The organism is Mucilaginibacter mali (genome assembly GCF_013283875.1).
GTDB lineage: Bacteria > Bacteroidota > Bacteroidia > Sphingobacteriales > Sphingobacteriaceae > Mucilaginibacter > Mucilaginibacter mali.
Genome location: NZ_CP054139.1, coordinates 3,971,591 through 4,202,276 on the forward strand (window position 1 = coordinate 3,971,591; position 230,686 = coordinate 4,202,276).

The following is a 230,686-nucleotide window of genomic DNA, read 5'->3' on the forward strand; positions in this document are numbered from 1 at the left end:
TGTTTTGCATTCGGACACAAAGGAAGGATTTAGAATTTAGCGGTTGTTTGAATCCCCTGAAGCGAGCGATCAAATATTATGTAATTCGAAACTAAACCCGCATATTTGCAGCATAGAAACTAATACATCTTATAAAACCTTAAAGCGACAGATCATGATGTCGATCATTGCATAACAAAAGCCTTTTACTTCAAGGCTAAAATTTCCTCCCGCATAAACCGGGAGCAGGGTTCTTATTTGTTATTCAATTTTACTGTTTCCAATGTTTTTTATCGAGACTGAAAGGTTAAAGCTGATACCGCTGCCTTATCATTTATTACAATTATCGCACACCAACCGCGCCGCGATGGAGCGTTCGCTGGGTTTAAATATTTCGGCCATGCAGGTGGACGAGCTTTTTGAGGCTGAATACGAGGATGCCATGATCAATTTCTGGCTGCCAAAAACGCGGGAGTACCCCGAACTATACCAATGGTACACCAACTGGGAGATCATCCTGAAAAGCGACAACATCGCCATTGGCGGCATCGGTTTAGCCGGTTCGCCTGTTAATGGCGAAGCGGAGACCGGCTACATGATAGATAAGCAATATCATCAGCGTGGTTATGCTTCGGAAGCGTTACAAGCCATCACCAACTGGGTGTTTGGGCATGATGATGTGCATTGCCTTATCGCGCACACTTATGATGGTAATACCGCGTCGAAAAATCTGCTGACCAAAAATGGTTTCGTGCAGGTGGCCGACGAGTTTGGGTACCTTACCTATCGATTGGAGAAGCAACTACAGCCGGCATAGCGGGTTACTGTTAAGACTTACGAAGTTTCAGCAACTTCGTAAGTCTTATCTTTATTTCAGAAACATTCAGTTATAAACCTGATAGAAATGGAAAGCCCGGAGCGCGCAAACAACCAGAGCGGGGGAAAGCGAGGACTTGTAATGAATAGCAGGAACAAACACTAACCGGAGCACTGCAATTGCTTTTCAAAAAATCATGAATTAAACCTTTCGCGCCACTTGATAAATTAACAATGCCGTTATTTAAGCTCCCACTAAAACTTATAAGAATATTTCCTATTAGATAAATAATATTTAACGTATATTTATATGTGTTAAATAATAAATACATCGCTCCCCTACTTGGTTTACTCTTTTGCGTTTCGGCTACTGCAGCTGCACAAGCCTTACCTACTCAAAAGGATAAGTATGATTTTTTGCGCTGGTATCTGAAAAAATATAATATCCCCAATCTGTCCGATTCGATCCAACAACTGGAGCGGCCTAATTATAAAATAACCAATACCGAATCGTTATCGTTTCCCGAGCGCCGGTTTACCAAAAAAGATATCGAGTACATTAAGCTACAGCTGCATCAAAAAAATATGCCCACGCGCTTAGATACTACGCTGTTGCAGGGCAATAACTGGCGCAAGCCAGGCAGCCAGGCCTATCCATATACTTATATCTCGTTGCCGGTTTTTAGTCGCAACAAGCATATTGTATTAATAAACCGCAGCAATATATGCGGGCCTAATTGCAGCGATGGTAATATTGAGGTGTATATCAGGGATAAGGACGGGAATTGGGTATGGTAGAAACAAAAAGCCCCAACCAAATTGGTCGGGGCTTTCTATTGCTTAAAAAGCTGAATACTAATTATTCGCCTTTTTCTGCGTTTTCTTCGTTAGCGGCTGGTGCTTCAGGAGCTTCTTCAACAGCTGGTGCAGCTTCTGCTACCGGCTCTTCTTTCACTTCTACAGCTTCAGCAACTGGCTCAGCTTTAACTTCGGTTGCAGCAACTTTGCCTTTGCCCGAACCACGACGGCGGGTTGATTTTTTAGCAACAGCAGCTTCACCTTTAGTGTAAACCGTGTTATAGTCTACTAACTCGATCAGGGCCATCTCGGCGTTATCACCTAAACGGTTTTCCATTTTGATGATACGGGTGTAACCACCCGGGCGGTTAGCCACTTTTTCAGCGATCTCGCGGAACAGGATGCTTACAGCATCTTTATCCTGCAGGTAGCTAAATACGGTACGGCGTGAGTGAGTAGTATCGTTTTTAGATTTGGTGATCAAAGGCTCAACATACACACGCAGTGCTTTTGCTTTTGCCAATGTGGTGGTGATACGCTTGTGCAGTATCAGTGAGGTAGCCATGTTGCTCATCATCGCCTTGCGATGGCTGTCGGTACGGCCTAAATGGTTAACTTTTTTTCCGTGTCTCATTGTTTTGTTGTTTGTGGCACGTGCATACCGTTGGGCGGCTTTTTAGTCAAGCCCGCGGAATTACGCGATTTTAGTGATCAGTTAATTAGAGGTTAGAGATTAGTCACTAAATCTAATCCTAACCCGGTTATTATAAATGAAAAGAGGTTAAAGACTATTTAACTAATCTCTAACCTCTATTCACTAATTTTTATTCCTCGTCTAACTTAAATTTAGACAGGTTCATACCAAAAGATAAGCCTTTTGATTTAACCAGGTCCTGGATCTCAGTCAGTGATTTTTTACCGAAGTTGCGGAATTTCAGCATGTCGGCAACATCGTACGATACCAGGTCGGCCAGGCTGCGGATGTCGGCAGCTTTAAGGCAGTTAAGGGCACGTACCGATAGATCAAGGTCAACCAGTTCAGTTTTCAGGATCTTGCGCATGTGCAGGATCTCTTCATCAACCTCTTTGGTCTCTTCTTTAGCCTGTGCTTCCAGCATCATGTTCTCATCGCTGAACAGCATAAAGTGCTGGATCAGGATCTTAGCTGCTTCCTTCAGCGCATCTTCAGGGTGTATCGAACCATCGGTAGCAATATCCAGTACTAATTTTTCATAGTCGGTTTTTTGCTCTACACGATAGTTTTCGATAGTGTATTTTACGTTCTTCATCGGGGTGTAGATCGAATCGATAGCGATTACGCCTACAGCCGCGTCAGGGTTTTTATTTTCCTCGCTGGCAATGTAACCACGGCCTTTATTAACCGTTAATTCAATTTCCAGGGTAACTGATGAATCCATGTTGCAGATCACCAGGTCGGGATTTAAAATAGTAAAGTTGTTCGAGAATTTGGTGATATCACCAGCCTTGAAGGCATCCTGGCCGTTGATAATTACAAATATCTTTTCGGTATCGCCCGATTCGCCTGTTTTTTTCAAGCGAACTTGCTTCAGGTTCAGGATGATCTCGGTAACGTCTTCCACCACACCTTTGATGGTAGAGAACTCATGCGTAACACCTGAAAAACGAACAGAAGTGATCGCATAACCTTCAAGCGATGAAAGTAAGATACGACGTAAAGCATTACCAATAGTTACCCCGAAGCCTGGTTCTAACGGACGAAATTCAAACGTGCCCTCAAAGTCGGTCGACTTCTGCATGATAACCTTGTCTGGTTTTTGAAATGCTAATATTGCCATTTATATCCTTGTTAATTTGTTTGTTAATTTATTTAAACAGGTTTGAGATATGCAGTTAGCGACATAAGAAATTCATCATTTCCTATATCGCTAACCTCATATCTCAAATCTAAATTTTATTATTTAGAGTACAACTCGACGATCAGGTTCTCCTTGATATTCTCAGGGATCTCATCGCGGTTAGGGTAGTTAAGCAATTTACCTGTTAAGGCATTAGCGTCCCACTCAAACCAGTTATACTTGCTAATCCTGCGGCCAGCTACCGAAGCGGTAATAGCCTCAAGGCTCTTTGATTTTTCACGTACCGCGATCACGTCGCCTGGCTTAACAGTGTATGAAGCAATGTTCACAACCTCACCATTAACAGTGATGTGCTTGTGGCCAACCAGCTGACGTGCGCCAGAACGGGTTGGGGCGATACCTAAACGGTATACTACGTTATCTAAACGGGCTTCTAAAAGCTTCAGCAGGTTTTCGCCGGTGATGCCTTCTTTAGCAGAAGCACGGTGAAACAGGTTCTCGAACTGACGCTCTAATACACCGTAAGTGTATTTAACCTTTTGTTTCTCTTTCAACTGAGTTGAATATTCCGACTCTTTACCTCTCCTTTTCGATGGGCCGTGCATGCCGGGAGGATAATTTTTTCTTTCTAACGCTTTATCCGGGCCGAAGATTGGCTCACGGAATTTACGCGCGATCTTTGATTTTGGACCTGTGTATCTTGCCATTTTAGTTGTCTTTTAAAGTATCAGGCGGCCCGCAGCCACCGACTCTTAGCTTTAAAAATTAGTGAATTAAACTCTTCTGCGTTTTGCTGGACGGCAGCCGTTGTGCGGCAGCGGGGTGATGTCCTTAATGGTAGTAACCTCGATACCTGCAGTTTGCAGGGTACGGATAGCCGACTCGCGGCCTGAACCTGGACCTTTTACAAATACCTCAACCTTGCGTAAACCCAGATCGTAAGCAACTTTGCCGCAATCTGACGCTGCCTGGCCGGCCGCGTAAGGCGTGTTCTTTTTAGAACCTTTGAAGCCCATTTTACCAGCCGAAGACCATGAAATTGCCTGACCCTGGTTGTTGGTTAAAGTGATGATGATGTTGTTAAAGGTAGCGTTAATGTGTGCCTGGCCTATAGGCTCAACAACTACTATACGCTTTTTGGTTACTTTTTTAGCTTTAGCCATTTTCTTTTTTACTTTTTACGTTAGGGATTTCTCGGTTATACCAACCTGGACCCGTAACTTGTTATTTTTTTTATTCCTAATGAAATAGTGAGCAAAGAACTAATCACTGCTCACTATCCACTAATCACTTATTATTTAGTAGCTTTTTTCTTGTTAGCAACTGTCTTACGTTTACCTTTACGGGTACGTGAGTTGTTTTTGGTGCGCTGGCCACGTAACGGTAAACCTTTACGGTGACGGGTACCACGGTAGCAACCAATATCCATTAAACGTTTGATGTTAAGCTGAACTTCTGAACGCAAAGCGCCTTCAACTTTAACCTGATCATTGATGATAGTACGGATAGCGGTCAACTGCTCGTCTGTCCAGTCCTGTACTTTAGTGTTAAGGTCGATACCAGCCTGGTTTAAAATGTTTTTAGCTGTGGTGTGACCGATACCGTAAATGTATGTCAAACCTATTTCGCCTCTTTTATTCTTTGGTAAATCAATACCTGCAATCCTTGCCATATTTATAAATTGTTTTTTAAGTTAACGACCGAACGGCGGCTACCGTTGTACGAATCGTTACAATGTTGTTTAATTAACCCTGACGCTGTTTGAATTTAGGGTTCTTTTTGTTGATCACATAGAGTTTACCGTTGCGACGGATGATCTTGCAATCAGCACTGCGTTTTTTAATGGATGCTCTAACTTTCATCTCTTGTTTAATATATATTATTTGTACCTGTAGGTTATTCTGCCTTTGGTCAGATCATACGGGCTCATTTCCAGCTTCACTTTATCACCAGGTAAAATTTTGATGTAGTGCATCCGCATTTTGCCTGATATGTGCGCTATAATTTCATGCCCGTTCTCTAACTCAACCCTAAACATCGCATTAGATAATGCTTCTCTTATTGTTCCGTCTTGCTCGATCGAGGACTGTTTAGCCATATATTACTGATTATTACTCTATTATCCGCCTTCCAAAGCGGGACGCAAAATTAAATAAAATAATTTAACTTTTTATTATTTTTTATTTAAAACTTCGTCAATATACGAAAACGTGGAAAGCACATCTACCTTTCCCTTTTTCACAGCTACCGTATGCTCATAATGTGCCGATGGTTTACCATCTACGGTAGATACGGTCCATCCATCATCCCAAAACTTCACACCGGCACGGCCGGCGTTTATCATTGGTTCAATGGCTATCACCATACCCTCTTCCAGTTTAATGCCGCTGCCGCGTTTGCCATAGTTAGGCACCTCGGGCTTTTCGTGCAGACGTAAACCTACACCATGGCCAACCAGTTCTTTTACTACGCCAAAGCCATTGCTCTCGGCATGTTCCTGTACAGCATATCCAATATCGCCTATGCGCTGGCCTGTTACGGCCTTCTCTACACCACGGGCAAGGCATTCCTTTGTAACCTTCATCAGTTTCTGCGCAACTTCGCTCACTTCGCCAACGGCAAAGGTATAAGCCGAATCGCCGTAGTACTTGTTAAGCACCACGCCACAGTCAACCGATATCAGGTCGCCTTCTTTCAACGCGTATTCACCGGGAAAGCCATGCACTACCTGGTCATTCAGCGAAATGCATAACGAATAAGGGAAACCGCTGTAATTAAGAAAGGCAGGAACCCCGCCGTTATCACGGATAAAGGTTTCTGCCAGCTTGTTCAGCTCTATTGTTTTAACACCGGGCGCAATCACCTTAGCAATTTCGCCCAGTGTTTTTGAAACCAGCAAAGAACTTTCTCTTATCAGTTCTATCTCTTCGACAGACTTATAATGGATCTTTGGCATTAGTTTATAGTACCTTTCTTTTTTAGATAGCAGGCGGAGTAGTACCGGCTGCAGTTGGAACTGCGGTACGGCCTTTAATTCTACCTGTTTTCATCAAACCATCGTAATGGCGCATCAGTAAGTGGCTTTCGATTTGCTGCAGGGTATCCAGCACCACACCCACAAGGATGATCAGAGAGGTACCACCGAAGAAACGCGCGAACTGGCTGTTGATATGCACCATGCTGGCTAATGCCGGTATAATAGCCACGATAGCCAGGAAAATAGATCCCGGTAAAGTGATCTTTGAAATTACACCGTCGATAAAGCTTGATGTTGCCTGGCCAGGTTTAACACCCGGGATAAAGCCGCCGTTCTTCTTCATATCATCGGCCATTTGGTTAGGGTTAACCGTAATAGCGGTATAGAAGAAGGTAAACAGGATGATCAATATCGCGAATAACACATTGTGCTGCCATGTTGTATAATTTGATAAGGCAATAACGATGCTGCTTGATGCTACCTTTGGCCAAAACGAACCGATGGTTGCCGGAATAAACATTAATGCCTGGGCAAAAATGATCGGCATTACACCGGCAGCGGTAACCTTTAGCGGAATATACTGACGTACACCGCCATATTGCTTGTTACCAACGATACGTTTAGCATACTGAACGGCGATTTTGCGTGTACCCTGAACGATCAGGATAGTGAACATAACAACCGCCATTAAGGCTACCATTTCAACAATGAACAGGATCGGGCCGCCGCCGCCATTAATAAAGCGCGATTTAAACTCTTCAACAATCGAGCCCGGTAACGAAGCGATGATACCCACCATGATGATCAGTGATATGCCATTGCCGATACCTTTGTCGGTGATCTTTTCACCCAGCCACATTACAAATAATGTACCTGCTGTTAAAGTAACCGCTGTAAGGAAGTAGAAGGTGGTCGGATCGGCAATTAACCTTGCATTTTCAGGCACCTGCGAACGCACGTAGCCATAAGCCTGTGCCGCTGTGATGAAGATGGTTAGGTAACGGGTCCATTGGTTCAGCTTGTTACGGCCGCTTTCGCCCTCTTTTTGCATCTTGGTGAAATAAGGCACAGCAATACCCAATAACTGCACCACGATAGATGCAGAGATATACGGCATTACACCTAAGGCAAAAATAGATGCCCGCGAGAATGAACCGCCGGCAAACATATTTAATAAGCCTAATAAGCCTTCTTTACCACGCTGAGTGTTCAGTACGTTGGCATCTACACCTGGTAATACCACGTATGAACCTATACGGTATATTAAAAGAAATAAGAGTGTGTTAGTAATACGCACTCTTAAATCCTCAATTTTCCAGATATTGGATAATGTTGTGAAAAATTTCTTCATCGGAAATTTACAGTTTTACAATTGAACCGCCGGCTGCTTCAATAGCTTTTTGTGCAGTGGCAGAAAACGCGTGTGCTTTAACTTCTAATTTAGCTGTCAGTTCGCCACGGCCTAATACTTTAACCAGATCGTTTTTCGAAGCTAAACCGTGTTCTTTCATCACTTCAAAGTCGATAGCTGAAAGTTTGTAAGTATCAGCCAAAGTTTGCAGTGCATCCAGGTTTAAGCCTACATACTCTACACGGTTAGGGTTTTTAAAGCCCACTTTAGGTACACGGCGTTGCAATGGCATCTGGCCACCTTCAAAGCCTACCTTGGTGCTGGTACCTGAGCGAGAACCTGCGCCCTTGTGGCCACGGGTTGATGTACCGCCACGGCCAGAACCTGTACCACGGCCTATTCTTTTCCTGCTTTTAGTAGAACCTTCTGCAGGTTTTAAATTACTTAAATTCATCTTATTAAATATTTTCTACTGCTACCAAATGATTTACTTTACGCACCATGCCAATAATAGCAGGTGTTGCTTCAACCTCAACGCTTTGGTTAATTTTTTTCAAACCTAAAGCTTCGATGGTTTTTTTCTGGCGCTCACTTCTATCGATCACGCTTTTAATCTGGGTTATTTTGATTTTTGCCATGACTGATTATCCGTTAAATACTTTACCTAAGTTAACACCGCGTTGTTGTGCTACTGTGTAAGCATCGCGCATTTGCGCTAAGGCCGATACAGTTGCTTTAACCACGTTATGCGGGTTTGATGAACCTTTTGATTTTGCCAATACGTTGTGTACGCCGGCACTCTCTAATACAGCACGCATCGCACCACCGGCAATTACACCGGTACCGTTAGCAGCAGGTTTGATAAATACAAAACCGCCTGAAAACTTGCCATATTGTTCGTGAGGTACAGTACCGTTAATAACAGGCACCTTTACCAGGTTCTTTTTAGCATCATCAACACCTTTGGCAATTGCCTCGGTTACTTCTTTTGCTTTTCCTAAACCGTAACCAACTACACCATTCTCATCGCCCACTACCACAATGGCACTGAAGCTGAAAGTACGGCCGCCCTTGGTTACTTTGGCAACGCGCTGTATGCTTACCAAGCGGTCTTTTAATTCGATCTCGCTTGTTTTTACTCTTTTAATGTTAATTGTCGACATTGTCTGTTCCGTTTAAAAAATTAAACCACCTTCACGTGCACCTTCAGCCAGTGATTTAACACGGCCATGATATAAGTAACCATTACGGTCGAAAACTACGGCTGTGATACCTGCGGCGATAGCTTTTTGAGCTACCAGTTTGCCTACGGCTACCGATTGGTCTGACTTGGTACCTTTTTCAGCAAAATCTTTAGCTAAAGATGATGTTGAAACTAAGGTTTTACCGGTTACATCGTCAATGATCTGGGCGTAAATACCTTTATTGCTCCTGTACACTGATAAGCGTGGGCGCTCGGCCGAACCAGAAACACGTTTCCGGATGCCTTTTTTAATTCTGTCTCTTCTTGATAGTTTAGCTGCCATGACGATTATTTTTTAGATGCTGATTTACCTGCTTTTCTTCTCAATACCTCGCCAACAAACTTGATACCTTTACCTTTGTAAGGCTCTGGTGCACGTAACGAGCGGATCTTCGCTGCTACCTGACCGATCAATTGCTTGTCGATAGATTCCAGGATGATAGTTGGGTTTTTACCCTTATCAGCAGTGGTTGTAACTTTAATTTCGGTTGGTAATTCAAATACGTAGTGGTGAGAGTAACCCAACACTAAATCTAAGGTATTACCGGTGTTAGTGGCACGGTAACCTACACCTACTAACTCTTGTTGTACTTTGTAACCTTCGGTTACGCCAATTACCATGTTATTTAACAGCGCACGGTATAAACCGTGCAGCGCTTTATGACGCTTCTGGTCAGACGGGCGTTGAACCAGTAACTGGCCGTCTTCCTGTGCAATAGTGATATCGCTATCAACTGCTTGCTGCAATTGTCCTTTAGGGCCTTTTACAGTAACAACATTATCTGCTGATACGGTGATAGTTACGCCTGCCGGGATTGCTATAGGTGCTTTTCCTACTCTTGACATTGCTTAATTCCTCCTCTTAACTATTAATATACGTAGCACAAAACTTCGCCACCTACGTTTTGCTGACGTGCTTCTTTGTCAGACATAACGCCTTTTGATGTTGATAAGATAGCGATACCTAAACCGTTTAATACACGTGGCATAGTGGTCATGCCGGCATATTTCCTTAAACCTGGTTTACTGATACGCGATATGCTGCGGATAGCCGGGATCTTAGTGATGGGGTGGTATTTCAAAGCAACTTTGATAGTGCCCTGAGGACCATTATCCTCAAATTTAAAATTGGCAATGTAACCTTTGTCGAAAAGCACTTTCGTGATTTCCTTCTTCAGATTAGATGCAGGAATTTCAACAACCCTATGGTTGGCTTTAATAGCATTCCTTACTCGTGTAAGATAATCTGCGATTGGATCTGTATTCATTTCTATTGTTTATGACAGTGGTTTCCTTCCCGTAACCTCCGGGACGACCTTCTATCGGTTAATTCTTGTTTTTTCGAAAAATTTCGAGCGGCAAAGATACAAAAAAATTCAAAACATACTAATGTATATTTTGAATACCAGCATCTTATATTTTAGGTAAAAGGTGAAAGGACAAAGGTAAAAGGTATTTTATTAACCTTTTGCCTTTTACCTCTCACCTTTAAGCTTATATTACCAGCTTGCCTTTTTTACTCCCGGGATCTTACCGGCCAGGGCCATCTCGCGGAAAGTTACCCTCGAGATACCGAACTGGCGCATGTAACCGCGTGGGCGGCCGGTCAGTTTGCAACGGTTGTGTAATTTAACCGGTGATGCTGCTTTAGGCAATTTGTCTAATGCTTCGTAATCACCTGCTGCCTTTAAAGCTGCTCTTTTTTCAGCATACTGGGCAACTAACTTAGCGCGTTTAACTTCACGTGCTTTTACGCCTTCTTTAGCCATTGTTATTTTGATTTTTAAATGGTAAACCAAATTGTTTCAGTAACTCTAATGCTTCAACATCGTTTTTTGCCGAAGTTACGAAAGTGATATCCATACCCATGATCTTGTTGATCTTGTCGATATTGATCTCAGGGAAGATGATCTGCTCGGTAACACCTAAAGTATAGTTACCACGGCCGTCAAAACCTTTATCGTTGATGCCTTTGAAATCGCGGATACGCGGCAGGGCAACAGAGATCAAACGGTCAAGAAACTCGTACATGTTGTTATCACGTAAAGTAACGCGTACGCCTACCGGCATATTTTTACGTAACTTAAAGTTCGAGATATCCTTTTTAGATTTAGAAGCTACCGCTTGCTGACCAGTGATGGTGCTTAGCTCGTTGATAGCAACGTCGATCAGTTTTTTATCGGTGGTAGCAGCACCAACACCCTGGTTGATGGCAATTTTCTCCAGTTTCGGAACCTGCATTACAGTTTTGTACTGAAATTTTTCTTTCAGTGCAGTGCGGATCTCGTCCGAATACTTGGTTTTTAATCTTGGTACGTAAGTCATTACTTAATTTCCTCCCCTGATTTTTTAGCTACCCTTACTAATTTACCGGCAGCGTTCTTTTTACGGCCAACGCGGGTGGCAGCACCTGTTTTTGGATCAACCAAAGCCAGGTTTGAAATATGGATAGCGGCTTCCTGCTTAACAATGCCACCGTTAGGGTTAGCAGCGTTAGGCTTTGTGTGTTTTGATACCATGTTGGCACCTTCAACAATAGCGCGGTTCTTATCGATGATAACTTCAACTATCTTGCCTTGTGTACCTTTAGAGTCGCCGGCAATTACCTTTACCAGATCACCTTTTTTGATCTTTAATTTGGCAGGTTTGTTTATTTTCTTTTCCATATTATAATACCTCCGGGGCTAATGATACGATCTTCATGAATTGTTTCTCGCGCAGCTCCCTTGCAACCGGGCCAAAGATACGTGTGCCTCTTGGCTCGTCCTGGTTATTTAATAATACTGCGGCATTATCATCGAAACGGATGTATGAACCATCTTTCCTGCGGATCTCTTTCTTGGTTCTTACAACTACTGCTTTAGATACGGTACCTTTTTTCACGTTGCCTGATGGCAGCGCGCTTTTAACGGTAACAACTATCTTGTCGCCTATTGATGCATACCTTTTACCGGTACCACCTAATACGCGGATCACCAGCACTTCTTTAGCGCCGCTGTTGTCGGCTACGTTCAGCCTTGATTCCTGTTGTACCATGTTATTTAGCCCTCTCTATAATTTGAACCAATCTCCAATTCTTGTTCTTGCTCAGCGGACGAGTTTCCATGATCTCTACAGTATCGCCGATACCGCAGGTGTTGGTTTCGTCATGCGCCATAAATTTGGTAGTTTTCTTAACGAATTTACCATATATAGGGTGCTTTACTTTACGCTCAACGGCTACAACGATAGATTTTTCCATCTTATTGCTTACAACCAGGCCGGTACGGGTTTTTCTTAAATTTCTTTCTTCCATGTCCCTTATCATTATTTGGCTTCAGACGTTGCCGCCGCTTTGCGCTTTGTTAATTCGGTGTTTAAGCGAGCAATGTCCTTACGTACTTTAGTGATACGGGTAGGATTCTCAATTGCCGATACCGCGTGAGCGAATTTCAGCTTGTTGAGATTCTTTTTTTCCTCGCCAATTCTTGCTGCCAACTCTTCAGTTGAAAGCTCTTGGATCTCTGAGTTTTTCATTTTGTTAACTTGTTGTATGCTGCAGGTTGCGGGTTGCAAGTTTTACTTAAACCCACAACCTTCAACCTACAATTGTTTTATATTACACTACAGGTATTCATCAAACTGTTTACCACCTGTAGCTACCACGTTTTTATGCTTCGGCGTAGTCTTTACGAACTACGAACCTTGTTTGTACCGGCAGTTTTTGTGCGGCCAGGCGAAGTGCTTCTTTAGCAACTTCCAGTGGCACACCTTCTGCTTCAAAGATCATCCTTCCGGGGCGTACTACCGCAACCCAGTATTCCGGAGCACCTTTACCTTTACCCATACGTACCTCGGCTGGTTTCTTGGTTACAGGCTTGTCAGGGAAGATCCTGATCCATACCTGGCCTTCACGTTTCATGAAACGTGTTACAGCGATACGCGCAGCCTCGATCTGACGGCTGGTGATCCAGGCCGGCTCGAGTGATTTTATACCGAATGAACCGAAAGACAGTTCAGCACCACGAGAGGCATTACCTTTCATGCGGCCTTTTTGCATCTTCCTGAACTTCGTTCTTTTTGGCTGTAGCATTTTATTAAGCTTTTAAATATTCTAAAACGATGTCTATCCCGACTTTGATTAATTATCTCCTGCCGCCCTGGCCGCCACCACGGTTACCACCCTGGCCGCCACGGTTGCCCTGGCCACCACGATTACCACCCTGGCCCGGACCGCCACGACGATCACCACCCTGGCGACGATCGCCGCCGCGCTCGTTACCACCACGGCCACCACGGTCGCCAAATGATGCTGCGCCTTCCGGACGGCCACCTTTACCGCTTGCGCTGCTGGTAGTGCCAATGTTTGGCGACAGATCGCGCTTGCCGTAAACTTCGCCTTTGCAGATCCATACTTTAACACCTATTTTACCGTAGGTGGTTAAAGCTTCGCCTAAAGCGTAGTCGATATCGGCACGGAAAGTGTGCAGTGGGATACGTCCCTCTTTGTACTGCTCGGTACGGGCCATTTCGGCGCCACCTAAGCGGCCTGAGGTCATTACCTTGATACCTTCGGCACCCATACGCATGGTAGAGGCGATCGTAGTTTTCATGGCACGACGGAAAGAGATACGTGCTTCCAGTTGCTTCGCGATGCTTTCGGCAACTAATTGTGCGTCAAGCTCGGGGCGTTTAATTTCGAAGATGTTGATCTGAACGTCTTTTTTGGTCAGTTTTTTCAACTCTTCTTTGATCTTATCAACCTCCTGGCCGCCTTTACCGATAACGATACCCGGACGGGCAGTGTGGATAGTGATAGTGATACGTTTTAAAGTACGTTCGATAACCACTTTAGATACGCCGCCTTTTGAAATACGGGCCGCGATGTATTTGCGGATACGTTCGTCTTCAACTAATTTGTCGGCATAGTGATTTCCACCGAACCAGTTAGAATCCCATCCTCTGATGATACCTAACCTATTTCCTATTGGATGTGCTTTTTGTCCCATTTCAAATTAATTGTTAAAAGTATCCACTACTAAAGTTACATGGTTTGAGCGCTTGCGGATACGGTAGCCGCGGCCTTGTGGAGCCGGGCGTAACCTTTTCAGCTGACGGCCGCCACCTACCGAAACTTCCTTTACAAAAAGGCCGTTTTCGTCGGCGCGTTTGCCTTCGTTTTTAGCTTCCCAGTTATTGATGGCCGATAACAGCAGTTTCTCAACGCGGATAGCGGCTTCTTTGTTGGTAAATTTAAGGATGCTTAATGCAGCGAATACCTCTTTACCGCGGATCAGGTCAACCACCAGGCGCATTTTGCGCGGCGAGGTTGGGCAGTCGTTCAATTTGGCAACCGCAGCGCCGCCTTGAATGGCTTTTGCCTCATCCTTTTGCTGTTTTACCAGCACAGATTTTTTGATTTTTTGTGTTGCTTCCATTGCTTATTTTTTCTTTTCTGCGTGACCACGGAAAGTACGGGTTGGTGCAAACTCACCTAACTTGTGTCCTACCATGTTTTCTGTTACATACACAGGGATAAACTTGTTACCATTGTGTACTGCAAATGTGTGACCCACGAAATCAGGAGAGATCATGGAACGGCGTGACCAAGTTTTCACAACCGATTTTTTATTTGATTCATTCAGGACAAGAACTTTCTTATCCAGGTTATGATCAATATAAGGTCCTTTTTTAATTGAACGAGCCATTATTTCTTCCTTCTTTCAATGATGTAACGATCTGATCCTTTTTTCTTGTCGCGGGTTTTGTAGCCTTTAGCTAATAAACCTTTGCGCGAGCGTGGGTGACCACCAGAAGCACGGCCCTCGCCACCACCCATAGGGTGATCTACCGGGTTCATTGCTACACCACGTACACGTGGCCTGCGGCCTAACCAGCGTTTGCGGCCTGCTTTACCTAACACTTCGTTAGCTTTCTCGGCGTTTGAAACAACACCAATAGTTGCTAAGCAAGTAGCCAGGATCATGCGGGTTTCGCCAGAAGGCAATTTGATGATCGCGTATTTACCATCACGGGCAGAAAGCTGCGCGTAAGTACCTGCCGAGCGGGCAATAACCGCGCCCTGGCCCGGGTTTAATTCAATTGCGTGAATTAACGAACCCAGTGGTATGCTTTTTAACGGTAAGGTATTACCAATTTCTGGTGCAACGTTTTCGCCCGATACTACTGTCATACCAACGGTTAAGCCGGCTGGGGCAATCATATATCTTTTCTCGCCATCAACAAAGTGTAGCAAAGCGATACGTGCAGAACGGTTTGGATCGTACTCAATAGTTGCAACCTTTGCAGGGATGTCAAACTTATTGCGTTTAAAGTCGATCAAGCGATAGGCTTGTTTATGACCACCACCTAAGTAGCGCATAGTCATTTTACCGCTGTTGTTACGACCACCTGAACGTGTGTTTACAGATACTACTAACGATTTTTCAGGAACGTTTGTAGTAACGTCAGAGTAATCGGCACCTACTCTGAAGCGGGTACCCGGGGTAACCGGTTTAAATCTTTTAACTGCCATCTCTCTTTTTATAAAGTGTTATAAAAATCAATTGATTCACCGTCTTTCAAAGTGATCACTGCCTTTTTATAAGTAGCGATGCGGCCGGTTACGATACCAGCTTTAGTGTTACGGCTTTTTAATTTACCGGCATATTTCATTGTATTTACGGCAACCACGGTTACTCCATACATTTCTTCTACAGCGGCTTTAATTTGTATTTTGTTAGCTCTGTGATCAACTTTGAAAACAAAGCGGTTAAGTTTCTCAGTTAACTGAGCTACTTTTTCTGTAAGTAAAGGCTTCTTTAAAATTTCCATAATTACTTAGCGAAAGCTTCCTCCAAAGTTTTAACAGCACCTGTAGTAAGTAATAGTTTACCAGCGTTTAACACATCATAAGTGTTTAGCTGCTCAACCGAAATTACTTTAGTTTTCTTCAGGTTTCTGCTTGATAAATACACATTGTTATTTTCGGCACCGGCAATTACTAATAATGTTTTATCATTAGTAACGTTCAGGTCGGCTTCCATTTTAATGTAGTTTTTAGTTTTGATGGTATCAAAATTAAAGTCCTCTAACACTAAAATGTTGTTGTCCTGAGCTTTGTAAGTTAAAGCCGACTTACGAGCCAGTGATTTTAACTTCTTGTTCAGTTTAAAGCTGTAATCGCGCGGCTGCGGACCGAATACACGGCCACCACCATTAAATAATGGAGATTTTACGCTACCGGCACGTGCACCGCCTGTACCTTTTTGTTTGTATAACTTGCGGGTTGAACCTGCAATTTCGTTACGTTGTTTTGCTTTGTGAGTACCCTGACGCTGGTTAGCTAAAAACTGCTTAACATCAAGATAAATAGCATGATCGTTAGGCTCAATAGCGAAGATCGATTCAGGAAGCTGCACCTTGGCACCTGTTTCTTTACCTGAAACATTTAATACTTTAACTTCCATCTTACTTATCAACTATTACATATGAACCTTTAGCTCCGGGAACGGAACCTTTAACTACTAACAGGTTTTGCTCGGCGAATACTTTCACCACCTCAAGGTTTTGAACCTTTACGCGTACATTACCTGTTTGACCGGCCATGCGCATACCTTTAAATACGCGTGAAGGCCATGAAGATGCACCCAAAGAACCTGGAGCGCGTAAACGGTTGTGCTGACCGTGGGTTTGCATACCCACACCGCCGAAGCCGTGGCGCTTAACAACACCCTGGAAACCTTTACCTTTTGAAGTACCCGCAATGTCAACAAAATCACCTACCTCAAAAATATCAACGGCAACAGTGTCGCCTAATGATTTTTGATCCTCGAATGATTTGAATTCAACCAGCTTACGTTTTGGAGTAACGCCGGCTTTTGCGAAATGGCCTTTTAAAGGTGCAGTGGTGTGTTTGTCCTTTTGATCATCATATGCCAGCTGAACAGCTGCATATCCGTCTGTTTCTACAGACTTAACGTGGGTTACCACGCAAGGGCCAGCTTCGATCACAGTACATGGGATGTTCTTCCCTGTCTCGTCGAATATGCTGGTCATACCTACTTTTTTACCAATTAATCCTGACATTTTCTTAAATTGTTTGTGTCCATCGAAGCAGTAGGGCCTCGTTCAAGACATATTATCCCTCTTTTAGGGACGGCAAAGATAGCAACTTTAGATTAATTGTCAAATAGTTAGCAAGTTATTTTTTTATAAATATTTGAGTACTAAAAAAGTTGATACGCAAGGAGTTTCAGTATAAGGATTAGAATAAGCTTTGACGTTAAAAATCAACCTGTGTTTGAAAAATTCGCAACGGCGACTAACTAATTATTTAGTAGTTTTATATCCTATTAAAATAATATGGGGTTTAGAAAATCAGGCTTGCTCTTATTAATGCTGATTATCATGGCTTCGGTATATGCCGTCACTCCCCGGCTCGATATATCCCGCACCACCGATAAGGCCAAACAAGCTCTAAGTTTTTGCAAACAAAAAGGCTACAACACCCGCTATTGCATATTAATAGATATGAGCCTGCCATCGGGCGTTAAGCGTTTTATGGTATGGGATTTTGTTAAGAAAGACACTTTGCTTACCGGCCTGGTGAGCCATGGCTGTGGCCGCAGCCCATGGTCGTGGACGTGGTCTAAAGATAAGCCCGCATTCAGCAATGCCGATGGCAGCCATTGTACTGCGCTGGGCAGGTACCGCATCAATGAACGTGCTTACAGCGCCTGGGGTATCCATATTAAATATTTTTTAACGGGGTTAGATCATACTAACAGTAATGCCATGGCCAGGCAAATTGTATTCCACTCGTGGGAGAAAGTGAGCGATAAGGAGGTTTATCCCGAAGGAACACCTGAAGGCTGGGGCTGCCCGGCAGTAGCAAACAACACACTGAAAGCGGTTGATGCGTTGATAAAAAAGCAACAAAAGCATATGCTGATGTGGATATATAATTAATAAGCCCCCATTGCCTTCATTTAAATATAGGCATACTTGCATATTAAATTTTGTAAAGTATATTTACTATATGAAGCAAATTTGTATCACGATTGTACTCATCCTTACATTTGTATATGTAAACGCCCAAACAATGCCAGACACGGCAGGTAAAAAAATAACTTATGTTGTTGAACAATCAGCCGAGTTTCCTGGTGGTATAGAACGCTTTTACAACTATATAGGCAAGCGCCTTGAAATAAGAGAGGTTGAACAATTGATTGGAGTTGTTGGCAAGGTTAAAGTAAGTTTTGTTGTTGATACCACAGGTCATTTAACCGATGTTAAAGCTTTATCTAACATTGGCTGTGGCTGTGAAGAAGAGGTGGTACACATTTTAAATACTTGTGTACAGTGGAAGGCCGCCATGCAAAATAGCCGCCCGGTGCGACAAAAACTATCTATTCCACTAACTTTTAACTTTCCCCGGACAAACATCAGTATGGCCGAGTTGCGAAAGGGAGCCGATGGTTACCTGTTCAGGATAAAGGGCACAATATATAGTATCGATCAGGCAGCGGGCATTTTAGGAGAAACCTTCCCGTTTGAAAAGGTGGAAATAGCGACGCTTTATACCGAAGATGATAAATACGGGCTTGAAGCTAAATCACAAATATACCTGGTAAACATTAAATCATAACCTTACTCAACCAACAATCACTATGGCCTGGGGCATATCTCCATATCAAACCGCAACTATCCCGCTTGGCGATTATAATGCCGACCATTACCTTACGCTGCTTTACCATTCGTTTCAAAGCATGGGCTGGCACATCGGGTATTTTCACCACGATGGCATGATCGCCTATACCAATATCTCGTGGGAATCGTATAGCGAGGAGGTTTCGGTGCGGGTTTACGCGGATAAGATCGTGATAAAAAGCGAGTGCGTAGGCTACCAGGGCCTGTTTACCGATTACGGAAAGAATCAGAAAAACCTCGATCTGCTTTTTGGCGAGATGGATGTTACCGAAGTATTATTGCAGGATAAGCTGGAGCAAACCGCCCAGCAATTGATGGATACAATCCCCGAAAAACAATTCCTTAGCCTGGCCGACCCGCCTATGAAAGGAAAGGAATTGCTGCGCGGATTTTTCTCTGCATTTGTACCTAAAAAACATTACGCGGTTACGCCGGTATTGGTGCTGGTTAATATCTTCATATTTGTAGCCAGTATCTTGGCGCTGGGCATTATCATTGCAATCCTGCAGCGGTCGGGCCGGGATATGAGCGACGATCATTTTTTTCAAAACCTTCTGCTGGCTGTTGGTTTTAGCAACCGTACGCAGGTATTGCACGGGCAGGTTTGGCGCCTGTTTACTAATACATTTCTTCATTTTTCGCTGACACATCTCATCGGCAATATGATCGTGCTGATCTATATCGGTTCGTTGATCGAAAATAAGTTGGGCAAGTGGAACTTCCTTTTCCTGTACCTGCTTACCGGGGTAATGGCCAGCATGGTATCGGTGATGTGGCATATCAATGCTGTCGCAGGTGGCGCGTCGGGGGCCATATTTGGCTTATTCGGCATTTTGCTTGCCTTGCTCAGCACCAATTTTTACGAAGCGAGTGTGCGCCGTGCCTTATTGATCAGCACGGCCATATTTGTTGGATACAACCTAATCCCCTTCAGGGGGCAGATAGACCATGCCGCGCACCTGGGCGGTTTGGCATCAGGTTATGTATTAGGACTGATCGCTTTTTTCGGTTTATCAAAACCTAACCGGGCATTTAAAAAATGGGGGATCGTACCTGTCGGTATTGCTGTAGCCACAGCGTTTATCGTACTTGGCATCCGCTTTACGCCTGAATATCATTTTGATAGTTACGCCCGCACTTATAAACATTCCGAAGACCTGGGGTACAATATCCGCTCTATTTTTTATGGCGATAGCGTGGGCCGCGTAACCCGGCTGGACCGGATGGAACATCAGGCCCTGCCCCAGGTGAGGGAATTATTGCGCATTGCCGATACCCTGCAAAAAATTGAACTCCCCGAAAAACAAAAGCAAAAGGCTGCGCTGCAAGCCCAGGTAATTAAACTGGAATGCACTTTTTACAACTTGCTATATAAAGAGTACAAAGAAAACGATAAGGAAAAATATCGGCCCGAAATGGAGCGTAATACCAGCATTATGAACGACCTGCGCAAACAGTTGGCAAACTTTGATGATGATAGTGAAGGGGAGGAAGGTAATTAAACTAATAACAAATTGCTATTTACTTAGCAACCTTCTGCCGTACAAACCTTACCACGCGCTGCCATAAGGTCCCTTTCCTGTTTTTAAGGAATTGCCATATGGCATGATAAGCTTGCGGATTTTCCTCGATCACATCAGGAAATTGCGTTACAGATTTTTGCGCTACCTGCACACTGTACATGTGCTCGTTATTGGAGTGCGTTCCGGAACCATCGTTACCAATATTATGCACCAGCGAGTGCGATGGATTAAGCGTCAGCCCTCCTTTTAAAAAGACGGAAGCATACCAGCGGATAGCCCAGGAGTTATTTTTCCCGGCCTTGAAACCCAGCATTTGCTTCCAAAAGTTCATGGTATGTTGGATGGAGAACCGGCTGATCTTCTCTTTGTCGAACTGTTGCATCAGCACATCAATATCCGGCTCGAAGTTTTTCCAGGCCCTCGCCCAGGTAGCCCAACCCCAACTGGTAGCCGCGCGGAACATAAAGGTTTGTGGCAGGGCTTTATCTTTCAGCGCGTACATATAGGCGCCGATGTGCATCACCTTTTCCTCGTTTTCGTAACGGGTAAGCCCTTCGTTAAAATATTGCAAGGTATAGGGCGATGATAACAGGTCATCCTCAAAAACGATAACGCGGCCATACTCGTTCACCAAGCCGGTAACGCCGTCAATAATAGAATTGGCCAGGCCCATGTTCTGCTTGCGCTCGGTTATCTTTACCGACTTAAAGCCATCCACATCCTTTACCAGTTGGCGCACCTCGTCAACCTTAGCCTGGTCGGCCGAGGTTTTGGCAGCATCCGAGAAAATGAACAGGCGCGATTCATCAGCCAGCAGGTTCTTTTGCAAATAGCTAAGGGTACGGCGGGTGTGGTCGGGCCGGTTGTAAACAAAAAGGGCTATCGGGGCAAGATGCTGCATCCGGAATGGTTAAAATATTTCGGGCTGATGATCGGTTTTTTTGCAAAGAACGGTATAGGCATTGGCCCGCTCCTCTTTGGTTTTGGCGCCCATCACATCGCCAAGCATTTTCTTTAACGTGTATTCGGCGTTAATCTTTATATCAGTCAGTAAATTTTTCTTTTTCTTTTGGTTGATATAGGTATTGAAACGGGTTACTTCCGGCTCTATCAGCGATGTTAATCCCTCCAACACATCAAACCCTTCGGTGCCTAACAGATAGCGCAACGAAGTTGGCGTATACATATTAATATGCCCGTAAGCCAAAAAATGTTTAATACGCGCGTCTACACCCATCCGGTAATCCAGGGGCACTTCTATCACAAACATTTTGGCCACGCGCTTCAGTTCGCGCAGCAGCAAACGCTCGTGCTCCACGTGCTCCAATACATGCGAAAGGATGATCAGATCGAAACTGTCATCACCGAAAGGTAAATGATAACCGTCAAACTCCTGCACCGAGCGCAGGTTCCTGATACCTGCCTTTTTGATCTGCGCTACCCCGCTGGCCGAGAGTTCAACCGCATCGTACGATGGCGCGAAATCCTTTTCAGCTAATAATTTCAGGATACTGCCGTCGCCTGCGCCTACTTCTAATACTGTTTCGAACTTATAACCTTTACAAACATCAATAATGTGCTGCGCTTTATATTTTGCGCCCAGCATACGCCAGGCAATATCGTGCTGCTGGTAAAATTCGTCGTACGCGGCTTTTACGTTGGTACTGGTTACCTTCTCGTCCATCTGTATTAAATACCTAAACAGTTGCCCTCTTTATAAAAAACCGATGTTGCTTTGTTATAGAATAAGCCTGGCGATATGCCGCTGAAAGGTAATTGTTTAAACCCTTTCTCTTTCAAAAAGCTAACCCCATCAGTGTAAAAATCACGCTCCGAATCATCAAGCACAACTACACCTGCAGGTGTTAATGCATCAATTGCCTGTTTGCAGCAATTCACCCTATCGCGGCCATCAACAATTATAATATCAAACTTTTGGCCCAGCTTTACCGGCATACGGCAGTAATCGCCGTCGGTTTGTAACTCGGTGAAGATCATTTCCGAATTTTCGGCCTTGGTGCTTACAATTTTATCGTACCAGGCCTTATCATGCTCCACCGATACCACGCTGCCGGCATATTTGGCGTAAAAGTGGGTAGAGTTACCCGAGCCAAACTCGAACACCTTATGATCTTTAGTAATCCGTTCCCTTATAAAATCGATAAAAGGATAGGTTACCCACGGGATAGGGTTGCCATGTCTGTCAACCGGCGACATGCTCTCGAAGGCGCTAAACCAGCCGATCTCCTTTAAATAGCCTTTTTTATTAAATGACAGTATAGACCGTAACCGCGCAGGCTTGGCCAGCAGTTCTATAATTGTTGATAGGTTACTCAATGTTTAATTAATTTTTGAAAAAGTGAAATTAGGAATAATGATTTTAACATCATAATGCCTTGCCGCCTTGTTTGCGGTATAAATATAATAAAGAAGGTAGCTACCGCATAAGCTATCAGCGTGGCATAGGCCGCGCCAATGATGCCATAGGCGGGAATAAAAAATATATTCAGTACGATATTTACAACAGCGCCAATGCCTGTGCGCAACATGGACAGTTTAAAATAGCCTTCGGCGATCAGATACTGTCCGCTGGCACTACCCAAAAACACGAATACCCCCGCCCATACGTGTACCGACAATACCGGGGCGCCTGGCCAATATTGTTTTTTATATAACAGGTGAAAAATAAGATCCGACCCCAAACTCATAAACAGGGCGATGACCACGCTTAAAACGACCATCAAATCGTACATATTTTGCAAGCGCTTGTAATAACGGTCGATATCTGTTTTACGGGCATGCATAATTGCCGGGAATACCGATGTAACGATCGCTACCGGGATGAAGTACCAGTTCTCGCTTAAAGCAGCGGCATTAAGGTAAATACCCAATTGCGCTGCCTTTAGGTACATCTCGATCATCACCTGGTCTATCTTCATATAAATAGTTACCAGCACTGCTGAAAAGGCCAGTGGCCATGAGTGCTTAAGCAGATACCCGGTGATACGGCCATCATATTTCCAATTACGGATATGGTTGCCTTCTTTTTTATAAAGTATGATATAGCCAATAGCCAGCAGCACCGCATCCCCTACCAACGACCATACGAACCATATCAACGGCAGTTTTAAAAGTATAAATACCAGTTTTATTAAAGCCGACATGATATTGCCTGACACCTGCACCAGCATAATGCTTTTGCCCTGCACTTTCGACTGAAAAAAGCTATCGATGATATTTACAGATTGCACCACTGCAACAAGCGCCACGATCAGCACGTAATTAACCGGCGAATCTGGTGGTTTTACCAGTGATACCAACCGATAGATACCATATATTAAAGGCAGGGTGATAAGTCCGGCTATTAACCGCAGCCAAAATGCTGTTCCTAATAAAGTATCTTTCCGTTCAGGATGGTTAAGCAATTCGCGGGTGATAAATCCATCAAGGCCTAAAGTCGCAGCAGCCATGGTAAAGGTTACAATGGCCATCGGGTAGCCCAATATACCATATTCGGTAGCATCAAAATAATGCGAAAGTAGTACGCTGTTCACCAAAAACTTTACGGCCATGCTGCCAACCCGGGCAATTAGCAGCCACCCCGTATTTTTAAAATACTTTTCAAGGGCCTGCTGGTCAAAACCGGGGATGTTGGGGATACGCATATTTGGGTTGTAAAGGTATAAAAAAGCAAAGAGCCTTTCGTATCTAACGAAAAGCTCTTTGCTTTTTATGTTCATGGTTGATTGAGTTGGATTAAGTGAATAGTAATACTTAATCAACCACTCACCTAATCAACCCATTCAACACTTATTGGTTAACAAACTTCTTAGCGTTCACTTTACGCTCGTTCTCGGTAAGATAGATCTTACGCATGCGGATGCTTTGCGGTGTAACCTCGATATATTCATCGGCCTGGATGTACTCCATCGATTCTTCTAACGAGAATTTGATGGCCGGAGCAATACGCACGTTATCATCGCTGCCCGAAGCACGCATGTTGGTAAGCTGCTTGCCTTTAACCACGTTAATAACCAAGTCATTATCGCGAATGTGTTCGCCCAGTACCTGGCCTTCGTAAATATCCACACCCGGATCAACAAAGAAACGGCCGCGATCTTGTAATTTATCAATTGAATAAGCAGTAGTTTGGCCTTTCTCCATCGAGATCAGTACACCATTGCTACGGCCCGGGATAGCGCCTTTCCAAGGTTCGTAAGCTTTAAAGCGGTGCGCCATAATAGCCTCGCCGCCGGTAGCGGTAAGTACGTTGTTACGCAAACCGATAATACCACGTGCAGGGATCTCAAATTCTAAGTGCTGCAGATCACCTTTTGGCTCCATGATCAGCAGGTCGCCTTTACGCTGGGTAACCAGTTCAATTACCTTACCGGCAACATCACCCGGAACGTCAACGATCAGGGTTTCAACCGGCTCGCATTTCACGCCGTCAATTTCTTTAACAATTACTTGCGGCTGACCTACCTGTAATTCGTAACCTTCGCGACGCATGGTCTCGATCAAAACCGACAGGTGAAGGATACCACGACCGTACACGAGATACGAGTCAGGCGATTCGGTCTCCACAACCTTCAACGCCAGGTTCTTCTCCATCTCTTTATACAGGCGGTCGCGCAGGTGACGCGAGGTCACAAACTTTCCCTCTTTACCAAAGAAAGGTGAAGTATTGATAGTGAACAACATGTTCATGGTTGGCTCGTCAATTTTAATAACGGCCAGTTGTTCCGGGTTCTCAAAATCGGCAATGGTATCGCCAATATCAAAACCTTCGATACCAACTACAGCGCAGATATCGCCGCTGCTTACTTCGGTAGCGCGCACTTTGCCTAAACCCTCGAAGGTGTAAAGCTCTTTGATACGCGATTTAACGATCTTGCCATCACGCTTAACCAGCGATACCGGCATGTTCTCTTTAATAGTACCGCGGGCTACACGACCGATAGCGATACGACCAACGAACGAAGAGTAATCTAACGAGGTGATCTGCATTTGCAGGGTACCTTCAGCAATAGGTGCCGGCGGGATATTTTCAAGAATGGCATCCATCAGCGGGAAAATGTCCGTTGTTGGTTTTTTCCAGTCGGTGCTCATCCAGCCTTGTTTGCTTGAACCGTAGATAACCGGAAAATCCAGCTGTTCTTCAGTAGCTTCAAGGTTAAAGAATAATTCAAAAATCTGTTCGTAAACTTCCTCGGGGCGGCAGTTTTCTTTATCTACCTTGTTTACTACCACAATAGGTTTTAAGCCTAACGATAGCGCCTTTTGGGTTACGAAACGGGTTTGCGGCATGGCGCCTTCAAAAGCATCGCACAGCAGCAATACGCCGTCGGCCATTTTCAGTACACGCTCTACCTCGCCGCCAAAGTCGGCGTGACCAGGGGTATCGATGATGTTGATCTTAACATCTTTATACCTAACCGAAACGTTTTTGGATACGATGGTGATACCACGCTCGCGCTCCAGGTCGTTATTATCCAGTATCAGTTCGCCGGTTTCCTGGTTGTCGCGGAAAATAGCACAGCTGTGCAGGATCTTGTCGACCAATGTAGTTTTACCGTGGTCAACGTGTGCGATGATCGCAATATTTCTGATTTTTTGCATTGAAATGCGCCTCTTAAATTTTGCGCAAAGGTAGCGTTAATATATGGGATTTGAAAGCATTAACGAAAAGGTAATGCGAAGTAATGACAAATGGGTTACCATATCACGAATGGATACCCTATCTAAATTGCAATACTATATGTTGATGAAGCCTCTACTATTTATCAATTAAGGTTTTTATAAAAGCTATAACTTCCTCCTGCTTTTCAGGTGGCAACCTTAGTATCATTTCAACTATCATTTTGTTCCATTCCTCGCGATCCATATACTAATTTACAAAAAACCATTCAATTATAATGCCCGTTTTTTGAAAAGTACTGTCTTTGCTACTATCAATGTTTGTTCCCGTGCTGTTGCCGCTCCTTTCGAGAAGGCAGAGGAAAGGCTGCCTACTTCCCAAACGCCTTCACCAAAAACTTGGGCATAGCCCTGGCCCAGGTAGCTACGTTATGTTCGCCGCCTACCATCTCTAAATAGGCGATATCATCACGGGTGTAGCCTTTGGCTTGTAATTCTTTGATCAGGTCGATCGTATCATCAATAGCGTCGATGATACCGTTGCGGTTACGGTCGGCGGTCTCATCTTTGGTACCGGTCTGGAACCAAAATTTCAGTTCGGGTTTGGTTTTGCTTTCACGGACTATGCGGTGCATAATGCGGTCATCATCAGTATAGCCCTTGCCCAGATCTTTGCTCCGCCACCATAACGAGCCGGAAAACACACCCGCTACATCAAATACATCGGGGTTATTCCAGGCAATATCTAATGCTGATAATCCACCTAATGAGAAACCAGCAAAACCTACGGTGCCAAATACTTCCATCCCTAATTGCTCCTTTATTTCGGGCAGCAATTCGGCGATGATAAATTTAGTGTAGGCCGCGGCCTTAGTGCCGCGCTTCTTAAAATCGGGGAAACCGGCAGTACCGTACTCCTGTATGCGTTCTTCGCCGCAGGCTATGGCTGCAACAGCGGTAGGTTTAAGGCGGTTGTTATTATATAATTCCTGCAGGGTATCTTTTAGTTGCAGGTTTTCGGCTTCCTGGCCATCGTTCAATAACAGCAGGTTCAGCGGTTCGATGCCGGTAAACTCATCCGGAAGCAGCAGGGTGCAGGTCACCTCGCGGTCAAGGTGTTTTGAATTTATGGTGATCAGGGTCTCAGTAACGGTCATCTCTATATCGGGCCAGCACAAATACATATTAAATATTATTAAAGCTGCAAAAGTACGCTTATGCGCTTAATCACAAAATTAAAGGCGGTAATATTACTTATACAAAACAATTTGAGTTTGAACACGAATGCCTTGCAAGCCTGCTATAATTATACGAATTACACGAATTCTGGAACGCCCATCTTCTAAAAATTCGTGTAATTCGTTCAATTTGAAATAATTCGTGCTAACTCAATTCGTGCTGGCTATAAAATTACACCTGCTAAAACATTCGCCTAAATAATTGAGTATTATCTTCTAACGGTTGACTTTTTAAATCAAAGCCCTTATATTACCCTCTGATAAATAATATTGCCTGTGACAGAAAAATATTACAACTGGTATTCGAACCAACTGGGCACCCACCTGGAGATGCTGGTTTTTGGCGATCGTGGCTATCCTGTTATCCTGTTCCCAACTACAAAAGGACGCTATTTTCAGAACAAGGACGAGGGCCTTATCGAAAGCGCGCGCTGGTTTATCGAGCAGGGCCTGGTAAAGATCTACTGTCCCGATAGCATCGACCACCTAAGCTGGTATAACAAGGAGGTGCATCCAGCCGCACGGGCCTACAACCATACCTGGTACGATAAGATGCTGAACGAAGAACTGGCGCCCTGGGCCATGCACGAAACAGGCGTAAACAAGGTAGCCGTTGCCGGTTGCAGCTTTGGTGGCTACCACGCGGCAAACTTCGCGTTTAAACATCCCGATAAGGTGAGCAACCTGTTTACCATGGGCGGCGCTTTTGACATTAAACAATTTACCGACGGCTTTTATAACGACGATATTTTTTATAATAACCCGGTAGATTTTTTGCCCGGCGATAATAACCCGGCCCTGTGGCAAATGAATATCATACTGGGTACGTCGGAACATGATATGTGCAAGGGTTATAATATCGATATGTCGAACATTTTGAACGCCAAGCATATTAACCATTGGCTGGATATCCGCCCCTTTGCCAACCACGACTGGCCCATATGGCGCGAGATGTTTCCGCATTATTTATCGTTGATAAAAGGATAGTTATGTTTCAATCAATAGAAAAATTAAAGCATGAGGGCTTTGAAGGATTCAAGACCATACAAGAATTGAATAATAATCATGATATCATTCCGAAACAAAAAGGAGTATACTTTATATTAAATGATAAAACGATTGAGCCCGTGTTTCTAGAGACTGGTTGCGGAGGTTATTATAAACAGAAAAATCCGAATGTAATTCCAGAAGTTTTAAAAAAGAATTGGGTTAAACATACACACACACTTTATATTGGAAAGGCTAATAATTTAAGACGCAGATTGAAATTATATTTAGATTTTGGTAAAGGTAGGCCAGTATCACATCAAGGAGGGAGATATATTTGGCAACTTTCACATTCAGATGATTTAATAGTTTGTTGGAAAATCTTGGATTCAGAGGTACCAAGATCAATTGAAGAAGAATTAATAAGGTCTTTTAAAAGCCAGTTTGGCGACAGACCATTTGCAAACCTACAAGACTAAAACTACTACCACATGAAAAAAATAGGCATCCTTTTCGGGCAGGAACGTTCGTTCCCCGAGGCATTTGTAGAACGCGTGAACCAAAAAACGGGCGGCAAAGATATCAGCGCCGAGTTTGTACGCATAGATAAGGTAATGCAGGCCGAGTCGCTGGGCTATTCGGTCATTATCGACCGGATATCGCAGGATGTGCCTTTTTACCGCGCAGCGCTGAAGAACGCCGCCATTTGCGGTACGGCAGTAATTAACAATCCCTTTTGGTGGAGCGCCGACGAAAAGTTTTTCAACAACGCGCTGGCCGTGAAAATTGGCGTGCCGGTACCTAAAACAGTGATCTTGCCATCAAAGGAGTTACCGAACGATACTACCGATAAATCATTTTTAAACCTGGCCTATCCGCTGGATTGGGAAGGCATATTTAAATACGTGGGTTTCCCGGCATACATGAAACCGTTTGACGGCGGTGGCTGGAAAGAAGTATACCAGATCAACAGCCTGGACGATTTGTGGGATAAATACAACCAAACCAAGCAATATGTAATGATGCTGCAGGAAGAGATCATCTTTCAGGACTACTTCCGCTGCTACTGCATTGGCGGCAAACACGTGCGCATTATGCAGTACGAGCCGCGAAACCCGCACCACCTGCGCTACGAACACGGCAAAGCACCGGCCGCTAAAAAGCTGCTGGATACCGTAAAGGATTACGTACTGAAATTGAACCAGGGCTTAGGCTACGATTTTAATACCGTCGAATTTGCCGTTCGCGATGGTATCCCGTACGCGATCGACTTTTGCAACCCTGCCCCCGATGCCGATGTAAAAAGCGTTGGCCAGGATAACTTCGACTGGGTGGTTGAAGCATCAGCTGATTATGCTATTGAACGCGCCAAATCTCAAAAAGACGGCCGGGATAACCTAACCTGGGGCGAGTTCATCAAAACAAGTGCTGCCGGCAAACCACTGGTGGCTGCTAAACCTGCCAAAGGAGATGCCAGCGTAGGTGAAATACCGAAAGAAAAGAAGGCCCCGGCAAAGAAGGCGGCCGCTGAGAAGGCTCCTGCTAAAAAGACGGCGGCTAAGAAATAAAGGGAAGCCTCACCCCGACCCTCTCCAGGGGAGAGGGAGTCAAAACATTTTCAAGTCCCTCTCCTTTGGAGAGGGATTTAGGGTGAGGCTTTACACCCGGTGCCTGTGTCCCCACAGGCACCATTTATACAAATCGTTTGTGGGGACACAAACGATGGGAAGAAAAGAAAAACCAAACGCATATCCTAACCAATTATGAATGAATTTACCTTAGGTGTTGAAGAAGAATTTATGGTGATAGACCCGGTAACCCGGGAGCTGACTTCGCACGACCAAAAAATTGTAGACGGCGCACAGAAAATACATGAGGACCAGGTGAAGGCCGAAATGCACCAGGCCGTGGTAGAGGTGGGCACACACATTTGCCGCAATACCGACGAGGCCCACAAGGAGGTAGCCAAACTGCGCCATACCGTAGCCCAGCTGGCCGGCGACCTGGGCTTGCGCATCGGCGCGGCGGGTACGCATCCCTTTTCGCACTGGCAGCACCAGCTCATTACCGATCATCCCCGATACTTTGAAATTGTAGACGAAATGCAGGATGCGGCACGCAGTAACCTCATCTTCGGGCTGCACGTGCACGTGGGTTTCCAATCGCGCGATATGGCAATACATATTGCCAACCAGGTGCGTTATTTCCTGCCGCACGTTTACGCGCTCAGCACCAACTCGCCGTTTTGGGAGGGGCGTAATACAGGCTTTAAATCGTACCGTACCAAGGTATTCGATAAATTCCCGCGTACCGGCATCCCTGATTATTTTGCCAGTATTGAGGATTACGACAACTACGTAAAACTGCTGGTGAAAACCAATTGCATAGATAATGCCAAAAAGATCTGGTGGGATATCCGCGTACACCCGTTCTTCGAAACCATCGAGTTTCGCATTTGCGACTGCCCCATGCTGATAGACGAGACCATGACCTTTGTGGCCCTGTTCCAGGCCCTGTGTGCCAAGCTTTACAAGCTGCGCCAGCAAAACATGAGCTTTATTACCTATAACCGCGCGCTCATTAACGAAAACAAATGGCGCGCCGCCCGCTACGGCATCGACGGGAAGATGATAGACTTTGGCAAGGAAACCGAAGTGAACACCCGCTCGCTGGTATTGGAGTTGTTGGATTTTGTGGATGATGTGGTAGACGAACTTGGCAGCCGCCATCATTTGGAGTATGTACACAAAATACTGGAAAACGGCACCGGCGCCGACAGACAGCTGGCCGTTTACAACCAAAATCATAACTTTGCAGACGTGGTAGATTATATCACATCGCAAACATTGAAGGGAATTTAAAACCCCTCCCAAACCCTCCTCGAAAGAGAGGGCTTAAAGAAAGAAACAAAGTGAGTTTAGAAAATTTAGAAACAAAAGCAAAAGTCTCCCCTCTTGGGGGAGATTTAGAGGGGGTGAAACCTATTAAGGTAGCTATTATAGATCTGTACGCCGGCATAGCTAACCAGGGTATGCGCGGTTTCCAGGATATACTGAAGCGGTATAAGGCAAAGCACGATCTGAACCTGCAATACCAGGTTTTTGATACCCGTGGTGCTAACGAACTGCCCGACACCGACTGGGACATCTACATTTGCAGCGGCGGTCCCGGCGATCCGCTGAGCAGCGAGACCGAGGAGTGGGATATCAACTTTATGAAGCTGATGGATCAGTTGGAAACCCACAACGCTTCGGATGCGCCGAATAAAAAGCATGTACTTTTTGTTTGCCACTCGTTCCAGATGATGTGCCGCCGGTATAAGCTGGGATTGATCAATAAACGCCGTTCACCATCATTCGGCATCCTACCGGTACATTTTACGGTGGCCGGCCATAACGAGCCGGTGCTGGATAACCTTGCCGATCCGTTTTACACGGTCGATTCGCGCAGCTGGCAGGTGATCCATCCCGATGAAGGCCGCTTCACCAAGCTGGGTATGCAACTGCTGTGTATCGAAAAGGAGCGCCCGCATGTGGATCTGCCCCGCGCCATGATGGCCATCCGCTTTAACGAGTATTTCATCGGCACACAATTCCATCCCGAAGCCGATGCCGAAGGTATAAAAGCCCACCTGAGCACCGACGAGCGCCGCAGCGAGGTAATTAACGAGCACGGCAAAGACAAGTACAACGATATGCTGGAAAGTCTCGACGATCCGGACAAGATCATGCACACACAAAACACGCTGATCCCTAATTTTTTGGATCAGGCGGTATTGAGTTTTGTTTAAATAACTGTAGAGGCACGATACTTCGTGCCTCAATACATAAATAGTTTGTCATTGCGAGCGATAGCGTGGCAATCCCATAGGACAATCCAAGCGGACCTGCCTATGGGATTGCCGCGTCGCTACGCTCCTCGCAATGACAAATAGGTAATAGCCTTATAAACTATGGACGCAGCAGCACGCAAATCATTCAACGCCAAATTTACCGACGAGAAGTACCGGCAATTTCTCACGGATATCAATAAAGGTCTGCGCGAGCCTATCCCATTCCGGCTGGCCGAAACGCCCATTTTTATCTCGGATGATTTTTATGCCAAGCTGCTGCAGGCCGGTAACGATATTATCGCCACCATACAACAACCCAACTTTAAGGATATAACCGAACGCGCCATCCCCGATAAATGGTGGGTAGCGAACGAGAACGACCATGCCCATATCATCGCCCTCGACTTCGGCGTTTGCCGCGATGATAACGGCGAACTGGTGCCTAAGCTGATAGAACTGCAGGGCTTCCCCTCGCTGTTCGGCTTCCAGGCATACGCAGGCGAGCATTATACCCAAGCCTTTGACATCCCCAAAAAGTGGAGCGGCTACTTAGGCAAGCTCAACAAAAACAGCTACCTGAAACTGCTGCGTAAAACCATCCTTGGCCCCTACCAGCCCGAGGAAGTTGTGTTGATGGACGTAAATGCCCCGCAGCAAAAAACCGCCGTCGATTTTTATATCACACAGGATTATTTGGGCATCCCCGTGGTCTCCCTGTCCGACCTGATCCAAAAAGGCGATGAGCTTTATTACGAAGCTAAAGGTGAACTGAAGCGCATCCGCCGTATTTATAACCGGTTGATATTTGATGAGATAGAGAGCGATCCCGATATCTTTAACAAAGTGGTGGATATCCGCCAGCCGCTTGATGTGGAGTGGATCCCGCACCCTAACTGGTTCTACCGCATCAGTAAGTTCACCATGCCTTTTCTCCAGGGCGATTTTGTGCCGAAAACCCAATTCCTGAATAAGGTGGCCATGATACCCGATGGCCTGGAGAACTACGTACTGAAGCCACTCTTCTCATTCGCCGGCCAGGGTGTTATTATCGATGTAACACCCGAAGATATCGGCCTGATCAAAGACCCCGAGAACTGGATCCTGCAGGAAAAGGTAAATTACGAGCCGGCCATCCAATCGCCCGATGGCGGTGTGAAGGCCGAGATCCGCCTGCTATACCTCTGGCCCGATGGCGACGAGCAGCCAACGCTGGCCATTACGCTGGGGCGGCTAAGCAAGGGGAAGATGATAGGTGTACGGTATAATAAGGATTTTGATTGGGTAGGGGGTACGGTGGCTTTTGTGAAGAAGTGAAGTTTTGTGTCGGTTTGGGGCTTAGTTCTGTGCTTTATTAACGTCGGCCTGCTCATAGCCGCAGGGGCTTAGTTACTTTTTCTTGATAAAAAGTAACCAAAAATCAAGACAGCAAAAATGCTTCCTTTGCCGCACAAGGCCTTTGCCCTGCAAAACAAGCAGAACCACAGGGCTGAACCTTGATGCCCCCGCTGTGCACGCTCATTCCCACCGCTTCAGGCACCAAGCTAATGCCCTTTTCCCGCCCACAGTCCAACATGTTCTGCTCGTTTTCGCCCGGAAGCCGTTTTGCTGTCGGGAAGTAAGAAAGAATGGTGCAAATCCGAGCGAAGCTCTGCTTCGCTCGGATTTGCTTTTTAAGCGGGGGAGGATTTGGAAGGGGTTTTCCGACAGCGGTTTGCTTCCGGCAAAATCAGGCAAAACGATGCTGGCCATGTGTAGTGGAAAAGGGAAGCGGATTTGCCTGAAGCGGTGGCATAGCGGGTGCGCGAGCAGCGGCAAATTCTTGCGTACCGTGGTTTTGCCTGGTGCGGGCAAAGGCCCTGTGCGGCAGAGGAAGCATTAGCGCTGTCTTGAATTTTTGCTACTTTTTTTTCAAGAAAAAAGTAGTAGGCCCCTGCGGCTATGAGCAGACTGACATTCATAAGAGCACTAACCTAAAATAGTAGAAGTTGCTTTCATACTTCACAATGTCGAAATTACATCCCCCCTCCACATACTTTTGTTACAATCTAACCGTATATATACTAATAATAGTTAAATTTGCATTATGGTACAAAATATCATCATCGCGGTAGTGTTTCTGCTGGCGCTTTTTTACATCGGGCGCATGTTCTGCAGGCAGCTTTTTGTAAAAAAGGGTTGCGGCGAAAACTGCAAATGCGGTGTCGATTTTTCAAACATCGGGCCCGATAAATAGGGCCGGAAGTAAACCTATACCCTTTTTTAGTGTTTTACACCTAAAGAGCAAACTATTTTTTTAACTATCTCATCCCTTAATGGCTGATAAACAGGTTTTTCAGGCTGATACCCCCGGTAGGTGGAACCGTTTTAAATGGCTTAGCCGCGCACTCATCGCTTTTATTATCTGCGGTTTAATTGCTGTGGTCATCACTATCAAATCTACCAGCTACCCTACGCTGCCCAACCTTAACCAGGCACCAAAAAAATTATCAAAAACAGAGCTCGACCGCATCCGGAAGACCCGCCGCTTTGATGATTTTGTAATGGATACCGAAAAACTGGCACAATTGCGCCATAGCCTGCGCCTGCACCGCATAAAGCATCCCAACAATAAAGACCGTATCAACGCCGGTTTTTACCGCGCCTGGGAGCCACAAGCTTATACCTCGCTGCGCGATAATATTAAGCACATGGATATGCTGGTAAGCGAAGGCTTTACCACCACCCCAAAAAACGATACCATTACCGCGAAGCTGGATACTGGCCTGGTAAACCTTAGCCGCCGCTATAAAAAACCAGTGTTGATATCCTTAAGCAATTATATCAACGTTGATAATAAATCCGGTTATATGGATGCGAGCAATGTGAACCGCATCATTAAAAGTAAAAAGGCGCGCGCCACGCTTATTAATGATATCGCTGCCAAACTGACCAAATACAATTTCAGGGGCATCAACATCGAACTGGAGGATGTTAAAGACCGCCGTGGCCCTGATTTTACCGCGTTTGTAAAAGAGTTATACGAAGTGCTGCATCCCCAAAACTTCCTGGTTACACAAAACGTAATGCCCGATGACGACAGCTATGACCTGCCCTTCCTGGCCAAATACAACGATTATCTTTTTGTTTTCGCGGTCGATCAGCACAACGATGTAAGCAATGCCGGCGATGTATCTCACCAGCATTGGGTGGAGCAGATATTGGATAAGGTTTGCAACGAAGTGCCCAGTAATAAGGTGATCCTCACCATTGGCGCCGGCGGTTACGATTGGCCCGAAAACAGCCAGGGTACCGCCGTAGGTTATCAGCAGGCCATCAGTACCGCGCACGAGAATAAGAAGAAAGTAATTTATGACCCGCAATCGGCCAACCTGCATTACTCGTACACCGCTTTAGACAGTAGTAAGCACACCGTTTATTTTACCGACGCGGCTGCCAACTTCAACATCATCCGCATGGCCGACGATTGGGCTACAGGCGGTGTAGCCCTTTGGCGTATCGGTTTCGAGGATCCTCGCCTATGGTCGTTCTTCCAGAAAAACCTTTCTATCGATTCATTACGCAAAACAGGCATCGATCAAACCGGGCTGACCAAAGTAGGTTTAAATAATCATATCGACTACGCCGGCGATGGCGAAGTACTTGACCTGGTGACCACACCCGATACCGGCCTGATCAAACTAAATATCGACCCCAAAACTTACACCATCACCAGCCAGGATTATGTAAAGCTGCCAACTAAATATGTGATCAGGAAGTATGGCTATAAAGAGGGTAAAATTGTTTTAACTTTCGATGACGGCCCCGACCCTGCCTATACTAACCGAATTATCGATATCCTGAAAAAGGAAAAGGTACCGGCTACGTTCTTTATCGTAGGTTCGATGGCAGAAAAGGCCATACCCATTGTTAAGCGCGAATTTGACGAAGGCTACGAGATAGGGAACCATACCTATTTCCACCCGGATATATCTACCATCAGCCTCGACAGGGTAAAGCTGGAACTAAATGCCACCCGAAAGCTGATAGAATCCATAACAGGGCGCAGCACCATCTTGTTCAGGCCCCCCTTTAATGCCGATGCCGAACCACAAACCCTGGCCGAGGTGATCCCCGTTGCCGAAAGCCGCAAGCAAAACTACATTAACATTGGCGAAACTATCGACCCATGGGACTGGCAACCCGGCGTAACCGCCGATAGTATTGTGGCCCGCACCATCCGTTACCGCAATAACGGTTCGGTAATATTACTGCACGATGCCGGCGGCGATACCCGCGAGGAGACCGTAAAGGCCCTGCCCCGCATTATCCACTACTTTAAGAGCCACGGTTACCAGTTTACCACCATTGCCGATATTTTGGATAAAACCCGCGATGACCTGATGCCATTGCCCAAGGACGACCCCGGCAGCGGCATCACCAGCCGATTGTACGATTGGGTGGTGGCAGGTTATTTTTACAGCAACTACGTACTGCAAACCATCTTCTTCACGGCTATTTTCCTGGCATTGGGCCGTATTATTTTGATTGCCATCCTGTCTATCAGGCAATATATTGACAACAAGAAAGAAGAAAAGAATATGCCAGATCCGGCTACGCTGCCATCGGTGAGTATTATTGTGCCGGGTTATAACGAAGAGGTTACGGCTGTGCAAACCATCCAAAGCCTGCTGCAAACCGATTACCCGGCGTTCGATATTATTTTTATTGATGACGGATCGAAGGATAAAACCTTCCAGGTGGTTTCGGATGCCTTCAACGGGCACCCAAAGGTGCAGATCCTGACCAAGCCCAACGGCGGCAAGGCATCGGCGCTTAACTTTGGTATCACGCATGCCAAGTCCGACTATGTGATCTGTATCGACGCCGATACCCAGCTAAAAAACGACGCTGTTTATCACCTGATGCGCTATTTTACCGACGAGGAGATAGGCGCCTTAGCCGGCACCGTTAAAGTGGGCAACGCGAACAATATCATCACCAACTGGCAGTCGATAGAGTACATCACCGCCCAAAATATGGACCGCCGCGCGTTCGACCTGCTCAACAGTATTACCGTTGTGCCGGGCGCTATCGGGGCATTCCGAAAATCGGCCATCTTTAGGTCGGGAGGTTTTACTACTGATACCCTGGCCGAAGATTGCGATCTGACCATGCGTATCCTGAAACTGGGCTACATTGTGCGCAATTGCGACGATGCCATTGCCTATACCGAAGCCCCCGAATCGGTAAACGCGTTGCTGAAACAACGCTTCCGCTGGAGTTTTGGGGTGATACAGAGCTTCTGGAAAAACCGCGACGCGCTGTTTAACAAGAAATATAAATTCTTCGGGATGGTGGGGATGCCAAATATCCTGCTATTCCAGATCATATTGCCATTGTTCTCCCCTCTTGCCGACTTGATGATGATCATCGGCCTGTTTAGCGATAACCCGATGAAGATAGTGGCTTACTACCTGGTATTTATTGTGGTAGATCTGCTGGTATCGGCGCTGGCTTTTTGGATGGAGGACGAGGATTACAAAAAACTGGTTTACATCATCCCGCAACGTTTTGTGTGGCGGCAACTGATGTATTGGGTACTTTTCAAATCCATCCGCCGCGCGCTAAAAGGCGAGTTGAGTGGTTGGGGGGTGCTGAAGCGCACGGGTACGGTTACGATAAAGAAGCAGGCGTAAGGCTGAAAATAATTCATACTGATAGCGATGGTTTGAAACCCATCGCTATTTTTTTGCCCGTGCGTCATTGCGAAGAACGAAGCAATCTACACACCCAAAGAGCGGTTTTGCATTGTTCGCGATGACTCACCCGGTCGTGGCTACGCCCGACCACCCTCTCTTCGCTGCGCGAATAGCGGGAATAAGATTATCCGATACCCCCCTGCCCCGCGAAGAGAGGGCCGGCCAGCGTAGCGTAGTCGGGGTGAATCTTCGCCACCTTACTTCGCTATCCTGTTCAAATACTCCAAAATCTTCGGGTTACTATAATCGGCGCTGCCGTTTTGATGGAAAACGATCCTACCGGTTTTATCAAGAATAGTAGTAGCCGGGATGGCATTGCTCACCAGCTCCGGCGGTACATTACTGGCCAGTTGGTAAAGCGGCATGGTAAACCTGTTCTTCTGCATAAAAGACACCGACTTGCTGAAGTTGCGGTCGGCATCTACAATAATAAAAACGATGTTCTTGTTGTTCTTCAGCTTCTGGTACAGGCTGTTGATGGATGGCATTTCGGCAATGCAGGGCGGGCACCAGGTAGCCCAAAAGTTAATGAATACTACCTTACCCTTTAAATCGCTTAGGTGTATCTTGCGGCCATCGGTACTTTGAAAGATCACATCGGGAACGGCCGCCGACTTCTCAACGGACATATCCATATCCGGCTGAAACAAGCCAACCTTCATCAATCCCCGTATCATTACCGCCTTGGCCGATGGGTTGAACAACAGCACCAGTACGGCTAGGAAGAACAGTCCGTTAAGCAGATTGGATGTCTTTAAGAATTTAGTCATTAGTGCTAATTTTCGCTAAGATACATTGTTTTATATAATTACATTTCCAATGACCAATGACAGCGAAGCCTTAATGACTTTCAAGCAAGGGCCGTGGATCAAATAATACTTTAAACCAGCTGATCTTGCCATCGTTTACATGATACCAGCCACTGCTGAAAATGGTTTTGCCACCCATATCAATATCGTAAAACACGGCTACGTCGTCGCCATCGGCAAACAGGCGTTTGATGTGGTATTTCAGTTTCACCTTTTCCATATCGGCAAAGTAAGCGTCCGCGCCATCGCGCGAGCCCATTACGCCCTCAAACTGAATGTCATCGCTGGCGTATTGACGGGCTTGTTGAAAATCCTCGTTGTTCAGCGCCTTTAAAAAAGCGGTAACTGTTTCCCCGGCGTTGGTTATTGCTGTATTATCCATAAATATTGTTTTACAGATAACAGCCGCCGCGCGGAAATTGATTTGACGAAGTAGATTTTCGGGAATTAGCTGCTGCGCTGCTGGTATTTGTAATGAAGCTTTTTCAGGGTTTCAACAGCGGTCTCATCAATGCTGTAGCCGTAGCCGCTCACCAAAGTACCCTTCACTCCCGATGGGGAGGCCAGGGCGTAAACCACGGCTTCGTCGGCAGGGTCGGTGGCGCCTTCGTAGCGGTATAAGTCAACTATTTCAAACTCGTCGGCTGTATAAGTATGCTCGCCTGCCATCAGGCGGTTCTCTTCCAGGTTAAAGTCGAGGGTGTAGCCCTGCTGTTTCAATTGCGCAATGGCATCGGTAACGGTAGCGTAGTGAAATTTCTGTTTCATATATGGTTAGGATGATGATGTAAATATACGTATTTGTAATGCACAGGCGATTTAATCAACAGCAAAATAAGTACCTTGTTTGTCATCCTAACCGCACAATTTTACCTAAGTTTACTTTGTAGTCATTGGTCATTACACTACGCCGTCATTATGCTTCGCGTCATTTGTCATTGGACTAAGTATTAAAAAAAATGCCGCAGGCATTTTGACCAATGACCAATGACCAATGACCAATGACCAATGACCAATGACCAATGACAGTATCCTTAAAAAGTCCCGCCGGTAAATGGGTTATGGTATCTACCATACTGGCATCGGCTATGGCCTTTATTGATGCCACGGCGCTGAATGTGGTGCTGCCATCGCTGCAAAAAAGTTTAAATGCCAGTGGTGCCGACCTGTTTTGGATATTGAACGCTTACCTGTTGATGCTGGCATCGCTGATCCTCATCGGCGGGGCCATGGGCGATAAACTGGGGCGTAAAAAGGTGTTTATGGCCGGCATCTTCATTTTCATCTGTGGCTCGGCGGCGTGCGGATTTGCCGGCAGCGTGTTATTGCTGGTCGCCTTCCGCATGGTACAGGGTATTGGCGGCGCGCTGATGATACCCGGCAGCCTCTCGCTTATCTCCTCCTCTATCAATCCTGCCGAGCGGGGTAAAGCCATCGGCACATGGTCGGCTTTTACCACGGTGGTTACCATGGGCGGACCGATATTGGGCGGCGCCCTTGCCGATGCAGGCCTTTGGCGATATATCTTTTTCATCAACGTGCCATTCGGCATAGCGGCATTAATTATGCTGGCCTTTAAAGTAAAAGAAGTGCGCGATGAGGGCGCGGACAGATCGCTCGATCTGCCCGGGGCCGCAGCCATAGCACTTGGACTGGCTTTGGTTACCTTCGGCTTTCTGCGGATGCCGGCCTTGGGCTGGCAAAACTGGCAGGTTTACGGCTCACTGGCGGCGGGGATAGTTTTATTAACTGTATTTATCATCATCGAGCGGACGGGCAAACATCCTATGATGCCGCTGCAATTATTCAGTAACGCTACATTTAGCGGGGCCAATTTGCTTACCTTCTTTTTATATGCAGGATTAGGCGCGGGGATGCTCTTCCTTTCGCTGGATATGGTACAGGCGCAGAGCTACAGCCAGTTAAAATCGGGATTGACGTTTTTACCCTTTACCGTGCTGATGGTTACACTGGCGCGCTTCGCAGGTACGCTTGCCGATAAGCACGGGCCAAAATGGCTACTGGTGATCGGGCCGGCAACAGCGGGATTGGGTTTACTCCTCCTCTCATTCGTAACAGATACCAATGGCCCGGCTGATTACTGGACCACCTTTTTCCCCGGCGTACTGGTGTTGGGTTTGGGCATGTCGTTCACCGTAGCGCCATTAACTACCGCTGTTATGACATCGGTAAGTGATCATTTTTCGGGCACGGCATCGGGCATTAACAATGCCATGACGCGGATCTCGGGCGTATTTGCCAATGCCATCTTCGGCGCGCTGGCGGTGCTGTTCTTCGCCGGGGCCTTGCAGCAGCAGATTGAGCCATTAAAGCTGAACCCGCAGGAAAAGCAGGCGATCATAAAGCAAGCCAACAACCTGGGCAACGCCCAATTACCCAAAGGTACCGATGCCCAACACAAGGCCGACATCGACAAGGCCTTTCGTAAGGGATTTATCAGCGCCTACGGCAAGATCATGAAGTTATCGGCCGGGCTGGGGTTTTTAGGTGCGGCGATGGGGTTAGTGTTTATTAAGAAAGAGAAGAATAAATAACCTTTTGTTTAGTATACTGATATGAAAGCCAAACTTACCTTAACAATTAAAAAAGATATTATTGCAAAATCTAAGTTATATGCAAAGCATACAGGTAAGAGTTTATCTAATTTGGTTCAAAATTATCTTGATGCACTTACAGGCGAAAGCGGTAGCTGGAATATCATATCAACCAAAACAAAGAAGATAGCAGGTGCTGTAAAATTATCTGCAAATTTTGATGAAGACACAGAACTAAGGTCTTATTTGGAACATAAACATTTGTAAGAATCTATTTTATCACCATAATCAAAAAAATCAGCGAGCAAGTCTCGTCGGCGCAAAGCCAAATGCCTTTTTAAAGGCAAATGAAAAATGCGACAGGTCCTTAAAACCAACATCTAAATACACATCCGATACTTTTTGGCCCTTCTCTTTTATCAGGTAATAAGCATCATCCAACCGCTTTTGCTGTAGCCAGCGGTTGGGCGAGATATGGAAGATGCGTTCGAAATCGCGCTTGAACGAGGCCAGGCTACGGCCGGTTAAATAAGCGAAGCGGCCTATATCTACATTAAAGCGGTAGTTTTTATTCATGTAAGCTTCCAGATCTATTTTGCCCGGCACCCGGAAATCAAACAGGGCATCCTTTAATTCAGGATTAGTTTCCAGCAGGATCATCACGGCTTCGCGCACCTTCAGGTTGCTGATCATGTCGTTGATCTGCCCGCTGCCGTTAATGTACGGACTTAACGATTCTATATAATTGCGCAGCAACGGATTGGGCTTTAACAATACCGCGCCATTGCCGGTATAGGGCCTTTCGCTGTGCAGGTTGTTTTCCTGGCCCAGGCTAATGAGGGTATCCTGATCCATCATCACGCTAAGCGATTTAAACTCGCCGCCACCCTCGGGCGGATGCTTCACAAAGCGGCACAACTGGTTTTTGCGGAAGAAGCGAAAGTCGCCGGCTTTAAAGGTATAGGTCTTGCCGTCGATGTGCAGTTCCTGGCTGCCCGAAATAACGCAGCCGAAGATATGGTCGGCAATAAAATTCTCGCCCTCGCGACTGGTATGCGCGTAGCAAGCGTATAATATGCGGGGCGATGTAGCTTTGGGCATGGGTAAAGTTAGTGAATATATAGGTTGATGATTGCTATAAGCACGATTAGACTCACCCGGTCGTTGCTTCGCCCGACCACCCTCTCTTCGCTGAGCTAAAAGAGGGGATTGAATAACCGTAGCGAGGGGGTTTGAAACCCCTCGCTATAGAAGCCACACAATTCCAGCCCGCTGCCCCGCGCAGCGAAGAGAGGGCCGACCGGCGTAGCGCAGTCGGGGCGAGTCTGTGCGCTATGCACTTACCGCTTCACATTCCAAATCGCCTTTCCCTCGGGGGTATCCAAAAAGTTAACAGCGTCGTCATGATCGGTTGAGAGCGTTACCGGCATCCATTTTTCAAACTCAGCTTCGCGGGCGGTGTTGGCTTGCTTTACCATACCGGCGGCTTCGCTGCCTAATACCAGGTGGATTGGTGGCTCGGGGTGCGCGGCTAAGTCAATCATGGCTTTGGCTGCCTTTTCGGGGTCGCCCATGGGGATAAACTTGCCGCTTTCAAAAAGGTCGGCGCGCTTGTTAACGGTGTCGTCGTATTCGGGCATGCGGGTGGCGTAGGTCATGGATGCGCCAGCCCAATCGGTGCGGAAGCCGCCAGGCTCTACGCAGGTTACCTTTATATCCAGCGGGGCTAATTCCTTAGCCAGGCCCTCGCTAAAGCCGCTCAGGCCAAATTTAGCGGCCTGGTAAATGGTGATGCCGGCGTTACCCACACGCCCACCAACCGAACTGATCTGCAAAATGCGTCCCCCGCCCTGCTTACGCATATAAGGGATTACGGCCCTGCTAACTTCAATTGGCGCATACAGGTTGGTTTCCAACTGGCTGCGCACCTGTTCATCGGTAAATGCCTCGGCCGCACCAACAATGCCAAAGCCCGCATTATTCATCAAAACATCTATCCGGCCAAAATGGGCCACGACATCGGCCACGGCCTGGTGTACTTTGGGGTAGTCGGTTACATCCAGTTGTACGGGATAAATTTGACCGGGGTATCTTTCAACCAGATCTTTCAACGCGTCGGTATTGCGTGCCGTAGCGGCTACTTTATCGCCGGTGGCCAGTACGGCCTCGGTAAGGCTGCGCCCTAATCCGCGGGAGCTGCCTGTTATAAACCAAATTTTTGTCATTGTCTTTATGTTTTTATTTAAATCAAAGGTAGGGCGATATTGTTCAGTACGCTTTGTTAAAAGGCTCAAGTTGCTTTGTTAAAAAGCTCAATTTACAAGAGGCGATTACCGTAGAGCCACATAATTTGTGGCTCCCGTGTGCAAAGTCGAACCTGTGTAATCCCTTTGCAAAGCCGCACTTGCATAGCAGGAGCCACAAATTATGTGGCCCTACGGTTAATTGCAGCACCGTTCAACATAAACCCGGGCGAAGTGGAAACCCCGCAAGCGTGTGGTGGCCTGTGTGCGGGGTGGCGCGGAGTTGCAGCGTAGCACGGGAGCAAACGTTAACCGGTGCAGTGGCATTGCTTTTCAAATTATTGCTACACAAATTAACCCCATTACCAAATTCATTGCCGTTGACTTTAGTCAACGGAAGTATAGTTTCACAACCGGCTTTAGCCAAAATTTGCGGCTAAAGCCGGATTACAGGATTAAATGCCCGCCCCATAAATAGGATGGCAATGAATGTTATGCTTTTTCTAATATCTGCTTAACAAGCACATCGCTCATAACAAAAAAGAATACCACAAATTGATAAATGATTTGTTATTAGGATATTAGTATACCAAACTAATCAAAAACCGACCGACCCTATGAAAAAGTACTTTAACACCAATAAGCTATTGGCGGTGTTGCTGGTAACTGCCCTTTTTGCCGCCTGCAATAATAAAAGCCATGTAGATGATACCACCAATACTACCGTGCCGGGTGGAGATGGCTCGGCTAATACAAACCCACCGGTGGAGACAGCCGCCAAGGTAGCGCCAAACCAACTGCCGGCCTTTACCGAGCAAAACCGTGTGCCGGGTGTAAAAACTTCGGCGGCTTATAAGGTGAGCGTGATCACCAGCGGTTTATCCTACCCGTGGGGCCTGGTGTTTATGCCCGATGGCCGCATGATGGTGACTGAGAAGCCCGGCCGTATCCGCATTGTTACTTCAACCGGCACCATAGGCAACCCTATTAGTGGTGTGCCGGCCGTAAATTATACCGGCGAGAGCGGCCTGCTGAGCCTGGCCCTCGACCCTGACTTTGCCACCAGCCGCCTGGTATTTTGGACCTTTACAGAACCCGTTACCGGCGGCGTAACCATGAGCGTGGCCCGCGGCAAGCTATCGGCCGATGAAACGGCGTTTGAGAATGTACAGGTGATCTACCGGGCGACGCCAACTTATGGCGGCAGCGCCACTAATCATAAAGGTTCGCAATTGTTGTTTGATAACCAGGGACGCCTGTATGTGAGCTTCGGCGAGCACTCGGCCGATGATATCCGGGTGAACGCGCAGTCGCTAAGTTCAACACTCGGTAAAATTGTAAGGATAAATAAGGATGGTACGGCCGCGGCAGGTGGGCCATTTGCTACCACAGCCGGGGCCAAGCCCGAGATCTGGTCGCTGGGGCACCGCAACCCGCAGGGGCTGGCGTTTAACCCGGTTACCGGCGACTTATGGGAGAGCGAACACGGTCCGCAGGCGGGCGACGAGATCAACCTGATAAAAGCCGGGGCCAACTATGGCTGGCCAACCATTGCCTACGGGCTGGAGTATAGCGGCGCTAAGGTGGGCAACGGCACGCAGCAAAACGGCATGGAGCAGCCCATTTACTACTGGGACCCGGCCATTGCCCCCAGCGGCATGACCTTTTACACCGGCAGCCAGGTACCCGAATGGAAGAATAACCTGTTTGTTGCCGCGCTGCGTGGCATGCACATCGTTCGCCTGGTGATCAGTAATAATAAGGTAACCGGCGAGGAGCGCCTGCTAAGCGACCAGGGCCAGCGCTTTCGCCGGGTGGTGCAGGGGCCTGATGGCGCGCTATATGCCATTACCGATATGGCGCAGGGGCGGATATACCGGATTGGGATGTGATGTGTATATTTGGATAACATCATCCTATTAGTAGTGAGTTACCTGATCCCGTTCATATAAAAATACTACCGGCACGTAAAATACTAATGCCTTATGGTATGGGTGCCTTGTTTGCAACCATTATGGCATTTGCCCATGCGGCCTGGGGCTTTATCATATTTTTTGCGATATCAATTTTCTCCTACCCTTTTCTTATGCTGATGTTTAAATATGAAACAAGCGGAATGAAGTCGGCTTTATGTAAATTGCTTGAAGGGGAGATCCGCAAAAAGTAAAGAGGTTTTTTGAAAGCACTGCAGCTGCTACTATTAAAGTTTGCTCCCGTGCTACGCTGCAACTCCGCGCTTACCCAATACATCAGCCACCGCGCGCTTGCGGGGTTTCCACTTCGCCCGGGTTTATGCTGAGCGGTTGTACAATAAAAAAGGGATGCGAAGCAAAGCATCACATCCCTGTATGTTTTAAATGGGCCCTCTTAAATCTTTTTGATCTCCACCCTGCGGTTCAGGGCGCGTCCGGCTTCGTCGGTATTTCTCGATACGGGGTTGGCTTCGCCATAACCTTTGGCGTTCAGCATATCGCCGCTTACGCCGCTGTTTATTAAATAGGTTTTAACGGCATTGGCGCGCTCGGCAGAAAGGGACATATTATGTTCGGCAGTACCCTCGGCAGATGCGTAACCGCTCAGGGATATTTTTACCGACGGGTCCTTCTTCAACTCGCGCGATGCCTTATCTAATATAGTATAGGCACTGGTTTTTAAAACGGCCGAGTTAAACTCGAACTGGATATTGCTGAAGTTATAGTCGGGTTTTGGAGCAGGCTCCGGTGCAGGGGCAGGGGCTTCCTTAACGGGTTCGGGTTTTTTCTCCTCGGCAGGTGGCGCTACGGGTTTGGCCGGTTCTTCGGTGGCGGCTGGTTTTTGCACCAGCGGCTTTTTAGATTTACAGGCCGGTGCAACGGCAATGGCTAAAACTAATGCGGATAGAATAGTGGCGTTTTTAACAGATATCATTTTTAATTATGTGTTGGTTGTAGATTTTAAAACGGCCGTGGCCTGCCGATATTGTTTTACAAAGGTTGTTAATGGCCGGCGGATGTGCAAGTGGCTTGTATTCAATATTAAAATTATTGTGCACGAATTACCTTTTCCGGCTTTATACAATTTACCCGAATTACACGAATTTTAGAACGGCCACACCATTTTAAAAATTTGTGTGATTCGTGTGATTCGTACCACTCAATAATGTGGATAAACAAATTTGCTAAGCGCCTCTTTGTTGGCTATGTTTAGCTATTAAAAATAAATTACTAAAAAAATTAGCATTTATCAAAACTATACCTATATTTGTTCCATACAATTTTTAAAGATGAGCAACGCAGATAAACTTAAGGCACTACAGCTGACATTAGATAAGCTGGAAAAATCGTACGGTAAAGGTACCATCATGAAACTGGGCGATACCGAAGTTGAACCTATCGAGGTGATATCAACCGGTTCGCTGGGACTGGATATCGCGCTGGGTGTTGGCGGTTTACCTAAAGGCCGTATCATTGAGGTTTATGGCCCGGAGTCGTCGGGTAAAACCACGCTTGCTATACATGCTATTGCCGAATCGCAGCGTAACGGTGGCATTGCCGCCTTTATTGATGCCGAGCATGCGTTCGACCGTTTCTACGCCAAGAAACTGGGTGTTGATGTAGAGAACTTGCTCATCTCTCAGCCTGATAACGGCGAGCAGGCTTTAGAAATTGCCGACAACCTGATCCGCTCGGGCGCTATTGATATTTTAGTTATCGACTCGGTTGCGGCCCTGGTGCCCAAAAGCGAGATCGAAGGCGAGATGGGTGATTCGAAAATGGGTCTGCACGCCCGCCTGATGTCGCAGGCTTTGCGTAAGCTTACCGGTACCATCAGCAAAACCGGGTGCTGCTGCATCTTTATCAACCAACTGCGCGATAAAATTGGTGTGATGTTCGGTAACCCCGAAACTACCACCGGTGGCAACGCCCTTAAGTTCTATGCTTCGGTACGTTTAGATGTACGCCGTATATCGCAAATTAAAGATACCGACGAAGTATCGGGTAACCGCGTAAAGGTAAAAATTGTAAAAAATAAAGTAGCCCCTCCGTTCCGCATGGCCGAGTTTGATATCATGTTTGGCGAAGGCATCTCTAAAGCCGGCGAGATCATCGACCTGGGTGTAGAGCATAATATCATCAAAAAATCGGGGTCGTGGTTTAGCTATGGCGAAACCCGCCTGGGCCAGGGCCGCGACGCGGTGAAGCAACTGATACTTGACAATCCAGAGCTAATGGAAGAGCTGGAAGGCCGCATTAAAATGGAAGTTACCGGCGACAGCCTGGCTGAAGAAGCATAAATTTAGTTTTTTACCTATATGTAAACGGCTTGTGGCATTAGTTACAGGCCGTTTTGTTTTTGATAAACTTTTTACAGCCTTCCCTTCCCTACTGGCTTCAGTTTACAACTGAAGCCTACAGATGATTTGAAGTCTGTGACTTCAGGCCCCCGCAAGTCACAAACCTGCTCCTATCCGGAGGCTTCAGTTACAAACTGAAGCCAGTATTAGGAAACTGAAACCAGTGTTGGGGAAGCCAGTAATCGACTATATACTCCACCCTTCCTTTGTGTCCGAATGCAAAACATTTAAAACCTATGTGCCCTTTGTGCCAGCCAGTCAGGACATTCTTTGTGCCCTTTGTGGTTAAATCACTACTAAACTCCCGCAGCCAGTTTACAACAATACAACCCATCAATTCATCTACCAACCCCCAAATCTGGTAGACGAAACCCCGCTTTTAGTATATCAAAGCCCGAAAACCACCCATAAATGCCTCATTTTGATAAAATAGCGCATTTAGAGGGTTTGGTCGAGTTATATCCCAAGGTGGTCTATTACATATTTTCAACCCAGATATTCTTTGTTGTTTTGGTCATTGAAACAAACGAACAACAATTAATAATCACACTTAAAAAATAAAAATATCATGAAAGCTCTAATCAAATCATCAGCCATAGTAGCCGTATTAGCCTTATTAAGCAGCGCCGTTTTCGCAGCCGAAAACCCAACAAAAAAAGCAGAACCAGCAGCAGCTAAAAAAGACGTAGTGGTATTCACCGCCCTGGCACAGGATAAAGGTGTAGGCGTGATCATCCACAAGGCCGATATCAGCAAAACATCAGTAGCTATTTACGATGCTGAAGGCAATGTGGTAATGAAAGATATCCAGGCCAAAAATGGTAACGATGTGCTGAAAGGTTATGTATTAAGCGCTTTGGAAAATGGTAAATACACCATCAAGGTAACTTCAAACAACGAAGTAACCAAACGGGTAGTAAATGTTTACAACGACGAGAATAACCAGAAAGCATTCCTTTTCGAGTTATAATCTCACTTTCTCTCTCTGAAAAATTTAGTAATAGGATCAGATAAATAGTTAAGTTTAGTTAAATGGAAAAAATCCCGCGCAAGGCGGGATTTTTTGTTTCTATCCCCCCATAGCAAAGGATCCCCTATTGGCAGGTCGGATATGCATAGCTTGGGATGCTTCACTATCGTTCAGCATGACGGGTACTTTAAAACTGCAAACTGCATTCACGGCGCCTGCTTCTTCCCATCGCCCGCGTTTTGGGCAATGGTAATTTTACTTGTACTTACGCCGAAATGGCCCTGCATATCTGTCCCTTCTATCACTACCGAATAGGTAGACGGCTTGCCCGCAGCATAAAACGAAAACGTTGCATTACCGGACGCATCAGTCACCACATTAGGCTGCCAGTGGATGGTGGAGCGCAGATCGGGTTGTGGTGCTTTTACTTTAACATCGTAACGCGGACGGTAAAAATCGCGTGGCAGGTATAAGGGTAATGGCCGGTACACATAAGTGCCCGGGGTTGGTTTAAGTATCGGCCCGTTTCCTGTACGCGTTTTTACCACAATGTACGATATCCATACCTTGCCCAAACATTTATGATAGACAACTAAATTTTTCACAGCCGCAGCCGGGATATTATCTAACATCCGTTTCATAAAATCGGCCAGCGTCCCCATACGTTCCCAGTAAGGCGTTACCGGCATGTTATCGATAATAATATTGGCCGTAATAATGCCCTTCACCCATAGAAAATCGGCATAACCTTTGTACGGGCCGCTATGAAACCCGGGGACATATTTCTCCATGTATTCCAGCAAGGACATGTTGCCATGATTACCCATCTCTTTTTCATCCACATCAACATCGGCAAAGTAAACCTCTTCTCCGCCAAATCCGGGTAAACTGGCTTTTTTATTGGCTTTAATGTTTACCTGGTTTAACAGCTTGCCGTTTACCCCCGGCGGTAACTGGCTGTCCTCTACACGTTTTTGGGTATTTTTCAAGTATTGCAGCAATGTAGCATCGGTGTTTACATTCCACGGCATTAGCAGGGTGCTATCGGGTGGCGTAGGCGACGCAGGCTTAAACTCCTGCACTTCAAATCCAACCGCGGCTTCCTTATCCCGCTTATTATGCACTTTAATAAAATACGCAATGGTATCGGTAAAAGGCAGGTTCTTAAAAGTAAACCGCCCCTCGGTGTTAGTAAGGGTATCCACCACCATTAACCCGTTACGTTTTGACATCAGCGTAACCGGGTAATTAACTGCCGGTTTGTTGAAGAAATTAGTAAGGCGCCCGGTAACGCTGTTATCGGCTTCGGCCCAAAAGGCGGGTTGTGGTACGGGAGTTATTAATGCCTTACTCAGGTTAAAGCCTTGCCAGCCCTGGGTAAGCAACAAGTTATCCAGCGCCTTCGGTGCATCGGGCCGGGTGATGTCAAAATACCAATCCGCGTCTTCAATATTTCCCTTCAATTCAGAAGCAAGCAGCAAGTGGCTGTTGATATGCGTAAGGCGGTGGCTATTGTTCACCTGCGCGTCATCAGTCACCGTTACCGAAAAATTAGCCATAACCGGGTCAAGTTTGCTATCTGTTACATTTAAGTTAACTGCCACACTATCGTTAAAGGCATAAACCGTTTTAGAGGGGGCAGTGGTAATATGCAGATCATCATGCCGGTTTACAAACACGCTCCGGCTATTTAGTGGTTTATTCCCGGCGCCAAGCACCATAAAGTTGATAATACCGCCCGGAAACCACGATTTGGATACCAACGTATTATAATAACCATCGGTAAAATTGAATGCCGTACCAAAATACACCGTATCCCGTCCACGGGCCAGTAAAGTATAACCATGTTGATTGGCCAGATCGGGCGTGGTAGTGATATAAATGCGGATATTATCCTTATCGCTAATGGCATCTGCCCGCAGCGATATCCCTAATGTTTGAGGGACAGGCAACAAGTAGCTTTTTTCGCTGCCATCGGGCAGTTTTACCTTTGCCTTATAAGTCTCGCCCGGCTGCGGCGACATGACAAAGTTCCCCATACCCTTGTGCAGGCTTGCAAAGGTGGCGACCTCTTCGTTTTTGCCATTTACAATTACACCCGATACCTCAACGCCCAGGCCATCTTCGCCGATGGCCTTGAAGCCTATTTTATTGTACAGGCCGGCAACTAAACTGCCGCCTTCGGGCATAAACTGCAAATCCATATCGGTACCGGTATTGGGGTAAAATGGCAGGCGCAGGGTTTTGTTTTTATCCTGCTTGCTAATAAGCAGCAGGCTCAGCTTCCGGATGTTGGTGTTAGGTGGCAGTGTAAGGTCGGTGTTCAACCGGCCATCAACAGTAGTTTGCAGATCGCTTTTTGCAATGCCGCGGCGGCCTTCTAAAATACGTACAGTTACCGGTTCGTTCACTACGGCCAGGCCCCGCATGTTTTTTAACTGCATGGCCAGTTTTATTTGCTTGCCTGCGGGCGTGTTAACCGCCTGGTGCTGTTCGCTCAGCAGCCAACTGTTATTATCGGGCTTGCCAATATAAAAGCGTTGCTGAAAGAAACTGGCCGCGCCAAAATTCTGCTGCCAGTTGGTATAGGCCCGCAGGGTATAAGCGCCCTGGTGCATTTTTTCGGGCAGTTTAATATCGCCATAGCCCAAGCCCACAGTAATAGGGATCACCAGGCTTTGCAGTACCTGGCTGCTATCGTTAACCAAATCAATATACATTTTATTGCTAAAGGCCGATGCCTTGCGGTTAGCGGCGTTAAGCAGGTAAGCCTTAAACCAAATGGTATCACCCGCCGAGTAATAAGGCTTATCGAAATGCAGGTATATTTTTTCGGATGTGAACTTGCTGTTATAGCTGTTCAGGGTGGTCATCAGCGATTTTACCGATGCCGTATCATCAGCCGATTGGGCACGGGCAGCCCCCGTCAATAACATAAATATTAGCAAAAAAACTGCCGTTTTTTTAAACCTTGCCCGCAACATTAGCGGTAAACCTGAAGTACTCATGATGTAAATTATAACAATAAGTTTACATTAACAATGACGAATAAGTAAGCTCCCCAACTATTTCACGCTGCTGGCCGCCTGCGTTACGTTTATTTTGCCCTTATCAACCCCAAAGTGGCCCTGCATATCGGTGCCTTCCACAATTATGGTATAGGTTGATGATTTATCGGCCGTGTAAAAGGATACCCGGGCATTGCCAGATGGATCGGTTACCACGTTAGGCTCCCAATGGATGGTAGAACGCAGATCGGGCAGGGTGTTTTTAACGGTATATTTAGGACTGTAAAATTGCCGCGGCATTTGCATAAATGGTGGCCGGTATGCATAAGTACCTAACGATGGCACTGCATTAGCCCCCTTACCGCTTCGCGTGGTGATGGTTAAAAACAGGTGCTCGCCACGATACATGGAGATGCTTTTAATATCCTCGCCGCCAAGCCGGTTCAAATACTCCTTCATCAGGGTATAATCGCCATGCGTTATGGTTTGTCCCCTGGCGTTCTTTTCAGCCGGGGCATTACCGGGCAGGTTACCGGTAGGGTCATCGCCGGTTGCAATAACACCCGAGTAATCTTCGCCGGTTACCAGCGAGGCCGGGTTTGATACATCCTGCCCGTCGGCAATAATGCTTTGCACCATTAACGATCCGTTAACAAACTGTATATCCGGATGAATGCCAACACGGGAATGTATATCGTTAGCGTACATCCTGTCTTCCCTAAAGCCGGGGAATTTTTTATAGATCAAATCCATCGCCGACATTTTTTTCGCCGCAATCAATTCCTCTTCGGTAATATTGGCTATCTCTACCCCAAATTCGCCGCCAACCATTCTTATTTTACGTTTGGCTGTAATATCTACCTGCTTCAAAACCTTGCCGCCGCCCGGTGGTACAAAGCCATCATTTGCCAGGTTGCGCTGGTTTGCCCAGTTAATGTAGTTGATCAGCGTGCTATCGGTATTCATATTCCATGGTGCCGGGCGATAACTTAACGTGGGCTTGGTAGTTGTCGGTTTAAATTCATCAACGGCAATATCGGCAGCAGCGGTTTTATCCTTACCATTGTGCAGTTTCACCAGGTAAGCCACGGTATCCATTAATGGCAAACGGGTAAAGCTGAAACGGCCTTCGTTATCGCTCAGGGTATCGGTTAAAAGATTATTGTACTTCGATTTTGATAGCAGCATTACCTTTACCCCCCTGGCCGGTTTCCCGAAAAAGTTGGTCAGCTTACCGCTCACGCTGATATCGGTTTCAGGCTTATAGTCAGGCGTGGGTATGGCCGCAGCTGTCTTACTCCAGTCGAAACCCTGCCAGCCTTGTGTAAGCAGTAGGTTATCCAGCGCCTTTTCTTTTAGTTTGGAATCAGCGTCGTTCTCTGTACTGAAATACCAGGCAGGTTCTTCGATATATCCCTTCAACTCCGATGCCAGCAGCATGTGGCTCTGGATATTATCGGCAGAAACGGCGTTTTTGATCTGCGCGTTGTCGGTAACGGCTACCGAGAGGTTGGCCTGCACCGGGTTGCCCGCCTTATCGGTAACATGCAGGTTGATGGCGGCGCTGTCCTTAGTACCGTAAGCATCCTGGACCGGCGTGGCGCTTACCCGCAAGCCATCGTGTCTGTCGATAAATACATTGCGCTGGTTAAGCGGCTTGTTATCGGAACCTAAAATCGTCAGACTGATGATCCCCGTAGGGAACAACTCCTTTTTTATGCGGGTGTTAAAAAAGTTATCTGCATTAAACTTAAACGCCGAACCAAAGTACACCTTACCGGCCGAGCGGGCTATCAGCGTATAACGCTTATCATCGGGTGTGTTGCTAGTTACATACACATACAGTTCATCGCCGTGGGTAACGCCATCAACCCTTAGGCCCATGCCAGCGGCTTTGGCAGTCGGCAGCGCGTACTTCTTTTCCCTGCCGTTAACCATCACCTTTGCGGTATAGGTTTCGCCGGCCTGTGGCACCAGTACAAAACTGCCCATACCGTTATGCAGGCTTTGCAGGGTGGCAGCCTCCTCGCCCTTACTGTCAATCACAGTTGCTTTAATATCGCGGCCCAAACCATCTTCGCCAATGGCTTTAAAGCCTACCTTATTATAGATACCGGCCACCAGTGTGCCGCCCTCAGGCATAAACTGCAGGTCGATATCCCCATTGGTACCCGACGGGTAGAACGGAAACGTGATGTGTTGCTCCTTATCACCCGCATCTTCAACCACAATGCTCAGCGCCCGGTGGTTAGCTTTAGCCGGGAGCGTAAAGGCGCCGGTTAGTGTACCGTCGATACCCGTGCTCATCTCATTCTTCAATAGCGGTTTGTTATTCTCCAACACCCGCACGTTAAGCCGGCGGGTAACCAGCAGCAGGCCCTTTGCATCCGTAAAGCGCATGGCCAGCTGCACATGATTGGTATCTGCCGGGTTATCGTTGCGGTTTTGTTCGGTTACCAGCCAGGTTTTGCCGCCCAGCTTACCTACATAAAATTGTCGGTAGTAAAACGCTTCGGGGCCGAAGTTTTGCTGCCAGTTGGTGTAGGCCCGCACGGTATAACTGTCTTCGGGGATGGTTTTAGCATCCAGCGGAAAATAGCCGGTGGCCAGTCCGTTGGCTGTTGGTAGTACCAGGCGCTGCACCATTTTGCCGCTACTGTTTAGTAATTCAACATATAATTTACTGCTATAGGTTGATGCTTTGTTATCCATCAGCACGTAAGCCTTTATCCAGGCGGTATCGCCAGATGCATAGTAGGGCTTATCGAAATTGAGGTATACCTTTTCGGGCGCGAATGCTTTTTGCCAGGCTTCGGCTTTATCTAATAATTTTTTTATGCCGGTGGTATCAGTGGCTTGCTGCGCCCGTGATTGAGTTGTACTGAATGCAAGCATCAGCACAGGCAAAAAATAGCACAAAAGTGGTTGGTATAGTTTCTTCATGATAGGTGGTTTCGGTAGTAACAGGTTGGTTAATACTTAAACTATACGGCAGTTTAAAGGATTAATCCCACATGTGAAAATAATAATAGTTAATAACTAAATATATTAATTCATTATCAAAATAGCAAGGGTTTAAATTGAAGTAGCGGGGGTAGACTCACCCCGACTACGCTACGCTGGTCGGCCCTCTCTTCGCTGCGCGAAAAGAGGGCAGTAAATACGCTAATCCATATAGCGATGGGTTTGAAACCCATCGCTACCGTTATGTCCCCTCTTTCCGCGCAGCGGAGAGAGGGTGGTCGGGCGAAGCAACGACCGGGTGAGTTAAATGGGCGGCACGGCATCACCTAAAATAAATACCCTGCAAAAACCCGAACAATTTTTTAACTTTGCCCAAATCCACCCAACGATGATTGATCCTACCCTGCTCGACGGTCAGAAATTCCAGATCACCATACAACGCTTGTGCCGCCAGTTAATTGAAAATCATAACGATTTTGCAAATTCGGTAATTATTGGCATTCAGCCTCGTGGCATTTACTTAGCCAAGCGTATTGCCGAGGAACTGCGCAAGATACTGCCCAACAACACCATTTTACACGGCGACCTGGATATTACCTTTTATCGCGATGATTTTCGCCGCCGCGAGCAGTTGATCCCCAACCAAACTCGCATAGACTTTGTGATTGAGGGTAAAAAAGTGATCCTGATGGACGACGTACTGTGGACCGGCCGCACCATTCGCGCGGCAATGGACGCATTAATGGCTTTCGGTCGCCCGGAAAAGATAGAGTTTTTGACATTGGTAGATAGACGCTATTCGCGCCATATACCGGTTACGGCGGATTATACGGGGATAGAAGTGGATTCCATCGCCTCGCAAAAGGTGGTGGTGAGTTGGAAGGAAACTGATGGGGAAGACAAGATCGTTCTGTTGAGCGAACGTTAATTGAGATAAGATAAATAATACGTCATTGCGAGCGATAGCGTGGCAATCCCCGGCATACAGAGCCGCTCTGCCCATCGGGGATCGCCACGTCGCTACGCTCCTCGCGATGACGATACGGTTAAGAAATCCGAAATAAGAAGATGGCTTTAAGCACCCGACACCTACTTGGAATAAAAGATCTGACACCAGCCGATCTGCAGCTGATTTTTGAAACCGCCGATAACTTTAAATCGGTGCTGAACAGGCCGATAAAAAAGGTGCCGTCGCTGCGGGATGTAACCATTGCCAATATCTTTTTCGAAAATTCCACCCGTACCCGCCTGTCGTTTGAACTGGCCGAGAAGCGCCTTTCGGCAGATGTGGTGAACTTCGCGGCATCGTCGTCATCGGTGAGCAAGGGCGAAACCCTGATAGATACCGTGAATAACATCCTGGCCATGAAGGTGGATATGGTGGTGATGCGCCACCCCTATGCCGGCGCGGGTGTGTTCCTTTCTAAACATGTGAAGGCCCAGATCGTTAACGCCGGCGACGGCGCGCATGAGCACCCTACCCAGGCCCTGCTTGATGCCTTTTCCATCCGCGAAAAATATGGCGATGTGGCCGGGAAGAAGGTGGTAATTGTTGGCGATATCCTGCACTCGCGCGTGGCGCTATCTAACATCCTTTGCCTAAAAATGCTGGGGGCCGAAGTAATGGTTTGCGGCCCAACAACGCTGATCCCTAAATATATTACCTCGCTGGGGGTAAAAGTTGAACATAACTTAGTAAAAGCCCTAAACTGGTGCGATGTGGCCAATATGCTGCGCATACAGTTAGAGCGCCAGGATATTAAATACTTCCCATCGCTGCGCGAATACACTATGCTTTACGGCTTGAACAAGCAAATACTGGACTCGCTGGATAAGGAGATCACCGTAATGCACCCCGGCCCGATAAACCGCGGGGTGGAGATCACCAGTGATGTAGCCGACAGTAAGCAATCCATCATACTTGACCAGGTGGAAAATGGCGTGGCGATAAGGATGGCGGTATTGTTCCTGCTGGCTGGGCAAACGGCTTAAATGTCAGTCCTGTTATTTGCTTTAATTAAAGCTGTTAGTCGCGGTAACTTATTTATAAACCAATTTGGTAGATGTGGCAGCGGCAAACTTGAACTTAATTGCCCATCTTTAAATGCGGCCAGCGGCTTAGGCACGAAAAAAGAAGTATCTACTATCTGTAAATGATCAAGTATCTGGAAATGCTCATTTAACATTTCGAGGTTGCCATAAAAGTTATTTTCAATATCCCATTTAGGGACATTATGCCCGCCGTTTTTTGTTCTGATCGCAACCCTCATTTCTGAAAGATCAATATCAGCAAGACCTAAAAACAACATTTCTATATTGTAACCTTTATCTTTAAATCTTCGCGGGAAATCCCAGGTAGCATAGCTCGGGAAATGGCCTTCATACACATAATTATCATTATGCCCTAATGCATCACTCAATTGTGTTTCAAGTGTTTCGAAAACAAACTCAGCCGCAATCTTTTTTGCTTCCTTGATGGACTTTTGGTGTTCAGGCCACAACTCTTTTACTTTGGCCATATACAACTTATCGCCATCAAAAACAGTGTAACTATCAATAATATGTTTAGGAAGATAGTCGGGACCAACTGTAGACTTTCCCGCGCCATTAGAGCCTGAGATTAAATAGAGTGTGGGCATCTATACCAAGCCAATGCGCCTTTTCAATCGTTCGCTATCAGCAGGAGATAGTTTCTTTATCGTAGCAAAATCACTCTTCCCTGTTTGATAAGCAACTAATTGAATAGAATTATCCGGAAATTCAAGATAACATTGATCCTTAGGTAATCCGTTTATATTGATCATAAACGGCTGCCCTGACGACAATGTTTTAGCCCTAAGATGGTGTATGGCGTTTGTGGCTATTGTGCTTAAAACTTCTAACTCGCTCATATAATTATCTTTACTCAAATATACAAAAATTGCTTGTTACATCCTATTTCATAACCTGCATATCTACAAATCTGCATATACAACACGTTAATTTTTGTTAAACTTTAGGTATAAACCTTTCCGCGGCAGATAATAATTGCTCATAATTTCTACCTTTATGCAGGGTTTGTTATTTTCGCAATCCAAGTAATACATTATGGAAGAATTTGAAGCAAGCGAATCGGCTACCAAAACCAAGTCTATCTACATATCAACCGTGTTTGGCATTGCCATGGTACTGCTGATGGTAGGTTTGCTGGGCCTGATACTGGTGCACGCCAGCAACCTGTCTAAATACGTAAAAGAAAATATTGTAGTTAACATATTTGTTGACGAAAGCGCCCGCGAGGCCGACGTTTTGCAACTGCAACATCAGCTGGAAAACAACCCAATGGTGAAGCAAACGCAATACGTAAGCAAGGAACTGGCTGCCCGTAACCTGCAAAAAGACCTGGGCGAGGACTTTGTAAAGTTTCTGGGCTACAACCCGCTGTCGCAATCGGTAGATGTATACCTGAAGGCCGACTATGCCAACAATAAGGATATCACCAAATTTAAAGACGAACTGCTGAAGAACCCGATGGTTAAGGAGGTGAAGTACCAGCAATCGTTAGTAGATAAGATGAACGCCAACCTAACCAGTATCACTTTGGTGATATTTGCATTCGCCATCATATTTGTGGTAGTATCGGTTGGGTTGATCAACAATACCATCCGTTTGGCTATTTACTCGCAACGCTTTTTAATTAAATCGATGCAGTTGGTGGGCGCTACGCGCTCGTTCATTCGCAAGCCCTTTATTTTATACGGGATCTGGCATGGCCTGCTGGGCGCGCTGATAGCCATTATTATACTGATGGGCACCCTTTACACCGCCAACAAAACCCTGCCCGAACTGGTAGTACTGCAAAGCTATGCCGAGTTTGGCCTGGTATTTTTAGTGGTAATAGGCCTGGGCATATTTATATCGGGCTTTAGCACTTACCTTGCGGTGAGCAAATTTTTACGATCAAAAACAATTAGTTTATACAGATAATCAATCTCATGGCACAAAAATTCACTAAGCCGACCCCTGCGGCCACTAAAGCAGCAGCCGAAAACGAACCTGTTAACCTGCTTTACGATAAAAGCAACTACACCATTCTGGCCGTTAGCGTAGCTATTGTTGCCCTTGGCTTTGTAATTATGAGCGGTAATACCGATATCTACAGCACCGCCAAGATCGTTATTGCGCCAATAGTGGTGCTGGCTGGTTTTGGCCTGGGCTTTTATGCGATCCTTAAAAAACCTGCAACCAAAGCTTAATATCACCCCATGAACATTTTTCATGCCATCATCCTCGCAATTATTGAGGGGCTGACCGAGTTTCTGCCGGTATCGTCAACCGGGCACATGGTTATTGCCAGCGCCCTGATGGGTATTGGCAAAGAGGAGTTTGTTAAACTGTTTGAAGTGGTGATACAATTGGGCGCTATCCTTTCGGTAGTGATATTATACTTTAAGCGCTTTTTCCAAACCGTTGGCTTTTACTTTAAGCTGGTGGTGGGTGTATTGCCGGCCGTAGTGGTTGGCGTGCTGTTTAAAAAGAAGATAGATATGTTACTGGAGAACCCGCTGGTGGTAGCTTTTTCGTTGCTGATTGGCGGTGTGATCCTGCTGTTTGTTGACGACTGGTTTAAAAAATCGTCGGTTAAGGAAGAAAAGGAGATCAGCTATCTTACTGCTTTAAAGGTGGGCATTTTCCAGTGTTTGGCCGTGGTGCCGGGGGTATCACGTTCGGCCGCTACCATTGTTGGCGGTATGAGCCAAAAGCTAAGCCGCACCGCCGCCGCCGAGTTCTCGTTCTTTTTAGCCGTGCCCACCATGTTTGGCGCCACGCTGAAGGAATTGTACGACTTCCACAAAACTCACGAGCAAATGTTTACCGGCGATGAAGTAAAAATGCTGATCATTGGTAACGTGATAGCCTTTGTGGTAGCCATGCTGGCCATCCGCACGTTCATCACCTTTTTAGAGAAGAAAGGCTTCCGCTTGTTCGGTATCTACCGTATAGTTGTAGGCTTACTGATCATTGGGTTGTACTATGCCGGGTATTCGTTTAATTTTTAGTAAGTAAAAGATATTAGAAGAGGCTGTCTCAAAAGCGAGGCAGCCTCTTTGTTTTTGAGCGTAATTTTCAGTAACTTAAAGGCATGGGAGGAAAAGTAGTCTTTAAGGAATATGATCCTGACCAGTTAACCTTTTTACCGTATAAACTGGAGGAACTGGTACCGCAGGGTCATCCGGTACGTATTGTATCGAAGGTGGTCGATCAGGTAGATGTTAAACCGATTAACCGCAAGTATAAAGGCGGCGGGGCATCCAGCTTTCATCCGCGGCTGATGCTCAAGCTGCTGATCTACGGTTATCTGACCAACACGTATTCTTCACGGAAGTTGGAAGACCAGGCCGCGCAGAATGTACATTTCATGTGGCTTTTAGGCATGAAAAAGCCTGATCACAATACCATCAACCGTTTCCGGAGCGAGAAGCTGTCGGGTGTTTTAAAGGAGATCTTCTCACAGATCGTATTGTTATTACAGCAGGAAGGTATCGTCTCGCTGAAAGAAGCTGTTTTTACCGATGGTACCAAGATCGAATCGGTAGCGAACAAGTACACTTTTGTATGGGGCAAAAGCATTAAGAACAGCAAGGAGAAGATGAAAGCCCAATTGGATGAACTGTGGAGTTATGCGCAAACCATCGCTGCCGAAGAACTTAAAGACACCGCACCGCTGGAATACAGCGAGATCAACCCGGAAAAAGTAAAAGAAACGATCTCAAAGATCAACGCCGCCCTGGACGATAAGGAAGATGTCGATAAGAAAGTAAGGCAGAAGCTGAACTATGCCAAAAAGCACTGGCCGGAGAACCTGGCCCGGTATGACGAGCAGGAAAAGCTGTTAGGCGGTCGCAACAGCTTTTCGAAGACCGACCCGGGTGCCACCTTCATGCGGATGAAAGAAGACCCTATGCTGAACGGGCAGCTTAAACCCGGATACAATCTGCAGATCTCCACCCAGGAGCAGTTCATCTTGAACTATAGCCTGCACCAAACCACAACCGATTACCAGACCCTTCCATCACACATCGAACAATACGAAACTTTATATCATGCACTTCCAAAAGCGGTAGTGGCCGATGCGGGCTACGGTTCGGACGAGAACTATGGCGTATTACAGCAAAAAGGCATTGAAGCTTATATCAAATACAACACGTTCGACCAGGAACAAAATAAAGGCATCAAAGCATTCGGTAATGACAGTTTGCACTATAATGAACAGGAAGATTACCTGGTATGTCCGATGGGACAACACATGCAGCATATCGGCACCGGGCAGCGGGTCTCCACATCCGGCTATGTGCAACTGATCAGCCGCTATCAGGCGCAGAATTGTGAAAACTGCCCCATGCGGGGCGTTTGTCACCAAGCAGCCGGTAACCGCGTGGTGGAGATCAACCACAGCCTTAGAATACACAAGCAGATAGCGAAAGAAAGATTGAATACCGAACAGGGCATCAAATACCGAAAGCGACGGCCCGCAGATGTCGAACCGGTGTTCGCCAACCTGAAGCATAATCACGGCTTCAGGCGATTCCTGCTGAAGGGAATGTCCAAAACCGAGGTCGAAATAGGGTTATTATCCATCGCACATAACCTCAGAAAGTGGAAAGCCTGATAAAAAAGGCTTTTTATCCGATAAAAACACCTGAACCAACTCAAAAAAATCGAAAGCAGGCTGATACAGTCCCGCTTTCCTAATAACTCATCTAAATCGGCATCAACGAAAAAACCGCCTCATAATTGACTTATGAGACGGCCTCGTTGTTTTAAACCCATCGTCATAGTGAGGAGCGATAGCGACGAACTATCCCCGGCAGGCAGAGCGGCTCTGCTTATCGGGGATAGCCACGCTGCGCTCGCTATGACGAGCGGTATAAGGTGCCCTCACCCTATCCGTCATAGTGAGAAGCGATAGCGACGAACTATCCCCCGGCAGGCAGAGCGGCTCTGCTTATCGGGGATAGCCACGCTACGCTCGCTATGACGAAAGGGTAGAAACACCAAAGCCGGCCCAGGATTTTCCCGAACCGGCTTTGCCGTATACCGCGCTGCCAATGACTAAATGACAGCGCAGCGAATAACTTAATGGCTATTTCCCTACCTGCATTGGGTTAACCGCACCGGTAGCACCGCCACGGGCACCGCCTGCTGCCGCGCGCTGTTTAAACAGCTGGAATTTAGACGGCTCGGGCAGTTTACCCCAGTAGTTATTGGTTTCGTCAATATCCGCAGTTTCGCGCATCGGGTCTAATTTTATCGAGGCCACTTCTTTATCCTGGATGTAGAATTTAGAAACATGCTTCTCGTTCAAACGCCAGATCTGCGCCGGGATACGGTCTATCTGGGTAGTACCATCCTTAAAGGTAAACTCAACGATGATCGGCATTACCAGGCCGCCTTTATTGCTAAAGTTCAGTTCGTAGAAGTATTTACCGGCGTATTTGGCTTTTTCTTCGTCGGTCATTGGCTCGGTGTTGCTGCCACCGGCGGCAGGGCGGTTAGCCTGCGCTGCTGCTGTAAGCGATTTCGCTTTTTCTTCATCGACCCCTACCATACCACGATCGTATTTGTAGTAGAAATCCTGGGTTGCCGGGTTTTTATCAACATAGAAACTGATATTCTTATCGCTGCGGTTACGCACTTTAGAAATATCTTCGAAGGCATTAACGGCTGGTGGGGCAACAACACCCTGCTGACCGCCAAAACCACCACGGGCACCGCCGCCTGCACCACCACGACCGCCGAAACCGGCGAACATAGCGCTCATATCAGGTTTATCGGTTGGTGCGCCTTTGCCTACCTTAACCGAATCTAAAGAGATATCAACCGGGTCGGTACCGTAGAACCAGCCTCTCCAGAACCAATCCAGATCCTCGCCGCTGGCATCTTCCATAGTGCGGAACAGATCGGCAGGGGTTGGGTGTTTAAATGCCCAACGACGCGCGTATTCTTTAAACGCGTAATCAAACAATTTGCGGCCCATAATGGTCTCGCGCAAAATGTTTAAAGCTGTAGCCGGTTTAGAATAAGCGTTAGGACCAAACTGCACAATGTTCTCAGAGTTGGTCATGATCGGCTCTAACTGGTCTTTAGGCAAACGCATGTAGCTGGCAATGGTATAAGCCGCGCCTTTTTTGCTCGGGAATTTATTATCCCAAAGTTCTTCGGTAAGATATTCAACGAACGAGTTCAGGCCTTCGTCCATCCATGTCCACTGGCGCTCGTCGCTATTAACGATCATCGGGAAGAAGTTGTGGCCAACCTCGTGGATGATCACACCGATCATACCGTTCTTTGTGGTCTCGCTATAGGTGCCATCCTTTTCGTTACGGCCGTTGTTAAAGCAGATCATCGGGTATTCCATACCGTTTGATGCCTCCACGCTTTGCGCTACCGGGTAAGGGTAAGGGAAAGTAAAATCTGAATAAGTTTTAACCGTGTGGGCCACTAAACGGGTTGAATATGGTTTCCACAGCGCGTACGATTCTTTGCTGTAAAAGCTCATACACATGGTAGTATGGCCACCAACAGGAACACCCATGGCATCCCAAACAAATTTACGTGATGATGTCCAGGCAAAATCGCGCACGTTGTTGGCCTGGAAAACATAAGTTTTCTTAGCTGTAGCCGGGTGCTGCTCGGCTGCTTTAGCTTCGGCCAGAGTAACGATCTCAACCGGCTCTTTTGATGTTTTGGCCTGGTTGTAACGGGCTAAACGGGCCGGGGTTAATACGGCTGCATAGTTAACGCACTCGCCGGTACCGCCAACTACGTGGTCGGATGGAACGGTCATTTGCACGTGGAAGTTACCGAAGGTTAAAGCAAACTCGCCCCTGCCGGTAAACTGGTGGTTCTGCCAGCCCTGGAAATCGCTGTAAACGCACAAGCGCGGGTACCACTGTGTCATGGTGAACAGGTAGTTCTTATCTTCAGGGAAATACTCGTAACCACCGCGACCGCCAACGGTTAAACGGTCGGAAATTTTGTAGTTCCAGTCAAGGTTAAAGATGAACTGCTTGCCCGGCATCAGCGGGGTAGGCAGGTCGATACGCATCATGGTTTTGTTGATGGTATAGCTTAATTTACGGCCGGTAGCGTCGGTCAGTTTGGTGATCATGTCGCCCAAACCATTGTCCGCTGTACCATTGCGGCCAGCCGAACGCTCGATGTTTTGTACCGATGACCCACCGCGCGGCATATTGCTGCTGCTTTGGTAATCGGCATTGTTAAGGGTGCTGTGCTGGTTCTCGTCCAACTGCAGCCAAATGTAAGTCAACGGATCGGGTGAGTTGTTAAAATAGGTAACGGTCTCGCTGCCGGTCAGCTTCAGGTTTTTCTCATCAAGTTCGCACTTAATGTTGTAATCGGCGCGCTGCTGCCAGTACTTGGTGCCGGGGGCGCCGCTGGCGGTACGCTGCTCGTTTGGCGTTGGCATAATGGTGCCCAACTGCTCGAATTTGTTACCGTGGTTGCTGCCGGGGTTGTTCTGGATGTCCTGCGCGTGCACCAGCCCGGTTACGGTAATTGAGGTGAATAAAAAAGTAAATAATCGCTTCATGTAATATGATCAGTTAATGGTAAATAGAGAGCAATTTTTTTGACCCCTTATTAAAGCCTTTGCTTTAGCACTGCCGCTGACAAGGGGTATATTATTTATTTAAATTGGCAGCCTTTCCACGGCCATCTTTATGGCCAGCGCGAATACCCCTGCCGAGAGGAAAAATATCCAGTCGCGCTGTTTAATTTTTACGAAAGTTAAAAACAAATAGGCTAAAACTAAAATAATTGATACCACAAATATCTGCCCGGCTTCCAGCCCGATGTTAAAGCCGAACAGGCCCATCCCGATAGATTGATCGTGCGCCAGCATAATACGGATGGCGTTTGCAAAGCCCATCCCGTGGATCAAACCAAAACCTAAAGCCAGGTAATAATTAATTTTAACACCGCGGGCAGGCTTATCCAGCTGCCAGATGTTGTTGATGGCCGTGATAAAAATGGTGCAGGGAATTAAAAATTCCACCCATTTGCTGCTAAAGCGGATCACATCTAACACGCTCAATGCCAGTGTTAACGAATGCCCGATAGTGAAGGCGGTAACCAGTATCAGCACCTGTTTAATATTTTTAAAGGTATATACCGATGCCAGGGCAAGGATAAATAGCTGATGATCTAAAGCGTCGGCGCTGATGATGTGGTGCCAGCCTAAGGTGAAATAAAAAAGAAAGTCGGACATGCGATACCGGCGTTGAAAGCGTTAAATTTAGCACGAATTTCACATTAACGAAACAAGCATTTGGCATGGCCGCTATATTTTACCAAACACTATTATATTGTTACATATTATCAGGTACGATTGTTCATAAACCCGCCCCGGCAACAAAAGCCCTGCACCCGCTGCATGTAAGCACTACCGAGATCAGCTACAACGCGCAAAACGGCCACCTGGAAGTGATCTGCACCATTTTTACCGACGATTTCGAAAGCACCTTAGGCAAGCAATACCATACACATACCGATCTGGTAAAACCCGATATGCACAAGGCGATGGATGCCCTGATCAAACAATACCTTGCCACAAACCTGCACCTGAAAAACAACGGCACCGATGCCCCGCTAAGCTACGTAGGCTACGAAATTAACCGCGAAGCGGCCAATGTTTACCTGGAGACCGACAAGGTTACTTTGCCTAAAAAGGTTGATGTGAATGTAAGCCTGCTACAGGATCTGTATAATGATCAGATCAATATTGTGCATATCAGCGTAAATGGTGTACGGAAAAGCGCTAAACTGGAGTACCCGAATAAGGTGGTGGGGCAGAGTTTTTAAGATTTTTGTTTACAATTTCATCTTCACTTCCAGCGCTTTGTAACGTTCAATCAACTTTGGTATTTCGGGATCTGCTTTTGCTGCCTTCAACTCAAATAAAAACTCACGGGCAGGGACAGACATACCGTCTTGTTTTATGGCGTTATAAACAAACCTTACTTTGTAAAGCTTCATTCTGCTAATGCTATCTAATTTACCCGAAAAAACAATAGGGGCATCTTTAAATTCATTTGTATAGTAATAAATTTTTATGATTAGCATAAGTTGTCCCTTTTACGGTAATGGGACCTCTTACTTCTGTTAGAAAAGGCACTTTATTAGATTTTGAAGATGATACTAACGAATCATTTTTTGTTAAAAAAGGCATCTGGTCAATCGTGCGGGTATGCATGAATGAATCGATGGGTATGCGATTTGGTATCTTTACGCTTAAAGAGTCATAGCGCAGCCCGTATTTATGGCCAGCATGGCAAACAACGTAAATGTATTTGATGGTATCTATTACATTCTTTTCGCTTACTACATCCATGTTCTTATTTAACTGAACCTTTGTGAAGGTGTATTGGCTACGATCCTTGTAAACCATATAACCGTCTTTTCGAAAAACATCAATACTATCCTTTACATCAAACAGTGTCCCATCATTTTTCGGGACCTGGAGATGATAAAATAACCGTACTGAATGTAAAATTTCGGTATCGTTTTTTCGAGTTGCACTAACACATGAGGCTATGATTAAGAGTGCAAAAAGATAATTTCTTATGGGCATTACCATGCTTGTCTATATTTAACTATACTGATACGATAGCAGGATAATGATCTTTATTTTAGATGTCCTCATTTCTTTGGTTTGGGGATTACCTTCTCAGGTATGGTATACTCTGTCAAGTAATTTGCCAGTTCCATCTCGGGATTATAACCATCATAAGTAACATAATCCTCCATAACCGGCCTGTTAAATTTTTTATTATATAACTGGTACCAGCCATCAACTATTTCGGGCATAAAAAAATCGTACGATGCGCTTACAACCCCAATCCCGGGAACAAATACAAAACGGTCCATACCGCGTTTGGCGCTGGCGCCATCGTGCACCCATTCACTCAACAGCCAAAATTGATACCGTTTCTGCCCGTTTGTGGTTTTGATATAAGAATTATAAAGCAGGTCGCCATTAGCAACATCTTCGTTACCCCCCATTAAACTTTTAGAATTGGTTGAATAATAACCATGCTTACGCTTATAAGCCGATTCATATTCGGCTATGCTTAACTGTTGTGCTGCCAGATTAATTTGAAACGATTTGTTTTTTTGCGTAGACGGATCGCTTATTATTTCAAAAAATTCGGTAAAGCAATCGGTACTGGAACAGTACCAGCCATCACTCTTTTTTACCAGCAAGGCATAGTTCCAGTACTTTAAATTGTTTTCCATCGTCGCCCCCTTTGCCGGATACCTGCCTGTACGGTTAATGGTCAACCTCTTCAAAGCATCGGCATCTATTATCTTATCCTTTATTGTATCCGGGTTTATCCTGTTCCAAACCGGGGCCAGGTTTTTACGGGAAGGCATTACCGAAAAAACAACAAGGTAACGCTGGTATAAAAAATTGTAAATTTCAATTTCTAAACCAATTCTTTCGGGCTTTTGATATAAAGCCCTGCGCAAGGTTACCTCGTGGATATTTAAAGAATCGCTTTTCCAGTTTTCGGGAAGCATTACATATCTCAATTCTTTACCCTGGCGGTTCCTATACCATGTACTGTCGCTCGGTGTACCGGCAAATAATTGCGCGCAACAAAAAATACAGAGCATTACAAGGATGATTCTTTTCATGTTTTAATTACCTGTTTAACCAAAATCATTTTATTGCTTTCGTAAAGGTAATATCACTTAAATTCTGGTGCCCGAACAATAAACGATTAGCTATAACGGCTTTTTTACTGTTATAATATCGATACTTTTTTGCCTTACCGGGAGCGCTGCTATATCGGCTTGATGCATGATGTAATGATCGCCCTCTGGTTCAATAATCTGATATACCTGTATTTCATCGAAACCATCCTCAAAACGTGGTTTTATCTTTTTTATAAGTTCAGGCAGTGTTACCAGTTTAAGCTTGTTGAAATCCGGTACCGAAATAACTTTACCTTTTCTTTTGATGTTATATTCAATTATTGGTTGTTCCCCATTTTTTAAGCATGGGCACTTTATTTCAAAGCATTTTAAATTTGCTCCGACAAAATAAACATCAACCATCCTATCTTTTACAAGGGTACGTGAGGTATCCACTAAATAATAGATACTATCTGTTACGTATCGTTTTTGAGATAATGCATTAAACTGCATTATAATTGCAATAATAAAAAGCGCAATAAATTTCATATGTTATATTTTGAATTTAAAAACTAAACTAAGTCCGTTAGGGTGGACAATCACCCGGTAATTTTTTGTTCGTTGGTGCGTTTAAATTGTTCGTATTAAATGTATTTATAGCGGTCGGAGATAAATTATATTTCGATACAATGCCATTGTAAGCTGTGTTCAATAAATTTTTCTCGAATTGACTCACACTGTCCTCTGCTAAATTAGTTCCATAGAGCATTGCCATTCTATACTCATCCATGGTGTGCCCGTTATTGTCCCAAGTAGCTAATATAGCTACCGCTTGATCAAAATAATCATTTATCATAGCAAAGTGATCCCGATAATTCATGGGTAGATTATAGTAGTAAAAATCATAATAAATTGCTGCTGAAGCCATCCATGAGTTAACACTTGGTTCATGAACTAAACTATCTACAGCATTATATAGTACATAATTAATATAAGCATGTAAAGTTTCGTGTATAGCTGCGGCCGCAATCAAAAGTTGAGAACTATTTTGAAGCATATTTCTATTAAGCGAAATAGTGGCATTTCTATTATCAGGTGTAGTTGAAGCCAATGTATAAGTTGTCGATGTTGATCCTGGTATTGATTGATTCCAAGGTAGCGTATTAGAATCTTCCCATTTCAAATCCGGCTTTTGCGATGTTGTAAACACTGATACAAAATTCAAATAAGCGGGATCCATTAGTAGTTTGTCTATGACTAATTTCGTTGCACAGGGAAAATGTTTTTTTAAACTATCCTCTATTATACGTACAGGTTCAGGTGGTACATAACCGCCGGTTTGATCGGGATAAATATACTGTCCATCTACGGGTCCCTGGGGTACACTTCCATCGCAAGTGCGCCCAAGTAATGTAACAGATATAATATCATTGCCATACCGAAGAACATAATACCAGTATGTACAATTCCCCGACCCGCCACTACTTCCATCACCATCCTGGGTTGGATCAGTCCCGACCGGTCCATCTAATAATTTTAACGAATTGGTTTGTTTTGTTCCCGTTGAGGTTAACGCCGCGGTTAGTTTCCCTTTCTTATAGATCCAGCCGCTTACAAATTTACCTTTAGGGGTAAAGTACAGTAGCTTTCCGCTAAAGTTCGGGTCGTGATGCTGAAAGGTATTTTGCGATAGTTTTGTAAAGTCGTTATTTATATATGCCGAATCGGCAATTACCGTCATAATATACGCTGTATAATTTTCGGCACTGCCAAAAATTAAAAAAGACGTACGGCTATAGTTTTTAAACGTGTTAGTTTTACCTGTGGAGCCCGCCTTTAAATCACTCTGCCAGTTAACAGCCCCATCCATTGGTATTTCTATAACGTGTTTATCCAACCGGGTATAATCATTAGCATTATCCCAGTCTGGTGTAATCAACTGGCTCATATCGGGTGTAGTGCTTCCATCACCTATGCTTGACAGTAAAAGATTTTTGTTAGCAGTAACCGGGTATGCATTTTCATACCATTTTTTAGCCTGACTAATATCTGGCTTGGCTGAATTATTTGAATCATTGCCCGATTTCCGGCAGCTATGAATAATAAATACAGAGAATAATAGTAAGAGGATAAAAAAGAGCCTCTAAAGAGCGGAGCTTACAGGTTTCTTCATTTTTTGATAAGGTTTTAAGTCGTTTCACAATTATACGGATATTTAATATAAAAAGTTATCTTTTTCCTTCTCACAATATCCTCCAAAATCCCCCGTTATATCACCAAAACTAAAACCTTAGTATCATTCCTAAAAAGGGTAAAAAGTGCCCATATGTTAACGTATGTTAATTTTTTTGAAATCCTAAGTTTTTAGTTATACTTTCGTGCGCTTAACTAAAACTGACCTAATGAGATTCACAATTCTACTACTATCTCTGTGCCTTTTCTTCTCGTTTACCACCCGCGCCCAAAGCCAATATTCGGTTAAGGGAACGGCTATCGACAGTGCGGCTAACCTGCGTTTGCACAACACCACCATTGCCGTTTTGAACGCCAAAGACTCCACCCTGCGCGCTTTTACACGCGCCGCGGCCAATGGATCGTTCAATATCGGGAACCTGAACAAGGGCAAATTTATTTTAATGGTTACCTACCCCGGCTATGCCGATTTGATCGAACGCTTCAGCCTCGATTCGCTTAAACCAGCCTACGATATGGGCAAGCTGAACCTAACCCTAAAATCAAGAGTACTACAGGAAGTATTGATAAAGGGCACCGTAGCCGCCATGAAGATAAAGGGTGATACTACCGAGTTCGACCCCAAAGCTTATGTTATCCAGCCCAACTCTAAAGTAGAGGACCTACTGAAACAACTACCCGGCATACAGGTAGATAAAGACGGCAAAATAACCGCCCAGGGCAAGGAAGTGAAAAAAGTACTGGTTGATGGCGAGGAGTTCTTCGGCGATGACCCTACACTTGTAACTAAAAACATCCGTGGCGATATGGTGGATAAGGTGCAGCTTTACGATAAAAAAAGCGACCAGGCCGCCTTTACCGGCATCGACGATGGCGAGAAGACCAAAACCATCAACATTAAACTAAAGGAAGATAAAAAGAACGGCTATTTCGGCAAACTGGATGGCGGTATTGCTACCGATAAATATTACAACGCCCAGGCCATGTATAACCGCTTCATTGGCAAAAAGAAGTTCTCGGGCTACTTTATCGGATCAAACACAGGCAAAACCGGCCTTGGTTGGGATGATAACAGCAAATATGGCAGCAGCCCCGAAATGCAGACCAGCCCTGAGGGGTATTTTTACTTTAGCGGCGGTGGCGATGACGACTCGTGGGATGGCCGTTACAATGGCCGCGGTATCCCGGTATCCCGCACCGGCGGCTTGCACTTTGATACCAAATGGGACAATGATAAAAAATCGATCAACACCAACTACAAAAATTCGTGGTTATCGGTTGATGGTAATCAAACCAATTCATCGCAGAACACGCTGCCGGGTTACAGCACCAGCAGCAACTCTAACCAGGATTTTAATAAAAAGATCTTCCGTCAAAAGATCGACCTGATGTACCAGATCAAACTGGACACGGCATCGACCCTGAAGTTTAATATAGACGGCACGGTGAAGAACAGCGACAATAACGACAATTACCAAAGCAGCAGCATGAATGGCCGCGGCGATACGCTGCTTAACCGCCAAACGCGCACCCTTACCAATAATACCGACGGGCAGGTCTTCAACGCCAACGTACTGTTTACCCACAAGTTTAAAAAAGCAGGCCGCACCATCTCTGTCAATGCAGGTACCAACATCAACAACAGCGATTCCAAGGGCTACCTGAAATCGGATACCAGGTTTTATAACCGTACCACCGGCGCGCTGGACAGCGCCCAGGTGATCGATCAGTATAAAAACAATGTTTCAAAAACGGCCAATATCACTTCTAACGCCACTTATACCGAGCCTTTGAACAAAATGGCATCGCTGATATTTAACTACGGGCTGACGAATAATCACAACAATTCCGACAGGCGGTCATATAATCCCGGCGCGGTGGGCCAGTATACCGTGTTGGATACTAAATTCAGTAACGATTACACGCTCGATCAGTTATCAAATAACTTCGGCACATCGTTAAACATGCGCACCACCAAATCAACCCTTAATATCAACGCGCGCGGATCGGCAGTTAATTATAAGCAAACCGACGAGATTAACCATACCACACTGAGCCGCAACTTTTTAAACTGGAACCCAACTGCCAGCTATCAGTACCGCTTCTCAGAGCAGCGTTCGATGCGTTTTGGCTATTATGGCTACACCGATCAACCCTCTCTTGAGCAGATCCAGCCCGTACGCATAAATACCGACCCGCTGAATATCGTATTGGGTAATCCCGGCCTGCGTCCGGCTTTTAACAGCAGCTTCAGCTTTAATTATAACTCGTATAAGATCCTGTCCGATCAATCCATCTGGATCAACGCGTCGTACGATATGACCAGCAATGCTATCGTGAGCAATACCGTTACAGACCGGAACACCAATAAAAGCACATCCCAATCGGTAAACCTGGTGGGTAAAACGCCAACCAGCTTTTATTTCAATACAGATATGGGACAAAAGATAATGGGCGTTACTTTTAGCCTGAGTATGAACGGCAACGGCGGCAAATCATACAATTACATTAATAACGAACTGAATACCACTACATCAAGCAACATAGGTGGCAACTTCGGTATCAGCAAATTCAAACAAAACAAATATGGCTTCCGCATCAGCGCGGGGCCGGGTTACGCTTTTGGCAAAACATCGCTACAGCCCGAAATTAACAACAACGGCTACACCTTTAGCGGTAATGGCTACTTTAACGTAACGCTGCCGGGCAAGTTTGAAATAAACGCCGATGGTAACTACGATTATCGCGGTAAAACACAATCGTTTAACGAAACGTTCAGCAAAACCATCATCAATGCGTCGATAGTTAAAACGCTGCTGAAGCAGAAGAATTTAAAGCTAACAGCAAGCTGTAACGATTTGCTTAACCAAAACCGCGGGTTCGACCGTTATGCCAACAACGGCGCCATCAGTCAAACTACTTATACTAATATTAAACGTTATTTTATGTTCTCCATCACCTGGGATTTTACCCAAATGGGCGGACCGGCACCAGCTAAAAACTAATATCGACTATGAAAAAAATAATTATACTGTTAGCATTCCTCATCGGCAGTAGCCAGGTTATGGCACAGGGCGGTCAGCATTTTACCTTTAACGGCACAGTTGAGTACGAAAAAACGCTGAACCTGTATGCCCTGATGAAAAAGAATATGGACGATAACGATGGCTTTATCCAAAGCATTTTCGAGGCCTTTAAAAAAGATAACCCCCAGTTTAAAAAGCTGAAAAGCACGCTGACCTTCACCAAAGACAAGGCCCTGTTTACCCCACTGCCCGATGAGAACCCGCTGAAAAACAGCTTTTTTTGGGATGGCGCGCCAACTACCCAGCAAACCAATGTTACCTATACCGATTTGGCTACCAATACCAGTGTTACACAAAAAAAGGTATTTGAAGAGCAGTTTTTAATGAGAGACAGCGTGCGCAAAATTAACTGGAAGATAACCAGCGAAACCCGCGATATTGCCGGCTACACCTGCCGCCGCGCCAATGCGCTGGTGATGGATTCGGTTTATGTAGTGGCATTTTATACCGATGAGATCCCGGTAAGCGCCGGCCCCGAATCGTTCGCCGGATTACCCGGGATGATATTGGGCTTAGCCATGCCGCACGAAAACATCACCTGGTTTGCCACCAAAGTAACCGATATGACCATCCCCGAGGGCAAAGTAGTTGCGCCGGCAAAGGGCAAACCCGTAAATAAAAAGCAATTAAAGGCCAAGCTTGATGATGCCATAGGCAACTGGGGCAAAGAGGGGCGCGAGTATTTGAAGTTGTTTATGTTGTGACGGGGACCTCACCTTGCCCTCTCCGAAGAGTAATAGCCCATGATTAGGCAGAGCCGGATAAATAGGCATTTTACAGATCACCCCGATGGGGTTCTGCCTTACTTACCGTCTTTTTCTACCAACATATCGCTCCAGCCGAATAAAGCCCCCTCTAAATCTCCCCCGGTAGGGGAGACTTAGGCTGCACAAGCGTAAAATTCTTAAAGTCCTCCCCTTTGGGGAGGATTTAGGTGGGGCTTAAAAGCTTAACTTAATGACATTGCCCGTAGGGGATGGCCTTTTGGTAGAAATAGGTTAAGCTTAAAATTTGGCTCCGCAGGAGCGGCCTGTTTATCTGCCTAATGATGGGCTATTACCCTCCGAAGGAGAAGATTTAACAAAAAAGCGATGGGCCTGCCCATCGCTTTTTTGTTGCTGCTTAAGTTCCCTCCCCCGGGAGAGTAATAGCCCATGATTAGGCACATTCCCAACGCTTTTTATCGCACGATGTCTAATCATGGGCTATTACTCTTCCAGGGCACTAAACCTTTTCCACGCCAGCCTCAAAATTTCCCCTATCGTTTTTAACAATCCGTTTACCTACATTTGCCCCCGAAACAAGTTCTTTACTTTTCTTCATCAACCGGTATAGGTTTTACTTAATTGTAAATTAATAGGGAACCGTGTGCAAATCACGGACTGTCGCGCAACTGTAAGTAACAACAAAGGTTTTTATCCACGCGTATCCACTGCCAAAAGCGGGAAGGACGATAAAAACTGTTACAAGTCAGGAGACCTGCCATATCGAATTGACAATGCTTTCGCGGTATGGGGCAGGGTCTGGTTTGGTGCGCTTTTTAGCCGGTGTTCTACCGGTTTGGTTTGCGCGCGTCCCTTTCTTTTTTCCATCACGCCATCGCATTGCGAAGTTTAGCTAACGGGCTTTTAACAGAATTATTTATTTAATTTTTTAAAAGAAATGCTAACGCAAAACCTGGGCTACCCGCGTATTGGTGGCCAAAGACAATTGAAAAAAGCCTGCGAACAGTACTGGGCAGGCAAAACCGATCTGAAAGAGTTGAAAGATGTGGCCCGCAAAATTCGCGAGGAGAACTGGCATGCCCAACTGGATGCAGGGATAGACCTGATCCCCTGTAACGACTTTAGTTTTTACGACCAGGTGCTGGACATGAGCACGCTGCTGGGCGCTATCCCCAAACGCTACTCGCCGGTGTTGTCGGCCGTGAAAGATAACAGCGAGATAGACCTGTATTTTGCCATGGCACGCGGTTATCAAAAGGACGGGCTGGACATTACCGCCATGGAAATGACCAAGTGGATGGATACCAATTACCATTACATCGTACCCGAATTTACGGCCAAACAAGAGTTCGCTATTTTTTCCGAGAAGGTTTTTGGCGAATACAATGCCGCCAAACGCACACTGGGCAGCAAGGCCAAACCGGTACTGATAGGCCCGGTAAGCTACCTGTTATTGGGTAAGGAAAAAGAGCCGGGTTTTGAACGGATAGAACTGATAAAAAAGCTGGTGCCCGTGTATGTAGAGATCATTAACCGATTGAAGCAACAAGGCGCCGAGTGGATACAGTTGGACGAACCCTGCCTGGTGACCGACCTATCGAAAAAAGAAAAGGAGGCTTTTGAGTTCGCCTACCGTTCTATCGCCAACCGGGTAAGCGGCGTGAAATTAATGCTGGCTACCTATTTTGATGGTTTATTTGATAATACCCAACTTGCCACCAGCCTGCTGGTATCGGCTTTGCATATCGACCTGGTGCGCGCGCCCGAACAACTGGACGAAGTGCTTGAGCTTATTCCCGCCAACCTCATCCTATCGGTAGGTGTGGTAGATGGCCGCAACGTTTGGAAGAACGACTATGAACGATCGTTACAATTCATCCAAAAAGCCATTGATAAACTGGGTGCCGACCATGTGATGATAGCACCGTCGTGCTCGCTATTGCACAGCCCGATAGACCTTGAACTGGAAACAGCCATCGACCCTGAGATAAAGAACTGGATGGCCTTTGCCAAACAAAAACTGGCGGAAGTAAGCCACCTTGCACAAATAGTTGAAGGCAAAACCGATCTGCTAAGGGTTAACAAAGCGGCTATTGAAAGCAGGCGAATATCGCAAAAAGTACATAAACCAACGGTGAAAGACCGTGTTGCGGCCATCACCAGGGCCGATGCTACCCGTGCCGGTGCCTTCCCTGTGCGCCAGCAGATACAGCAGCAACGCTTTAACCTCCCATCGTTCCCAACCACCACCATCGGCTCGTTCCCGCAAACGGATGATATCCGCCAGCTACGCGCTAAGTTAAAAAAGGGTGAACTAACAACACAGCAATACGAGCAGGCTATAGAACAGGCCACTATTGATGTGATACGCTGGCAGGAAGAATTGGGCCTTGATGTTTTGGTGCACGGCGAATTTGAGCGTAACGATATGGTGGAGTATTTTGGCGAGCAACTGGACGGTTTCCTGTTCACCAGGAACGGCTGGGTGCAAAGCTATGGCAGCCGCTGTGTAAAACCGCCGGTGATCTATGGCGATGTGAGCCGCCCGGCAGATATGACCGTGCGCTGGAGCACCTTTGCAGCTGCGCAGACCGATAAGCCCATGAAAGGCATGCTGACCGGCCCGGTAACCATATTGCAATGGTCGTTCGTGCGCGATGACCAGCCACGGGATATTACTACCCAGCAGATCGCCCTGGCCATTCGCGATGAGGTGATGGCGCTGGAAGCGGCCGGGATAGGCATTATCCAGATAGATGAAGCGGCCATCCGCGAGGGCCTGCCTATCCGCAAGGCCAAACACCAGCAATACCTGCAACAGGCCGTCGCCGCGTTCAAGATCACGGCCGGTGGCGTGCGCGACGAAACGCAGATACACACGCACATGTGCTACAGCGAGTTCAATAATATCATAGCCGATATAGCCGCCATGGATGCCGATGTAATCACGATAGAAACATCGCGGTCGCAAATGGAACTGCTGCAGGCCTTCGCCCATTTTGAATACCCTAACCAGATAGGCCCCGGCGTGTATGATATCCATTCACCACGCGTACCTGCTACTGCTGAGATGGTTGCCCTGCTTGAAAAAGCGGCCGGGCTATTGCCCGCCCGTAACCTGTGGGTAAATCCCGATTGCGGCCTGAAGACCCGCAAATGGCCCGAAACCAAAGCCGCCCTTGAAAACATGGTGGCCGCGGCACACGAGGCACGCCAAAAGATAGGTACCGAAACTTTAGTTTAATTTTTATGGGCGGGCTACCTTAAGTGTTCTAAACTTTAATTTGTCCCCCCTGAGCAATAGCGAATGGGGCTCCGGCATACAGGTTGGGTAAATAGATTCGTAAGCACTGGCGGTAGATCTATCGCTACGTTACCAATGACGCGAGTACTCACCCCGACTACGCTACGCTGGTCGACCCTCTCTTCGCTGCGCGGATAGAGGGCAGGAGCAAATATCGGATAAACCCATCTCCTCTTTCCGCGTAGCGGAGAGAGGGTGGTCGGGCGAAGTAACGACCGGGTGAGTCTTAACCTTGGTTAGTTTACGACACGTTATTGCCCCCTTATGGATAATGTTCTTTAACCAAGAATGACGAATTATATTTTTTAAACGTTCCGGGCACTCAAGACTGCCCGCCCTATCTTTCACCCATGGCACAACACGAAGACAAACATTGCCCACGCTGCGGCAAACCCTTTGAATGTAAGGTAGGCAGCATATTACTATGCCAGTGCAACGGCATTACATTTAACGATGCCGAATGGGGCCACATCCTGAACAATTATGCCGATTGCCTGTGCCGCGACTGCCTGTTGCACATCAGGCACGAGATACATACCTTAACCACCCAGCAAAAACTGCAGGCCATATTGGCCCCTATTAAAAAGAAATGAACTTAGCAGAAAGGATCACCCTATCGGAAACACGGGTATTTAAAACCGTTTTCCCCAATACCACCAACCATTACGATACGCTGTTTGGCGGCACAGCCATGCACATGATGGACGAGGTGGCGTTTATGACCGCCACCCGCTTTAGCCGCAAACGCATGGTAACGGTATCGTCAGACCGTATCGACTTTAAGAAACCCATCCCCGCGGGCACCATTGTAGAACTGGTGGGCAAGGTGATACACGTGGGCAATACCAGTCTGAAGGTAAGTGTAGAGATCTATGTAGAACAAATGTATGCCGAAAGCCGCGAACTGGCCGTACACGGCGACTTTACCTTTGTAGCTATAGATGAGCATAAAAAACCTGTACGGGTGATGGCCTGACAGGGCGATATGCCACAACTAGTTGTCATGCCGAACTTGTTTCGGCATCCCATCTAATGAGTAGCCGGATCGTGTAATTTAACTTGCATGTGAGATGCCGAAACAAGTTCGGCATGGCCTATAACTCAGTCCGCCAACAGCCTGTTCCACTCGGGGTGGCGTTTTAAAAAGCCCTGCACGTATACGCAAAGCGGCACCAGTTTAAGGTGATGCTGCTCAATGTATTCCAGCGCTTTAGTTACAATGGCGGCCGCAACGCCACGGCCTTCCAGTTCGGCAGGCACTTCGGTATGCACCAGGTATATCTTATCCCCTTTCAGGCGGTAATCTATAAGGGCATGGTAGCCCTCGATGTGTAATTCAAAATTGTGGATGGCCTCGTTATTTACCAGCGGGATGTCTTCGTAACTCATGGGTGTTCGGGATTGATGTCATAACAAAGATACGTCGGCAAAAACGCGCCACCACATTTCCCGGTAATTTTTTGTATATTGTATAGCGTTATAATGTCATTACTGTAACCCAGGGCATAATATTATACAATCTTGCAAAAGCGTTTTGCCATTTCCGGCCTAAAAACGCATAAAAAACTCCACTTTTCCTGTTAAAAGTTTTCCGTTTCAGGTAGTTCTTTGACGTATTTTAAGGGATATGAGTATTTATGCGCTATCATTTACGCAATAAACAACTGATTTACAGATACAATCAGGCACAATCCTGTACAACAGGCTAACGTCTATTCCAAATTTTCATCAGGCTAAAAAGTTATTTATGATAAGATTCTATAGTAAGCGGGTAACATCCCATAAGGATAATGTTTGCTGGTAATGGATATTTGATGATGAAATTGGGACAAGGATAGCCTATGAAAGTAATAGGGATATTGTTGGCTATTTTTACTGATTGCTTATTATAAACCACCATGGAACTAACAGGTAATAATGCTTACCGGGATATCACCATCCGATTCCCCGGCCAAGTGATTATCGGCAAAAACGCGCTATTAAAACTGACGGATGAACTGGCTGCCCGCGGGTACTCCAATGTCATCATCGTTACCATACAGCCCTTGCTCGATCTGCTGCAACCAATGGTACAACAACTGGAGCAGCAAGGCATCAGCGTTACGCTTGATACATCGATAGTACAGGAACCATCTTTTGCCGATGTGGAGGCCATGCTGAAAAGCTTCGGCAACATCTTCGCGGATGCGGTGGTAGGCATCGGCGGCGGCAGCGTGCTGGATGCCGCCAAACTGGTAGCCGCGCAGTTAGATAATACACAAACATTACATGATATCACCGGTAACGGTTTATTAAAAGGCCGCCGTAAGGGACTGATCTGTATCCCCACCACCGCCGGCACCGGCAGCGAGGTATCGCCTAACGCTATTTTAGTAGATGAAGCAGATAACCAGAAGAAAGGCATCATCAGCCCGTACCTGGTACCCGATATGGTGATCATCGATCCGGCGTTAACGGCTACCCTGCCACCAGCGGTAACCGCAGCCACCGGCCTGGACGCGCTTACCCATTGCCTGGAAGCTTATACCAACCTGTACGCGCACCCCTTTATAGATATGTACGCCTACGAGGGCATGCGCCTGATAGCCCAAAACCTGGTAGCCGCCGTTACCGATGGCACTAACGAGGATGCCCGCACACAACTGGCCATTGGCAGTATGCTGGGTGGCTTTTGCTTAGGCCCGGTAAATACGGCCGGTGTACATGCCTTATCTTACCCATTGGGTAGCATGTTCCATTTGGCGCATGGCTTATCAAACGCCTTGTTGCTGCCTTATGTAATGGAATATAACATGCCGGCCGTGCCTGCCCGTTATGCTGCCGTTGCCCGCGCTTTAGGCTGCAACAGCGGCGCTACCGACGAGGAGACCGCCATGGCCGGCATAGCCAAAGTGCGCGAACTGATAGAACAATGCGGCATAGCATCAAGGTTAAGCGAAGCAGGCATAGATAAAGCCGCCATCCCCGATATGGCTACCGATGCGATGAAAATAACCCGCCTGCTGAAGAACAACCCAAGGCCCATCAACCTGAATAATGCTATTGATATTTACGAAGCGGCATACTGATAAGAATGAAAGTTAAAAAGAAATATAATGGCTTAGTGGTGCCGTCTGTAACCCCCCTTACAGAAAACCATAAACTTGATCACAAAGGCGTCGAAAAGATATTCGACAGCTTTTCTAATTTTGGTGCCGTACCTTTTATATTGGGCACCACCGGCGAAGCATCGTCGCTGCCGGCCGATGTGAAGATTGATTTCATTAACCTGGCTGCCAAATTAAAGCAGCCTGGCAAAATGCTGTATGCGGGCATATCATCAAATTGTGTAGCCGAATCTATCACCATGGCCAAGCATTGCGCCGATGCCGGTGTAGATGCCGTTGTTGCCCACCTGCCTGCTTACTTTAACCTTACCGAGCACGAGATCCAAAAATACTTCGAGACCCTGGCCGATATGACCCCGGTGCCACTGATCGTTTATAACATCCCGGCTACTACCCATATCTCCATCCCGTTGCAACTGATCGATAAACTGAGCCACCATGATAACATCGTTGGCACCAAGGATTCGGAACGTAGCATGGACAGACTGAACGAATCATTAGCGTTGTGGGCAAAACGCAGCGATTTCAGCCACTTTTTGGGATGGGCCGCGCAATCGGCACACGCCTTAATTAATGGCAGCGACGGCCTGGTGCCCAGCACCGGTAACCTTTGCCCCGATATTTACCAGGAGATGATTGGCGCGGTAGAGCGCGAAGACGAGCAAACCGCTTATATGCTGCAAGCACATTCCGATCTGCTGGGCAACCTGTACCAAAGCAAACGCTTGCTGGGTGGTTCGCTGGCGGCCTTAAAATCGCTGATGCAGAGCGCGGGGTTATGCCAGCCGCACATGATGCCACCGCTGGAGCCGGTATCGCAACTGGATGCCGCCGAATTGCAGCGCACCCTGCACAGCATCATCGCAAAAGAAAACCTTAACCTGCCCTTTTACCAATGAGCAATTACAAACCTATTATAGGCATTACCATGGGCGATCCAGCCAGCATTGGCCCCGAGATTGCCGTTAAAGCATTATTAACCGAGCGCCTGTTCGAGGTTTGCCGCCCGGTTATTATTGGCGATGCAGCCGTGTTCGAGGACATTGTGAAGCGTTTTGGTTCGAAAGCTAAGATCAACGCTATTACCGATATTAAGGATGCTCGCTTTATTTATGGCGAACCCGATGTATACGATCTGAAAAATGTAGATATGAGCCAGTTTAAATTCGGCGAGATCTCGGCCATGGCGGGTGGCGCCTCATTCGAAGCGGTGAAAAAAGTGATAGAGCTGGCGATGGCCGGTGAGATAGACGCCACCGTTACCGGGCCTATCAATAAAAAATCGGTGAACGAGGCCGGGCACCACTTTGCCGGGCATACCGAAATTTACGCGCATTTTACCAACACCAAAAAATACGCCATGCTGCTGGTAGAGGATCATATGAAGGTGATCCACGTATCTACCCACGTATCATTACGACAAGCTTGCGACCTGGTAAAGAAAGATCGCATCATCGAAGTGACCGAACTGCTGCACAACGGCCTGATATCTCTCGGCGAAAAGAACCTGAAGATAGGTATTGCCGGATTGAACCCCCACGCGGGCGATTCGGGCCTGTTTGGTACCGAGGATGATATGGAGATATTACCGGCCGTTGAAGAAGCCCGTCGTTTAGGTTACGATGTAGAAGGCCCCGTTCCGGCGGATACCATGTTCTCTAAAGCATCAACCGGGTATTATGGTGGCGTAGTGGCTATGTATCACGATCAGGGCCATATCCCTTTTAAGCTGACCGGCTTTAAATGGAATAGCGAAAAGCAACAAATGGACAGCGTGAAAGGTGTAAACATCACCATGGGCCTGCCTATTATCCGTACTTCGGTAGATCATGGTACGGCTTTCGAGATTGCGGGCAAAGGCGTTGCCAGTCCGGATGCCATGATATTGGCTATCGAATCGGCCATACAGCTCAGCAAGTACCGCTCAGTTGAAAAGGTATGATAGCCGTAATAGCCGATGACCTGACAGGGGCCGCCGAACTGGCGGGCATAGGCCTGCAATACCAGCTGAAGACAGAGATAGAGATGCTGGTAGATGCCGAAACCGATGCCGACCTGCTCATCATCGCTACGGATACACGGGCTATGACGGCCGAAGAAGCGAAAGCCACCGTCAGCCAGATCACCCGGCAACTGATGGCCTTAAAGCCGCGATCCATCTTTAAAAAGATCGATTCGGTACTGCGCGGCCATGTGGTAGATGAGGTGATGAGCCAAATGGAAGCATCGGGCCTGCAAAGCGCCCTGATCGTAGCCGGCAACCCATCGCACAATAAAACAATTGTAGACGGGGTTTACTATTACGAAGACCAGCCCGTACACCTCAGCAATTTCGCTAACGACCCCTGCTTTCCTGCTATATCATCAGATGTAAAAACCATTTTGCGCACCGATGATGAGATCCATGTATTAAAACAGGATGAGCCGATCCCCGTTCAGGGAATCAGTATAGGCGAGATTGCCGTTGACACCGATTTTGACCAATGGGTAGCCAAAGCTGGCGCGGATACGTTGCTGGCCGGATCGGCAGGCTTGTTCGAGAGTTTGCTGAAGCACCTGCAAAGTACACCTATTGTGTCCCCTGTTGTTAATTGCAGCTTAAAATCGGCCCGGTTGTTTGTACTGGGCAGCACCTTTAATAAAGATAATTACCAGGTTATAGATGGCCTGTTGAACAATACCCCGGTAGTTTATCTGCCGGATGAAATTATTTTCGGGGATGAGATCCCGGAAACAACTGCTAAAAACTATGTTGAACAAGTAGTATCGGCTTTAAGTCACGCAGGCAGTTGCGTTATGGCCATCCACCCCGAAGCTACCACCAACAAAACTGTAGACCCAGTTGCGCTTACCCATAAGATGGGCTTAATGGTAAAACGCATCGGCCAAAACATTAACTTGCACCAAATATTGATAGAAGGCGGAGCTACGGCGACCGCTGTTCTGCAGCATTTGGGCATTACCAAACTGGTACCTCTACAGCAACTATCGCCCGGGGTAATTTGCACCAGCATACCCGGCAACAACCAATTAAATGTAACTTTAAAGCCCGGCAGCTACCCCTGGCCGCCCGGCATTTGGCAACCAACCAATTAAACCTGTTTTATGCAACACCAAACGCTGCACCTGATCGACTATATCATTATCGCCCTGGCGCTGGCAACATCGTTAACCATTGGCCTGCGCTTTTCTAAGGGGCAAAATTCAACCGGCAAATATTTTGTAGCACGGGGGTCACTACCTGCCTGGGCTATCGGCATGTCGCTCATGGCTACATTGATCAGCAGCGTTACTTTCCTGGCTTACCCGGGCGAGGGCTTTGCATCAAACTGGATATTGCTGGTACAGGGGCTGATGGTACCCGTAGTACTGCTGTGCATGGTGTGGTTTGTGGTGCCGCTTTACCGCAAAGTAATTGGGGTGAGTACCTACGAGTACTTTGAGAAGCGTTTCGGCCTGTTCGCCCGCTTTTACAGTTCGGTGGGCTTTGTGCTCACGCATTTCTCAAAAATGGGCACCGTGTTCTTCCTGCTGGCGCTGGCGCTATCAAACATGACCAATACCAACACCTACGCCATCATCTGGATCATTGGTTTCGTGATCATCGTTATCACACTGATAGGCGGTATTGAGGCTGTAATTTGGGCCGATGTGGTACAGGGCTTTTTGCTGATAGCGGGCGGTATCGCATCGTTCCTTATCATCATATTCTCGATAAAAGGCGGCCTGCCCGAACTGTGGCACGTGGCTACCATCAACCATAAAAATAACTTTGGGCCTTATACCTGGAACTTTAAGAAGCTAACATTTGTGGTAATGGTCATCAACGGGTTGTTCTACGCCATCCAAAAATACGGCACCGACCAAACCATGGTGCAGCGTTACCTGTCTGCCAAAACAGATAAGTCGGCCATTCGCGCATCATTGTTAGGCGTGGCCTTAACCGTGCCGCTTTGGGCGCTGTTTATGTTTATCGGGACGGCGTTGTTTGTATTCTACCAGCAACACCCGCTGCCAGCAGGTATGAAAGATGATGCCGTGTTCCCCTATTTCATCATGACCGAATTGCCGCCAGGCGTAGTAGGTTTAATATTGGCGGCATTGATCTCCGCGGCAATATCCAGTCTTGGCGCCGACCTCAATTGTCTTTCGGCCATTGGTGTAGAAGATTACTACAAAAAATTCAAGCCGGGCAAATCAGATAAAACCTACCTGAAAGCGGGCCGCTGGATAGTAGTGCTGGCAGGTATCGGCGCTATCATGATCGCCACGCTTTACCTGCAGGTAGGCGGCGAGGGTGCTTTGGGTATCGTGTTTACGCTTTATGCTATCTTCTCGGGTGGTATCGTCGGGATATTTTTATTGGGATTATTTAGCGCCCGTGCCAACCGGCAGGGCCTTACCATAGGCATCATCGCCTGCGTTATTTTTACTGCCTGGGCTTTTTTAACATCAACCAAAATTGGTTTGGGCGATGATAAGCATATCTTGCTTAACTTAGGGCATTACAATTTTAACCAGCACAAGTATATGCTGGGGGTTTACAGCCATTTTGTGGTGATCATCGTTGGCTACCTGGCCAGCCTGTTCTTCCCCAAACCTGTGCTTGATAAAAACCTGTTGTACAGCGGCTGGCTGGAGGCCAAGCGCGCCAATAAATTACAAGAAAAGGCAAACGCTTAATTACACAATGAAATTAAAAACGTTAATGGTTTTGGCCTGCGGCATGGCATTTAGCCCGGCATTGCGCGCGCAGGTAACGTTAGGGTCGCTGTTTACCGACGACATGGTATTGCAGCAACAAACCCAGGCGCCCATTTGGGGTTGGGACGATGCGGGCAAGGGCGTAAGCATCACCACATCGTGGAATAATAAAACTTATAAAACCACCGCTGCCAGCACCGGTAAATGGCTGGTAAAGGTAGCCACACCCGCTTACGGCGGTCCGTACACTATCACCATAAACGACGGTAAAACCACCAAGCTTAACAATGTAATGATTGGCGAGGTGTGGCTTTGCGCCGGTCAATCGAACATGGAGATGCCGGTGAAAGGGTTTAAAGGCGCGCCTATCGTTGGTTCGCTGCAAGCGATATTGAAATCAGCCAATAGCAATATCCATTTGTACACCGTGCCGCATTCGTCTATCACCGTAGCGCAGGATAACAGCAAGCCATCGGTATGGAAAGTGGCTGATCCGGAATCGGTAGGTAACTTCAGCGCGACCGGTTACTTTTTCGGCCGCTTGCTAAATGATATGCTACATGTGCCGATAGGCCTGATCAGCGATAACTATGGCGGCTCTACAGCCGAAGCCTGGATGGATGCCGAGGGATTGAAGGATTTCCCGGAGATACGCATCCCCGGCAGAACCGATACTATTAAAGTGGTTACCCGCACCCCTACTACCCTGTTTAACGGCATGATATACCCGGTAATTGGATACGGCATTAAAGGCTGTATTTGGTACCAGGGCGAATCGAACTACGAGCGGCCTGACCAGTATGAGAAGCTGTTCCCCGCCATGGTAAAACGCTGGCGCGATCTGTGGGGCCAAGGCGATTTCCCATTCTACTACGCCCAGATTGCCCCTTACGATTACGCGCAATTGCCCCCATACAACGTTGGAGGCAAGTATAATTCGGCCTACCTGCGCGATGCACAGCGCAAAGCCCTGAAATATATCCCCAACAGCGGCATGGCCGTGCTGATGGATGTTGGCGAACAGCCCACTATACACCCTATGTATAAGGAAGAACCCGGCACCCGCCTGGCCTACCAGGCGCTGGCCTTAACTTACGGTATTAAGGGCTTTGGCTATGGCAGCCCCATTTACCAGGACATGACGGTGAACGGCAGCGTGGCTACCATCCGCTTTACCGGTGCCGAAAACGGCTTAACATCGTACAACAAGCCGCTGCAATATTTTGAGATAGCGGGTAAGGATAAACAGTTCCGCCCGGCTACGGCTATTATATCGGGCAGTACGGTTTGGGTATCATCGATGCTGGTGAAAGAGCCGGTTGCCGTGCGCTACGCCTTCCGCGATTTTGTGGTTGGCGACCTGTTTGGCACCAACGGTCTGCCGGCATCGTCGTTCCGTACCGATGACTGGTAAAATTTAGTTGCTATGAAAAAGCCGGTAATTATAATAGCCCTGATTTTTTTACTGGCAAATTGCTATGCCCAAAAACCGGCGGGCATTGAGCAATATAATCAAGTATGGACAAGCCAAAGCCAAAACTCAAGCGAATCGATGCCCTGCGGAGGCGGCGATATCGGCCTGAATGTTTGGGTTGAAAATGGCGAACTGCTTTTTTACATCGCCCGCAGCGGTACCTTCGACGAGAACAACGCTATGCTGAAACAGGGCAGGGTGCGTGTAAAGTTATCCCCCAACCCTTTTGATGGCGGCGACTTTAAGCAGCAGCTTAACCTGCAAAACGGCTCAATAAATATTAGCGGTAAAAATGGCAATCTATCAACGCAAATAAAAGTTTGGGTTAATGTTTTTAGCCCGGTGATACATTTGGAAATACAAAGCAACCGGCCTTTAAAAACCGATGCCAGCTTTGAAAGCTGGCGATACGATGACCGCCCGGTTGCCGGTAAAGAGAATAACCAGGGATCGTGGAAATTTGCCGCGCCTAAAAATGTAAAGACATTAAAAGATGTAATAGGCTTTAAGGAAAGGGCCATCCTGTTCTATCATCATAATGCAGATTCTACCGTATTCGACGCTACGATAAAGCAAGAAGGGATGGACGCGGTGAAAGCCGAAATGTTTAACCCCATCAAAAATCTCACTTTCGGTGGGGTAATGTATGGCAGCAACCTGCAAGCCGCCGGCACCTACACCGGCAAATACCAGGACACCAATTTTGAAGGCTGGAAACTGCAAAGCATATCGGCAACAAAACAACAGGATATTACCATCTGCCTGAATATGCTGCAAACACCATCCATAGCCGAATGGCAAAATGGGTTGAATAATGTGGTGAAAGAAGAAGCGGCCAACCAGAAAACCGCCTGGCAAAAAACAGCTGCCTGGTGGCAGCAATACTGGGACAGGAGCTTTGTTTATATAGACGAAGGTAAAACCGATAACTCGCTGCAATGGCAAAGCGGGAAGAATTATCAGTTATTTCGCTATATGCTGGGCTGTAATGCTTTTGGGCAATCCCCTACCAAGTTTAACGGCGGCCTGTTCACTTACGATCCGGTTTTTGTGAACAGGGACTACGCCTACACGCCCGATTTCCGTAACTGGGGCGGCGGTTTAATGACCGCCCAAAACCAGCGGCTGGTATACTGGCCTATGCTAAAAAGCGGCGACATTGATATGATGAAGCCCCAATTTGACTTCTACCTTCGCGCCCTGCACAATGCCGAGTTGCGCAGCAAAGTGTACTGGAACCATGGTGGCGCCGCTTTTACCGAGCAGCTGGAAAATTTCGGTCTGCCCAATTTTGCTGAGTATGGCACCAAACGCCCGGCGGGCTTCGATAAAGGTTTAGAATACAATGCCTGGCTGGAATATACCTGGGACACTGTTTTGGAATTTTGCCAGATGATGCTGGAAACCCACCGTTATGAGGGTAAGGATGTAAACCAGTACTTGCCTTTTATCAAAAGCTGCCTGTCGTTTTTCGATGAGCATTACCAATACATTGCCCGCACATTAGGCAACAAAGCGCTGGATGGTAACGGGCATTTAGTGCTATACCCCGGCAGCGGCGCCGAGACCTATAAAATGGCATACAATTCCAACTCTACCATAGCAGCACTGCAAACAGTTACTAAAACCCTGCTGGAATTACCGGAGAATTATTTAAGTAAAGATGACCGCGCCAAACTGGAAGCTTTTGCCAAACGCATCCCGCCAATAACATACCGTGAAATGAACGGGCACCAAATGTTATCGCCCGCGCAAAGTTGGCAACGGGTAAATAATGTGGAGAGCACCCAGTTCTATTCGATATTCCCCTGGGGGATTCACGGCCTGCACAAACCCGGTTTAGATGTGGCTCTAAACACCTGGAAATATGATACGCTGGCCATTAAATTCCGCAGCGGGATAGGCTGGAAACAGGATAACATCTTCGCGGCCCGTTTGGGCTTAACCAAGGAAGCTGCCGAATTAACCACCTTTAAACTGAAAGATTCCGGTCGCCGTTTCCCGGCGTTCTGGGGGCCGGGGTTCGATTGGACACCCGACCATAACTGGGGCGGCAGCGGCATGATCGGTCTGCAGGAAATGCTGATGCAGGTAGATGACCGCAAGATCTACCTCTTCCCTGCCTGGCCTAAGGATTGGGATGTGCATTTTAAACTGCACGCGCCTTATAATACCACGGTTGAGGGTGTACTGAAGAACGGCAAAGTAGAAGTGCTAAAAGTATTGCCCGCCGAGCGGGCGAAAGATGTTGTGGTGATGTAACAATGGCAGGTTTCCGCACTCCTATCGTTATATTTAACTGAACAATAACCACCTTATGTCACGTCATAAACCCCTGTTTTACATACGCCTGTTGATTGGCGCTGTCCTGCTTTACGCAAGTATCGGCAATGCATCAGCCCAAACTGAAAAGAACCTCGATTCATTATTCGGCACGCTGGCTAAAAAAGGATACCTGAACGGCTGCGTATTGATTGCTGATCAGGGCAAGCCAATCTATCAAAAAGCATTCGGCTATGCCAATTTCGATACCAAACAGCCGTTGACTAACGAAACGATGTTCGAACTGGCATCGGTATCGAAGCAATTTACAGCTATGGCTATTATGCAGTTGCATCAGCAAGGCAAGCTGAGTTATAACGACAGCCTGAACAAGTATTTTCCTGAATTGCCTTATCATGGCATCACCATCAATAACCTGCTGCACCATACCTCGGGCATCCCGGATTTTTTGGGCTGGGATGACAAAATGATCGACGTTAACCGCGTTAACTATAATAATGATGTGGTGGCATCGCTAGCTAAGAATAAGCAGAAAGTGCTGTTTAAACCTAATGATCAGCTAATGTACTCCAATACCAACTATCTGCTGCTGGCCCAGATTGTAGAGCGGGTTTCAGGTATACCTTTTGGCGATTACCTGGATAAGAACATTTTTAAACCGCTGGGTATGACGCATACCAAAGTGTACGGCCAACGATCGGCCAAACAAAAAATAGCCGATTATGCTTACGGTTATATGTACGATCCGGCAAAAGGTCGCTTTATGCTAAACGATTCTTTCAACGCCAACCGTTACGAGTATTATTTAGATGGCGTGGCCGGTCCGTATGGTATCAGCAGCAACACCGGCGATATGCTGAAATGGGACCAGGCGCTTTACACCGAAAAGCTGGTAAGCAAAGCCGAACAGGAACTGGCCTACATCCCTGCCAAACTGAACGATGGCAAGGAAGCCAAACTTGGCGGTATGATTTACGGGTTCGGCTGGCTGGTATTATCGGAGCAAAACGGAACAAGGCGTTATATGCACTCGGGTGGATACCCGGGGTACATGACCATGATCTGCCGCTATCCGGATAAAAATAAAACCATTATCCTGCTCACCAATATCTACAATGTGATTAACCTGTACGAATTAACGTTTGCGATAGAAAATGTCCTGTTCAAAAAGCCGTTTACCATACCATCGGCTATGCCATTCACAAAAAGCGCGGTATTGAGCCCGGCGCAGATCAAAGCCATCGAAGGTAATTACGCCTTTAAGGATGCCCCGCAGGTAAAAGTGATAGTAAGCAGCGAGAACGGACAGATATACGTGCAGCTAACCGGCCAGCCCAAGGTAGAGGTTTATGCCGAATCGGAACTGGAGGTGTTTTATACGGTTGTGGCAGCGAAGATAAGGTTTACAAAGGATGAGAAAGGGGTGGTTACTAAGCTTACCTTGTTTCAGGGTGGTAGGGAAATTGTGGCGGTGAGGGAGTAATCCTGCAACTCTATTGTCGTGCCGAACTTGTTTCGGCATCCCACTTGCAAAGTCATCTTGCGTATTGTACCTGTTTGATGGGGTGCCGAAACAAGTTCGGCATGACGGATTTTTTTAGATGATCTTCCGCTCGTAAGCGTACTTCAACAAACCCACCACTGTTTGTGTATTAGTTTTGCGGAAGATATTCTTCCGGTGGGTTTCAATGGTACGTTCGCTGATGAACAACATATCGGCAATTTGCTTGTTGCTGTATTCCTTCTCTATCATGCGGATGATCTCTACCTCGCGGTCGGTAAGGTGGTTGCCCTCCTTATTTTCCTTAAGCGATTTTACCAGGTGGTGGGTAACATCCGGGGCGTAGTAATTTTGCCCGGCGGCTATTTTATTCAGGGCGTCCATCAATTCCTGGCGGCCGGTGTTTTTAAGGATATAGCCCGATATTCCCGCGTCTATCATCTCGGTTACCACGTTGGCATCGCCAAACATGGACAGGGCCAATATCTTAATATCCGGATAAAGCTTGCAGATATTACGGGTCAGTTCCACACCGCTCATACCTGGCATGCTCACATCGGTAAGCAAAATATCCACATTAAGGCCGGCCAGCATATCGGTAACCTTCAGCGGGTCCTTGCTTTCGCCTACAATATGAAAACCATCGTCGTTACCTATCAGCAACTTCAGGCCATCGATCACCATTTGGTGGTCGTCAACAATAAAAATATTTTTAGCCCCATTCATCGTATCAGGTTAAAGGTACATAAATAGCCACCAAAGTGCCTTTGCCGGGCGCCGAAGAAAAATCGGCCGAGCCTTTAAGGTAGGCCAGGCGGGTAAGGATATTTTTGAGGCCAATGCCCTCAAACTTTTCCTTATCGCTGGTATCAAAGCCCTTCCCGTTATCCTCTACCGTTACCGATATTTCTGTCTCATTCCGGTCCAGTTGTATATCCAGCCGGTTGGCGGCCGCGTGTTTTATCGCATTATTTACGCATTCCTGTATCACGCGGTACAGCACAATTTCGGTATTGCTATCCAGCCGTTCGTTCAGGCCCGATGTTTCCAGCGTTACCTTCAGCTTTTCTGCATCTATTTTACTAATAAAATCCTTAACTGCCGATGCCAGCCCGGTTTTTAATAAAATATTGGGCATCATCTGGTGGGCAATGGTGCGCACCTCGCGGCAGCTTTCATCAACCATCATAACTGTTCTTTCGGCCAGGTCTTTATCTTCGGGTTTAGCAAACGGGATCCTGTCCATCAGGCTGCTTAAATTCAGGCGTACCGCGCTGAACAATTGCCCTACGCCATCATGCAGATCGGCGGCTATACGCTTACGTTCGCGTTCCTCGGCGGCTATAATACCCTGTGTGGCGATATCCTGCTGACGGATGATCTCGACCTGCAACCGGGCTTCCTGCTTCAGTTTGTAGCTATTGTAAAACAGCCAGCCAAAGGCCAGCACCATTAACAACACCACTATACCAACAGCCATCATCGTATTGCGCCGCTCTACTTTCAATTTTTGATTATTAATTTCAAGTTGCTGTATCTGGTTCTGTTTGCTTAGCAATAGGATACGCTGTTCCTTTTGCGCGGTTTGATACTTGATCTCCAACTCGTTGATCTTGTTCAGGCTTTCGCGGTTAATAATACTGTCTTTTATATCTATCGATCGTTTATAATCTACCAGTGCCGAGTGGTCGTTTTTACGTTCCTCGTTATTGCTGGCCAGTAACAAATAGGCATCCTGCAAATAATCTTTCGCGTTCAGCTTACTAAACACCGAAATACTTTTCAGCAGGTAGCGTTCGGCATCGTCATATTTGCCCTGGCCGGTGTAAACCGTAGCGATATTTTTATATACCGATGCAACGCCCAGCTGATCTTTCAACTCTTCTCTGATCTTCAGCGATTTTTGGAACCAGGCCAGCGCCGCGGGGTATTTCTTCTGCTTTTCATAGATCTCGCCAATGGTGTTTTGCTGAATTCCGATATCGGCCTGGGCATTCAGTTTGATCTTGATATCCAGCGATTGCAAACATAGCTTCAATGCCGCGGGATAGTTTTTTCGGTTATATTCATAAGTACCCAGGCTGTAATAACAGGTAGATTCAAGCGCTGTTAGTTTCAGTTGTTTGGCAATAGCTAAGGCTTCCAGCAGGTACTTTTTGCCCTCTTCCTGTTTGTTATACTTCATATACAGCAGGCCGATATTATTTAATACCAGCGCTTTTTTAGGGAGGTCGTTAATGTCGGTATAGATTTTCAGCGCGTCCATCATACTTTCCAGTGCCTTATCATAATTGCCCTGTTGCTTATAAATTACAGCTATGTTTGATATGGACGCCGCCGCCTTATCCTTTAAACCCAGTTTTGTGCGCAGCGCGTACGATTTTTGATGCCAGCTCAGTGCCTCGTTCAATTCGTTACTGCGGGTGTATACAATTCCAATATCGCTATATGCCAGTGCCACCGCGGTATCGTTACGCATGGTTTGGGCCAGTTTTAGTTCCTGCTGCCCATAAGCCAGCGATTTATCAAACGAGATAAAACTATAGTTCCAGCACAGGTCGCCCAGTATCTGCAACCGGGCATTGTCTGTTTTAGCATTTTGTAACGAGGTTTCAAGCGCCGCTATCCGGGCTTTATCCTGCCCGTACAGGTGCAAACTATTGATAAAGAGTATAGCGATGGAAAAAAGAATCAGGTATTTTATCATAGGGTTTAGTTAGGCTTAACCTTTTATAAAACTACCTACATGGCCAATGGCGTAAAATACCGTGTTACCCGCAATTATATTTGCGGGTTAAAGGGTACATTAAAAACAGATCAGGCCTTAGTATTGGTAATTACTAAGGCCTAATATAATTTTTTATAATGAAAAGTATGCTACGATACGGTCAGCTCGCCGCGCAGATCGGTCTCCAGCCATTCCTTTACCTGTTTAGAGTCGTTGCTTTGACCCAGCAGGTACATCATTTTGGTAACGGCAGCCTCAAAGGTCATATCGTAACCGTTGGCTACGCCGATATCCTTTAGCTGCTTACTGGTTTCGTAACGGCCCAGTTCAACCGTACCCACCTTACATTGCGATATATCCAGGATGATCTTACCCTTGTCGATAGCGCCCTTCAGCATATCTACAAACCATTGGTCGGTTGTGGTATTGCCGGCCCCGAAGGTTTCCATCACTATACCGCGCACATCAGCGTTTACAATAGTTTCCACCACCTTGGGGCTAATGCCCGGGTACAGCTTCAATACGGCAACATCGCTCATCAGTTCCTTATGCACGATCAGGCCGCCATCTTCCGACGGTTGACGGATATCGTTAATACTGTAACGCATGTGCACGCCCGATTCGGCCAGGATAGGATAATTGGGCGAGCGGAATGCCTCGAATTTAACCGAGTTATACTTGAACGAACGATTGGCGCGGAAGAGCTTATAATCAAAATAGATACAAACTTCGGGTACACGGGCACGGTCGTTCTTTTTGGCTTTGGCTATTTCTATAGCCGTCATCAGGTTTTCCTTAGCATCGGTACGGATGGAGCCGATCGGCAATTGCGAACCTGTAAAGATGATGGGCTTGGCCAGATTCTCTAACATGAAGCTTAGCGCCGATGCGGTGAACGACATGGTATCCGAACCATGCAAAATCACAAAACCATCCACCTTATCGTAGTTCTTTTCGATGAGGCCGGCCAATTCGCTCCAGATCACCGGGTTCATGTTTGATGAATCGATAATCTCGGAAAAGGAGTGTACATTGATACGACAGTTCAGCCGTTCCAATTCGGGTACATTCTCCATAATTTGTTCAAAATTAATGGGCCGCAGCACATTAGTTTTGGGGTCGTTCATCATACCGATTGTCCCTCCGGTATAGATGATGAGTATCTGGCACATTTAAAATATATTGAGTTAAGCTTTAAATATAATAATTACCCTGTAAAATTGCCGCCTTATATGCCAAATATCAATTTAGAATTTGCGGTGGTGATGGCTGCTACAGATTCGATATCGGTGCCACGCAGTTCGGCCACCTTTTGGGCCACATACACCAGGTACGAACTTTCGTTGCGCTTACCGCGATAAGGAACGGGCGTAAGATACGGAGAATCCGTTTCTAAAACGATATGCTGCAGGTTGATTTGTGCTACCACCTTATCCAGGCCACCATTTTTGTAGGTAACCACCCCGCCGATGCCCAGGTAAAAGCCCATATCAGTTATCAGCTTAGCCTGCTCTACCGTGCCGCTGAAGCAGTGGAAGATGCCGCGCAGGTCATCGTCCTGCTCTTCCTGCAATACTTTATATACTTCATCAAAGGCATCGCGACAGTGGATCACGATAGGCAATTGGTTAGCCTTGGCCCAATTGATCTGGATCTTAAAAGCCTCCACCTGTTTATCCAGCGTGGTTTTATCCCAGTACAGGTCGATGCCTATCTCGCCGATGGCGTATATTTTTTGCTGCGGGATGGCGGCGTGGATGGTATCCAGTTGCTGTTGCCAGTCGTCCTTAACGTCGCAGGGGTGCAGGCCCAGCATGGGGAAGCAGTTTTGCGGATATTCGGCAGCCAGGTTAAATACGGCCGGCATGGATGCCACGTCAACATTGGGCAAAAACAGGCGGGTTACATCGTTATCAAAGCAGCGTTGCATCAGGGCGGCGCGTTTTTCGGCATCGGCCTCGTAGTACTGGTGGGTATGCGTATCGGTTAATACCATGCTGCAAAAGTAAAAAGCCTGCTGTGGTTAGCAGCAGGCTTGCGGGATTTTATTTTACATAGTTAATTTTTATATCTAAAGTTATTTAACAGCGTATTGAATATTTTCTCTGCCTTTTCTTCGTCTGGCTTTTTATATTTTATCGAGCAGTATGTAGTGGATTTGTTTCGAAAATCGGGAGTAAAGGTTAAGTTAATTTCGTCACCCTCTTGATATTGAAATATAAAAAACCTAATACTATTGATCTTCACAATCTTTGAATCAATAATCTTACTACCATATCTTTTGTTAAATCCCTCAGTGGAAAGCCGATGTTGCTCCAATGTTAATGGTTCATCGCCAGTAATGTGAGGCATCAGTACCCCAAAGTTTAGTCCGGCGCTGCATACTCATGCCAGGTTGGGCATTCTATCTAACAGCATCCGAGGAGTAAACAACATCAACCATATCAAATAAAAACAGCGTTTGCGGCTGATGCATTTGCTGAACTCTTAAATCAGCAAATACGATCCCCAATGATTGTGATGGCGTGTATAACCTTTGCGTAGCACAGGCACTTTTTTCGTTCATGATAGACACACAAAACACAACCGGCCTGCCATTAATATGCATACTTGCCGGGAATTGATATCCTTTTAAAAATCCAAAACTGTTCTTCAGATCATCGGACACTTTATTAAGAATGCTACAGTTGATGATTCGGCCTTGTCTATCCGGCTTAACCTTTACAATGGCGTACTGCCATTCGCAATTTTCCTTAACCGATTGGGGCGGATTTAAACTACGCGATACGTAATGAATGAACGCGTAATACTTAGTTAGTTGCGCATAACTCTTTTGTGGCATTGCCATAATGCCAACTATTAGTATTAAAAAGCAAAATCTCATATGTAACTAAGTTTTATTTTTTGAATATAGAAAATGATATACTATTGCGAGCCGCATTTTTTTCCTTTATTTCCGTATTTATACAAATTATTTATAGTAAAATAAAGATTACCATTAGCACCCTCAGTCGAGTTTTTAAACGCTTGGGAATCCAGCAGCCCTCCGTAAGCTAGAGCTTGTAAATCATTATTATCCAATTGGGGATAAATAGCATGCAGTGCTGATTCAAACCAAGGAATATATTTATTAAACATTGTGTCATGGTCATCACCTATATAACCAGCTTGTATAAAATACGAGTGAAGTACCTCATGTAAGATCGTTGCTGTAATATATTCTTGTGAGGCATTAGGTAATGTTTGAGAATTTAATGTGATATTAATATCCATACTTGTTATAATTCTCTTCCCAGTCCCTTGTTGTATAGAGGCTCCTGCGTGTTGGACCTGTGAAGTTCCATCAATTGTAGAACTTAGCGTATTATCCAAAAAAGTAAGATTAAAATCGGAATTTGAATCAAATATTCCTTTCATTGATTCTGACGCATCATACTCGATATTTCTGTTTATCGCCGAATCTACCATCTTATGCAAGCAAGGATCATTAACTTTATTTTTAATATCCTGAACCGGCTCACACGGCGTACCACCATTACTTGTACTATCCGGTGGCGGCACTCCCCTCACCACCAGTTTACCATTGATAGATTCAGCCTCTACAGGTGGCTCATATACACCGCCACCACCGCCATTATCGCAATCAGTTGGTGGTGCTACGCCGCCACCACCGCCCGGCTGGCCTGGCACACAATAAGTTTCAAAGGTACTGTAAAGATAGATCCAGTCATCGCAACCCGTAAGTACGTCAGATGATGTATAGTAGCATACCTGCATATACCAGCCTATTTCTATGGTCTCACATTCGCCCGGCGCAGCGGCGGTTAATATCTGCGGCCCTGATGGTTTAACGGTATTGCTTTTGCCCGAACTGGCCAGGATGATCTTCCCGTTTTTATAAACATACCCATTTATAAACCCACCTTGTAAACCGGTATAAAAAATATTGCCGCTAAAGGTTTGGGGCACATCCATATAGTGTACATTAGCCGCGTTTACACCCGGCTTACCATGTATATGCATTAATACGGCGCTGGTGCTGCCATATTTCTTGCTTTTTAATACCAGCAACCGGGTGAGGCCGTTGATATTGGTCGTATTGCTATCGGCATTAAAGCCCCATTTTTTAACGTAACGGGCCGGCGCCTCCACCACGTAATAGTTGGTATCAAGTGCGGTGCGGGCGCTGTCCCAAACGGGGGTAAAATCCGACAGGTCTTTTAAAAAGGAAATATCGGCGGTAAGCTTTATTTTATTGGCCAACGTGGTTTTGTTACCGTTAAACCAAGTACTCGCTTCTTTTATTGAAAAATTTTCGGCCGCCTTTGCCGCGTTAGCTTCCTGCGCGGTAAACTTGATCTCTTTATGGCAACTGTAAATAATAAAACTAATACCTGAAATTAACAGCAAGGCCAACAGCCGCCATTTAGGGGGATTGAAAAAATGTTTCTTCATTTGATGTGATAAGGTTTAATTATAATAGTTGAAACCAACTTATATAAACCGTATCACTTCGCCAACTAAATTACACCAACGGGACTTTGGTAAGGACGAACTGCACATTCATCACTGAAACCACAAGCACAAAAAAGCCTGCTGTGGTTAGCAGCAGGCTTTTAAAATATTATTTCTTTACCGTAGCGGCGGGCTTTTTAGCCGGCGGCGTAGTGGTTGCCGGCTTTTTAGCCGGAGCAGTACCCGGTTTTTTAACGGGGCCTTTTGCGCCCAGTTTGGTAGCTACAGGTTTGGGATGGATCACCTTTACCACCTCTACATCAAACACCAGTGTGCTGAATGGTTTGATATCGTTACCGGCTCCCTGCTCGCCATAGCCCAGGGTAGATGGGATAACAAACGTCGCCTTCGATCCTTCGGTCATCAGTTGCAGGCCTTCGTCCCAGCCTTTAATTACCTGGCTTTGCCCTACCACAAATTTAATAGGCTCGTAAGTGCGGCCCGGCTGGTTTAAGCCGGCTGCCTTTGCAATGGCTTCAACGCTGGTATCAAATACCTTATCCTCGGTGGTGCGGCCGGCATAGTTAACCAGCAGCGTATCGTTAGCAACCACCTTACGGCCAATGGTTGGCTGGGTGATGACATACTTTAAGCCCGATGGGGTGCTGTTCAGCGTTAAGCTGTGAGCGGTAATATATTTATCGGCATTGGCAACTTCGGCGCCACGCATTTTTTCCATATCGGCGTTGCGCTCGGCAATGGCTTCGGTAAGGCTTTGCACCTTTTCTATCTTCAGGGTGAAGATGAGGTAGCTGCCCTTAGGGAAGAATGGCGGGCGGGCCTCTTCATGTCCAACAAAAATAGAATCGGTAGGCACTTTCACATAGGCGCTATCCTTAGCGGTCATCAGCGGGAAAATGTCCATCATATCGCCAATATTTTCCGATGGCTTCACCTGGATCTTTATCGGGTGCCCTAAAGTGTACGAACTAAACAATACCGAATCCTTATCGGTTTTTTGTGTAGCCTGAAAGGTAATCACATCATCAAGCTTAATGCGGTTACCCGTGTTTGGGTTTACAATTTTATACTGTACGCCTTTGGGGGTACGCATAAAACCATCCTGCGCTTTCACTAAAAACGGTACTGTTAGCAGCGCTAAAAAAAGGAACTTCTTCATATCAAATTAAAAAGCCCCCCGCATGGTAGCGGGAGGCTGTAAATATACATTTTATTATTTTTTAGCTTGCACTGGCGGCTGTGGCGCTGGCGGGGCCGGCACTGCAGCATTGGGGTTTGGCTTTTTAACCGCGGCTACCTCAATATCAAACACTAATGGCGTGTAAGGGCCAACAACAGGTGGCATACCCTGCTCGCCATAAGCCAGTTTAGATGGGATGATCAGCGTAGCTTTGGTACCTACGTGCATCATCAATAAAGCTTCGTCCCAACCAGCTATTACTTTTTGCTGGCCCACTACCACCGGAATTGGTTTGTAAGGGTTCATTGGGTTAAACTTTTTGCTTTTCACGGCCTCATCTTTAATATTGGTTTCAAAGATCTCATCGTTCAGCATTTTACCTGCGTAGTAAACCATTACCGTATCGCCGGCAACAGGCACAGCGCCATTACCTTGTGTGTTGATCACGTAGTTCAGGTCCGAAGCTGTTTTGGTTACTTTCAGCTTTTTATCGTCGATGTATTTTTTGATCTTGGCGGGTTCAGCGTTTTTTATCTTGGCAACATAATCTGTATAAAATGCTTTAATACGATCCTGGAATACGTTTTCGGCCAGGTTACCTTTGGCAATTACCTTTTCAACTTTCAGCTGAAATACAACGTATTTACCTTTAAAGCCAGGTTGCTTTGGCGTACCTGCTTTGGCCATCGAATCGACATTTACCTTAACGGTAGCGCTATCGCCTTCGCTCAGCATCATAATACCGGCAACCACATCGCCTTTAAACTGAGGCTTAGGGATAGGTGCCAGTATAGGGCGGCCCTGGGTATAAGTATTGCTCAGTACCGAGTCGCCTTCGGTTTTAGCTATCATATTAATGGCTACAAAATCGCCTTCTTTAATGGTAGCGCCCGATTTATCTTCGTGGATGTTGTAAAGCAAGCCGCCGGGGCCTTGTTTAAATCCGCCACCACAGCTGCTCAGGGCAACGGCTACAACAGCTAAATAAATTAAGTTTTTTTTCATTGTTTGTTTTGTCTTACTTATTGAATTAATAGTGTTTTGTACTCTGGTAATATAGCTTTAAATTGATTGGTTACTTGTTCTAAGGTATCATCGGATGCGCCGCCTGCCGCGTTGCGGTGGCCGCCACCGTTAAAATATTTTTTACAAATTTCGTTTGCCGGGAAATCCCCCTTCGATCGCAAAGATAGTTTTACTTTATCATTTCGCTCAACAATAAATGCCGCCAAACGGATGCCGGTTATTGATAGCGCGTAGTTTACAATGCCCTCGGTATCGCCGGTTTGCACATTATATTTTTCTATTTCCTCGCGGCTTACGGTTATTAAGGCGGTGTTGTACTCGTGCAGCACCGCCAGCTTTTCACTTAGGCAATGGCCCAAAAAACGCAGGCGTTCTTCGGATGAGTTGCTATACACCAACTCGTGTATGCGCCAGTTCACAGCGCCGGCATCTATCAGGTCGGCCACGGTGCGGTGTACTGCCGATGTGGTACCCGGAAAGCGGAACGAACCCGAATCGGTCATGATACCGGTATACAAACAGGTGGCTACATCGGCGTTGATATATTTTTTGCCACCCAGTTCTTCAACAATAAAGTGATAAACCAGTTGGGCGGTTGCACAAGCGTTAATATCCCAGTAGCGATAATCGTCAAAATCTTCCGGCTCCAGGTGATGGTCTATCATTACCTTTTTGGCCGGGCTTGCCCCCACCAGTTCGCCCATTTGATTGATGCGGCCCAGCGCATTAAAATCAAGGCAGAAGATGATGGCGGCATTAGCTATCAGCTGCGCGGCGGCATCCTGGTTTTCGGTATAGATCATTACTTCGCCATTGCCCGGCATCCAGCTTAAAAAATCGGGATAATCGGTTGGCGAAATAACGGTTGTATGATGGCCAAGCTGTATCAAATACTGATATAGGCCTAATGACGAACCCAAGGCATCCCCATCAGGCTTATGATGGGTAGTGATCACAATTTTTTGGGGCTGCGCTAATAATTCCCTGAGCGACGCTATATCAAACATTTTAAAAAAAGAGTTGCAAACATAATTAAATTAATTAAATACATGCTATAGTATTTGTATAAACCCTTTTACATTTTAAGTTAAAAAAGCTATTTTTGCCGCAAATTAAACGCATGAACACTAACAGAACTTTTACCATGATCAAGCCCGATGCTGTGGCTAACGGACACATTGGCGCCATCCTGGATATGATCATTAAAAACGGTTTTAAACCCGTTGCCTTTAAATACACTGCCTTAACCCCAGAAATGGCCGGCAAATTTTACGAAGTGCACAAAGGACGCCCTTTTTACGATGCATTGGTTACATTTATGTCATCGGGCCCTATTGTTGCCGCCATCTTAGAAAAAGACAACGCTGTTGCCGATTTCCGTACCCTGATAGGCGCTACTAACCCTGCACAGGCCGAGCCAGGCACCATCCGCCAGTTATTCGCTAAATCTATCGACGCGAACGCTGTTCACGGTTCAGATTCTGACGAGAACGCGGAGATCGAAGGCAATTTCTTCTTCTCGGCTTTCGAAAGGTTTTAATTGAAGCTTTTGCGGGTGATTTAACCACAAAGGCCACAAAGAAAGAAACACAGAGGACACAGAGACCTTCTAAAGATTTAAGGCTCTGAAAAAAAACGAAAGGTCACAAAGCTAATTTGTAGTAAATTAACTTTGCGACCTTTTTCTTTGAATCAAATAAAACATCTGATTGTTAATCCCTCTGTGTTCTTTGTGAAAAGTCTTTGTGCCCTTTGTGGTTAAAATCACCAATTAGCACCTCTTAACCCTCGGCTGGTTCTCCCCCTCAAATGTCCGGATACTGTAATTGTTACGGTATCCGGACATTTTTAGTTTAAAACATTTGTTTCCCGAAACATTTTCATCTACTTTTACGTTGCGAATAAAAGCTACAGCTGCCTGTTTACAATTTTATATTTAGATTTGAAAGGATAAGACCATGTTAGTAGTACTTAGATATATCATTTATTCGGCAGTGATTGTTGGTATGGCAATTGGCTGTATAAATGTATTCAGGAACCACCCTGAAGTACAGTTCGCGTTCCTGATGCCCGGATTGTTCATTATCATGTACTCGCTGGTGCGCGATGATATCTTCCGCAGGCATGCCAGCGTACACCTGGTACGCAGCGGCGGCACTTTTAAAGGAAAATAATCTCCTCTACTATTCTCGCGTTTGCCCGGTCGTTTATCTTTTCGATGATCTGCGCCCGCATCAGCATCAATTCGTTTTTAATTACGGACGATTCTATCCGCACAAACAATTTTTTATCGTTGATGTATAGTTCGCGCGTACGGTTTGCTACCGATTTGCCCACCAGTTCGGGCCAGGCCGTGGTGATGCCGGTCTCTTCGTACTTGCGCTTGATCTTGTAAACCTGCAGCATTTGTTCAATGGCTTCCTTCAGGGTTTTGTCGTTAGCTTTACGCATCGATCTGTCCTCCGCTTACTTTAAAAAGTTTAAAATCAACGTTTATTTTTTCAAACACTGCCGTAGCGCGCCGGGCATCGGTATCGGTAATAAATACCTGGCCAAAATCATGGTCGGATACCATCTGCATCAGCTTGGTAATGCGGTGCTCGTCCAGCTTATCAAAAATATCATCCAGCAGCAGCAAGGGCTTAAAACCGGTTTGCTTATACAGGAAGCTATTTTGTGCCAGTTTTAAGGCGATCAGAAAAGATTTCTGCTGCCCTTGCGATCCAAATTTCTTCATCGGCATACCGTGGATGGTAAATTGCAGATCATCCTTATGGATACCTGCTGTCGTGCGCTCTAAAGAACGATCCCGTTCGATGCTGCGCTTCAACAGATCGGCAAAACCGGCCGTCAGCAATTGCGATTCGTAAACCAGTTCCACCGTCTCGGCCCCATCGCTTAAAAACTGATAGTGTGTATTAAATATCGGCGTAAAAACCTCCATAAAGGCTTTACGCTTCTCGAAAATGCGGTTGCCCGATGTGATGAGTTGCTCGTCCAGTATTTCCAGCAGGGTTGGGTCGTACCGGCCGGTTTCGGCAATTCGCTTCAGCAGGGCGTTGCGGTTGGCCAATACTTTATTATAGATGATCAGTTCGTCCAGGTAGCGGTTATCCGTTTGCGATATTACGTTATCTATAAACTTGCGCCGCTCCTCGCTGCCCTCAATAATAATACTGACATCGTAAGGCGATATCATCACCAGTGGATACTTACCAATATGGTCGGCCAGGCGCTGGTATTCTTTTTTATTACATTTAAACTGCTTCTTTTGATTACGCTTTACGGCGCAGGCCACTGTATCCTGCCGGCCATCTTTATTAAAAACGCCGCTCAGCATAAAAAACTCTGTGCCCTGCTTTATCTGCTGACTATCGACAGGATTAAAGTAACTTTTACAAAGCGACAGGTAGTGCACGGCATCCAGCATATTGGTTTTGCCGGCCCCGTTATTACCGGCAAAAACGTTCACACCCTCGCTAAACGTAAGTTCGGCCTCGGTGTAATTTTTAAAATTGATGACGGATAATTGATGCAGATACATAATAACATGGGGCCTTAACTCACCCGGTCGACGCTACGCTTGACCACCCTCTCTTCGCTTCGCGGAAAGAGGGAATAAGGTTATCGGATACTATTCCCGCCCTCTTTACGCGCAGCGGAGAGAGGGCCGACGAGTGAAACGATGTCGGGGTGAGTAATAAGGGCACATCAAAGGTAACAATACCCTTTTATTTTGCTTGTTAAACGGGCGCAAAAATTAAGTGTAACAAATTAAATTAAAAGCTATTGTTAAAAATTTTGAAAAACGTATTTTTGCAAACTTAATTTTAAAATAGAAATGTCGAAAACACAAGCCAACACCGCTGCGCCGGCGAATGCGAAGGAAAATGCGGGCACAGGCAACTTTGTACTGGAGAACCAAAAAAGCTTATTATTTATAGGCGCGGCCATATTGGCTATAGTGGCTATTTACTTTGCTTACCAAAAAATGTATATCGGCCCGCGCGAGGTTAAAGCCGCCGACCAAATGCACGTAGCGCAGGATTTCTGGGCGAAAAAGGATTGGGACAAAGCGATAAAAGGCGATGGCAGCTACCCTGGCTTTGAAAAGATCGTTTCTGACTACAGCAACACTAAAGCAGCAAACCTGGCTTATTTTTACCTGGGTACCGCTTACTTAAACAAAGGCGAATACCAAAAAGCTATCGACAGCTATGCTAACTATCATGGTGATGACGCAATGGTTTCGGCTGAAGCTTTGGGCAGCACCGGCGATGCTTATGTGGAGTTAAAGGACCTGGACAAAGCTTCGTCATTCTTCCAGAAGGCAGCTGATAAGGCCAACAATAAATTCCTTACCCCTTTTTACCTGAAAAAATTAGGCCTGGTTTACGAAGCTAAAAACGACGCTAAATCGGCAGCGGATACTTACAAGAAGATCAAATCTGATTATCCGGAGAGCGCCGAGTCGCAAAGCATCGACGGTTATATTGCACGAGCTGAAGCTAAACAATAATTATAAATGATATTTCGGGTGTCGGAATTTCGATTTGGGATTTACTTTCCGATTCGTTATTCCGACATTCGCTTTTAATAAAAATCCGTTTTCGCTAAATCCGAGATCGAACATCCGATATCCCAAATCAAAATATGGCTACCCAGTTAAAAAACCTGTCTGATTTTTCAAACACTACCGTGCCATCGGCAGCGGGCTTCCGTTTTGGCATTGTAGTGGCCGAGTGGAACGCCGAGATCACCAACGCGCTTTACCAGGGCGCTTATCAAAGCCTGTTAAAACACGGCGCTTTAGAAACTGATATTTTCACTTACGCAGTTGCAGGCAGCTTCGAACTGACATCAGGCGCCGACCTGATATTGAAAAACACCAAACTGGACGCCGTGATTTGCCTGGGTTGCGTAATACAGGGCGAAACACGCCACTTTGATTTTATTTGCAACGCGGTTGCAAATGGCGTAACAAATGTTGCGGTAAAATACAGCAAACCTGTTATATTTGGGGTATTAACTACCGACAATCAACAGCAAGCCATCGATCGCGCGGGCGGTAAGCATGGCAACAAGGGCGACGAAGCGGCCATCACCGCCATAAAAATGGCAGACATGGCCCGATTGTTAAACGATTAATTTAAATTTGGCGTTATTACAACATGAGAAAGTTTATATACATCGCTTTTATAGCCCTGGCCTTAGGCGCGGCAGTATCTTCGTGCTCGCAAAAGCTTTGCCCGGCATACGGCAATACCAGGCGTTAACCGCTCCTTTAAAATCCATTTTTACCTTTCGCTGAAACTAATGCGGCCTATTGGCTGTATTTTTGTATCATAATATTTTATATGAACTGGACTGCATTAGATACGGCCGAACAACTGAACAGCATTAAGCAAAACCACGGCTATAGCCTTATTTTTAAGCATAGCACGCGTTGCTCTATCAGTATGATGGTCAAGCGCCGCTTTGAGATGGATTGGGACAGGATACCTACCGAAATACCACTGTACTTTTTAGACCTGATCCGCTACCGCGAAATATCTAATCAAATTGCCGGCGAGTTTGCCGTGCATCACGAATCGCCACAGCTACTGCTGATCAAAGACGGCGAATGCATCCTGGATCAATCGCACGGCGAAATATCTGTGGATGATACCTTGCTGATGATCGAGTAATTCTTCTAAAAGAAGACTTTTAATAAAAGAGTTGTCATTGCGGGCGATAGCGTGGCAATCTCGTAGTATGTATATTAAACTACGAGATTGCCACGTCGCCCCATTTCACAAGTTCCTCCTCACCGCTCCTCGCAACGACAACACATGTGGAAAATAACGTAAGTGTTTTACGCCGTAAACGCTTCCAGCGCTTTATTTATACGGCTGATGGTTTCCTCCTTGCCTAACAGCGCCGCGATATCAAACACATGCGGGCCAAACTTGCCGCCAACCAGCATAATGCGGAATGGCAGCATCACATCGCCCATTTTAAAGCTCTTTTCTTCCATAAAAGCTTTAAACATAGTTTCCAGTTCAACAGCTTCATAGGTTGATGATACTTCTATTTTCGAAGCGAACTCGTTAAAGAAATCAGTTTTGGCATCTGTCCATTTGGGTTTAACAGCTGTCAGGTCATATTCGGCAGGTTGCTGGAAAAAGTATACCGATTGCTGATAAAAATCGGGCAGCAGCGTGCAGCGATCTTTTATCATGTCGATAACCTGCAGCAGATAGGTGTCATCGCTAACAACAACGCCTTTATCGGCCAGTACAGCAGCTACTTTAGGCTTTAAGCTTTCAGCATTAAGCTTTTTAACCCACTCGGCATTGTACCATTTGGCCTTTTCAAAATCAAACTTAGCGCCCGCCTTGCTTACCCGTTCTATCGAGAATTTCTCTACCAGTTCATCCAGCGTAAAGATCTCCTGTTCGGTGCCGTCGTTCCAGCCCAGCATAGCCAGCAGGTTCACAAAGGCTTCGGGCAAAAAGCCCAGTTCACGGAAGCCCGGGGTTAGTTCGCCGGTCTTGGCATCAAACCAGTTCATGGCAAATACCGGGAAGCCCAGGCGTGCGCCATCGCGCTTGCTTAACTTGCCATGGCCATCAGGTTTTAATATCAGCGGCAAATGCGCCCATTGCGGCATATCGGCCTCCCAGCCCAGATATTTCCATAGCAGCAGGTGCACCGGCGCCGATGGTAGCCACTCTTCGCCGCGGAAGGCGTGGGTGATCTTCATTAAAAAATCGTCGACAACTACGGCCAGGTGGTAGGTCGGCATACCGTCAGCCTTTAGCAGCACCTTATCATCAACCTGGTTGGTATCAAAGTTTACATAACCACGTATCATATCGGTAAAGCCGATGTGTTCGTCAGCCGGCATTTTAATGCGGATCACATGTGGTGTACCGGCATCCAATAGCTGGTCAACCTCGTGCTGCGATAAGTTCAGCGAGTTACGCAGGGTATCGCGATAAGCATGCCCATATTGAAAGTTGGGGAACTCCTTGCGGTTTTGATCCAGTTCTTCGGGTGTGTCAAAAGCGTAGTATGCATGCCCCTCCATCACCAGTTTTTCGGCATATTGGCGATAGATGGCCTTGCGTTCGCTTTGGCGGTATGGCGCGTAATGGCCACCGGCTACCGGGCTTTCATCGGGCGTAAGGCCGCACCAGGTAAGGCAATCTAAAATATATTGTTCGGCGCCGGCTACGTAGCGGCTTTGGTCGGTATCCTCAATACGTAAAACAAAATCGCCGCCATGCTTGCGGGCAAAAAGGTAGTTGAATAATACAGTACGTACGCCGCCAAGGTGTAAACCTCCGGTTGGGCTTGGCGCAAAACGCACCCTCACTTTGTTAGTTGTCATGATGGGCGCAAAGATAGGGGTTTCAGTCGGGAAGTCCGAAAGACCGCAAGTCGGAAAGATGTAAAGAAAGTCGGAAAGTCCGAAAGTCGGGAAAGTCCGGAAGATATTTCGTTGTATTATCTAAAAGCCTGACAAATTAAAATGTATACATCCATCGTTCAACAATACTTACTATCTTCCGGACTTTCCCGACTTTCGGACTTCCGGACTAAAAAATTATATTTGAGCCTGCTATGCTGAATCCCGCCCAACAAAAACAACGCTGGAAATACTCCTTGATCGCCTTCGCGGTGGTTATCGTTTGCGGATCGTTGTTTTATACCAAGTACCTGGTGCGCAACATTACCAATGCCGAACGTACCCGCGCGCAGGTTTGGGCCATGAGCATGAAGCAGCAAATGGCATCAGATGATAACGACAACATTGCCTATGCCATGGCTGTGCGCGATAGCTCCATTGTACCGTCTATTGTAGTTGATGAAAAGGGTGAAATGATATTCACCAAAGGGCTCGATCCCAACAAAACGTTAAACCCCATACCTCAACCCCCTAAAAAAAAGGGCGACCCGGTTGCTGTATACGATCTTAATTATTTTAAGGCCCAACTGGCTATTATGAAAGATCAGCATCCCGAGCCTATAAAGATACTTTTACCTTTGGGCACGAAGGGCTATTGGCTGGTTTATTACCAGGATTCGCCGCTGCTTACCCAATTAAAGTATTTCCCTTACGTTCAATTGTCGGTGATAGCGATCTTCTTGCTAATGGCCTATTCATCGTTCAGTTCGTCGCGACGGTCGGAGCAGGACCAGGTTTGGGTAGGTTTGGCTAAAGAGACGGCGCACCAGTTAGGCACACCCATATCATCGCTAATGGCCTGGATAGAGCTGATCAAGGATAAGTTCAATGCCGATAACGATCAACTGGTGCTGGAAATGGAAAACGATGTGCGCCGGCTGGAAATTGTGGCCGACCGCTTCTCAAAGATCGGGTCGAAACCCCAGTTGGAACCTTATTCGGTTTACGATGTGGTAAAGGATTTTGTTGAATATTTCAGGATCCGCGTAAGCAACAAAATAAGCTTTGAAGTAAAGGGCAATAAAGAACTGATGGCTGGTTTAAACATCCCGCTGTTTGATTGGGTGATAGAAAACCTGCTGAAAAATGCCGTAAACGCAATTGAAGGCACCGGAAGTATTACGGTTGAAATATCGGGCAATAAAACCAATAAGCAGGTATTTATTGATGTGATAGACACGGGCAAAGGCATCCCCCGGTCAAAATTCGCCACTGTTTTTCAACCCGGCTATACTACACGCAAGCGTGGCTGGGGGCTGGGTTTGTCGCTTACCAAAAGGATGGTGGAGAATTATCATAATGGCCAGATCTTCGTTCGCGACTCTGAATTAGGCAAAGGCACTATCTTCCGCATTATATTAAAAAGTTTAACCCATGATAGCTAAACCGCAAGCGGGCGAATACGCCCATTTTTACCAAACCTATGTAAGCCTGGTTGATACGGATAATATTACCGCCTTGTTAAGCCAGCTGCAGGACAGCACTTTCAATTTTTTCAACAACTTACCCGCCGATAAAGCCGATTACGCCTATGCCGAGGGCAAATGGACCATTAAGCAGCTTTTAGGCCATTTGATTGATGCTGAGCGTGTATTCGCTTTCCGCCTGCTTTGCTTTTCGCGCGGCGATAAAAATAACCTGCCCGGCTTTGATGAGAATAGTTATGTTGATAACGGAGGTTTTGGAAACCGTACCTTAGCCCACCTGGCCGAAGAATTTAAAGCCGCGCGCCATAGTAATGTTTTAATGTTGCAGGGTATCAGCGATGAACAAAGTATACTGATGGGCAATGCCAACAACTACCCCATATCGGTAAGGGCGCTGGCCTATATCATGGCCGGGCACGAGTTACACCACCTGCGTATCATCAAGGAAAGATATCTTTAAAACAAAAATGCCCTTTGAAAAAACTCAAAGGGCATTTTGTTTATCTGCTAACAACCGGCGCTATTCGTTGGCCCAATTAAAACGCCTGTAATTGTCGTCGCTGCTGTTTGCCGATTCTATTTTGGCATACACTGTAAATTCAGATGGGATAGTTTTGTCCTTATAAGTACTTGGTACCCATTCAACCGGGAAAGCCGCGTTTAACCCAATAACCTTGGGTGTACTTTTTTTATTTTTACCATATACATAAGCCAAAGTATAAACCGCTTTGCCTTTTTCATCAATATGTGCGGTAATTTCTGCCGTAACACCTTCGTTGGTAGGGTCGTTGTAATTAGTAGCTATTTCTTTACCTATTAAGGTTACATAAAAATCAACCGGGCATAAAGGCAGTGGCACCGATGCATCTTTGACAATAGTGGCATCATCGCTTAAAACGTTTACCTTCACATTATCCAAAGCTTTTGCATCAAGATACAACACCTTCTTTTGGTCGTAATTGTAACGCATGGTCAGCTGCTCTTTGCTATCAAAAAAGTACCAGGTACCGGCGCGGTTACCGTCTTTATAAGAGCCGCGCACCAATACGCCATTATTATCTGTGTTTTTTACCGAATACAGGCCTTCTTTGGTTTTGCCATCGTTAGCCACGGTGTAGTTCAATTCTGCGTGTTTGGTTAAGGCTACCTTTTTTTCCTGGGTTTGTGCGGAAGCTGATACGCACACGGCCAGCATTGCGGCCACTAATACCTGGTGTTTCATAATAGTTAGGATTTAAAACGTTCTTCAGTATAAAAGTAATAAATATTTAATAATTAATAAATTAGTTTAATTTTTTTCTGCTAAACAAAAAAAAAGCCGCGCGAACTATTCGCACGGCTTACCCATTTGTTTTGATTTAATTCTACTGCACTACTCCTTGTCCAGTATTTCCTTTTTTTCTATACGGTATGATAATACCAGGCCGCCACCGCCAAATATGGCAATCAACGCGAAATAGATAGCCGGGTTATCTTCGCCCACATGAAACAGGGTACGATCGAGCAGAAAAGCCAGGAACAATCCTAAACCGGCACCTATTAGCAGCAAGCCCCACTTCAGGTTTTTGTAGGGGGCGGGTTGCGCCCGGTAAGCCCGCGGATCCATACCGCGCTCAATCATGGCCATTTTTTCTTTATTGCTTAGGTAGATGATACCAAAAATCATTGCGAATAATCCCAGTGGTACTAAAATCGGGATCAGTAATTCTCCGTGTTCCATTTTCTTATTTTTTTAAAGTGATTAAATTTTTGTTCCGTTGTTTGTGTTATGTAAGCTATGACCACAGGTTTTTTAAACAGGTTACACCCTTGATGAAAAAAATTGCAATATTTTTTCTGCTTATATTTTAAAAGTATAAGGCATGGCATTTTAGTATTATTAATAACATTAATAACCAATAACAGCGCAGCGAAATGACCATAACTATAAGGGCGTTGCCTGCGGCCGGGCTTTCCACTCATACTGCACGGGCCTTAACCACCTGGCCGGTATCCGCTGCAATCCCTAACGCGGGTTGGTCTGAATCAGAATTTACAGGATTTTAGAATTAACAGAATTTTGAAAATCCTTAAATCCTGTAAATTCTGATTCAGACATTAAAAAATCTGTACTTTAGTGTAACCTCCGTTAAAAGCGCGTAGTCATAGGTACCAGTAATGCAAAGCAAGCTTTCCGATATCGAATTGATACAGCAAACCATGGCGGGTAACCAATCGGCGTATGCCGACCTGGTGAAGCGTCATCAACGGTTTGTGTTTACACTGGCTATGCGCTTTACCAAAAGCCGCGAGGATGCCGAAGAGGTGGCGCAGGATTGCTTTATAAAGGCTTACCGCTCGCTGGCATCATTTCAGCAGCAAAGTAAGTTTAGCACCTGGCTGTATAGCATTGTTTATACAACGGCTATGACCCACCTGCGCAAAAAACGGGTGGCGACCGATTCGATAGATGACGAGGAAAACTTTATCCAGATTGCCGATACACACGGCGGTATGGACGTGAACCTGGCCGAGAACAGATCGCGGTCGTACTATTTAAATATGGCAATTAGTCAGCTATTGCCCGATGATGCTGCCATTATTACATTGTTTTATAATGGCGAGCAATCACTTGAGGAAATTGGCGAAGCCTTAAATATGGAGGCTAATACCGTAAAGGTTAAACTATTCAGGGCGCGGCAGCGTTTAAAAGAAAAGCTGGAACGCCTGTTAAAACACGAGGTTAACGAATTGATATGAACAGCATAGAAGAAAAACTGTGGGCCTATATTGATGGCACCTGCACCGCCGCCGAACGCGAGCAGATAAGCGCGTTAATTGAGCACGATGCGGAATACAGGCAACAGTACGAGGAATTATTGCAACTGCACACCGGGTTTGGCAGCCTGGAACTGGACGAACCGCCAATGGCGTTCACCTATAACGTAATGGAGCAAATACGCACCCAGGAGGCCAGTGTGCCGCTAAAAGCCGCCATCAACAAGCGCATTATATATGCTATTGCCGCGTTTTTTGTATTAACCATTACGGTGCTTTTAATTTTTGCTTTACGCGATATTAACTGGAGCAGCGGCAGCAGCAGCGTTCAACTACAGGATAAATTAAAGCTACCACAGGTTAACAATGTTTTCACCAGCAAGTGGATGCAGGGCTTCCTGTTTTTTGACCTGGTGCTGGGGATGTTTTTATTAGACAGCTACCTGCGCAAACGCGATACAACTAAAAGGAGTGAATTGGCCGCATAAAATATTGGCAAAACCCAATTTTGGCACAGCACTTGCTATAATATACATGAACTGGCAATCTTGCCGGTTTAATTGTGATAAGGTTTAGGTTGAAAGTCCCCCGGAGCAAGTCTGGGGGGCTTTTTATTTATACCCTATCCATCTACAAAGCCTCTGCTACCAGCAAATAAGCATCGCTGAACTGTAACCTATAAAAGCCATCCTGCACAACTTCGTACAGATCATCCGCCACTTGTACCAAATTGGTGTACACTAAATTGTGCGATTGTGTCAAAATTTCTATACGGTTACCGGCAGGTTGCCATTTGCTGAAGCCATTGTGCAGGGCCACTATCTTTTTATCGTCATAAAAAACAACAAGGTCCGTTTGCGAAAAATATGGCGCAAGCACTTCAATATCCAATTCATCGCTAACAAGATTAATTGCCGGATATCCCTGTGCTATTAATTGGTCAAGAGCGGCTACAAGCGGGTGATTACCCGCTAACGGAAATTGCTTAATATCCGATTGCTGCAGGTCGGGCATTTCATCGGCCACCAGCCAATCTATCTTGATGCCTTGCGATTGCACCTTTTCGGCTACGTCAGCCGTAACTACAACCGTTGGGCTCCATTCCAGCAACTGGCCTAATAGTTCATCCGGGAAGTTATCCAATCCGGCTATCAGTAAGGCTGGTTCCTGCTTTTCGCGTACGATGTGGTGGGAGGACATTTGTTAGTGATTCGTTAATTAGTGCTTAGAGATTAGTAACCCGTCATGCCGAACTTGTTTCGGCATCCCATCTGATTAGTTTGAAAACAGCATACGTCACTTTGCATGTGGGGTGCCGAAACAAGTTCGGTATGACTGGTTACAGGAAACAAAATTGCAAAAAAAAGCCATCCAATATAATGGATAGCTTTTCAATTTTTATATCATTCCTAATGATTATCTCCTGCGACCAAATATGCGCAGCAGGTATAAGAACAGGTTCACAAAGTCAAGATATAAAGACAATGCACCCATCAGGGCCAGTTTTTTGCCTGTAGCGTCGCCTTGTTCAATGCCTGCGCCAATGTTTTTTAGCTTTTGCACATCGTAAGCGGTTAAGCCCGTGAAGATAGCCACACCAAAGAAGCTTAACACATAATCAAACTGGGCGCTGTGTAGCAGCAGCATATTGATTAGCGATGCGATGATCAGGCCGATGATACCCAACAATAATAATGACCCAAAGTTGGTCAAATCTGTACTGGTGGTATAACCCGCAACAGCCATCACGCCGAATAGTACGGTAGCAGCCACAAATACGCTTAATACCGAATTTAAGGTATAAGCCCATAATAAGCCTGACAAGCCGATACCCATTACGCTTGCGTAAACAATAAATATGATAGCCAATACCGGGTACGATATGCGATTAAGGCCAAACCTCATCAACAATACAAATGCTAGTGGCGAGAACAGGGCCAGTAAACCTAAGCCGGTTAAGCCATGCGTAACCGGGTCGATGATATAAGCCTGCAGGTCAACATTATTTGCAAATTCCCATGCGAAGAACGATGAGATAGCCAACGCGGCAAACATCCATAAAAATACGTTTGCCAAAAATTTACGGGATAACGTTTTCTCGTCATCCATTTGTATCACACTCTGGTAAGTGTAGTTATTATCCTTTAATTCCATTTCTAATTATTCAGTTTTTTAAGATTTACAATATAAAGATACACAATTTTTGTGAAGATTTAGTTAAGGCGTTTGGTCATCGTTTCTTCAACTTTTTTAAATACCTGCAAGGGTTTCAGGCTGCGCCAGGCCAGCTCGTTCAACTCGCCTCCAAAGTTAATGTAGTAATCGATGTTGTTATTCCTGAATTCGTTGATCACATGCTCCTGGAAGTTAACACCCGCTATCCACCCATCTTCCACTTCCTGGAACCATTCCTCGTAATAGCAATCGTCGGATGCGTGGTAATTCAGTACGTTCTCGCCAATCAGGATAAACTTATCGATACCCTGGTCTATCATCAGGTCGAAAAGCTCGCGCTTCATCAGCATAATATCGTTGTTAATGGCATCGTTCCATTCGCCAATTAACTCAATAATGCTGTAGCCGCGCTCGTAATCGTTAAATAATATTTTGAGGTACAGTGTGTTAGACCCGAACGAGTCCCACTGCGGGTGGATCAGGTAGTTATAAACCTGTTTATCAAATTCAAATTCGTTGTATTCGGTAGCGTAAAATGGCGATTGCATATCCTCCGCGGCCACGTAATCATCTCTCCACCTGTAATATGGTTCAATCTCGTGCATTTTTCAAATGTGCAAATATGCAGATGTGCGTATGTGCAAATTACTTTGCATCGGCACCATATTTTACACCCTCCTCGTTAGTTTAAACTTTAATTATCTCATCTGCACATACGCACATTTGCATATCTGCACATTCACTTCTTCATTTGCACATATGCATATCCAAGCATCTGCACTTTTATTTTTTCATCTGCACATACGCACATTTGCACATTAATCTATCTCGCTTGTTTTCCCCGTGTATGTTGTTCAACCGCTTTGCGCACGCTGCCATAAGCTTTCAGCAGGTCGGCCGCTGTATCCTCGTCAAGGCCGGTTTCGTCCATTACCATGCGGGTGCCGCGGTCAACCAGTTTGTGGTTGGTTAGCTGCATATCCACCATTTTGTTGCCTTTTACACGGCCAAGCTTTATCATTACGGCGGTGCTTAGCATATTCAGCACCAGCTTTTGCGCTGTGCCAGCCTTCATGCGGGTGCTGCCGGTTACAAATTCGGGGCCGGTTACCACTTCTACCGGGTATTGCGCCTCGGCAGCTACAGGGCCACCGCTATTACAAACAATGCAGCCGGTAGCCAGGCCCATTTCGTTAGCTTTGCGCAGGCCGCCAATAACGTAAGGCGTGGTGCCCGACGCGGCGATACCAACAACAACATCCTTGCTGTTAATATCGTATTCCTGCATATCTATCCAGGCCTGTTCCGGATCGTCTTCGGCAAATTCAACGGCGCGGCGTATGGCACCATCGCCACCGGCTATAATGCCGATCACCCAATCAAAAGGCACCCCGTAAGTCGGCGGGCATTCCGAAGCGTCCACCACGCCCAGCCTGCCGCTGGTACCCGCGCCAATGTAAAACAAACGGCCGCCGTTCTTCATCCGGTCGGCAACTACGTTTACCAACTCTTCAATTTTGGGCATGGCTTTCTCTACGGCGTAGGCTACGGTTTTATCTTCATCATTAATATGCTGCAGCAATTCCGATACCGGCATTTGCTCCAGGTTATGATATTTCGATTCCTTTTCGGTAACTAATCTCATTAGGCGCTATAAACAGATAAACAAAAATCAGTAAAATTTAGTATATAACATATACCATACAAATATTAAAAAATTATATGCTGTTAACAGCAATGCTTAACTTTGTTGCTTAATAATGAAAAGAGCGGCAGCGATCATCTTCAGATCCATTGTATTAATATTAACCGGTGTTACCATCGGCCTGTATATCAGCAACGATAATTTTCCGGGCAGGCGCATCTCAAATCCATTTGCAAAAGACGATAAAGTTGAACAAATGTTGCACCTGGTTAAAGCTAAATACGTTGATACCGTAAATATGGTGCGCTTTGAGGGCGAAACTATTAACAATATGCTCCAAAACCTGGATCCGCACTCGCTTTACCTGCCCCCACAGCAGGCGCAATCCATTAACGAGCGGCTGGAGGGCGAGTTTAACGGCATCGGCATAGAGTACCAGTTGCTGCGCGATACCTTATATGTTACCCAGGTGCAACCGGGCGGCCCGGCCGAAAAGGCAGGTATAAAAACGGGGCAGCGGCTGATAACTGTTAACAACAAACCATTCTCGGGCACAGGTTTAACTGCCGACAAAGTAAACACCACCCTGCGCGGCGAAAAAGGAACCAGCATTATCCTGGGGCTTACTACTATCGATAATAAAGCTAAACCACAAAATTATACGGTTACCCGCGGCCATGTAGATTTGAGTAGCCTCGACGCGGCCTATATGGCGTCCGGCGATATCGGCTACATAAAGCTTAGCAAGTTTGCCGCCACCAGCGATGCCGACTTCCGCGCGGCCCTGCGCAAGTTACAGGTACAGGGTGTAAAAAAATTGGTGGTTGACCTGCGCAGTAATGGCGGCGGCTACCTGAGCGCGGCCACTTCACTGGCCGACGAGTTTTTAACCAAAGGCAAACTGATTGTTTACACCCAGGGTGTTCACGAACCACGCACCGATTATTTCGCTACCGATTCGGGCATGTTTCAGCAGGGGAATTTGGCGGTACTGATAGACGAGTATTCAGCTTCGGCCAGCGAGATATTAGCGGGTTGTTTACAGGACCTGGACCGGGCAACACTGATCGGGCGTCGCTCGTTTGGTAAAGGCCTGGTGCAGGAACAGTTTCCATTTGGCGATGGATCGGCCATTAACCTTACCGTTGCGAGGTATTATACGCCGTCGGGAAGATCGATCCAGAAATCGTACAAGAACGGCATTGAAAGCTACCATAACGAAATAGCCGAGCGCATGCAAAAGGGTGAATTATATTCGGCAGCAAATACGTTAAAGGATAGTTCGTTTCTCCGGAAATCAAACTACCATACATCAAAAGGCAAAAAGGTGTATAGTGGTGGTGGCATTATGCCCGATATTTTTATCCCGGCCGATACCAACACCAATACTGTGCTGATACAGGAGCTGAACCAGCGCCAGTTGTTTACCGCTTTTATTATCGATAAGCTATACCCCCAATTTAAGAACTACCGCAACGATGATGATTTTGTAGCCCGCTACAATGTTAGCGACGCGGTGTTTGATACTTTTATCCAGTATGCCTCGGGTACGCTTAAGCAGATGGATTCGCCGGAGATCAAACGGTCGAAAAACAACATCAAGAAATTATTGAAAGCTTATATGGCCCGCTTTGAATGGGGCGATACGGCTTACTACCGGGTGGTTAATGCTGATGACCCGGCGCTGGTTAAGGCGATTGAAGTGGTGAAGTAAACACCCCCTTCTCCCGGCTATCGTGTGGACGACAAATTGGTTTGGATAAAATATAAATAATCCGAAGGGAAAATACTGATAATAAACACTACAAATGGTGGCACAAGTTTGACAGTGCCCTCAAAAAACAGGCGATTTTAAAAAAGTGGTGAGAAAGTGAAATTCTGAACAAACGCATATATTAAATTATAAATCAACAAGTTGCGTGTTCATTTTTTGTTCAAAAAACAAGGATTTTTGTTCATTATTTCTTTTCGCCTGAATATAATAGATAAGCCTTTCCCGATACATATGGGTTTGGAATTTAAAAGATGGGGCGGTAGACAGACCCGAAGGGCGGAAGAAACATTTTTAAGTCCTCTCCTTCGGGGGGGGGGTAATAGCCCATCATTAGGCAGATAAACAGGCCGCTCTTGCGGAGCCAAATTTTAAACTTAACCTATTTCTACCAACAGGCCATCCCCTACGGGCAATGTCATTAAGTTAAGCTTTTAAGCCCCACCTAAACGGCGAAGCCCTCATGAAATAATCCTCCCCAAAGGGGACGACTTTAATAATTTTACGCTTGTGCAGCCTAAGTCTCCCCTACCGGGGGGAGATTTAGAGGGGGCTTTATTCGGCTGGAGCGATATGTTGGTAGAAAAAGACAGTAAGTAAGGCAGAACCCCATCGGGGTGATCTGTAAAATGCCTATTTATCCGGCTTTGCCTAATCATGGGCTATTACTCTTCGGAGAGGATCCGATAGCTATCGGATTAGGAGAGGTAACCACCACATCATCCCCCATTGCATACCCTGTACAAGTCAGCACCCAGCCATCGGCCAGGTCGGCATCCGTTAGTACTTCATTAGCAGTCATGCGCACCTCACCGCTTTTACACTTCACCGCGCAGGATGAACAGATACCCGCACGACAGCTGTAGGGCAGTGGAATATTATTTTGCAACGCCGCCTGCAGGATGGACTGATTTTCGCCGGTAATGATATCGTAAGTTTCATCGCCCAGTTCAATACGCACCTTATGCGGAGCGAATGTGGCTTTTGGGGTTACCACGGCAACCGTATCCAGCACAAAATTCTCCTTACGAATATGCGCGTCGGGTATACCCATAAATTTTAGGGTCAGGCGCACCATCCGCATATAATCAAACGGGCCGCAGAGATAGAATAGCGCCCGCTGCACACCGAAGCGCAAGTTTTCATTTACCAGGCGCTCGGCTATCACATTGTTTAATCGGCGGCCGTCATCACTTAGCAGGTATATGATATTTAACCTTTCGGGATGTTGCTGCATCAAGGCATCCAACTCCGTTTTAAACAGAATGGATCTGTTATTACGGTTGCTGTAGATAAGGTGCAACTTGCTTGCCCCATCACGGTTAAGCAAATACTTCAGTTGCGACAGGATGGGTGTAACGCCACTGCCGGCAGCGAAAAAGAAGATATCTCTTTCTCCCGGATAGTCGCCTAATGTAAACCGTCCCGCAGGTTCGGCAGCATGCCATACATCGCCAACTTTGGCGTGCCCAAGCAGAAACCGGGACAGTTCGCCATTAGCGACGCGTTTAACGGTAATAGCTAACAGGTCTTCATCAGGTGATGAACTGATGGAGTACGATCGGCGCAGTTCTTTCTCATGATGATCGAACACCAAAGTAATGAACTGCCCGGCCCGGTAATTTACCTTACGGCCCGACAGTTCACTCAAAAAATAAGTTGCTATATCCGCAGCCTCCCACCTGATGGCTTCGACCCTTAACTGAAGCATGCTAATCAGGCCCGCAAAACTATTTTACCAAATTGCGATGAGTTGCCCATCTTATCAATGGCCTTTTTGGCATCAGCCAGCGGGAATACTTCATCTATCACAGGTACTATTTCATGCGCTGCTACAAAATCAGTCATGGCGTTAAAATCTTCTTGTGTACCCATGGTGGTACCTATCAGTTGCAGCTGCTTCCAGTAGATCTTGCGACCGTTTACCGGCGGCGTATCGCCCATGGTAGCGCCAAAGGTAACTATGCGCGCGCCTGGGTTGCATAAATCCAGGATGGGACCAAAACCTTCGCCCAGCACACTATCTATCACCACATCAAACCCACCGGCCAGTTGTTTTAGCTGAGCTGCCCAGTCCTGCGCCTTATAGTTTACGCCTGCTGCCGCGCCTAAGGCACGTGCCTGTTCTATTTTTTCGCCCGTGCCCGATGTTACAAACACCTGGCAACCGGCCGCAACGGCATATTGCAGCACAAAGGTACCTGTACCGCTGCCCACGCCTACAATTAATACTTTATCACCCTTTCTTGCACGGCCTTTGGTAAACAAGGCCCTGAATGCGGTTAAACCCGCCAGCGGTAATGCCGCGGCCTGCTCCCAGTTTAAATGTGCCGGTTTAGGGCGCAGGTATTGCGCCTCAGTTTTCACAAACTCGGCAAAAGTGCCGTCATCAGGCAGGCCTAATATTTTAAAATCCTTGCCCTGGTATTCGGGCGAATCGCCCCAGTTGTTTGATGGGTTGATAATCACCTCCTGCCCTATCCAGTGCCTGTCGTCATCGCTGCCCACCTCGGTCACAATGCCCGAACCATCCGAACCAAGAATAGTCGGGTATTTAATACCCGCGTATTTGTTGATGGTGATCCAGTAATCGCGGCGGTTAAGCGCGGCGGCTTTTATTTGCACCAGTACCTCGCCGGCTTGCAGGGTGGGTTTGGGTATGTCTTTGCATACTACGGGGTTTTCTTTCGATTCGAGAACTATTGCTTTCATGGGGATAGTTGATTAGTGATTTGTTAATTAGTGATTAGTACCAGCACCGCCGTTGTATATAAACCCGATAGGAGCGGAAAGCCCGTAAACGAAGCTTAGCGAAGTGCGGACTTGTAGCGGATAGCGGGGCTGGCGGTACCTAAGTGACACTGAACGTTCATTTTCAAAAACGAATTGTCATTACGAGCGATAGCGCGGACAACCGACCAACGGGAGCTCATTAATGCCTTTAAAAACAATTAAACTCCATTAATAATCTCGTAGTGTGCTTAACTTACGACGAGATTGCCGCGTCGCCCCACTTCACACAGCCTACGCAGCTCCTCGCAATGACAAATTTGCTAACAAACAAAAAACGGCCCCGAAAACCGGGACCGTTCCTATTTTATCGGCCTTGCTTATTTAGCTTTAGCATACAGCTCGGCTACGTGGTTCCAGTTAATTACGTTCCAGATAGCGGCCAGGTAGTCCGGGCGGCGGTTCTGGTATTTCAGGTAATAAGCGTGTTCCCAAACGTCGATACCTAAAATGGGGGTACCTTTGGTTACTTCAGGCAGGTCCATTAATGGGTTGTCCTGGTTAGGGGTTGATGTTACGGCCAGTTTTTTATCGGCAGTAACAATTAACCATGCCCAGCCCGAACCAAAGCGGGTAGCACCAGCTTCAGACAATTTGGTTTTCAACTCGCCGAACGAACCAAAAGTGCTTTTAATCGCTTCGGCCAGTTCGCCTGTAGGCTCGCCGCCGCCGCTTGGCGATAACAGCGTCCAAAACAGCGAGTGGTTGTAGTGGCCACCACCGTTGTTGCGCACAGCAGGTGGGTATTTAGAAATGTTTTTTACGATATCTTCAATTTTAGCGGTAGCCTCTGGCTTGCCTTCCAAGGCTTTGTTAAGGTTGGTAACATAAGCCTGGTGGTGTTTGCCATGGTGAATTTCCATGGTCATTTTATCAATGTGTGGTTCCAGGGCGTCGGTAGCGTAAGGTAACGCCGGTAATTCAAATGCCATAACGGTTATTTTTTAAGGTTAGAAATCAATGTATCGCTGCAAATATAAGCGATGAACATTGGTTTTGTTCTAAATAAAAATTAGAATTTGACGCGAGGGTGAGAATGTGCAAATATGCAGATGTGCGTATGTGCAGATGAATTAATAATATGTTGATGATTATTTAACCACAGAGTTCACAGAGGTAGAAACACAGAGGGCACAGAGCTTTTAAATCGGTGAAATCAATTCTAAAATCTGTGAAATCCCAACAATCAAATCATTTGCACATACGCACATCTGCATATTTACACATTCATTCCCCCTTCAGGGGGTTAGGGGGTCTTTAATTCATCATAAGCCGCGCCAAGGCTGGTTTTAATGCCCTGTCCCTGCCAATCGTCCACACCGGGGATGGCCGTGATCGTCAATACTTCTTCTTTGGTTTTGCCGGCTTTTATCTGGGCGCTTACTAAGTCAATCAGCCTGTCCATATAGTTTTGCATAGCTTTCAGATCGTCCATGGTGCCGGTTACCTTTTGCGGGTCGAATGCATGGCCGAACACAAACAGCGTGTCTTTGCTGAACTGCTTTTGCGCTTTGCCCAGCACAACCGACCAGTTGCGTACCGATGCGCCATGCGCCGGATCTATCACCGGGTAGCGGCGGTTAAACACCAAATCGCCGGTGTGGACGATATTGGCGTTCTCGAAATGGATCATGGCATCGCCGTTGGTATGGCCAGGGCCCCAGTAGTGCGTGCGGATACTTTCATCGCCAACTTTGGCTTTCCAGTTATCGGTAAAGGTGATATCGGGATATAGCTGTTTATCATCATTATTAGCTTTTTGGGCGGCGTCCTTTTGGTTGGCAAGCGAGTTGGCGTGCGCTACCACATTCTTCGCGATACCTTTAAATGAAATATTACCGGCGGTATGATCGCCGTGGTGATGGGTATTGATGAGGTATTGAAAAGGTTTATCCGATTGTTTTTGCAATTCGGCAATTACGTGCGTTGCCGGTGCCGGAAACTCAGCATCAACCACAACAATACCGTCTTTATTAGATAACCAGGCGATGGTGCCGCCCTGCTCTGTAAATATGCCCATGTTGTTGCGCAGCGGCTTAAACTGGTAGGTTTGCTGCTGCATTAAAGCGGCGAAGCTGCTGTTTTTAAAAAGCGCCAGCGCGCCTGCTGATAATAACCCGGTGTTGATGAATTGACGGCGATGCATGTGGTTTGATGTTTAGTTTTAAACTATAACGAATTTAGGGATAAAAGCGTTGCTTTGCATCCAAAGCGGGGAAATCGCTTTTAGAATTTTGAAGCAGAGAGTTTTTGGCTAAAGCCGCACTTAGTTCACCAAAACCGTTGGCTAAAGCCAACGGCAATGAAAAACGCTTATCGTTAACATCAAAACTTCATTGCCGTCCCATTTATGGGACGGATCAAGTGATAGAAAAGGTTGGCTTTAGCCCAAAAAGCACGTAGGTTAACAGCGTTGCTTTGCCGCTATAGCCTATATTTTACAAATGCGGCAGATTTATGCTAATTTGCCATCTGCATCCACCAAATTATACCTGCCATGAGAATTTTACGATGTGCTTTAGCTTTAGTGTTTATCTGTTCGTTGGGCTTTGCACCAGCGGTCGATGCTCAGCCGGTTAAGGCCCGGCAAAAGCCCAGGATCGTCAACATCGTAAACTTTATTCGCCTGCTGGAGCCGCGCGAAGCGGCCATTACCCAGGATGTGCTGTACCAAACCGTAGTGAAGCAGGTAGAGATCATGAACAAGTATCACCTTAAAGGCACCTTCCTTTTACAGTACGATGCCCTGATGGACGCGCGTTATCAAAAGTTGTTAAAAAGCCTGCCGCGCGATACTTACGAGATAGGTGCCTGGTGGGAGATCCCGCAGCCGATGGTAGAAAAAGCCGGGTTGAAATGGCGTGGCCGCTACCCCTGGGACTGGTATGCCAACGTAGGCTTCTCAACCGGGTATACGCCCGAAGAGAGGGAAAAGCTGGCCGATGTATACATGAGCGATTTTAAAAAGATCTTCGGCTATTATCCTAAAACGGCCGCATCGTGGTTCATTGATGAGCATACGCTGAACTATCTCTATCAGAAATACCATATCGTAGCATCGGCCAATTGCAAGGACCAATACGGCACCGATGGCTATACCCTTTGGGGTGGTTATTGGAACCAGGCTTATTATCCCAGCAAGGTAAACTCGTATATGCCCGCGCAAAATGCCGCCAACCAGATCCCTGTTCCTATCTTCCGCATGCTGGGCAGCGACCCGGTGCGCCAGTATGATGCCGGTTTGGGTACCAGCTGGCAAAGCGTGATCACCCTGGAACCTGTTTATAAAAAGGCAGGCGGTAGTGCAGAGTGGGTAGATTGGTTCTTTAAGCAATTTGTAACGGGCGAGCCGATGGAGTTTGCTTATACACAAGCCGGGCAGGAAAACTCGTTCACCTGGGATGCCATGGCTAAGGGTTTTGAGATACAAATGCCGCTGATAGCCAAACTGCGCGACGAGCGTAAGATACAGGTGGAAACCATGCAGGAATCGGGCATGTGGTTTAAACAGCATTACAAAACCACACCGGCCACATCGGTTACCGTCAGCGAAGATATGCCCGGCAGCGACCGCAAGACCGTTTGGTTTAACAGTCGCTTTTACCGGGCTAATTTACTTTGGGAGGGTGGCACGCTTAAGTTTAGGGATATCCATCTGTTTAACGAACACATCCCATCTTTGTATCTCAACAAAAAAGTAGAAACTAATGTGTGCACCTTTTATACCCTGCCATTTGTTGACGGCTACATTTGGAGCACCCCAAAAGATATAGCCGGCCTGCGCTTTAAAACGATGCAGAACGGGCAGGAAGTCCCTCTAACCGGCGGTGCCCCCGTGGTAACGAATCCATCTACCGGTAAGTTGCATATCGTATGGCCTTTAATCGATGGTGCGGGAAACTTAACAATCGACTTTAACGAACAGAAGATGGTGATAAAAGTAAGCGGCAAAAATGCGGCTAACTGGTTTTTAGATCTGGGCGTGGCCCCCAAAGCGCAATTGCCCTTTGGTAAGATCAACGCCAATAGCATCACCTGCCAGTTTATGGGTTTTGACTACCGGGTTAGCACGTCGGACGGGCGATTTACTGAGTTAAAGGATAATGGAGTGTTTAGGATAAGTCCGCGGGTGAATGCGGTGACGCTGGAATTTGCTGCCCGCAATTAACATCCGGTTATGCCGAACTTGTTTCGGCATCTCACGTGCAAGATAACTACGCGCTTACTAATCAGATGGGATGCCGAAATAAGTCCGGCATAACGATTCATCCTTACGGTAACCTCAACTCCTGAACCACTCGTTTTTCCGGCGGCAGGGCCATGAACTTTTTGTACGAATCGTTAATATAGACGGCCAGCGACGGGCCGTTGTTGTTCATTACGTATGCGTAAGTAGGGCGGTACAGGGTCATAAAATTCTCTAAATCCTTACCACGCAGCGGGACAAGACTACTTACATAAGCTATGCTGAATACCTGGTCGACGTGGCGTTCCTGTTCCTCACGGTCGAAATAGCGCTTCAGGCGGCGGGCGTTGCGGCCCTCTTTACTTAGCCAACTGCTTGGCGAAAATACGTACACTTTGCTTTTGCGGTACACATCGGCATATTCCTCGCGCGGGTTAAAAGGGGCACGGGTTGATGTAATATTTACCTGGCGCAGGGTGATGCCTTGTATGGCCATGCTCACACGCTTGGGGTCCATATCTATCACATATAGAGTATCGGATACATACCCGGGCGAAGTAAATATCAGGGTATGGCCGGCGGTGGTTTTTATTTCAAAATTGCCCTTCTTATCGGTAAGGGCAACTTCCTTGCTGTTAATATCGTGCACAAACACGTTAGGTATCCTGTCAGTACTCCCTATTTCAACTACCGATCCTTTTAAGGTTTGCGCATACAGGGGCTTTATGGCAAACAACAGGATGGCGAGTATAAAATATCTGCTTTTCATGGCAACAAGTTACATACTTATAACCTGCTTAATTGCATCCCGGTTTTATATTTAACATTTTTGCCCCGTTATTTAACAAACAATGACAAACCCACCCGAAATAGCCATTGAACAGATCACTCAGGAACTCACCTGGCAATTGCGCCGGGATATCCTGTACCCCGGCCAGTACAAGCATGAAATGGCCATGCCCGAGGATGACGAGGGCACACACTTCGGTGCTTTTTACCAGAACAAACTGGTGGGTGTAGTATCGCTTTTTAATAAGGGTGCCGATTTTCAGTTCCGTAAATTCGCTATCGATGCTTCAGTGCAGGGTATAGGTATTGGCAGGCAATTGCTACAATATATAACAGATCAGGCTATTGAAAATGGTGCCACCCGGTTATGGTGCAACGCGCGAAGTACAGCTATTGGATTTTATGCGAAGGCAGGCTTTACCATTACCGGCGAACCGTTCAGTAAGAATGGTTTTGATTATGTGGTGATGGAGAGGTTTTTTTGATGAGAGCTAACTACCAATCGTCATCCTGAGCGATAGCGAAGGATCCCCGACAAGCAGAGCCAAATGCATGGTCGACTTTCACACTGGGGATCCTTCGCTATCGCTCAGGATGACGGGCATTTTTTGCGCCTACACCCCGTCCGCCAGTAACTTATTCACCAGCGCGTCCATATCTACTTCGGCAAACGAGGTAGAGTAATCAGACAAGCCATAAGGGATGATCAGTTTATTATTATGCACGATAGATCCGCATGAATACAGCACGTTGGGCACATATCCCTCGCGTTCATCAGTATTGGGTATCAGCAGGGGTTCGCGCAGGCGGCCTATTTCTTTGGTTGGGTCTTCCAGGTCGAGCAAACTGGCACCCAGTACATACCTGCGCATCGGGCCAACCCCGTGGGTAATTACCACCCAGCCTTTTTCGGTTTCGATGGGTGAGCCGCAGTTACCTATCTGTATAAACTCCCAGCTAAACTTAGGCTTTTGCAACAGGATGGGCTTCTCCCAGATATTGATCTTATCCGAATACATGATATAGTTATTACAACCATCAATGCGCGATATCATCACAAACTTACCGTTTATCTTACGCGGGAACAGCGCCAGGTTTTTGTTCTGCGCGCCATCGCCATAAAGCGGCATGATGCGGAAATCGTAAAAATCTTTGGTCTGCAATAGCTTAGGCATAATGAGCGATCCATCATAAGCTGTATAAGTGGCATAGTATACATAAGTGCCATCATCATTTACAAACTTCACAAAGCGGGCGTCCTCAATACCTTTGCGTTCGTATTCGGATATGGGGAAGATCACCCTGTCGGAGATATCGGTATCCAGCGAGAAAACAATTTCGTAGTACGAGTCGGCCAGCCACAATATCTTGTCGTACTCCAGCCGGTTGATGTCCTCTTCCTGCAGGTTTTGCGAATCCTGGATAATGCGGCGCAGGGTAGCATATTCAAAGTGGTGATCCAGCTTTTGTTCTACCTCACGCAGCACATCCACATTAATTTGTGTGGTGACGGCTTTTTCAAAAAACAGCTTTTTATTGTAGACGGCGTTACGAACGATCTCGGCCTCATCGATATAATCGCCGGCGGGGATAACCGTAATGTTATTATACTTATCCAGCAGCGCCCGCCGGAAAGTAATGGATGAGATATGCCCCTCGCCCACCGCTCTGAAACTCATGATCACCCGGCGCTCGCCGTCTTCCAGTTCGCTTTGGTCGGGGTCGTCCACAATAGAAGGGTTAAAGAAAGCTGCCGATTCGATAGAATATTCGTGCGTAAAGTACGATCCGATGAGTAGTTTGCGATAAACGGTAAGGCTATCAAAATCGATGCTCAGTTCGGCAAACAGGTTCTTCAGCTTGCTGCAATGCCGGTTTAATACGCGGGTGATATTACGATGGCGCTTGGAGTATTCCTGCAGTATCGGCGAAACGATACCGAAAGCTTCCTCCTCGGTGATATCCATTACACGTTCAATTACCTCTTTGGCCCTGTCGTTGCCGTTAAAAAAAAATCGGGCTATTACACGTTTCGAATCGGGATTTACCTTTACCGGCTTGCGCTCAATGGATAGTCTCATACAAAAAACAAGTTTTTACCAATAACACTATTTGTGCTAAATTGATTTTAACATTTTACAAATCAAATAATCAGGACTAAGCCGTAAATTATACGTATAAGACAAATTGAAAAGCGTATAAGTTTTAGGTTTTTGTAAATTGCAGCAATTATGAATGTACTGATCGTAGAGGACGAAAAAAGCCTTGCGCTTGAAATTGACGAGTTTTTAAGTCGCGAAGGGTTCACGGTTGAACACGCCCGTACGCGCCGATCGGCCGAGGAAAAGATATTTGTAAACAATTACGATTTTATATTGCTTGACCTTGGCTTGCCCGACAGCGACGGCTTCGACCTGCTGAAGATGTTTAAGAAGTTGCCTAACCGTACCGATGCCGTAATTATCCTAACCGCCCGCGGCGCGGTTGATGACCGGATAAAAGGATTGGAAGAGGGCGCCGACGACTACCTGCCCAAACCCTTCAGCCTGAACGAATTGCTGGCACGCATGCACGCCATTACCCGCCGCAAGCACAAGCTGGACAGTAACGAGATCAATATTAAAGGCTTCCGCATCAATATCCAAAACCGCACGGTGATGTATAACGATGAACGCATTAACCTTACCAAAAAAGAATTTGAGATATTTAACTACCTGGTGCTGAATAAAAACCGGGTAATATCGCGCACTAACCTTACCGAACATGTTTGGGGCGATGTGCTGGAGATCAACTCCGACTCGAACTTTGTGGATGTGCACGTAAAGAACCTGCGCAAAAAACTATCGGCATTTGCCCCCTTAGATTGGTTCGAAACTGTTAGAAGTATAGGCTATCGTATCAATATATGACCCCTCTCCGCGGGCGAGGGGCTTAGAAACCAGTATATATGGAATGTTTATTATTTTTAACTTCACTAATAAAGCCCTCCCAATCGGGGAGGATATAGGAGGCGTATATGAAGCTGCAACTTAAGCTGGCCTTGTATAATACGCTTACCAAAATAGCCATTATCCTGTTTACAGGCTTGTTTACCTTGCTGGCTGTCGAAAAAGTATCGGTTAACCATATCGAAGCGCGTTTAGAGAAGAGCAAGAACCGGATCATTAACAACCTGTCATCAAACGAGGTAAACAACCTGCTCACCGACCAAAAGCCCGATTACAACATCCTAAACCAGGAATATGTGCTGATAAAACCCATAGCTAAAGGGCAAAACGACATCGTTATAAAATATCGTACCCAACAAACTATGGTTGACGGCAGCCCGGAAACCTACCGTATACTCAATACCAATTTTAGTTTTAACGGGCACGATTATCGCCTGGAGATCGGCGAAAGCATCGAATCTATCGAAGACCTGAAATCCATCATTAAACAGTTTACCCTGGTAGTGTTGCTGATAACCCTTGCCCTTACCCTGGCCAGCGACCTGATTTTTACCCGCTACCTGCTGCGCCCGTTTTATAAGATCATCGACCGTAAGCTGATCAAAGTGAACGATCCGCTGAACTTTGATTATGAAAAGGTGCAAACAACCACCCAGGATTTTACATTGCTTGATGACAGCATTAGCACGCTAATGAAAAAGATAAGCGACCTGTTTATCCTCGAAAAGCAATTTATCGCCAATGTTTCACACGAATTACTGACGCCCATATCCATCATCAGCACCCGCCTGGAAAACCTGATGCTGCAGGAAAACCTGAGCGAAGAGGCCGAGAATAAGCTATTCGCATCCTTAAAAACACTAAACCGGCTAAAGTCTATTATCAACAGTCTGTTGCTGATATCGAAGGTAGAAAACAACCAGTTTAATAAGAGCGATACCGTTAGGATAGCTGATGTGGTAGCCGAAATAACCGAAGAACTGGAAGACCGGCTGGAAGATAAACGCATTGTGTTTTACAACCGAATTGCGTACCAGTATACTATGACCGCAAACCGCCCGCTGATCCATACCCTGCTGTTCAATATTATTAACAACGCTATTAAATATAACGAACCGAAGGGGCATATCGTAATATCCGACGATGTGAGTAACAACATTTACACCCTGCAAATTGCCGACACCGGTATTGGTATGGAGCCCGGCCAGATAGAGAACGCCTTTAACCGTTTTGAAAAGCTGGGCAGCGACGAGATGGAAAGCTTTGGACTGGGTTTGGCCATTGTGAAAAGTATTGCCACGTTTCATAACATCAGCATCGGCATACAATCGCAAAAAGGCAAGGGCACCACATTTAGCCTTACTTTTAACAACCGGGGTTAACTCTTCACTAAATCTTCATATTAAAGGCCTTACTTCGTATAAGTTTTAGTTTCGAAGTTACCCCTATTAACGGGCTGTTTTTTTGAGCAAGTCAAAAAAGCAGCCTTTTTTTGTTTGGGAGGTATTTAACGGGATTTAACCACAGAGGCCACGGAGCTTGTACAGAGAACACAGAGTCGCCTTGAAATATACTGATTAGCCACATGGTTACTAACTCATTATCAGGAAAATCTTTGTGTCCTCAGTGTTTCTATCTTTGTGTTCTCTGTGGTTAAATAAACACAAAACAAAGCCACAACCAATTATTTCAGGAATTTTTAATGGGGAATAAACAATGAAGTCTTAAGTCAAAACTTATCGGAAAATAAAAGAAGTTAAATGCAAATTCTATTTTCGACTTAAGACTTTTACCGCTGAGGCAAACTACTTAGCGCAGGCTTTTTGAGAAATTCAGGATATTATCAATAACATGCTGCTGCGGTACTCGTTGCAGCGCGTCAAGATCTGTGCGGATAGCATGATAAAACACCATTTCATCTGCATCCATTAAAGCTATAACATCCGTTTCCATCACATTAGCCTGGTTAGCAGTTACATTTAAAGTTCTTGTAGAGGTTTCATCCATAAGCTGTTTCTTCTGTTTCTGGTTTATTTACAGGTTATTAACGCAAGTTACGATTGATTATTTTGTAAAATGAAAATTAAATGAAATTTTTTTCATAATTGCCTGCCGCTCATCAAAATCCGCCATTTTACAACTATATATACGGCGGTTTTGCGTCTAAAGTTCATCCTATTTTCATTTAAACCTTAGGAAAATTTCAATCGCATTAGTTAATTACACTGCAATCTAAACGCATATATTTTGTGCTAAGTATGCGGAGATGCAAATAAGCGCCGATAGTAACATAATATTTATATTTGCCGCATGTCTAAACGCCGGGTTTTAGTTACGTTCGATTCGATGAAGGATACCAATTGCGGTTATTTTTCATTTGGCAAGGGTTTGGGCGATGCCCTGCTAAAAGCCAACCACGGCAAATTCGATATCCAGCTTTACCTTTTTCCGGTAACCGATCATTTTGATGGCCGGGTTAGCATCGTGCGCCGCAACCGGCTGCACGACCTGTACTTTAGCGGCCACAATAAATACGACCTGGTACACCTGACCGATCAGCGCACACGCCTGCACCCCACAAGGCTAAAGGCTAAAAAGATCATGACCATTCATGATATCAATAAGGTACACATCAACAAAAGCAAGCCACACCGCATCCAGGCGTTTTTAAATAACCTGCGTAAAAAGGTCATCGCCTGTGACCGCGTGGTGGCAATCTCGCAATTTGTGGCCGATGACGTGATCAAATACATCCCTGAAGCCCGCGAAAAAATGAGTGTGATCTATAACGGGGCCGACAGGCTCACCGTACCAGCCGGTCATCAGCCAGCATACAAACCCGCGAAGCCCTTTTTGTTTACCATCGGCTTACTATCCCCGCAAAAGGGATTTCACTTTATCCCCCCGCTTTTGCAGGGTAACGATTACGAACTGGTGATAGCCGGTATAGAAACCCCGCACAAGCAAACCATACTGGAAACCGCCGAAAAATTTGGCGTTGCCGACCGCGTAACCATCACCGGCCCGGTAAGCGAAGCCGACAAGGCCTGGTATTATCAAAACTGTTCCGCATTCATCTTTCCTTCACGGGCAGAGGGATTCGGATTGCCGGTGATTGAGGCTATGCACTTTGGCAAGCCGGTATTCCTGGCCAGATACACATCTCTGCCCGAAGTTGGCGGTGATGCTGCTTATTACTTTGACAACTTTGAACCGGACCACATGCAGCAGGTTTTTAATAAGGGCATGTTGGACTACACTGCGAATAATCGCACCGATAGCATTATTGCCAACGCCAATAAATTTACCTGGGAGAACGCAGCGAAGCAGTATTTGGAGATGTATGAAGGTTTGCTGTCTGAACCGGGCCGCTGATTCTTGACCGCTGATTTTTAGGATGATTTTTTGATTGCGCTGATTTCATCAAGTGCGGTCAAAAATTGGGATGATAAAAGAAAATCAACGAAATCAGCGTAATCAAAAAAATCAGCGGTTATATTTGCCCCCACTATATGAAAGTCGCCGGTTTCACTTTTATCCGCAATGCTGTACGCAACGATTATCCCGTGGTAGAGGCCATCACTTCCATCCTGCCCATTTGCGATGAGTTTGTGGTAGCCTTGGGCAATAGCGATGATGGTACCGAAGAACTGGTGCGCGGTATTGACTCGCCCAAGATCCGGATCATCAATACCGTTTGGGACGAGAGCATCCGCGAGGGCGGTGCTGTTTTTGCGGCCGAGACTGACAAGGCCTTTGCCGCCATATCGCCCGATGCGGACTGGGCCTTCTACATCCAGGGCGATGAATGTGTGCACGAGAAATACCTGCCGCTGATTAAACAGGAGATGCAGGATAACCTGAACAACCCAAAGGTGGAGGGCTTGCTGTTTAAGTACCTGCACTTTTATGGGTCGTACAGTTATTATGGTCATTCCCGCCGTTGGTACAGGCGCGAGATACGGGTGTTGCGCAATAACAAAAACATCCACTCGTACCGCGATGCACAGGGCTTCCGCTGGGGCGAGCGTAAGATCAACGTAAAACTCATCGACGCTTATATTTACCACTATGGCTGGGTGAAGCCGCCGTCGGGATTAAAGAACAAGCTGCGCAACTTCAACCAGTTTTATCATGATGATGCCTGGCTGGTCGAAAACCTGCCGGAGACCTTTGAGTTTGATTATAAAAACGCCGACCGCTTAGTCCCTTTTACCGGTACGCACCCGGCAGTAATGCAGAAGCGTGTAGATGCCACCAACTGGAATTTAAATATCGACCTGAAGGCACTTTCCAAAAAAATGAACTTCCGCCGCAAGGCTTTGCAAAAAATAGAGGACTGGACCGGCTGGCGCGTGAGCGAATACCGTAACTATAAAATTGTAAAATAGGTGAAGCAGGTAGCCGTTATCATCCCCTTTTATAAGGATAGTTTAAGCGATTATGAAAAGATAGCCCTGCAGCAATGCCGGCGCATTTTGCCCACGCATGATATTATCGCCGTTAAGCCCCAAAGTCTCAATGCAAACCCGGCAGCCCAATATGTTGAATTTACAGATGTGCTTAGCTTTGACGACAGCTACTTTAATGGCCTCGCCGGCTACAACAGCCTGATGATGTCGGCCGGGTTTTATGGCCGTTTTGCAGATTACGAATACATCCTGATCTACCAGATGGACGCTTTTGTTTTTAAAGACGAACTGGCCTATTGGTGCGATGAGGGCTATGATTACATCGGTGCGCCATGGATCACCAAAACCTACCATAAAAGTCCGCCGGGTTTGGCCTTGCTGGCGGTGCAGCGTTTTTTTGCTAAGCTTACCGGAAGCAAATCCACCAAATACCTGTTTGAAAATAAGGTGGGCAACGGCGGCTTCTCGCTTAGGCAGGTGCAACGGTTTCATGACTTGTGCATCAGTATGAAGCCAACCATCGATCATTACCTTTCACAAAGCGGGCACTTGTATAACGAGGACGTTTTCTGGAGTTTTGAACCTGCCCGTCAGCATCAAAAGTTTAAAGTGCCGGATAGGGATACGGCCTTGCGTTTCGCATTTGAGGTGCCGCTGAAAAGCGCCCTGAACGCGCCGGCAGCCCAATTACCATTCGGCTGCCATGATTGGGACCGCTATGCCGATTTTTGGCGGCCTATTTTTAAGCGGTACGGTTATGATATTTAAATAGGCACGAATTCCCTGCTTATCGGCTACAATTTATCGAATTACACGAATTAGAATCGATAACAGAAGTTTGTGTAATTCGTTCAATTCGGAAAATTCGTGCCCTGTTAAAACCACCGGCATCGTCATCCAAATATCAACTCTTCCCTAAACTTAAATAAATAGGTAATAACCAACGTTATTTAATAATTTTGCAGAATTATATTTTTTAAATGAAGACATATTTCCGGCTGCTTTCCTTTGCAAAACCTATTGAAAAGTTTGCCATCCCCTATATCATCTTTATCATTTTTTATGTGATATTCAGCACCCTGGTGCTAACCATGCTGGGCCCTTTGTTAAACACTTTGTTTGATGTAAACACCTGCCAAAACGCTTGTAAGGCCATGCAGGAAAATGTAAAGCCCGAACATTTATTAGATCTTACCGGCTGGTTTAAATACTATGTAGTGTACATTAAAACCGAGTACAGTGCCTGGGAGGCATTAAAGTTTGTATGCGCGGTTTTGATCGTGGCCGTTTTTTTAAGCAATATTTTCCGCTACCTCTCGGCGCGCACAATGGAGAATATGCGCGTTTTTACCCTGCTTAAACTGCGCCGCGCGGTGTTTAACAATGTAATGAACCTGCACCTTGGCTTTTTCACTAACGAACGTAAGGGTGATATCATCTCAAAGGTAGCTTCGGACGTGCAGGTAGTGCAGTATACGGTTATAGGCACCCTGCAGGTGGTATTTAAGGAGCCGCTTACCATTATCGCTATGATGGTGGCCCTGTTCAGCATCTCGGCCAAGCTTACGCTTTTCTCGTTATTGGTGATCCCGATATCGGCTTTTGTGATCTCGCGCATTGTGCGCAACTTAAAAAAGCAGGCCATATCCGCCCAGGAAACCTCGTCTACCATGATCAGTAACCTCGACGAGGCGTTGTCGGGTATCAAGATCGTTAAGGCTTTCAATGCTACCGAGTTTATTAAAAAGCGCTTCGACGACGAGAACAAGCGCTATACCAACATTACCCGCAGCATTGCCAGGCGTCAGCAACTGGCTTCGCCAACTTCCGAGGCGCTGTCGGTTACCATGATCTCCTTTATTTTATTATACGGCGGCTACCTCATTTTTAACCATAAAGATGGTGCACTTAACGCCGGCGATTTTATCGCTTACCTGGCCATTTTTTCGCAGTTAATGCGTCCGGCCAAATCCATCTCCGATTCGTTTACCAATATCCACTCGGGCATTGCTTCGGGCGAGCGTGTGCTGGCCCTGATAGACGAAAAACCGGTTATTGTGGATGCACCTAACGCCATCGATGTCGCCGACTTTGACGAGGGTTTTGAATTTAAGGATGTTGATTTCAGCTACCCGGGCAGGCAGGTGTTAAAAGGCATCAACCTGCGGATCCCTAAAGGGAAAACCGTGGCACTGGTTGGCCCTTCAGGCGGTGGTAAATCTACCTTGATGGATTTGATCCCCCGCTTTATGGAACCGCAGGGTGGCGAGATCCTGTTAGACGGCAAGAATATCCAATCTATAAAAATGGATTCGCTGCGCGCACTGATGGGTACGGTTAACCAGGAGTCGATCCTGTTTAACGATACCATATTCAACAACATCGCATTCGGTAAGCCCGAGGCTACCATGCAGCAGGTGGAAGCCGCGGCACGTATAGCCAACGCCCATAACTTTATTATGGATACCGAAAATGGTTATGATACCAATATTGGTGATCGCGGCACCAAGCTAAGCGGCGGCCAGCGCCAGCGCATCTGTATTGCCCGGGCCGTACTGGCTAACCCGCCGCTGATGCTGCTGGACGAAGCTACCTCGGCACTGGATACCGAATCGGAAAAACTGGTGCAGGACGCGCTGAACAACCTGATGAAAAACCGCACATCACTCATTATTGCCCACCGTTTAAGTACTATCCAAAATGCCGATATCATCATTGTGTTAGAAGATGGCAACATCGTTGAACAGGGTACGCATCAGCAGTTGATGGGCAATAACGGCCTGTACCGCCGACTGATAGATATGCAAACCTTTGCCAGTTAATTATGGGCGCGCCGCTGGTATCCATCGCTTTATGCACCTACAATGGTGCAAAATACCTGCGCGAGCAGTTGGATACATTGGTTGGCCAAACTTATAGCTATTTGGAGATCGTGGCGGTTGATGATGGCTCGACCGATGACACCGTGGCTGTCCTGAATGAGTATGCCGTGCGATATCCCATACTCAAAGTGCATCAAAACACGCAAAACCTGGGCTATGTAAAAAACTTTGAGCGGGCCATCGGTTTATGTACCGGCAACTACATCGCCCTTGCCGATCAGGATGATATTTGGGATCTTAATAAGATCCAAATACTGCTGGATCACATCGGCGATAACATCCTCATCTATCACGATTCGGAATTTGTGGACGAGCAGGGCACATCACTGAACAGGCAGTTATCGCAACTGCGCAATTTTTATGCGGGTGATGATACCAATGTTTTCTTGCTGGAAAACTGTGTATCGGGCCACGCGCTGCTTTTCAGGCGCGAATTACTGCCATACTTTACCGGTTTTAACAGCGTCATTTTTCACGATCATTGGCTGGCTTATATCGCCTGCAATAACGGCAGTATCACTTTTACGCCGCAGGCATTGGTGAAATACCGCCAGCATACACAGGCCAATACCAACATCCTGAAACAGGACCGCGGAGCTGAAGTAAAAAAGCCATCGTTAAAAAAGCTGGAAGATCAGTTAGCCATGATGACCCAGTTTGCTGCCTATCCTTATAACAAGGACCAGGCTTTTAAACAAAAGTTATTAAGGCGGATGCAAAAGCGGATGGATAGCTTTTTCTCGTTCGGGCTGGCCTGGTTTATTTTCGTTAACCGGGATAGCCTGTTGTTTATCCTGAAAAAATCAGCCATCAGCAAATTCAATTTAAGCCTTAAGTTTGCATGGGGATATCAGCTTAAAAAACTATTCAACTAAATATGACGGAGGGCGGAAAGCGCATACAAGGCAACACCAAACAACCACGGCTAAGCATTATTACCGTGGTATACAATGCTGCCCCATTGTTTGAACAATACATGGCTAACCTAACGCCTTACCTTAGCAATAATGTTGAACTGGTGATGATCGATGGCGCCAGCACCGACGGCACCACCAACCTGCTGAAAACCCACAGCGATAAAATAGACTATTGGCTCAGCGAACCCGACAAGGGCATTTACGATGCCATGAACAAGGCCGTAACTTACGCCAAAGGCCAATGGGTATATTTTTTAGGGATGGATGATAGCCTGATGGAGGGCTTCCCGGCTATGGTGCAGGAACTGCAAAATGCCAACACTATTTATTATGGCAAAACCATTTACTATGGCAAGCCATTCGGTAAGGTTTATAACGATTACTTCCTGACCAAACTGAACCTGGTGCACCAGGCCGTATTTTACCCGCATATAGTTTTTGATAAATACCAGTACGATACCAAATACAAGGTGTACGCCGATTATCACCTGAACCTGCGCCTGTGGAACGATAAGGATTTCAGGTTTGAATATCGCCCGCATTTGGTGGCAGGCTTCCCTGAAGGCGGTTTTTCCAGCACAGCTACCGATCCGGCCTTTGAGCAGGAGCGCGATATGTTATTCAAGAAATATCTCAACCGCAAAGCTTACTATCGCTACTTAAACCGTACTTTAGGCTGGTTTAAAACCCTTATACGCGTAGTTACCAATGGTTAAGATCCTGTACGATCATCAAAAATTCAGCGAGCAAAAGTATGGCGGTATCACCCGCTATTTTGCCGCTTTGATGAACGGTATTAAACAGCATCCGGGTTTTGAATACCAACTGGCCGCACTGTACAGCAGCAACTATTACATCCGTAATGAGCCATTGCCGCTGAATAATTTTATTGGTCGCGCCCTGGTAAAAGGCAATGCCAAACGTGAGTATAAATGGAACCGGCAGTACAGCAAAATGCTGATAGAACGCGGTGATCATGACGTTTTTCATCCTACCTATTTTAACCCCTACTTTTTAAAGCGGGTAAAAAAGCCCTACGTGCTTACCATGCACGATATGATCTACGAGGTGATGCCCGAATATTTCCCGGCTAACGACCAGACACCGCTGCATAAAAAACTGACTACCGACGCAGCTACGGCCATCATCGCCATATCCGAATCGACACGCAGGGATTTGATCAACTTGTTGAATGTGCCGGCCGAAAAGATCACCATGATCCATCATGGGCTTCCGCTTGACGAGCCTTTAGCCGTTGAAGCGGTACCCGGCTTACCCGAAAACTTTATCCTTTTTGTTGGCGAACGGGAAAACTACAAAAACTTCGCCCGCTTTGCCGAAGCTGCGGCCGAGCTGCTAAACGAATACTCCAACCTGCACATCGTGCTTGCGGGTGGTAAACCCTTACAAGCTGGTGAGGTATCTATGGTCGACCGTTACCTTCAATTAAACGTGAGCGATGCGCAGCTGAACTACCTCTATCAAAAAGCACAGCTATTCGTTTTCCCATCGGTATACGAGGGTTTTGGGTATCCCCTGCTTGAAGCCTTTAAAGCCGGCTGCCCGGTAGCGGCCGGCAGTACCAGTTGCTTCCCCGAGATCGGTGGCGAGGCAGTTGCATATTTCGATCCATTTGACGCGGGCAGTATCTACAAAAGCATCCAGTCGGTTTTAACAGATACCGGGTACCGTAACAACCTGGGTAAAAAAGGAAGCGAACGCCTGCAACTATTCCCTGTCGAAAAGCAGGTGGAACAAACGCTGGCCTTGTATCAAAAAATTGCCGGTAAGTAATTATCAGCCCGGTAAGCGGTTGGGTGCGTGGCCTAACTTGTGGTACAGGAAATAGCGTGCCGGTTCGTAATGATTGGCCGCAGTAAATGGCGCTTCAAAATTGCCGGAAACCAGATCCTCCCGTACAAAAAAGGCGTTATTGCCACCAAAATTACAGCCCACCAGTTTATAACCTTTACTATCGGCCAGGGTTTGCAGGGCCAGTAATGATGCGCCGAAATAATTGCCCGTACTGCCGCTACGGTCGGCTTTGTAAGGCACCACAAAATGGTTATCCGGGCTATGGCTGGCATTGTATTCGATCACCGCTACCCGGGGTTTGTAGTTGGTGATGGCCTGCCAAACATAGTAATCGTTATTGTCGATATCTATCGATAACAGATCCGGATCAAGCGGGGCGCCGGCATTGTTAAACAACCCCTCAATATTTTCGGCGGTGATAAAGGCGTTCCTGATCTTCAACTTGCCGCTTTGTATCACATCGGCAAACATGCGGTTAATGTCATCGCAGTGCTGTTTGCTGCCTTCTATCCAAAGCCCCTGCCAGTCCTGGTAAAGCAAATTGTGGGTATTGCATTCCAGGCCGTTCTCTACCCCAAATTCAATAAAATACTTGTTGGTAGTGCCTATGCGGTTAAAGATCTCTTTAATGATGCCATCCTCGCCATACTGCGAAAAGTATTGCTCTTCGAAGCGGTTCAGGCGCTTATTACCCAAATACTTCGGGTTTTTATGCAGGTGCAGATCGATAAAGTTAAGGATACTGATGGTCTTCTCATCCAGTTTTACCCGGGTAAGGTTATCCAGTTGCGCCCTGATCTGTTTTAATCGTTTAAGAAAGCCGAATGCCATGCTTTTGGTTACTGAGGTTTATAAAAAGCCATTTCCTTAGCTATCACTTCATCAGCCAGCGCGTCATCATCAGCATGGAACAGGCATACATCGTAATAAGGGAAAGCCGCGTCGCGGTTGCCCATATAGGTATGCAATTGCTCTAACTGCTGCTGGTTATCCAACGTGGTGCTGATGAGCATTTTGCCGTAGTTATCGTAATAAATAGCCTTGCTGTAACCCAATCCGTGCAGATCGGTTAGTGTTTGGGTACCGTGCTCATTCTGCTCTTTCAGGTAAACGGCATCATACTCAAAAAACAAGACCGGTTTATCCTTACGGATCAGATCGAACGCGCCACGCAGGATCTTAAAGTCGAAACCATCGGTATCTACCTTTAATAATTTAACGGTATCGAAGTTATTTTCAACAGCCACATCATCCAGCTTTTTAATAGTGATCTGCTTACCGGCATTAGGGTTTACACGGGCTGTGCCTTCGTTCGATTCGATGGCGCCTTCCTGCACGGTATTTTCTTCACCTAAAAATGTTTCGATGCTTTTGGCTTTGGTAAACTGGACCAGGTTACGTTGCAGCAGTTGAAAGTAGGATGGTTCGCCCTCAATTAAATACACCTGCTGGTTAACATCCACGCTACGCAACAGGGCGATGGTATCGCCAATATTAGCGCCTACGTCTACAATGGCATAGTTAGGGTATTTTACTTCGATGTACTTGGCTATGCGGGGCAGGTTGCGCGAATAATATTTAAAGACTGTAAGATAATCCTGTATCGGGTGCAGGCCATTGGCAAACAGTTTATAATTGCCAACCTGCAATTGAACGGTCTCTTTACCTCTTTTTTTCTTTTTCCACTCTTTAATACGGCGGCGTAAACCCATAATATTATTTTTTAGCTATAGCAGTGTTATTACCTATTATCCATCTAAACCTAGTGCGGTTTATCCCCTTCACCAAAAACAAAGTGACTAAATATACAACCAAAAACCTTGAATACTGGTATACCGCCAAAGATAAGGCCGGCATATCGCCGGGATTCTCCAGGTTAAGGTGGATCAGTATTTCGGGCAGCAGGTTAAACACCATAATGTAATGGATAAGGTAGATGCCGTAGGTAGTTTCACGTGGTTTAAAATATCCGGTCAGGTTAAAATTCCCGATCTTCACCAACAAGGCAAACGAGGCCAGCGAATACAAAATATTGGTAACACGCAGCGTATTAAACGGATCCTGGCTGGTACGATCGAACAGGTAACGGCTTTCGGCAAGGGCCAGCGTTAGGGTAAGCAGGTACAGTAACACAAAGATGAGATAAGGCGTGCTCCTTATTTCACGTTCAAGCGCCTCCCAATGCTTATGCAATTGCGCGCCCAGCCACAGGAAGAATACAAAGCCGAATATGGCCGTGGTATGGATGGGATAGATCCATTCAAAATAAATATTCACGCTGTAAAACAGGGTACAGGCCAGCAGAACCGCGCCCAATTTCCACGAGTATAGCTGCCGTTTAAACATCAGCAATATACCGATACAAATGAGGAAATTGATAATGAACCAATAATTGGAATCGAGGTAAACTACCTTAAGCGTATGCAGCAGATCGGTCCCGAAGTTATACGGATCATGGTAGATGCGCAGGCTCATTATCGCGTTTTTGACCATAATGGCCACCAAAAACACCAACGACCAGATGATCCAGGGTTTAAACGTGCTTTTAAACCGGCGCCCAAGGTATTGCCCGGGTGTATACTCGGCAAACTTATCGCCAAGTAAAAATCCCGCCATCAGAAAGAAGGTAATGGTACCGAATTTAGCTACCTGGATATTAACCGCATAAGCCCAAAAGCCGGCGCCATACGATTTAAAAATATAATCGCCCATGCCGAAGCTGTGATCGGCCACAATGCTCATCATTGCTAAACAACGGATGTCGTCGATAAAGGTATAATTGCGCTTGTGGGGATTATCGTTTACTAAATTCTGCATGTTGTCGGGGGGCAAAAATACGCTTTTCTGCCGATGGGTGTATCAGCTTTGTTCTAAGAGTAGAATTTAACCACAAAGGACACAAAGAGAAAAGCACAAAGAACACAGAGCTTTTAATCAGAAATACTTCGTCTAATAAAAAAAGACCACAAAGCCTGATTGGTTCAAGTCTTTGTGGCCTTTGTGTAATTCTTCTTTGTGTACTTAGTGGTTAGATCACTAATATTAAAAGAACTTAAAGCCCAGCCCTATCTGCCATACCTGGTTACGATATTGCGGCGCGTAGGTGCCGTTGTTGTCGTTATTTTGCAGATCGAGGGTGTAGCGGCCGCGCAATTCAACGTTCGGGTTCAGGTCGATACCTAAACCGATCACGCCGCCCAGTACGCTTTTGTTGTAACCATCCGCATCGCGATTGTAAACCTCTTCTTTGGTGGTCACAAAGCCAGAGCGGTAGGTGTTTGTGGTAGATGTTAAAAACGAGATCTGCGGACCTACTACAAAGTTAAAGCCCGGGGCCAGTTGCAGTTTGGCCAGCAAAGGCACATCAATAAAGTTGCTGCGCTGTGCAAAATCGCCATCAATTGTTTTAGCAGTGTAGCCTTTCTGCGAGAACAGAACTTCACCCTCGAATGCCAATGGTTTAACGATAGGTATGTCCAGGCTACCGCCGATGTTCATACCTACCTTGGTATCAGTATTATAATTAGAGTTGTTAACATTCACCAGGTTAGAGATGTTTACACCGCCGACAATGCCGAATTTCACTTTATAAAAGTCATCACCGCGTTGCACACGATTTTGATTAGCGGCCGGATACCTGCGTGGCGAGGGGTAACGGCGCTGCGCGCTTACTGAACCTGCTACCAGCAGGGCTATAGCTAAAAAGGTTAATTTTTTCATGGTTAAATTAAAATGTGTATTAAATTATTACAGCTATAGAATAGTACTTTGCCTAAAGGTTTATTCTACATCGATATTTTCTACCCAATGACAAACAAATTAGCGGGTTTGTTTTTTTAATTTACCTTTGAGCGTGGTGGCGAATTAACCACAAAGCACACAAAGGGAGAAGCACAAAGGCCACGGAGCCTTGCTATCAGACACCTATACCACTGTATTAAACGATGAATAAATTATTATTAGGCTGCTTATTTTTTATACTGATCGCATTTGATGCTTCAGCGCAAAGGCAGGATTATATTTCTACTATCGACCAGCAAAATCACTGGGTCGATTCGGTGTTTAACAAACTAAGCCGCAGGCGGAAGATACAGCAGTTGCTTTTTGTACGCGCGCATACCAATTTGGGGCTGAAGTACGAGGATTCGGTAGCCAAGGTCATAAAAAAAGAACAGTTGGGCGGCGTGGTATTCTTCCAGGGTGGCCCGGTGCGCCAGGCCGATCTGACCAACCGTTACCAAAAGCTGGTGAAGATACCGATGATCATCACCATGGATGGCGAGTGGGGCCTGGGTATGCGTTTGGATAGCACCATCTCCTATCCTTATCAAATGGCATTGGGCGCTATACAGGATAACAACCTGATCTATAAAATGGGCCAGTACGTAGCTTACGATTTTAAGCGCATGGGCATGCAGATGAACCTGGCACCCGATATGGATGTGAACAATAACCCCAACAACCCGGTCATCAATTACCGCTCGTTCGGCGATAATAAATACAACGTGGCGCAAAAGGGTATCGCTTACGTGCAGGGCATGCAAAACGGTGGCATCCTCACTACGGCCAAACACTTCCCCGGTCATGGCGATACGGATGTGGATTCGCACTTCGATCTGCCGCAGTTAACCTTTAATACTACCAGGTTAGATTCGCTTGAGGAATACCCCTTCCGCGAGGCTATTAAGGCCGGCATCAGCGGGGTGATGGTAGCTCATATGAATATCCCGGCTTTGGATAGCACCAAGAATTTACCCTCTACCCTCTCGCGCCCTATCATTACCGGCGTGTTAAAAGATCAGTTAGGCTTTAAAGGGTTGATCGTATCCGATGCCATGGGCATGAAGGGGGTAGTGAAGTTTTTCCCCAACGGCCAGGCCGATGTTCGCGCCTTTATTGCCGGTAATGATGTGTTGGAACTGTCCGAAAACTCCAGGCGCGCCATGAAGATGATCAAAAAAGCCATCCGCAAGGGCGAGATAGACGAAAAGGAACTGGACGCGCGGGTGAAGAAGATCTTAGCCGCCAAATACTGGGTGGGCTTAAACCAATACCAGCCGGTTAACACCGCCAACCTGGTAGCCGATCTTAATCGCCCCGATGCCCTGGCCCTGCAACAGGAACTGGCCGATAAAGCTGTTACGCTGCTTAAAGGCGATACCATCATCCAAAAGCTTGACCCAGGCAAACGTACAGCGATAGTAAGCATCGGTGCAACTGCCCCTACCGTCTACCAACAGGAACTGGCCAAAACCTTTACCAACAGCAAAATGTACTTTGTAAGCAAGGATGCCCAGGCACCTGATATGAACAGCATCTTGCAAGATTTGAAAGGCTACGATCAGGTCATCATCGGTATACATGATAACCGCCTGCGCCCGGCAAGTAAGCTTGATTTCAGCAATAACGTGAAGCTAATGATAGCCGATCTGGCCGCGTATCCGAACACCGTTATCAGTGTATTTGCTAACCCATATACCATTGCCGGTTTACCGGGGATAGAGAAAAGCGGTGCCTTGTTAGCCTGCTACCAAAAAGAAGCACCAATGCAAAAGGCGGCTGTTAGGATCATCACCAAACAGATCAAAGCTGCCGGCCGGTTATCGGTTAGTGTGAATACTTATTTCCCGAATGGGGCGGGGATAGTGGCGGGTGTAAATCCATAAACGGATATCTCACTTCCTGATCTCAATAACCGTCCCCTGCGCCACCCTATCAAACAGCGTATCCATATCCTTATTTTGCAGGGCGATGCAGCCGGCGGTCCAGTCTTTAGCGTTCACCTTATCGGGTTTGGTACCGTGTACCATAATGCCATTGCCGGCGCTGAGACCCTTTTGCTTAGCGTATTGCTTTTCGTCGGGGTTGGGGTACGATATAAGCATACTTTTATAGTAGGCATCATCGCGGGTATATTTCAAATCTACATCGTAAATACCCTCGGGGGTTTTGCCGTCCTTATCAAACTGCTTTTTGCCAACCGGCTGAAAGCCCAGGTTGATGGGGAGTGTTAACATGCTGACGCCTTTGCGCAGCAATATCATTTTACGCTCGCTCTTCAGGACCAATATCCTGTCGGCCTGGTTAAGGGTATGGGCTATTTGATCAAGCTTCACCTGCCAGCTTTTAACGGTATCGGGCAAAAAGATGCTCCAGCGTCCTGCCCGGTCTACAGCCAGCACATCCTTCTTCAGGGTATCGCGCGCGCCTTCGGTTTTCTGCTGCAGGCGCCAAACACCCTTGTCCTGGTAAATGCATGCCTCCTTATTAAATACCGGTTTAATATACTGGTTAAATTTCAGCGGTGTACCGTTGGCATCGTGCACAATGATGGTGGTATCCAAATTGGCAGGCAGGTGATGCCACAAGCTATCGTTCCATTTTATACCCGTATCCAAATCGGTTACACCGGGGATGACACGGGGCTGCATTTTGTACCATGCGCACAGGCCGATAGTAGCGGCTAACATGAAAAACAGGATGAATACCTTCATTGAATCAAATATAACTAATTAATTAGTTAATGCAAATGGCCGGAGCATTATTTGAATTGCGCACGCGGTTACTCACCCCGACGACGCTTCGCTGGTCGACCTTCTCTTCGCTGCGCGGGGCAGCGGGTAGGAGGTGTGGTGGTAATCATATAGCGATGGGTTGTAAACCCATCGGCTACGGTTATAACATTCCCCTCTTTTGCCAAAGGCAAGAGAGGGTGGTCGGCGAAGCTACGACCGGGTGAGTCAGCGCCGCATGCAGAGCCGCTTTGTTTGTAAGACTAACGAACGTTCGACGCTCCGTTAGTCGGTTGTTGATTTGATTTACCTGCACAACCGCTCAATATAAACCCGGGCGAAGCGGAAACCCCACAGCAGAAGCGTCGGGTATAGCGTAGGAGCGAGGAGTTGCAGCGTAGCACGGGAACAAACACCTGATAGTAGCAATACCACTGCTTTTCAAAATCTCCTTAATATTATTGGTGAATCCTTTATTCACAAAACATCCCAACCTATAACCAAAACTAATAGCCTATACCTATTTTTGTAACCAGCATTTGACGTTGCCGCCGCCCAATTGTGGCGCTTTTTAATTATTTTTACCTTCCAAGCTATGCAGTCTGCCTACCAAAAATACCAGGAGAAATTTGAACAAGTGTTAGCCGGTTTAAACGAGCAGCAGTTGGCCGCCGTTAATAAAATGGATGGCCCTGTACTGGTAGTGGCCGGGCCGGGGACGGGTAAAACGCAGATCTTAGCCGCCCGCATTGGCAAGATACTGATAGAAACCGATGCCCAGCCCAACGAGATCCTTTGCCTTACCTATACCGATGCCGGCGCCGTGGCCATGCGTAAGCGCCTGTTCGAGTTTATTGGCCCCGATGCTTACCGCATCCACATCCATACCTTTCACGCTTTTTGTAACGAGGTGATCCAGGAGAACCTGGAATACTTCGGCAAACTGAGTCTGGAGCCGCTGTCCGACCTGGAATCGGCTATGCTGTTTCGCGAACTGGTGGACGATTTTGGCAAAGACCACCTGCTGAAGCGTTTTACCGGCGATGTTTATTACGATATCCCAAGGTTGCGTTCGCTGTTCTCGACCATGAAGAAAGAGAACTGGAGCGAGGAGCAAATAGCCGAAGCGGTACGCGAATATTTGCAGGATCTGCATCTGCGCGAGGGCTTTTATTATAAACGACCCAATGCCAGTCGCGGCATAAAAGCCGGCGACCCGAAGCAAAAGGAGATAGACGCGGCACACGAGAGCATGAGTAAGCTGTTGGCCGCCGTGGGCGAATACCGGAACTACCAGGCCAAAATGAACAGTCAAAGCCGTTACGATTACGACGACATGATCATCTGGGTGCTGAACGCTTTCCGTAATAACGAGGAGATTTTGCGCCGCTACCAGGAGCGCTACCAGTACGTGCTGGTAGATGAGTTTCAGGATACCAGCGGCGCGCAAAACGAGTTGCTGAAATTCATCATCAGCTATTGGGAAACGCCCAATGTGTTTGTGGTGGGCGATGATGACCAGTCCATTTTCCGTTTCCAGGGCGCCAACATGAAAAATATTTTGGATTTCGCGGGCGATTACGTGGCCACGCTGAAAACCATCGTACTTAAGCATAATTACCGCTCCAACCAGCATATACTGGATATATCGCGCTCACTTATCGATAACAATAACGAGCGGCTAACCACGCAGCTTAACCTTGATAAAAACCTGCAGGCATCGCACCCGCGCTTTAACAAACTGGCTGTTGAGCCACTGATACGCGAATACGCCAACCCCGACCAGGAAATGGTGGACGTAGCCCGGCAAATAGAGCAACTGGTGAATACCGGCACGCCCCCGGGCGAGATAGCCGTAATTTACCGAAACCACAGCCAGGCCGAGGATTTGGTGTATTATCTTGATAGTAAAAAAATAGCTGTAAATACCCGTCGCCGTATTGATATTTTGACAGAGCCATTCGGCGAAAAGATCACCAATATCCTGCGTTACCTCGCCGCCGAAATGGAGACGCCTTACAGTGGGGATGATAAGCTGTTCGAGATCTTGCATTACGATTTCTTCGACATCCCACCTATAGATGTGGCTAAGGCCAGCATTGCGGTGGCTACCGAAAATTACAGCACGGCCAGCAAGGGCTTGCCTAAAACATCGCTGCGGCGTTACATCAGCGAGATGCGCATGCCATCGCAAATTGGCATGTTTGATGCCGCGCCCAATCACGAAATCAAATACCTGATGCGCTATATCGACGATTTGCTGAAAACATCGGTAAGCGAAACCCTGCAGGAGTTGTTTCAGCAGGTGATCAACAAAATGGGCATCCTGAAATATATTATGAAGCAGCCCGATAAGGGTAAGTATATGCAGATGCTCAGCAACTTCTTCGATTTTTTGAAAGGCGAAAGCCGCAAGAACCCGGAGATCACACTGGCGGAGTTTATCGAAATTATCGACCTGATGAAGAAGAACGGCATCCGGCTGGATCTGCATCAACTGATCTATTCGGACAATGGGGTTAACTTCCTCACCGCGCACGGATCAAAGGGTTTGGAGTATGAGCATGTATTTATGATTGGCTGCAACAAAAGGATTTGGGACAGCAAAGGCCGCAATATGGGCTTCAGTTATCCCGATACGCTGATGCAGGCCCCGGCTAATGATATCTCTGAAAAAGAGGAGGCCCGCCGCCTGTTTTACGTGGCGCTTACCCGCGCCAAGCAGCACCTGTCCATCTCTTATTCGGCCATGGATAAGAACGAAAAGGACCAGGAGGCATCGCAATTTATCGGCGAGATATTGGCCACCACCCACCTGAAGCTAGAGCATCCGAAGGTAGATCCGGACGATATGGTCGACTTTTTCCTAACCCAGTATAACGAGGATGATAAGCCTAAAGTGCAACTGCTGGATACCGCCTACATCAACCAATTGCTGCAAAACTACACGCTGTCGGTAACCCACCTTAGTAATTATTTGGATTGCCCGCTTCGGTTTTACTTCCAGTGCTTGATCAGGGTGCCATCGGGTAAAAGTCCGGCGGCTACTTTTGGTTCGGCGGTGCACGATGCTTTACGTAAGGCCTTTAAAAAACTGAAGGATAATAACGATGAGTTCCTGTCGGCAAATGAGTTTTTGCAGGATTTTAAGGCGTACATCTATCGCAACCGCGATGCCTTTACCAAGGATGAATTTAAGCGCCGGGTGGAATATGGCGAAAAGATCTTACCGGTTTATTACGACCTGAACACCCCGTACTGGAACAAGGTAACGCTGGTGGAACTACCTATTAAAAACCTGGAAATAGCCGGTGTACCCGTAAAAGGGAACCTGGATAAGGTGGAGTTTATGGGTAAAGACGTAACCGTGGTTGACTATAAAACCGGTAAGCTGAAATACGCCAAGGATAAATTCCGCCGGCCGGATGATGAATTACCTAACGGTGGCGATTACTGGCGCCAGGCGGTATTTTATAAGTTGCTGATAGACCACGACCGCACCAAGGACTGGCAGGTAACCGGCACCGTGTTCGATTTTATAGAACCCATTGCCGAGGGCGAATATCACAAAGAAAAGGTGGTGATCAGTCCGCAGGATGAAGAGACGGTAAAAGAACAGATCACCGAAACCTACCGCAAAATTATGGCGCACGATTTTGCCACCGGCTGCGGCAAAAAAGAATGCGACTGGTGCCACTTTGTGCGCAGCAATTTTGAACAGCCAGGCAAAATGATGGAGCTGGCGGAGGATGGGGAATAACCTCAATGTCATTGCGGGGTAGACTCACCCGGTCCGCGCTTCGCTGGACCACCCTCTCTCGCCTTTGGCGAAAGAGGGAAAAAGGTTATCCGATACTGCTTCTGCCCTCTTTCCGCGAAGCGAAGAGAGAGGGTCGACCAGCGAAGCGTAGTCGGGGTGAGTAAATGTCGCCGCAATGAAGAACTGAAGATTTGACAAACTAAACAACATGAAATACTTAAAACTACTTATCTTATCCTTACTTACCCTCCCTGCGGTGGCGCAAACCACCGTTAAACAGGACCCGGCCATTAAACAATTGGTTGATGAGGTATCGGCACAAAACGTAGAGTCCATTGTACGCAAGCTGGTAAGCTTTAAAACCCGCCATACGATGAGCGATACCACCAGCAAAACCGAGGGCATTGGCGCGGCCCGTAACTGGATAAAGTCCGAAATGGAAAAATATGCCGCCGCCTCAAACGGCCGCATGAAGGTGGAATTTGATGCCTTCGTTCAACCGGTAAGTGCCCGTATTGATAAGCCTACCGTGCTGAAGGATGTGGTAGCCACCCTGAAAGGTACCGACCCGAACGATAAGCGCGTGTACATCGTTTCTGGTCACTATGACTCGATAGTAGGTAACGTAATGGACAGCAAGGCCGATGCGCCGGGCGCGGTAGATGACGCGTCGGGCACGGCAGTATCAATGGAATTATGCCGCGTAATGGCTAAAAGCAGTTTCCCGGCCACTATTATATTTGTTTGTGTGCCCGGCGAAGAACAAGGCTTGGATGGCTCGGCCCACCTGGCCAAGCGCGCCCGCGCCGAGAACTGGAGCGTAGACGCTATGCTGAACAACGATATTGTTGGCAATACCCACGGCCTGGATAACGACCTGAAAGATAATATGCACGTGCGCGTTTTCAGTGAAGGCGTACCATCAACCGACCTGATCTCCCGAACTGATTCGGTAGCTGCCCGCCGTGCCGCCGCGGCCATCAGCAGCCTGGTTGGCAATGGCGGCGAGAACGACAGCCCGTCGCGCCAGTTGGCCCGCTATATTAAAGAGATCGGTGAGCGCTATGTAGACCAGCTTGATGTAAAACTCATCTACCGCCGCGACCGCTTCCTGCGCGGAGGCGACCATACCTCGTTCCAGTTGCAGGGTTTTACCGCCGTACGCTTTACCGAAATGAATGAGAACTTTAACCGCCAGCACCAATACGTGCGCAACGAAAAAGGCGTTGATTACGGCGACGTACCCGAATTTGCCGATTATACCTATATTCAAAAAGTGGCCCGCATGAACCTTTCGGTACTGGCTAACCTGGCATCGGCCCCTGCATCGCCGCAAAATGTAGTGGTATCTACCGCCGGCCTTACCAACAAAACCACCCTGCGCTGGGAAGCCCCGGCCGCCGGGCCGAAACCAATAGGATACTACGTGCTGATGCGCGAAACCATCAGCCCGTACTGGGAAAAGAAGTTTTTTGTAACCGGTAATACTTACACCTCTATTTATTCAAAGGATAATTACTTCTTCGCTATACAATCGGTAGATGCCGAAGGGCATGAAAGCCTGCCGATATTCCCGACGCCGGCGAGGGGGAGGTAGTTGTTTAGAGATTAGAGGTTAGTTAATTAGAGATTAGTTGTTATTTTAGGGCAGTTGTCAATACCTAATCTCTAATTAACTAACCTCTAATCTCTAATCTCTAACCCCATGCATCGCAAACAATTAGAAGACATTACCGGCGGCTTATTCCTTATGACGATATTCACGGCCATTTGGATCATTATTGCCGAGGGTTCGCTGCAGGGCCGCGATCATTGGGCGGGCGGCGTGGTGTTCTCCATCATCATTGTATATCTTATCGTTAATTATAATCGCCTGAACAAAGTATTGCGCAACCTTTCAAAAGGTGAAAAGGAGAACGATGATCCGATTGAAAAGGAAAAGACCAAACGCTTTTATTACATCTTCGCCATAGAAGGTATCGCCATTTTTGTAATGCGGGTGATACTGGAAAATACCGGGCATATCAACCTCTTCTTCCCGTCTTTCGGGTTGATCGTCGGCCTGCATTTCTTCCCGCTGGCCAAATTGTTCGACCGCGAATTTTATTATGCCATTGGCGGCTGGATGTGCCTGGTGGCCATCGCAGGCTTTATCATCGCCTACAAGCACGCGCCTGATTATGTGGCCCCGGCCATTGTTGGTATTGGCTGCGGGTTGGCTACGGCGATGAACGGGATAAGGATGATACGGGAAGGGGATGAATTGGTGAAGGGATAATGTTTTTAATATCAATTTACAGATAGACATCGAGAGAGACACGAAGTATCGTGTCTCTACAGTAAATAATCGCTACAATTTAACATGACCTTTTCAACGTAGAGACACGATACTTCGTGTCTCATGATCCATATAAACAAAAAAAGACACGAAGTATCGTGTCTCTACAGTTAAATCTGTAATCGTTACTTTACACTCTTCTTCTGCACTACATAAAACCCGGTTATAAAAACTATCACCGCTACCACCAGGCCAACGTATAGTTCCTTGGTAAATATCTCTACAATGTATTCGGCTTTTAAGCTGGGGCCTTTACCTTTTACGTGTGGCATCATACTTTTTAATGCCGACATAGGGTGCGAGTATGGCACCAGGTAAGCATATTGCCAATCCAACCCGGCCATAAACATGCCCGATATGGTACATACAAAACCAATACCCATCGGCTTTAAAAAATCTGACCACACTAAGCTTAGCAAAAACTGGATGGACAAAATACCCAACGACGCCAGGAACAACTTGAAGAAAACCTGTGCCAGCGCCCATTCCATATGGAAATCGGCAAAGCGCAGGGTGGGTTTTACCATCCCTAACAAATTACCCGTGCCAATAGTGAATAGCAGGAACAGCAGCAGGCAAATAAATATCAGGAACACCGTATATAGGTATTTGGCCGAGTAGATAGCCCATTTGGATATAGGCAAACTGAAAAGCGTTTTCCAGGTATCCGCTTTATGCTCAACGCTATTGGTAGAATAGGCTACGAAGATGACAAAAAACGGCAGCAATATCCCCATTATGTTAATGATAGCGCCCGAATAGGCCCGCCACAACATCATGCCCGGCAATTTTTCCATTTTGGCGGCATTATCATACATCACCAAAAATATCAGCAGGCTGATAAGCACCGGCAAAACTATAGCCGACCAAAAACCAAGGGTTTTGCGGGTTTTATAAAATTCAGATTGAAACGATAATATAAAACCTTTCATTGGGCGGCGGTTTTGGTAATGTCTAAAAATAATTTTTCAAGGTCTTTTTGAACTTTGTGGATGCTATAAACGGGGTAACCATTTTGGTTTAGCAAAGCATTTAACTCTGCCGATTTCTCTTTCGATTTATAGCCAACGGTCAGGTAATCATCCTTAACCTCAATAACAGGGTAACCGTTCTTGGTGAGCAGGTTAGCCGCGTCCACCGTATTATCGGTTTCGATATGTACCATGGGTTGGCTGATGGATTGCAGGTCTTTTATTTCGCCCTGGAAAAGCATTTCGCCAAAATTGATGATGCCTACGTGGGTAGCCATACGCTCAATCTCGGCCAGTAAATGGCTTGATATAAAAACGGTCTTTTTATGCTGGTTCACCAAGCGGATCAGCAATTCGCGGATCTCGATGATGCCGTTAGGGTCCAGGCCGTTGGTCGGCTCATCCAGCATCAGCAACTTAGGGTCCGACAGCATGGCCAGGGCTATACCCAGGCGCTGCTTCATTCCCAATGAGTAGTTGCCCGCTTTTTTACCGCCGGCCTGGCTTAGTTTCACCAGTTTCAGCATGTCATCTACCCGGCTTTCGGGCACTTGCAGTAGCATGGCGCGGTTCATCAGGTTTTCGCGGCCGGTAAGGTGGGCGTAAATAGCAGGCTGCTCTATCAGTGAGCCTATTTGAGAGAGTATTTCGGTGCGGTGGTTCTTAAAATCAAGCCCGAAGATCTTGATATCGCCCTCCTGCGTTTTCAGCAGGTTGAGCAGTAATTTAATAGTAGTGGTTTTCCCGGCGCCATTTGGGCCAAGAAAACCATATATACTCCCCTCGGGGACTTGTAACGATAGCGACTTAACAACGGTTTGTGTACCGAAGTTGAAGGTTAGCCCCTGGGTTTCTATTACCATACGTTTTGTTTTGCTACGGTGCAAACTGTTTTAACCAAAGTTACACCTTTAAAAAATAATGAGGTAGACTGTTTTACATTTAGCTGGCCCATCTGTTTTACTTCGGCGCCGGCTTTTTGTTCAAACTGGTAGCTTACTCCCATTACCATGGCAAATAATACCGGTATAAGTATCAGGATAAAAGGGTTTGAGTTTGAAATTAACTTTTTCATGGTGTTGTGATTGTTTTGATGATACAAAGGAACACCAAAGGTTTAACCTGCTAAAAACATTTAGACCAACTGTCGGTGTTTATAGATGAACGGTTAAATAACCTTGCCGACCAGTTCATCGATCATAATTGCCAGTTCATCGAAAAAAACAGGGGGTACATATAAATTCTAAGTCATTTAAATGTCTTTATATATACATTTAATCCAATGAAAAAAGGCTGGAAAATATTAGGGCACTCGCTTTTTTGGATATGCGCTACCGCGTTTTTGGTATTTATTGCGCATAACAACAGCAAAATACCTATGCAAACGCTGTTGGTAGCGTTTGTATTATTCGGCTGTATCAATATTAACTTGTTTTATTTTAACTACCTTATTCTTATCCCGCGTTTTCTTGATAAAAAGCTATACAAACGTTATTTCCTGAGTTTACTGGCAGCAACTATAGCTGTGGGGCTCATCAAGTATGGCTTCTCTACACAGTTATGGGATGTGATGCACCCTAAGGTACCTAACGAAAAAATGGAACACGAAGAACTACACTTCGTATCGTATTTTTTCAGCACGTTCATCACCAGTATACTATTCATTATTTTTAGTATCATCCTGCAGTTTACCGTAGATTGGTTCACCAACGAACGTGTGCAACGCGATTTGGAAAACCAGCGCCTCACCGCCGAACTTTCATTCCTGCGCTCGCAGATCAACCCGCATTTCCTGTTCAACTCACTAAATAGTATCTATTCGCTGGCCTATCAAAAATCGGATACTACGCCCGAGGCCATCCTGAAGCTATCGGAAATTATGCGTTATATGCTTTATGAGTGTAACGATAACAAGGTGGACCTGGCCAAAGAGCTTACCTACCTGCAAAACTATATCGACCTGCAAAAGATACGCTTTGGTAACAAAGCTTACGTAGACCTGGAGGTGAACGGTGCGGTAACGAGTCAGCGGATAGCCCCGCTCCTACTTATCGCCTTTATCGAGAATGCCTTTAAACATGGCGTAGCTAATGATTCAGCACATCCCATCAAACTGATCATTAATGTTTCGGATGGACATTTGTCGTTCTACATGGAAAATAAAAAGCATGCCCACAACCGCGATTCGTCTGGTGGAATTGGTTTGCATAATGTAAAGCGTCGTTTAGATCTGCTTTACCCCGGCAATTACAATTTAGAAATTCATGACGATGCCGATACCTATACTTGCGAATTATCATTAATTTTATAGCATGATCAGATGCCTGGTAGTTGATGATGAGCCTTTGGCCCTACATATCATCGAGGATTATATAGCTAAAACACCTTTTTTAACGCTGGTAAAAGCCACCACCAACCCTATTGAAGCGCTCACCATAGTGCAGGATGGCGGGGTTGACCTGGTTTACCTCGACGTGCAAATGCCCGAATTGACCGGCATCCAATTTTTGCGGATAGCCAACGGTAAGGCCAAGGTGATATTAACCACCGCCTACCCGCAATATGCACTGGAGGGTTACGAACTGGATGTGATAGACTACCTGTTGAAGCCCATCGCTTTCGACCGCTTTTTTAAATCGGCACAAAAGGCCCAAAGCATTATACAGCCGGCAACCAAAGCCCCGGCATCGGAACAGCAGCCAATTGTGGTAGCCGCCCCTGCACAACCACAGGATGATTTCTCGCACGATTTTATCTTTGTTAAAACCGAACATAAAATTCAGAAAGTTTACCTGCACGATATTCTTTATATTGAAGGGCTGAAAGATTATATCTCCATTTTCACCACGGCCGAGCGCATTATTACCCTGCAAAATATGAAGAAGATGGAAGATGCCCTGCCCGATCGGCATTTTGTGCGGGTGCATAAATCTTACATCGTAGCGCTTAACAAAATTGACAGTATTGAGCGTTCCCGTATCTTTATCGGCGATAAAGTGATCCCTGTGGGCGATACCTACCGCGATCAGTTTTTTAAGATGATCGAGGATAGGAATGTGTGAGTTATTTTAAATTAAGCGTAGACGCTCAATTAGAAGTTGCGGTAAGCGTGGACGCTTACCGCTGCGTAAAAACGGCACAGTGAAGCGTCCACGCTTCACTGCTTTCCTAATTAAGCGTCCACGCTTAATTTAATCTCAAACAATAATCTTTAAAGGACTATCCGGATTAGCACTACTATACCAATATTCGTGGGCCGAACCTACAAAACCCGCTTTAACCGGATTATTGTGAATATAATCTATCTTTTGCTGTATAACATCGGCCGAATATAATAATACAGGATGATTTCCATTTTGCCATAATTGATGATGAGCATTCCGCGGATTATTTGCTCCTGCCCATTCAAATGATCTTAACAGCCAATCCCGTCGACTTTCCTGCAAATTATCCTCTATCAGTTTAAACAATTGTTTAGATGTGTAGGTCTTAAAATCGCGGAGAACATCCCCCAACCGACCGTCTTCAACATTGGCTACAATATGCAAATGATTGGTCATTAATACGTAGGCATAGATATTGAGTTTTTTATTCTTTTGACAATATGCTAAATTTTCTATGATTAGATTGCTATAGATCCGCCTTGTAAAAAGATCTATCCAGTTGGTTATAGTTAGGGTAACAAAATAAAGTTCATCGGTTGGTGCAGTGCGTGACATTTTTATAAAAATGCAGATTTCACTTTTATATCGCAAGTAAAAATTAAGCGTGGACGCTTAATTAGAATTTCAGTGAAGCGGGGACGCTTCACCGGGCGCGGTTTATTATATGCAGCAGTAAGTCCTGTGCAGCGGTAAGCGTCCACGCTTACCGCAACTCCTAATTAAGCGTCCACGCTTAATTTAATCCGAAGTATTATTTTTATCAACAACTTCAATATATACAAACTTAAAAATTAAGCGTGGACGCTTAATTAGAAATACGGAGAAGCGTGGACGCTTCACCGTGCAATTCAATAACTACGCCAGTACCGCCTCCATATTCGTCAACGCCTGAATATCTTCTAACAGGTCGTCGCTTGGGTTTACCTTGTAAGTTTTTGATGGCAAATCAACCAACAGGGCTTCCTCACGGTCGCGTACCTGGAAACGGAGCGTACAGTTTTTATTAGGATAACGATCGTTATTTACCTGTACCATGGCTTCCAGACTTTCCAGTAGTTGGCTGCTTAGCACATGCAGATCCAATATCACGGTGATGGATTTGGTAAAGCGGTCGCGCAGTTCGGATAGCAGGTTAATGGTGTTGATACGCAGGTCCCAGTTATCCTTTTGGCGGAACTTCTCTTCGATATTCCCTCTTACCTGCACAAAAAAGCCCTCGCCCAGCAGGTTACGGAATTTAATATAATCATCGCCAAACAGCGCAAATTCGTAGCTATCGTTATAATCCTCCAATACAAAAGTACCGAATGGCTTACCCGTTTTAGTGGTTTTATGCTGTACGTTAGCCATCAAGCCGCCAATGCACAGTTCGCCTTTTTTGCGTAGTTCGGCAAAGGCGGTCATAATGTCCTCTCCACCCTCTGCCGAGCGGGCTTTTTGCATGGTCTTCAGGTCGGATACACGCGCGTTACAATATTTTACCAGTTCAAGCTTATAGTTATCCAGCGGGTGCCCGGTAAGGTAAATGCCGATCACATCCTTTTCAAACTTCAGTTTCTCTATCAGCGCCCATTGTTCGCACTCCGGCATGGCAGGTTCAGGGATAAACGACGCAATATCACTCCCGCCACCAAACAGCGATGATTGCGAGCTGCTTTGCGTATTTTGGTAATCGTTAGCATATTTGATCAGGCGTTCGATACCTGTCAGGATACCGTTTTCCGTCTTAGCGAAGAATTGCGCGCGGTGCAGGTTAAAAGCATCAAAGGCTCCGCCATAAACCAGGTTTTCGTACGATTTTTTATTGACCGTACGCACATTGCTGCGCTGGGCAAAATCATAAACGGTTTTATACGGGCCATTGGCTTCGCGTTCTTCAATAATGCTTTCTACCGCTTTTTCACCCACACCCTTTACGCCAGAAAGCCCGAAACGTACCTCGCCCTTTTTATTTACGGCGAACGAGTTACCGCTCTCGTTAATATCCGGGCCAAGTACCGGCACGCCCATGCGGCGGCACTCTTCCATAAAGAAAGAAATTTTATCGATACTGTTCTGGTTATTCAATACCGATGCCATGTATTCGGCAGGATAATGTGCCTTTAACCAGGCGGTTTGGTAAGCCACCAGCGCGTAACAGGTAGAGTGCGATTTGTTGAACGCATATTGCGCGAAGGCTTTCCAGTCGGTCCATATTTTGGTCAGTTTATCTTTGGGGTGGCCTTTGGCCATAGCACCGTCCATAAACTGGGCTTCCATTTTATTAAGTACCTCTATCTGCTTTTTACCCATGGCCTTACGCAAAACGTCGGCATCGCCTTTACTAAAGCCGGCCAATTTTTGCGAGAGGAGCATCACCTGTTCCTGGTACACGGTGATACCATAGCTTTCTGCCAGGTATTCTTCCATGTCGGGTAAATCGTAAGTAATTGGCTCGCGGCCGTGCTTACGGTTAATAAAGTTAGGGATATACTCTATCGGCCCCGGGCGGTAAAGGGCGTTCATGGCAATAAGGTCCTCAAATTTATCGGGCTTCAAATCGCGCAGGTACATTTGCATACCATCACTTTCAAACTGGAACGTACCGTTGGTATCGCCGCGTTGGTAAAGTTCAAAAGTAAGCTGATCGGTAAGCGGTAAGGCATCAATATCAATATCCTCGCCATGGTTCTGCTTGATCATGCGCAGCGCGCCTTTAATAATGGTAAGGGTCTTTAAACCCAAAAAGTCCATCTTGATAACGCCCGCGTCCTCGATCACACGGCCATCATACTGGGTAACCAGCAGGTCCGAATCTTTAGCGGTAGCTACGGGCACGATGGTGGTCAGGTCATCGGGTGCGATGATGATGCCCGCCGCGTGTACGCCGGTATTACGTATAGATCCTTCCAGCTTTTCGGCCTCGCGCAGTACTACGCCTTTCAGGTCTTTGCTTTTGTAGATCTCCTGTAGTTCGGGTACCTGTTCTATCGCCTGTTTCAGGTTGATACCCAATGTGTCAGGTACCAGCTTTTTCAACTGGTTCACATCGCTCAGCGGCATATCCAGCACACGGCCCACATCCTGTATACTGGTGCGCGCGGCCATACTACCGTAGGTAATGATCTGCGCTACCTGGTTCTTGCCGTATTTGTCAACTACGTAATCGATCACCTTTTGGCGGCCCTCGTCATCAAAGTCTGTATCGATATCGGGCATCGATTTACGATCTGGGTTCAGGAACCTTTCGAACAGGAGGTTGTATTTTATCGGGTCGATATTGGTGATGCCGATACAATAGGCCACCACCGATCCCGCTGCCGAACCACGGCCCGGACCAATGAATACGCCCATATCGCGCCCGGCCTTAATAAAGTCGGCCACGATAAGGAAGTAACCCGCGAAACCCATAGTACGGATGGTGAACAACTCGAAGTTGATACGTTCCTCGGCTTCGGCGCTGATATCGATATAACGTTCTTTGGCACCGGTAAAGGTAAGGTGCTTCAGGTACTCCCACTGGTTCAGCGTGTCCGACTCGGCACCGTCGTGTATCTTAAATTCGGGCGGGATGGGATAGTTGGGCAGCATGATATCGCGCTTCAGCTTCAGCACATCTACCTTATCTACTATCTCGTTGGTATTATCTAATGATTCGGGCAGGTCGTGAAACAGCTGCCCCATCTCGGCCTGGGTTTTAAAATAAAACTGGTCGTTCGGGAAGCCGAAGCGATAGCCCTTGCCGCCTTCTTCGTCGGTTGCTATGGGCGTGCTCTGCATATCGCCGGTATTCACACACAGCAAAATATCGTGCGCGTTACTATCCTGTTGATCCACGTAGTGCGAATCGTTAGAGCAGATCACCTTAACATTATGCTTTTTTGCCAGTTTGAGCAATGCATTGTTAATAATGGTTTGCTCGGGTATCTCGTGGCGTTGCAGTTCGATATAGTAATCCTCGCCGAACAGGTTGAGCCACCATTTAAACTCTTTTTCACCCTCTTCTTCACCCTGCCTTAAAATAGCCTGCGGCACCGAAGCGCCAATACAGCAGGTAGTAGCGATCAATCCTTTGTGATATTTAAGGATCAGTTCCTTATCAATACGCGGCCATTTGCTGTAAAGGCCTTCCATATAACCAAGCGAGCATAGTTTTACCAGGTTCTTATAACCTTCGGCGTTTTTAGCCAGCAAAAGCTGGTGTCGGCGCACGTCCTTATTCTCTTTAGTGAACTGCTTTTTATGGCGGTCTTCCACTACGTAAAATTCGCAGCCTACAATAGGTTTTACATTATGCTTGCCTGCCTCGGCCACAAATTTAAACACGCCGAACATGTTGCCATGATCGGTAATGGCCAGTGCTTTCATCCCATCGGTCGCGGCTTTTTTGTAAAGCTTGGAAATATCGGCCGCCCCGTCTAACAGGGAGAATTGTGTATGTACGTGTAAATGAGAGAAATCGGGCATGGTAAAACTACTTCACTAATATCGTTATGCGGATAACAAATTTATCAAAAAACAGTGGTTGGTTAGTGCCTTGTGGAAAAATTACGGTGGGGTGGATATTATGACCGGTAATACGTGTAGAGACACGATACTTCGTGTCTCTTAATAATCCAGATACATATATCAAAGAGACACGAGGTATCGTGTCTCTACTTTGGCGTATTGATCATATAGACAGCGTATCTTGAAAATGACCTTGTGGGTCAGTATTTAGCCGGTAATACGTGTAGAGACACGATACTTCGTGTCTCTTTCCACTTATGTATCTATATAATCAGGAGACTATTGTGTTGGTAAAGTTTTTCGCCTTGCCTCGCGCCTGCTGATAATCCAATAAATACACCATACAATGAGCACATAAATAAACGCCGATTGAAAGTGATAATACCAGGGCGTATTCGTAACATGCCATCCGGGTTCGGGTTCAGGAGCGGGATGCCAGGTGAGGATGTATAAGATGATATTATAACCTGCAACTATCAAACCACACATTATCGAGTGCCGAAGCTTTCTGAACCAAAATAATTGGGGTAATATCATTCCCCCCGCAAGCATTACAGGATCCCACATTTGCCAGTACGAGGCGGCTGAATACCACGCCAAAAACATACAAACAATGCTTTTTACAATAAACAATAAGGCGCCGATTAACATAGCAGTATTTACCGCTGTTATGAGCGTTTGTGAATTTAAAACAGGAAGTTTAATCTTAAAAAAATGCAGGATAAAAAGAACCGGCACAACTACGTTTGAGCAATGAACAATAGCGTTAACACAAATATTGCCATAGTTATCTAAGTAAAACAGGGGCGGCATGTTAAAAGGCATAAGGTTTTTCAGGCAGTGTTACTTAACTTATCAGGTCCGGTTCTACATAGTTACGGAATTAAAATGTATCAGCACAAAGCAAATAGTAGATTGATAAAGTAAATCCCCTCAAAAATTGTCTTATTTTCCAAACAACTTAGCTGTAAGCATTGTTCAAAAAACTGTGTAGCCTGTTCAAGGCAGCACAAAATAGTTTAACGTTATCGCAAGCTATCGCATCAACCGGCGGGCCATAACACAACATCAACCCTTTGAAAAACTAAGACTTGGAAAAATTTGGACGTATAGCCCTTAAAACTATCCTGTGGATCATCGCGAGTGTACTATTCCTGGTGCTGCTGGTGGTGATATTGATACAGGTGCCTGCCGTGCAAAATTTTGCTAAAAATAAAGTGGTGAATTATGTGCAGGGCAAGATACATACCAAGGTGCAGATAGGCCACTTGAGCCTGGGCCTGCCTAAGCTGATCGTGCTGGAGAACGTATATTTTGAAGACCAGAAAAAGGACACCCTGATAGCCGGCGAGAACTTGAAAGTAGACATCAGCCTGTTTAAACTTTTGAACAACAAAGTAGAAATAAACGAGATCAACCTGAAGGGCATCACCGCAAAGGTTAACCGCGGTAAAGACAGTGTTTTCAATTTCGATTACATTATCAAAGCATTCGCAGGCGAACAAAAAAAAGAGGTAAAGCCTGCCGATACTACCTCGACCATGAAGTTCTCGCTGGATAAGATCATTCTCGATCAGATCCATGTCGCTTATAAAGATTCAACTACCGGTAACGATGTGCGGTTTTTGCTGGGCCATTTTGATACCCGCATTAAGGATTTCGACCTGGATAAAATGAAGTTCACCATCCCTAAGATCAACCTTTCGGGACTGAACGCGCGCATTATTCAAACACAGGTGGGGTCATCGATAGGGCAGGCGGCTACCATAGATACGGCCGTGAAGCCGCTGAACATGACCATTAACCTGGGCACCATCGATATATCGAAGATAAAACTGGATTACCGTACCAACGAGATGAGCACCCAAATGGATTTGGGCAAACTACTGGTAGAGATGGACAAGATAGACCTGAAGAACCAAAAGGTAGGCATCAAATCCATCTCCCTTAACGATACCCGTGCCGCATTGGAACTGGCCAAACCTAAAACGGTAGCCAAAGCCGTGGCGCAAACCGTTAAAAAGTTAGATACCATTATTACCGCCCCGGGAAGCAACAAAGGCTGGGCGGTGAATTTGGCCAAACTGAGTTTAATTAACGATAATATCCAGTTTGATAATAACGCGGCTAAACCTATCGCCCGTGGTCTGGACTTTAACCACATGAACATCCGCGGGCTGAACAGTGAGATAAACAATTTTGCCTACAACCCCGATACCATTTCGGGCAAGATCAGCGCTTTGACATTTGACGAAAAAAGCGGATTACGTATCAAAGAGTTCCACACGGCTTTCTTCTACGGCCCGAAAAATGCATACCTGAACGATATGTACCTGGAAACGCCGAACACAGTGTTGCAAAAACAGGTACATATCGGCTATCCATCGCTGGATGCACTGACCAAAAACATTGGCGCGCTAACCATCAACGCCAATTTAGATGGCAGCAAGCTTAACCTGAAAGATGTGCTGCTGCTGATGCCAGATATGGCTAAGATAGAACCGTTTAAAAGTTCGCCTAATTCGGTATTTAAAATTAATGGCCGCGTGATGGGTAAGGTAAGCAACCTCAATATTCCTAATTTAGAAGTAACCGGCCTGGGGCATACCCACATCAAGGCTTCGGCGGTGATAAAAGGCCTGCCCGATGTGAACAAGGTTTATGCCGACCTGAACATTAAAGACTTTACCACCACCCGTACCGATATTGCCCGCCTGGTGCCGCCGGGGACTATCCCGACCAGTGTGAGCATCCCCGATAATATGAACCTGAAGGGTACTTTCAAGGGCGGCATGACCAACTTTAGCACCAAACTTAACCTGCGCAGTAGCTTAGGCGCCGCCGACCTGAACGCCACCTACAACGGCGCTCGCAAAGGCCGCGAAAGCTACGTAGCCGATGTTAAAATGAATAACCTTAATGTGGGTGTACTAACTAAGCAACCACAAATGGTTGGCCTGGTTACCGCTACGGCCCACGTGAAAGGCACCGGCATAGACCCTAAGAACCTGAGCCTTCAGTTTAGCGGAGATGTAGCCAGCGCCTATGTAAAAGGCTATACCTATAAGAACCTGGTGATGAAAGGCACGGCTACCAACGGCAGCTACGTGGTGAACGCCCGCATGAAAGACCCCAACATTAACTTTAACGTTGATCTGGCCGCTAACCTGAACAAGAAATATCCATCGGTGAAAGGCACTGTGATGGTGGATAGCATCGACCTGCAAAAACTGGGCTTTGTGAAAGACCCGCTGCGTTTCCATGGCAAGCTGGTGGCCGATGTGCCTACCGCCGACCCTGATTACCTGAACGGTAAGATACTTTTAACCGATATGCTGCTGGTGAACAAAGGCGAACGCATTAACCTGGATACCGTAAGTCTGGTGTCAACCGCTACGCCCGATAGCAGCACCTTGTTATTAAAACTGCCTATGCTTACCGCCCACATGAGCGGCAAATACAAGCTAACCCAGGTTGGCCCGGCGCTACAGGATGTGATCAATAAATATTATGATACCAATATGGCCGGTGGCGCTACGGCAGCGGCAAGGGCTAAAATAGATTCCACCAATCGCGTTAAGCTGAAGAATAACAAACCGCTTAAACCGGCCTACTCGCCGCAGCAGTTCACTTTTGATCTGCATGTGATCAAAACACCGCTGCTTACCAAGTTTGTGCCCGACCTTAAACAATTGAACCCGGTAAACATCAGCGGTAAATTTGACAGCAATACCGGCGAGCTGCTGGTGAACGGCAGCATGCCGAAAGTAGTTTATGGCACCAATACGGTAACTAATGGCAAGCTGAATATCAACACCAGTAACAACGCGCTGAACTATGCCCTAACGGTTGATGAAGTGAAAGTAGGCACCTCGCTCGATCTGCTTTACCCCAGCATTACCGGCAACGCCCAAAACAACAAACTGAATGTAAGTGTACAGGTGCGCGATGCTAAGAAAAAAGAGCGTTACCGCCTTGCCGGCGTGTTTACCGCTATGCCTAACGAGTACCAGTTCAGCTTTTTGCAGAACGGGTTGATGTTTGATTATACCCCATGGACCGTTAACCCTAACAACGCCCTGCAATTTGGTGGTCAGGGTATCCTGGCGCGCGAGTTCAGCATATCTAACAGTAACCAGGTGCTGAGCCTGAATAGCAGTTCGACCGAGTATAACTCGCCCATCAATGTCAACTTCAGCAATTTCCGTATCGAAACACTGACCAAGATAGCCCAGCAGGATTCGCTGCTGGTAGGTGGTGTCATTAATGGTAACGCGCAGATCAGCAATTTTCAAAAGTCGCCGCAATTTGTGGCGGATATGAATATCGGCAACTTCAATTTCAAGGGTGATACAGTAGGTAACATCGCCATAAAAGTGAACAACCAAACCGAAAACGCCTACGCTGCCGATGTGAACATTACCGGCAAAGGCAACCAGGTAACGCTGAAAGGTTTGTACTATACCGCGCCCGAAAGCCGCCTGGATATGGATCTGAACATTGTTACACTGAAAATGAAAAGCATCGAAGGCTTTAGCTTCGGCGCCATCCGCAGGGCCAGCGGCGATATTACCGGGCAACTGAAAATTACCGGTTCGCCAAGCGAACCGCAGGTGCGGGGCGATGTTAATTTTAACCAGGTGGGCTTCAATGTATCCATGCTCAACTCTTACTTCCGGATGCAGAAAGAGACCATCACCTTTAATAACGATGGCATCCGTTTTAACGATTTTACGCTGATCGATTCCGTCGGAAATAAGGCCGTGGTTACAGGCACGGTATACACCAAAACCTTTACCGATTTCCGCTTCGGGCTGGATATCAATACCGATAATTTCAGGGTGATCAACTCTACCCAGTCCGATAACCATTTGTATTATGGCAAGCTTTACCTGGATAGCCGCATCAAGATCCGCGGCGATATGAACAAGCCGGTGGTTGATGCTACGCTTACGGTAAACGATAAGACCGACATGACCATTGTACTACCCACCAACGACCCGGCCATTGAAGACCGGAAGGGCGTGGTGTACTTTGCCAATGCAAACGCGCCGAAGATGGACTCGATCATGCTGGCTAAAAAGCTGGATTCGCTGAAGAAATCGGATGTTACCGGGATGGATGTTTCAGCAACCATCAACGTAGATAAGAACGCCAACTTTAACATTGTAATTGATGAACGCAACGGCGATGTGGTGCACATTAAAGGCGACGCGCAACTGAACGCGGGCATCGACCCAAGCGGCAAGATCAACCTGACGGGTACTTATACCGTTAACGAGGGTTCGTACACCCTATCGTACGCCACAGTTAACCGCAAGTTCGATTTTAAAAAGGGCAGCACCATCACCTGGACTGGCGACCCGACCACCGCCGATATTGATCTGACCGCTGTTTACATAGCCAAGGTTCCGCCGATTGACCTGGTAGAACAGGGCCTAACCGGCGATGAAACACAGCGTACCATGTACAAGCAAAAATTGCCTTTCAACGTAAACCTGATGCTGAAGGGCCAGTTGATGGCACCGGTGATCACCTTTGATATCACACTGCCCGAAGATAACTACATGATATCTAACGATGTGATCAACACCGTGAACAACAGGTTGGCGCAGGTGCGGCAAGACCCTAACGAATTGAACAAACAGGTATTGGGCGTGCTGGTTTTGGGCCACTTTATTGGCGATAACCCGCTGGCCAGTCAGGGTCCGGGCACCAGTATAAACGGTACTATCCGCAATAGCGTGAGCAGCCTGCTATCCGACCAATTGAATAAACTGGCCAGCGACCTGATCGGCGGGGTGGCATTGAGCTTCGATTTGGAATCGGGTGCGGATTACTCTACCGGTACCGCGCAAAACCGTACAGATTTGAATGTAGGGTTATCGAAACAATTCCTGAACGACCGCCTGACAGTTACCGTGGGCAACAACTTTAATTTGGAAGGTAACAACCAGCCAGGCCAAAAAGCCACCAATATTGCGGGCAACGTATCGGTAGGTTACAAGCTAAGTAAGGATGGCCGTTACGCGCTGCGTGCTTACCGTAAGGATGAATACGTAGTGATACAGGGCGAGGTGATAGAGACCGGCGTAGCCTTTACGCTCACGGTTGATTATAATCGCTTCAGCCAGATCTTCCGCAAACGCACGCAGGAAGAAAAGCAGTTGAAGAAGGAAGTGAAAGAACAGGACAAAGTGGATAAAGCGGTTGATAAGGCCAGGCAGGATTCGACCGATAAAAAGGCGCAGCAACAACAAGACCAGCAAAAGCAACAGCAGGAACAACAAAAAAATAATCCGCCTGATGAATTGAATAACGATGAGGGTGAATTGAAGGAGGATAGCATCATCATGAATAAGCAGGACGACGTGTTTCAACAAGACCAGTTCCTGCAAACAACTACAATGTAACATGGGTAAACGGTTTATATATTTAATTATACTGGCTATGCTGGCCAGTGCCTGCAGTAATACCAAATATTTGGTAAACAACCAAAAACTGTATACAGGCCCCGAAGTAAAGGTAGATACCAACGAACTGACCAAAAGCGACCAGAAATTCATAGCCAATGAAATGAAGGGACTGGTGCGGCCGGTGCCCAATTCCAGCATTTTGGGTTTGCGGGTAAAGTTGTGGATCTATAATAAAACCCACGCCCGCCGTAACTTTATCCAAAAGATCTTCAGCAAATGGGGCGAACCGCCGGTACTGATAGGCGCGGTTGATGTGAACAGCAACAGCCAGATCATGCAGAACCGTTTGCAAAACGAGGGTTTCTTTTTGGCGCAAACCAGCGGCGATACCGTAAGCAAGGGAAAGACCGCCAAAGCCGTATTTAATGTATACGCGGGGCCATCGTACAGTATCCGCAACATCAATTTCCCTAAAGGAAAGACCGATTTGGATACCGCCGTGGCCGGTACCGCCAAAGAGACCCTGCTGGTGCCCGGCAATAACTATAACCTGGATATCATTAAAGCCGAGCGTGTGCGTATAGATGCCCGCCTGAAGGAAGAAGGGTTCTATTATTTCGCGCCCGAGGACCTTATCATGCGGATAGATACCCCGATAGCCAACCACCAGTTGGATGTTACGGTTGAGGTGAAACCCGAGACCGCCGACCGTGCCCGTCGCATCTACAGCATCAATAACATTTACATTTACCCCAACTATACCCTGCGGGATACCTCGCTGATGCTGGATAAGGCCGAACGTTACCGCAATTATTACGTGGTGCAAAAACGCGAATACGTGCGCGATTTTGTTTTTAAACAGGTAGTACAATTTCAGCCTGGCAGCACCTACAGCCGTACCGAGCATAACAAGGCGCTGAACCGCTTTATTGAATTAGGTCCGTTTAAATTTGTGAAGAACCGTTTTGAGGATGTAAAGACTGACTCGCCGAAGCTGAATGTGTTTTATTTCCTTACCCCCTATCAGCGTAAATCCTTGCAGTTTGAGGTATTGGGACGCACCACATCGGCCAACTTTACGGGTACGCAGGTTAACCTGAGCTGGCGCAACCGCAATGCCTTTAAAGGCGCGGAACTACTGACCGTATCCCTGTTTGGTAGTACCGATGTGCAGGTATCGGGACAGAATAGCGGCAGCAATGTTTACCAGGCCGGTGTAAATACCAGTCTTTCGTGGCCGCGGTTTATCAGTCCGTTTAATTTTACCAATAGCAGCGCCTTTGTGCCGCATACCAATCTGGCGCTGCAATATGCTATTACCAACCGGGTTTCTTTGTATTCGCTTAACTCGTTTAGCGGATCGTGGGGCTATCAGTGGAAGGAAAACCTGCACCGATCGCACGAGCTGAATATCACCAATGTCACTTATGTAAACGCGGCCAATGTAAGCCAAAAATATAAAGATACCATTACCGCCACGGGCAACCCTACGCTGAAACACGTTATTGATAACCAGCTAACCTTTGGCCCGTCATACAGCTACACTTTTACTAACACTACCGAAGATAAGCGCATCAACTCGCTGTATTATAACGGTAAGATCAGTACTTCGGCGCTGGCCCTTGGCGTGCTGTCGGGCGCGGATACTTTAGCGGGTAAGGTGCGCCAGGTATTTGGCGCTAATTACAACCAGTATGTAAAACTGGAGAACGAGATCCGCTTTTACCACAAAACCAGCTATTACAGCTCCATCGCTATGCGTATGATGTTTGGCTTGGGGATACCGTTTGGCAACTCTACCATTATGCCTTACAGCCAGCAGTTCTTTATTGGCGGGACAAACAGCCTGCGCGGTTTCCCGGCAAGGTCGGTTGGCCCGGGCACTTATAACGCCACATCATCTGGCAGCGCAGGCAGCTTTTTGCCTGATGAATCGGGCGATATTAAGCTGGAGGCCAATATCGAATACCGCCCAAAACTATTCAGCATAGTTAATGGCGCTCTGTTTGTTGATGCCGGTAATATCTGGAACCTTAACTCGCATGCCGGTTTACCCGGCGGCGCCTTCGGTAAAAACTTCCTGAGCCAGATAGCCGCCGACGTAGGTTTCGGCCTGCGGTTTGACCTGACCGTTTTAGTACTGCGTACCGATTTCGGCTTCCCGGTATTAAAACCATGGTTGCCCGACGGACAGAAGTTCAGGTTCGATTCGAGGGCAGGGGTGTTTAATTTGGCAATTGGGTATCCGTTTTAACGAATGTGCAGATGTGCAGATGTGCAGATGACGGAGCGAATGTGCGGATATGCAGATGTGCAAATGATCTCAACATATCGAACATTTAAAAATCATTTGCATATTCGCACATCTGCATATTTGCACATTAGCATGACCCACCCCCTCCGCATTATCGAACTTAACGGCGATGGTTATCATCCCTTACTGGATATTCAGCTATTCGGCCAAACCTATACTGTGGTTTTAGATACCGGCGCATCTAAAACCGCTTTTGATAAAGCCCAGCTGGAGGTGCATGAAGATGCTTTGATATTAGCCAGCGATAAACTATCAACCGGGTTGGGGACAAACGAAATGGCATCATACACGGCCGTGATACCGGATCTGTATATCGGCGCATTACATATCCGTAATATGGAAGTAGCGGTGTTGGATCTGTCTACCATTAATATCGCCTACCGGCAAATGAACCATCCTGAAGTTTTAGGGGTAATTGGCGGCGATATATTGATGCAGTACAGCGCGGTGATAGATTATGGGGCGAGTGAGATCAGGTTTAGTGTATAATATTTCGACAACTTGCCAGGGGTACTTGCGCATGCACTACACTAACTCCCTACCGTAAACTGATACTGCTCTTCCAACTCGCGGCAATTATCAAGCGCGGCATTTTGTACTTTATGCATAGCCAAATAATACAAAACCGAAAAGCTGATAAAAACAGCGCATACCCAATAGATCACGTTAGCGCTCAACCTATTATTGCTGAGCATAAACTGGTGGCCTGCATTGTAAATTTGAAACATCACATTTAAAGCGATGAACTCCAGTTGCAGATCGTAGTGGGTAAAGCCACGCTTGCTGATGAAGCCCTGATATGCTGTAGTCGTTCCTTGTTCAGTTTCATACATCAGGCAATTTTAAACTCGCGGTTGCTTACGCGAATGCAGCTTAAACCATAAATAAAGGAAATGATGAGCAAAAACATACACACCGTCGGCAGGTAATACCTGGGGCTTAAAGCCGATTCGGGCGCAAGCAGATTAATGCTGTTGACCAGCAAATTAAATACAGCCAGCATCAGGTTAGAAACGGTGATCATGTACCCTTTTGTTAAAGAATGCTTCCCCTTATCGGTGCGGATATGCCGGCCTTTGATATATACATACACAACAGGCACAATACTAACCAGTAGCAGCAACACCATCATGCATCCCTTAACTGCTTTAACATTTGGCAAATAAAAGCTGACTACCATTAGTAAAAGCATTAACGGGACGGTTTGCCAGTTAAAGTAATGCCTGCAATTGGCCCACATGGTTTTTCGTATCCTGTTACGGTATGCAGTTTGGTATTGTTTTACAATATCCTCGAATGGCCAATAGCCCGGAAATTGCTTTTTTACCACTTCATTAAACAGTATTTCTATATGCCGGTCATCGCCAGCTGCGCGCATATTTTCAACAGCCGTAAGCAGGTGATCCTTCAACTCATCGTATACTTCCTGGTACTTGATATCATAAGTATTTAGTTTATCGCTTACCCAGGTTATTTCTTCGGTTCTAAGTATCATGCTTGCAGGCTTATTTTAAATTCATCGCGATATAGTTCCAGAAATGCCCTGAGATAAATATTCGATAGCACAAATAATATAGTAACCACTATTGGATGGGGATCCGTCCAGATATTATGCCCTTGCGCAAAAGACATGGTGAGTAATATTGTGCCCAGCACAAACAAGCGGATAGGCACAATAGCTATTTTAGCAAACACCGTATCCCGTACCGATCTTTTTGTATCGCCAAAGCGATAGCCTATTTGGTAATACCTCATCAACGATAATACACAGGGTGTAATTACCGTTAAGGCCACCATTGCCTCTAAAATAATAGCTAATCGCGCGTAGCCAAAAAAAAGGTAAATAAGGGCAGCGTAAACCAATACGTAAATTAACCTTGGCCATTTAAAATAACCCATATAAAAGCCCAGGTACTTGCTGATACCACTTTTAACCGCGGCGTTTTTGGCATCGTCTTCCATTTGGCGCAGGTTATCGTAACCGCCAAAATCTTCGCGCAATATTTGGTTAACGGCTTCTTCGAAAGTGCCGGTATATCCCCTGTTTTGAAGCGCGGTAAGCACATGGTCGTACACTTCTTCGCACGTTTCACGGTAACGCATCGCATCCCTTAAGTATTTGCGCAGGTGAGTTTCCTGTTCTGATGTGATTTTCATTTTACAGCGGGTTTTAAGTTCAGCACATTTTGCAATTGCTCAATAAATGCGCGGGCTTCGTCAAGCTTACTGCTTACTTCTCTGCCGCCCTCTTCTGTAAGACTATAATATTTACGGGCGCGACCGTCCACAATTTCGGTAGTGGTTTGCAGCAGGCCCTCGCCCTCCAGCTTATGCAGGGCGGGGTACAGGGCGCCTTCGGTCAGCAGGATTTCTCCGGCCGAAGCCTCTTTTACCTTTTGGGTGATCTCGTAACCGTACATGCGGTCGTTATCCTCCAGCAATTTCAGGATGATGGTTTGCAGGGTGCCTTTCAGCATTGGGTTTGCATTCATATAGCAAATATATAAAGTTTTATTATATACATAAGAAAATTATGTATATAATTTTTATGTGCATTTAAAGATGATTTAACCACAGAGGTCACAGAGAAGAAGCACGGAGGGCACGGAGCTTTTGTTACTTTATAAAAATTTTCTCACGGACAAGTATATCTCTGTGTTCTCTGTGGTTAATTGACCACAGAGGATACGGAGCTTTTGTTACTTTTTCGCGCGGGCAAATTACATCTCTGTGTCCTCTGTGAAACCTCTGTGTTCTCTGTGGTTAAATCAACCGTCATTTAAAAAATAAATATTAAGTTTGCCCTTTTACAAATACCATGAGCGATAAAAAAGGTTTCACCACCACCATACTCCATTCTGACAGACTTTTAAAACCTGAGCACGGCGCGTTGCACCAACCTATCCACACCGCGGTAACCTGGGGTTTTGATGATGTGCAGGGACTTGTGAACGTGTTTCAAAATAAGGCTAAAGGCTATGCTTACTCGCGCCAGGGTAACCCAACCGTTACCGCGCTTGAGCATAAGGTTACCCAGATGGAAAATGGTATGGCAACCATCGGTTTTTCGACCGGTATGGCGGCTATCACGGCTTCTATTTTGGCATTGCTGAAACAAGGCGATCATATCATCGCCAGCTCGTACCTGTTTGGCAATAGCCGCAGTATCATGCAAACCCTTTCGGATGTGGGCCTGCAGTTTAGTTTTGTTGATGCTACTTCTGTTGATGAGGTGAAGGCTGCTTACCAGCCTAATACCCGCATGGTATTTGTAGAGACTATTGCCAACCCGGCCACACAGGTTGCCGACCTTGCCCGCATTGGCGATTTCTGCGCTGACAAAGGGCTGATCTATATGGTAGATAATACCATGACATCGCCCTACCTGTTCAAACCAGTTAGCGTGAAAGCCAGCCTGGTCATCAACTCGCTTACCAAATATATTGGCGGCCATGCTAACGCCTTAGGCGGTAGCGTAACCGATACCGGCCTGTTCGACTGGACCAAATTCGACAATATTGCTCCCATACTTCGCGAGCAGATAAAACCCGCTATGCAGGGTATGGCCCAAATACGCAAACGCGGCCTGCGCGATGGCGGCGGCACCCTTGCCCCCGAAGCAGCGCACAATATATCGGTAGGCTCGGAGACGTTGGCCTTACGCCTTGACCGGGCCTGCGGCAACGCGGCGGCTTTAGCTAAATTTTTAGAAACGCATCCCCTGGTGAGTAAAGTTTACTACCCGGGTTTGGAAAGCCACCCGCAGCATGATTTGGCTAAACAATTATTCAGTCGTTTTGGCGGCCTGATGAGTTTCGCGCTGAAAGATGGTGTAGATACCTTCGCCTTCCTGAACCACCTGCAACTGGTAGTAAAAAGCAGTAACCTTGGCGATACCCGTACATTGGCTATCCCGGTGGCGCATACCATATTTTTTGAACTGGGCGCCGAACGCCGTGCTGAAATGGGTATCCCCGATTCGATGGTACGCCTATCGGTAGGTATCGAGGATACCGACGATCTGATAGGCGATTTTGCGCAGGCGCTGGAATTGGTGAAGTAAGCACCAATGGTAGAGACACGATACTTCGTGTCTCCCATAATATAATTAAACCTTGCAACAAGGAGACACGAAGTATCGTGTCTCTACAGGTATCAAACAAAAAGCGCTTCGGTAAACCGAAGCGCTTTTTTATCATTTGCATATCTGCATATTTTCACATCTGCACATTGGCCAGTGCCTACGTATCTATCCTCGCGTACTTCGCGTTCTTCTCAATAAAAGCGCGGCGTGGGGCAACCTCATCACCCATCAGCATGCTGAAGGTGTGGTCGCATTCGGCGGCGTTTTCGATAGTGGCGCGGCGCAGGGTACGGGTGGCCGGGTTCATGGTGGTTTCCCATAACTGCTCGGCGTTCATCTCACCTAAACCTTTGTAACGCTGTACGTGTACGCTGTCTTCTTTACCGGCACCTTTAAGGCGTTGTATGGCCAGGTCGCGTTGCTCGTCGTTCCAGCAATACTCAAATTCTTTACCCTTTTTTACCTGGTATAGCGGCGGCGTGGCGATGTACACATAACCATATTCCACCAATTCCTTCATGTAACGGAAGAAGAAGGTCAAGATCAGCGTGGTAATGTGCGAACCGTCCACGTCGGCATCCGTCATGATGATGATCTTGTGGTAACGCAGTTTGGTCATGTTCAGCGCCTTTGGATCTTCGGGCGTGCCGATGCTTACACCCAAACCGGTAAACATGTTCTTGATCTCTTCGTTCTCGTAGATCTTGTGTTCCATGGCTTTCTCCACGTTTAGGATCTTACCTCTTAAAGGCAGGATAGCCTGCGTATCGCGGTTACGGCCCTGCTTGGCGGTACCACCCGCCGAGTCACCTTCCACCAGGTAGATCTCGCAAACTGCGGGGTCGCTGTTGGCGCAATCGGCCAGTTTACCGGGCAGGCCCGAACCAGTCATTACGCTTTTACGCTGCACCATTTCGCGCGCCTTACGAGCGGCGGCGCGGGCAGTAGCGGCCAATATCACCTTCTGAACGATCATTTTGGCCTCTCTTGGATTTTCTTCAAGGTAGTTACCTAAAATTTCGCCTACACCAATGTTCACGGCACCGCTCACCTCGCTGTTACCCAGCTTGGTTTTGGTTTGGCCCTCGAACTGCGGCTCGGCTACTTTAACCGATATAACCGCGGTCAAGCCTTCGCGGAAGTCATCGCCGGTGATCTCTACCTTTACGTTCTTCAGCAGTCCTTCTTTATCGGCATAAGCTTTCAGCGTACGGGTTAAACCCATACGGAAGCCTGCAACGTGGGTACCACCTTCGATGGTATTGATATTGTTCACATACGAGTGTACGTTCTCGCTGTAAGTATCGTTGTACTGGAAAGCCATCTCTACCGGGATGCCATTTTTAACACCTTCCAAATAGATCGGCTCGGGGATGATCGGCACACGTGTACCATCAAGATATTTAACAAATTCCCTCAGGCCACCTTCAGAAAAGAACACATCCGATACAAAATTGCCGGCATCATCTGTTTCGCGCTCGTCGGTTAGCGTCAGCGTGATTCCTTTATTCAGGAAAGCCAGTTCGCGCAGGCGCGTTGCCAGCGTATCATATTTGTACTCGGTGGTTTGGGTGAATATCTCCTCGTCGGGCTGAAAGGTTTGGATAGTGCCTGTTTTGTCAGATACACCGATCTCTTTCACATCGAACAGTGGCTTACCGCGCTCGTACTCCTGGGTGAAGATCTTACCCTCGCGGTGCACTACGGTTTTTACGTGGATAGACAGCGCATTAACGCAGGATACACCCACGCCGTGCAAACCGCCGGACACCTTGTAAGTATCTTTATCAAATTTACCGCCGGCGTGCAGCACCGTCATTACAATTTCCAGCGCCGATTTGCCCTCTTTGGTATTGATACCGGTAGGGATACCGCGGCCGTTATCTTCAACGGTGATAGAATTGCCTTTGTGTATCGTAACTTTTATAGTATCGCAGTAACCGGCCAGGGCCTCATCGATAGAGTTATCTACAACCTCATACACCAGATGATGCAAACCTTTAACGCCTGTATCGCCAATGTACATGGACGGACGTTTACGTACCGCCTCTAAACCCTCTAAAACCTGTATGTTATCTGCCGAATAATTGGATTTATCTTTGTTTTCCTCGCTCATGTAGTATCAAATAGTATAACTTTCAAAAATACGAATTTTAAGCCGGATTAGTGTAATTGTGGATAAATATGACGCTTGTTTAAAACACCTTGCAAAAGATTAGGATACTTGCAATGAAAGTTTATCTTTGTCAAAATTTTTGAAACTAAGTAATGAAAAGAAGTGCCTCAATTTTAACCAAGATCACCTTTGGCCTGGCGATCGCAGCGGGTGTAACTGCCTGTAAACAAACCCCAACCGAAACAAAATCAACAGCAGCTGTTCCTGTGGACGGCAAAGCGACCATTGTATACGTTAACCAGGATTCGCTGACAGCCCAATATAAAGGCGCTATCGATATGCGTAAGCGTTTGGAAGAGAAAGATAACTCGGCACGTGCCGCTGTACAGGCTAAGCAACAGGCGTTCCAGCGCTCGTATGTTGACGCTCAAAAACGCGCCGCTACTATGACCCCCGATCAGCAAAAATCGGAAGGCGAACGTTTGCAAAAAGAACAGGCCGCTTTACAGCAGTTTCAGCAAAATGCCGGCGCTGAAGTACAAAACGCGTCATCGGAAGAGTTGAAAAAACTATACGACAAAATTGTTGAGTTCACTAAAGCCTACGCTAAAGAAAAAGGCTACAAAATGGTTTTGACCTACCAAAACGGCAATACCACCATGCTGTACGGCGATCCAAGCCTCGACGTAACTGCCGATGTTATCAAACGCCTGAACGACGCTTACGAAAAGAAATAATTAGCCTAACAATTATAAATTTGATACACGAACCCCGGTCGCCTGACCGGGGTTTTTTATTGGGGATGCAAGGTTAAAGATTTAACCACAAAGAACACAAAGGGAGAACCACAAAGGCCACAAAGCTTTGTAAAGTAAATAAAGCTTTATTTTTTCTTTGCGCTCTTTGTGAAAAATCTTTGTGACCTTTGTGGTTAAATTACCCATCACACCTAAAAACATGACAGACCACGATAAATTTATGCGCATGGCCATTGAATTGGCCGAGAATAACGTTGTACAGGGCCAGGGTGGCCCCTTCGGCGCGGTGATTGTAAAGGATGGCATGGTGGTAGCCCGCAGTGCCAACCGGGTAGTCCCTACTAACGACCCAACCGCGCATGCCGAGGTATCGGCCATACGTTTGGCTTGTAAAGAACTGGGCAGTTTTAGTTTAGAAGGTTGCGTTATTTACACCAGTTGCGAACCCTGCCCTATGTGCCTGGGCGCTATCTATTGGGCGCGTATCGATCAGATCTATTATGCCAACACCAAGGCCGACGCCGCGGCTATTGGTTTCGACGATAAGTTTATCTACGATGAACTCGACCTGCCTATGGACCAGCGCAAACTGCCCGTTGTTCAACTATTGCGCGATGAAGCCCTGCAGGCTTTCCGTCTTTGGGAAACCAGCGCGGGTAAAACGGAATATTAATGTGCAAATATGCTGATGTGCATATGTGCAGATGATTTTTCAATGTACACATTTCTCATTTTGAAAACATCTGCACATCTGCACATTCGCACATCTGCACATCTAAAACATTTACACATTAATCAAGGCAACCCATCTAATTTTCAAGCCGTAATAACTTATAGAAACCCGCGAACGGGGCAGCACTATATCTATTGTTATTACAGCTATGAAACTACGCATCGCTATTTTAGGCACCAGGGGTATCCCCAATTATTACGGGGGTTTTGAGCATATATCCGAATATGTATCGGCCGGGCTTGTTAAGCGCGGGCACGAAGTAACGGTGTACAACTCGCATAATCACCCTTATAGTGGCGACACCTGGAACGGTGTAAAAATCAAACACTGCTTCGATCCCGAATACCTGATCGGCACTGCAGGTCAGTTTGTTTATGATATGAATTGCCTGCTGGATGCGCGGAAACAAAAGTTTGATGTAGTGCTGATCATGGGATACACCAGCAGTTCGGTTTGGGGATGGATGTATCCGCAAAAAAGCACCATTATTACCAACATGGATGGCATGGAGTGGAAGCGTTCCAAATACTCAAAACCGGTACAAAATTTCCTGAAGTATGCCGAGCGCCTGGCCGTACAATACAGCCAGTACTACATATCCGATTCGAAAGTGATACAAAGCTACCTGGCCGACAAATATCATATCAGCAGTAGCTATATCCCTTACGGTGCCGAAGTATTTACCGACCAGGAGCGTGAACAGCTTACTCCTGAAGATGCTTTAAAAGAAGATTACTTTTTGCTGATGGCCCGTATGGAGCCCGAGAATAACATCGAAAGCATTCTGGAAGGTTTCAACAACAGCAACTCCACCAAGCAATTCCAGGTGCTGGGCAATACCGATAACCGCTTTGGCAAATACATTACCAATAAGTTTGAGCGCGATGCGCGCATCAACTTCAGGGGCGGGATCTTTGATACGCCTAAGGTGCGTCAATTGCAAAACAACTCGTACCTGTATTTTCACGGGCACAGCGTTGGGGGCACAAACCCGTCCTTGCTGGAAGCCATGGCCAGCGAAGCCCTGATAGCCGCGCATAATAACCCCTTCAATAAATCGGTGCTGAATACCGACGCGTTCTACTTTTCGGACGCTGCCGACGTGCGCGAACTGATTGAGAACGTGCAGCGCAAGGATCCCGAAACCATGATGGTAAAAAACAACCTGAACAAGATACAGGACCAGTTTAACTGGGAAAAAGTAATACAGCAATACGAGGATTTTATTGTGGAATCCCACCAAAGTAAAAACTTCAGTAAGGTAATCCCAGATTTGGGTTAAGTGCTGGTGGCAATTTAACCACAGAGGCCACAAAGAAAGAACACACTGAGGACACAGAGATTTTATTTGATAATGGCTCTGTGTACTCTGTGCAAACCTCCGTGATCTCTGTGGTTAAAAATCACTCTTCTTCTTTTTTCTCAAAAAAACCACCCTGCAGGTCATCAATCTCGCGCCTGTCGCGTTTGGTAGGGCGGCCTGTGCCACGATCACGTTTTAACACCGGGGCATGGAACATGGATTTAAAGGCGGTTGTTTGCTCAACCGGGGTAATATCCTCATAAAACATTACGGCGGTTTTGGCATCGGTGCGGTTTTCAAGCAAACCGGTTACTTTTACTACTTTACGTTCGATGCCTTTGGCAATGCTGTACACCTCGCCTATCCGCACCTCGTGCGATGGTTTGATGTTCGCGCCATCCAGCTTTACACGGCCGGCCTTGCAGGCATCCGATGCCAGGGTACGCGTTTTAAACATGCGTATGGCCCATAGGTATTTATCAATCCGCAGCTTTTCTTTTTCGGGCATAAAAAAAATATTAAAAATAAAAATTATGGGTTCTACCCCACCAAAACATCATTAGCGCATATGTAAACAACAAACCCGCTTCAAGACATGTATAAGCTTTTGCCGTTCTAATTCTCTTATCTTTCTTTACCTTGTAAATACGATAAAGGTTCAGCAAGGTTGGTAACAAAACGGGGAATACAACATAAACGACCGTGTTTATCCTTGAATACAAAAAACTATCAGAACCTTCTCCAAAAAAAGCCCAGATAAAAAACGGATAAACAAAAAAGATGAGCATACTAACACCTAATTGTATAATGATCAGGCCGATCACCGCGGGCCAAATTATATCTCCGGTTTCAAACGATGGTTTATTCACAAATTCTTTTCAGACCTAATATCAATTGACGAAACACAAATTTAGGGTTTTAAGCTATATTTGGAGCATGGAAGATCAGTATACCGAACCGGAAGAGCAACCCGAAGATATCCAGGACGAAGATGAGCAGGAAGGCGCTGTAGAACTTTACTCAAAGTGGCCTATCAGGTTATTTTCGTTATTCTTTTCGCCCATATTTGGCGGGATCCTCTTGATGATCAACTTGCGCAAAGTTGGTTATAAGCAAGCGGGCACCCGGGTGCTGTTATTTTCTATCGCTTATACTTTTGCCACCGCCATCCTTTTAGGGGGCATGGGTATAACCGGCGGCATTATTCCCATTGTTTTTAACCTGATGGGTGGCGTGATACTCAGCGATTACTATTACAAAAAGTATTTCCCTGATGATGATTATTACCCACGGCCGGTATGGGGCGCGCTTGCCGTGGCCCTTCTTGTTTACTTTAGCATTTTTATGGCCATGTATTACAGTGGCACGCTACCGCCCGAGATCATTAAAGTGTTAAATAAAAAATAAACAAATAGAGCAATGCTATACACTAAAACAAAATTGCCCAAAAATACCTTAATTTGCTAAAATTTTAAATATGGCTACCGACTTAAGAAAACTGATAGAAGACGCCTGGGAAGACCGTACCCTGCTTGGCGAAAACGAATACATTACCGCGATAGAGACCGTAATAGAACGCCTTGATAAAGGTGAGATGCGCGTAGCCGAACGTATTGGCAACCGCTGGCACGTAAACGATTGGGTAAAAAAGGCCGTGATCCTGTATTTCCCTATCCGCCGCATGGACGAAGACAAGGTTGGCCCTTTTGTCTATCATGATAAAATGAAGCTGAAGACCGACTATAAAGAAACCGGCGTACGCGTAGTGCCAAATGCTGTTGCCCGTTATGGCGCGCATTTAGCCAAAGGTGTTATCCTGATGCCATCGTATGTAAATATCGGCGCTTTTGTTGATGAAGGTACCATGGTTGATACCTGGGCTACTGTAGGTTCGTGCGCGCAAATTGGCAAGCATGTTCACCTAAGCGGTGGTGTTGGTATTGGCGGCGTGTTGGAACCTGTACAGGCTGCCCCGGTAATTATCGAGGATAACTGCTTCATCGGTTCACGCGCTATTGTGGTAGAGGGTGTACACGTAGAAGAAGAAGCCGTGCTGGGCGCTAACGTGGTATTAACCGCATCGACCAAGATCATCGACGTAAGTGGCAGCGAACCTATCGAATATAAAGGCCGTGTCCCTGCCCGTTCGGTAGTGATCCCCGGTTCGTACACTAAAAAATTCCCTGCCGGCGAATACCAGGTGCCTTGCGCGCTGATCATCGGTAAACGCAAGGAATCAACTGATAAAAAGACTTCTTTGAATGATGCTTTACGCGACAACAATGTTGCTGTGTAAGTAGGTGCATTAACTAATACACACCCGTCATTGCGAGCGTAGCGTGGCAATCCCCAATATGCAGATCAGTTCTGCATAACTTAGAGATTATTAATGTTTTAATTGTTTTTTTAAGGCATTAATGAGCTCCCGTTGGTCGGTTGCCTTCGTACCTCGCAATGACGTTTTTAAGATAATTTATATGCGAATTGGATACGATGCCAAACGATTCTTTCTTAACTCCACTGGTCTGGGTAATTACAGCCGCTGGTTGGTGCAGTCGCTTGCGTCTTATTATCCCGATAATACTTATCTGCTGTATACACCCAAGGTTGAAAACAGCAGCCGTGTCAGCTTTATAAATTCGCATAAAAATATCCAAACCATATTACCCAAGCGCAAGGCATTGGCATCGTGGTGGCGCACAAAAGGCATTGTAAAATACCTTAGCCGCGATGGGGTGCAATTATATCATGGCCTTAGTCACGAGCTCCCTTACGGCATCACCAAAACCGGTATAAAAACCATACTTACCGTACACGATCTGATATTCATGCGCTTCCCGCAATATTTTGGGATGGTAAGCCGCAATATCTATTTAGCTAAATTAAAATACGCCTGCCGCATTGCCGATAGCATCATCGCCATCAGCGAACGTACCAAAGCCGATCTGATGGAGTTGCTTCACGTACCATCGCACAAAATCAACGTGGTTTACCAGGGCTGTGATGCCGCTTTCAAAGCAGTTTGCCCCCCCGAACAAAAAAAGGCCGTACTGAAGAAATTCAATATTACCACACCTTTTGTACTAAGCGTGGGCACTATCGAGGAACGTAAAAACCTGTTGCTCCTTATCAAAGCCATGTCCCGCGTTGAGGGAAATGTACAGTTGGTAGTTGTGGGCAGGCAAACCGCCTATGCCGAAGAGGTAAAACAAGCCATACACCGTTACCGCCTTACCGATAGAATGGTATTTTTAGATAAGGTTGATTTTGCCGATCTGCCCGCGCTTTACCAGGCAGCGTCGGTATTTGTATATCCATCGCGCTACGAGGGGTTTGGGATACCCGTATTAGAGGCTTTAAACTCGGGCACACCGGTTATAGCGGCAACGGGATCGTGCCTGGAGGAAGCAGGCGGGCCGGATAGTTTGTATAGCAGTCCGGATGACGACGAGGATTTGGCCATTAAAATAAACCTGGTGCTGAACTACGATGGCCTGCGCGAAAAAATGATTGCCAAAGGGCACGAATATTCCCGTAATTTTGACGACGACAAACTGGCCGCGCAACTGATGGCCGTATATACACCCCTCCTAAATCCTCCCCGATAGGGAGGACTTAAGAACAAGGGATAAAACATACAATAATAAAATTCAATAAGCCCTCACCTTTGGGGAGGGTTGGGAGGGATTTATGCTTAAAGACGAAGTAGCCAAAGCACTGAAAGTAATACAGGACGGAGGAATTATCCTTTATCCTACCGATACCATTTGGGGTATTGGCTGCGATGCCACTAATACCGAAGCCGTAAAAAAAATATACGCCCTCAAACAGCGCGACGAAGCAAAAAGCATGATCATTTTGCTTGATGTAGATAACAAACTGCAAAGCTACGTAAGCGAAGTACCCGATATTGCTTACGATTTGATAGAATTTGCCGAAAATCCGCTTACCCTGGTGATGCCCGGCGCTAAGAATATCTCACCAGCTTTAATTGCCGAAGACGGCAGCGTAGGTATCCGCGTGGCCAAGCACGATTTTTGCCAGCAGCTTATCCAGCGCCTGCGCAAGCCATTGGTATCTACATCGGCCAATACCAGCGGGCAGCCATCGCCCAAAAACTTCGGGCAGGTATCGGCCGAAATTATTGAGGGGGTTGATTACGTAGTTGACCTGGAACAGCACGATATGGGCGAAAAACGCCCCTCAACCATTATGCGCCTGGAAGCCGATGGGCGTTTCGAGTTTCTGCGCAGGTAAAATATTGGGCTAAAGCCATCTCTTTTCAACTGCGGTCCGTCCCCTAAAGGCGACGGCAATGAATTGATCATTTCTAAACGCAATAACAAAACATTCATTACCTGCATTAATTTAATGCCGTTGGCTAAAGCCAACCCATAATTTTAAAGAGAACGACAATGAATTGATCATTTCTAAACCCAATTATAAAACATTCATTATCAACGCCCATTCATTGCCGTTGGCTTTAGCCAACGGACAAGGCAAAGAAGTGAAATGGCTTTAGCCGAACTAAAAACAAGGATAAGCCCCGATTTTGATTAAATTTGCAACAATTGCAAAGTTCTCCTGTTGCAAACACCATAAGTATGAAACAACACCTCCAACACCCTGTATTTAAAGTCATAGCCCAAACGGCTGATGAGTTAAATGTGCAGGCTTATGCCATTGGGGGTTTTGTGCGCGATATTTTTTTGCAGCGCCCGTCTAAGGATATCGATATCGTGGTGCTGGGCAATGGCATCGCTTTTGCTGAGAAGGTGGCCGAGCAGTTGAAGGTAAAGGTGGCCGTATTTAAAAACTTCGGCACCGCTATGCTGAAGTATAAGGATATGGAAGTGGAGTTTGTGGGCGCCCGAAAGGAATCGTACCGGTCGGATTCACGAAAGCCGATTGTAGAGAACGGTACTTTAGAAGATGATCAGAAACGCCGGGATTTTACCATTAACGCGCTGGCTATTGCCCTACACGCCAGCCGATTTGGAGAGTTGATAGACCCATTTGGCGGTGTTACCCACCTGGAAGAAAAGCTGATAAAAACCCCGCTGGATCCGGCCGAGACATTTTCGGATGATCCGCTGCGAATGATGCGGGCTGTACGCTTTGCTTCGCAACTGAAATTCAGGATAAGCTACGACGCGATTGAGGCTATTAAAAACAACAAGGAGCGCATCCGCATTGTATCGCAGGAGCGTATTACCGACGAGTTGAACAAGATCATCCTTTCGCCAAAGCCGTCTATCGGCTTTAATTATCTGTTCGATACCGGCCTGCTGCACCTCATCTTCCCGCAAATGACCGACCTTTACGGGGTAGATATCATCGACGGCAAAGGCCATAAGGATAATTTTTACCATACCCTGCAGGTACTGGATAATATTTGCACCACAACAACCGATCTGTGGCTACGCTGGGCTGCCATATTACACGATATCGCAAAACCGGCTACCAAGCGCTTTGAAGCGGGCCACGGCTGGACATTTCATGGCCACGAAGACCGCGGCGCGCGCATGGTGCCTAAAATATTCGCCCAGCTAAAGCTACCGCTTAACGAGCATATGAAGTTTGTGCAAAAACTGGTGCAGCTACACCTGCGCCCCATTGTGCTGGCCCAGGATATCATTACCGATTCGGCAGTGCGGCGCCTGCTTTTTGAGGCCGGCGAGGACACCGAGGCGCTGATGTTGCTCTGTAAAGCCGACATCACCACCAAAAATGAATACAAAATAAAACGCTACCGCAACAACTTTGAACTGGTAATTCAAAAATTAAAGGATGTGGAGGAGCGCGACCGCGTACGCAACTGGCAGCCCCCGGTTTCGGGTACGGATATTATGGAATTATTCGGCATTACAGCGGGCCGCGAAGTGGGCATTATCAAAAACCAGATACGCGAAGCCATACTGGAGGGCGATATTCCAAACACCCGCGAAGCAGCTTTAGCCTTTACAATTGCCAGGGGACAGGAAATTGGCTTAAAAGTTGTGGCAAAAACAAATTGAAATTAAAATCTTATTTTTGACCAAAAAAATCTACCAGACACACAATGGCACTATACAGGTTCAGGGTATCTTTTGAGGACTATGATGATGTGATGCGCGAGATAGACATCAAATCAAACCAAACGTTTGAGGCATTGCACCGTGCTATACACCAAAGCACCGGCTACGATGCGGAAAAACCATCCTCTTTTTATATCAGTAACGATCAGTGGACAAAAGGCGAAGAGATCACCTTCCTGCCCAATCAAAAACGTATTGACAGGGGCATTTCGCTGATGGAAAAGGTAAAACTGAGCAGTTTTATTGACGACCCGCATCAGAAATTTTATTATACCTATAATTTCGATCGCCCTTACGATTTTCATGTAGAACTGATGAAGATCATTTTAGATGAAGATCCTAAAGTAACTTACCCCGCCATTGTTAAAAGCGTGGGCGAGGCCCCAAAGCAGTTTATCAACACATTTACACCTACTGCGGCACCATCGGCAAACGAAGATTTCGATTTCCTTAACGAGATGGAGTTTGAGCCGGAGGATGCCGAAGATTTTTCGGAAGTGACTGATACCGGCGAGGAGGAGGAAGAGGATAACAACCACGGCATGGGCGATGACGATGATGATGAAATGGACGAATTTTCGGACAACGAGCACATGGAAGACGAAGACCATGGACGCGGCGGCCGTCATGACGATTATTAATATTAGCTAATGGTTCATGGATCATAGTTCATAGTAAAAGCTATTGCCATGAACAGTACTAAAACACTTATAGTTATTGCCGGCCCTACGGCAAGCGGAAAAACAGCGGCGGGCATTACACTTGCCCGCCGTTTGCATACCGATATCATTTCGGCCGATTCAAGGCAATTTTTCAGTGAGATGGCTATCGGCACGGCCAAGCCAACACCGGATGAACTGGCGCAGGCTAAGCACCATTTTATCGATTCGCACAGCGTTACCGACAATTACAATGTTGGCGATTTTGAGCGTGATGGCTTGGCCTTGCTTGATGAACTTTTTAAAACGCACAACCAGGTAGTAATGGTGGGCGGATCCGGCCTCTACGTTAAAGCTATTTGCGAAGGTTTCGACGAATTTCCTGAAGTATTGCCCGAAGTTCAGCAAAAGGTCAGGGCCGGGTTTGAAGAAAAGGGCCTGGCCTGGCTACAGCAAAAACTACAGCAGGCAGATCCGCTATATTATCAGCAGGTTGATCTGAATAACCCGCAAAGGTTATTGCGCGCAATGGAGGTAATTGAAAGCAGCGGGCAGCCGTTCTCATCCTTTCGCAAAGCCGGCGTGCGTAAGCGGCCTTTTAATATCCTGAAGGTTGGGTTGGAATGGCCGCGCGAGCAACTCTATAACCGCATCAACCAGCGGGTAGATATGATGATTGCCGATGGACTTATAGACGAGGTAAAAGCACTATTCCCCTATCGCCATTTAAACGCCCTGCAAACCGTGGGTTATACCGAAATTATTGATTACCTGGATGGCAAAACCGGTCTGCCCACAGCTATTGAACTTATTAAGCGCAATACCCGCCACTTTGCCAAACGGCAGATGACCTGGTTTAACCGGGATAAGGAAATGAATTGGGTAGCGCCGGAAGAGGTGGAAAATTTTGTAATAGAAAAAATACGTCATCCTGAGCGATAGCGAAGGATCCCAAACTATGCATATTGCTCTGCTAATCGGAGATCCTTCGCTATCGCTCTGGATGACGGAGTGAGTGGAGAATATTAATACCTGCTTAAAAAGTCCTGGTAAGCAAGGGCAATGCCTTCTTCCAGTTCAATTTTATGTTTCCAGCCCTGGCTGTGTAATTTAGATACATCCATCAACTTGCGTGGTGTACCATCAGGCTTTGAGGTATCAAATTTGATCTCGCCTTCGTAACCCACTACTTTACTAATTAATGTGGCCAAATCCTTAATGGTCAGGTCTTCGCCCGTACCGATATTTACCAGGCCTTCTTCATCGTAGTTTTGCATCAGGTAGTAGCAGGCTTCGGCAAGGTCGTCGGCAAATAAAAATTCGCGCATTGGCGATCCAGTTCCCCAGATAGTAACATCTGGCGCATTGGCTACCTTAGCTTCGTGAAAGCGGCGAATTAATGCCGGCAGCACGTGCGAGTTTTGCGGGTGATAATTATCGTTATAACCATACAGGTTTGTAGGCATTACCGATATGTAGTTGCAGCTGTACTGCGCACGGTAAGCATCGCACATTTTAATACCGGCAATTTTGGCAATGGCGTAAGGCTCGTTAGTAGGCTCAAGCGTGCCGGTAAGCAGGTATTCTTCTTTTAATGGCTGCGGGGCCATTTTAGGATAGATACAGCTGGATCCCAAAAACATCAGTTTTTTAACCCCGTTTAAATACGAGCTATGGATGATGTTGTTTTGAATTTGCAGGTTATCGTACAAAAATTCGGCACGATAGGTATTGTTAGCCACAATACCACCTACTTTGGCAGCAGCCAAAAACACATAATCGGGTTTTTCGGCTGCGAAAAAGTCGGCAACTTGTTGCTGGTTACGCAAATCTAACTCTGATGATAAGCGGGTGATGATATTGGTATAACCCTCGGCGGTTAGCTTGCGATGAATGGCCGAGCCAACCATGCCACGGTGGCCGGCAATATAAATCTTAGCGTTTTTTTCCATAGTGAAGATTAATCGAACTGGTTAGTAACAAGATAACCTGATTCTTTTAACAGTTTTTCTCTTTTCACCAAATCAATATCGGCAGCAACCATCTCTTGCACTAAACCTTGCAGATCGTATTTTGGCTCCCAGCCTAATTTGGTTTTAGATTTGGTAGGGTCGCCAATTAACAGATCAACCTCTGTAGGGCGATAGTACTTTGGATCGACACGCACTACCACTTTACCAATCTCAAGCTGATAGGCAGGGTTATTACATTTAGCAACTTTTGCGATCTCATTCTCTTCGGTTCCTTCAAATGTAAGTTCGATACCCACCTCGGCAAAAGAAAGGCGAACAAAATCCCTTACGTAAGTAGTAACACCCATGGCCAGTACGTAATCTTCGGGCTTATCTTGTTGCAATATGCGCCACATGGCCTCTACATAATCTTTTGCATGTCCCCAATCGCGTTGCGCATTAAGGTTGCCAAGGTAAAGGCAATCTTGTTTCCCTAAAGCTATAGCTGCAGTAGCCATTGTAATCTTACGGGTTACGAAGGTTTCACCCCTTCGTGGCGATTCGTGGTTAAACAAAACACCATTACATGCAAACATGTTATAAGCTTCGCGATAGTTTTTTGTGATCCAAAAACCGTATATCTTAGCTACGCCATAAGGTGAACGAGGGTAAAATGGTGAATTTTCATCATAAAAACCTTTCTCGTTCTTATTTTCGGGAAGGCCGCCATATAGTTCAGACGTAGATGCCTGGTAAATTCTTGTTTTCTTTTCAAGTCCCAATATCCTTACAGCCTCTAATATCCGCAATGTACCAATACCATCCACATTCGCTACATATTCAGGCGAATCGAACGATACTTTTACATGGCTCATAGCGCCCAGGTTATATATCTCATCGGGCTGAACTTCCTGTATGATCCTTATAATGTTCATAGAATCGGTCAGATCACCGTAATGAAGCCTAAAATTAATATGCCCTTCATGAAGGTCTTGATACAAATGGTCGATACGCTTTGTATTAAAAGAAGATGCCCGCCTTTTAACGCCGTGCACTTCATATCCTTTTTCCAGCAAAAGTTCCGCTAAATAAGATCCGTCCTGACCGGTTATCCCCGTTACTAATGCTACTTTTTTTGCTGATGACATAAAAATGTTATTTTTCTTAAGTAATTTATTCCGATCTAAACCAATTTTAACAAATACTGGCCATACCCGCTTTTAATATACTTATTGGCTATGGTAGCTAATTGCTTCTTATTGATAAATCCTTGCTTATAGGCAATTTCTTCTATACAGCCTATTTTAGTGTCCTGGCGTTTTTCTATCACCCGTACAAATTCGGTGGCATCACTTAATGAATCGAAAGTACCGGTATCCAGCCAGGCTGTACCCCTGTCCATTACGCCTACATGCAAATTCCCCTGTTCAAGATAATGCTTGTTTACATCCGTAATTTCAAACTCACCGCGGGGCGATGGGGCAATATTTTTAGCGATCTCTACAACCGAATTATCATAAAAATACAAGCCTGGAACTGCATAGTTTGATTTTGGCTGAAGGGGTTTTTCTTCAATTGATACGGCTTTGAAGTTGTTATCAAATTCAACAACACCGTATCTTTCCGGATCGGCTACTTTATAGGCAAATATTGCCGCACCGTCAACATCATTAAAACTGCTGATCAATTCGCCAAAGCCCGTTCCGTAAAAAATATTATCGCCTAAAATTAAGGCCACTTTATCATCTCCTACAAATTTTTCGCCGATTACAAAGGCCTGGGCTAAACCATTGGGCACTTCCTGTATAGCATATTCAAAGCGGCAACCCAATTCTTTGCCATCACCCAGTAAACGTATAAAACCGGCGTTATCCTCGGGTGTGGTAATAATTAATATTTCACTTATTCCGGCCATCATCAATACCGATAACGGATAATAGATCATTGGCTTATCATAAATAGGCATTAATTGCTTACTTATTGCTTTGGTGATTGGATACAACCGTGTACCTGAACCACCGGCTAAGATTATTCCTTTCATGGTTTTAATATGTTAATGCATTTGGCTAAACTATCTCTCCAATATGGGATAGTTATACCGAAGGTGTTTTTAATTTTTGCTTTATTCATTACAGAAAATGCAGGTCTGGTGGCTGCTGTTGGATATTCGGCGGTAGTAATGGGGTATAAATTTACCGATGTATCCGACAGATCGAATATTGCTTTTGCAAAATCATACCATGATGTTACGCCTTCGTTACTATAATGATAAATGCCGTATTCCTGTTTGCCCGACTGGATAATATGCATGATGGTTTCCGCTAAATCTACTGCATAAGTAGGTGTACCTATCTGGTCCGCAATTACTTTTAATTGATCGCGTTCGGCTCCTAATTTCAGCATAGTTTTTACAAAATTGTTCCCATATTCTGAATAAAGCCAGCTGGTGCGCAAAATATAATATTTGCTGATAGTGTCTGCAATATCCTGTTCGCCCTCTAATTTAGTAAGCCCATATATGCTGATGGGTTTCGCTTCATCGGTTTCAGACAAAAGATGTGGCACCTTACCATCAAACACAAAATCTGTTGATACGTGAATAAGTGTAGCATTGTAGGTTTGGCAAAGCACGGCCAGGTTGGCAGCACCATCTTTGTTTACTTTGCGGGCTATATCAATATCGGTTTCGGCTTTATCTACAGCAGTATAAGCTGCACAGTTAATGCAAAAATCGGGCTGATATTCGTCAAACAGTTTTTTTAAACTATTTGTATCTAAAATATTAGCCACTGTTTCATCCGGGAAATAAACATTAGCAACCTGATTATTGCTTACAACCAGTTTTAAGCATTGGCCTAATTGCCCTGATGCACCAAATACCAAAGTTTTACTCATATGTATGTCTGCTAAATTTTATATGGAACACTATTATCTGTTAGTGTATTGATCATTATAATATTGTTGATAATGGCCTGATGTTACGTCGTCCAGCCATTCCTGGTTTTGCAGGTACCAGTCAACTGTTTTCTCCAGGCCCTCCTCAAAGGTAATGCTTGGCACCCAGCCCAGTTCGTTTTTTAGTTTGGTGGCATCAATAGCATAACGCAGGTCGTGCCCGGCGCGGTCGGTTACAAAAGTGATCAGTTTTTCCGATTCGCCTGCTGCCCTGCCCAGCTTACTATCCATGATCTGGCATAACAGCCTGATCAGGTCGATATTTTTCCACTCGTTATGGCCGCCAATATTATAGGTAGTACCCGATTTGGCTTTGTGGAATATCACCTCAATAGCCCGGGCATGGTCTTCTACCCACAGCCAATCGCGAATGTTCTCGCCTTTACCATAAACCGGGATAGGCTTACTTTGCTTGATATTGTGAATAGCAAGCGGTATCAGTTTCTCGGGAAAGTGATACGAGCCATAATTGTTTGAGCAATTGGATATCACAGCGTTTAAACCGTAAGTATCCTGGTAAGCGCGTACAAAATGATCTGAACTGGCTTTTGACGCCGAGTATGGCGAATGCGGATCGTAAGCGGTCTCTTCGGTAAACATACCGTCTTCGCCCAGTGTACCATAAACCTCATCGGTAGATACATGGTAAAAACGGGTAATGTCGTAGCGGCCTTTCCAATACTTTTTGGCCGCATTAAGCAGGTTTACCGTACCGATAACGTTTGCCATCACAAACTCCAATGGGTTGGTGATCGACCTGTCCACATGCGATTCCGCAGCCAGGTGAACTACTGCATCAGGCTGGTGGGTGGCAAAAAGGCGGTCGATAAAATCGGCATCAACAATGTCGCCTTTTACAAACTCGTAGTTGGGCGCATGTTCAATATCACGCAAATTAGCCAGGTTACCCGCATAGGTTAATTTATCCAGGTTAACAATATGATACTCGGGGTGCTGCGTTACAAAACGACGCACTACATGCGAGCCAATAAAGCCAGCGCCTCCGGTAATAATGATTTTTTTGATATCCATTTTAGTGTAATGGGTTTTGTTAAAACGTTTTTTTTAATTTAAGCTGTAAACCCAATGTATTATAGTATATGCCACCTTTATCATACCCTATCGCAACTGCGCCTGAAAGGCCATTATAAAAATCTTTACCAGCCTCTATATAGCCCGAAAATTGATCTACCCGACTAAATATACCATACATTGGCGGCTCAAATTTGGGCGGGACGGAATGTCCTTCAATTGCAGTACCATAGGTGCCAAAGTTTTGGGTATACGTTAACTTCATAGTTAATTGTACACGGTTAACAGATCCTTGTATTGCTCCATGAAAGCCAAGTATCCGGTTATTGATAATATGATCGTTCGGGTCGTTTATTAAACCATCGCGTGTATATTTTCTATCATTAAATAATGGGGTGCCCATATTCAATCCCTGGTACGACCATCCGTTTCTAAATTCATAATCGTTGTAATAATCTTCATCGCCCGATGGCGCCGTTGTGCCCAAGTGCCCTGCCTGGTTTCTGCTTGAAATAAACTCAATGAGTATTTTATGCCAGTTAATATGATCAAAGCCTTCATCTTTATTAGTAAAGCTTACACCATTAATGCCATCGGCTAAGTTTGCAAGATGGCCGATGGCGCCTATATCATATATAAACTGATGATATACCAGCATATTCACATCATCAAATTCATAAGTAGCACCTGCATCAACCGAACCAATGTGATTACCCACCTTACCGCCAAATTGCTGATCGTATAGGTTATTGTTATAATCGCGATAGGTTTTCCCAAATATCGCGTAAATGGCTGCACTGAAAGGTGATAGTTTATATCCCGGCCCGAAAATTGTTTTCTCGTTGCCAAACATTACATTATGGTTTATACCACCAAATAACTTTAGCCTCCAGTCAGGATGCCCTAGCCTAAAATAGAGCTGGCTTTGCTGAAAATACTGGGGCGCGTTTTTAACGTAAGCATAGGGAGAAAAAATCTCCTGATTACCAAAAAAACCATAAGAAAAGCTTCCCTTTACCGAGAATAACCTGTTGAAAATTGGCAATATATAATATTCAGGAATAGCTATCTCTATTTTAGGGATACCTAAAGCGTTGCCAGAAAATGAAAAAGAACCTGAAGACAAGGTTGTATCTACAATTCCGGTGATATCCTTTGTACGGCCGGCAGTAACTTCAAAAATACTCCCCTTAGCCTTTACATAACCTTCAATAAGTGTAAAGTATGCCTGGTTGCCGACATTGCCCCTCACTTGTACACCGGCGCTCCAGTCGATCAGGCTTGATGAAGTTTCATCATAAATTTTGTAGGCACTGCCAATAATGCTTGTAGATGGGCCGGACAATGGTACGCTGCCAAATTGATTCGCTCTGAACCATAATGGCAGTTTGCCGGGTTGTGTCAGTATAGTTTGCGATTCAACGCTGAATTGCATCAGCGATGATTGAGCTTTTACTTTCACTTGAGCAAACGTTAATAAAAATGCCAGTAAAACGGGTATTTTAAAACTATTCATTTGCCCATACATTTTTTAACTGCGTTTATTTTTTGCTGTCAAAGTAATGAATGTTTTCCACCGTGTTTTGAATGTTGGCCTTTGATGATGCGCCAAAAAGTATTGATTCGATATTCGGCAAACCACAAACATATTCTATAGCTTCTTTAGGGGCTATCGCACCGCCTCCTAAAACCTGCATAGCCACCGCGCGAAATTTTCTGTTTTTAAGGTAGTCCTCATATATTTCTTTTCCGCCCGACATCCGGAAACCAACCTTATTGATAGACGAGCAGATGATAGGATTAGTAATACCTCCTTTTTCAAGCACATCCAACAGTTTTGGCATATTCATGGTTATAAACCCCGCGTCGGCGTTATATTTCTTTTTTACATAGTGATAATAAGCTATCAATACTTCATCGGCATTTAATCCTAAAAAAAGATCAGTGATAACGTTTTGCAAAAATATAACCGGTGTATCGATACCTTTAAACATTTTCATCTCAGCATCTACCAACAGTTCCATTATAGAAAGAAAATCCTTTGATAAAAATGCTACGCCACCTTTAAATAATGAACCAAAGAAATTGCCGGGAACATATTCTTTTAATGTGCCTACTATGCCCAATTCTGTTACCGCGTTAGCATATTTGTGGGCATAGGGCATACAAGGAAATATTTTAAACCCTTTATATTTTTCAGGCTGCGCCCTGATCACATCGCAAATTTTACTGATCCTATCATGTGTTGTACACATAAAGGTATTAATGCCGGCCTCCCGTGCATCATCCAATGTTTTTACTATAGCACTGTCATCTTTAAATTTAATTGACTGCGCTCTTGATTTTTCGTCAGAAATATGGTTAACAGCGAAAAACTGGTTATCACCAAAAAGTATTCTTTCCATTATTTACTTAGCACTGTTTTTAATTAATTCAATCGCCCTATCAGTATACCAAGCACTTTCAAAAGTGTTTATTTTATTTGGTGCTTTACCGGCAACAACATTTATAAAGTGATCCAACTGTGCCGAATATTCTTCGCCCCGTAAATAAAAATCTACTGTTGGTGTTAGGTCTGTTATATATTTCAAGTTCCAGCCCTCAGTATAACTAGCCAAACCGCTGGCATCCTTCAAATAAACTTTCAACTCATTCGCGTCTGATATGATCTTGCCTTTTGTTCCGTTGATGGTAATTGATGTCGACATTTTACGATAGGTCTCATCGCTCCAATTAACGGACAATATACCGCTTACATTATTTGATAATTGTAGCAGTGAATAAACAGCATCTTCCACATTTACCGAATATATAGATTTAAGCAAACTACCTTTTACAGATGAAACAGGGGCAAGTATATCATTAATAAGATCTATTACATGCGATGCATAGTCAAGCAAACAGCCTCCGCCTTCTGATGGGTCTGAGCGCCATGTTTCTTGCTTTGATTTAATAACTACCGGGCCGTATGCCTCTCCAACAAAATGATTTATCTGGCCAAGAACGCCGCTGTTTACCAGGCGTTTCACTTCGCCAAACGTACCAATAAATTTATTATGATAACCAACCTGATTAAATAATTGCCTGGCATTTGCCATTTTAACCAGTTCATCTCCCTGCGCTGATGTTAAGCAAAATGGTTTTTCGGCAAATACATGGATGTTTTTTTCTAACAAGTATTTAATTATGCTATAATGAAATTTTGTTGGTACAGCCACTATCACAGCTTCGGGCTTTACTTCATCTATCATTTTTTGATAATCGGTAAAGCATTTAAACTTACAGTAACGTGATAAAAAATCATTAACCATTTTTGATGTGTCGCACACACCAACTACCTCAACCATGGGATGAGCCCCAAGTATCGACAAATGGGAAATCCCCATTTTACCTGCACCTATTAATGCAATTTTAATCATTTATTTAAGTTTATCTATTTTAATACAATTACCGTTACTTTAGCAAACCTTTATCACGCATCTCACTCAGGGATCTTTCATAATTACTTTCGCTGTGCGCCTGTTGTTTTACCCATTGTACAAATTTGCCTATCCCTTCGCTAAACTGTACCTGCGGTGTTACCTGGAGCGTGTTTTGTAATAAACTGATATCAGCATAATTATGCCTAATATCGCCCAGTCTAAACATGCCGCTTACTTTATAAGGCACTTCTGTTTCAAAATGCTTCATTAAGGTTTTTGCTACTTCCAATACTGTTATCGGGATACTTGTACCTACGTTGAAAATCTTATTATTAGCCTCTTCTTTTTCAATACCGGCAATTGTTGCGTTCACAACATCATCAATATAAACAAAGTCTCGGCTTTCTAACCCATCTTCAAAAATGTTAATGTCTAACCCGGCTCTTATCCTGTTAGAGAAAATAGATAGTATGCCGGTATAAGGATTAGTTAATGATTGGCCAGGCCCATAAACATTTTGATAACGAAAGGCTACACCGGCAATACCTATGGAACTACAAACATTCATTACCAATTGCTCCTGCACCTGTTTTGTTATACCATATACCGATGATGGATGGATCTTAGAATTTTCATCCGTAGCCGTTAACGACAGTGAACCCGCGCCGGGGTAATTAACTTCAAAATTGCCTGCTTTCATTTCCGCACCGTTACGATGATCAGGGTATACGGGGCCTAATGCATCGCTAAGATATTTTCCTTCGCCGTAGATGGACCTGCTTGATGCGATCACTACTTTGTTAACGTTATTCGGCGTATTTACAAGCATATCAAGCATTATAGCTGTACCTTGTATGTTTACTTCGGTATAACGCTCTATTTCATACATAGATTGCCCCGTCCCCGTTTCGGCGGCAAAATGCACGATCACATCTTGTCCGGCTATGGCTTTTTCCCAGTCTGCTTTAACAGTTACGGATCCTTTTATAAACTCTAATTTATCTTTTATCGATATAAATAAAGGGGATGTCTTTTCGGGATTAGTGCCATGTATTTGCGGCGACAAATTGTCCAAGATCCTCACGCTATAACCTTTAGAAAGTAAGCGTAAGGCTAAATTAGATCCAATAAAACCGGCACCGCCTGTTATTAATATATTCTTCATGTGATATTATGCTACAAAAAACTATTATTTGGTAACGGTAAGCTATTATGTTACTTTCCTATCAGATCCTCAATAAAGCTATGTATATCGCGTACCTTTGCCACAAGATCATTGTTCTTTAGCCTGTTATAGCTTTTAACAAGATCCTCTTCGTTATCGTTAATATTAAATATCAACGAATTTGTATCGTTGAAGTACTTACTCCTGCTTAAATAGGTGTTATTTGAAATGATCTTCGTTTGCATATTAATTGCTTCATAACACCGTATCGTAATACCTGTTTGCCTGTGATGGGCATAATCAATAGTAACACCCGAAGTTTTTATTACATCGTTATAATCGCTATACTTCAAAGGCTTAAAGTGAATATATTTCCAATATTTTAAATATAATAATGGATTTTTTACGAAATTCACTAAGAATGTCAATATATTTTGTTCAAATATATAAATAAAATAGCTATTTGGTTTTAATATATTAATAACTTTATTTAAATATTTTAAACGTTGTGAATGATTTCGTACCAACGCCGAAATTTCGTACCTTATCTCTTTAATATCTGTATTGACCGGTGTTGAAGAAAACAACTCTACAACAGGGACATTATAATTATCGCCATCCTTGTAATCAAAAGTATAATATGAGGTAGCTAATTTATACCACTTTATCGGTGAAGGGTTATATTTGAATGAATCGTAATTATAACCAACCACTTGCGTCGCATGCTTTTTTAATAGTTCTATTAAGCTGGCACTAATACCACGCCCTTTAATAATAAGTACCACATCATAATACTTGTTATCCAGATAATGTTCAGCGAGGTATTTGCTTGTACTCGAAAAAATATATGGGACCTGTAATTTCCCCAGAATTTTGCCTAAAGCGCCTTCGGGGTATTCATGATTAGCCACTGTTACCTGGTAGCCCAGATCGGTTAATGCTATGCGAACATGTTTTTCAAAAGAATAAAAATCTTTTTGTATAATAAGCAAGCAAGATCTTTGAGGATTGCCAGACAATGCCATTGTTATTTTGTAAATAAAGAATAATAGTCAACCTTTTCAAAAACGTTTAGTTTACCTCCAATAGTCGCGTCTTTTATAATGCGGCCATCATTTTCGAATGCGGTACGGGCCAATCTATATGCATACTCTTCGGTCTCCAGATCGGGAGCAAACCATTTCATACCAGGCTTATAGTAGCCTTTTATAAAATGATTATCTTCCTGTCCATCGCTCTTAATGGCAGTACCGGTCTTTTCGGATGTGTTATAGGAATGATCTTTACCAATAAGGTAAACTTCAGAAAAGCCCATATAATATGCCAGTTGGATAGCTAAATAGGTTACAGACCGACCGGTGCCGTATCCTTCGCGGGCCAGATCCGTGGAAAAACTTGGCGATAGCTTATCCCTTACAAAATGTTGATTGTCTGAACGTTTAAACTTATTGCGTATCTCCCAGTTATAAAAGCAATCTATTTCTACATTATTATAATCATCAAAGAATTGCAAAAGCTGGGCTTGCATATCTACACAGGCCAGATAATCAGGCATAAATCCGTTCTGCCCTTTCATCATGTATATGCGGTTCAGTCCTATAGAATGATCATCTTTCAATAATGAAAAGTCGATCTTTTTCAGGCTGGGGCCATTAGCAATTATAAAGCACCGCTTGCCTTTATGGATATCTTTGAATTTTTCGATACCAGCCCGGTTCTTTACAGTGAAATGGAATGGGAAATCCCAATATATTTTTTCAGGCACATCTTTTATTCTTCTCCAGATCGCTTTTAAGATCCTTTGAGCTGTTATATCTGTGCGTTTTAAAGTGCGGAGGCGTTTAAGGTTTTCCATGTTCTATTTCAATTTGCTCATTTCATTATATGCATTGCGCCCCATGAAGAGGAAATCAGTACTGAAAGCTATTAAATTATATCCAGATCGCATTTTTTCGGTAACCAGATCAATATTGGGTTCAATAACATGGTATCCCATTGATATTTGGTTGGTCTGACATATTTTCTCTACCCGGTTCAATGCTTCAATAACTTGCGGATCATTATACTGGCCCGGGATACCCAGCGAGCCTGACAGATCATAAGGGCCAATAAAAACGGCATCGATACCAGGAGTATTTACTATGGCTTCCAGGTTGTTTACCCCCTCGATATGTTCGATCTGGGCGATGATCACCTGGCCGTTCTCAACCCAATCTTTGTACCCTTCAAAATTGAACCCATAGCGCTGGGCCCTGTTCAGGCCCACCCCACGTTTGCCAATAGGTGGATATTTGGCATATTCAACAGCTTTTTTCGCGTCGTCGGCCGTACAGGTCATTGGTATGATAATACCATCGGCACCCGAATCAAGTACTCTTTTGATCACTACTTCTTCATTCTTGGATACCCTTACCAAAGCTGCCATATTTCTTGCCTGGATAAATCCAATAAGTACCTGGGCCTCATTAAGATCTATCGCTGTATGCTCAAGGTCGATACATAGCCAGTCGAATCCGGCTTCAGCAAGTATGTCCACTACTGCCTGATGCCCTATAGTTATCCAGGAACCAATAGTATTTTCCCGTTTCCTTAATTTATCTTTTAATAATGTATTTTTCATAATTCATTCTTCAATTCGGCAATTACCGTAACCGCCCCCCCGTTACCGTCTTCAGCAAATATTGGCGCCACAATAACTTTAATAACATCACCATTTATGCTTTCAAGTGCCATATCCTCTATCACCAATATAGTATTTCTTCCTTCTGTAGGGCACAGAAACTTTTGATGGCTTATCCTGCCTTCCGGTCGGAAATTCCATGATGTAAGCGAAATAAAATCAAACCCTACACATCGTAGTTTAGGGAAATTTTGCCTGAAATAATTAGCCAGTTCCCCATTCAGGCCCGGGTTGTCGTTCCAGTACTTGTCTTTTCCGCGATGTACTTCGTAGCCAGTACGGATCAGCAATAACTCAGTATCGGCATCCACATTGGGTTTTACCTTCTCAAATTCTTTAACGCCGATCAGCACCCCGGTACTACAGCTAATATCAACTACTGTTACCCGTTCGTATATAAATTCGCCAATCGGGATATCCTGCAATTTTTGCCCGGTAGCCGAAAAATGCCGTGCCGAATCGATATGTGTACCGATATGGTTATTAGAGAAGATCCAGCACGATGAATTGGCTGTGTCGCCCTTTAGTATTGACGAATTATCGCGGATAAACACCCTATCCCTATTACCATAGGCCGGGGTGTCTTGTGTGATAATATGCGATAAACGTATATAAGCCATATTTTTTACAGGCGCCCTGCCATTTTTTCGTTCAGTAAAAACTCCGCCCAATAAAAATCTTCCATATCATCAATATCAGCTGCCTCTAGCTTATCTATGGGGAACATTATTGGATCAGACCCCATACGGCTTTTTGTTCGCTCGTTCGCCTCGCGTGAGAATATATATATGCATGAATTCTCATGATAGATCGGTTGAAGATCTTGCGTTCTGATCAGTTTACGCGGATCGTGATTAACCCCGCTGCCATCAGGCCAGTAATAGCGTTGTTTTATTTCAGTGACCGAAAACAAAGCATCATGCTTAGTTTGTGAGAAAAAAAGCTCGATAGCTTTATTGATGGTACCGGTAGTAATTAACGGATTCGTACTATGTGTCTGCAGGAAAAAATCACCGTCTGTTTGCGACATGTCGTACTCTATCAAAGGCTGTATGGTTACCATTTCGCCAAATAAAAATTCGGGACGTTTTAATATCGTTACATCAAAATTGTCTGTCGCTTCCTTGGCTATTTCTTCAGAATCTGTGTTGATAATGATCTCGCTGATATACGGGCTGGCCGATAGTGTTTCCATTATCCAATGAAAGCACGGTTTCCCCGCTAAGGGGCGCATGTTTTTCCTTGGTACTCTTTCCGAGTTCCCTTTCATCGGTACTAACGCTTTTATTTTGGGTATGTTCATAAATCAAATACTAACCTTAATAACTATCTTCCTGATCAGCGTTGGCTCATCAGTACAAAAAACGGGCGCATGAGCATCGGTAGGGTAAAATATCGAGAATACCCCATCGCCAATGATCACTTCACCTTGTTTTTCTGTCCATTTATAAAATGTTACATCTTTAACAAGATCGTACTCGGTATATGGTGTTAACCTGCTCAAATGCGACCATGGTATCCGCTCGGTACCTTTTATACAATATTGAATATCGATCAAATTTCTATGCGCTTCATAACCGAAAGTATTTTGATAATTGGTCTCATACTCCATTACCAGCGCCTTTGCTGTGGCCGTTAAGGGGTATTCGCCCAATTCAATATCGGGCGACGAATTTTTTATAAATAATAATCCCTGGTAAAAATCATTATTTACCGATCTGTAAAACTCTATGTTCTCTAACGAGTCAATTATCATATTAAACTATGCCGTTGGTAGCGTAAACATTTAAATAGTGTTTTCCTTTTCCCATAGGGTATTCTGCTTTGCCACCGGCAGCGATCAGTATGGCCAAACCAGCGGCAACGTCCCATATGGCTATATTTTTCTCTTTGTAGGCTTCTATACTCCCCTTTGCCACGTGTACTAACGATAAGGCCGCCGATCCAAGTAATCTTACCTTTTTATACTGCTGTACGTCATCAATAAACAGGTTCAAGCTTTCCTTATCCTGATCGGAGTAAACAGGGAAACCTGTTGCCAGTATGCTTACCTTTTTTTCACTAATACTGCTAACATTTATGGGAATCCCGTTGCAAGCAGCGTATTGACCAACTATGCCGGTATACATTTGGTCATGTATAAAGTCATATATCACGCCCAGTACCGGCTCATTATCTTTCCATAGTCCTATAGAAACCCCGCATATATCTATCTGGCGCGAAAAATTAAGGCTGCCATCAAGTGGGTCAACTATCCAAAAATAACCGCTATCGTTATCCTTTGTTATGTAGCCTGATTCTTCGCTAAGGATATTATGGGTTGAACCCGCCAGCAATATATCTGTTATCATTTTTTCTGAAAGTACATCGGCTTCCAGTTTTATGTCTTTATTAATACTGCTGTTCACAATTATAGGCTGTTGCTTGCATTTTAATAAAAATGCACCAGCCTCGTGCGCAGCTTTAACGGCAAGTGATAATTCGTGTTCAAAGGATTGTTCGTTCGCTCTCAATGTGCTGCGCTTATAGTTTACAGTAAATGTTCGATATCAAGTGTGTATCTTTATTATATATTGGTGTAACCACCATCAACAATTATATTTTGTCCTGTTAAATAAGTATTAAGATCGCTACTTAAAAAAAGCACTACATTAGCTATCTCAACCGGGTCGGCCATGCGGTTCACCGGTATAGCTTCACTTAATTTTTTAATCTCCTCAGGGGTATTGGTAGCAGCTGTAAGTTCGGTAAGTGTAAAACCAGGACCAACCGCATTCACTAAAATGTTATCCTTACCTAGTTCAATAGCCAGTGTTGTAGTAAGACCGGCCATTGCATATTTATTAGCCGTGTATATAGAGCGCCCCGATCGGGTTATCCTGCTCCATATCGATGTAATATTCACGATCCGGCCATACTGGTTCTTTTTCATCAGCTTGCTTACTTCCCTGCAAAGTATGTAAGGGCCTTTCACGTTAACATTCCCAAGCAGATCAAAATCGCCATCGGTGGTTTCTGTGTTAACAATTATTTTGTTTATACCTGCGTTATTGACCAGGATGTCGACCTTTTGTAAGGTGCTGATATAAGCCAATGCTGCATTTATCGATCCATGATCGGTAAGATCCAATTGTAAATAAGAAACACGGCTAGAAGTATTATTTCTTTTTAACTCTTCTATCTTATCAGTTTGTGTACCTGTGATAATAACTGATGCCCCGGCATCCAAAAATCTGTCGGCAATAGCCTGACCTATACCACGTGTACTGCCTGTAATTAATGCAACCTTATCGGTAAGATCTAACTTTATGTTTGATTGGCTTAGCACTGGCTTGGATATTAATTTTCAGTAAGTGCCAGGAACTCCTCATCGGTTGAAAGATAATTCACTATCACATGGTTCAATATCATATGAATATCTTCAATCGGGCCGTAATCGCCTTTAGGGTTTGGCGTATACAACGGCACTTTAGCCAGATCCTTTAATTTACCGCCTAAAAACCCTATAAAAGCGATAGTATTACCCCCTATAGAATTGGCATATTCAACAGCTTTTACCAGGTTGGGCGAATTGCCGCTTGCTGATATTGCGATCAGAACATCATTGGGCTTAAAACGGCCCCGCATTTGCTCAACAAAAATGTCGTCGAATGAGGTATCATTACCTACGGCGGTTATAATGGGTACATTATCTGTAAGTGCTATAATATTGGGGCGAAATTTTGTAAAATAGCGAACAAAAAAACTAAAATCTGCCTGCATATGCGATGCCGTAGCGGCGCTGCCACCGTTGCCAACTACATAAATAGTATTTTTACTTTTAAATGCAGCTATCATTACATCTATCACCTGTGTAAGTACGGTGGCGTCTATCTGCTCTAATATCTCATCCAATTTTTTCCTATAATTTTCGAGATAATTCTTTGTTTTTTCTGAATTGCCCATCAGTTATATGCTATTACTTGTTATTTAATTAAAAGTCTTTTTGCGCGTAAATATCGTCTATTATCGTCATCAGTTTCAATGCATCTTCTGAATTACCTATTTTAACAGGAACATCACTTTCTATCGCATCCAGGAAATGATTCATTTCATATCGCCAGCTGTTGTTATCGATATATTTGGTTACTACTTCATCTTTCCAGGTTGCGGCAGGTGCTGTCGATCTGTTTTTGGCAATGGATAATGTTTCTTCACCATATGACATGGATGAGGTAATCAGCCCGTTTAAAACCATGTAGCCTTTTTCCAAAAATATTTCAAGTGAAAACAAATGCCTCCATTGCGACATTGTTGAGTGCAATGACGCTACGCGCCCGGACTTTGAATCTTTAAGGATAACAAATGCATTATCCTCAACATCCATATGCCAATAAAGGTTAGATACTTCTGCTTTAACTATATCGTAATCTCCCGACAGGTAAAGAAACAGGTCAAGCATATGTATGCCCTGATCAATAAGTATTCCGCCACCGGCCAGATCCTTTTTCGCCCGCCATTGATTAAAATAATCTTCTGTCACACTTTTTCCATACCGGCCTCTTAACCATAATACCTGGCCGTAAGTACCACTATCGATCATTTCTTTCATGTACATTATACTATCATGATGGCGATGATTGAAGCCGTACATTAATTTCTTGCCGCTATTTTTTTCGGCTTCTCTTATTTCTTTAACATCAGCTGCCGTAAAAGCCGGCGGCTTTTCACAAAAAACATGTTTGCCGGAATTTAGCGCCCTTATGGTCAGGTCTTTATTTAAGAAATTAGGGGTGCAAACAAATATGATATCTATATCAGGATGAGCTATGACCGACTCGTGATCCAAATTAGGTAAATTTTCATGCCGATGTGCAGGATCAGGTTCAGAGATCGCTATTACATTACCCCGTTTTATTTCATCGATAGCCTTATGGCGGATCTTACCCATTATACCATAACCGATTATACCAATATTATGCCTCATTTGTTGTATTTAGTTTTTCTATCAAATTTTTCACCGCGTCTATCTCCATATTTAACTTCCCTTCTTCAGCGTAGGAGCCTAAATGTGGTGTCAAAATAATATTTTCTAATTCGCACAATGCCCCTGTATAAGGTTCTACAGAAAAAACGTCAACAGCCGCGCCGGCCAGTTTGTGTGATCTTAAAGCATCGTATAAGGCCTGCTCATCTACAATACCGCCGCGCGAGATATTAATTAAAAAAGATGTTGGCCTAATTATGTCAAGTTCTTTTTGGCCGATCATAGGTGTTTTATCTGCATTACCCGGCGCATGCAGTGTTATGATATCTGCTTTTGCAAGTAATGTCTCAAGATCATACAGCGAAACGTTTTGGGATCTGCACCATTCAGCATCTGGATAAGGGTCGCATCCGATAACAGTGTTACCTATCCCGGTAAAAAATTCAGATACCTTCCGGCCAATACGCCCTAAACCTATCACACCTACAATTTTATCTTGAATAAGGTTCCCGATCTGTTTTTTCCAAACCTTATTCTTCATGTCACTATCGGCCTGGGGTATTTTACGCAGGAGTGCAAATGTCATAGCTAAGGTTAGCTCAGCAACACCCCTTGTTGGGCCATCCGGAGTATTTACAACGACAATGCCTTTTTTTGTGGCATATTCTATATCTACGCTATCCATACCAACTCCAACCCTGCTAATGCATTTTAACTTAGGCAGCGCATCCATCACTTTTTTTGAAAGCGTTTCAACACCAGCAACTATACCCACACAATCGGCAGCAAGTTCTATTACTTCGTCTTCGGTAAGTTTACGGCCGTATGGATTATTAATTATTTCATATCCATTCTCTCTCAGCAGGTCAAACGGCTTATCACCTACTTGCCCGAAGGATGAAGGGGAGGTTAATATTTTCATAGTATATATATGTAGTAGCAGATGTTAATTTAAACCAATAACTTATAAACATTATTGGCGTTAAATCGTCTTATTGCAAAAATAGCATTTTGATATATAATTTATGTTATTTAATGCCATTAAATGAGATAAATAATGCAACTTTTTTACTGTTTAAAGAAAGTATTTTCAATATAAAGTGTGTATTATTAACATTTAGCAAAAACTTTACAAAAAACAAGCTACAAGTTAATTTATGAGACTATAAATTTTGCACTAATTCATCGTATATAATAAAAAGCTGGCCGGTTATTTTTTCCCATGAGTAGTTCTCATCTGCATGCCGCCTTATCTTTTCCCCCAATTCCGCATCATTATATTTTCCCGATCTAAAGTACAGATCTAATGTTTTCAGCAGGTCCTCGTCTTTATCATAAGTTAACCCGGTTTCGCCTTCCAAAATATCTTCAGGGATACCACCTGTTTGGGGGGCAATTACAAATGTTCCCAATCTGTACGCCAAAAATAATACTCCGCTTTGAAATATAAATTTATAAGGTAAACATAACACATCGGCCGCTGCAAAAAAAGTTTCTATTTCCTGGTTACTTATAAATTCTAAATGCAAAGAAACGCTCGCTTTAATACTATCGTCGTTTAATTTATCACTTATCTCGGCCCTATATTCGTTGAGCCCTTTTCTAAAATTACCGGCAATAAGAAGTTTTATGTTATTATCTGTTCTGCTCAATTCGGCAACTGCATCAATTAAAACTTCGATGTTTTTATACGGGCTTATATTACCAAAAAACAACACTATCTTGTCAGTTGCTTTTAAGCCAAGTTGCATGCGTGCACTATTTTTTGTTTTGTGGGCGAACGGAACAAAATTATTTACGCCATGACTTATGATCTTGATCTTTTGAGCCGGTATACCAAGATCGGTAAGCAAGCCCTTAGTAAAATTATTATGTACGATAAAAATATCTACATTATTATAAAAATAGCGTTTAGTAAAGTTTAACGTAACATGGTAGTTTTTTCCGGAACTGTTTAACAACAACCTGCTGCTAATATCGTGTACTTTATAGACAAGCATTTGCCGGCGGACCTTTTTGATTATAAAAGGCAATATTAGTTCTTCAAAGCCTACGAACTGACTATTTAACCATTCTATATGTATAATTGATGACCGGTTAAAACATAAATAAGGTATTAATTTAAAATAATACCAGACCCATCGTGACGCCTTACCGATCTTCTGTTTGCTTACTTTCCTTAAAAAAGGTTTAAAATGAAAATTGGGAGAATCATAAAATCCATGTTTTTCGCCCGCTGGTCTATCACTATCTATGATATCTATGTGATATGCCCTGGTTTTATAAAGTCCGGATAATATACCGTATAAATAATCAAATTGATGTCCGCTATATAAAAGGGAGATACGGTCTTTTCTTTTTTTTATAAACATGATAACTGTATAGATAAAACAAGCAGCGCTAACCGGCTATTACTAAAAAAGGACCTCTTTTAAAGCATTTAAATATCCGTGTCCATGAACCAGATCAGGCTCAACGTAATTACCCTCGGCCCATTCATTCCATGATTTTAAAAAAACTATTTTGTGTTCATCGCTTTTATTGCTGATCAGTTTCATACAATCTTCCAAATGCTCTTTAAATAGCTCGGGGGTGCTATCGGTGTAAATAACCGAACGCCTGCCAGACCTGGGCGAATTATCCCATTGCGGCATTATGCTTGGATACACATTTTCATTACTATCATAAGATGTAAAGATGTTTTTAATGATAGCTTTATAGTCATATCTATTCAGCAGCAATCCGCCTAATTTTATCATTATTTTAAGGCGAAGTTTATACAACAGGCGCCCTTGTATCTTTTGATACGCGTTAGCGGTACCAATAGTATTGATACCATTAAATCCCTGGCTAAATATTTTTTCTGCCTGCATAACAGGATCTGATGTAACGCCGACAAAATAGATACCTTTTAAACCATTTTTTATAGCCAATTCATTCCACAAGTCGGTATAGAACTTACCATCCGGTATATTCAGCGGCCGATATACAACAAATAAAGGTTTCCCATCCACATGTATGTATCGCTTATCCTTAAAAGCATCAAGTACTGCGTAAAAGTGCTTTTCATAATCATCCTTACCGGGATATGTTTGCTCCATTAATACTTTGTCCGGGTTACCCAACCATATGCCTGACCATGTTTCGTTAGCCCAAGCCAGGCAAAATGGATAATCAGGCTTGCCTGATTTCAATACTTCGTTAAAAGGGCGCTCAATAAGTCTTTTCCCTGCCCACCAATAGTGCCAATAAGCAAATCCTTCCACACCTGCATTACGGGCTAATTCTACTTGTGCCTCCCTTGTTTCGGGCACCCGCAAATCGTAATAACCCAAATCGGCGGGTACGCGGGGTTGATAATGGCCTTTAAACAATTGTTTAGCCCTGCCAACATTGGTCCATTCGGTAAAACCTTTACCCCACCATTCGTCATTTTCGGGTATTGGGTGAAATTGGGGTAAATAAAATGCTATCACTCTGGCCTTAGTATCCATAGATCAATATATACTTCGAGTTTTTGTTATTAAAAATGTTTTAAAATAGAGTTGGCAATACTTAAAAGATAATCGGCTACCTAATATTTATACTTTAAATACCATCGGATTTTGCCGCTTTTATCGCACTTTGTAAAGCCTCTAATATACCATATTTGTATTTCTTATCCGGCTCTAATGTATTTCCTTCGGCCCATTCGTTCCAGGCGTTAATGAAAAGGTATTCTGAATGATATACTTTTTTACTTCGTACAATTTGCTTTATCATGTACGATCTGAACCGCGCCAAGCTAAAACCTAAAAAAATGATGGGGGCAGTGGGTCTCCTCGCATGGTTATCCCAATTTACAAAAGCGCCAGGATATAGTTTTTTATCAGTCACCAAAGGCTTGCGGTTAATTATTAAATGCCAAAAGTAGCTATATGAATTAAACACAGGTTTAACTTTATGTGATGTTAGTGTGCCCAGTTTTTTTACCACCTTATACCAAAAAGGTAAAAAATTATAGGTATATGTGGGCTCATATTCAACCAGTGCTTCCGTTCTCTTTAAAATACCAGTTGTTTGAAACGGACTTAACGTTTCTATAAAATAAATACCGGTAAGGCCATTTTCAACTGCCAGTTGATCCCAGCGATCGATCATATTATTGGCTTCGGCAAAATCCAGTGGCCTGTTAAACATAAAAACGGGCTTTCCATTTATTTTAATATAACGCTCGTCTTTAAAGTAAGGCAACAAGAAATAGAAATGTTTTTCCCAATCGGGCAGGCTACCATAAGTTTGCTCAAGTAAAATATCTTTTTTTTCCACCCAGGTCCTTGTCCACGAGTGGTTAGCCCATGAGAAGCAAAAAGGAAGATCTATATCCTTATTGGCTAAGTATATTTCAAGCGGTTTTTCCAATAGTTGCCTGCCTTTAAACCAGTAATGATAAAAGCAAAAACCGTAGATGCCATATTTTTTTGCAAGATCTGCCTGCCACAAAAGCGCATCCTTATCTAATAAGTTGTAATAATTATTGTCTAAAGGCTCTTTCGGCTGATAGTGACCTTTGTAAGCTGGTTTACATTTTTTAGTGTTGGTCCACTCTGTAAACCCTTCTCCCCACCATTCATCGTTTTCTGGTATCGGATGAAATTGCGGCAGGTGGAATGCTATTATTTTAACCATACTTTATTTAACAGTTGCTCGATAATACATTGTAATCTTTTTAATTTGACCGTTGTATATCATTTGCTTTCTCACCACCTATTATCTGGCAACCAATTAAACAGCTAATCCGATGTTGGTATTATTACACTATTTACAGGAAATGATTAAGATTCTTGTGCAATTTAGCATAATTTATAATAAATATCTAAATTTTTCATGTAAGTAGCCATTTCATGATTATGCAAAACAAATTTATTTGCATTTCGGCTTATGGAGGATAGTTCTTCGGTATTACTAAGTATATATTTCAATTTATCGCTCAAACCATTTTCATCGCCCCTTTTAACCACGTAGCCGGTTTGCTTATTTATTACAACCGTTGAAATAGAGGCATCGTCAGATACCAATGCCACACACCCGGCAGCCATTGCTTCAATTATGGCTATAGGTAAACCTTCGCTATGTATGGATGGCAATAAAAATATATCCCCGCCTTTTAGCGCTTCCCACTTCTTTTCTCCCGCTGCCACACCATGATATGAATAAGAAAGCCCCTTTATGGAATTTAATCCATTTAAAAATGCTTCGGTCTCGGAGCCAGCCCCATAAACATCTAAATGAAAATCGTTAAAATACTTTTCCATCTTTTCCAAACAGTGTAGTATTACAAATACTCCTTTAGATTTTACAATGCGGCCTAAAAAGATCAATTTTAGTGGTTTGTTGAATTCGCGTTTATTGGTTTTCAGGCTTGGCGGAATATCAATTGCATTAATCAAAATATGCGAATTGGTTTGGTAAGTATCGTCGACCTGGCGTTTTTCAAGCCCACTCAAAACTATCACCAGATCGGCCTTTTTGGTAATGCTCCGTATCATTTTAAAGTAAATAGAGTTTACAGGTGGAGGTTGCATTAAAAAAAAGCCGCCATGTATATGAAATAGTGTTTTTTTACGAAATACCTTTTTTGCTATAATAAATACGATATAATCTCTTATAACAGAAGCCTTTTCTAAACCAGTATTGAGGTGAACCAGATCTATTTTATTTCGTAAAAGCTTTAAAATTACGGTGGGGATCAGTATTAACTGGTTGATGTACCATTCGAGATTCGATTTCTTTTGGTGGTCGGTCTTTCCAAGCTTTAAATGAATGAATTTATCACCATCAAATTTATTTGATATGATATTCTTAACAAGAGATGATATGCCGCTGACATTTTCATTCTCGTTTAACGACGGAGAAGTTATCAATATATTCATATTAAGGGGGCATACCCGGATAATAAATATATTTTTACATATTTATTCGCAACCCGAATACTCTGCTAAAATAATTATAAAAAACCTAATAACATAGCGAACAGATCAATAAAAGCATATATATCAAGCCTTTTGATGGATCTTGTAAAGATATCAGCATACCGATATTGTTGTAAAACCTATAGCTATATCATTATAGAAAATCAACACATATTTTTGATATAAATATTATTAACAGTTTATTTTATTTTGCTTTTTACTTCATCTGCCAATGCTTTAAAAGCCAGCTTTTGGTGCATTTTATCATCCAGGATATTGGGGTAAAAAGGGCCGGTCATGTTGCCGCGTTTATCTTTGTAAGTTCTGTTTGCCCAGGTAACCGGATCCCAGGCCCCAAATAAAATAAGGGCCTTGCAGTTTTTTGCCATTATACAGGCATTTATAACTTGCCTGTATATATCAGCTTGCTTTTCAAAATCAGCTATAGTGGGCAAATTTGCAGTTGATGAATGCAAGTATTCTGGATGAAATGGCGCATCTGAAATTTGGACCGATGACATTAAAACATCCATTTCGGTGATCTGGCTTTCAACGCCTATTGCAGCAAAACGCTCCATATTTTCACGCAAAGCGATAGGGTGTGCATATGAAAGAGACAAATGTGTTTGAAAACCTACGCCATGAATTGGTACACCCTTGTCTCTCAATTGTTTAATTATTTTAAACCACCTATCCATTTTAAAGCCTTTATATTCGGCGCTATACTCATTCCAGTAAAGTTTGGCACTCGGATCTGCTTCATGCGCCCATTCAAAGGCCAGCTGAATAAAATCTGTAGGATCTGTTGAACCGGGTTTATGGATAACGTTCCATATAGGCTTGTCTTTCCGCAGGCCATTAGGGTAGGTTTTAGCCGGATCAAGATATTCTTCATCACTCATGGCCTCGTTTACAATATCCCAGCCTATAATTGTGCCAGGATACTTATCCCTGTAGTGGCGCATTACAGCTTGGATGTGTTTTTTTAAAATATCGGCAAGGTCGTTTGGCGAGTAATTACCTTTGGTGATCCATTCGGGTATATAACTATTCCATACCATATTATGAGCCTGCATTTTTGCCCCGTGTTTCACAGCAAAATCAGCCACCTGATCTGTTGATGTGAAGTTATATATACCTCTGCCTTTATTTTCAATATGCATATACCATGCAGGCAGGCTATATAAATTAAAGTATCTGTTTAACTCTTGCAGATAGTTTTTGGGGCGTGGTGGTGCAAGGTTTACATCATCTTCGCTCAAATAGCATCCAAAATAAGTACCTTTTTTTAATAAGGACGTTTTTACTATCGCTGTATCGGCAACAAAAACACTTTGCCTGGAGTATTTTACAGAACTATCTGCCTTAATACCTATAGCAGAAATGTTATGATCGTTTTGCTGTTGTCCTTTTATAAAATATATAAATGAACTAAAAGCCAAGATCGCGATCAGCAAGATACCTGAGAGATTTTTTTTTGCCATAATGGGTACTGATAATATAAAAATATCCATGAATTGCAGTATTAGAACTTTATTAGCTACTTAAATGTTTTTAGCGCCCCAATTAGGACCGCACTAAAAGCGCTATATATTTCAATTAGTGTAAATAGCTTCTACCAGCACGGTTGCGCATCAGGCTTTAATATGCCCAAATAACTCATCCTCAACAATACAACATAAAATATGCCCTATTAAAATATGCGATTCTTGTATCCGTGGTGTATCTGTTGATGGCACTTTGATGCATACGTCGCACAATGCTTCCATCTCACTACTATTAGCACCAGTGAAACCTATTGACATTATGTTCTTTTTCTTACACTCGTTGAAAGCATTGATAATATTAGGCGATCTGCCCGATGTTGAGATACCTATAAATACGTCACCGGGCTGGCCAAGAGCTTGTACTTGCCGCGAAAACAATTTCTCATAACCATAATCATTTCCAATAGCAGTTATAATTGAGCTATCTGTAGTAAACGCTATAGAAGGCATTCCCGGTCGGTCGAAATAAAACCGGCTTACAAATTCAGCTGCTATATGCTGTGCATCGGCAGCACTGCCCCCATTACCGGCCAATAAAGTTTTATTGCCTTTCTTATATGCATTTATTATCATTAATGCAGCTTTCTCAATATCGCTTAGCAATATTTTGTCTGCCAATATTTTTGTCTTAACTTCTATTGATGAAAGTATTTGATCACTAATTAACTTTTCCATAGTTCAAAATGCCTTTTTACCATTATTAAATATACTGTCGCGGTCTGCGAAATTACTAATTTGCGATCCGGTATACTGACATTATATTATTGGTTATTGTTTCCCAATTATACAAGGCCGCTTCCATCCTGTTTGTTTTGCCAATTGATCGCCTTTTACTCTCATCCTGCAATAACTCATCAATGCACATAGAAAACTTCTCTGTTTCCCCAAACTCTGTAAGGAAACCGTTAACAAACTGCTTTATAATATATGGAATACCCCCTGCCGAAGTTGCTACGATAGGCTTACCTGCCGCCATAGCTTCACAAAATACAATGCCTTGAGATTCTTCCTGGCTATGCAAAATAAAAATTGCCGCATTACTTAAATATTGCCGTATCAATAATTCATCTGTATCTGTTAAGATAAAAACATTATCTCTCATGCCCATTTCGCCGATCAGATCATATAGCCGGGTATAATATCTGTCATCCTGGCAAAAACCAATTATATAATATTTGATATCGGGATATTTTGGTAATAACAGATGAACAGCTTTTATCGCATATTCGTAGCCTTTTCTTTCTGTTATAGAGCCTATAGATAGCAATTGCCTATTATGAGACAAATCTGGTACAGAATAAAATTTGCTGTCGATACCTTGTGGTATAACGTGTATCGCGTCGGCTCTTGACATTACATGACGTAAGATCCACTCTTTAACATAAATGGTGTCTACAATTATTTGATCAGCAAATTTGATGCTTAAATATTCAAAAACAGAATACACCCAGTACTTAATAAGTTTAACTGCTGATGGGTGTCTTTTATGATCCTTCCAATGCTCTACAGTTAATATACCATGTACAGTAAGTACATAATTATATCTTTTCAACCTTAGATATAGAATAAGTAAAAGATCGATCAAGTGTGTGCCGTGTATATGTACAATATCTGGGTGGTAGTTTTTTATCTCTTTAATTATTTTTTTGATCCTTAAAAACGCCAGTAGGTGAGAACGATATGGATTTGACAGGTAAACTTTCGTAATGCGGGCATGCTCTATCGCATAATCTTTTTTTACCGACCTTTGTGGATAAGAGATCACTTTAACTGCTGTATCAGTGGTTTTTGCCAATTGCCCGGCCAAGCCATAAACAGATGCCGCGACCCCTCCTTTAATTAAACCGCTATCGAGGGGATAAACACCAAAAAGCAAAACTTTGTATGAATGAACTTCGGGCATTAGTAACACAAATAGCGTTTATTATTATAGATGGAAGTATACTATCTAACATATGTTAAAATAATTTTACAATTACCTTTTGCATATAGATGATCTTGCAGGCCGGATACTTACGAAAACATTAACTCTTTGGCTTTAGCTAACTTTTCTTTAGCTATCAAATTCAATTGCGCTGTATTTATCTCCTGCATAGCAAATAACATAGAATATATCATCCAGAAGACACGTAAAGTCCGTAACTCGCCCGATATCATAACAGCTATAAAATGCGATATAAATATGATCACCAAAAAACCACGATAAAATGCTTTTCCATTTTTATTGATAAGATTTCGGAGACTGGTATAGTATAGTATGCCCAAGCCAATGAGGCCCAATACCCCATAGTAAAATAAAAAAACAAATAAAATACTTTCAAAACCCAAAGCATCGGCAAAACTACCGGTCTTATAAAAACTGTCTATACTTGAAGGGCCAAAGCCTATATAAAGAGAGCTGCCAATGGCGTTTATAATAAAGTTGAACTGATCTATACGCATTGAATAGGAACTACCTGAGATCTCTGTTTTTGACAGATAATTATATAGTTCCATAATAGCCATATAGGCTACAGGTATTGCAATACCAACCAAAGCAGCTTTAAAAACAAAGTTACGTTTGAAAAAATTTTTCAGGTGAGATATCTGTACCAATGTCAAACTTACCGCTGTAGCTATCCATGGCGTACGCGATGCTGTGAACACAATATTAATAAGGGCCATAACTATGATCACATACAAGTAATTGCTGAGCTTACTATATTTTTTATTAGTATATGCTTTAACAATAGGTATATAAAAAAGGATAATATACATTGATAAAGAATCCCCGTAAGCAATAGGGTGCCAAACCGTAGATTGCACCCTACGACTAAAACCATATCTTGATTCATCTGAATATTCAATCAGTTCGTTTGTACCGAACGAGTTAACGGTACGGATAGTACGGATATATGCCAGGAAGGGATTGCTGCTGGTTATAAACTCGTAAAAGCCAAATAAGCACATCACGAAAACGCAAAAGGCAATGCATTTTAAATAAAATAAAAAGTCCTCTTCGCTCCTTATCAAAAACATGATAATAATGCCCGGCAAAAATTGTTCGATAAAGTAATAAGAGAAATACAAGTATATACCCCGAAGTTCGCCCTCTGAGAATTTAGACATAGTATATGATGGCAGTACAAATAATGAGAATATTAGTACGGGCCAAAAATATTTTCCTTTAGACCCAATATCGATCACTTTCTTTTTACTGTTGTACATCAGTAAACTTATCAGTGCGACTACGACAGATGATTTCACGAACGTAAGCGTAAAAATATCCGTAAAGGGAATATCGTTGGGGATAACAATAAATATGAACATAAACACGGCCATGCCCCATTTTATATTTCGGGTACCTAAATAAAATTGAAAAAATAAAATTACTACGATCAGTACTTTCTCCATATAGCTTCAACTTATAGTCGGGTATTATTTATTTTTATTATATCCGATCAATCTTTTTACAAGTATTTTAGATACCCCAAGTAAAATCCTATAGTTTAAACGAATTCTAAAAATAATATAAGTATAAAATGGAAATTCCTCTTTAATTATGCTTTTATAACCCGATGTATCAAATTCAAAATTATGCCTTGTTTCAACCTGATCTATATATATATCTGCTAAATACGATAAAAAAAAGGCATATAGCATTGTTTCTTTCTCTTTTTTAAAAACCTTTACTTCCTCTTTAGTTTTAAAGTGTGGTCTTAATATACCAAAGTAGTGTGTTAAAAAGATCTTGGCTAAATTGTATCCTCCTCGTTTTGCCGGAACAACTGATGTAAAGAAGGTTTCGGGTATTACTTCTATCGGGATCTTCTTTTCTAACAGGTTCATTATAACGTATACCTGAGTAAGCAACTCCTCTGTTTTTGCCGAAAAATCTTTTACTTTTAAAAATTCTTCTCTCGAAATACAAAACGATGCTATCCAGGTACTGAAGTAAGAAACCGTAGTTATAAATGCCGAAGGGCTATCGCAAATAACCGGTTCATTAAGCGTTTTTATACGCCCGTTAGCCAAAAATGGAATGGTATTGTTTTTAATACACCGTTTGATAGCTTTAAGCAGGTCTCCAAGCGCGCCTTCATTTAACTTCAAAGTGTCATTATTAAGCTTCATTATAGCACCTGAAGCTAAACTCAAAACCTTTTCGTAATTATTATCGGCAATGTTAACAGGATTACGGTTATACTTGATCTTTGTTGGATATTTATCTACAAAGCTTTTTGCAACAGTTGGCGTATCATCGGGCGAGCAATTATCCGATATAATTATCTCAACCTCGTCGCTTTCTAAAAATTCTTTTTGGGAAACAATACTTTCCAATGTTTCGCGAAGGTAACCGCTTCTGTTATATGTTGGTATACAAATAGAAAGACAGATCATGTTTACGTTTTTTAATTACGAATGCCACTCTTTACGTTTTTTAATAAAAAGAATTACGGTATAAGCCAGTCCCCATATTACTGATGTTAAGAAGCCGAGAAAAAGATATTGGGCCGGTAAATACTTTGTAATTAAAATTGTTGAAACAAATATGTATACGGCAGATACTATTGCCAGCAAAACCATAGGTTCTTTTTTATGCGCCCTAAGATATACAGCCAGGCCATTGATAACTATTTGCAATATCCATGCAACTAATAGGATAGTCATTGGCAGGATACCTAAGAACCGGTGAAGAAACGAAAGCCTGTCACTATAAAAATACATTACGCCCAAAATAAAGATCCCGCCCAGGCCAAAAGTAAGTACAGCAAGCGAAATGCTTTTAAATATCAGCCTATCCATTGCTGACCAATTTTTTAAAGAGGCCTGCATATTTAACTTAGGATTGGCTACATATATCCAAACATTTGAAATAGAAAAAACGGCGGTAACTAAAGCAATGCTGATGCCCACCCTGCCCGCCTCAATGGCGCCGTGAAACTGGAACATTAAAGGCGTATATATTTGGAAAATAAAATAACCACTGCTCCAGCTTATCGCATAACGCCATATTAATTGCAAAAAATCTTTTTTCCAATTAACAATGTAACCTTTGCTGATATTAATAACCTGAAGCGTAAGTTTCCCAAAACGATAATAAACTAAAACGAGATTTAAAGCAGATGTTATAATAGCCGTAAAAGCTAAAGCATACAGCCCAAAGCCTAAATACAAAAAAATAATAGTTGACACTGAACCGGCAACAGCACCAATAAACTTATTTTTTTCGATAGCCGCAATTAACCCGCAGCCTTCAAAAAACGATAACAAAGTAGCTGTTGTAAAACTTAACCCTGATGATAATATGTAAATACACCATGGGATCGGCCAATTTACATGGCTATCCTTATTGTAGAACATAATAAAACCAACCGAAAGGATAATTGGAAAACCAATAGCACCAACAGATAACGACCACCTTATTACAAACCTCAATAATGAGCCTATGCGTTTTATCCCCTCTTCATCGCCTTCAAATAATCGTGTTTCGGGGTTAAAACTAAGATGTGCGTATTCATGCGCAGCAAATTGGGTAACTATTGTTGTAAAACCAAGATCAGCAAAAACGGTCAATGCTGCCAAGCTGATAAAAGTATACCAAAAGCCTTGAGTTTGCGATGTTAAAAAGGTTGGTATAAAAATTAACATTACAGGCCCCGAAACTATTCGCCACAAGCTGTTAGTTAATGTAAACATTACATCTTTTGTAATGCTCGATCTGATAGAACTTAAAATTCTACGGGGTGCAAGATTAGAAACAGGGGCCATTTTTAAGAATATCTATACGGATATTGAGAGCATTACTGCCATTATTAAAAAATAATGGTGTGTTTTTAATTTATATATTTTCTTATTACATCAGCTATATAATCATAATGGCTTTCGTTAAGTCCGGGCCAAACACCCAGCCAAAACGATCTGTTCATGATAATATCTGTGTTTGTAAGTTCGCCCGATACCCGGTGATCTATATTTGCATAGGCGGGCTGCCTCAACAAATTTCCGCCAAATAAAAGCCTGGTGCCTATTTTTTGTTCTTCAAGATGTTGTACTAACATATGTCGGTCTGCAGCATCACCTTCACGAAGGGTAAGTAAAAAACCAAACCATGATGGATCAGACCATTCGGTAGCTTGAGGCAAAATAAATATATCCTCAAACTGTTTCATCCTTTCATGCAGTGCTGCAAAATTCTCCCTCCGACGGTTAACGAAATGATCCACCTTTTTTAATTGGGAAACTCCGAAAGCTGCTTGCATATCAGTAACTTTAAGATTAAAACCAATATGAGAATAAGTGTATTTGTGATCATATCCAAATGGCAGACTTCCTAATTGTTGCGAAAAACGACACCCGCAGGTATTATCTTTTCCGGGCTCGCAATAACAATCACGTCCCCAATCCCGAAAACTTTCAGCTACCTTGGCCAATGCAGGGTTATTTATCAACACCGCGCCACCCTCGCCCATAGTGATATGATGAGCCGGATAGAATGAAAATGTAGCGATATCACCAAATGTTCCTGTTTTTTTGCCACGATAAGTGGCGCCTAATGAATCACAGTCATCTTCAACAACCCACAGGTTATATTTTTTAGCTACACGCATCACTTCATCCAAATTGAATGGGTTGCCCAATGAGTGCGCTATCATGATCGCTTTTGTTTTGGGTGACACAGCGGCTTCTATTTCATCGGCCTTAACGTTGTGAGTTGCTATATCCACATCAACAAAAACAGGTATTGTCCCAAATTGTATCATCGGATTCACAGTAGTTGGGAAACCAGCTGCCACTGTTATCACTTCGTCGCCCGGCTTAATTGCCCGCTCACCCAGCTTTGGCGAGGTTAACGCGTAAAAAGCAACCAAATTTGCCGATGAACCAGAGTTTACCAATAAAGCTTTAGATGCACCAAAGTAATTACAAAAATCACTTTCAAATTTGTTAGCGAACCGACCTGCTGTAAGCCATCCGTCCATAGCGGCATCCACACCTAACAGTAGGTCTTCTTCGTCTATTACTTTACCTGTTACGGGTATATAATTAGTACCTGCAATTATTGGCCTATTAATGTTGCCTTGTATAGCTTTAACAATTTGTGTTTTAAGGCTTTCGTCTATGTTCTTCAAAAAATCCATACAGAGATCTGCAATTCGCGATAATATGTTTATTAACCAAAAAGTGTGTTTTTATTTAACAGCCGATCTTTATTTTACAATCCGCGCTGATAAATAACTTGCTTAAGTTCTTCTATTTGAGAATAAGGCCCATCAATATGATCGATCTTTATTGGTTCATCCTTGGTGATATCCTGAAGCAGTTTTTCACCATTCATAAGTTCGCGGCATGATAACTGACCTTTTTGAAGTGGGAAGGCCAGGTAAAAATCCTCGTTTAACCTGTCGTAGGTCACCACATGGCCTTCTGGAAGGTCTTTTTTTGCATATACCCCTCTGATATAATTATCCAAAAAGTCGATCTCTTTCTTCATTGGCATTTTGCGCGATTCGGCCGATACACCACAAATTTCTTTTGCAGTATTGAAGGCTTTAAACCAGTTATCTACTTGCTGAGGTAAGAACGAGTAAGGAGAGATCGTTAGACCATCAGAATTGATATCGATATGGCGTTCAAACAATTTTACCCCCTTGGCTACGGCCGCATACATACTAAGCAAGTAGTCGTCCTTATCATTACTTTCGTGTGTTGATAAACCAATTGGCAAGTCGGGGTAACGATTTTGCAGATAGTTGATCTGGTTTAATTCCATTTCGTGTAATTGGGTTGGGTACGCGGCAACGCAATGGTTTAACGCGATAGGTATATTTCTGTTCGTAAAGAATTTTACCATGTCGTCCATATCCTTTAACGAAGCACCGGCCACAGATATGATCACCGGTTTTTTTGTTTTTGCTATTTTTTCCAGTAAGAACCAATCATTTGAATCGGCGCTGGCTACTTTTATAATAGGCATATTGAATTCGCAGCATACATCTACCGAATGCTCATCGAATGGAGTGGCCATAGGTATACAACCGTTCTCAATAATAGCTTTCACTAATATAGCGTACTCGTCATGTGACAGTTGTGTTTCCTGGGTGCGGCGGATATAGCGGATGTCTTTTCTGTCGCGGAAATCTTTATGGATAAAAGTATCAACATCCCTGAATTGTAACTTTATTGCGGCGCGAACATTATTAAATCTTACAACACGACCAAACTCTTTTACAATGTTTATACCGCGTTCTAAATTGCCCAAATGATTATTTGTCATCTCTAGGACAAACAGGTCATCAAAAATTTTTGAATTATGCATATTGACTGTGGATTTTTTAATTATTATGGATCTTTATTGATTTTAACATGTTAGATTGTAATTCGTCGGCCGGTAAAAATGGATACATATCTTCTAACGGGCTACTGATCATTGTTCCGTTATCCAATTTTTTTGAACTTAATTTAGGGCTAAATTCCTGATCTAATGTCAGAAACACTTCACATATGAACGGCATATCACCACCCATAATGGTGCCTAAGTTAGCTTTTAACTCATCGTGGTTCTTTATTGAGAAATACCCCAAGTCGAATGCCGCTGCTATCTTTTCAAAATCAGGGAACGATAGTCCTGAATCTAGTCCGCAGCCAACTATGTTATCTTTAAAAAAGTTGTGCTGTGTTTGCCTTATAGAATGGTAGCCTTTATTATTAAACACAAATATCTGCAAAGGTAATTTGCCCCCCCCTATGGTTTGCAATTCCTGTATATTCATCATTATACTTCCATCGCCTGCGATACAAATAATACGATTAGTTTTTGGGCCCGAATAGTATGCGCCAACAGCTGCGGGCAAATCGTAACCCATAGAAGCACACCCCGAATTATGGAAGATGCGCTGTCCTTTTTTCACCCTAACACCCTGAAAAGTAACTACACAAGCAGTACCATCAGCACAAACAACTACTTCATCTTCTTTTAAATGTTTAGACATTTCGTCTACAAAACAGTAGGGATTTACCAAGTCTGGCAGAGACCAGTATTCTGGCAAGCATACCGGATACTTAGCTACCCGCTCCTTACACCAGTTTACCCAATCTTGCCTGGCAGGAAAGTTTGTATTGCCCGCCTGTTTTAAAAACAGTTTGAAAAACAAACGCAAATCTGTATTTATTTTCATATCAAACCTACAGGTAGGTTTTTCCATTTCGATGCTATCGATATCTACGCAAACCTTATATGCGTTACGGGCAAAATTTTCCCAATTATAGCTTACCAGGCGTATATTCAAACGGCTACCTAAAACCAATAGCAGATCTGCATTTTGTACTGTAAAATTGCCCGCCCTATTACCAATTATACCGGGGCGGCCGGCATATAACGGATGGCTATCGGGCAGCAGATCGTTCGAGTTCCATGCCGTAACTACTGGTATACCTAATAAATCGATAAGCTTAAAAAATTGTTCGTAGGTTTTACTATGATGTATGCCCGAACCGGCATAAACAACCGGCCTTTCAGCTTCTGATATTAGTGTTATCAGGCTATTTATCTGTTCCGTGATCTCAGGCTCATTAAATTGCAATTCATCCTCGGCATTATCATAACCACCTAGTTTTTCCGGATCAATCAGTGATGCCTGTACATCTATTGGTATATCAAGCCAGCACGGGCCAGGGCGGCCATTCAGTGCTAAATAGATCGCCTTTTCAACATGATATCTAATTTTCAACGGGTCATTTACAAATACAGCGTATTTAGTTATCCCGTCAACCATATTAATAATATCAGCTTCCTGATCACCGAGTTGGCGCAGCTTACCTGTTAAACCATATGTTGATACACAGGTCTCTCTTTTAACCTGGCCAGAAACAACAAGCATAGGGATAGAATCCACCCAGGCACCAAAAACGCCATTGATAGCGTTTATTCCCCCCGGACCACTGGTAACATTAACAACGCCCAATTTACCTGTTATTCTTGAATATGATTCAGCAGCGATCGCGCATGATTGTTCATGGTGCATGCATACATATTCTACATTTTTATTTCTGCCTATGGCATCATTTAAATGCATTGCTCCGCCACCGGTCACCAAAAAAACGCGGTTGGTGTATTTAGCTATTTCCTGAATTATATAATCTGAAACCCTTATCATAAAAGTATATCCTGTTTATTCTAGCTTTATTTCGTTCCCGCTATCAAATTATCAAAAGCATTTGCCAGTAATTCTTTCAATCTATTATCGGCTTTAACGTTTAGCATACCAAATTTCCCTATGGCATAAGGTATAGCTAAAAATATTTCATCGCTTAAATTCTTCTTATCCTTTTTCATATTATTTAAAACATCGTTCACATCAAGTTTCTTAAGGTAGCTGATCGATTCGGCATCTATATACGGGAGGATAAGATCTTTTAGCACTGCCGATTCATTTTTGGCCAGGCTGCCATAGACAACGGCTATTTCGTTTTCTACGAGCATGCCTATAGAAATGGCTATGCCGTGTGGAATTTTATAGTTTAACAATGGCTCGATAGCGTGCCCTACTGTGTGGCCGTAATTTAAAGCTTTTCTAATATTAGCTTCAAACTCGTCGATCGTAATAACAGAGTTTTTAACAGCTAAAGATAATTGAATAATCGGAATTATATTATGTAAAACATCTCCGTGCTGCGTCGAAACATATTTTTCAAATAGTTTTATGGTTGTTTCTCCTCCCACTATAACAAGTTTCACTATTTCGCCATATCCAGAAAGTATGTCTCGTTTTGGAAGCGATCTTAACAACTCATCACATATCAACACCCTGGCTGGCGATGAAAATAAACCCAACTGGTTTTTTCCACCTTTATAATTCAGGCATGATTTGGCACCGATACAACTGTCGGCCATTGAAAGCAACGTTGTTGGTACATACACCCAATTTATGCCCCGTTTAAATACAGCCCTTGCAAAAGCGGTGATATCCTGGGTAATGCCGCCGCCCATTGAAACAATTACCTCTTTTTTTGTGAAATTTTTGGCCTGCAAAACATCCACAAGCTTCATTGCTGTAGCAAGGTTCTTATTTTTTTCCCGGGCATTTATAAGCGTTGTTGGCGCACCCGACAGCATATCTTCGGTATATAATTTATCTACAACGTCATCTATATAAATAAAATGCTTTTCTTTATTATGAGCGGCCAGTGCTTGTAATTCTTTTATCAGATCTGCCTTGCTAATAAAATTTACGGTATAGTTATATGGCACCGATCTTATAGTGATAGCATCTGTTGCATTGGCTGGCAATGAAAGCTTTACTACAGTATCATCAATAACAAATTGGTTTTGCATAATTATGTTGCGTATACGTTAATTGTAACTTTTAAACTAAATAACTTTCTACAACTTTTCTAAAGCCATCCTCGGCACTAATTTGTGGTTTCCATCCAAAAGCCTCCAGCTTACTAATATCGGGCGTGCCGCGGTTTATAGGGCTCTTTAAATAGTTGTTACCTTCAATAGTTTTTTGTACCGAACTTACTTTTAGCCCTTTCTCAGGGTATAGGCCGGTCATGATATGTGCTAATTGCAAAATGCTGTATTCCTGGTAAGGGTTGCCAACATTATATGCCTGCCCGTTTTCGCCCTTTAATAACACTGTAAAAAACGCGATAGTAGCATCAGCAAGATAACAAAATGCCCGTTGGGCAGATCCATCACTGTTTAAGTTGATATCCCTGTTATTTAAAATATCGTTTACAAAATCGGCAAATACACGGCCATCATCTAAAAGCATTTTAGGGCCATAAGTGTGGAAAGGGCGTACCATTTTAGCAGGGACACCATACTGATAGAACCAGCTTGCACAAATGGTCTCTCCCATTCTTTTACTTTCGCCATAACAAGAACGCACATTTGTGGGATCAAGATGCGCATAGTGGTCTTCTTTCATCGGGATACGGCTTTCATCTACCTGGCCATAAACATCACCCGAACTAAAGAATAAAAATGATCTTACGTTATCTTTCTTAGCCAGTTTCATTAAGTTTATGGTTCCTAAAACATTAGCATTTAAAGTACCAACAGGGTCTACTCCATAATATTTAGGGCTGGCCTGGCTGGCCGCGTGTACTATATAGTCAACTTTGCGGTCAAACACCATTTCGTCGCAAACATCTTTATGTACTAAAATAAGATGCTTATCATCCAAATGATCTTTAAAACGGGTTTTCGCCTTCTCAAGGTTCCTAACCAATGCTAATACAGTAATATTCTGATCGGGTTTCTGCCTATTAATGTATAGTAATGTTTCAACCATGTATGCCGGCAGAAAGCCGCTAGCCCCGGTGATCAATACTGTTTGGCCTGCAAAATTCTCCCAGGGTAAATTTGCCTGGTAAACGTATGCCATATCACCTTCTATGATCTTATTCATATTTTATTACTTGCTTGCTATGAAATCCAGGATCTGGTTTTCTGTAAAATTATTTATGGTTGTTTTTTGATCGTAATAGTGTTTATACCAGCTAATAGTATAGTTTACAGCTGTAGCTGCGTTTAAGCGGGGTTTCCAGCCAATTTGCTGTATGGCTTTGCTAATATCCAGCTTAAGTAAACCTGCTTCGTGTGGCTGATCGGTTAGCTTAACGTTCTCATATTCTCCGCTTCCCCAATTCTCAATAGCCAAATTAACCATGGTATCTACTCTTAATGAATCATCGGCATAAGGCCCGAAATTATACGCCTGTGAAAATTCGCGGGGGGTTTGTGTAAGTTTATCCCCCAATAATAGATAGCCTACCAGTGGCTCCAGCACATGTTGCCATGGCCTGATGGAATTAGGGTTACGTACAACTATTTTTTGATTGCTACCCAGCGCTCTGGCAATATCGGGCATTAACCTATCGGCCGACCAATCACCACCACCTATTACATTACCCGCACGGCCTACTGCTATTGTTTTTTTATGCTTTTCAAGATCATTTACATTAAAAAATGAGTTACGGTAAGAATCTATCAATATTTCCGCACATGCTTTACTTGAACTGTACGGGTCATAACCTCCAAGGCGATCATTTTCACGATATGGATAAACCCATTCATAATTATGATAAACTTTATCAGTAGTTATGATTATGGTTTTACACTCTTTATCTAAAAGTTTTACCGCGTCTAATACATTGGCAGTCCCTATAACATTAACTTCAAAGGTTTCGGCCGGAATATGGTACGACAACCTAACCAGCGGCTGAGCTGCCAAATGAAATACAAAATCGGGCTGAAAGTTTAATACTTCTTTCTGCAATTTCTTTGCATCCCTGATATCGGCTATTACAGACCGGCAAATATTATTTCCATCTATTAAATTAAACAGATCATCTTCATTTTGAGGAGCTAATGCATAGCCTTTAACATTGGCCTGTAATAAACTAAGTATCTTTAGCAGCCACGACCCTTTAAAACCGGTATGCCCTGTTACAAATACTTTTTTTCCCTGGTATGTGCTTTTGAGTAACTGTATCATCTGCGCATTTTTACCAAATTTTCCAAAGCGCTTTATCTTCGGCCCACATTTCGTTAAGATCTTGCTTATCTTTCAGCGTATCCATCGGCCTCCAAAAACCATTGTGCTTAAAAGCGCTCATCTGGTGGTCTTTTGCCAGGCTTTCCATTGGGTCTTTTTCCCATATGGTAGCATCGCCATCTTTTATGTAATCAAAAATTTGTGGTTCACAAACAAAATAGCCGCCATTTATCCAAGAACCATCTCCTTTGGGTTTTTCGAAAAAGGAATGCACTTCATTATTTTCACCAATATTTAGCGACCCAAAACGCCCCGATGGTTGTACCGATGTAACTGTACAAAACTTATTATTGGCTTTATGAAAATCTACCAGATCCTTAATATTTACATTACCAACGCCATCGCCGTAAGTAAGCATAAATGTTTCGTTGTTTACATATGGTTGTACACGCTTGATCCGTCCCCCGGTCATCGATTCGTTACCAGTATCAATGAGTGTGATCTTCCACGGTTCTGCCTGCGAATCATGCACCTTTATCGAATTATCCTTCAGATCGATCGTAACATCCGATTTATGCAAAAAATAATTTGCGAAGTATTCTTTAATAATATAGCCTTTGTATCCAAGGCAAACTATAAAATCATTAAACCCGTAAGTTGAATATATTTTCATAATATGCCATAATATTGGCATACCCCCTATTTCAACCATAGGCTTAGGTTTAACACCGGTTTCTTCTGATAAGCGGGTACCCAGCCCGCCGGCAAGTAATACAACCTTCATAATTATTAATAATATTTATATTGTAAGCTGAACATCATCAGATAGCGGATAAGCACAGCATGTTAAACATTCATTATCTTTCATATCGGTATGCTTTTTCACCAATCCTATCATTTTTACCTGGCCATGTAAAATACTTGCTTTACAAACTGTGCAGTGCCCCGTCTGGCATGCGTATGGCAGTTCCAAAAAAGCATCTAAACCTGCCTCAAGTATACTTTTTCCTTTAACAACTTCAACCTGTGCAGCTACTTCGCCAATATTTATTTTTACATGTCGCGTAGTAATATCTTCAAACTCGGCCGGGTCTTTTATTAATTCAAAGTCTTCGGCAAATATTTGCTCTTCACTTATTTCAAAACTATAAAGTGCCTGTTTAACCGACTCTTTCAAGCCTCTTGGCCCGCATATATAATGTATGCTATTTTGCAGGTCAGTAACAGACCTTAAGATCGTTAACACTTTATGCGGGTCGATCCGGCCTTGTATATGATCGGGGTCTTTATTGTCAACTACTAGTCTTGTATAAAAATTCCAAACCTGTAGTTGTGTTGAGAACGTTTTTTCCAGATCCTGGATCTGTGCAGAAAATATTACATCATCAACATGGCGGTTACCATAAACCAGTGTTATTTTGTGGCCGGTTTGTTTATGTAAAACAAATTTTGCTATAGACATTAAAGGCGTTATGCCGCTACCCGCCCCCCATAGCACAATGTGTTTATTTTCTGTAGTATGATCATTATTGAAGATAAAATCACCCATTGGATGCATTACTTCAACCAGATCGTCAATCTTAAGCCGATCATTAATATGATTAGAGACTATACCGCGAGGTACCCTTTTAACGGTTACTTCCAGGTATTCATCTACTTTGGGCGCCGATGAAAACGAGTAAGGCCTGATGTATCGCCTGCCATTGATCCTAAACACCAGAGTGAGATATTGGCCTGGCAAATAAGTTACTTTTTTTAAGCCTGGCTGTTTAAAACAAACTGTTATTACATCTTTAGCTTCTTTCCTTATTTCTACAACTTTTAATGTATAAATCTGCATCTATATAAAGTTGAAGTATTTAAAAGCCTCCATTTTAAACCTGTTTGTATTGCTCCCGTATAAGCGTATCCATTGCTATATTGTTACCAGTTTATTTACGCCGGTTCAGTATTTTTTCAAGCCACGTTTGTTTTTTCTTACTCTCATCAACATAGCCGCCATAGCCGCCATAACCACCATAACCATAGCCGTAACCATAGCCGTAGCCATAGCCATAGCCATAGCCATAACCATAATAACCATAATAGCCGCCTTTAGCCGATTGAATATCATTTACAACCAAATATGTTTTGCTTAGCTTTTTAGCTGTGATCAGATCGTTAATGATATTAACTTGCGATTTATAGGTAAAGCCTTGCCTAACAATATATAGGCACAGATCGGCGTATTTTTCAATTATTAAAGCATCAGATACAAGACCTACCGGAGCCGTATCGATGATCACATAATCATATTTCTTTTTAAGTTCCTCTATCATTGTACCCAATTTGCTATTTAATAGTAACTCTGCAGGGTTAGGAGGAATAGGGCCTGATGATATCAATGATGTATTTTCGCTGATGTAAAGCGGGCGTATAACCGAATCTAAAGTAGTTTTATCTGATATGATATAGTTGGTAAAACCGTGCTGATTATCCATACCAATATTCATAGATAATTTAGGTTTGCGAAGATCTAACTCCATAAACACAACTTTTTTGCCGCCTATTGCCAATACATTACCTAGATTAAGCGAGATGAATGACTTTCCCTCGCCGCTCATGCTTGAAGTAACAAGTATTACATTAGACTGGTCTTGCTTTAGCAAGAATTGAAGATTAGCTCTTAAACTTCTAAATTGCTCGGAAATGATAGAGCGCGACTTGTTGTCCACCACAAGGCTTTTTTCATCATCATTATGGCTTATTTCGCCCACTATGGTAACGGGGGTTCCCATTACCAGGTCTTTTTTGGTGATGATGCGGGTATTAAGCATTTCGCGAATACTTAAATAAGCTAATGGCAGTATAAACCCAATTATTAAGCCTACAACGTAAATAAGACCTTTTTTAGGCGCGAAAGGGGCCGAATCGCTTTTTGCGGGATCAATAATTTGCGACGTAGAGAAAGTTGAGGTTCGGGTTATCGCGGTTTCTTCCTTTTTTTGCAATAAGTATATATAAATCTGTTGCTTTAATGTTTGCTGGCGCGAATAGCTTAAATAGATTCTTTCCTTTTCGGGTACATTTTGTATCTTTTGATTGATGACACTATTGCGGGCCACCAGTTCTTTTTTAGATAAATTCAGGTTTCGCTTGTATTCATCGAAGCTTTTCAGCAGGTTACCTCGCAGGTTTTCTATCTGCTGGTCTAAATTTTTTACTATTGGGTTATTTTCTGTATAAGATAAATTTTGCCTCTCACGTTCACTAAGCATTTGGTTGTACGACGCTATACCAGCCGCAAAAACCGGATCTGTAACCGTTAACGTACTTGGGATGATCCGATGATTTGCGGGGTTCTTAATATAAGTCGATATACCTTCAATTATTGATATCTGTATTTCTAGCTCGTTCAATTTTTTAAAGTAATCACTTGAATTATCGATCAATACTTTAGATTGCTCAGCTATATCGGCAAGTTGATTGGCTTTTTTAAATTCCTCTATACGTTTTTCAACATCACTTAATTCGGCCGTGACAGCATCTAACTGCTTATCAACGAAGGCCATTGTACTGTCCGCTATTCTAACCTTATCTTCTAAGTTCTCTTTTAGATAAAGGTCCATCAGGGTCGAAAGTATCTTTTCGCCTTTATCAGGTATAGCATAATCCAGATTAAGGTCAATTACCGTACTTTGTTTACTTGTTAATGTAGCATCAAAACTTTTCATCAATCCTTCAACCTTCGAATCTACAGATTGAATAGTTATACCATAACCATGCTGATCAATAAAGTACCCTGGTTTGTAATCTAGTGTGAGATTAAATTGCGGAAGCTTTATTAGTTGCCCAAAAGCTACTGTAGTATCTATATTCTCTTTGCTGTTAACTATCCTAAAATCATGGGTAGTAACATCCTTTATAGAATATTGCCTTGCCTCAATAGTATCGGCCTTATGCTGCAGATCAATTGTAAATGGTATATATTTATCAGTAACCTCTAAAGCCCTCAGCGCCCCTTTTACTCCTACAGTAATGTTAAGGTTTAGTTTTTCAACCACCTTTTTCATCAGTGAGCGTGATTTTAATATTTCTATTTCATTTTCAGCATTATTAGCTGTACCCAACAAGGATGAAAGATCTACATCAATAAGGCCCTTTGCACCTTTAGAGGGATTATTCTTATCGTCACGTACCAGTATTTTGCCGTCTATTTTATAAGCTGTATCTGCTAATTTAGAATAAAACACAGCCAAAAAGGTACATAGAACTATACCTATTAAAAATAAATACCAATTGGATATAATTTTATCCAGATAGATCTTTATTTCGTTGTTGTTTTCCTGATTAGGCTGATCAATAATAGGATCCATATAATGTTATTCGATAGGATTGGATATTTTTATCTGATTCTGGTAAGTAATACGACCAATACTGTTAAAGCAGATGTAATTACAGTGATATTTCGGGCTTGGGCTGCGTCACTGCTGGTAATTTTAGCCTTAGTTGGCGTTACATATATTTCATCGTTCTGTTGCAAGTAAAAGTATGGCGATTTGAATATCTCCGAATTATTCAAATTCAATCGGTACCCTAATGTTGATCCATCAGTTTGGCGCCTCACTAAAAGTAAATTAGTACGATCCCCGTATATTGTTAGGTCGCCGGCATAACCCAAAGCGTCAAGTAAGTTTATTTTCTCATTGGGAATGCTGTAAGTACCAGGGTGTGCGACTTCACCCAAAACAGTGATCTTAAAATTTGCGAACCTTACTGTTACTGACGGGTCTTTATAAAAGATACTCGCCTTTTGTACAATAAGCGTACGTGCCTGCGCGGTAGACAAACCCAGAACATTTACATCCCCAAGCACCGGGAGCGTAACTTCCCCTTTTTTATTTACCAAATAACCATATACCATTGATTGGCCGGCATTATTGCCCGATGCAGAAAAAATATTTCCATAGTAAGTACCCGAACCAAATGCTGGTGTATTTAATGCGTTTACTAAATTGCCCCCCTGAGGATCTGCCGTTTGTATAAATATATATAATATGTCATCCGCCTGTATAATGGGTTCTTTATAATAGGCATTTGTAAGCCGGGTTATTTTTGCTGTGTCGGATATATCTTCAAAATATTTGTAATTTTTGATTGTGGAGCATGAATGTAGTGTTAAAACTAACATCAGAACCAAAAAGTAGCCAACTGGTATGTTGCGTATTATTCTTTTCATTTATTTTTTAGTAACAAAATTTGTATTGTTATAAATAAAACTCCATAAAGTTACATTTATTTTAACAATTTAGGCCAATAAATATTAAATATATCATCATGAATCCCATTTTTGCTTATTGTATCTCTGTACATAGTCTTTTATTAAAAACCCGAAACCTGAAATAACAATAAATACTGGCCAAAGTTGAATCGCATCACTAAAATCGGGGAGATGCATAAAGTCACTCGATCCATCGAAGATCCCGAATGAGTACATACACATAGCTATACCAAAAATCACCAGCCCTATACCGGTAAGTTTGGTGTAGTCTTTGGAGGAACTTTTTTTCTTAACTTCCTTTGCCTTGTTGTTGCTTTTAGTATGGCTACGGATCCTTCTTCTTCGCCTATCCTGGCTATTTTCGTTACTCATATTATGCTTGATAAATATAAAACTATTAGTGTTAAGTTACGAATAATAGTTTCTTTAGATTTGCCGCGTTTGAATTACGCCTGGCCCATTGTGTTGCCAAAATTCATCGGAAAACCAGACGGTTCCTGCTGAACTTTAATACGGCCATTTACAGCTTCAAATTTTTCTATATTATCCTCCAAGGCAGTAAGCAGCCGCTTCGCATGCTCCGGAGTTAATATTATCCTCGATTTTACTTTAGCTTTGGGAACCCCTGGCATTACCCTGATAAAATCCAATACAAACTCCGAGTTTGAATGTGTGATAATAGCCAGGTTAGAATAAATACCCTCTGCTATTTCTTCAGAAAGTTCAATATTTAATTGATTTTCGTTATTTTCTTCCATTAACCTTATATATATTCTATTATTTACAAATTTATGTGTTTATTGTTAATAAACTATCAAAGTATAGTTTGTTAATCCACTGGTAATAAAAATTTAAAACCAGGGCTCAATAGTGTATTATGTTTAGTGTGATTAAAAAGCGTTAACGCTTTTCAAGTTCAATATTTGAAATATAGCCCTGTAAGATGGCTTAAAACCAGCAGGGCCTTCCATAAAATGGAAAGCCCTGCTAAATTAACAAATTATTTCGAATTATTATGCTTCTGCTTCTTCGGTCTTCGAAGCCATCAGCCGGTCAAATTCTTCCTGAGAACCTACGCGGATATTGTCGTATATACGCAACCCGGTTCCTGACGGAATTAAGTGCCCAACGATAACGTTCTCTTTCAGGCCAAGCATGCTGTCTCTCTTACCGGCTATCGCTGCTTCGTTCAGTACCTTGGTGGTTTCCTGGAACGATGCCGCAGATATGAACGACTTGGTGCCTAACGAAGCCCTGGTGATACCCTGCAGGATAGGGCTTGAAGTAGCCGGGATAGCGTCCCTAACTTCAACCAGCTTCATATCCTTACGTTTCAGTACCGAGTTCTCATCGCGCAGTTTACGCAGCGATACGATCTGTCCTGATTTCAGGGTATTTGAATCGCCCGGATCGGTAACAACTTTCTTGTCGTAGATCTCGTCGTTCTCTATCATAAAGTCCCAGCCATCAACAGCTTCTCTTTCAAGGAAACGGGTATCGCCCGGATCTTCAATAGATACTTTCTGCATCATCTGGTGAACGATCACCTCAAAGTGCTTATCGTTGATCTTCACACCCTGTAAACGGTAAACCTCTTGTATACCATTCACCAGGTACTCTTGCACGGCAGCAGGGCCTTTAATAGCCAGGATGTCGGCAGGAGAGATAGAACCGTCAGACAGTGGCATACCGGCTTTCACAAAGTCGTTATCCTGTACAAGGATGTGTTTTGAAAGTGGTACCAGGTATTTTTTAACCTGTCCGTCGCGCGATTCGATGGTCATCTCACGATTACCACGTTTCACACCACCTAAGGTTACCACACCGTCAATTTCGGTTACAACCGCAGGGTTGCTTGGGTTACGTGCTTCGAATAACTCGGTTACACGTGGCAAACCACCTGTAATATCTCGCGTTTTACCGGTTGAACGAGGGATCTTGGCAATAACCTGGCCGGTTTGTACCTTCTCACGCTCGTCAACAGCAATGTGCGCACCTACCGGGATGTTGTATCCTTTGATCAGGTTGCCTTTATTGTCAACTACCTGTATAGCAGGGTTTTTAGATTTATCGCGGGTGTCAATAATTACTTTTTCGCGGTGACCGGTTTGCTCGTCGCTTTCTTCGCGGAAGGTTACACCTTCCAATACAGCGTCGAATTGTACCTGGCCGGCAAATTCAGAGATAATTACCGCGTTGTACGGATCCCATGAACAGATCTTGTCGCCACGGTTGATCTTGCTGCCATCCTTCACATACAGGTACGAACCGTATGGGATGTTGTTGGTCATGATCACCTTGTTGCTGCCTGCCTCCAGGATGCGGAATTCGCCCGAACGGCCCAGTACCACGTCTACCGCTCCGTCTTCCGGCGTTTCGAATGATACGGTACGTACGTTCTCAAATTCGATAATACCTTCGTATTTAGCGTTGATCTGAGATTCGGCCGCGATGTTAGACGCGGTACCACCCACGTGGAATGTACGCAGGGTTAACTGTGTACCCGGCTCACCGATTGACTGCGCTGCAATTACACCTACAGCCTCGCCGCGTTGAACGCGTTTACCACTGGCCAGGTTACGGCCATAGCAAAGCGCGCAAACACCACGTTTGCTTTCGCAGGTTAATACCGAACGGATCTCGATGCCTTCCAGCGGAGAGTTTTCGATGTTCTTGGCAATTTCTTCAGTGATATCCTGTCCGGCTTGTACTAACAGTTCGCCGGTGATAGGGTCGTGCACTTCATGTAATGAAGTACGGCCCAGGATACGGTCATACAATGGTTCAACAATGTCCTCGTTATCTTTAAGGGCAGTGGTGAAGATACCACGTAAAGTACCGCAATCTGTTTCGCCAACGATCATGTCCTGCGCAACGTCATGTAAACGACGGGTCAGGTAACCAGCATCAGCCGTCTTTAACGCCGTATCCGCCAAACCTTTACGGGCACCGTGGGTAGAGATAAAGTACTCTAATACCGACAGACCTTCTTTAAAGTTTGAAAGGATCGGGTTCTCGATGATCTCGCCGCCTGAACCTGATTTCTGAGGTTTCGCCATCAGGCCACGCATACCTGCCAGCTGACGGATCTGCTCTTTAGAACCACGTGCACCCGAATCAAGCATCATGTAAACCGAGTTGAAGCCCTGGTTATCTGTACTCAGGATCTCCATTACGTTAGCGGTCAGCTTGTTATTGATACGGGTCCAGATATCGATGATCTGGTTGTAACGTTCGTTGTTGGTAATGAAACCCATGTTATAGTTGTTCATTACCTCTTCAACTTCTTTCGAAGCCTGGTCGATCAGGGTAACCTTCTGTGCAGGGATATTAATATCCTTCAGGTTAAACGATAAACCACCACGGAATGCCATCTGGAAACCTAACTCCTTAATATCATCAAGGAATTGGGCCGCGCGGGCCATACCGGTAGTTTTTACTACCTCGCCAATGATATCACGCAGTGATTTCTTGGTCAGCAGTTCGTTTATATAACCTACTTCTTCAGGCACATGCTGGTTAAACAGTACGCGGCCTACAGTAGTGTCGATCAGTTTATTTACGATGCTGCCGTCTTTCTCTTTCACGTTA

The 230,686-nt window shown here is 44.8% G+C and carries 216 protein-coding genes and 1 riboswitch (1 of these 217 only partly in view); of the genes, 79 read left to right on the forward strand and 137 right to left on the reverse strand.

All coding sequences use genetic code 11. From position 1 onward, the window contains the following. Positions 1-262: 262 nt before the first annotated feature. Both HQ865_RS16500 and HQ865_RS16505 read left to right on the forward strand, forming a co-directional pair. Complete coding sequence (locus tag HQ865_RS16500) at positions 263-796, forward strand: GNAT family N-acetyltransferase (RefSeq protein ID WP_173415956.1); 534 nt, start codon at positions 263-265, stop codon at positions 794-796. A 311-nt stretch (positions 797-1,107) separates the two neighbouring features. After that, positions 1,108-1,593, forward strand: a complete 486-nt coding sequence (locus HQ865_RS16505; RefSeq protein ID WP_173415957.1) for a hypothetical protein — start codon at positions 1,108-1,110, stop codon at positions 1,591-1,593. 61 nt (positions 1,594-1,654) lie between these two features. Here HQ865_RS16505 and rplQ read toward each other — a convergent pair whose 3' ends face one another. The 29 genes from rplQ to rplC all read right to left on the reverse strand — a co-directional run bounded on the left by rplQ (position 1,655) and on the right by rplC (position 17,069). Beyond that, the gene (gene rplQ, locus HQ865_RS16510) at positions 1,655-2,227 is read right to left on the reverse strand and encodes a 50S ribosomal protein L17 (protein ID WP_173415958.1); all 573 of its coding nucleotides are present in this window, start codon (positions 2,225-2,227) and stop codon (positions 1,655-1,657) included. A 190-nt stretch (positions 2,228-2,417) separates the two neighbouring features. Then, positions 2,418-3,410, reverse strand: coding sequence for a DNA-directed RNA polymerase subunit alpha (locus HQ865_RS16515; protein WP_173415959.1), 993 nt, complete (start codon positions 3,408-3,410; stop codon positions 2,418-2,420). A gap of 119 nt (positions 3,411-3,529) precedes the next feature. Then, positions 3,530-4,138 carry a 30S ribosomal protein S4 gene (gene rpsD / locus HQ865_RS16520; RefSeq protein WP_173415960.1) on the reverse strand — a complete coding sequence of 203 codons (609 nt, stop codon included), beginning with the start codon at positions 4,136-4,138 and terminating at the stop codon, positions 3,530-3,532. Between the two features lie 66 nt (positions 4,139-4,204). Next, positions 4,205-4,594 (reverse strand): 30S ribosomal protein S11, encoded by a 390-nt coding sequence (gene rpsK, locus HQ865_RS16525; RefSeq protein ID WP_173415961.1) that lies wholly within the window; start codon positions 4,592-4,594, stop codon positions 4,205-4,207. Positions 4,595-4,725: 131 nt separating this feature from the next. Further along, complete coding sequence (rpsM, locus tag HQ865_RS16530; RefSeq protein WP_173415962.1) at positions 4,726-5,103, reverse strand: 30S ribosomal protein S13; 378 nt, start codon at positions 5,101-5,103, stop codon at positions 4,726-4,728. 73 nt (positions 5,104-5,176) lie between these two features. Then, positions 5,177-5,293 carry a type B 50S ribosomal protein L36 gene (ykgO, locus tag HQ865_RS16535; RefSeq protein ID WP_022833269.1) on the reverse strand — a complete coding sequence of 39 codons (117 nt, stop codon included), beginning with the start codon at positions 5,291-5,293 and terminating at the stop codon, positions 5,177-5,179. 17 nt (positions 5,294-5,310) lie between these two features. Next, positions 5,311-5,529, reverse strand: a complete 219-nt coding sequence (gene infA, locus HQ865_RS16540; RefSeq protein WP_100342660.1) for a translation initiation factor IF-1 — start codon at positions 5,527-5,529, stop codon at positions 5,311-5,313. A 75-nt stretch (positions 5,530-5,604) separates the two neighbouring features. Further along, a complete protein-coding gene (map, locus tag HQ865_RS16545; protein WP_173415963.1) occupies positions 5,605-6,387 on the reverse strand; it encodes a type I methionyl aminopeptidase in 783 nt (260 codons plus the stop codon). Between the two features lie 22 nt (positions 6,388-6,409). Further along, positions 6,410-7,759 (reverse strand): preprotein translocase subunit SecY, encoded by a 1,350-nt coding sequence (gene secY / locus HQ865_RS16550; RefSeq protein WP_173415964.1) that lies wholly within the window; start codon positions 7,757-7,759, stop codon positions 6,410-6,412. 7 nt (positions 7,760-7,766) lie between these two features. Further along, positions 7,767-8,213, reverse strand: coding sequence for a 50S ribosomal protein L15 (gene rplO / locus HQ865_RS16555; RefSeq protein WP_173415965.1), 447 nt, complete (start codon positions 8,211-8,213; stop codon positions 7,767-7,769). 4 nt (positions 8,214-8,217) lie between these two features. Next, positions 8,218-8,397 carry a 50S ribosomal protein L30 gene (gene rpmD / locus HQ865_RS16560; protein ID WP_173415966.1) on the reverse strand — a complete coding sequence of 60 codons (180 nt, stop codon included), beginning with the start codon at positions 8,395-8,397 and terminating at the stop codon, positions 8,218-8,220. A 6-nt stretch (positions 8,398-8,403) separates the two neighbouring features. Further along, complete coding sequence (gene rpsE, locus HQ865_RS16565; RefSeq protein WP_173415967.1) at positions 8,404-8,922, reverse strand: 30S ribosomal protein S5; 519 nt, start codon at positions 8,920-8,922, stop codon at positions 8,404-8,406. 12 nt (positions 8,923-8,934) lie between these two features. Then, positions 8,935-9,285 carry a 50S ribosomal protein L18 gene (gene rplR / locus HQ865_RS16570; protein ID WP_173415968.1) on the reverse strand — a complete coding sequence of 117 codons (351 nt, stop codon included), beginning with the start codon at positions 9,283-9,285 and terminating at the stop codon, positions 8,935-8,937. A gap of 5 nt (positions 9,286-9,290) precedes the next feature. Continuing rightward, entirely contained in the window at positions 9,291-9,848 is a 558-nt protein-coding gene (gene rplF, locus HQ865_RS16575; RefSeq protein WP_173415969.1) for a 50S ribosomal protein L6, read from the reverse strand. A 23-nt stretch (positions 9,849-9,871) separates the two neighbouring features. Beyond that, the gene (gene rpsH / locus HQ865_RS16580; protein WP_173415970.1) at positions 9,872-10,270 is read right to left on the reverse strand and encodes a 30S ribosomal protein S8; all 399 of its coding nucleotides are present in this window, start codon (positions 10,268-10,270) and stop codon (positions 9,872-9,874) included. Between the two features lie 231 nt (positions 10,271-10,501). After that, complete coding sequence (gene rpsN, locus HQ865_RS16585) at positions 10,502-10,771, reverse strand: 30S ribosomal protein S14 (RefSeq protein WP_173415971.1); 270 nt, start codon at positions 10,769-10,771, stop codon at positions 10,502-10,504. Beyond that, on the reverse strand, positions 10,764-11,327 hold the full coding sequence (rplE, locus tag HQ865_RS16590; RefSeq protein WP_173415972.1) for a 50S ribosomal protein L5: 564 nt from the start codon (positions 11,325-11,327) through the stop codon (positions 10,764-10,766). Before rplE ends, rpsN begins: the two co-directional genes overlap by 8 nt. Continuing rightward, on the reverse strand, positions 11,327-11,668 hold the full coding sequence (gene rplX / locus HQ865_RS16595) for a 50S ribosomal protein L24 (RefSeq protein ID WP_173415973.1): 342 nt from the start codon (positions 11,666-11,668) through the stop codon (positions 11,327-11,329). The genes rplE and rplX overlap by 1 nt, the downstream gene beginning before the upstream one ends. 1 nt (position 11,669) lies before the next feature. Then, positions 11,670-12,038, reverse strand: coding sequence for a 50S ribosomal protein L14 (gene rplN / locus HQ865_RS16600; protein ID WP_073405786.1), 369 nt, complete (start codon positions 12,036-12,038; stop codon positions 11,670-11,672). Position 12,039: 1 nt separating this feature from the next. Then, entirely contained in the window at positions 12,040-12,297 is a 258-nt protein-coding gene (gene rpsQ, locus HQ865_RS16605) for a 30S ribosomal protein S17 (RefSeq protein WP_173415974.1), read from the reverse strand. A gap of 11 nt (positions 12,298-12,308) precedes the next feature. Then, entirely contained in the window at positions 12,309-12,518 is a 210-nt protein-coding gene (gene rpmC, locus HQ865_RS16610) for a 50S ribosomal protein L29 (protein WP_173415975.1), read from the reverse strand. A 133-nt stretch (positions 12,519-12,651) separates the two neighbouring features. After that, positions 12,652-13,074: a 50S ribosomal protein L16 gene (gene rplP, locus HQ865_RS16615; RefSeq protein ID WP_173415976.1), complete on the reverse strand. Its 423-nt coding sequence runs from the start codon at positions 13,072-13,074 to the stop codon at positions 12,652-12,654. 52 nt (positions 13,075-13,126) lie between these two features. Beyond that, positions 13,127-13,990 carry a 30S ribosomal protein S3 gene (gene rpsC, locus HQ865_RS16620; RefSeq protein ID WP_173415977.1) on the reverse strand — a complete coding sequence of 288 codons (864 nt, stop codon included), beginning with the start codon at positions 13,988-13,990 and terminating at the stop codon, positions 13,127-13,129. A 6-nt stretch (positions 13,991-13,996) separates the two neighbouring features. Continuing rightward, positions 13,997-14,419: a 50S ribosomal protein L22 gene (rplV, locus tag HQ865_RS16625; RefSeq protein ID WP_173415978.1), complete on the reverse strand. Its 423-nt coding sequence runs from the start codon at positions 14,417-14,419 to the stop codon at positions 13,997-13,999. 3 nt (positions 14,420-14,422) lie between these two features. Continuing rightward, the gene (gene rpsS / locus HQ865_RS16630) at positions 14,423-14,689 is read right to left on the reverse strand and encodes a 30S ribosomal protein S19 (protein WP_095703461.1); all 267 of its coding nucleotides are present in this window, start codon (positions 14,687-14,689) and stop codon (positions 14,423-14,425) included. Continuing rightward, positions 14,689-15,516, reverse strand: a complete 828-nt coding sequence (gene rplB, locus HQ865_RS16635; RefSeq protein WP_173415979.1) for a 50S ribosomal protein L2 — start codon at positions 15,514-15,516, stop codon at positions 14,689-14,691. The genes rpsS and rplB overlap by 1 nt, the downstream gene beginning before the upstream one ends. 8 nt (positions 15,517-15,524) lie before the next feature. Beyond that, positions 15,525-15,815 (reverse strand): 50S ribosomal protein L23, encoded by a 291-nt coding sequence (gene rplW, locus HQ865_RS16640; RefSeq protein WP_173415980.1) that lies wholly within the window; start codon positions 15,813-15,815, stop codon positions 15,525-15,527. Between the two features lie 2 nt (positions 15,816-15,817). Next, on the reverse strand, positions 15,818-16,450 hold the full coding sequence (gene rplD, locus HQ865_RS16645) for a 50S ribosomal protein L4 (RefSeq protein ID WP_173415981.1): 633 nt from the start codon (positions 16,448-16,450) through the stop codon (positions 15,818-15,820). A gap of 1 nt (position 16,451) precedes the next feature. Beyond that, the gene (rplC, locus tag HQ865_RS16650; RefSeq protein ID WP_173415982.1) at positions 16,452-17,069 is read right to left on the reverse strand and encodes a 50S ribosomal protein L3; all 618 of its coding nucleotides are present in this window, start codon (positions 17,067-17,069) and stop codon (positions 16,452-16,454) included. Positions 17,070-17,390: 321 nt separating this feature from the next. Here rplC and HQ865_RS16655 point away from each other — a divergent pair, with 321 nt between their 5' ends. From HQ865_RS16655 to HQ865_RS16665, 3 genes are all read left to right on the forward strand, one after another. Further along, entirely contained in the window at positions 17,391-17,951 is a 561-nt protein-coding gene (locus HQ865_RS16655; RefSeq protein WP_237073485.1) for a murein L,D-transpeptidase catalytic domain-containing protein, read from the forward strand. 70 nt (positions 17,952-18,021) lie between these two features. After that, on the forward strand, positions 18,022-18,630 hold the full coding sequence (locus tag HQ865_RS16660; RefSeq protein WP_173415984.1) for an energy transducer TonB: 609 nt from the start codon (positions 18,022-18,024) through the stop codon (positions 18,628-18,630). Positions 18,631-18,652: 22 nt separating this feature from the next. Next, positions 18,653-20,194: a rhomboid family intramembrane serine protease gene (locus HQ865_RS16665; RefSeq protein WP_173415985.1), complete on the forward strand. Its 1,542-nt coding sequence runs from the start codon at positions 18,653-18,655 to the stop codon at positions 20,192-20,194. Positions 20,195-20,213: 19 nt separating this feature from the next. Here HQ865_RS16665 and HQ865_RS16670 read toward each other — a convergent pair whose 3' ends face one another. From HQ865_RS16670 to HQ865_RS16695, 6 genes are all read right to left on the reverse strand, one after another. Then, complete coding sequence (locus HQ865_RS16670; RefSeq protein ID WP_173415986.1) at positions 20,214-21,116, reverse strand: sugar transferase; 903 nt, start codon at positions 21,114-21,116, stop codon at positions 20,214-20,216. A 9-nt stretch (positions 21,117-21,125) separates the two neighbouring features. Beyond that, on the reverse strand, positions 21,126-21,899 hold the full coding sequence (locus HQ865_RS16675; RefSeq protein ID WP_173415987.1) for a class I SAM-dependent methyltransferase: 774 nt from the start codon (positions 21,897-21,899) through the stop codon (positions 21,126-21,128). Positions 21,900-21,904: 5 nt separating this feature from the next. Further along, positions 21,905-22,552, reverse strand: a complete 648-nt coding sequence (locus tag HQ865_RS16680) for an FkbM family methyltransferase (RefSeq protein WP_173415988.1) — start codon at positions 22,550-22,552, stop codon at positions 21,905-21,907. Further along, positions 22,549-23,880 carry a flippase gene (locus HQ865_RS16685; protein ID WP_173415989.1) on the reverse strand — a complete coding sequence of 444 codons (1,332 nt, stop codon included), beginning with the start codon at positions 23,878-23,880 and terminating at the stop codon, positions 22,549-22,551. The genes HQ865_RS16680 and HQ865_RS16685 overlap by 4 nt, the downstream gene beginning before the upstream one ends. Positions 23,881-24,025: 145 nt before the next feature. Beyond that, positions 24,026-25,837, reverse strand: a complete 1,812-nt coding sequence (typA, locus tag HQ865_RS16690) for a translational GTPase TypA (protein ID WP_173415990.1) — start codon at positions 25,835-25,837, stop codon at positions 24,026-24,028. A gap of 389 nt (positions 25,838-26,226) precedes the next feature. Next, on the reverse strand, positions 26,227-27,039 hold the full coding sequence (locus HQ865_RS16695) for an alpha/beta hydrolase (protein ID WP_173415991.1): 813 nt from the start codon (positions 27,037-27,039) through the stop codon (positions 26,227-26,229). A gap of 330 nt (positions 27,040-27,369) precedes the next feature. Between HQ865_RS16695 and HQ865_RS16700 the strand changes: the two genes are divergently transcribed. The 8 genes from HQ865_RS16700 to HQ865_RS16735 all read left to right on the forward strand — a co-directional run bounded on the left by HQ865_RS16700 (position 27,370) and on the right by HQ865_RS16735 (position 37,587). After that, positions 27,370-28,080 (forward strand): alpha/beta fold hydrolase, encoded by a 711-nt coding sequence (locus HQ865_RS16700; protein ID WP_173415992.1) that lies wholly within the window; start codon positions 27,370-27,372, stop codon positions 28,078-28,080. A 2-nt stretch (positions 28,081-28,082) separates the two neighbouring features. Next, the gene (locus HQ865_RS16705) at positions 28,083-28,559 is read left to right on the forward strand and encodes a GIY-YIG nuclease family protein (protein ID WP_173415993.1); all 477 of its coding nucleotides are present in this window, start codon (positions 28,083-28,085) and stop codon (positions 28,557-28,559) included. Between the two features lie 12 nt (positions 28,560-28,571). Beyond that, positions 28,572-29,648 (forward strand): ATP-grasp domain-containing protein, encoded by a 1,077-nt coding sequence (locus HQ865_RS26065; protein WP_173415994.1) that lies wholly within the window; start codon positions 28,572-28,574, stop codon positions 29,646-29,648. A 195-nt stretch (positions 29,649-29,843) separates the two neighbouring features. Then, positions 29,844-30,941 (forward strand): carboxylate-amine ligase, encoded by a 1,098-nt coding sequence (locus HQ865_RS16715; protein WP_173415995.1) that lies wholly within the window; start codon positions 29,844-29,846, stop codon positions 30,939-30,941. Positions 30,942-31,054: 113 nt separating this feature from the next. Further along, on the forward strand, positions 31,055-31,870 hold the full coding sequence (locus HQ865_RS16720; RefSeq protein WP_237073486.1) for a type 1 glutamine amidotransferase: 816 nt from the start codon (positions 31,055-31,057) through the stop codon (positions 31,868-31,870). Positions 31,871-32,032: 162 nt separating this feature from the next. Continuing rightward, positions 32,033-33,226 carry a hypothetical protein gene (locus HQ865_RS16725; RefSeq protein ID WP_173415996.1) on the forward strand — a complete coding sequence of 398 codons (1,194 nt, stop codon included), beginning with the start codon at positions 32,033-32,035 and terminating at the stop codon, positions 33,224-33,226. A 769-nt stretch (positions 33,227-33,995) separates the two neighbouring features. Continuing rightward, a complete protein-coding gene (locus HQ865_RS16730; RefSeq protein WP_237073487.1) occupies positions 33,996-34,145 on the forward strand; it encodes a FeoB-associated Cys-rich membrane protein in 150 nt (49 codons plus the stop codon). Positions 34,146-34,224: 79 nt separating this feature from the next. Next, the gene (locus HQ865_RS16735) at positions 34,225-37,587 is read left to right on the forward strand and encodes a glycosyltransferase (protein ID WP_173415997.1); all 3,363 of its coding nucleotides are present in this window, start codon (positions 34,225-34,227) and stop codon (positions 37,585-37,587) included. 260 nt (positions 37,588-37,847) lie between these two features. Here HQ865_RS16735 and HQ865_RS16740 read toward each other — a convergent pair whose 3' ends face one another. The 3 genes from HQ865_RS16740 to HQ865_RS16750 form a co-directional block, all read right to left on the reverse strand. Then, entirely contained in the window at positions 37,848-38,420 is a 573-nt protein-coding gene (locus HQ865_RS16740; RefSeq protein ID WP_173415998.1) for a TlpA family protein disulfide reductase, read from the reverse strand. Positions 38,421-38,490: 70 nt separating this feature from the next. Further along, a complete protein-coding gene (locus HQ865_RS16745) occupies positions 38,491-38,841 on the reverse strand; it encodes a nuclear transport factor 2 family protein (protein WP_173415999.1) in 351 nt (116 codons plus the stop codon). A 65-nt stretch (positions 38,842-38,906) separates the two neighbouring features. After that, the gene (locus tag HQ865_RS16750) at positions 38,907-39,227 is read right to left on the reverse strand and encodes a hypothetical protein (RefSeq protein ID WP_173416000.1); all 321 of its coding nucleotides are present in this window, start codon (positions 39,225-39,227) and stop codon (positions 38,907-38,909) included. 254 nt (positions 39,228-39,481) lie between these two features. Between HQ865_RS16750 and HQ865_RS16755 the strand changes: the two genes are divergently transcribed. Next, positions 39,482-41,014 carry an MFS transporter gene (locus tag HQ865_RS16755; RefSeq protein ID WP_173416001.1) on the forward strand — a complete coding sequence of 511 codons (1,533 nt, stop codon included), beginning with the start codon at positions 39,482-39,484 and terminating at the stop codon, positions 41,012-41,014. A gap of 21 nt (positions 41,015-41,035) precedes the next feature. Further along, positions 41,036-41,281, forward strand: a complete 246-nt coding sequence (locus tag HQ865_RS16760) for a DUF6364 family protein (RefSeq protein ID WP_173416002.1) — start codon at positions 41,036-41,038, stop codon at positions 41,279-41,281. 30 nt (positions 41,282-41,311) lie between these two features. Here HQ865_RS16760 and HQ865_RS16765 read toward each other — a convergent pair whose 3' ends face one another. Then, entirely contained in the window at positions 41,312-42,115 is an 804-nt protein-coding gene (locus HQ865_RS16765) for an AraC family transcriptional regulator (RefSeq protein WP_173416003.1), read from the reverse strand. A 239-nt stretch (positions 42,116-42,354) separates the two neighbouring features. After that, positions 42,355-43,239 (reverse strand): oxidoreductase, encoded by an 885-nt coding sequence (locus HQ865_RS16770; protein WP_173416004.1) that lies wholly within the window; start codon positions 43,237-43,239, stop codon positions 42,355-42,357. Between the two features lie 635 nt (positions 43,240-43,874). Between HQ865_RS16770 and HQ865_RS16775 the strand changes: the two genes are divergently transcribed. Further along, positions 43,875-45,149, forward strand: coding sequence for a PQQ-dependent sugar dehydrogenase (locus tag HQ865_RS16775; protein ID WP_173416005.1), 1,275 nt, complete (start codon positions 43,875-43,877; stop codon positions 45,147-45,149). A 475-nt stretch (positions 45,150-45,624) separates the two neighbouring features. Here HQ865_RS16775 and HQ865_RS16780 read toward each other — a convergent pair whose 3' ends face one another. Continuing rightward, on the reverse strand, positions 45,625-46,164 hold the full coding sequence (locus tag HQ865_RS16780) for an OmpA family protein (RefSeq protein ID WP_173416006.1): 540 nt from the start codon (positions 46,162-46,164) through the stop codon (positions 45,625-45,627). A 355-nt stretch (positions 46,165-46,519) separates the two neighbouring features. On the opposite strand from HQ865_RS16780, the gene recA reads away from it, so the two are divergent. Further along, complete coding sequence (recA, locus tag HQ865_RS16785; protein WP_173416007.1) at positions 46,520-47,530, forward strand: recombinase RecA; 1,011 nt, start codon at positions 46,520-46,522, stop codon at positions 47,528-47,530. Between the two features lie 628 nt (positions 47,531-48,158). Further along, positions 48,159-48,560 carry a T9SS type A sorting domain-containing protein gene (locus HQ865_RS16790; RefSeq protein WP_173416008.1) on the forward strand — a complete coding sequence of 134 codons (402 nt, stop codon included), beginning with the start codon at positions 48,159-48,161 and terminating at the stop codon, positions 48,558-48,560. A 206-nt stretch (positions 48,561-48,766) separates the two neighbouring features. Here HQ865_RS16790 and HQ865_RS16795 read toward each other — a convergent pair whose 3' ends face one another. Together HQ865_RS16795 and HQ865_RS16800 are read right to left on the reverse strand one after the other, a co-directional pair. Continuing rightward, the gene (locus tag HQ865_RS16795) at positions 48,767-51,568 is read right to left on the reverse strand and encodes a carboxypeptidase-like regulatory domain-containing protein (RefSeq protein WP_173416009.1); all 2,802 of its coding nucleotides are present in this window, start codon (positions 51,566-51,568) and stop codon (positions 48,767-48,769) included. A 57-nt stretch (positions 51,569-51,625) separates the two neighbouring features. After that, on the reverse strand, positions 51,626-54,511 hold the full coding sequence (locus tag HQ865_RS16800; protein WP_173416010.1) for an alpha-2-macroglobulin family protein: 2,886 nt from the start codon (positions 54,509-54,511) through the stop codon (positions 51,626-51,628). A 409-nt stretch (positions 54,512-54,920) separates the two neighbouring features. Between HQ865_RS16800 and pyrR the strand changes: the two genes are divergently transcribed. Both pyrR and HQ865_RS16810 read left to right on the forward strand, forming a co-directional pair. Next, positions 54,921-55,460 (forward strand): bifunctional pyr operon transcriptional regulator/uracil phosphoribosyltransferase PyrR, encoded by a 540-nt coding sequence (pyrR, locus tag HQ865_RS16805; protein ID WP_173416011.1) that lies wholly within the window; start codon positions 54,921-54,923, stop codon positions 55,458-55,460. 140 nt (positions 55,461-55,600) lie between these two features. Next, entirely contained in the window at positions 55,601-56,524 is a 924-nt protein-coding gene (locus HQ865_RS16810) for an aspartate carbamoyltransferase catalytic subunit (RefSeq protein ID WP_173416012.1), read from the forward strand. On the opposite strand, the gene HQ865_RS16815 is transcribed toward HQ865_RS16810, so the two are convergent. Together HQ865_RS16815 and HQ865_RS16820 are read right to left on the reverse strand one after the other, a co-directional pair. Then, entirely contained in the window at positions 56,521-57,171 is a 651-nt protein-coding gene (locus HQ865_RS16815; RefSeq protein WP_173416013.1) for a zeta toxin family protein, read from the reverse strand. The two genes, HQ865_RS16810 and HQ865_RS16815, sit on opposite strands and share 4 nt — an antisense overlap. Next, the gene (locus tag HQ865_RS16820) at positions 57,172-57,423 is read right to left on the reverse strand and encodes a hypothetical protein (protein ID WP_173416014.1); all 252 of its coding nucleotides are present in this window, start codon (positions 57,421-57,423) and stop codon (positions 57,172-57,174) included. It abuts the gene before it with no gap. A 196-nt stretch (positions 57,424-57,619) separates the two neighbouring features. On the opposite strand from HQ865_RS16820, the gene HQ865_RS16825 reads away from it, so the two are divergent. The 4 genes from HQ865_RS16825 (at position 57,620) to HQ865_RS16840 (ending at position 61,181) form a co-directional block, all read left to right on the forward strand. Continuing rightward, a complete protein-coding gene (locus tag HQ865_RS16825) occupies positions 57,620-58,498 on the forward strand; it encodes a cell division protein FtsX (RefSeq protein ID WP_173416015.1) in 879 nt (292 codons plus the stop codon). An 8-nt stretch (positions 58,499-58,506) separates the two neighbouring features. After that, positions 58,507-58,767 (forward strand): DUF3098 domain-containing protein, encoded by a 261-nt coding sequence (locus tag HQ865_RS16830; protein ID WP_173416016.1) that lies wholly within the window; start codon positions 58,507-58,509, stop codon positions 58,765-58,767. 9 nt (positions 58,768-58,776) lie between these two features. Beyond that, positions 58,777-59,571 carry an undecaprenyl-diphosphate phosphatase gene (locus tag HQ865_RS16835; RefSeq protein ID WP_173416017.1) on the forward strand — a complete coding sequence of 265 codons (795 nt, stop codon included), beginning with the start codon at positions 58,777-58,779 and terminating at the stop codon, positions 59,569-59,571. An 83-nt stretch (positions 59,572-59,654) separates the two neighbouring features. After that, complete coding sequence (locus tag HQ865_RS16840; protein ID WP_173413881.1) at positions 59,655-61,181, forward strand: IS1182 family transposase; 1,527 nt, start codon at positions 59,655-59,657, stop codon at positions 61,179-61,181. Between the two features lie 474 nt (positions 61,182-61,655). Here the strand turns inward: HQ865_RS16840 and HQ865_RS16845 are convergent, their stop codons facing one another. Both HQ865_RS16845 and HQ865_RS16850 read right to left on the reverse strand, forming a co-directional pair. Next, complete coding sequence (locus tag HQ865_RS16845) at positions 61,656-64,124, reverse strand: M1 family metallopeptidase (RefSeq protein ID WP_173416018.1); 2,469 nt, start codon at positions 64,122-64,124, stop codon at positions 61,656-61,658. Positions 64,125-64,223: 99 nt separating this feature from the next. Further along, positions 64,224-64,802: a HupE/UreJ family protein gene (locus HQ865_RS16850; protein WP_173416019.1), complete on the reverse strand. Its 579-nt coding sequence runs from the start codon at positions 64,800-64,802 to the stop codon at positions 64,224-64,226. A gap of 65 nt (positions 64,803-64,867) precedes the next feature. On the opposite strand from HQ865_RS16850, the gene HQ865_RS16855 reads away from it, so the two are divergent. After that, entirely contained in the window at positions 64,868-65,395 is a 528-nt protein-coding gene (locus tag HQ865_RS16855; protein WP_173416020.1) for a DUF6702 family protein, read from the forward strand. Positions 65,396-65,404: 9 nt separating this feature from the next. Here the strand turns inward: HQ865_RS16855 and HQ865_RS16860 are convergent, their stop codons facing one another. The 4 genes from HQ865_RS16860 to HQ865_RS16875 form a co-directional block, all read right to left on the reverse strand. Next, positions 65,405-65,656, reverse strand: a complete 252-nt coding sequence (locus HQ865_RS16860) for a hypothetical protein (protein ID WP_173416021.1) — start codon at positions 65,654-65,656, stop codon at positions 65,405-65,407. 576 nt (positions 65,657-66,232) lie between these two features. Further along, positions 66,233-67,231: a hypothetical protein gene (locus tag HQ865_RS16865; RefSeq protein ID WP_173416022.1), complete on the reverse strand. Its 999-nt coding sequence runs from the start codon at positions 67,229-67,231 to the stop codon at positions 66,233-66,235. Between the two features lie 90 nt (positions 67,232-67,321). Further along, complete coding sequence (locus HQ865_RS16870; RefSeq protein ID WP_173416023.1) at positions 67,322-67,780, reverse strand: hypothetical protein; 459 nt, start codon at positions 67,778-67,780, stop codon at positions 67,322-67,324. A gap of 37 nt (positions 67,781-67,817) precedes the next feature. Further along, complete coding sequence (locus HQ865_RS16875) at positions 67,818-69,179, reverse strand: hypothetical protein (protein WP_173416024.1); 1,362 nt, start codon at positions 69,177-69,179, stop codon at positions 67,818-67,820. Between the two features lie 454 nt (positions 69,180-69,633). Between HQ865_RS16875 and HQ865_RS16880 the strand changes: the two genes are divergently transcribed. From HQ865_RS16880 to HQ865_RS16900, 5 genes are all read left to right on the forward strand, one after another. Beyond that, the gene (locus HQ865_RS16880; protein ID WP_173416025.1) at positions 69,634-72,429 is read left to right on the forward strand and encodes an outer membrane beta-barrel family protein; all 2,796 of its coding nucleotides are present in this window, start codon (positions 69,634-69,636) and stop codon (positions 72,427-72,429) included. 8 nt (positions 72,430-72,437) lie between these two features. Next, positions 72,438-73,214, forward strand: coding sequence for a GLPGLI family protein (locus HQ865_RS16885; protein WP_173416026.1), 777 nt, complete (start codon positions 72,438-72,440; stop codon positions 73,212-73,214). A gap of 612 nt (positions 73,215-73,826) precedes the next feature. Further along, positions 73,827-74,011: riboswitch (cobalamin riboswitch) on the forward strand. Positions 74,012-74,172: 161 nt separating this feature from the next. Continuing rightward, a complete protein-coding gene (gene metE, locus HQ865_RS16890; protein WP_173416027.1) occupies positions 74,173-76,479 on the forward strand; it encodes a 5-methyltetrahydropteroyltriglutamate--homocysteine S-methyltransferase in 2,307 nt (768 codons plus the stop codon). Between the two features lie 410 nt (positions 76,480-76,889). Further along, on the forward strand, positions 76,890-77,132 hold the full coding sequence (locus HQ865_RS16895; protein WP_173416028.1) for a cysteine-rich CWC family protein: 243 nt from the start codon (positions 76,890-76,892) through the stop codon (positions 77,130-77,132). Then, the gene (locus tag HQ865_RS16900) at positions 77,129-77,515 is read left to right on the forward strand and encodes an acyl-CoA thioesterase (protein ID WP_173416029.1); all 387 of its coding nucleotides are present in this window, start codon (positions 77,129-77,131) and stop codon (positions 77,513-77,515) included. The genes HQ865_RS16895 and HQ865_RS16900 overlap by 4 nt, the downstream gene beginning before the upstream one ends. Positions 77,516-77,640: 125 nt before the next feature. On the opposite strand, the gene HQ865_RS16905 is transcribed toward HQ865_RS16900, so the two are convergent. Further along, on the reverse strand, positions 77,641-77,928 hold the full coding sequence (locus tag HQ865_RS16905) for a GNAT family N-acetyltransferase (protein ID WP_173416030.1): 288 nt from the start codon (positions 77,926-77,928) through the stop codon (positions 77,641-77,643). Between the two features lie 509 nt (positions 77,929-78,437). Here HQ865_RS16905 and HQ865_RS16910 point away from each other — a divergent pair. From HQ865_RS16910 to HQ865_RS16945, 8 genes are read left to right on the forward strand one after another with little or no spacing between them, the layout of a single operon-like run. Then, complete coding sequence (locus HQ865_RS16910; protein WP_173416031.1) at positions 78,438-79,607, forward strand: iron-containing alcohol dehydrogenase; 1,170 nt, start codon at positions 78,438-78,440, stop codon at positions 79,605-79,607. Positions 79,608-79,612: 5 nt separating this feature from the next. Next, a complete protein-coding gene (locus tag HQ865_RS16915) occupies positions 79,613-80,545 on the forward strand; it encodes a dihydrodipicolinate synthase family protein (RefSeq protein ID WP_173416032.1) in 933 nt (310 codons plus the stop codon). After that, positions 80,542-81,588: a 4-hydroxythreonine-4-phosphate dehydrogenase PdxA gene (pdxA, locus tag HQ865_RS16920; RefSeq protein ID WP_173416033.1), complete on the forward strand. Its 1,047-nt coding sequence runs from the start codon at positions 80,542-80,544 to the stop codon at positions 81,586-81,588. Before HQ865_RS16915 ends, pdxA begins: the two co-directional genes overlap by 4 nt. Then, positions 81,585-82,742 carry a four-carbon acid sugar kinase family protein gene (locus HQ865_RS16925; RefSeq protein WP_173416034.1) on the forward strand — a complete coding sequence of 386 codons (1,158 nt, stop codon included), beginning with the start codon at positions 81,585-81,587 and terminating at the stop codon, positions 82,740-82,742. Before pdxA ends, HQ865_RS16925 begins: the two co-directional genes overlap by 4 nt. Before the next feature lie 9 nt (positions 82,743-82,751). Further along, on the forward strand, positions 82,752-84,329 hold the full coding sequence (locus tag HQ865_RS16930) for a sodium:solute symporter (RefSeq protein WP_173416035.1): 1,578 nt from the start codon (positions 82,752-82,754) through the stop codon (positions 84,327-84,329). A 7-nt stretch (positions 84,330-84,336) separates the two neighbouring features. After that, positions 84,337-85,764: a sialate O-acetylesterase gene (locus tag HQ865_RS16935; protein ID WP_173416036.1), complete on the forward strand. Its 1,428-nt coding sequence runs from the start codon at positions 84,337-84,339 to the stop codon at positions 85,762-85,764. A gap of 12 nt (positions 85,765-85,776) precedes the next feature. After that, entirely contained in the window at positions 85,777-88,086 is a 2,310-nt protein-coding gene (locus tag HQ865_RS16940) for a DUF5703 domain-containing protein (RefSeq protein WP_173416037.1), read from the forward strand. A 55-nt stretch (positions 88,087-88,141) separates the two neighbouring features. Then, the gene (locus tag HQ865_RS16945) at positions 88,142-89,590 is read left to right on the forward strand and encodes a serine hydrolase (protein WP_173416038.1); all 1,449 of its coding nucleotides are present in this window, start codon (positions 88,142-88,144) and stop codon (positions 89,588-89,590) included. A gap of 114 nt (positions 89,591-89,704) precedes the next feature. On the opposite strand, the gene HQ865_RS16950 is transcribed toward HQ865_RS16945, so the two are convergent. The 10 genes from HQ865_RS16950 to HQ865_RS16995 form a co-directional block, all read right to left on the reverse strand. Beyond that, positions 89,705-90,334 (reverse strand): response regulator, encoded by a 630-nt coding sequence (locus tag HQ865_RS16950; RefSeq protein ID WP_173416039.1) that lies wholly within the window; start codon positions 90,332-90,334, stop codon positions 89,705-89,707. A gap of 4 nt (positions 90,335-90,338) precedes the next feature. Further along, complete coding sequence (locus HQ865_RS16955) at positions 90,339-92,315, reverse strand: tetratricopeptide repeat-containing sensor histidine kinase (RefSeq protein ID WP_173416040.1); 1,977 nt, start codon at positions 92,313-92,315, stop codon at positions 90,339-90,341. 170 nt (positions 92,316-92,485) lie between these two features. After that, positions 92,486-93,508: an asparaginase gene (locus HQ865_RS16960; RefSeq protein ID WP_173416041.1), complete on the reverse strand. Its 1,023-nt coding sequence runs from the start codon at positions 93,506-93,508 to the stop codon at positions 92,486-92,488. Between the two features lie 56 nt (positions 93,509-93,564). Then, entirely contained in the window at positions 93,565-94,332 is a 768-nt protein-coding gene (locus HQ865_RS16965; protein WP_173416042.1) for a TatD family hydrolase, read from the reverse strand. Between the two features lie 62 nt (positions 94,333-94,394). Further along, positions 94,395-94,688, reverse strand: a complete 294-nt coding sequence (locus tag HQ865_RS16970; RefSeq protein ID WP_173416043.1) for a hypothetical protein — start codon at positions 94,686-94,688, stop codon at positions 94,395-94,397. 52 nt (positions 94,689-94,740) lie between these two features. Then, a complete protein-coding gene (locus HQ865_RS16975) occupies positions 94,741-95,184 on the reverse strand; it encodes a hypothetical protein (protein ID WP_173416044.1) in 444 nt (147 codons plus the stop codon). A 77-nt stretch (positions 95,185-95,261) separates the two neighbouring features. Continuing rightward, positions 95,262-96,599, reverse strand: a complete 1,338-nt coding sequence (locus HQ865_RS16980) for a hypothetical protein (protein WP_173416045.1) — start codon at positions 96,597-96,599, stop codon at positions 95,262-95,264. Between the two features lie 361 nt (positions 96,600-96,960). After that, entirely contained in the window at positions 96,961-97,971 is a 1,011-nt protein-coding gene (locus HQ865_RS16985) for an FKBP-type peptidyl-prolyl cis-trans isomerase (RefSeq protein ID WP_173416046.1), read from the reverse strand. A gap of 54 nt (positions 97,972-98,025) precedes the next feature. Then, positions 98,026-98,997, reverse strand: a complete 972-nt coding sequence (locus HQ865_RS16990) for an FKBP-type peptidyl-prolyl cis-trans isomerase (RefSeq protein WP_173416047.1) — start codon at positions 98,995-98,997, stop codon at positions 98,026-98,028. A 17-nt stretch (positions 98,998-99,014) separates the two neighbouring features. Continuing rightward, the gene (locus tag HQ865_RS16995; RefSeq protein ID WP_173416048.1) at positions 99,015-100,025 is read right to left on the reverse strand and encodes a DHH family phosphoesterase; all 1,011 of its coding nucleotides are present in this window, start codon (positions 100,023-100,025) and stop codon (positions 99,015-99,017) included. A 113-nt stretch (positions 100,026-100,138) separates the two neighbouring features. Between HQ865_RS16995 and HQ865_RS17000 the strand changes: the two genes are divergently transcribed. Further along, a complete protein-coding gene (locus HQ865_RS17000) occupies positions 100,139-100,558 on the forward strand; it encodes a nucleoside-diphosphate kinase (protein ID WP_173416049.1) in 420 nt (139 codons plus the stop codon). Between the two features lie 418 nt (positions 100,559-100,976). Continuing rightward, positions 100,977-101,192: a hypothetical protein gene (locus HQ865_RS17005; RefSeq protein WP_173416050.1), complete on the forward strand. Its 216-nt coding sequence runs from the start codon at positions 100,977-100,979 to the stop codon at positions 101,190-101,192. Here the strand turns inward: HQ865_RS17005 and HQ865_RS17010 are convergent. Together HQ865_RS17010 and recF are read right to left on the reverse strand one after the other, a co-directional pair. Next, complete coding sequence (locus HQ865_RS17010) at positions 101,179-101,469, reverse strand: DUF721 domain-containing protein (RefSeq protein WP_173416051.1); 291 nt, start codon at positions 101,467-101,469, stop codon at positions 101,179-101,181. The two genes, HQ865_RS17005 and HQ865_RS17010, sit on opposite strands and share 14 nt — an antisense overlap. Then, positions 101,462-102,562 (reverse strand): DNA replication/repair protein RecF, encoded by a 1,101-nt coding sequence (recF, locus tag HQ865_RS17015; RefSeq protein ID WP_173416052.1) that lies wholly within the window; start codon positions 102,560-102,562, stop codon positions 101,462-101,464. The genes HQ865_RS17010 and recF overlap by 8 nt, the downstream gene beginning before the upstream one ends. Positions 102,563-102,859: 297 nt before the next feature. Between recF and HQ865_RS17020 the strand changes: the two genes are divergently transcribed. The 3 genes from HQ865_RS17020 to ytxJ all read left to right on the forward strand — a co-directional run bounded on the left by HQ865_RS17020 (position 102,860) and on the right by ytxJ (position 104,705). Continuing rightward, positions 102,860-103,537 carry a tetratricopeptide repeat protein gene (locus tag HQ865_RS17020; protein WP_173416053.1) on the forward strand — a complete coding sequence of 226 codons (678 nt, stop codon included), beginning with the start codon at positions 102,860-102,862 and terminating at the stop codon, positions 103,535-103,537. A 134-nt stretch (positions 103,538-103,671) separates the two neighbouring features. After that, positions 103,672-104,166, forward strand: a complete 495-nt coding sequence (gene ribH, locus HQ865_RS17025; RefSeq protein WP_173416054.1) for a 6,7-dimethyl-8-ribityllumazine synthase — start codon at positions 103,672-103,674, stop codon at positions 104,164-104,166. 209 nt (positions 104,167-104,375) lie between these two features. Next, a complete protein-coding gene (gene ytxJ, locus HQ865_RS17030) occupies positions 104,376-104,705 on the forward strand; it encodes a bacillithiol system redox-active protein YtxJ (RefSeq protein ID WP_173416055.1) in 330 nt (109 codons plus the stop codon). A 167-nt stretch (positions 104,706-104,872) separates the two neighbouring features. Here ytxJ and gltX read toward each other — a convergent pair whose 3' ends face one another. After that, complete coding sequence (gltX, locus tag HQ865_RS17035) at positions 104,873-106,393, reverse strand: glutamate--tRNA ligase (RefSeq protein ID WP_173416056.1); 1,521 nt, start codon at positions 106,391-106,393, stop codon at positions 104,873-104,875. Positions 106,394-106,629: 236 nt separating this feature from the next. On the opposite strand from gltX, the gene HQ865_RS17040 reads away from it, so the two are divergent. Together HQ865_RS17040 and HQ865_RS17045 are read left to right on the forward strand one after the other, a co-directional pair. Beyond that, complete coding sequence (locus HQ865_RS17040) at positions 106,630-107,856, forward strand: sensor histidine kinase (protein ID WP_173417834.1); 1,227 nt, start codon at positions 106,630-106,632, stop codon at positions 107,854-107,856. Then, positions 107,846-108,358 carry a DinB family protein gene (locus tag HQ865_RS17045; protein WP_173416057.1) on the forward strand — a complete coding sequence of 171 codons (513 nt, stop codon included), beginning with the start codon at positions 107,846-107,848 and terminating at the stop codon, positions 108,356-108,358. Before HQ865_RS17040 ends, HQ865_RS17045 begins: the two co-directional genes overlap by 11 nt. A 60-nt stretch (positions 108,359-108,418) precedes the next feature. On the opposite strand, the gene HQ865_RS17050 is transcribed toward HQ865_RS17045, so the two are convergent. Beyond that, entirely contained in the window at positions 108,419-109,120 is a 702-nt protein-coding gene (locus HQ865_RS17050) for a hypothetical protein (protein ID WP_173416058.1), read from the reverse strand. A 150-nt stretch (positions 109,121-109,270) separates the two neighbouring features. Beyond that, positions 109,271-109,618, reverse strand: coding sequence for a DUF6249 domain-containing protein (locus HQ865_RS17055; RefSeq protein ID WP_173416059.1), 348 nt, complete (start codon positions 109,616-109,618; stop codon positions 109,271-109,273). 437 nt (positions 109,619-110,055) lie between these two features. Here HQ865_RS17055 and HQ865_RS17060 point away from each other — a divergent pair, with 437 nt between their 5' ends. Then, positions 110,056-110,637, forward strand: coding sequence for an RNA polymerase sigma factor (locus HQ865_RS17060; RefSeq protein ID WP_173416060.1), 582 nt, complete (start codon positions 110,056-110,058; stop codon positions 110,635-110,637). Beyond that, positions 110,634-111,143 carry an anti-sigma factor family protein gene (locus HQ865_RS17065; RefSeq protein ID WP_173416061.1) on the forward strand — a complete coding sequence of 170 codons (510 nt, stop codon included), beginning with the start codon at positions 110,634-110,636 and terminating at the stop codon, positions 111,141-111,143. The genes HQ865_RS17060 and HQ865_RS17065 overlap by 4 nt, the downstream gene beginning before the upstream one ends. 142 nt (positions 111,144-111,285) lie before the next feature. Here the strand turns inward: HQ865_RS17065 and HQ865_RS17070 are convergent, their stop codons facing one another. The 4 genes from HQ865_RS17070 to murQ all read right to left on the reverse strand — a co-directional run bounded on the left by HQ865_RS17070 (position 111,286) and on the right by murQ (position 114,475). Beyond that, complete coding sequence (locus HQ865_RS17070; RefSeq protein ID WP_173416062.1) at positions 111,286-111,855, reverse strand: thiamine pyrophosphokinase; 570 nt, start codon at positions 111,853-111,855, stop codon at positions 111,286-111,288. Between the two features lie 216 nt (positions 111,856-112,071). Beyond that, positions 112,072-112,809 carry a Bax inhibitor-1/YccA family protein gene (locus HQ865_RS17075; protein ID WP_173416063.1) on the reverse strand — a complete coding sequence of 246 codons (738 nt, stop codon included), beginning with the start codon at positions 112,807-112,809 and terminating at the stop codon, positions 112,072-112,074. 59 nt (positions 112,810-112,868) lie between these two features. After that, entirely contained in the window at positions 112,869-113,435 is a 567-nt protein-coding gene (locus HQ865_RS17080; protein WP_173416064.1) for a hypothetical protein, read from the reverse strand. A gap of 218 nt (positions 113,436-113,653) precedes the next feature. Next, positions 113,654-114,475, reverse strand: a complete 822-nt coding sequence (murQ, locus tag HQ865_RS17085) for an N-acetylmuramic acid 6-phosphate etherase (protein ID WP_173416065.1) — start codon at positions 114,473-114,475, stop codon at positions 113,654-113,656. A gap of 115 nt (positions 114,476-114,590) precedes the next feature. Between murQ and HQ865_RS17090 the strand changes: the two genes are divergently transcribed. Then, positions 114,591-116,189: a S41 family peptidase gene (locus HQ865_RS17090; protein ID WP_173416066.1), complete on the forward strand. Its 1,599-nt coding sequence runs from the start codon at positions 114,591-114,593 to the stop codon at positions 116,187-116,189. Between the two features lie 712 nt (positions 116,190-116,901). Here the strand turns inward: HQ865_RS17090 and HQ865_RS17095 are convergent. From HQ865_RS17095 to HQ865_RS17110, 4 genes are all read right to left on the reverse strand, one after another. Next, positions 116,902-117,957, reverse strand: a complete 1,056-nt coding sequence (locus HQ865_RS17095) for a ferredoxin--NADP reductase (RefSeq protein ID WP_173416067.1) — start codon at positions 117,955-117,957, stop codon at positions 116,902-116,904. 5 nt (positions 117,958-117,962) lie between these two features. Next, positions 117,963-118,958, reverse strand: a complete 996-nt coding sequence (locus HQ865_RS17100; protein WP_173416068.1) for a zinc-binding dehydrogenase — start codon at positions 118,956-118,958, stop codon at positions 117,963-117,965. Positions 118,959-119,356: 398 nt separating this feature from the next. Then, positions 119,357-119,968 carry a superoxide dismutase gene (locus HQ865_RS17105; protein ID WP_173416069.1) on the reverse strand — a complete coding sequence of 204 codons (612 nt, stop codon included), beginning with the start codon at positions 119,966-119,968 and terminating at the stop codon, positions 119,357-119,359. Between the two features lie 314 nt (positions 119,969-120,282). Continuing rightward, a complete protein-coding gene (locus HQ865_RS17110) occupies positions 120,283-121,182 on the reverse strand; it encodes an MBL fold metallo-hydrolase (RefSeq protein ID WP_173416070.1) in 900 nt (299 codons plus the stop codon). A gap of 351 nt (positions 121,183-121,533) precedes the next feature. Between HQ865_RS17110 and HQ865_RS17115 the strand changes: the two genes are divergently transcribed. After that, positions 121,534-123,204, forward strand: a complete 1,671-nt coding sequence (locus HQ865_RS17115; RefSeq protein WP_173416071.1) for a hypothetical protein — start codon at positions 121,534-121,536, stop codon at positions 123,202-123,204. A gap of 103 nt (positions 123,205-123,307) precedes the next feature. Here HQ865_RS17115 and HQ865_RS17120 read toward each other — a convergent pair whose 3' ends face one another. Next, positions 123,308-123,991 carry a peptidase associated/transthyretin-like domain-containing protein gene (locus HQ865_RS17120; RefSeq protein ID WP_173416072.1) on the reverse strand — a complete coding sequence of 228 codons (684 nt, stop codon included), beginning with the start codon at positions 123,989-123,991 and terminating at the stop codon, positions 123,308-123,310. Positions 123,992-124,073: 82 nt separating this feature from the next. On the opposite strand from HQ865_RS17120, the gene HQ865_RS17125 reads away from it, so the two are divergent. Then, positions 124,074-124,496: a GNAT family N-acetyltransferase gene (locus HQ865_RS17125; protein ID WP_173416073.1), complete on the forward strand. Its 423-nt coding sequence runs from the start codon at positions 124,074-124,076 to the stop codon at positions 124,494-124,496. Positions 124,497-124,625: 129 nt separating this feature from the next. Here the strand turns inward: HQ865_RS17125 and HQ865_RS17130 are convergent, their stop codons facing one another. Further along, the gene (locus HQ865_RS17130) at positions 124,626-126,092 is read right to left on the reverse strand and encodes a glycoside hydrolase family 130 protein (protein ID WP_173416074.1); all 1,467 of its coding nucleotides are present in this window, start codon (positions 126,090-126,092) and stop codon (positions 124,626-124,628) included. A gap of 150 nt (positions 126,093-126,242) precedes the next feature. On the opposite strand from HQ865_RS17130, the gene HQ865_RS17135 reads away from it, so the two are divergent. Both HQ865_RS17135 and HQ865_RS17140 read left to right on the forward strand, forming a co-directional pair. Then, positions 126,243-126,920: a response regulator transcription factor gene (locus HQ865_RS17135; protein WP_173416075.1), complete on the forward strand. Its 678-nt coding sequence runs from the start codon at positions 126,243-126,245 to the stop codon at positions 126,918-126,920. Positions 126,921-127,027: 107 nt separating this feature from the next. Next, on the forward strand, positions 127,028-128,341 hold the full coding sequence (locus HQ865_RS17140) for a sensor histidine kinase (RefSeq protein ID WP_173416076.1): 1,314 nt from the start codon (positions 127,028-127,030) through the stop codon (positions 128,339-128,341). Between the two features lie 427 nt (positions 128,342-128,768). Here HQ865_RS17140 and HQ865_RS17145 read toward each other — a convergent pair whose 3' ends face one another. Further along, positions 128,769-128,966 (reverse strand): hypothetical protein, encoded by a 198-nt coding sequence (locus HQ865_RS17145; protein WP_173416077.1) that lies wholly within the window; start codon positions 128,964-128,966, stop codon positions 128,769-128,771. Between the two features lie 303 nt (positions 128,967-129,269). Here HQ865_RS17145 and HQ865_RS17150 point away from each other — a divergent pair, with 303 nt between their 5' ends. The 7 genes from HQ865_RS17150 to HQ865_RS17180 all read left to right on the forward strand — a co-directional run bounded on the left by HQ865_RS17150 (position 129,270) and on the right by HQ865_RS17180 (position 136,964). After that, positions 129,270-130,334: a glycosyltransferase family 4 protein gene (locus HQ865_RS17150; protein WP_173416078.1), complete on the forward strand. Its 1,065-nt coding sequence runs from the start codon at positions 129,270-129,272 to the stop codon at positions 130,332-130,334. A 137-nt stretch (positions 130,335-130,471) separates the two neighbouring features. Next, complete coding sequence (locus HQ865_RS17155; protein ID WP_173416079.1) at positions 130,472-131,350, forward strand: glycosyltransferase family protein; 879 nt, start codon at positions 130,472-130,474, stop codon at positions 131,348-131,350. Continuing rightward, positions 131,351-132,139, forward strand: a complete 789-nt coding sequence (locus HQ865_RS17160; RefSeq protein WP_173416080.1) for a DUF5672 family protein — start codon at positions 131,351-131,353, stop codon at positions 132,137-132,139. A gap of 212 nt (positions 132,140-132,351) precedes the next feature. Next, on the forward strand, positions 132,352-134,193 hold the full coding sequence (locus HQ865_RS17165; RefSeq protein WP_173416081.1) for an ABC transporter ATP-binding protein: 1,842 nt from the start codon (positions 132,352-132,354) through the stop codon (positions 134,191-134,193). Between the two features lie 2 nt (positions 134,194-134,195). Then, positions 134,196-135,128 (forward strand): glycosyltransferase family 2 protein, encoded by a 933-nt coding sequence (locus tag HQ865_RS17170; RefSeq protein ID WP_173416082.1) that lies wholly within the window; start codon positions 134,196-134,198, stop codon positions 135,126-135,128. Between the two features lie 2 nt (positions 135,129-135,130). Beyond that, a complete protein-coding gene (locus tag HQ865_RS17175) occupies positions 135,131-135,886 on the forward strand; it encodes a glycosyltransferase (protein ID WP_173416083.1) in 756 nt (251 codons plus the stop codon). After that, positions 135,879-136,964 (forward strand): glycosyltransferase family 4 protein, encoded by a 1,086-nt coding sequence (locus HQ865_RS17180; RefSeq protein WP_173416084.1) that lies wholly within the window; start codon positions 135,879-135,881, stop codon positions 136,962-136,964. Before HQ865_RS17175 ends, HQ865_RS17180 begins: the two co-directional genes overlap by 8 nt. Positions 136,965-136,967: 3 nt before the next feature. Here HQ865_RS17180 and HQ865_RS17185 read toward each other — a convergent pair whose 3' ends face one another. The 4 genes from HQ865_RS17185 to HQ865_RS17200 form a co-directional block, all read right to left on the reverse strand. After that, on the reverse strand, positions 136,968-137,816 hold the full coding sequence (locus HQ865_RS17185; protein ID WP_173416085.1) for a hypothetical protein: 849 nt from the start codon (positions 137,814-137,816) through the stop codon (positions 136,968-136,970). A gap of 8 nt (positions 137,817-137,824) precedes the next feature. After that, positions 137,825-138,697: an FkbM family methyltransferase gene (locus HQ865_RS17190; protein WP_173416086.1), complete on the reverse strand. Its 873-nt coding sequence runs from the start codon at positions 138,695-138,697 to the stop codon at positions 137,825-137,827. Between the two features lie 4 nt (positions 138,698-138,701). Beyond that, entirely contained in the window at positions 138,702-139,802 is a 1,101-nt protein-coding gene (locus HQ865_RS17195; RefSeq protein ID WP_173416087.1) for an acyltransferase family protein, read from the reverse strand. 225 nt (positions 139,803-140,027) lie between these two features. Then, a complete protein-coding gene (locus HQ865_RS17200; RefSeq protein WP_173416088.1) occupies positions 140,028-140,705 on the reverse strand; it encodes a porin family protein in 678 nt (225 codons plus the stop codon). Positions 140,706-140,929: 224 nt separating this feature from the next. On the opposite strand from HQ865_RS17200, the gene HQ865_RS17205 reads away from it, so the two are divergent. Beyond that, entirely contained in the window at positions 140,930-142,651 is a 1,722-nt protein-coding gene (locus HQ865_RS17205) for a glycoside hydrolase family 3 protein (RefSeq protein WP_173416089.1), read from the forward strand. A 9-nt stretch (positions 142,652-142,660) separates the two neighbouring features. On the opposite strand, the gene HQ865_RS17210 is transcribed toward HQ865_RS17205, so the two are convergent. Further along, on the reverse strand, positions 142,661-143,479 hold the full coding sequence (locus tag HQ865_RS17210) for a L,D-transpeptidase family protein (RefSeq protein ID WP_173416090.1): 819 nt from the start codon (positions 143,477-143,479) through the stop codon (positions 142,661-142,663). Between the two features lie 613 nt (positions 143,480-144,092). Here HQ865_RS17210 and HQ865_RS17215 point away from each other — a divergent pair. The 3 genes from HQ865_RS17215 (at position 144,093) to HQ865_RS17225 (ending at position 149,535) form a co-directional block, all read left to right on the forward strand. Next, entirely contained in the window at positions 144,093-147,257 is a 3,165-nt protein-coding gene (locus HQ865_RS17215; protein WP_173416091.1) for an ATP-dependent helicase, read from the forward strand. A 208-nt stretch (positions 147,258-147,465) separates the two neighbouring features. Further along, the gene (locus HQ865_RS17220) at positions 147,466-148,854 is read left to right on the forward strand and encodes a M20/M25/M40 family metallo-hydrolase (protein ID WP_173416092.1); all 1,389 of its coding nucleotides are present in this window, start codon (positions 147,466-147,468) and stop codon (positions 148,852-148,854) included. A 108-nt stretch (positions 148,855-148,962) separates the two neighbouring features. Then, positions 148,963-149,535, forward strand: a complete 573-nt coding sequence (locus tag HQ865_RS17225) for a hypothetical protein (RefSeq protein ID WP_173416093.1) — start codon at positions 148,963-148,965, stop codon at positions 149,533-149,535. Between the two features lie 185 nt (positions 149,536-149,720). On the opposite strand, the gene HQ865_RS17230 is transcribed toward HQ865_RS17225, so the two are convergent. From HQ865_RS17230 to HQ865_RS17240, 3 genes are read right to left on the reverse strand one after another with little or no spacing between them, the layout of a single operon-like run. Continuing rightward, positions 149,721-150,527, reverse strand: coding sequence for an ABC transporter permease (locus tag HQ865_RS17230; RefSeq protein ID WP_173416094.1), 807 nt, complete (start codon positions 150,525-150,527; stop codon positions 149,721-149,723). Next, on the reverse strand, positions 150,524-151,429 hold the full coding sequence (locus tag HQ865_RS17235; protein ID WP_173416095.1) for an ABC transporter ATP-binding protein: 906 nt from the start codon (positions 151,427-151,429) through the stop codon (positions 150,524-150,526). Before HQ865_RS17235 ends, HQ865_RS17230 begins: the two co-directional genes overlap by 4 nt. After that, positions 151,423-151,641: a hypothetical protein gene (locus HQ865_RS17240; RefSeq protein WP_173416096.1), complete on the reverse strand. Its 219-nt coding sequence runs from the start codon at positions 151,639-151,641 to the stop codon at positions 151,423-151,425. Before HQ865_RS17240 ends, HQ865_RS17235 begins: the two co-directional genes overlap by 7 nt. Before the next feature lie 207 nt (positions 151,642-151,848). On the opposite strand from HQ865_RS17240, the gene HQ865_RS17245 reads away from it, so the two are divergent. Both HQ865_RS17245 and HQ865_RS17250 read left to right on the forward strand, forming a co-directional pair. Further along, positions 151,849-152,877 carry a sensor histidine kinase gene (locus HQ865_RS17245; RefSeq protein ID WP_173416097.1) on the forward strand — a complete coding sequence of 343 codons (1,029 nt, stop codon included), beginning with the start codon at positions 151,849-151,851 and terminating at the stop codon, positions 152,875-152,877. 1 nt (position 152,878) lies between these two features. After that, positions 152,879-153,628 carry a LytR/AlgR family response regulator transcription factor gene (locus tag HQ865_RS17250; protein ID WP_173416098.1) on the forward strand — a complete coding sequence of 250 codons (750 nt, stop codon included), beginning with the start codon at positions 152,879-152,881 and terminating at the stop codon, positions 153,626-153,628. Positions 153,629-153,763: 135 nt separating this feature from the next. On the opposite strand, the gene HQ865_RS17255 is transcribed toward HQ865_RS17250, so the two are convergent. After that, positions 153,764-154,285: an REP-associated tyrosine transposase gene (locus HQ865_RS17255; protein WP_173416099.1), complete on the reverse strand. Its 522-nt coding sequence runs from the start codon at positions 154,283-154,285 to the stop codon at positions 153,764-153,766. A 300-nt stretch (positions 154,286-154,585) separates the two neighbouring features. Beyond that, positions 154,586-158,176 (reverse strand): DNA polymerase III subunit alpha, encoded by a 3,591-nt coding sequence (dnaE, locus tag HQ865_RS17260; RefSeq protein WP_173416100.1) that lies wholly within the window; start codon positions 158,174-158,176, stop codon positions 154,586-154,588. Positions 158,177-159,309: 1,133 nt separating this feature from the next. Here dnaE and HQ865_RS17265 point away from each other — a divergent pair. The 3 genes from HQ865_RS17265 (at position 159,310) to HQ865_RS17275 (ending at position 167,437) form a co-directional block, all read left to right on the forward strand. Continuing rightward, positions 159,310-164,631, forward strand: a complete 5,322-nt coding sequence (locus tag HQ865_RS17265) for a translocation/assembly module TamB domain-containing protein (protein WP_173416101.1) — start codon at positions 159,310-159,312, stop codon at positions 164,629-164,631. Between the two features lies 1 nt (position 164,632). Next, positions 164,633-166,888, forward strand: coding sequence for a translocation and assembly module lipoprotein TamL (gene tamL / locus HQ865_RS17270; protein WP_173416102.1), 2,256 nt, complete (start codon positions 164,633-164,635; stop codon positions 166,886-166,888). 132 nt (positions 166,889-167,020) lie between these two features. Then, positions 167,021-167,437 carry an aspartyl protease family protein gene (locus HQ865_RS17275; protein ID WP_173416103.1) on the forward strand — a complete coding sequence of 139 codons (417 nt, stop codon included), beginning with the start codon at positions 167,021-167,023 and terminating at the stop codon, positions 167,435-167,437. Positions 167,438-167,478: 41 nt separating this feature from the next. Here the strand turns inward: HQ865_RS17275 and HQ865_RS17280 are convergent, their stop codons facing one another. From HQ865_RS17280 to HQ865_RS17295, 4 genes are read right to left on the reverse strand one after another with little or no spacing between them, the layout of a single operon-like run. Next, positions 167,479-167,781 (reverse strand): hypothetical protein, encoded by a 303-nt coding sequence (locus tag HQ865_RS17280; protein ID WP_173416104.1) that lies wholly within the window; start codon positions 167,779-167,781, stop codon positions 167,479-167,481. After that, on the reverse strand, positions 167,781-168,443 hold the full coding sequence (locus HQ865_RS17285; protein WP_173416105.1) for a hypothetical protein: 663 nt from the start codon (positions 168,441-168,443) through the stop codon (positions 167,781-167,783). Before HQ865_RS17285 ends, HQ865_RS17280 begins: the two co-directional genes overlap by 1 nt. Further along, on the reverse strand, positions 168,440-169,105 hold the full coding sequence (locus HQ865_RS17290) for a hypothetical protein (RefSeq protein WP_173416106.1): 666 nt from the start codon (positions 169,103-169,105) through the stop codon (positions 168,440-168,442). Before HQ865_RS17290 ends, HQ865_RS17285 begins: the two co-directional genes overlap by 4 nt. Then, positions 169,102-169,440, reverse strand: coding sequence for a PadR family transcriptional regulator (locus tag HQ865_RS17295; protein WP_173416107.1), 339 nt, complete (start codon positions 169,438-169,440; stop codon positions 169,102-169,104). The genes HQ865_RS17290 and HQ865_RS17295 overlap by 4 nt, the downstream gene beginning before the upstream one ends. Positions 169,441-169,766: 326 nt before the next feature. On the opposite strand from HQ865_RS17295, the gene HQ865_RS17300 reads away from it, so the two are divergent. Further along, on the forward strand, positions 169,767-171,011 hold the full coding sequence (locus HQ865_RS17300; RefSeq protein WP_173416108.1) for a cystathionine gamma-synthase family protein: 1,245 nt from the start codon (positions 169,767-169,769) through the stop codon (positions 171,009-171,011). A gap of 178 nt (positions 171,012-171,189) precedes the next feature. On the opposite strand, the gene gyrB is transcribed toward HQ865_RS17300, so the two are convergent. Beyond that, positions 171,190-173,148, reverse strand: coding sequence for a DNA topoisomerase (ATP-hydrolyzing) subunit B (gyrB, locus tag HQ865_RS17305; RefSeq protein WP_173416109.1), 1,959 nt, complete (start codon positions 173,146-173,148; stop codon positions 171,190-171,192). Positions 173,149-173,300: 152 nt separating this feature from the next. Here gyrB and HQ865_RS17310 point away from each other — a divergent pair, with 152 nt between their 5' ends. The 3 genes from HQ865_RS17310 to HQ865_RS17320 all read left to right on the forward strand — a co-directional run bounded on the left by HQ865_RS17310 (position 173,301) and on the right by HQ865_RS17320 (position 175,921). Next, entirely contained in the window at positions 173,301-173,885 is a 585-nt protein-coding gene (locus HQ865_RS17310; RefSeq protein WP_173416110.1) for an OmpH family outer membrane protein, read from the forward strand. Between the two features lie 220 nt (positions 173,886-174,105). Then, positions 174,106-174,579: a nucleoside deaminase gene (locus HQ865_RS17315; RefSeq protein ID WP_173416111.1), complete on the forward strand. Its 474-nt coding sequence runs from the start codon at positions 174,106-174,108 to the stop codon at positions 174,577-174,579. A 208-nt stretch (positions 174,580-174,787) separates the two neighbouring features. Beyond that, on the forward strand, positions 174,788-175,921 hold the full coding sequence (locus tag HQ865_RS17320) for a DUF1972 domain-containing protein (protein WP_173416112.1): 1,134 nt from the start codon (positions 174,788-174,790) through the stop codon (positions 175,919-175,921). Positions 175,922-176,042: 121 nt separating this feature from the next. Here HQ865_RS17320 and HQ865_RS17325 read toward each other — a convergent pair whose 3' ends face one another. Next, positions 176,043-176,450 (reverse strand): RNA-binding S4 domain-containing protein, encoded by a 408-nt coding sequence (locus tag HQ865_RS17325; RefSeq protein WP_173416113.1) that lies wholly within the window; start codon positions 176,448-176,450, stop codon positions 176,043-176,045. A gap of 428 nt (positions 176,451-176,878) precedes the next feature. Here HQ865_RS17325 and HQ865_RS17330 point away from each other — a divergent pair, with 428 nt between their 5' ends. The 7 genes from HQ865_RS17330 to miaA all read left to right on the forward strand — a co-directional run bounded on the left by HQ865_RS17330 (position 176,879) and on the right by miaA (position 183,620). After that, complete coding sequence (locus HQ865_RS17330) at positions 176,879-177,349, forward strand: hypothetical protein (RefSeq protein ID WP_173416114.1); 471 nt, start codon at positions 176,879-176,881, stop codon at positions 177,347-177,349. Between the two features lie 70 nt (positions 177,350-177,419). Beyond that, positions 177,420-178,238, forward strand: coding sequence for a 2,3,4,5-tetrahydropyridine-2,6-dicarboxylate N-succinyltransferase (locus tag HQ865_RS17335; protein ID WP_173416115.1), 819 nt, complete (start codon positions 177,420-177,422; stop codon positions 178,236-178,238). 181 nt (positions 178,239-178,419) lie between these two features. After that, a complete protein-coding gene (locus tag HQ865_RS17340; protein WP_173416116.1) occupies positions 178,420-179,550 on the forward strand; it encodes a glycosyltransferase family 4 protein in 1,131 nt (376 codons plus the stop codon). 82 nt (positions 179,551-179,632) lie between these two features. After that, positions 179,633-180,199, forward strand: a complete 567-nt coding sequence (locus HQ865_RS17345; protein ID WP_173416117.1) for an L-threonylcarbamoyladenylate synthase — start codon at positions 179,633-179,635, stop codon at positions 180,197-180,199. A 347-nt stretch (positions 180,200-180,546) separates the two neighbouring features. After that, the gene (locus tag HQ865_RS17350; RefSeq protein WP_173416118.1) at positions 180,547-181,959 is read left to right on the forward strand and encodes a CCA tRNA nucleotidyltransferase; all 1,413 of its coding nucleotides are present in this window, start codon (positions 180,547-180,549) and stop codon (positions 181,957-181,959) included. A gap of 44 nt (positions 181,960-182,003) precedes the next feature. Beyond that, positions 182,004-182,660 carry an IS1096 element passenger TnpR family protein gene (locus tag HQ865_RS17355; protein WP_173416119.1) on the forward strand — a complete coding sequence of 219 codons (657 nt, stop codon included), beginning with the start codon at positions 182,004-182,006 and terminating at the stop codon, positions 182,658-182,660. Between the two features lie 48 nt (positions 182,661-182,708). Further along, positions 182,709-183,620 (forward strand): tRNA (adenosine(37)-N6)-dimethylallyltransferase MiaA, encoded by a 912-nt coding sequence (miaA, locus tag HQ865_RS17360; RefSeq protein ID WP_173416120.1) that lies wholly within the window; start codon positions 182,709-182,711, stop codon positions 183,618-183,620. A gap of 83 nt (positions 183,621-183,703) precedes the next feature. Here the strand turns inward: miaA and fcl are convergent, their stop codons facing one another. From fcl to rpoC, 43 genes are all read right to left on the reverse strand, one after another. Further along, complete coding sequence (gene fcl, locus HQ865_RS17365; protein ID WP_173416121.1) at positions 183,704-184,630, reverse strand: GDP-L-fucose synthase; 927 nt, start codon at positions 184,628-184,630, stop codon at positions 183,704-183,706. Positions 184,631-184,638: 8 nt separating this feature from the next. Then, entirely contained in the window at positions 184,639-185,778 is a 1,140-nt protein-coding gene (gene gmd, locus HQ865_RS17370) for a GDP-mannose 4,6-dehydratase (protein WP_173416122.1), read from the reverse strand. 35 nt (positions 185,779-185,813) lie between these two features. Continuing rightward, entirely contained in the window at positions 185,814-186,671 is an 858-nt protein-coding gene (gene rfbA / locus HQ865_RS17375) for a glucose-1-phosphate thymidylyltransferase RfbA (RefSeq protein ID WP_173416123.1), read from the reverse strand. Continuing rightward, positions 186,668-187,525, reverse strand: a complete 858-nt coding sequence (rfbD, locus tag HQ865_RS17380; RefSeq protein ID WP_173416124.1) for a dTDP-4-dehydrorhamnose reductase — start codon at positions 187,523-187,525, stop codon at positions 186,668-186,670. The genes rfbA and rfbD overlap by 4 nt, the downstream gene beginning before the upstream one ends. 33 nt (positions 187,526-187,558) lie before the next feature. Then, a complete protein-coding gene (rfbB, locus tag HQ865_RS17385) occupies positions 187,559-188,611 on the reverse strand; it encodes a dTDP-glucose 4,6-dehydratase (RefSeq protein WP_173417835.1) in 1,053 nt (350 codons plus the stop codon). 25 nt (positions 188,612-188,636) lie between these two features. Then, entirely contained in the window at positions 188,637-190,079 is a 1,443-nt protein-coding gene (locus tag HQ865_RS17390; protein ID WP_173416125.1) for a capsule assembly Wzi family protein, read from the reverse strand. 79 nt (positions 190,080-190,158) lie between these two features. Continuing rightward, positions 190,159-191,022 carry a hypothetical protein gene (locus tag HQ865_RS17395; protein WP_173416126.1) on the reverse strand — a complete coding sequence of 288 codons (864 nt, stop codon included), beginning with the start codon at positions 191,020-191,022 and terminating at the stop codon, positions 190,159-190,161. A 3-nt stretch (positions 191,023-191,025) separates the two neighbouring features. Then, on the reverse strand, positions 191,026-192,036 hold the full coding sequence (locus HQ865_RS17400; protein ID WP_173416127.1) for a Gfo/Idh/MocA family protein: 1,011 nt from the start codon (positions 192,034-192,036) through the stop codon (positions 191,026-191,028). A 34-nt stretch (positions 192,037-192,070) separates the two neighbouring features. Continuing rightward, on the reverse strand, positions 192,071-193,204 hold the full coding sequence (locus HQ865_RS17405; protein ID WP_173416128.1) for an NAD-dependent epimerase/dehydratase family protein: 1,134 nt from the start codon (positions 193,202-193,204) through the stop codon (positions 192,071-192,073). Positions 193,205-193,254: 50 nt separating this feature from the next. Next, a complete protein-coding gene (locus tag HQ865_RS17410) occupies positions 193,255-194,229 on the reverse strand; it encodes a hypothetical protein (protein WP_173416129.1) in 975 nt (324 codons plus the stop codon). A gap of 2 nt (positions 194,230-194,231) precedes the next feature. Then, on the reverse strand, positions 194,232-195,059 hold the full coding sequence (locus HQ865_RS17415) for a 6-hydroxymethylpterin diphosphokinase MptE-like protein (protein WP_173416130.1): 828 nt from the start codon (positions 195,057-195,059) through the stop codon (positions 194,232-194,234). 3 nt (positions 195,060-195,062) lie between these two features. Continuing rightward, a complete protein-coding gene (locus tag HQ865_RS17420) occupies positions 195,063-195,824 on the reverse strand; it encodes an HpcH/HpaI aldolase family protein (protein WP_173416131.1) in 762 nt (253 codons plus the stop codon). After that, positions 195,821-196,504, reverse strand: coding sequence for a cyclase family protein (locus HQ865_RS17425; protein WP_173416132.1), 684 nt, complete (start codon positions 196,502-196,504; stop codon positions 195,821-195,823). Before HQ865_RS17425 ends, HQ865_RS17420 begins: the two co-directional genes overlap by 4 nt. 5 nt (positions 196,505-196,509) lie before the next feature. Beyond that, entirely contained in the window at positions 196,510-197,187 is a 678-nt protein-coding gene (locus tag HQ865_RS17430; RefSeq protein ID WP_202020396.1) for an acylneuraminate cytidylyltransferase family protein, read from the reverse strand. 3 nt (positions 197,188-197,190) lie between these two features. Continuing rightward, positions 197,191-197,640 (reverse strand): YhcH/YjgK/YiaL family protein, encoded by a 450-nt coding sequence (locus HQ865_RS17435; protein ID WP_173416133.1) that lies wholly within the window; start codon positions 197,638-197,640, stop codon positions 197,191-197,193. Between the two features lies 1 nt (position 197,641). Beyond that, on the reverse strand, positions 197,642-198,397 hold the full coding sequence (locus tag HQ865_RS17440) for an inositol monophosphatase family protein (protein WP_173416134.1): 756 nt from the start codon (positions 198,395-198,397) through the stop codon (positions 197,642-197,644). 53 nt (positions 198,398-198,450) lie between these two features. Further along, on the reverse strand, positions 198,451-199,212 hold the full coding sequence (locus HQ865_RS17445) for an SDR family NAD(P)-dependent oxidoreductase (protein ID WP_202020397.1): 762 nt from the start codon (positions 199,210-199,212) through the stop codon (positions 198,451-198,453). A gap of 11 nt (positions 199,213-199,223) precedes the next feature. Then, a complete protein-coding gene (locus HQ865_RS17450; protein WP_173416135.1) occupies positions 199,224-199,829 on the reverse strand; it encodes a D-sedoheptulose-7-phosphate isomerase in 606 nt (201 codons plus the stop codon). A gap of 28 nt (positions 199,830-199,857) precedes the next feature. Further along, positions 199,858-200,850: a Gfo/Idh/MocA family protein gene (locus tag HQ865_RS17455; protein WP_173416136.1), complete on the reverse strand. Its 993-nt coding sequence runs from the start codon at positions 200,848-200,850 to the stop codon at positions 199,858-199,860. Then, on the reverse strand, positions 200,840-201,772 hold the full coding sequence (locus tag HQ865_RS17460; RefSeq protein WP_173416137.1) for a phosphoglycerate dehydrogenase: 933 nt from the start codon (positions 201,770-201,772) through the stop codon (positions 200,840-200,842). Before HQ865_RS17460 ends, HQ865_RS17455 begins: the two co-directional genes overlap by 11 nt. Before the next feature lie 241 nt (positions 201,773-202,013). Next, positions 202,014-203,222 (reverse strand): glycosyltransferase family 4 protein, encoded by a 1,209-nt coding sequence (locus tag HQ865_RS17465; RefSeq protein WP_173416138.1) that lies wholly within the window; start codon positions 203,220-203,222, stop codon positions 202,014-202,016. 42 nt (positions 203,223-203,264) lie between these two features. Beyond that, positions 203,265-204,344 (reverse strand): glycosyltransferase WbsX family protein, encoded by a 1,080-nt coding sequence (locus HQ865_RS17470; protein ID WP_173416139.1) that lies wholly within the window; start codon positions 204,342-204,344, stop codon positions 203,265-203,267. A 94-nt stretch (positions 204,345-204,438) separates the two neighbouring features. Further along, positions 204,439-205,518: a glycosyltransferase WbsX family protein gene (locus HQ865_RS17475; RefSeq protein WP_173416140.1), complete on the reverse strand. Its 1,080-nt coding sequence runs from the start codon at positions 205,516-205,518 to the stop codon at positions 204,439-204,441. Between the two features lie 164 nt (positions 205,519-205,682). Beyond that, positions 205,683-206,762 carry a glycosyltransferase family 4 protein gene (locus HQ865_RS17480; RefSeq protein WP_173416141.1) on the reverse strand — a complete coding sequence of 360 codons (1,080 nt, stop codon included), beginning with the start codon at positions 206,760-206,762 and terminating at the stop codon, positions 205,683-205,685. Between the two features lie 239 nt (positions 206,763-207,001). Next, positions 207,002-208,285: an endo-1,4-beta-xylanase gene (locus HQ865_RS17485; RefSeq protein ID WP_173416142.1), complete on the reverse strand. Its 1,284-nt coding sequence runs from the start codon at positions 208,283-208,285 to the stop codon at positions 207,002-207,004. Positions 208,286-208,435: 150 nt separating this feature from the next. Further along, positions 208,436-209,023 carry a D-sedoheptulose-7-phosphate isomerase gene (locus tag HQ865_RS17490; RefSeq protein ID WP_173416143.1) on the reverse strand — a complete coding sequence of 196 codons (588 nt, stop codon included), beginning with the start codon at positions 209,021-209,023 and terminating at the stop codon, positions 208,436-208,438. Positions 209,024-209,078: 55 nt separating this feature from the next. Next, positions 209,079-210,251, reverse strand: coding sequence for a glycosyltransferase family 4 protein (locus tag HQ865_RS17495; RefSeq protein ID WP_173416144.1), 1,173 nt, complete (start codon positions 210,249-210,251; stop codon positions 209,079-209,081). A gap of 110 nt (positions 210,252-210,361) precedes the next feature. Then, the gene (locus HQ865_RS17500) at positions 210,362-211,555 is read right to left on the reverse strand and encodes an O-antigen ligase family protein (RefSeq protein ID WP_173416145.1); all 1,194 of its coding nucleotides are present in this window, start codon (positions 211,553-211,555) and stop codon (positions 210,362-210,364) included. A gap of 210 nt (positions 211,556-211,765) precedes the next feature. Beyond that, a complete protein-coding gene (locus HQ865_RS17505; protein WP_173416146.1) occupies positions 211,766-212,728 on the reverse strand; it encodes a glycosyltransferase in 963 nt (320 codons plus the stop codon). A gap of 15 nt (positions 212,729-212,743) precedes the next feature. After that, positions 212,744-214,027, reverse strand: a complete 1,284-nt coding sequence (locus HQ865_RS17510; RefSeq protein WP_173416147.1) for an MATE family efflux transporter — start codon at positions 214,025-214,027, stop codon at positions 212,744-212,746. 137 nt (positions 214,028-214,164) lie between these two features. After that, positions 214,165-215,469, reverse strand: a complete 1,305-nt coding sequence (rfbH, locus tag HQ865_RS17515) for a lipopolysaccharide biosynthesis protein RfbH (RefSeq protein WP_173416148.1) — start codon at positions 215,467-215,469, stop codon at positions 214,165-214,167. 74 nt (positions 215,470-215,543) lie between these two features. Next, the gene (locus HQ865_RS17520) at positions 215,544-216,605 is read right to left on the reverse strand and encodes an N-acetylneuraminate synthase family protein (RefSeq protein WP_202020398.1); all 1,062 of its coding nucleotides are present in this window, start codon (positions 216,603-216,605) and stop codon (positions 215,544-215,546) included. Between the two features lie 58 nt (positions 216,606-216,663). Beyond that, entirely contained in the window at positions 216,664-218,484 is a 1,821-nt protein-coding gene (locus tag HQ865_RS17525; protein WP_173416150.1) for a thiamine pyrophosphate-binding protein, read from the reverse strand. 26 nt (positions 218,485-218,510) lie between these two features. Further along, the gene (locus HQ865_RS17530) at positions 218,511-219,662 is read right to left on the reverse strand and encodes a 3-dehydroquinate synthase (protein ID WP_173416151.1); all 1,152 of its coding nucleotides are present in this window, start codon (positions 219,660-219,662) and stop codon (positions 218,511-218,513) included. Between the two features lie 31 nt (positions 219,663-219,693). Next, positions 219,694-220,746: an NAD-dependent epimerase/dehydratase family protein gene (locus HQ865_RS17535; RefSeq protein WP_173416152.1), complete on the reverse strand. Its 1,053-nt coding sequence runs from the start codon at positions 220,744-220,746 to the stop codon at positions 219,694-219,696. A gap of 6 nt (positions 220,747-220,752) precedes the next feature. Continuing rightward, positions 220,753-221,835 (reverse strand): CDP-glucose 4,6-dehydratase, encoded by a 1,083-nt coding sequence (gene rfbG, locus HQ865_RS17540; RefSeq protein ID WP_173416153.1) that lies wholly within the window; start codon positions 221,833-221,835, stop codon positions 220,753-220,755. A gap of 10 nt (positions 221,836-221,845) precedes the next feature. Next, positions 221,846-222,619 carry a glucose-1-phosphate cytidylyltransferase gene (gene rfbF / locus HQ865_RS17545; protein ID WP_173416154.1) on the reverse strand — a complete coding sequence of 258 codons (774 nt, stop codon included), beginning with the start codon at positions 222,617-222,619 and terminating at the stop codon, positions 221,846-221,848. Between the two features lie 15 nt (positions 222,620-222,634). Then, positions 222,635-223,675 (reverse strand): ferredoxin--NADP reductase, encoded by a 1,041-nt coding sequence (locus HQ865_RS17550; RefSeq protein ID WP_173416155.1) that lies wholly within the window; start codon positions 223,673-223,675, stop codon positions 222,635-222,637. Between the two features lie 91 nt (positions 223,676-223,766). Beyond that, positions 223,767-226,190, reverse strand: coding sequence for a GumC family protein (locus HQ865_RS17555; RefSeq protein WP_173416156.1), 2,424 nt, complete (start codon positions 226,188-226,190; stop codon positions 223,767-223,769). A gap of 29 nt (positions 226,191-226,219) precedes the next feature. Continuing rightward, on the reverse strand, positions 226,220-227,053 hold the full coding sequence (locus HQ865_RS17560; protein WP_173416157.1) for a polysaccharide biosynthesis/export family protein: 834 nt from the start codon (positions 227,051-227,053) through the stop codon (positions 226,220-226,222). 96 nt (positions 227,054-227,149) lie between these two features. After that, positions 227,150-227,467 (reverse strand): hypothetical protein, encoded by a 318-nt coding sequence (locus HQ865_RS17565; protein WP_173416158.1) that lies wholly within the window; start codon positions 227,465-227,467, stop codon positions 227,150-227,152. Between the two features lie 74 nt (positions 227,468-227,541). Next, positions 227,542-227,853, reverse strand: a complete 312-nt coding sequence (locus HQ865_RS17570) for a DUF3467 domain-containing protein (RefSeq protein WP_173416159.1) — start codon at positions 227,851-227,853, stop codon at positions 227,542-227,544. A gap of 255 nt (positions 227,854-228,108) precedes the next feature. Next, on the reverse strand, positions 228,109-230,686 hold the 3' portion of the coding sequence (gene rpoC, locus HQ865_RS17575) for a DNA-directed RNA polymerase subunit beta' (protein WP_173416160.1). The gene runs 1,712 nt beyond the window's last position; 2,578 of the gene's 4,290 nt are visible here — the last part of the coding sequence; its start codon lies off the right edge, out of view; the stop codon is at positions 228,109-228,111.

What these genes read in the sequence shown, in the direction of transcription:
- HQ865_RS16500 (WP_173415956.1), top strand. Translation starts at nt 263, where the DNA reads ATGTTTTTTATCGAGACTGAAAGGTTAAAGCTGATACCGCTGCCTTAT.
- rplQ (WP_173415958.1), bottom strand. Translation starts at nt 2,227, where the DNA reads ATGAGACACGGAAAAAAAGTTAACCATTTAGGCCGTACCGACAGCCAT.
- HQ865_RS16515 (WP_173415959.1), bottom strand. Translation starts at nt 3,410, where the DNA reads ATGGCAATATTAGCATTTCAAAAACCAGACAAGGTTATCATGCAGAAG.
- rpsD (WP_173415960.1), bottom strand. Translation starts at nt 4,138, where the DNA reads ATGGCAAGATACACAGGTCCAAAATCAAAGATCGCGCGTAAATTCCGT.
- rpsK (WP_173415961.1), bottom strand. Translation starts at nt 4,594, where the DNA reads ATGGCTAAAGCTAAAAAAGTAACCAAAAAGCGTATAGTAGTTGTTGAG.
- rpsM (WP_173415962.1), bottom strand. Translation starts at nt 5,103, where the DNA reads ATGGCAAGGATTGCAGGTATTGATTTACCAAAGAATAAAAGAGGCGAA.
- ykgO (WP_022833269.1), bottom strand. Translation starts at nt 5,293, where the DNA reads ATGAAAGTTAGAGCATCCATTAAAAAACGCAGTGCTGATTGCAAGATC.
- infA (WP_100342660.1), bottom strand. Translation starts at nt 5,529, where the DNA reads ATGGCTAAACAGTCCTCGATCGAGCAAGACGGAACAATAAGAGAAGCA.
- map (WP_173415963.1), bottom strand. Translation starts at nt 6,387, where the DNA reads ATGCCAAAGATCCATTATAAGTCTGTCGAAGAGATAGAACTGATAAGA.
- secY (WP_173415964.1), bottom strand. Translation starts at nt 7,759, where the DNA reads ATGAAGAAATTTTTCACAACATTATCCAATATCTGGAAAATTGAGGAT.
- rplO (WP_173415965.1), bottom strand. Translation starts at nt 8,213, where the DNA reads ATGAATTTAAGTAATTTAAAACCTGCAGAAGGTTCTACTAAAAGCAGG.
- rpmD (WP_173415966.1), bottom strand. Translation starts at nt 8,397, where the DNA reads ATGGCAAAAATCAAAATAACCCAGATTAAAAGCGTGATCGATAGAAGT.
- rpsE (WP_173415967.1), bottom strand. Translation starts at nt 8,922, where the DNA reads ATGTCGACAATTAACATTAAAAGAGTAAAAACAAGCGAGATCGAATTA.
- rplR (WP_173415968.1), bottom strand. Translation starts at nt 9,285, where the DNA reads ATGGCAGCTAAACTATCAAGAAGAGACAGAATTAAAAAAGGCATCCGG.
- rplF (WP_173415969.1), bottom strand. Translation starts at nt 9,848, where the DNA reads ATGTCAAGAGTAGGAAAAGCACCTATAGCAATCCCGGCAGGCGTAACT.
- rpsH (WP_173415970.1), bottom strand. Translation starts at nt 10,270, where the DNA reads ATGAATACAGATCCAATCGCAGATTATCTTACACGAGTAAGGAATGCT.
- rpsN (WP_173415971.1), bottom strand. Translation starts at nt 10,771, where the DNA reads ATGGCTAAAGAAGGCGTAAAAGCACGTGAAGTTAAACGCGCTAAGTTA.
- rplE (WP_173415972.1), bottom strand. Translation starts at nt 11,327, where the DNA reads ATGACTTACGTACCAAGATTAAAAACCAAGTATTCGGACGAGATCCGC.
- rplX (WP_173415973.1), bottom strand. Translation starts at nt 11,668, where the DNA reads ATGGAAAAGAAAATAAACAAACCTGCCAAATTAAAGATCAAAAAAGGT.
- rplN (WP_073405786.1), bottom strand. Translation starts at nt 12,038, where the DNA reads ATGGTACAACAGGAATCAAGGCTGAACGTAGCCGACAACAGCGGCGCT.
- rpsQ (WP_173415974.1), bottom strand. Translation starts at nt 12,297, where the DNA reads ATGGAAGAAAGAAATTTAAGAAAAACCCGTACCGGCCTGGTTGTAAGC.
- rpmC (WP_173415975.1), bottom strand. Translation starts at nt 12,518, where the DNA reads ATGAAAAACTCAGAGATCCAAGAGCTTTCAACTGAAGAGTTGGCAGCA.
- rplP (WP_173415976.1), bottom strand. Translation starts at nt 13,074, where the DNA reads ATGCTACAGCCAAAAAGAACGAAGTTCAGGAAGATGCAAAAAGGCCGC.
- rpsC (WP_173415977.1), bottom strand. Translation starts at nt 13,990, where the DNA reads ATGGGACAAAAAGCACATCCAATAGGAAATAGGTTAGGTATCATCAGA.
- rplV (WP_173415978.1), bottom strand. Translation starts at nt 14,419, where the DNA reads ATGGAAGCAACACAAAAAATCAAAAAATCTGTGCTGGTAAAACAGCAA.
- rpsS (WP_095703461.1), bottom strand. Translation starts at nt 14,689, where the DNA reads ATGGCTCGTTCAATTAAAAAAGGACCTTATATTGATCATAACCTGGAT.
- rplB (WP_173415979.1), bottom strand. Translation starts at nt 15,516, where the DNA reads ATGGCAGTTAAAAGATTTAAACCGGTTACCCCGGGTACCCGCTTCAGA.
- rplW (WP_173415980.1), bottom strand. Translation starts at nt 15,815, where the DNA reads ATGGAAATTTTAAAGAAGCCTTTACTTACAGAAAAAGTAGCTCAGTTA.
- rplD (WP_173415981.1), bottom strand. Translation starts at nt 16,450, where the DNA reads ATGGAAGTTAAAGTATTAAATGTTTCAGGTAAAGAAACAGGTGCCAAG.
- rplC (WP_173415982.1), bottom strand. Translation starts at nt 17,069, where the DNA reads ATGTCAGGATTAATTGGTAAAAAAGTAGGTATGACCAGCATATTCGAC.
- HQ865_RS16655 (WP_237073485.1), top strand. Translation starts at nt 17,391, where the DNA reads ATGGCTTCGGTATATGCCGTCACTCCCCGGCTCGATATATCCCGCACC.
- HQ865_RS16660 (WP_173415984.1), top strand. Translation starts at nt 18,022, where the DNA reads ATGAAGCAAATTTGTATCACGATTGTACTCATCCTTACATTTGTATAT.
- HQ865_RS16665 (WP_173415985.1), top strand. Translation starts at nt 18,653, where the DNA reads ATGGCCTGGGGCATATCTCCATATCAAACCGCAACTATCCCGCTTGGC.
- HQ865_RS16670 (WP_173415986.1), bottom strand. Translation starts at nt 21,116, where the DNA reads ATGCAGCATCTTGCCCCGATAGCCCTTTTTGTTTACAACCGGCCCGAC.
- HQ865_RS16675 (WP_173415987.1), bottom strand. Translation starts at nt 21,899, where the DNA reads ATGGACGAGAAGGTAACCAGTACCAACGTAAAAGCCGCGTACGACGAA.
- HQ865_RS16685 (WP_173415989.1), bottom strand. Translation starts at nt 23,880, where the DNA reads ATGCGTATCCCCAACATCCCCGGTTTTGACCAGCAGGCCCTTGAAAAG.
- typA (WP_173415990.1), bottom strand. Translation starts at nt 25,837, where the DNA reads ATGCAAAAAATCAGAAATATTGCGATCATCGCACACGTTGACCACGGT.
- HQ865_RS16695 (WP_173415991.1), bottom strand. Translation starts at nt 27,039, where the DNA reads ATGTATTTGTGCTGGCCCGATATAGAGATGACCGTTACTGAGACCCTG.
- HQ865_RS16705 (WP_173415993.1), top strand. Translation starts at nt 28,083, where the DNA reads ATGTTTCAATCAATAGAAAAATTAAAGCATGAGGGCTTTGAAGGATTC.
- HQ865_RS26065 (WP_173415994.1), top strand. Translation starts at nt 28,572, where the DNA reads ATGAAAAAAATAGGCATCCTTTTCGGGCAGGAACGTTCGTTCCCCGAG.
- HQ865_RS16715 (WP_173415995.1), top strand. Translation starts at nt 29,844, where the DNA reads ATGAATGAATTTACCTTAGGTGTTGAAGAAGAATTTATGGTGATAGAC.
- HQ865_RS16725 (WP_173415996.1), top strand. Translation starts at nt 32,033, where the DNA reads ATGGACGCAGCAGCACGCAAATCATTCAACGCCAAATTTACCGACGAG.
- HQ865_RS16730 (WP_237073487.1), top strand. Translation starts at nt 33,996, where the DNA reads ATGGTACAAAATATCATCATCGCGGTAGTGTTTCTGCTGGCGCTTTTT.
- HQ865_RS16735 (WP_173415997.1), top strand. Translation starts at nt 34,225, where the DNA reads ATGGCTGATAAACAGGTTTTTCAGGCTGATACCCCCGGTAGGTGGAAC.
- HQ865_RS16740 (WP_173415998.1), bottom strand. Translation starts at nt 38,420, where the DNA reads ATGACTAAATTCTTAAAGACATCCAATCTGCTTAACGGACTGTTCTTC.
- HQ865_RS16745 (WP_173415999.1), bottom strand. Translation starts at nt 38,841, where the DNA reads ATGGATAATACAGCAATAACCAACGCCGGGGAAACAGTTACCGCTTTT.
- HQ865_RS16750 (WP_173416000.1), bottom strand. Translation starts at nt 39,227, where the DNA reads ATGAAACAGAAATTTCACTACGCTACCGTTACCGATGCCATTGCGCAA.
- HQ865_RS16755 (WP_173416001.1), top strand. Translation starts at nt 39,482, where the DNA reads ATGACAGTATCCTTAAAAAGTCCCGCCGGTAAATGGGTTATGGTATCT.
- HQ865_RS16760 (WP_173416002.1), top strand. Translation starts at nt 41,036, where the DNA reads ATGAAAGCCAAACTTACCTTAACAATTAAAAAAGATATTATTGCAAAA.
- HQ865_RS16765 (WP_173416003.1), bottom strand. Translation starts at nt 42,115, where the DNA reads ATGCCCAAAGCTACATCGCCCCGCATATTATACGCTTGCTACGCGCAT.
- HQ865_RS16770 (WP_173416004.1), bottom strand. Translation starts at nt 43,239, where the DNA reads ATGACAAAAATTTGGTTTATAACAGGCAGCTCCCGCGGATTAGGGCGC.
- HQ865_RS16775 (WP_173416005.1), top strand. Translation starts at nt 43,875, where the DNA reads ATGAAAAAGTACTTTAACACCAATAAGCTATTGGCGGTGTTGCTGGTA.
- HQ865_RS16780 (WP_173416006.1), bottom strand. Translation starts at nt 46,164, where the DNA reads ATGATATCTGTTAAAAACGCCACTATTCTATCCGCATTAGTTTTAGCC.
- recA (WP_173416007.1), top strand. Translation starts at nt 46,520, where the DNA reads ATGAGCAACGCAGATAAACTTAAGGCACTACAGCTGACATTAGATAAG.
- HQ865_RS16790 (WP_173416008.1), top strand. Translation starts at nt 48,159, where the DNA reads ATGAAAGCTCTAATCAAATCATCAGCCATAGTAGCCGTATTAGCCTTA.
- HQ865_RS16795 (WP_173416009.1), bottom strand. Translation starts at nt 51,568, where the DNA reads ATGAGTACTTCAGGTTTACCGCTAATGTTGCGGGCAAGGTTTAAAAAA.
- HQ865_RS16800 (WP_173416010.1), bottom strand. Translation starts at nt 54,511, where the DNA reads ATGAAGAAACTATACCAACCACTTTTGTGCTATTTTTTGCCTGTGCTG.
- pyrR (WP_173416011.1), top strand. Translation starts at nt 54,921, where the DNA reads ATGATTGATCCTACCCTGCTCGACGGTCAGAAATTCCAGATCACCATA.
- HQ865_RS16810 (WP_173416012.1), top strand. Translation starts at nt 55,601, where the DNA reads ATGGCTTTAAGCACCCGACACCTACTTGGAATAAAAGATCTGACACCA.
- HQ865_RS16815 (WP_173416013.1), bottom strand. Translation starts at nt 57,171, where the DNA reads ATGCCCACACTCTATTTAATCTCAGGCTCTAATGGCGCGGGAAAGTCT.
- HQ865_RS16820 (WP_173416014.1), bottom strand. Translation starts at nt 57,423, where the DNA reads ATGAGCGAGTTAGAAGTTTTAAGCACAATAGCCACAAACGCCATACAC.
- HQ865_RS16825 (WP_173416015.1), top strand. Translation starts at nt 57,620, where the DNA reads ATGGAAGAATTTGAAGCAAGCGAATCGGCTACCAAAACCAAGTCTATC.
- HQ865_RS16830 (WP_173416016.1), top strand. Translation starts at nt 58,507, where the DNA reads ATGGCACAAAAATTCACTAAGCCGACCCCTGCGGCCACTAAAGCAGCA.
- HQ865_RS16835 (WP_173416017.1), top strand. Translation starts at nt 58,777, where the DNA reads ATGAACATTTTTCATGCCATCATCCTCGCAATTATTGAGGGGCTGACC.
- HQ865_RS16840 (WP_173413881.1), top strand. Translation starts at nt 59,655, where the DNA reads ATGGGAGGAAAAGTAGTCTTTAAGGAATATGATCCTGACCAGTTAACC.
- HQ865_RS16845 (WP_173416018.1), bottom strand. Translation starts at nt 64,124, where the DNA reads ATGAAGCGATTATTTACTTTTTTATTCACCTCAATTACCGTAACCGGG.
- HQ865_RS16850 (WP_173416019.1), bottom strand. Translation starts at nt 64,802, where the DNA reads ATGTCCGACTTTCTTTTTTATTTCACCTTAGGCTGGCACCACATCATC.
- HQ865_RS16855 (WP_173416020.1), top strand. Translation starts at nt 64,868, where the DNA reads ATGGCCGCTATATTTTACCAAACACTATTATATTGTTACATATTATCA.
- HQ865_RS16860 (WP_173416021.1), bottom strand. Translation starts at nt 65,656, where the DNA reads ATGCTAATCATAAAAATTTATTACTATACAAATGAATTTAAAGATGCC.
- HQ865_RS16865 (WP_173416022.1), bottom strand. Translation starts at nt 67,231, where the DNA reads ATGAAAAGAATCATCCTTGTAATGCTCTGTATTTTTTGTTGCGCGCAA.
- HQ865_RS16870 (WP_173416023.1), bottom strand. Translation starts at nt 67,780, where the DNA reads ATGAAATTTATTGCGCTTTTTATTATTGCAATTATAATGCAGTTTAAT.
- HQ865_RS16875 (WP_173416024.1), bottom strand. Translation starts at nt 69,179, where the DNA reads ATGAGCCAGTTGATTACACCAGACTGGGATAATGCTAATGATTATACC.
- HQ865_RS16880 (WP_173416025.1), top strand. Translation starts at nt 69,634, where the DNA reads ATGAGATTCACAATTCTACTACTATCTCTGTGCCTTTTCTTCTCGTTT.
- HQ865_RS16885 (WP_173416026.1), top strand. Translation starts at nt 72,438, where the DNA reads ATGAAAAAAATAATTATACTGTTAGCATTCCTCATCGGCAGTAGCCAG.
- metE (WP_173416027.1), top strand. Translation starts at nt 74,173, where the DNA reads ATGCTAACGCAAAACCTGGGCTACCCGCGTATTGGTGGCCAAAGACAA.
- HQ865_RS16895 (WP_173416028.1), top strand. Translation starts at nt 76,890, where the DNA reads ATGGCACAACACGAAGACAAACATTGCCCACGCTGCGGCAAACCCTTT.
- HQ865_RS16900 (WP_173416029.1), top strand. Translation starts at nt 77,129, where the DNA reads ATGAACTTAGCAGAAAGGATCACCCTATCGGAAACACGGGTATTTAAA.
- HQ865_RS16905 (WP_173416030.1), bottom strand. Translation starts at nt 77,928, where the DNA reads ATGAGTTACGAAGACATCCCGCTGGTAAATAACGAGGCCATCCACAAT.
- HQ865_RS16910 (WP_173416031.1), top strand. Translation starts at nt 78,438, where the DNA reads ATGGAACTAACAGGTAATAATGCTTACCGGGATATCACCATCCGATTC.
- HQ865_RS16915 (WP_173416032.1), top strand. Translation starts at nt 79,613, where the DNA reads ATGAAAGTTAAAAAGAAATATAATGGCTTAGTGGTGCCGTCTGTAACC.
- pdxA (WP_173416033.1), top strand. Translation starts at nt 80,542, where the DNA reads ATGAGCAATTACAAACCTATTATAGGCATTACCATGGGCGATCCAGCC.
- HQ865_RS16925 (WP_173416034.1), top strand. Translation starts at nt 81,585, where the DNA reads ATGATAGCCGTAATAGCCGATGACCTGACAGGGGCCGCCGAACTGGCG.
- HQ865_RS16930 (WP_173416035.1), top strand. Translation starts at nt 82,752, where the DNA reads ATGCAACACCAAACGCTGCACCTGATCGACTATATCATTATCGCCCTG.
- HQ865_RS16935 (WP_173416036.1), top strand. Translation starts at nt 84,337, where the DNA reads ATGAAATTAAAAACGTTAATGGTTTTGGCCTGCGGCATGGCATTTAGC.
- HQ865_RS16940 (WP_173416037.1), top strand. Translation starts at nt 85,777, where the DNA reads ATGAAAAAGCCGGTAATTATAATAGCCCTGATTTTTTTACTGGCAAAT.
- HQ865_RS16945 (WP_173416038.1), top strand. Translation starts at nt 88,142, where the DNA reads ATGTCACGTCATAAACCCCTGTTTTACATACGCCTGTTGATTGGCGCT.
- HQ865_RS16950 (WP_173416039.1), bottom strand. Translation starts at nt 90,334, where the DNA reads ATGAATGGGGCTAAAAATATTTTTATTGTTGACGACCACCAAATGGTG.
- HQ865_RS16955 (WP_173416040.1), bottom strand. Translation starts at nt 92,315, where the DNA reads ATGATAAAATACCTGATTCTTTTTTCCATCGCTATACTCTTTATCAAT.
- HQ865_RS16960 (WP_173416041.1), bottom strand. Translation starts at nt 93,508, where the DNA reads ATGTGCCAGATACTCATCATCTATACCGGAGGGACAATCGGTATGATG.
- HQ865_RS16965 (WP_173416042.1), bottom strand. Translation starts at nt 94,332, where the DNA reads ATGGTATTAACCGATACGCATACCCACCAGTACTACGAGGCCGATGCC.
- HQ865_RS16970 (WP_173416043.1), bottom strand. Translation starts at nt 94,688, where the DNA reads ATGCCTCACATTACTGGCGATGAACCATTAACATTGGAGCAACATCGG.
- HQ865_RS16975 (WP_173416044.1), bottom strand. Translation starts at nt 95,184, where the DNA reads ATGGCAATGCCACAAAAGAGTTATGCGCAACTAACTAAGTATTACGCG.
- HQ865_RS16985 (WP_173416046.1), bottom strand. Translation starts at nt 97,971, where the DNA reads ATGAAGAAGTTCCTTTTTTTAGCGCTGCTAACAGTACCGTTTTTAGTG.
- HQ865_RS16990 (WP_173416047.1), bottom strand. Translation starts at nt 98,997, where the DNA reads ATGAAAAAAAACTTAATTTATTTAGCTGTTGTAGCCGTTGCCCTGAGC.
- HQ865_RS16995 (WP_173416048.1), bottom strand. Translation starts at nt 100,025, where the DNA reads ATGTTTGATATAGCGTCGCTCAGGGAATTATTAGCGCAGCCCCAAAAA.
- HQ865_RS17000 (WP_173416049.1), top strand. Translation starts at nt 100,139, where the DNA reads ATGAACACTAACAGAACTTTTACCATGATCAAGCCCGATGCTGTGGCT.
- HQ865_RS17005 (WP_173416050.1), top strand. Translation starts at nt 100,977, where the DNA reads ATGTTAGTAGTACTTAGATATATCATTTATTCGGCAGTGATTGTTGGT.
- HQ865_RS17010 (WP_173416051.1), bottom strand. Translation starts at nt 101,469, where the DNA reads ATGCGTAAAGCTAACGACAAAACCCTGAAGGAAGCCATTGAACAAATG.
- recF (WP_173416052.1), bottom strand. Translation starts at nt 102,562, where the DNA reads ATGTATCTGCATCAATTATCCGTCATCAATTTTAAAAATTACACCGAG.
- HQ865_RS17020 (WP_173416053.1), top strand. Translation starts at nt 102,860, where the DNA reads ATGTCGAAAACACAAGCCAACACCGCTGCGCCGGCGAATGCGAAGGAA.
- ribH (WP_173416054.1), top strand. Translation starts at nt 103,672, where the DNA reads ATGGCTACCCAGTTAAAAAACCTGTCTGATTTTTCAAACACTACCGTG.
- ytxJ (WP_173416055.1), top strand. Translation starts at nt 104,376, where the DNA reads ATGAACTGGACTGCATTAGATACGGCCGAACAACTGAACAGCATTAAG.
- gltX (WP_173416056.1), bottom strand. Translation starts at nt 106,393, where the DNA reads ATGACAACTAACAAAGTGAGGGTGCGTTTTGCGCCAAGCCCAACCGGA.
- HQ865_RS17045 (WP_173416057.1), top strand. Translation starts at nt 107,846, where the DNA reads ATGATAGCTAAACCGCAAGCGGGCGAATACGCCCATTTTTACCAAACC.
- HQ865_RS17050 (WP_173416058.1), bottom strand. Translation starts at nt 109,120, where the DNA reads ATGAAACACCAGGTATTAGTGGCCGCAATGCTGGCCGTGTGCGTATCA.
- HQ865_RS17055 (WP_173416059.1), bottom strand. Translation starts at nt 109,618, where the DNA reads ATGGAACACGGAGAATTACTGATCCCGATTTTAGTACCACTGGGATTA.
- HQ865_RS17060 (WP_173416060.1), top strand. Translation starts at nt 110,056, where the DNA reads ATGCAAAGCAAGCTTTCCGATATCGAATTGATACAGCAAACCATGGCG.
- HQ865_RS17065 (WP_173416061.1), top strand. Translation starts at nt 110,634, where the DNA reads ATGAACAGCATAGAAGAAAAACTGTGGGCCTATATTGATGGCACCTGC.
- HQ865_RS17070 (WP_173416062.1), bottom strand. Translation starts at nt 111,855, where the DNA reads ATGTCCTCCCACCACATCGTACGCGAAAAGCAGGAACCAGCCTTACTG.
- HQ865_RS17075 (WP_173416063.1), bottom strand. Translation starts at nt 112,809, where the DNA reads ATGGAATTAAAGGATAATAACTACACTTACCAGAGTGTGATACAAATG.
- HQ865_RS17080 (WP_173416064.1), bottom strand. Translation starts at nt 113,435, where the DNA reads ATGCACGAGATTGAACCATATTACAGGTGGAGAGATGATTACGTGGCC.
- murQ (WP_173416065.1), bottom strand. Translation starts at nt 114,475, where the DNA reads ATGAGATTAGTTACCGAAAAGGAATCGAAATATCATAACCTGGAGCAA.
- HQ865_RS17090 (WP_173416066.1), top strand. Translation starts at nt 114,591, where the DNA reads ATGAAAAGAGCGGCAGCGATCATCTTCAGATCCATTGTATTAATATTA.
- HQ865_RS17095 (WP_173416067.1), bottom strand. Translation starts at nt 117,957, where the DNA reads ATGCTTCAGTTAAGGGTCGAAGCCATCAGGTGGGAGGCTGCGGATATA.
- HQ865_RS17100 (WP_173416068.1), bottom strand. Translation starts at nt 118,958, where the DNA reads ATGAAAGCAATAGTTCTCGAATCGAAAGAAAACCCCGTAGTATGCAAA.
- HQ865_RS17105 (WP_173416069.1), bottom strand. Translation starts at nt 119,968, where the DNA reads ATGGCATTTGAATTACCGGCGTTACCTTACGCTACCGACGCCCTGGAA.
- HQ865_RS17110 (WP_173416070.1), bottom strand. Translation starts at nt 121,182, where the DNA reads ATGCATCGCCGTCAATTCATCAACACCGGGTTATTATCAGCAGGCGCG.
- HQ865_RS17115 (WP_173416071.1), top strand. Translation starts at nt 121,534, where the DNA reads ATGAGAATTTTACGATGTGCTTTAGCTTTAGTGTTTATCTGTTCGTTG.
- HQ865_RS17120 (WP_173416072.1), bottom strand. Translation starts at nt 123,991, where the DNA reads ATGAAAAGCAGATATTTTATACTCGCCATCCTGTTGTTTGCCATAAAG.
- HQ865_RS17125 (WP_173416073.1), top strand. Translation starts at nt 124,074, where the DNA reads ATGACAAACCCACCCGAAATAGCCATTGAACAGATCACTCAGGAACTC.
- HQ865_RS17130 (WP_173416074.1), bottom strand. Translation starts at nt 126,092, where the DNA reads ATGAGACTATCCATTGAGCGCAAGCCGGTAAAGGTAAATCCCGATTCG.
- HQ865_RS17135 (WP_173416075.1), top strand. Translation starts at nt 126,243, where the DNA reads ATGAATGTACTGATCGTAGAGGACGAAAAAAGCCTTGCGCTTGAAATT.
- HQ865_RS17140 (WP_173416076.1), top strand. Translation starts at nt 127,028, where the DNA reads ATGAAGCTGCAACTTAAGCTGGCCTTGTATAATACGCTTACCAAAATA.
- HQ865_RS17145 (WP_173416077.1), bottom strand. Translation starts at nt 128,966, where the DNA reads ATGGATGAAACCTCTACAAGAACTTTAAATGTAACTGCTAACCAGGCT.
- HQ865_RS17150 (WP_173416078.1), top strand. Translation starts at nt 129,270, where the DNA reads ATGTCTAAACGCCGGGTTTTAGTTACGTTCGATTCGATGAAGGATACC.
- HQ865_RS17155 (WP_173416079.1), top strand. Translation starts at nt 130,472, where the DNA reads ATGAAAGTCGCCGGTTTCACTTTTATCCGCAATGCTGTACGCAACGAT.
- HQ865_RS17165 (WP_173416081.1), top strand. Translation starts at nt 132,352, where the DNA reads ATGAAGACATATTTCCGGCTGCTTTCCTTTGCAAAACCTATTGAAAAG.
- HQ865_RS17170 (WP_173416082.1), top strand. Translation starts at nt 134,196, where the DNA reads ATGGGCGCGCCGCTGGTATCCATCGCTTTATGCACCTACAATGGTGCA.
- HQ865_RS17175 (WP_173416083.1), top strand. Translation starts at nt 135,131, where the DNA reads ATGACGGAGGGCGGAAAGCGCATACAAGGCAACACCAAACAACCACGG.
- HQ865_RS17180 (WP_173416084.1), top strand. Translation starts at nt 135,879, where the DNA reads ATGGTTAAGATCCTGTACGATCATCAAAAATTCAGCGAGCAAAAGTAT.
- HQ865_RS17185 (WP_173416085.1), bottom strand. Translation starts at nt 137,816, where the DNA reads ATGGCATTCGGCTTTCTTAAACGATTAAAACAGATCAGGGCGCAACTG.
- HQ865_RS17190 (WP_173416086.1), bottom strand. Translation starts at nt 138,697, where the DNA reads ATGGGTTTACGCCGCCGTATTAAAGAGTGGAAAAAGAAAAAAAGAGGT.
- HQ865_RS17195 (WP_173416087.1), bottom strand. Translation starts at nt 139,802, where the DNA reads ATGCAGAATTTAGTAAACGATAATCCCCACAAGCGCAATTATACCTTT.
- HQ865_RS17200 (WP_173416088.1), bottom strand. Translation starts at nt 140,705, where the DNA reads ATGAAAAAATTAACCTTTTTAGCTATAGCCCTGCTGGTAGCAGGTTCA.
- HQ865_RS17205 (WP_173416089.1), top strand. Translation starts at nt 140,930, where the DNA reads ATGAATAAATTATTATTAGGCTGCTTATTTTTTATACTGATCGCATTT.
- HQ865_RS17210 (WP_173416090.1), bottom strand. Translation starts at nt 143,479, where the DNA reads ATGAAGGTATTCATCCTGTTTTTCATGTTAGCCGCTACTATCGGCCTG.
- HQ865_RS17215 (WP_173416091.1), top strand. Translation starts at nt 144,093, where the DNA reads ATGCAGTCTGCCTACCAAAAATACCAGGAGAAATTTGAACAAGTGTTA.
- HQ865_RS17220 (WP_173416092.1), top strand. Translation starts at nt 147,466, where the DNA reads ATGAAATACTTAAAACTACTTATCTTATCCTTACTTACCCTCCCTGCG.
- HQ865_RS17225 (WP_173416093.1), top strand. Translation starts at nt 148,963, where the DNA reads ATGCATCGCAAACAATTAGAAGACATTACCGGCGGCTTATTCCTTATG.
- HQ865_RS17230 (WP_173416094.1), bottom strand. Translation starts at nt 150,527, where the DNA reads ATGAAAGGTTTTATATTATCGTTTCAATCTGAATTTTATAAAACCCGC.
- HQ865_RS17235 (WP_173416095.1), bottom strand. Translation starts at nt 151,429, where the DNA reads ATGGTAATAGAAACCCAGGGGCTAACCTTCAACTTCGGTACACAAACC.
- HQ865_RS17240 (WP_173416096.1), bottom strand. Translation starts at nt 151,641, where the DNA reads ATGAAAAAGTTAATTTCAAACTCAAACCCTTTTATCCTGATACTTATA.
- HQ865_RS17245 (WP_173416097.1), top strand. Translation starts at nt 151,849, where the DNA reads ATGAAAAAAGGCTGGAAAATATTAGGGCACTCGCTTTTTTGGATATGC.
- HQ865_RS17250 (WP_173416098.1), top strand. Translation starts at nt 152,879, where the DNA reads ATGATCAGATGCCTGGTAGTTGATGATGAGCCTTTGGCCCTACATATC.
- HQ865_RS17255 (WP_173416099.1), bottom strand. Translation starts at nt 154,285, where the DNA reads ATGTCACGCACTGCACCAACCGATGAACTTTATTTTGTTACCCTAACT.
- dnaE (WP_173416100.1), bottom strand. Translation starts at nt 158,176, where the DNA reads ATGCCCGATTTCTCTCATTTACACGTACATACACAATTCTCCCTGTTA.
- tamL (WP_173416102.1), top strand. Translation starts at nt 164,633, where the DNA reads ATGGGTAAACGGTTTATATATTTAATTATACTGGCTATGCTGGCCAGT.
- HQ865_RS17275 (WP_173416103.1), top strand. Translation starts at nt 167,021, where the DNA reads ATGACCCACCCCCTCCGCATTATCGAACTTAACGGCGATGGTTATCAT.
- HQ865_RS17280 (WP_173416104.1), bottom strand. Translation starts at nt 167,781, where the DNA reads ATGTATGAAACTGAACAAGGAACGACTACAGCATATCAGGGCTTCATC.
- HQ865_RS17285 (WP_173416105.1), bottom strand. Translation starts at nt 168,443, where the DNA reads ATGATACTTAGAACCGAAGAAATAACCTGGGTAAGCGATAAACTAAAT.
- HQ865_RS17290 (WP_173416106.1), bottom strand. Translation starts at nt 169,105, where the DNA reads ATGAAAATCACATCAGAACAGGAAACTCACCTGCGCAAATACTTAAGG.
- HQ865_RS17295 (WP_173416107.1), bottom strand. Translation starts at nt 169,440, where the DNA reads ATGAATGCAAACCCAATGCTGAAAGGCACCCTGCAAACCATCATCCTG.
- HQ865_RS17300 (WP_173416108.1), top strand. Translation starts at nt 169,767, where the DNA reads ATGAGCGATAAAAAAGGTTTCACCACCACCATACTCCATTCTGACAGA.
- gyrB (WP_173416109.1), bottom strand. Translation starts at nt 173,148, where the DNA reads ATGAGCGAGGAAAACAAAGATAAATCCAATTATTCGGCAGATAACATA.
- HQ865_RS17310 (WP_173416110.1), top strand. Translation starts at nt 173,301, where the DNA reads ATGAAAAGAAGTGCCTCAATTTTAACCAAGATCACCTTTGGCCTGGCG.
- HQ865_RS17315 (WP_173416111.1), top strand. Translation starts at nt 174,106, where the DNA reads ATGACAGACCACGATAAATTTATGCGCATGGCCATTGAATTGGCCGAG.
- HQ865_RS17320 (WP_173416112.1), top strand. Translation starts at nt 174,788, where the DNA reads ATGAAACTACGCATCGCTATTTTAGGCACCAGGGGTATCCCCAATTAT.
- HQ865_RS17325 (WP_173416113.1), bottom strand. Translation starts at nt 176,450, where the DNA reads ATGCCCGAAAAAGAAAAGCTGCGGATTGATAAATACCTATGGGCCATA.
- HQ865_RS17330 (WP_173416114.1), top strand. Translation starts at nt 176,879, where the DNA reads ATGGAAGATCAGTATACCGAACCGGAAGAGCAACCCGAAGATATCCAG.
- HQ865_RS17335 (WP_173416115.1), top strand. Translation starts at nt 177,420, where the DNA reads ATGGCTACCGACTTAAGAAAACTGATAGAAGACGCCTGGGAAGACCGT.
- HQ865_RS17340 (WP_173416116.1), top strand. Translation starts at nt 178,420, where the DNA reads ATGCGAATTGGATACGATGCCAAACGATTCTTTCTTAACTCCACTGGT.
- HQ865_RS17345 (WP_173416117.1), top strand. Translation starts at nt 179,633, where the DNA reads ATGCTTAAAGACGAAGTAGCCAAAGCACTGAAAGTAATACAGGACGGA.
- HQ865_RS17350 (WP_173416118.1), top strand. Translation starts at nt 180,547, where the DNA reads ATGAAACAACACCTCCAACACCCTGTATTTAAAGTCATAGCCCAAACG.
- HQ865_RS17355 (WP_173416119.1), top strand. Translation starts at nt 182,004, where the DNA reads ATGGCACTATACAGGTTCAGGGTATCTTTTGAGGACTATGATGATGTG.
- miaA (WP_173416120.1), top strand. Translation starts at nt 182,709, where the DNA reads ATGAACAGTACTAAAACACTTATAGTTATTGCCGGCCCTACGGCAAGC.
- fcl (WP_173416121.1), bottom strand. Translation starts at nt 184,630, where the DNA reads ATGGAAAAAAACGCTAAGATTTATATTGCCGGCCACCGTGGCATGGTT.
- gmd (WP_173416122.1), bottom strand. Translation starts at nt 185,778, where the DNA reads ATGTCATCAGCAAAAAAAGTAGCATTAGTAACGGGGATAACCGGTCAG.
- rfbA (WP_173416123.1), bottom strand. Translation starts at nt 186,671, where the DNA reads ATGAAAGGAATAATCTTAGCCGGTGGTTCAGGTACACGGTTGTATCCA.
- rfbD (WP_173416124.1), bottom strand. Translation starts at nt 187,525, where the DNA reads ATGAGTAAAACTTTGGTATTTGGTGCATCAGGGCAATTAGGCCAATGC.
- HQ865_RS17395 (WP_173416126.1), bottom strand. Translation starts at nt 191,022, where the DNA reads ATGGAAAGAATACTTTTTGGTGATAACCAGTTTTTCGCTGTTAACCAT.
- HQ865_RS17400 (WP_173416127.1), bottom strand. Translation starts at nt 192,036, where the DNA reads ATGATTAAAATTGCATTAATAGGTGCAGGTAAAATGGGGATTTCCCAT.
- HQ865_RS17405 (WP_173416128.1), bottom strand. Translation starts at nt 193,204, where the DNA reads ATGAAGAATATATTAATAACAGGCGGTGCCGGTTTTATTGGATCTAAT.
- HQ865_RS17410 (WP_173416129.1), bottom strand. Translation starts at nt 194,229, where the DNA reads ATGGCATTGTCTGGCAATCCTCAAAGATCTTGCTTGCTTATTATACAA.
- HQ865_RS17415 (WP_173416130.1), bottom strand. Translation starts at nt 195,059, where the DNA reads ATGGAAAACCTTAAACGCCTCCGCACTTTAAAACGCACAGATATAACA.
- HQ865_RS17420 (WP_173416131.1), bottom strand. Translation starts at nt 195,824, where the DNA reads ATGAAAAATACATTATTAAAAGATAAATTAAGGAAACGGGAAAATACT.
- HQ865_RS17425 (WP_173416132.1), bottom strand. Translation starts at nt 196,504, where the DNA reads ATGGCTTATATACGTTTATCGCATATTATCACACAAGACACCCCGGCC.
- HQ865_RS17430 (WP_202020396.1), bottom strand. Translation starts at nt 197,187, where the DNA reads ATGAACATACCCAAAATAAAAGCGTTAGTACCGATGAAAGGGAACTCG.
- HQ865_RS17435 (WP_173416133.1), bottom strand. Translation starts at nt 197,640, where the DNA reads ATGATAATTGACTCGTTAGAGAACATAGAGTTTTACAGATCGGTAAAT.
- HQ865_RS17450 (WP_173416135.1), bottom strand. Translation starts at nt 199,829, where the DNA reads ATGGGCAATTCAGAAAAAACAAAGAATTATCTCGAAAATTATAGGAAA.
- HQ865_RS17455 (WP_173416136.1), bottom strand. Translation starts at nt 200,850, where the DNA reads ATGAGGCATAATATTGGTATAATCGGTTATGGTATAATGGGTAAGATC.
- HQ865_RS17460 (WP_173416137.1), bottom strand. Translation starts at nt 201,772, where the DNA reads ATGAAAATATTAACCTCCCCTTCATCCTTCGGGCAAGTAGGTGATAAG.
- HQ865_RS17465 (WP_173416138.1), bottom strand. Translation starts at nt 203,222, where the DNA reads ATGTTTATAAAAAAAAGAAAAGACCGTATCTCCCTTTTATATAGCGGA.
- HQ865_RS17470 (WP_173416139.1), bottom strand. Translation starts at nt 204,344, where the DNA reads ATGGATACTAAGGCCAGAGTGATAGCATTTTATTTACCCCAATTTCAC.
- HQ865_RS17475 (WP_173416140.1), bottom strand. Translation starts at nt 205,518, where the DNA reads ATGGTTAAAATAATAGCATTCCACCTGCCGCAATTTCATCCGATACCA.
- HQ865_RS17480 (WP_173416141.1), bottom strand. Translation starts at nt 206,762, where the DNA reads ATGAATATATTGATAACTTCTCCGTCGTTAAACGAGAATGAAAATGTC.
- HQ865_RS17485 (WP_173416142.1), bottom strand. Translation starts at nt 208,285, where the DNA reads ATGGCAAAAAAAAATCTCTCAGGTATCTTGCTGATCGCGATCTTGGCT.
- HQ865_RS17490 (WP_173416143.1), bottom strand. Translation starts at nt 209,023, where the DNA reads ATGGAAAAGTTAATTAGTGATCAAATACTTTCATCAATAGAAGTTAAG.
- HQ865_RS17495 (WP_173416144.1), bottom strand. Translation starts at nt 210,251, where the DNA reads ATGCCCGAAGTTCATTCATACAAAGTTTTGCTTTTTGGTGTTTATCCC.
- HQ865_RS17500 (WP_173416145.1), bottom strand. Translation starts at nt 211,555, where the DNA reads ATGTACAACAGTAAAAAGAAAGTGATCGATATTGGGTCTAAAGGAAAA.
- HQ865_RS17505 (WP_173416146.1), bottom strand. Translation starts at nt 212,728, where the DNA reads ATGATCTGTCTTTCTATTTGTATACCAACATATAACAGAAGCGGTTAC.
- HQ865_RS17510 (WP_173416147.1), bottom strand. Translation starts at nt 214,027, where the DNA reads ATGTTTACATTAACTAACAGCTTGTGGCGAATAGTTTCGGGGCCTGTA.
- rfbH (WP_173416148.1), bottom strand. Translation starts at nt 215,469, where the DNA reads ATGGATTTTTTGAAGAACATAGACGAAAGCCTTAAAACACAAATTGTT.
- HQ865_RS17520 (WP_202020398.1), bottom strand. Translation starts at nt 216,605, where the DNA reads ATGACAAATAATCATTTGGGCAATTTAGAACGCGGTATAAACATTGTA.
- HQ865_RS17525 (WP_173416150.1), bottom strand. Translation starts at nt 218,484, where the DNA reads ATGATAAGGGTTTCAGATTATATAATTCAGGAAATAGCTAAATACACC.
- HQ865_RS17530 (WP_173416151.1), bottom strand. Translation starts at nt 219,662, where the DNA reads ATGCAAAACCAATTTGTTATTGATGATACTGTAGTAAAGCTTTCATTG.
- HQ865_RS17535 (WP_173416152.1), bottom strand. Translation starts at nt 220,746, where the DNA reads ATGAATAAGATCATAGAAGGTGATATGGCATACGTTTACCAGGCAAAT.
- rfbG (WP_173416153.1), bottom strand. Translation starts at nt 221,835, where the DNA reads ATGATACAGTTACTCAAAAGCACATACCAGGGAAAAAAAGTATTTGTA.
- rfbF (WP_173416154.1), bottom strand. Translation starts at nt 222,619, where the DNA reads ATGAAGGTTGTATTACTTGCCGGCGGGCTGGGTACCCGCTTATCAGAA.
- HQ865_RS17550 (WP_173416155.1), bottom strand. Translation starts at nt 223,675, where the DNA reads ATGCAGATTTATACATTAAAAGTTGTAGAAATAAGGAAAGAAGCTAAA.
- HQ865_RS17555 (WP_173416156.1), bottom strand. Translation starts at nt 226,190, where the DNA reads ATGGATCCTATTATTGATCAGCCTAATCAGGAAAACAACAACGAAATA.
- HQ865_RS17560 (WP_173416157.1), bottom strand. Translation starts at nt 227,053, where the DNA reads ATGAAAAGAATAATACGCAACATACCAGTTGGCTACTTTTTGGTTCTG.
- HQ865_RS17565 (WP_173416158.1), bottom strand. Translation starts at nt 227,467, where the DNA reads ATGAGTAACGAAAATAGCCAGGATAGGCGAAGAAGAAGGATCCGTAGC.
- HQ865_RS17570 (WP_173416159.1), bottom strand. Translation starts at nt 227,853, where the DNA reads ATGGAAGAAAATAACGAAAATCAATTAAATATTGAACTTTCTGAAGAA.